Annotated in this window: 195 protein-coding genes, 3 tRNA genes, 1 other RNA gene and 2 pseudogenes; 102 read left to right on the forward strand and 99 right to left on the reverse strand. The window is 70.4% G+C overall.

What is annotated here, in order from left to right; genetic code table 11:
- The first annotated feature begins 91 nt into the window (after nucleotides 1-91).
- The 3 genes from HNR73_RS15155 to HNR73_RS15165 all read left to right on the forward strand — a co-directional run bounded on the left by HNR73_RS15155 (nucleotide 92) and on the right by HNR73_RS15165 (nucleotide 2,428).
- Nucleotides 92-256: a hypothetical protein gene (locus tag HNR73_RS15155; RefSeq protein WP_184788088.1), complete on the forward strand. Its 165-nt coding sequence runs from the start codon at nucleotides 92-94 to the stop codon at nucleotides 254-256.
- 180 nt (nucleotides 257-436) lie between these two features.
- Nucleotides 437-1,756, forward strand: a complete 1,320-nt coding sequence (locus tag HNR73_RS15160) for a cytochrome P450 (protein ID WP_203685718.1) — start codon at nucleotides 437-439, stop codon at nucleotides 1,754-1,756.
- 231 nt (nucleotides 1,757-1,987) lie between these two features.
- Nucleotides 1,988-2,428: a hypothetical protein gene (locus tag HNR73_RS15165; RefSeq protein WP_184788089.1), complete on the forward strand. Its 441-nt coding sequence runs from the start codon at nucleotides 1,988-1,990 to the stop codon at nucleotides 2,426-2,428.
- Nucleotides 2,429-3,606: 1,178 nt separating this feature from the next.
- Here HNR73_RS15165 and deoD read toward each other — a convergent pair.
- Genes deoD through HNR73_RS15185 form a run of 4 tightly spaced genes read right to left on the reverse strand, consistent with a single transcriptional unit; the run spans nucleotide 3,607 to nucleotide 8,803 of the window.
- A complete protein-coding gene (deoD, locus tag HNR73_RS15170) occupies nucleotides 3,607-4,317 on the reverse strand; it encodes a purine-nucleoside phosphorylase (protein ID WP_184788090.1) in 711 nt (236 codons plus the stop codon).
- 20 nt (nucleotides 4,318-4,337) lie between these two features.
- Nucleotides 4,338-6,032: a serine/threonine-protein kinase gene (locus tag HNR73_RS15175; protein WP_184788091.1), complete on the reverse strand. Its 1,695-nt coding sequence runs from the start codon at nucleotides 6,030-6,032 to the stop codon at nucleotides 4,338-4,340.
- 14 nt (nucleotides 6,033-6,046) lie between these two features.
- Complete coding sequence (locus HNR73_RS15180; protein WP_184788092.1) at nucleotides 6,047-7,762, reverse strand: serine/threonine-protein kinase; 1,716 nt, start codon at nucleotides 7,760-7,762, stop codon at nucleotides 6,047-6,049.
- Between the two features lie 39 nt (nucleotides 7,763-7,801).
- On the reverse strand, nucleotides 7,802-8,803 hold the full coding sequence (locus HNR73_RS15185; RefSeq protein WP_184788093.1) for a hypothetical protein: 1,002 nt from the start codon (nucleotides 8,801-8,803) through the stop codon (nucleotides 7,802-7,804).
- A gap of 129 nt (nucleotides 8,804-8,932) precedes the next feature.
- Here HNR73_RS15185 and HNR73_RS15190 point away from each other — a divergent pair.
- Together HNR73_RS15190 and HNR73_RS15195 are read left to right on the forward strand one after the other, a co-directional pair.
- Nucleotides 8,933-9,022: transfer RNA gene (locus tag HNR73_RS15190), tRNA-Ser, on the forward strand.
- Nucleotides 9,023-9,078: 56 nt separating this feature from the next.
- Nucleotides 9,079-9,807, forward strand: a complete 729-nt coding sequence (locus HNR73_RS15195; protein WP_184788094.1) for an HAD family hydrolase — start codon at nucleotides 9,079-9,081, stop codon at nucleotides 9,805-9,807.
- Here HNR73_RS15195 and HNR73_RS15200 read toward each other — a convergent pair.
- Genes HNR73_RS15200 through HNR73_RS15220 form a run of 5 tightly spaced genes read right to left on the reverse strand, consistent with a single transcriptional unit; the run spans nucleotide 9,755 to nucleotide 17,903 of the window.
- On the reverse strand, nucleotides 9,755-11,605 hold the full coding sequence (locus HNR73_RS15200; RefSeq protein ID WP_184788095.1) for a serine/threonine protein kinase: 1,851 nt from the start codon (nucleotides 11,603-11,605) through the stop codon (nucleotides 9,755-9,757). The genes HNR73_RS15195 and HNR73_RS15200 overlap by 53 nt on opposite strands.
- A gap of 28 nt (nucleotides 11,606-11,633) precedes the next feature.
- Complete coding sequence (locus HNR73_RS15205) at nucleotides 11,634-13,421, reverse strand: serine/threonine-protein kinase (protein WP_184788096.1); 1,788 nt, start codon at nucleotides 13,419-13,421, stop codon at nucleotides 11,634-11,636.
- Nucleotides 13,422-13,472: 51 nt separating this feature from the next.
- On the reverse strand, nucleotides 13,473-15,236 hold the full coding sequence (locus HNR73_RS15210; RefSeq protein WP_184788097.1) for a hypothetical protein: 1,764 nt from the start codon (nucleotides 15,234-15,236) through the stop codon (nucleotides 13,473-13,475).
- 15 nt (nucleotides 15,237-15,251) lie between these two features.
- Nucleotides 15,252-17,012, reverse strand: a complete 1,761-nt coding sequence (locus HNR73_RS15215) for a serine/threonine-protein kinase (RefSeq protein WP_184788098.1) — start codon at nucleotides 17,010-17,012, stop codon at nucleotides 15,252-15,254.
- A 54-nt stretch (nucleotides 17,013-17,066) separates the two neighbouring features.
- Nucleotides 17,067-17,903, reverse strand: coding sequence for a hypothetical protein (locus tag HNR73_RS15220; protein ID WP_184788099.1), 837 nt, complete (start codon nucleotides 17,901-17,903; stop codon nucleotides 17,067-17,069).
- A gap of 149 nt (nucleotides 17,904-18,052) precedes the next feature.
- On the opposite strand from HNR73_RS15220, the gene HNR73_RS15225 reads away from it, so the two are divergent.
- Genes HNR73_RS15225 through HNR73_RS15235 form a run of 3 tightly spaced genes read left to right on the forward strand, consistent with a single transcriptional unit; the run spans nucleotide 18,053 to nucleotide 19,298 of the window.
- The gene (locus HNR73_RS15225) at nucleotides 18,053-18,493 is read left to right on the forward strand and encodes an SRPBCC domain-containing protein (protein WP_184788383.1); all 441 of its coding nucleotides are present in this window, start codon (nucleotides 18,053-18,055) and stop codon (nucleotides 18,491-18,493) included.
- Nucleotides 18,490-18,837: an ArsR/SmtB family transcription factor gene (locus HNR73_RS15230; protein WP_184788100.1), complete on the forward strand. Its 348-nt coding sequence runs from the start codon at nucleotides 18,490-18,492 to the stop codon at nucleotides 18,835-18,837. Before HNR73_RS15225 ends, HNR73_RS15230 begins: the two co-directional genes overlap by 4 nt.
- Before the next feature lie 17 nt (nucleotides 18,838-18,854).
- On the forward strand, nucleotides 18,855-19,298 hold the full coding sequence (locus HNR73_RS15235; RefSeq protein WP_184788101.1) for an SRPBCC family protein: 444 nt from the start codon (nucleotides 18,855-18,857) through the stop codon (nucleotides 19,296-19,298).
- A gap of 7 nt (nucleotides 19,299-19,305) precedes the next feature.
- Here the strand turns inward: HNR73_RS15235 and HNR73_RS15240 are convergent, their stop codons facing one another.
- Nucleotides 19,306-20,262 carry a hypothetical protein gene (locus HNR73_RS15240; protein WP_184788102.1) on the reverse strand — a complete coding sequence of 319 codons (957 nt, stop codon included), beginning with the start codon at nucleotides 20,260-20,262 and terminating at the stop codon, nucleotides 19,306-19,308.
- A 199-nt stretch (nucleotides 20,263-20,461) separates the two neighbouring features.
- On the opposite strand from HNR73_RS15240, the gene HNR73_RS15245 reads away from it, so the two are divergent.
- From HNR73_RS15245 to HNR73_RS15270, 6 genes are all read left to right on the forward strand, one after another.
- Nucleotides 20,462-21,508 (forward strand): TerC/Alx family metal homeostasis membrane protein, encoded by a 1,047-nt coding sequence (locus tag HNR73_RS15245; RefSeq protein ID WP_184788103.1) that lies wholly within the window; start codon nucleotides 20,462-20,464, stop codon nucleotides 21,506-21,508.
- A gap of 305 nt (nucleotides 21,509-21,813) precedes the next feature.
- On the forward strand, nucleotides 21,814-22,392 hold the full coding sequence (locus tag HNR73_RS15250; RefSeq protein ID WP_184788104.1) for a dihydrofolate reductase family protein: 579 nt from the start codon (nucleotides 21,814-21,816) through the stop codon (nucleotides 22,390-22,392).
- Nucleotides 22,393-22,888: 496 nt separating this feature from the next.
- Nucleotides 22,889-23,713 carry an aminoglycoside phosphotransferase family protein gene (locus HNR73_RS15255; RefSeq protein ID WP_203685702.1) on the forward strand — a complete coding sequence of 275 codons (825 nt, stop codon included), beginning with the start codon at nucleotides 22,889-22,891 and terminating at the stop codon, nucleotides 23,711-23,713.
- A gap of 105 nt (nucleotides 23,714-23,818) precedes the next feature.
- Entirely contained in the window at nucleotides 23,819-25,180 is a 1,362-nt protein-coding gene (locus HNR73_RS15260) for a hypothetical protein (RefSeq protein WP_184788105.1), read from the forward strand.
- Between the two features lie 282 nt (nucleotides 25,181-25,462).
- Nucleotides 25,463-25,711 (forward strand): hypothetical protein, encoded by a 249-nt coding sequence (locus HNR73_RS15265; RefSeq protein WP_184788106.1) that lies wholly within the window; start codon nucleotides 25,463-25,465, stop codon nucleotides 25,709-25,711.
- Nucleotides 25,712-25,799: 88 nt separating this feature from the next.
- Nucleotides 25,800-25,997, forward strand: a complete 198-nt coding sequence (locus HNR73_RS15270) for a hypothetical protein (protein ID WP_203685716.1) — start codon at nucleotides 25,800-25,802, stop codon at nucleotides 25,995-25,997.
- A gap of 64 nt (nucleotides 25,998-26,061) precedes the next feature.
- Here the strand turns inward: HNR73_RS15270 and HNR73_RS15275 are convergent.
- Nucleotides 26,062-26,149, reverse strand: a tRNA-Ser gene (locus HNR73_RS15275).
- 132 nt (nucleotides 26,150-26,281) lie between these two features.
- On the opposite strand from HNR73_RS15275, the gene ffs reads away from it, so the two are divergent.
- Nucleotides 26,282-26,375: signal recognition particle sRNA small type (gene ffs, locus HNR73_RS15280), an RNA gene on the forward strand.
- Nucleotides 26,376-26,401: 26 nt separating this feature from the next.
- Nucleotides 26,402-28,744 (forward strand): DNA polymerase III subunit gamma and tau, encoded by a 2,343-nt coding sequence (locus tag HNR73_RS15285; RefSeq protein ID WP_184788107.1) that lies wholly within the window; start codon nucleotides 26,402-26,404, stop codon nucleotides 28,742-28,744.
- Between the two features lie 300 nt (nucleotides 28,745-29,044).
- Here the strand turns inward: HNR73_RS15285 and HNR73_RS15290 are convergent, their stop codons facing one another.
- Nucleotides 29,045-29,470 carry a hypothetical protein gene (locus HNR73_RS15290; RefSeq protein WP_184788108.1) on the reverse strand — a complete coding sequence of 142 codons (426 nt, stop codon included), beginning with the start codon at nucleotides 29,468-29,470 and terminating at the stop codon, nucleotides 29,045-29,047.
- Nucleotides 29,471-29,620: 150 nt separating this feature from the next.
- Between HNR73_RS15290 and HNR73_RS15295 the strand changes: the two genes are divergently transcribed.
- On the forward strand, nucleotides 29,621-30,322 hold the full coding sequence (locus HNR73_RS15295; RefSeq protein ID WP_184788109.1) for a hypothetical protein: 702 nt from the start codon (nucleotides 29,621-29,623) through the stop codon (nucleotides 30,320-30,322).
- Nucleotides 30,273-30,713, forward strand: a complete 441-nt coding sequence (locus HNR73_RS15300; RefSeq protein ID WP_184788110.1) for a hypothetical protein — start codon at nucleotides 30,273-30,275, stop codon at nucleotides 30,711-30,713. Before HNR73_RS15295 ends, HNR73_RS15300 begins: the two co-directional genes overlap by 50 nt.
- On the opposite strand, the gene HNR73_RS15305 is transcribed toward HNR73_RS15300, so the two are convergent.
- Nucleotides 30,710-30,880 (reverse strand): DUF397 domain-containing protein, encoded by a 171-nt coding sequence (locus HNR73_RS15305; protein ID WP_184788111.1) that lies wholly within the window; start codon nucleotides 30,878-30,880, stop codon nucleotides 30,710-30,712. The two genes, HNR73_RS15300 and HNR73_RS15305, sit on opposite strands and share 4 nt — an antisense overlap.
- Nucleotides 30,877-31,731 (reverse strand): helix-turn-helix domain-containing protein, encoded by an 855-nt coding sequence (locus HNR73_RS15310; protein WP_184788112.1) that lies wholly within the window; start codon nucleotides 31,729-31,731, stop codon nucleotides 30,877-30,879. The genes HNR73_RS15305 and HNR73_RS15310 overlap by 4 nt, the downstream gene beginning before the upstream one ends.
- 244 nt (nucleotides 31,732-31,975) lie before the next feature.
- On the opposite strand from HNR73_RS15310, the gene HNR73_RS15315 reads away from it, so the two are divergent.
- The 3 genes from HNR73_RS15315 to HNR73_RS15325 are packed head-to-tail and all read left to right on the forward strand — an operon-like array spanning nucleotide 31,976 to nucleotide 33,374.
- Nucleotides 31,976-32,695, forward strand: a complete 720-nt coding sequence (locus HNR73_RS15315; RefSeq protein ID WP_184788113.1) for a hypothetical protein — start codon at nucleotides 31,976-31,978, stop codon at nucleotides 32,693-32,695.
- The gene (locus tag HNR73_RS15320; protein ID WP_184788114.1) at nucleotides 32,692-33,000 is read left to right on the forward strand and encodes a hypothetical protein; all 309 of its coding nucleotides are present in this window, start codon (nucleotides 32,692-32,694) and stop codon (nucleotides 32,998-33,000) included. Before HNR73_RS15315 ends, HNR73_RS15320 begins: the two co-directional genes overlap by 4 nt.
- Nucleotides 32,997-33,374 (forward strand): hypothetical protein, encoded by a 378-nt coding sequence (locus HNR73_RS15325; RefSeq protein WP_184788115.1) that lies wholly within the window; start codon nucleotides 32,997-32,999, stop codon nucleotides 33,372-33,374. Before HNR73_RS15320 ends, HNR73_RS15325 begins: the two co-directional genes overlap by 4 nt.
- Before the next feature lie 264 nt (nucleotides 33,375-33,638).
- On the opposite strand, the gene HNR73_RS15330 is transcribed toward HNR73_RS15325, so the two are convergent.
- On the reverse strand, nucleotides 33,639-34,163 hold the full coding sequence (locus HNR73_RS15330; protein WP_184788116.1) for a winged helix-turn-helix transcriptional regulator: 525 nt from the start codon (nucleotides 34,161-34,163) through the stop codon (nucleotides 33,639-33,641).
- A 73-nt stretch (nucleotides 34,164-34,236) separates the two neighbouring features.
- Between HNR73_RS15330 and HNR73_RS15335 the strand changes: the two genes are divergently transcribed.
- On the forward strand, nucleotides 34,237-34,986 hold the full coding sequence (locus HNR73_RS15335) for a class I SAM-dependent methyltransferase (protein ID WP_203685700.1): 750 nt from the start codon (nucleotides 34,237-34,239) through the stop codon (nucleotides 34,984-34,986).
- A gap of 327 nt (nucleotides 34,987-35,313) precedes the next feature.
- Here HNR73_RS15335 and HNR73_RS15340 read toward each other — a convergent pair whose 3' ends face one another.
- Entirely contained in the window at nucleotides 35,314-36,180 is an 867-nt protein-coding gene (locus tag HNR73_RS15340; RefSeq protein ID WP_184788117.1) for an NAD(P)-dependent oxidoreductase, read from the reverse strand.
- An 87-nt stretch (nucleotides 36,181-36,267) separates the two neighbouring features.
- Here HNR73_RS15340 and HNR73_RS15345 point away from each other — a divergent pair, with 87 nt between their 5' ends.
- On the forward strand, nucleotides 36,268-37,308 hold the full coding sequence (locus HNR73_RS15345) for a helix-turn-helix domain-containing protein (RefSeq protein ID WP_184788118.1): 1,041 nt from the start codon (nucleotides 36,268-36,270) through the stop codon (nucleotides 37,306-37,308).
- Here the strand turns inward: HNR73_RS15345 and HNR73_RS15350 are convergent.
- Nucleotides 37,305-37,949 (reverse strand): TetR/AcrR family transcriptional regulator C-terminal domain-containing protein, encoded by a 645-nt coding sequence (locus HNR73_RS15350; RefSeq protein WP_184788119.1) that lies wholly within the window; start codon nucleotides 37,947-37,949, stop codon nucleotides 37,305-37,307. The genes HNR73_RS15345 and HNR73_RS15350 overlap by 4 nt on opposite strands.
- Before the next feature lie 83 nt (nucleotides 37,950-38,032).
- Here HNR73_RS15350 and HNR73_RS15355 point away from each other — a divergent pair, with 83 nt between their 5' ends.
- From HNR73_RS15355 to HNR73_RS15375, 5 genes are all read left to right on the forward strand, one after another.
- Entirely contained in the window at nucleotides 38,033-39,514 is a 1,482-nt protein-coding gene (locus HNR73_RS15355; RefSeq protein WP_184788120.1) for an FAD-dependent monooxygenase, read from the forward strand.
- Between the two features lie 100 nt (nucleotides 39,515-39,614).
- On the forward strand, nucleotides 39,615-40,184 hold the full coding sequence (locus HNR73_RS15360; RefSeq protein ID WP_184788121.1) for a dihydrofolate reductase family protein: 570 nt from the start codon (nucleotides 39,615-39,617) through the stop codon (nucleotides 40,182-40,184).
- 228 nt (nucleotides 40,185-40,412) lie between these two features.
- Nucleotides 40,413-40,733: a YbaB/EbfC family nucleoid-associated protein gene (locus tag HNR73_RS15365; protein ID WP_184788386.1), complete on the forward strand. Its 321-nt coding sequence runs from the start codon at nucleotides 40,413-40,415 to the stop codon at nucleotides 40,731-40,733.
- A gap of 9 nt (nucleotides 40,734-40,742) precedes the next feature.
- On the forward strand, nucleotides 40,743-41,339 hold the full coding sequence (gene recR / locus HNR73_RS15370; protein ID WP_184788122.1) for a recombination mediator RecR: 597 nt from the start codon (nucleotides 40,743-40,745) through the stop codon (nucleotides 41,337-41,339).
- A 38-nt stretch (nucleotides 41,340-41,377) separates the two neighbouring features.
- Nucleotides 41,378-41,848 (forward strand): hypothetical protein, encoded by a 471-nt coding sequence (locus HNR73_RS15375; protein WP_184788123.1) that lies wholly within the window; start codon nucleotides 41,378-41,380, stop codon nucleotides 41,846-41,848.
- Between the two features lie 83 nt (nucleotides 41,849-41,931).
- On the opposite strand, the gene HNR73_RS15380 is transcribed toward HNR73_RS15375, so the two are convergent.
- Genes HNR73_RS15380 through HNR73_RS15390 form a run of 3 tightly spaced genes read right to left on the reverse strand, consistent with a single transcriptional unit; the run spans nucleotide 41,932 to nucleotide 44,900 of the window.
- Nucleotides 41,932-42,732: a GNAT family N-acetyltransferase gene (locus HNR73_RS15380; protein ID WP_184788124.1), complete on the reverse strand. Its 801-nt coding sequence runs from the start codon at nucleotides 42,730-42,732 to the stop codon at nucleotides 41,932-41,934.
- Nucleotides 42,733-42,737: 5 nt separating this feature from the next.
- Nucleotides 42,738-43,733: a P1 family peptidase gene (locus tag HNR73_RS15385; RefSeq protein ID WP_184788125.1), complete on the reverse strand. Its 996-nt coding sequence runs from the start codon at nucleotides 43,731-43,733 to the stop codon at nucleotides 42,738-42,740.
- A gap of 6 nt (nucleotides 43,734-43,739) precedes the next feature.
- Entirely contained in the window at nucleotides 43,740-44,900 is a 1,161-nt protein-coding gene (locus HNR73_RS15390; protein WP_184788126.1) for an MFS transporter, read from the reverse strand.
- Nucleotides 44,901-44,974: 74 nt separating this feature from the next.
- On the opposite strand from HNR73_RS15390, the gene HNR73_RS15395 reads away from it, so the two are divergent.
- Both HNR73_RS15395 and HNR73_RS15400 read left to right on the forward strand, forming a co-directional pair.
- Nucleotides 44,975-45,661 (forward strand): TetR/AcrR family transcriptional regulator C-terminal domain-containing protein, encoded by a 687-nt coding sequence (locus tag HNR73_RS15395; protein ID WP_184788127.1) that lies wholly within the window; start codon nucleotides 44,975-44,977, stop codon nucleotides 45,659-45,661.
- Between the two features lie 241 nt (nucleotides 45,662-45,902).
- Nucleotides 45,903-46,316 (forward strand): hypothetical protein, encoded by a 414-nt coding sequence (locus tag HNR73_RS15400; protein ID WP_184788128.1) that lies wholly within the window; start codon nucleotides 45,903-45,905, stop codon nucleotides 46,314-46,316.
- Here HNR73_RS15400 and HNR73_RS15405 read toward each other — a convergent pair.
- On the reverse strand, nucleotides 46,313-47,038 hold the full coding sequence (locus HNR73_RS15405) for a metallophosphoesterase (RefSeq protein WP_239121919.1): 726 nt from the start codon (nucleotides 47,036-47,038) through the stop codon (nucleotides 46,313-46,315). The genes HNR73_RS15400 and HNR73_RS15405 overlap by 4 nt on opposite strands.
- A gap of 59 nt (nucleotides 47,039-47,097) precedes the next feature.
- On the opposite strand from HNR73_RS15405, the gene HNR73_RS15410 reads away from it, so the two are divergent.
- The 8 genes from HNR73_RS15410 (at nucleotide 47,098) to HNR73_RS15445 (ending at nucleotide 55,637) form a co-directional block, all read left to right on the forward strand.
- Entirely contained in the window at nucleotides 47,098-47,694 is a 597-nt protein-coding gene (locus tag HNR73_RS15410; RefSeq protein ID WP_239121918.1) for a CGNR zinc finger domain-containing protein, read from the forward strand.
- 154 nt (nucleotides 47,695-47,848) lie between these two features.
- The gene (locus HNR73_RS15415) at nucleotides 47,849-49,516 is read left to right on the forward strand and encodes an ABC transporter substrate-binding protein (protein WP_184788130.1); all 1,668 of its coding nucleotides are present in this window, start codon (nucleotides 47,849-47,851) and stop codon (nucleotides 49,514-49,516) included.
- A gap of 117 nt (nucleotides 49,517-49,633) precedes the next feature.
- The gene (locus tag HNR73_RS15420) at nucleotides 49,634-50,638 is read left to right on the forward strand and encodes an ABC transporter permease (protein ID WP_184788131.1); all 1,005 of its coding nucleotides are present in this window, start codon (nucleotides 49,634-49,636) and stop codon (nucleotides 50,636-50,638) included.
- Complete coding sequence (locus tag HNR73_RS15425; protein WP_184788132.1) at nucleotides 50,635-51,585, forward strand: ABC transporter permease; 951 nt, start codon at nucleotides 50,635-50,637, stop codon at nucleotides 51,583-51,585. Before HNR73_RS15420 ends, HNR73_RS15425 begins: the two co-directional genes overlap by 4 nt.
- Before the next feature lie 7 nt (nucleotides 51,586-51,592).
- Nucleotides 51,593-52,648 carry an ABC transporter ATP-binding protein gene (locus HNR73_RS15430; RefSeq protein WP_184788133.1) on the forward strand — a complete coding sequence of 352 codons (1,056 nt, stop codon included), beginning with the start codon at nucleotides 51,593-51,595 and terminating at the stop codon, nucleotides 52,646-52,648.
- Nucleotides 52,645-53,691 (forward strand): ABC transporter ATP-binding protein, encoded by a 1,047-nt coding sequence (locus HNR73_RS15435; RefSeq protein ID WP_184788134.1) that lies wholly within the window; start codon nucleotides 52,645-52,647, stop codon nucleotides 53,689-53,691. Before HNR73_RS15430 ends, HNR73_RS15435 begins: the two co-directional genes overlap by 4 nt.
- Nucleotides 53,692-53,845: 154 nt before the next feature.
- Nucleotides 53,846-54,670 carry a DUF1963 domain-containing protein gene (locus HNR73_RS15440; protein WP_184788135.1) on the forward strand — a complete coding sequence of 275 codons (825 nt, stop codon included), beginning with the start codon at nucleotides 53,846-53,848 and terminating at the stop codon, nucleotides 54,668-54,670.
- 7 nt (nucleotides 54,671-54,677) lie between these two features.
- On the forward strand, nucleotides 54,678-55,637 hold the full coding sequence (locus HNR73_RS15445; RefSeq protein ID WP_184788136.1) for a WD40 repeat domain-containing protein: 960 nt from the start codon (nucleotides 54,678-54,680) through the stop codon (nucleotides 55,635-55,637).
- On the opposite strand, the gene HNR73_RS15450 is transcribed toward HNR73_RS15445, so the two are convergent.
- Nucleotides 55,631-56,209: a TetR/AcrR family transcriptional regulator gene (locus HNR73_RS15450; RefSeq protein WP_184788137.1), complete on the reverse strand. Its 579-nt coding sequence runs from the start codon at nucleotides 56,207-56,209 to the stop codon at nucleotides 55,631-55,633. The genes HNR73_RS15445 and HNR73_RS15450 overlap by 7 nt on opposite strands.
- A 50-nt stretch (nucleotides 56,210-56,259) precedes the next feature.
- Between HNR73_RS15450 and HNR73_RS15455 the strand changes: the two genes are divergently transcribed.
- The 6 genes from HNR73_RS15455 to HNR73_RS15480 all read left to right on the forward strand — a co-directional run bounded on the left by HNR73_RS15455 (nucleotide 56,260) and on the right by HNR73_RS15480 (nucleotide 61,231).
- Nucleotides 56,260-57,216 (forward strand): alpha/beta fold hydrolase, encoded by a 957-nt coding sequence (locus HNR73_RS15455; protein WP_203685697.1) that lies wholly within the window; start codon nucleotides 56,260-56,262, stop codon nucleotides 57,214-57,216.
- A 96-nt stretch (nucleotides 57,217-57,312) separates the two neighbouring features.
- The gene (locus HNR73_RS15460) at nucleotides 57,313-58,002 is read left to right on the forward strand and encodes an RICIN domain-containing protein (RefSeq protein ID WP_184788138.1); all 690 of its coding nucleotides are present in this window, start codon (nucleotides 57,313-57,315) and stop codon (nucleotides 58,000-58,002) included.
- A gap of 94 nt (nucleotides 58,003-58,096) precedes the next feature.
- Nucleotides 58,097-58,435, forward strand: a complete 339-nt coding sequence (locus tag HNR73_RS15465) for a hypothetical protein (protein ID WP_184788139.1) — start codon at nucleotides 58,097-58,099, stop codon at nucleotides 58,433-58,435.
- Nucleotides 58,436-58,536: 101 nt separating this feature from the next.
- Nucleotides 58,537-59,679 carry a hypothetical protein gene (locus HNR73_RS15470; RefSeq protein WP_184788140.1) on the forward strand — a complete coding sequence of 381 codons (1,143 nt, stop codon included), beginning with the start codon at nucleotides 58,537-58,539 and terminating at the stop codon, nucleotides 59,677-59,679.
- A 92-nt stretch (nucleotides 59,680-59,771) separates the two neighbouring features.
- Nucleotides 59,772-60,392 (forward strand): hypothetical protein, encoded by a 621-nt coding sequence (locus HNR73_RS15475; RefSeq protein ID WP_184788141.1) that lies wholly within the window; start codon nucleotides 59,772-59,774, stop codon nucleotides 60,390-60,392.
- Between the two features lie 167 nt (nucleotides 60,393-60,559).
- The gene (locus HNR73_RS15480) at nucleotides 60,560-61,231 is read left to right on the forward strand and encodes a hypothetical protein (RefSeq protein ID WP_184788142.1); all 672 of its coding nucleotides are present in this window, start codon (nucleotides 60,560-60,562) and stop codon (nucleotides 61,229-61,231) included.
- Nucleotides 61,232-61,285: 54 nt separating this feature from the next.
- Here HNR73_RS15480 and leuA read toward each other — a convergent pair whose 3' ends face one another.
- The 4 genes from leuA to HNR73_RS15500 all read right to left on the reverse strand — a co-directional run bounded on the left by leuA (nucleotide 61,286) and on the right by HNR73_RS15500 (nucleotide 65,536).
- On the reverse strand, nucleotides 61,286-62,974 hold the full coding sequence (gene leuA, locus HNR73_RS15485) for a 2-isopropylmalate synthase (RefSeq protein WP_184788389.1): 1,689 nt from the start codon (nucleotides 62,972-62,974) through the stop codon (nucleotides 61,286-61,288).
- A 234-nt stretch (nucleotides 62,975-63,208) separates the two neighbouring features.
- Nucleotides 63,209-63,862, reverse strand: a complete 654-nt coding sequence (locus HNR73_RS15490; RefSeq protein ID WP_184788143.1) for an HAD family hydrolase — start codon at nucleotides 63,860-63,862, stop codon at nucleotides 63,209-63,211.
- On the reverse strand, nucleotides 63,862-64,428 hold the full coding sequence (locus HNR73_RS15495) for a nitroreductase family protein (protein ID WP_184788144.1): 567 nt from the start codon (nucleotides 64,426-64,428) through the stop codon (nucleotides 63,862-63,864). Before HNR73_RS15495 ends, HNR73_RS15490 begins: the two co-directional genes overlap by 1 nt.
- A 325-nt stretch (nucleotides 64,429-64,753) precedes the next feature.
- Nucleotides 64,754-65,536, reverse strand: coding sequence for a hypothetical protein (locus tag HNR73_RS15500; RefSeq protein ID WP_184788145.1), 783 nt, complete (start codon nucleotides 65,534-65,536; stop codon nucleotides 64,754-64,756).
- Between the two features lie 118 nt (nucleotides 65,537-65,654).
- On the opposite strand from HNR73_RS15500, the gene HNR73_RS15505 reads away from it, so the two are divergent.
- Both HNR73_RS15505 and HNR73_RS15510 read left to right on the forward strand, forming a co-directional pair.
- A complete protein-coding gene (locus HNR73_RS15505) occupies nucleotides 65,655-66,920 on the forward strand; it encodes an aspartate kinase (RefSeq protein WP_184788146.1) in 1,266 nt (421 codons plus the stop codon).
- A gap of 5 nt (nucleotides 66,921-66,925) precedes the next feature.
- A complete protein-coding gene (locus tag HNR73_RS15510; RefSeq protein WP_184788147.1) occupies nucleotides 66,926-67,996 on the forward strand; it encodes an aspartate-semialdehyde dehydrogenase in 1,071 nt (356 codons plus the stop codon).
- 48 nt (nucleotides 67,997-68,044) lie between these two features.
- On the opposite strand, the gene HNR73_RS15515 is transcribed toward HNR73_RS15510, so the two are convergent.
- Nucleotides 68,045-68,989: an SDR family NAD(P)-dependent oxidoreductase gene (locus HNR73_RS15515; RefSeq protein ID WP_184788148.1), complete on the reverse strand. Its 945-nt coding sequence runs from the start codon at nucleotides 68,987-68,989 to the stop codon at nucleotides 68,045-68,047.
- Between the two features lie 51 nt (nucleotides 68,990-69,040).
- On the opposite strand from HNR73_RS15515, the gene HNR73_RS15520 reads away from it, so the two are divergent.
- Nucleotides 69,041-69,439: a MerR family transcriptional regulator gene (locus tag HNR73_RS15520; protein ID WP_184788149.1), complete on the forward strand. Its 399-nt coding sequence runs from the start codon at nucleotides 69,041-69,043 to the stop codon at nucleotides 69,437-69,439.
- Between the two features lie 2 nt (nucleotides 69,440-69,441).
- On the opposite strand, the gene HNR73_RS15525 is transcribed toward HNR73_RS15520, so the two are convergent.
- A complete protein-coding gene (locus HNR73_RS15525) occupies nucleotides 69,442-70,032 on the reverse strand; it encodes a pentapeptide repeat-containing protein (protein WP_184788150.1) in 591 nt (196 codons plus the stop codon).
- A 29-nt stretch (nucleotides 70,033-70,061) separates the two neighbouring features.
- Complete coding sequence (locus tag HNR73_RS15530; RefSeq protein ID WP_184788151.1) at nucleotides 70,062-70,733, reverse strand: hypothetical protein; 672 nt, start codon at nucleotides 70,731-70,733, stop codon at nucleotides 70,062-70,064.
- A 129-nt stretch (nucleotides 70,734-70,862) separates the two neighbouring features.
- On the opposite strand from HNR73_RS15530, the gene HNR73_RS15535 reads away from it, so the two are divergent.
- Nucleotides 70,863-71,438 carry an alpha/beta hydrolase gene (locus HNR73_RS15535; protein WP_184788152.1) on the forward strand — a complete coding sequence of 192 codons (576 nt, stop codon included), beginning with the start codon at nucleotides 70,863-70,865 and terminating at the stop codon, nucleotides 71,436-71,438.
- Nucleotides 71,439-71,598: 160 nt separating this feature from the next.
- Here the strand turns inward: HNR73_RS15535 and HNR73_RS15540 are convergent, their stop codons facing one another.
- From HNR73_RS15540 to HNR73_RS15555, 4 genes are all read right to left on the reverse strand, one after another.
- Nucleotides 71,599-72,093, reverse strand: a complete 495-nt coding sequence (locus HNR73_RS15540) for a GNAT family N-acetyltransferase (RefSeq protein WP_184788390.1) — start codon at nucleotides 72,091-72,093, stop codon at nucleotides 71,599-71,601.
- Nucleotides 72,094-72,161: 68 nt separating this feature from the next.
- On the reverse strand, nucleotides 72,162-73,022 hold the full coding sequence (locus HNR73_RS15545) for a sugar ABC transporter permease (protein ID WP_184788153.1): 861 nt from the start codon (nucleotides 73,020-73,022) through the stop codon (nucleotides 72,162-72,164).
- Entirely contained in the window at nucleotides 73,019-74,596 is a 1,578-nt protein-coding gene (locus tag HNR73_RS15550; RefSeq protein WP_184788154.1) for an ABC transporter permease subunit, read from the reverse strand. Before HNR73_RS15550 ends, HNR73_RS15545 begins: the two co-directional genes overlap by 4 nt.
- Nucleotides 74,597-74,604: 8 nt before the next feature.
- The gene (locus HNR73_RS15555) at nucleotides 74,605-75,843 is read right to left on the reverse strand and encodes a sugar ABC transporter substrate-binding protein (RefSeq protein WP_184788155.1); all 1,239 of its coding nucleotides are present in this window, start codon (nucleotides 75,841-75,843) and stop codon (nucleotides 74,605-74,607) included.
- Between the two features lie 148 nt (nucleotides 75,844-75,991).
- Here HNR73_RS15555 and HNR73_RS15560 point away from each other — a divergent pair, with 148 nt between their 5' ends.
- Together HNR73_RS15560 and HNR73_RS15565 are read left to right on the forward strand one after the other, a co-directional pair.
- Complete coding sequence (locus tag HNR73_RS15560; RefSeq protein WP_184788156.1) at nucleotides 75,992-76,993, forward strand: LacI family DNA-binding transcriptional regulator; 1,002 nt, start codon at nucleotides 75,992-75,994, stop codon at nucleotides 76,991-76,993.
- A gap of 26 nt (nucleotides 76,994-77,019) precedes the next feature.
- Nucleotides 77,020-78,579 carry a glycoside hydrolase family 13 protein gene (locus HNR73_RS15565; RefSeq protein WP_184788157.1) on the forward strand — a complete coding sequence of 520 codons (1,560 nt, stop codon included), beginning with the start codon at nucleotides 77,020-77,022 and terminating at the stop codon, nucleotides 78,577-78,579.
- 360 nt (nucleotides 78,580-78,939) lie between these two features.
- Here HNR73_RS15565 and HNR73_RS15570 read toward each other — a convergent pair whose 3' ends face one another.
- On the reverse strand, nucleotides 78,940-80,373 hold the full coding sequence (locus tag HNR73_RS15570; protein ID WP_184788158.1) for an MFS transporter: 1,434 nt from the start codon (nucleotides 80,371-80,373) through the stop codon (nucleotides 78,940-78,942).
- A 243-nt stretch (nucleotides 80,374-80,616) separates the two neighbouring features.
- Here HNR73_RS15570 and HNR73_RS15575 point away from each other — a divergent pair, with 243 nt between their 5' ends.
- Nucleotides 80,617-81,399: a hypothetical protein gene (locus HNR73_RS15575; protein ID WP_184788159.1), complete on the forward strand. Its 783-nt coding sequence runs from the start codon at nucleotides 80,617-80,619 to the stop codon at nucleotides 81,397-81,399.
- Nucleotides 81,400-81,457: 58 nt separating this feature from the next.
- Here the strand turns inward: HNR73_RS15575 and HNR73_RS15580 are convergent, their stop codons facing one another.
- From HNR73_RS15580 to HNR73_RS15595, 4 genes are all read right to left on the reverse strand, one after another.
- Nucleotides 81,458-83,311, reverse strand: coding sequence for a DUF6345 domain-containing protein (locus tag HNR73_RS15580; RefSeq protein WP_184788160.1), 1,854 nt, complete (start codon nucleotides 83,309-83,311; stop codon nucleotides 81,458-81,460).
- Between the two features lie 134 nt (nucleotides 83,312-83,445).
- The gene (locus tag HNR73_RS15585; protein ID WP_184788161.1) at nucleotides 83,446-84,117 is read right to left on the reverse strand and encodes a maleylpyruvate isomerase mycothiol-dependent enzyme family protein; all 672 of its coding nucleotides are present in this window, start codon (nucleotides 84,115-84,117) and stop codon (nucleotides 83,446-83,448) included.
- A 33-nt stretch (nucleotides 84,118-84,150) separates the two neighbouring features.
- Nucleotides 84,151-84,819 (reverse strand): SDR family oxidoreductase, encoded by a 669-nt coding sequence (locus HNR73_RS15590; protein ID WP_184788162.1) that lies wholly within the window; start codon nucleotides 84,817-84,819, stop codon nucleotides 84,151-84,153.
- Between the two features lie 32 nt (nucleotides 84,820-84,851).
- Nucleotides 84,852-85,571 (reverse strand): TetR/AcrR family transcriptional regulator, encoded by a 720-nt coding sequence (locus HNR73_RS15595; protein WP_184788163.1) that lies wholly within the window; start codon nucleotides 85,569-85,571, stop codon nucleotides 84,852-84,854.
- A 112-nt stretch (nucleotides 85,572-85,683) separates the two neighbouring features.
- On the opposite strand from HNR73_RS15595, the gene HNR73_RS15600 reads away from it, so the two are divergent.
- The gene (locus tag HNR73_RS15600; protein ID WP_184788164.1) at nucleotides 85,684-86,403 is read left to right on the forward strand and encodes a DUF2306 domain-containing protein; all 720 of its coding nucleotides are present in this window, start codon (nucleotides 85,684-85,686) and stop codon (nucleotides 86,401-86,403) included.
- Nucleotides 86,404-86,473: 70 nt separating this feature from the next.
- On the opposite strand, the gene HNR73_RS15605 is transcribed toward HNR73_RS15600, so the two are convergent.
- The 3 genes from HNR73_RS15605 to HNR73_RS15615 all read right to left on the reverse strand — a co-directional run bounded on the left by HNR73_RS15605 (nucleotide 86,474) and on the right by HNR73_RS15615 (nucleotide 88,564).
- Nucleotides 86,474-86,881 carry a PIN domain-containing protein gene (locus HNR73_RS15605; protein ID WP_184788165.1) on the reverse strand — a complete coding sequence of 136 codons (408 nt, stop codon included), beginning with the start codon at nucleotides 86,879-86,881 and terminating at the stop codon, nucleotides 86,474-86,476.
- On the reverse strand, nucleotides 86,878-87,138 hold the full coding sequence (locus tag HNR73_RS15610) for a hypothetical protein (protein WP_184788166.1): 261 nt from the start codon (nucleotides 87,136-87,138) through the stop codon (nucleotides 86,878-86,880). Before HNR73_RS15610 ends, HNR73_RS15605 begins: the two co-directional genes overlap by 4 nt.
- A 124-nt stretch (nucleotides 87,139-87,262) precedes the next feature.
- Nucleotides 87,263-88,564 carry a dicarboxylate/amino acid:cation symporter gene (locus HNR73_RS15615; RefSeq protein WP_184788167.1) on the reverse strand — a complete coding sequence of 434 codons (1,302 nt, stop codon included), beginning with the start codon at nucleotides 88,562-88,564 and terminating at the stop codon, nucleotides 87,263-87,265.
- A gap of 251 nt (nucleotides 88,565-88,815) precedes the next feature.
- Between HNR73_RS15615 and HNR73_RS15620 the strand changes: the two genes are divergently transcribed.
- A complete protein-coding gene (locus HNR73_RS15620) occupies nucleotides 88,816-89,688 on the forward strand; it encodes a metallophosphoesterase (protein ID WP_184788168.1) in 873 nt (290 codons plus the stop codon).
- 29 nt (nucleotides 89,689-89,717) lie between these two features.
- Nucleotides 89,718-90,356, forward strand: coding sequence for a hypothetical protein (locus tag HNR73_RS15625; protein WP_184788169.1), 639 nt, complete (start codon nucleotides 89,718-89,720; stop codon nucleotides 90,354-90,356).
- Nucleotides 90,357-90,406: 50 nt separating this feature from the next.
- On the opposite strand, the gene HNR73_RS15630 is transcribed toward HNR73_RS15625, so the two are convergent.
- Complete coding sequence (locus HNR73_RS15630; RefSeq protein WP_184788170.1) at nucleotides 90,407-93,274, reverse strand: AfsR/SARP family transcriptional regulator; 2,868 nt, start codon at nucleotides 93,272-93,274, stop codon at nucleotides 90,407-90,409.
- 404 nt (nucleotides 93,275-93,678) lie between these two features.
- Between HNR73_RS15630 and HNR73_RS15635 the strand changes: the two genes are divergently transcribed.
- Together HNR73_RS15635 and HNR73_RS15640 are read left to right on the forward strand one after the other, a co-directional pair.
- A complete protein-coding gene (locus HNR73_RS15635) occupies nucleotides 93,679-93,987 on the forward strand; it encodes a hypothetical protein (RefSeq protein WP_184788171.1) in 309 nt (102 codons plus the stop codon).
- Nucleotides 93,988-94,025: 38 nt separating this feature from the next.
- Nucleotides 94,026-94,664: a pyridoxamine 5'-phosphate oxidase family protein gene (locus HNR73_RS15640; RefSeq protein ID WP_184788172.1), complete on the forward strand. Its 639-nt coding sequence runs from the start codon at nucleotides 94,026-94,028 to the stop codon at nucleotides 94,662-94,664.
- A gap of 273 nt (nucleotides 94,665-94,937) precedes the next feature.
- On the opposite strand, the gene HNR73_RS15645 is transcribed toward HNR73_RS15640, so the two are convergent.
- Nucleotides 94,938-96,074 carry an NADase-type glycan-binding domain-containing protein gene (locus HNR73_RS15645; protein ID WP_184788173.1) on the reverse strand — a complete coding sequence of 379 codons (1,137 nt, stop codon included), beginning with the start codon at nucleotides 96,072-96,074 and terminating at the stop codon, nucleotides 94,938-94,940.
- 54 nt (nucleotides 96,075-96,128) lie between these two features.
- Nucleotides 96,129-97,409, reverse strand: a complete 1,281-nt coding sequence (locus HNR73_RS15650; protein WP_184788174.1) for a COG1470 family protein — start codon at nucleotides 97,407-97,409, stop codon at nucleotides 96,129-96,131.
- Nucleotides 97,410-97,628: 219 nt separating this feature from the next.
- Here HNR73_RS15650 and HNR73_RS15655 point away from each other — a divergent pair, with 219 nt between their 5' ends.
- Together HNR73_RS15655 and HNR73_RS40730 are read left to right on the forward strand one after the other, a co-directional pair.
- Complete coding sequence (locus HNR73_RS15655; RefSeq protein WP_184788175.1) at nucleotides 97,629-100,238, forward strand: DUF11 domain-containing protein; 2,610 nt, start codon at nucleotides 97,629-97,631, stop codon at nucleotides 100,236-100,238.
- Between the two features lie 160 nt (nucleotides 100,239-100,398).
- Nucleotides 100,399-103,377, forward strand: a complete 2,979-nt coding sequence (locus tag HNR73_RS40730; protein WP_184788176.1) for a DUF11 domain-containing protein — start codon at nucleotides 100,399-100,401, stop codon at nucleotides 103,375-103,377.
- 53 nt (nucleotides 103,378-103,430) lie between these two features.
- Here HNR73_RS40730 and HNR73_RS15665 read toward each other — a convergent pair whose 3' ends face one another.
- The 3 genes from HNR73_RS15665 to HNR73_RS15675 all read right to left on the reverse strand — a co-directional run bounded on the left by HNR73_RS15665 (nucleotide 103,431) and on the right by HNR73_RS15675 (nucleotide 105,646).
- A complete protein-coding gene (locus HNR73_RS15665) occupies nucleotides 103,431-103,838 on the reverse strand; it encodes a YciI family protein (protein ID WP_184788177.1) in 408 nt (135 codons plus the stop codon).
- A 95-nt stretch (nucleotides 103,839-103,933) separates the two neighbouring features.
- Nucleotides 103,934-104,845 carry a pentapeptide repeat-containing protein gene (locus HNR73_RS40735; RefSeq protein WP_184788178.1) on the reverse strand — a complete coding sequence of 304 codons (912 nt, stop codon included), beginning with the start codon at nucleotides 104,843-104,845 and terminating at the stop codon, nucleotides 103,934-103,936.
- Nucleotides 104,846-104,857: 12 nt separating this feature from the next.
- Nucleotides 104,858-105,646 carry an isocitrate lyase/PEP mutase family protein gene (locus tag HNR73_RS15675; RefSeq protein WP_184788179.1) on the reverse strand — a complete coding sequence of 263 codons (789 nt, stop codon included), beginning with the start codon at nucleotides 105,644-105,646 and terminating at the stop codon, nucleotides 104,858-104,860.
- Nucleotides 105,647-105,768: 122 nt separating this feature from the next.
- Here HNR73_RS15675 and HNR73_RS15680 point away from each other — a divergent pair, with 122 nt between their 5' ends.
- Entirely contained in the window at nucleotides 105,769-107,250 is a 1,482-nt protein-coding gene (locus HNR73_RS15680) for an AlkA N-terminal domain-containing protein (protein WP_184788180.1), read from the forward strand.
- Nucleotides 107,247-107,732: a methylated-DNA--[protein]-cysteine S-methyltransferase gene (locus HNR73_RS15685; protein WP_184788181.1), complete on the forward strand. Its 486-nt coding sequence runs from the start codon at nucleotides 107,247-107,249 to the stop codon at nucleotides 107,730-107,732. The genes HNR73_RS15680 and HNR73_RS15685 overlap by 4 nt, the downstream gene beginning before the upstream one ends.
- A gap of 28 nt (nucleotides 107,733-107,760) precedes the next feature.
- On the opposite strand, the gene HNR73_RS15690 is transcribed toward HNR73_RS15685, so the two are convergent.
- On the reverse strand, nucleotides 107,761-108,069 hold the full coding sequence (locus HNR73_RS15690; protein ID WP_184788182.1) for a DUF6191 domain-containing protein: 309 nt from the start codon (nucleotides 108,067-108,069) through the stop codon (nucleotides 107,761-107,763).
- 187 nt (nucleotides 108,070-108,256) lie between these two features.
- Here HNR73_RS15690 and HNR73_RS15695 point away from each other — a divergent pair, with 187 nt between their 5' ends.
- From HNR73_RS15695 to HNR73_RS15765, 15 genes are all read left to right on the forward strand, one after another.
- A complete protein-coding gene (locus tag HNR73_RS15695) occupies nucleotides 108,257-109,792 on the forward strand; it encodes a zinc ribbon domain-containing protein (protein WP_184788183.1) in 1,536 nt (511 codons plus the stop codon).
- 111 nt (nucleotides 109,793-109,903) lie between these two features.
- On the forward strand, nucleotides 109,904-111,430 hold the full coding sequence (locus tag HNR73_RS39800; RefSeq protein ID WP_184788185.1) for a phage tail sheath family protein: 1,527 nt from the start codon (nucleotides 109,904-109,906) through the stop codon (nucleotides 111,428-111,430).
- 30 nt (nucleotides 111,431-111,460) lie between these two features.
- Nucleotides 111,461-111,907 carry a phage tail protein gene (locus tag HNR73_RS15705; RefSeq protein ID WP_184788186.1) on the forward strand — a complete coding sequence of 149 codons (447 nt, stop codon included), beginning with the start codon at nucleotides 111,461-111,463 and terminating at the stop codon, nucleotides 111,905-111,907.
- The gene (locus tag HNR73_RS15710; protein WP_239121917.1) at nucleotides 111,907-112,353 is read left to right on the forward strand and encodes a hypothetical protein; all 447 of its coding nucleotides are present in this window, start codon (nucleotides 111,907-111,909) and stop codon (nucleotides 112,351-112,353) included. Before HNR73_RS15705 ends, HNR73_RS15710 begins: the two co-directional genes overlap by 1 nt.
- A complete protein-coding gene (locus tag HNR73_RS15715) occupies nucleotides 112,350-112,508 on the forward strand; it encodes a DUF6760 family protein (RefSeq protein ID WP_184788188.1) in 159 nt (52 codons plus the stop codon). Before HNR73_RS15710 ends, HNR73_RS15715 begins: the two co-directional genes overlap by 4 nt.
- 108 nt (nucleotides 112,509-112,616) lie before the next feature.
- Entirely contained in the window at nucleotides 112,617-115,142 is a 2,526-nt protein-coding gene (locus HNR73_RS15720; RefSeq protein ID WP_184788190.1) for a hypothetical protein, read from the forward strand.
- Nucleotides 115,143-115,155: 13 nt separating this feature from the next.
- Complete coding sequence (locus tag HNR73_RS15725; protein ID WP_184788191.1) at nucleotides 115,156-115,596, forward strand: phage tail protein; 441 nt, start codon at nucleotides 115,156-115,158, stop codon at nucleotides 115,594-115,596.
- Between the two features lies 1 nt (nucleotide 115,597).
- On the forward strand, nucleotides 115,598-116,359 hold the full coding sequence (locus tag HNR73_RS15730; RefSeq protein WP_184788193.1) for a CIS tube protein: 762 nt from the start codon (nucleotides 115,598-115,600) through the stop codon (nucleotides 116,357-116,359).
- Nucleotides 116,349-118,136 carry a VgrG-related protein gene (locus HNR73_RS15735; RefSeq protein ID WP_184788194.1) on the forward strand — a complete coding sequence of 596 codons (1,788 nt, stop codon included), beginning with the start codon at nucleotides 116,349-116,351 and terminating at the stop codon, nucleotides 118,134-118,136. Before HNR73_RS15730 ends, HNR73_RS15735 begins: the two co-directional genes overlap by 11 nt.
- A 32-nt stretch (nucleotides 118,137-118,168) precedes the next feature.
- Nucleotides 118,169-118,453: a PAAR domain-containing contractile injection system baseplate protein gene (locus HNR73_RS15740; protein WP_184788195.1), complete on the forward strand. Its 285-nt coding sequence runs from the start codon at nucleotides 118,169-118,171 to the stop codon at nucleotides 118,451-118,453.
- Nucleotide 118,454: 1 nt separating this feature from the next.
- Nucleotides 118,455-118,886, forward strand: a complete 432-nt coding sequence (locus HNR73_RS15745; protein WP_184788197.1) for a gp25 family contractile injection system sheath assembly initiator — start codon at nucleotides 118,455-118,457, stop codon at nucleotides 118,884-118,886.
- On the forward strand, nucleotides 118,883-120,820 hold the full coding sequence (locus HNR73_RS15750) for a putative baseplate assembly protein (protein WP_184788199.1): 1,938 nt from the start codon (nucleotides 118,883-118,885) through the stop codon (nucleotides 120,818-120,820). The genes HNR73_RS15745 and HNR73_RS15750 overlap by 4 nt, the downstream gene beginning before the upstream one ends.
- A gap of 2 nt (nucleotides 120,821-120,822) precedes the next feature.
- Nucleotides 120,823-121,383: a phage tail protein gene (locus HNR73_RS15755; RefSeq protein WP_184788201.1), complete on the forward strand. Its 561-nt coding sequence runs from the start codon at nucleotides 120,823-120,825 to the stop codon at nucleotides 121,381-121,383.
- Nucleotides 121,384-121,418: 35 nt separating this feature from the next.
- Nucleotides 121,419-121,790, forward strand: a complete 372-nt coding sequence (locus HNR73_RS15760; protein ID WP_184788203.1) for a VOC family protein — start codon at nucleotides 121,419-121,421, stop codon at nucleotides 121,788-121,790.
- Between the two features lie 140 nt (nucleotides 121,791-121,930).
- Complete coding sequence (locus tag HNR73_RS15765; protein ID WP_184788204.1) at nucleotides 121,931-123,574, forward strand: HNH endonuclease signature motif containing protein; 1,644 nt, start codon at nucleotides 121,931-121,933, stop codon at nucleotides 123,572-123,574.
- A gap of 189 nt (nucleotides 123,575-123,763) precedes the next feature.
- On the opposite strand, the gene HNR73_RS15770 is transcribed toward HNR73_RS15765, so the two are convergent.
- Both HNR73_RS15770 and HNR73_RS15775 read right to left on the reverse strand, forming a co-directional pair.
- On the reverse strand, nucleotides 123,764-124,213 hold the full coding sequence (locus tag HNR73_RS15770) for a hypothetical protein (RefSeq protein ID WP_184788205.1): 450 nt from the start codon (nucleotides 124,211-124,213) through the stop codon (nucleotides 123,764-123,766).
- An 88-nt stretch (nucleotides 124,214-124,301) separates the two neighbouring features.
- Nucleotides 124,302-125,216: an alpha/beta fold hydrolase gene (locus HNR73_RS15775; RefSeq protein WP_239121916.1), complete on the reverse strand. Its 915-nt coding sequence runs from the start codon at nucleotides 125,214-125,216 to the stop codon at nucleotides 124,302-124,304.
- A gap of 95 nt (nucleotides 125,217-125,311) precedes the next feature.
- Here HNR73_RS15775 and HNR73_RS15780 point away from each other — a divergent pair, with 95 nt between their 5' ends.
- The gene (locus tag HNR73_RS15780; RefSeq protein WP_184788206.1) at nucleotides 125,312-125,860 is read left to right on the forward strand and encodes a helix-turn-helix domain-containing protein; all 549 of its coding nucleotides are present in this window, start codon (nucleotides 125,312-125,314) and stop codon (nucleotides 125,858-125,860) included.
- Between the two features lie 62 nt (nucleotides 125,861-125,922).
- Here the strand turns inward: HNR73_RS15780 and HNR73_RS15785 are convergent, their stop codons facing one another.
- The 8 genes from HNR73_RS15785 to HNR73_RS15820 all read right to left on the reverse strand — a co-directional run bounded on the left by HNR73_RS15785 (nucleotide 125,923) and on the right by HNR73_RS15820 (nucleotide 133,695).
- Nucleotides 125,923-126,714, reverse strand: coding sequence for an eCIS core domain-containing protein (locus tag HNR73_RS15785; protein WP_184788208.1), 792 nt, complete (start codon nucleotides 126,712-126,714; stop codon nucleotides 125,923-125,925).
- A gap of 116 nt (nucleotides 126,715-126,830) precedes the next feature.
- Entirely contained in the window at nucleotides 126,831-128,852 is a 2,022-nt protein-coding gene (locus HNR73_RS15790) for an ATP-binding protein (RefSeq protein ID WP_239121915.1), read from the reverse strand.
- The gene (locus HNR73_RS15795) at nucleotides 128,849-129,505 is read right to left on the reverse strand and encodes a Pvc16 family protein (RefSeq protein WP_184788209.1); all 657 of its coding nucleotides are present in this window, start codon (nucleotides 129,503-129,505) and stop codon (nucleotides 128,849-128,851) included. The genes HNR73_RS15790 and HNR73_RS15795 overlap by 4 nt, the downstream gene beginning before the upstream one ends.
- A complete protein-coding gene (locus tag HNR73_RS15800) occupies nucleotides 129,505-130,128 on the reverse strand; it encodes a response regulator transcription factor (RefSeq protein WP_184788211.1) in 624 nt (207 codons plus the stop codon). The genes HNR73_RS15795 and HNR73_RS15800 overlap by 1 nt, the downstream gene beginning before the upstream one ends.
- 589 nt (nucleotides 130,129-130,717) lie before the next feature.
- Nucleotides 130,718-131,554 (reverse strand): carbohydrate-binding protein, encoded by an 837-nt coding sequence (locus HNR73_RS15805; RefSeq protein WP_184788213.1) that lies wholly within the window; start codon nucleotides 131,552-131,554, stop codon nucleotides 130,718-130,720.
- 45 nt (nucleotides 131,555-131,599) lie between these two features.
- Nucleotides 131,600-132,499 (reverse strand): helix-turn-helix domain-containing protein, encoded by a 900-nt coding sequence (locus HNR73_RS15810; RefSeq protein ID WP_184788215.1) that lies wholly within the window; start codon nucleotides 132,497-132,499, stop codon nucleotides 131,600-131,602.
- A gap of 158 nt (nucleotides 132,500-132,657) precedes the next feature.
- Nucleotides 132,658-132,731: transfer RNA gene (locus HNR73_RS15815), tRNA-Pro, on the reverse strand.
- A 73-nt stretch (nucleotides 132,732-132,804) separates the two neighbouring features.
- Nucleotides 132,805-133,695, reverse strand: a complete 891-nt coding sequence (locus HNR73_RS15820; protein WP_184788217.1) for a metallophosphoesterase — start codon at nucleotides 133,693-133,695, stop codon at nucleotides 132,805-132,807.
- A 25-nt stretch (nucleotides 133,696-133,720) separates the two neighbouring features.
- Between HNR73_RS15820 and HNR73_RS15825 the strand changes: the two genes are divergently transcribed.
- Entirely contained in the window at nucleotides 133,721-134,176 is a 456-nt protein-coding gene (locus HNR73_RS15825) for a GatB/YqeY domain-containing protein (protein WP_184788218.1), read from the forward strand.
- Nucleotides 134,177-134,229: 53 nt separating this feature from the next.
- Here HNR73_RS15825 and HNR73_RS15830 read toward each other — a convergent pair whose 3' ends face one another.
- Complete coding sequence (locus tag HNR73_RS15830) at nucleotides 134,230-136,734, reverse strand: penicillin-binding protein (protein ID WP_239121922.1); 2,505 nt, start codon at nucleotides 136,732-136,734, stop codon at nucleotides 134,230-134,232.
- Nucleotides 136,735-137,047: 313 nt separating this feature from the next.
- On the opposite strand from HNR73_RS15830, the gene HNR73_RS15835 reads away from it, so the two are divergent.
- On the forward strand, nucleotides 137,048-137,371 hold the full coding sequence (locus HNR73_RS15835) for a WhiB family transcriptional regulator (RefSeq protein WP_184788394.1): 324 nt from the start codon (nucleotides 137,048-137,050) through the stop codon (nucleotides 137,369-137,371).
- A 767-nt stretch (nucleotides 137,372-138,138) separates the two neighbouring features.
- Here HNR73_RS15835 and bagB read toward each other — a convergent pair.
- The 3 genes and pseudogenes from bagB to HNR73_RS15850 all read right to left on the reverse strand — a co-directional run bounded on the left by bagB (nucleotide 138,139) and on the right by HNR73_RS15850 (nucleotide 140,758).
- Entirely contained in the window at nucleotides 138,139-139,251 is a 1,113-nt protein-coding gene (gene bagB / locus HNR73_RS15840) for an ArsA family ATPase (RefSeq protein ID WP_184788221.1), read from the reverse strand.
- Nucleotides 139,248-140,218: pseudogene (gene bagA, locus HNR73_RS15845) on the reverse strand (ATPase BagA); the annotation flags it as partial. The gene bagB and the pseudogene bagA, both read right to left, overlap by 4 nt.
- A 27-nt stretch (nucleotides 140,219-140,245) precedes the next feature.
- Nucleotides 140,246-140,758, reverse strand: coding sequence for an Rv0361 family membrane protein (locus tag HNR73_RS15850; protein ID WP_184788225.1), 513 nt, complete (start codon nucleotides 140,756-140,758; stop codon nucleotides 140,246-140,248).
- A 119-nt stretch (nucleotides 140,759-140,877) separates the two neighbouring features.
- Here HNR73_RS15850 and sp36 point away from each other — a divergent pair, with 119 nt between their 5' ends.
- Both sp36 and HNR73_RS15860 read left to right on the forward strand, forming a co-directional pair.
- Nucleotides 140,878-141,042 (forward strand): Sp36 family protein, encoded by a 165-nt coding sequence (gene sp36, locus HNR73_RS15855; protein WP_184788226.1) that lies wholly within the window; start codon nucleotides 140,878-140,880, stop codon nucleotides 141,040-141,042.
- On the forward strand, nucleotides 141,039-141,494 hold the full coding sequence (locus tag HNR73_RS15860; protein ID WP_184788228.1) for a RidA family protein: 456 nt from the start codon (nucleotides 141,039-141,041) through the stop codon (nucleotides 141,492-141,494). Before sp36 ends, HNR73_RS15860 begins: the two co-directional genes overlap by 4 nt.
- Nucleotides 141,495-141,538: 44 nt before the next feature.
- Here the strand turns inward: HNR73_RS15860 and HNR73_RS15865 are convergent, their stop codons facing one another.
- Nucleotides 141,539-142,135: a helix-turn-helix domain-containing protein gene (locus tag HNR73_RS15865; protein ID WP_184788230.1), complete on the reverse strand. Its 597-nt coding sequence runs from the start codon at nucleotides 142,133-142,135 to the stop codon at nucleotides 141,539-141,541.
- Nucleotides 142,136-142,225: 90 nt separating this feature from the next.
- On the opposite strand from HNR73_RS15865, the gene HNR73_RS15870 reads away from it, so the two are divergent.
- From HNR73_RS15870 to HNR73_RS15890, 5 genes are all read left to right on the forward strand, one after another.
- Nucleotides 142,226-143,158: an NAD(P)/FAD-dependent oxidoreductase gene (locus HNR73_RS15870; protein WP_184788232.1), complete on the forward strand. Its 933-nt coding sequence runs from the start codon at nucleotides 142,226-142,228 to the stop codon at nucleotides 143,156-143,158.
- A gap of 276 nt (nucleotides 143,159-143,434) precedes the next feature.
- A complete protein-coding gene (nth, locus tag HNR73_RS15875; protein ID WP_184788233.1) occupies nucleotides 143,435-144,199 on the forward strand; it encodes an endonuclease III in 765 nt (254 codons plus the stop codon).
- 217 nt (nucleotides 144,200-144,416) lie between these two features.
- Complete coding sequence (locus HNR73_RS15880) at nucleotides 144,417-144,995, forward strand: TlpA family protein disulfide reductase (protein ID WP_184788234.1); 579 nt, start codon at nucleotides 144,417-144,419, stop codon at nucleotides 144,993-144,995.
- Between the two features lie 83 nt (nucleotides 144,996-145,078).
- On the forward strand, nucleotides 145,079-145,729 hold the full coding sequence (locus HNR73_RS15885) for an NUDIX hydrolase (protein ID WP_184788235.1): 651 nt from the start codon (nucleotides 145,079-145,081) through the stop codon (nucleotides 145,727-145,729).
- A gap of 57 nt (nucleotides 145,730-145,786) precedes the next feature.
- Nucleotides 145,787-146,974 (forward strand): MarP family serine protease, encoded by a 1,188-nt coding sequence (locus tag HNR73_RS15890; RefSeq protein ID WP_184788236.1) that lies wholly within the window; start codon nucleotides 145,787-145,789, stop codon nucleotides 146,972-146,974.
- Between the two features lie 15 nt (nucleotides 146,975-146,989).
- On the opposite strand, the gene HNR73_RS15895 is transcribed toward HNR73_RS15890, so the two are convergent.
- Complete coding sequence (locus tag HNR73_RS15895) at nucleotides 146,990-147,466, reverse strand: DUF4282 domain-containing protein (protein ID WP_184788237.1); 477 nt, start codon at nucleotides 147,464-147,466, stop codon at nucleotides 146,990-146,992.
- Nucleotides 147,467-147,662: 196 nt separating this feature from the next.
- Between HNR73_RS15895 and HNR73_RS15900 the strand changes: the two genes are divergently transcribed.
- Nucleotides 147,663-148,355: a Crp/Fnr family transcriptional regulator gene (locus HNR73_RS15900; protein WP_184788238.1), complete on the forward strand. Its 693-nt coding sequence runs from the start codon at nucleotides 147,663-147,665 to the stop codon at nucleotides 148,353-148,355.
- Nucleotides 148,356-148,643: 288 nt separating this feature from the next.
- Here the strand turns inward: HNR73_RS15900 and HNR73_RS15905 are convergent, their stop codons facing one another.
- Complete coding sequence (locus HNR73_RS15905) at nucleotides 148,644-148,985, reverse strand: HIT family protein (protein WP_184788239.1); 342 nt, start codon at nucleotides 148,983-148,985, stop codon at nucleotides 148,644-148,646.
- 64 nt (nucleotides 148,986-149,049) lie between these two features.
- Between HNR73_RS15905 and HNR73_RS15910 the strand changes: the two genes are divergently transcribed.
- The gene (locus tag HNR73_RS15910) at nucleotides 149,050-149,466 is read left to right on the forward strand and encodes a hypothetical protein (RefSeq protein WP_184788240.1); all 417 of its coding nucleotides are present in this window, start codon (nucleotides 149,050-149,052) and stop codon (nucleotides 149,464-149,466) included.
- Here the strand turns inward: HNR73_RS15910 and HNR73_RS39805 are convergent.
- The 4 genes and pseudogenes from HNR73_RS39805 to HNR73_RS15925 form a co-directional block, all read right to left on the reverse strand.
- Complete coding sequence (locus HNR73_RS39805) at nucleotides 149,463-149,684, reverse strand: hypothetical protein (protein WP_184788241.1); 222 nt, start codon at nucleotides 149,682-149,684, stop codon at nucleotides 149,463-149,465. The genes HNR73_RS15910 and HNR73_RS39805 overlap by 4 nt on opposite strands.
- Before the next feature lie 102 nt (nucleotides 149,685-149,786).
- Nucleotides 149,787-149,858: pseudogene (locus HNR73_RS41190) on the reverse strand (hypothetical protein); the annotation flags it as partial.
- The gene (locus tag HNR73_RS40740) at nucleotides 149,834-152,419 is read right to left on the reverse strand and encodes a tetratricopeptide repeat protein (RefSeq protein ID WP_184788242.1); all 2,586 of its coding nucleotides are present in this window, start codon (nucleotides 152,417-152,419) and stop codon (nucleotides 149,834-149,836) included. The pseudogene HNR73_RS41190 and the gene HNR73_RS40740, both read right to left, overlap by 25 nt.
- A gap of 5 nt (nucleotides 152,420-152,424) precedes the next feature.
- The gene (locus HNR73_RS15925) at nucleotides 152,425-152,742 is read right to left on the reverse strand and encodes a trypco2 family protein (RefSeq protein WP_184788243.1); all 318 of its coding nucleotides are present in this window, start codon (nucleotides 152,740-152,742) and stop codon (nucleotides 152,425-152,427) included.
- Nucleotides 152,743-152,812: 70 nt separating this feature from the next.
- Between HNR73_RS15925 and HNR73_RS15930 the strand changes: the two genes are divergently transcribed.
- Entirely contained in the window at nucleotides 152,813-153,130 is a 318-nt protein-coding gene (locus HNR73_RS15930) for a hypothetical protein (protein ID WP_184788244.1), read from the forward strand.
- Nucleotides 153,131-153,136: 6 nt separating this feature from the next.
- Here the strand turns inward: HNR73_RS15930 and HNR73_RS15935 are convergent, their stop codons facing one another.
- The 8 genes from HNR73_RS15935 to mycP form a co-directional block, all read right to left on the reverse strand.
- Nucleotides 153,137-155,131 (reverse strand): serine/threonine-protein kinase, encoded by a 1,995-nt coding sequence (locus tag HNR73_RS15935; protein ID WP_184788245.1) that lies wholly within the window; start codon nucleotides 155,129-155,131, stop codon nucleotides 153,137-153,139.
- A 145-nt stretch (nucleotides 155,132-155,276) separates the two neighbouring features.
- Nucleotides 155,277-158,801 (reverse strand): adenylate/guanylate cyclase domain-containing protein, encoded by a 3,525-nt coding sequence (locus HNR73_RS15940; RefSeq protein WP_184788246.1) that lies wholly within the window; start codon nucleotides 158,799-158,801, stop codon nucleotides 155,277-155,279.
- Nucleotides 158,798-159,631 carry an MBL fold metallo-hydrolase gene (locus HNR73_RS15945; RefSeq protein WP_239121913.1) on the reverse strand — a complete coding sequence of 278 codons (834 nt, stop codon included), beginning with the start codon at nucleotides 159,629-159,631 and terminating at the stop codon, nucleotides 158,798-158,800. The genes HNR73_RS15940 and HNR73_RS15945 overlap by 4 nt, the downstream gene beginning before the upstream one ends.
- A gap of 94 nt (nucleotides 159,632-159,725) precedes the next feature.
- The gene (locus tag HNR73_RS15950; RefSeq protein WP_184788247.1) at nucleotides 159,726-160,556 is read right to left on the reverse strand and encodes a peptidoglycan DD-metalloendopeptidase family protein; all 831 of its coding nucleotides are present in this window, start codon (nucleotides 160,554-160,556) and stop codon (nucleotides 159,726-159,728) included.
- A gap of 74 nt (nucleotides 160,557-160,630) precedes the next feature.
- Nucleotides 160,631-161,722 (reverse strand): WXG100-like domain-containing protein, encoded by a 1,092-nt coding sequence (locus HNR73_RS15955; protein WP_184788248.1) that lies wholly within the window; start codon nucleotides 161,720-161,722, stop codon nucleotides 160,631-160,633.
- Nucleotides 161,719-162,090 carry a type VII secretion target gene (locus HNR73_RS15960; protein ID WP_184788249.1) on the reverse strand — a complete coding sequence of 124 codons (372 nt, stop codon included), beginning with the start codon at nucleotides 162,088-162,090 and terminating at the stop codon, nucleotides 161,719-161,721. Before HNR73_RS15960 ends, HNR73_RS15955 begins: the two co-directional genes overlap by 4 nt.
- Entirely contained in the window at nucleotides 162,087-162,476 is a 390-nt protein-coding gene (locus tag HNR73_RS15965) for a YbaB/EbfC family nucleoid-associated protein (protein WP_184788250.1), read from the reverse strand. The genes HNR73_RS15960 and HNR73_RS15965 overlap by 4 nt, the downstream gene beginning before the upstream one ends.
- A gap of 87 nt (nucleotides 162,477-162,563) precedes the next feature.
- Nucleotides 162,564-163,793 (reverse strand): type VII secretion-associated serine protease mycosin, encoded by a 1,230-nt coding sequence (gene mycP / locus HNR73_RS15970; protein WP_184788251.1) that lies wholly within the window; start codon nucleotides 163,791-163,793, stop codon nucleotides 162,564-162,566.
- A gap of 148 nt (nucleotides 163,794-163,941) precedes the next feature.
- Between mycP and HNR73_RS15975 the strand changes: the two genes are divergently transcribed.
- The 4 genes from HNR73_RS15975 to HNR73_RS15990 are packed head-to-tail and all read left to right on the forward strand — an operon-like array spanning nucleotide 163,942 to nucleotide 167,600.
- On the forward strand, nucleotides 163,942-166,047 hold the full coding sequence (locus tag HNR73_RS15975; RefSeq protein WP_184788252.1) for an SseB family protein: 2,106 nt from the start codon (nucleotides 163,942-163,944) through the stop codon (nucleotides 166,045-166,047).
- Nucleotides 166,048-166,052: 5 nt separating this feature from the next.
- Nucleotides 166,053-166,430 (forward strand): UCP033725 family protein, encoded by a 378-nt coding sequence (locus HNR73_RS15980; RefSeq protein ID WP_184788396.1) that lies wholly within the window; start codon nucleotides 166,053-166,055, stop codon nucleotides 166,428-166,430.
- A complete protein-coding gene (locus tag HNR73_RS15985) occupies nucleotides 166,427-167,161 on the forward strand; it encodes a helix-turn-helix transcriptional regulator (protein WP_184788253.1) in 735 nt (244 codons plus the stop codon). Before HNR73_RS15980 ends, HNR73_RS15985 begins: the two co-directional genes overlap by 4 nt.
- 40 nt (nucleotides 167,162-167,201) lie before the next feature.
- Entirely contained in the window at nucleotides 167,202-167,600 is a 399-nt protein-coding gene (locus HNR73_RS15990; RefSeq protein ID WP_184788254.1) for a hypothetical protein, read from the forward strand.
- A 57-nt stretch (nucleotides 167,601-167,657) separates the two neighbouring features.
- On the opposite strand, the gene HNR73_RS15995 is transcribed toward HNR73_RS15990, so the two are convergent.
- From HNR73_RS15995 to HNR73_RS16015, 5 genes are all read right to left on the reverse strand, one after another.
- A complete protein-coding gene (locus tag HNR73_RS15995; protein WP_184788255.1) occupies nucleotides 167,658-168,464 on the reverse strand; it encodes a sugar phosphate isomerase/epimerase family protein in 807 nt (268 codons plus the stop codon).
- Complete coding sequence (locus HNR73_RS16000; protein WP_184788397.1) at nucleotides 168,461-169,567, reverse strand: dihydrodipicolinate synthase family protein; 1,107 nt, start codon at nucleotides 169,565-169,567, stop codon at nucleotides 168,461-168,463. The genes HNR73_RS15995 and HNR73_RS16000 overlap by 4 nt, the downstream gene beginning before the upstream one ends.
- A 35-nt stretch (nucleotides 169,568-169,602) precedes the next feature.
- Nucleotides 169,603-170,757 (reverse strand): Gfo/Idh/MocA family protein, encoded by a 1,155-nt coding sequence (locus tag HNR73_RS16005; protein ID WP_184788256.1) that lies wholly within the window; start codon nucleotides 170,755-170,757, stop codon nucleotides 169,603-169,605.
- Between the two features lie 352 nt (nucleotides 170,758-171,109).
- Nucleotides 171,110-171,892 carry a cytochrome d ubiquinol oxidase subunit II gene (locus HNR73_RS16010; protein WP_184788257.1) on the reverse strand — a complete coding sequence of 261 codons (783 nt, stop codon included), beginning with the start codon at nucleotides 171,890-171,892 and terminating at the stop codon, nucleotides 171,110-171,112.
- Nucleotides 171,893-171,906: 14 nt separating this feature from the next.
- On the reverse strand, nucleotides 171,907-173,172 hold the full coding sequence (locus HNR73_RS16015; RefSeq protein WP_184788258.1) for a cytochrome ubiquinol oxidase subunit I: 1,266 nt from the start codon (nucleotides 173,170-173,172) through the stop codon (nucleotides 171,907-171,909).
- A gap of 141 nt (nucleotides 173,173-173,313) precedes the next feature.
- Between HNR73_RS16015 and HNR73_RS16020 the strand changes: the two genes are divergently transcribed.
- The 3 genes from HNR73_RS16020 (at nucleotide 173,314) to HNR73_RS16030 (ending at nucleotide 175,079) form a co-directional block, all read left to right on the forward strand.
- Nucleotides 173,314-173,727: a MerR family DNA-binding protein gene (locus tag HNR73_RS16020; RefSeq protein ID WP_184788259.1), complete on the forward strand. Its 414-nt coding sequence runs from the start codon at nucleotides 173,314-173,316 to the stop codon at nucleotides 173,725-173,727.
- 75 nt (nucleotides 173,728-173,802) lie between these two features.
- The gene (locus HNR73_RS16025) at nucleotides 173,803-174,456 is read left to right on the forward strand and encodes a siderophore-interacting protein (RefSeq protein ID WP_203685693.1); all 654 of its coding nucleotides are present in this window, start codon (nucleotides 173,803-173,805) and stop codon (nucleotides 174,454-174,456) included.
- A gap of 47 nt (nucleotides 174,457-174,503) precedes the next feature.
- Complete coding sequence (locus HNR73_RS16030) at nucleotides 174,504-175,079, forward strand: ribonuclease FAU-1 family protein (protein WP_184788260.1); 576 nt, start codon at nucleotides 174,504-174,506, stop codon at nucleotides 175,077-175,079.
- A gap of 24 nt (nucleotides 175,080-175,103) precedes the next feature.
- Here HNR73_RS16030 and HNR73_RS16035 read toward each other — a convergent pair whose 3' ends face one another.
- From HNR73_RS16035 to HNR73_RS16055, 5 genes are all read right to left on the reverse strand, one after another.
- Nucleotides 175,104-177,251, reverse strand: coding sequence for an MMPL family transporter (locus HNR73_RS16035; protein WP_184788261.1), 2,148 nt, complete (start codon nucleotides 177,249-177,251; stop codon nucleotides 175,104-175,106).
- Between the two features lie 175 nt (nucleotides 177,252-177,426).
- Complete coding sequence (locus HNR73_RS16040) at nucleotides 177,427-177,822, reverse strand: RidA family protein (protein WP_184788262.1); 396 nt, start codon at nucleotides 177,820-177,822, stop codon at nucleotides 177,427-177,429.
- A gap of 98 nt (nucleotides 177,823-177,920) precedes the next feature.
- A complete protein-coding gene (locus HNR73_RS16045) occupies nucleotides 177,921-178,346 on the reverse strand; it encodes a GNAT family N-acetyltransferase (protein ID WP_184788263.1) in 426 nt (141 codons plus the stop codon).
- Between the two features lie 14 nt (nucleotides 178,347-178,360).
- Nucleotides 178,361-179,023 (reverse strand): response regulator transcription factor, encoded by a 663-nt coding sequence (locus tag HNR73_RS16050; protein ID WP_184788264.1) that lies wholly within the window; start codon nucleotides 179,021-179,023, stop codon nucleotides 178,361-178,363.
- A complete protein-coding gene (locus HNR73_RS16055; RefSeq protein WP_239121912.1) occupies nucleotides 179,020-180,201 on the reverse strand; it encodes a sensor histidine kinase in 1,182 nt (393 codons plus the stop codon). Before HNR73_RS16055 ends, HNR73_RS16050 begins: the two co-directional genes overlap by 4 nt.
- Nucleotides 180,202-180,328: 127 nt before the next feature.
- Between HNR73_RS16055 and HNR73_RS16060 the strand changes: the two genes are divergently transcribed.
- Nucleotides 180,329-181,204, forward strand: coding sequence for an ABC transporter ATP-binding protein (locus HNR73_RS16060; RefSeq protein WP_184788266.1), 876 nt, complete (start codon nucleotides 180,329-180,331; stop codon nucleotides 181,202-181,204).
- A complete protein-coding gene (locus HNR73_RS16065) occupies nucleotides 181,201-182,388 on the forward strand; it encodes an ABC transporter permease (protein WP_184788267.1) in 1,188 nt (395 codons plus the stop codon). Before HNR73_RS16060 ends, HNR73_RS16065 begins: the two co-directional genes overlap by 4 nt.
- 155 nt (nucleotides 182,389-182,543) lie before the next feature.
- On the opposite strand, the gene HNR73_RS16070 is transcribed toward HNR73_RS16065, so the two are convergent.
- The 6 genes from HNR73_RS16070 to HNR73_RS16095 form a co-directional block, all read right to left on the reverse strand.
- A complete protein-coding gene (locus tag HNR73_RS16070; RefSeq protein WP_184788268.1) occupies nucleotides 182,544-183,230 on the reverse strand; it encodes an aquaporin in 687 nt (228 codons plus the stop codon).
- A 161-nt stretch (nucleotides 183,231-183,391) separates the two neighbouring features.
- Nucleotides 183,392-184,264, reverse strand: coding sequence for an alpha/beta fold hydrolase (locus HNR73_RS16075; protein ID WP_184788269.1), 873 nt, complete (start codon nucleotides 184,262-184,264; stop codon nucleotides 183,392-183,394).
- A gap of 33 nt (nucleotides 184,265-184,297) precedes the next feature.
- Nucleotides 184,298-184,519, reverse strand: a complete 222-nt coding sequence (locus tag HNR73_RS16080) for a hypothetical protein (protein WP_184788270.1) — start codon at nucleotides 184,517-184,519, stop codon at nucleotides 184,298-184,300.
- A gap of 213 nt (nucleotides 184,520-184,732) precedes the next feature.
- Nucleotides 184,733-185,662: an alpha/beta fold hydrolase gene (locus HNR73_RS16085; protein WP_203685691.1), complete on the reverse strand. Its 930-nt coding sequence runs from the start codon at nucleotides 185,660-185,662 to the stop codon at nucleotides 184,733-184,735.
- A gap of 57 nt (nucleotides 185,663-185,719) precedes the next feature.
- Nucleotides 185,720-187,447, reverse strand: coding sequence for a glycoside hydrolase family 35 protein (locus HNR73_RS16090; RefSeq protein WP_239121911.1), 1,728 nt, complete (start codon nucleotides 187,445-187,447; stop codon nucleotides 185,720-185,722).
- A 780-nt stretch (nucleotides 187,448-188,227) separates the two neighbouring features.
- Nucleotides 188,228-188,764: a hypothetical protein gene (locus HNR73_RS16095; protein ID WP_184788272.1), complete on the reverse strand. Its 537-nt coding sequence runs from the start codon at nucleotides 188,762-188,764 to the stop codon at nucleotides 188,228-188,230.
- Between the two features lie 112 nt (nucleotides 188,765-188,876).
- Here HNR73_RS16095 and HNR73_RS40745 point away from each other — a divergent pair, with 112 nt between their 5' ends.
- The 4 genes from HNR73_RS40745 to HNR73_RS16115 all read left to right on the forward strand — a co-directional run bounded on the left by HNR73_RS40745 (nucleotide 188,877) and on the right by HNR73_RS16115 (nucleotide 192,748).
- A complete protein-coding gene (locus tag HNR73_RS40745; RefSeq protein WP_203685689.1) occupies nucleotides 188,877-189,449 on the forward strand; it encodes a DUF6058 family natural product biosynthesis protein in 573 nt (190 codons plus the stop codon).
- The gene (locus HNR73_RS16105; RefSeq protein ID WP_184788273.1) at nucleotides 189,446-190,309 is read left to right on the forward strand and encodes an NAD(P)-dependent oxidoreductase; all 864 of its coding nucleotides are present in this window, start codon (nucleotides 189,446-189,448) and stop codon (nucleotides 190,307-190,309) included. The genes HNR73_RS40745 and HNR73_RS16105 overlap by 4 nt, the downstream gene beginning before the upstream one ends.
- A 65-nt stretch (nucleotides 190,310-190,374) precedes the next feature.
- Nucleotides 190,375-191,043, forward strand: a complete 669-nt coding sequence (locus tag HNR73_RS39065; RefSeq protein ID WP_203685687.1) for a hypothetical protein — start codon at nucleotides 190,375-190,377, stop codon at nucleotides 191,041-191,043.
- A 133-nt stretch (nucleotides 191,044-191,176) separates the two neighbouring features.
- Nucleotides 191,177-192,748, forward strand: a complete 1,572-nt coding sequence (locus HNR73_RS16115; protein WP_184788274.1) for a right-handed parallel beta-helix repeat-containing protein — start codon at nucleotides 191,177-191,179, stop codon at nucleotides 192,746-192,748.
- Between the two features lie 66 nt (nucleotides 192,749-192,814).
- Here HNR73_RS16115 and HNR73_RS16120 read toward each other — a convergent pair whose 3' ends face one another.
- Nucleotides 192,815-193,540, reverse strand: coding sequence for a Fic family protein (locus tag HNR73_RS16120; RefSeq protein ID WP_184788275.1), 726 nt, complete (start codon nucleotides 193,538-193,540; stop codon nucleotides 192,815-192,817).
- A 235-nt stretch (nucleotides 193,541-193,775) separates the two neighbouring features.
- On the opposite strand from HNR73_RS16120, the gene acs reads away from it, so the two are divergent.
- On the forward strand, nucleotides 193,776-195,740 hold the full coding sequence (acs, locus tag HNR73_RS16125) for an acetate--CoA ligase (RefSeq protein WP_184788276.1): 1,965 nt from the start codon (nucleotides 193,776-193,778) through the stop codon (nucleotides 195,738-195,740).
- Nucleotides 195,741-195,831: 91 nt separating this feature from the next.
- On the opposite strand, the gene HNR73_RS16130 is transcribed toward acs, so the two are convergent.
- The 5 genes from HNR73_RS16130 to HNR73_RS16150 all read right to left on the reverse strand — a co-directional run bounded on the left by HNR73_RS16130 (nucleotide 195,832) and on the right by HNR73_RS16150 (nucleotide 199,652).
- Nucleotides 195,832-195,999 carry a hypothetical protein gene (locus HNR73_RS16130; RefSeq protein WP_184788277.1) on the reverse strand — a complete coding sequence of 56 codons (168 nt, stop codon included), beginning with the start codon at nucleotides 195,997-195,999 and terminating at the stop codon, nucleotides 195,832-195,834.
- A gap of 172 nt (nucleotides 196,000-196,171) precedes the next feature.
- On the reverse strand, nucleotides 196,172-196,873 hold the full coding sequence (locus HNR73_RS16135; protein WP_184788278.1) for a phosphocholine cytidylyltransferase family protein: 702 nt from the start codon (nucleotides 196,871-196,873) through the stop codon (nucleotides 196,172-196,174).
- 20 nt (nucleotides 196,874-196,893) lie between these two features.
- Entirely contained in the window at nucleotides 196,894-197,916 is a 1,023-nt protein-coding gene (locus HNR73_RS16140; protein WP_184788279.1) for a LacI family DNA-binding transcriptional regulator, read from the reverse strand.
- Between the two features lie 55 nt (nucleotides 197,917-197,971).
- The gene (locus HNR73_RS16145; RefSeq protein ID WP_184788280.1) at nucleotides 197,972-198,790 is read right to left on the reverse strand and encodes an HAD family hydrolase; all 819 of its coding nucleotides are present in this window, start codon (nucleotides 198,788-198,790) and stop codon (nucleotides 197,972-197,974) included.
- 367 nt (nucleotides 198,791-199,157) lie between these two features.
- Nucleotides 199,158-199,652, reverse strand: coding sequence for an Rv3654c family TadE-like protein (locus tag HNR73_RS16150; RefSeq protein WP_184788281.1), 495 nt, complete (start codon nucleotides 199,650-199,652; stop codon nucleotides 199,158-199,160).
- Nucleotides 199,653-200,166: the final 514 nt, after the last annotated feature.

Here is a 200,166-nt window from a genome sequence, read left to right on the forward strand (position 1 = left end):
TGCGTGCTCGATGGTGCCGAGCGCTCCACGGGGCTTCTATCCTACGCTTGTCCGATGTGGACAGCACCCGAGAAGGAGATCCGACATGCGCGTGTTCCGGCGTTTAGCCGACTCGATCACCGGCGTCCTCGTACCCCGCGCCTCGGCCGGGGCCTGTAAAGCCTGCTACGTGCACGGCTCGTGCGGCCAGGGCGGCCAGCGCATCTGCTGCTGGATAGGCAGCACCTGCCGCTACACCTGCGGCTGCGCGGCCTAGCTCGTCTTCGGCGGGGCGGCGTCCCTCCCGTTTCTCCGCCACCGGCGAGCGGGCCCCCTCCTCCTCGCCCGAGCCGATCTTCCGGGCGAATGCGACAAGATCGTCCACTCTGGACAGTCGGGTGGCCGGGCGCGCACACTGAGTCGGTCCGACATCGCTCACGCGCACGGAGGATCACCCATGAGCAACCTTCCGCCCCTGGCGTCGGGATCCCGCCCACTGTTAGGACACGCCGTCGCGATGTACCGCGACGCCTTTCCCCTCATCGAACGCGGTCACCGCGAGCACGGCCGCGTCTTCTCCCTCGACCTGGCCGGGAAACCCGCCGTCGTCCTGCTCGGCAACGAGCACGACCGCTGGCTGTTCAAGGAGACCGACAAGCTCTTCTCGATCAGCGAGGGCATGCCCTTCTTCGCCAGGATGTTCGACCCCGACATGTACTTCCTCGCTCCGCCGGCCGAGTACCAGCGGCAGCGCGAGATCCTGCTGCCGCGCTTCCAGGCGCGGCACCTGGCGAAGTACGTCGACATCATGACCGCCGAGACCGAGGCCTGGATCGACGGGCTCGGCGAGTCCGGCGAGTTCGAGATCGTCGACGAGTTCGGGCCGCTGATCATGCGGATCGCCGCGAAGTCCTTCCTCGGTGAGGATTTCGGCGAGCGCCTCGACACCGACTTCTTCGCCGAGTTCCGCCGCTTCTCGGCCGGGCTCGACGTGATCTTCCCGAGCTGGCTGCCGCTGCCGCACTTCATCAAGAGCCGCCGCGCCCGCGCCCGCCTGCACACCGCGCTGGGCAGGCTCGTCGACGAGCGCCGCGAGAACCCGACCGATCCGCCCGACTTCCTGCAGGCCCTGTCGGCCGCGACGTACAGCGACGGGGAGCCGCTGCCGGAGCGTCTGGTCATCAACATCGTGCTGGGTCTGACCTGGGTCGGGCAGGAGACGACGACCGGGCACGCGAGCTGGGCGCTGATCCACCTGCTCCAGCATCCGGGTGAGCTGGCGAAGGTCCGGGCCGAGCAGCGCGATCGGCTGCCCGCCGGGCCGTTGAGTATCAGCGAGTTCCGGGAACTGCGCTATCTCGACGCGGCACTGCACGAGACCGAGCGTCTGCGGCCGGTCGCGCAGCTGATCGCGCGTGGGGCGCTGGAGGACATCAAGGTCGACGAGTACGTGATCCCGAAGGGCGCGCGGGTCTTCCTGTCGCCGGCGATCACGCACCGCCTGCCGGAGTTGTTCGACGAGCCGGAGACGTACGCGCCGCAGCGGTTCATCGACGATCCGAAGTCGGTGCAACTGCTGATCGGGTTCGGCGGGGGAGTGCACCGGTGTCTCGGGGCGCGGTTCGCGTACCTGGAGATGCAGATCATCGTGACGCTGCTGTTGCGCGCGATGGATCTGGAGTTGGTGGACCCCGACCCGCGCCCGATCGCGGGGCCGGGCACGAAGTGGCCGCAGTCGCCGTGCCGCGTGCGGTACACGAGGAGGGGACGAGGCTAGCGCGGAGCACCGGCGAGTCTTCTTGCCTTGACAGAACACCACCCGAGCCCGCGCGACCGCCGTACCGGCCGCGCGGGCCGGGCCGGGCTCGCCCGGCGAAAGGACCTGCCACCAGGGCGGATCGACTGCCCTGCCGGACACCTCCGCGGGCGCCGGTTCGGCATATCGTCGTTGTCCCCGATCGGAGAATGACGCTTCTCGATGGTCATTCGCCGGAGAACGAGGCGACCGATGACGTCCGAACAGTTGGCCCAGATGATCGTCGCCGCACTGGGGCTGGCCGGAACCGTCGTCACGGTCGTCCGTGGTCAGCGCGGTGAGGACAGGTTCAGGCGGAGGGTGCGTTACGACGTCGAGTTGTACAAGGATCTGCCGGAGGGCAGCGGGGAGAGTGCCGCGAAGTTGCTGCACAGCATCAACGTGCGCTTGGAGCGGATCGCGGAACAGGCCGAAAGGCGCCGCCAGCCTCCGGGGATGGCGCTGGTGGTGTTCCTTCTGGTCGCGTTGACGATCGGTGCGGTGGTGATGATCGGGAGCGGTGCCTTCTTCGTGGCGGTGCTCGTGTTCCCCGTGTTCGTTTTCGTGGCGGGGATGGCCTGGTTCGGTCTCGATGGGATGAGACGAACCAGGGAGGAGCGCGGCCGGGCCCGGGCACGGCGCGGCGGGGGTTGAGCGGGTGGGGCGACGGTGCCGGGGCTGGCCATGCGAGCGAGCTCGCTTCCCTCGCAAGGCCAGCCCCCAGACCGGGAACCCGCCCGCAACTGTCCCGCCGGGGGCGAGTCTCGCCCGCCTACGCCGGGGCCGCCCGCAGCTGTCCGGCCAGGGACGGGTCTCGCTCCGCTCGTCCGCCCAGGCTGGGACGCGGCCATAGCCGATCCGCCCGCACGAGTCTCGCTTCGCTCGCCCACGCGGGCCGGGAACCCGGCCGCGTTTCCGCGCCCAGGCCGGGGACCCGGCACCGGCGGCGGGCCGCAGCCCGATCCCATACCCGCAAGGCGGTTTCGTTCGCGCCGCCCAAACAAGCACAGGCTCTTCAAGCTCACCCACCAAGACCGGGAACCCAAGACACCGGCCCGTCAAGCGTGGGTCTCGCTTCGCTCACCCACACAGGCCGGCATTCCCAGGCGCGGCCCCGTGAGCGTGAGTCTCGCTTCGCTCGCCCACGCGGGCCGGGAACCCGGCGGCGTTTCTGCGCCCAGGCCGGGGACCCGGCACCGGCGGCGGGCCGAGCCCGATCTCATGCCCTTCAGGCGGTTTCGTTCGCGCCGCCCAAACAAGCACAGGCCCTTCAAGTTCACCCACCAAGGCGGGGAACCGGGTTTGTTCACCCACCCACGCCGGGAACCCGGCCGCAGCGGCCCACCAACGCCGGGAACCCAAGGCGCCGGTCTCGCGAGGGTGAGTCTCGCTTCGCTCGCCCACGCAGGCTGGGAACCCGGCCGCAGCGGCCCACCAACGCCGGGAACCCAAGACGCCGGTCTCGCGAGGGTGAGTCTCGCTTCGCTCGCCCATGCACGCCGGGTACCCGGCCGCAGCGGCCCACCAACGCCGGGAATCTAAGACGCCGGTCTCGCGAGCGTGAGTCTCGCTTCGCTCGCCCACGCAGGCTGGGAACCCGGCCGCAGCGGTCCTGCCAAGCGCCAGTCTCGCTTCGCTCGCCCACGCAGGCCCGGGGGCCGGGCTTGTTCGCCCACCGAGCCCTGGAACCCAAGACCCGGCCCCAAGCGTGAGCACCCGCCCACCCCGGCTCCCGGCCGCGTTACGCACCCACCCCGGCACCCGCGGCGCCCCGAGCCCGATCCCCACCCCTCAGGCGGTTTCGTTCGCGCCGCCCCAACCGGCACGGTCCGTTAAACCAGCACCGCTCCGAGCGCGATTTCCACCATGTCGGCGAAGGTCCGTTCCCGTTCTTCGGCGGGTAGGGCTTCTTCGCGGAAGATGTGGTCGGAGATGGTGCAGATCGTCAGTGCCCTCGCCTTGAACTTCGCGGCGAGTGTGTACAGCGCGGCCGCTTCCATTTCGACGGCGAGGACGCCGTATTCGGCGGCGCGTTTGTACGTGTCGAGGGAGTCGCCGTAGAACACGTCGCTGGAGAGGATCTGGCCGACGTGGACGGGGGCTCCGTCGCGGTTCGCGGCGAGGTCGGCGGCGGCGCGGAGGAGGCCGTAGTCGGCGACGGGCGCGTAGTGGAGTTGTCCGGCGAAGCGGTTGGCGTTCATGGAGGAGTCGGTGGCGGCGCCGATGCCGATGACGACGTCGCGGACGTTGACGTTCTCCTGGATCGATCCGGCGCTGCCGACGCGGACGATGGTCTTGGCACCGTATTCGGCGAGAAGTTCGTGGGTGTAGATCGACGCCGAGGGCATGCCCATGCCCGAGCCTTGGATCGAGATCCGGTGTCCTTGGTAGGTGCCGGTGTACCCGAACATGTTCCGCACGGTGGAGTAGCAGACCGCGTCGTCGAGGAAGGTCTCGGCGATCCACTTGGCGCGCAGTGGGTCGCCGGGCATGAGGACGGTCTCTGCGATCTCTCCGGGCTTGGCGCCGATGTGGTTGCTCATGTCCGCAGATCTTGCCATCCTCAGCCGACGGCCGAAGCCGGAACCCAGCCACAGGAGACCGAGCCGTCGCCGTGGGTGAGGCGGGCCACGGCCCAGCCGAGATCGGGGTCGACGGTGGTGGCGGTGATGTCGGTGATGTCGCCGTCGATGGTGGGTGCGTCTTCGACGGGCCATACGGTGGCGGTGGTTCCGGCGGTGACGGGTCGTGGGTTGTCGCCGGGGGCGATGGAGCAGCGGTGGACGGCGCCGAAGGTGGGCGCGGTGGTGACGGGGTAGCCGTCGCGGACTTCGATGCGCAGTGTCACGGGTTCGAAGTCGCTGTCGACGCCGGCGCAGCCGCCTTCCATGCCGATGCGGGCGAGGCTTTTCACTTCGATCTTCCCGTCGACGACGACGGGGTCTTCGAAGTAGTCGCCGCAGTGGACGCGGCTGATCACGGAGCCGGGGATCTGGACGGGCCGGCCGTCTTCCCACAGCCAGATCTGCATCCAGGTCGGTTCGGCGTTCCCACCGTGGGCGACGATCATGGTGACGGCGTCGAGGTCGTTGTCGTCGTCGAGGTCGGCGTAGACGGGGTCGGCGGCGAGTTCGGTGTAGGAGAGTTCGTCGAAGCGGTCGGCTTCGCCGTCGACGAGGGTGGTCCCGGTGGTGCCGTCGAAGCCGACGTATGTGGCGTTGCCCCAGTCGAAGGCCTTGATGTCCTCGTTGGGTGGTGCGGGTGGCCGGATTTCGGGTACGGCTTGTCCTCCGCCGCCTTCGAAGGCGTTGACGCCGACGGTGACTCCGCCCGCGATGACGGCGATTCCGGCGGCGACGGCACCGATCTTCAGGGCGGTGGCGCCGATGAGTCCTTTCGCGGTGGCGGCTTTCGCGCCGGCTCCGGTGCTCAGCGCCGACAGTGCTCCCGTGGCGCTCTGACCGGCGAGGATCCCGGCGGTGGCGGCGATTCCGGCCGCGGCGGCACCGGCTACGGCGAGGTTGATGGAGACCACGGCGTCGTTGAGCGGGCGCACGTCGGCGCCCACGTGGACCGCCGGGACGGGCAGCGGCGCGGGGCCTTCGGCCGGGGGCGGCAGTGCGGCGAGCGCGTCGCGGAGCTGTTCCGCCGTCGGTCGTGCGGTGGGATCGGCGACGGTCGCCGCGCGAAGCAGTGCGGTCAGCGCAGGCGGCACGTCGTAGAGGTCGGTGAGTTCACCGGGACGTCCGGCCAGTGCTCTGTACACAGTGGACGCGAGCGCCGCGACGTCGGCGGGCTGTCTGGTATCGCTCGGCGCGAAAGGGGTCGGGGTGCCGGGTGTGCTGGCGAGGCCGGGCGCGCAGGCGTCGAATCCGGCGATCGCGGGGTTTCCGCCGTAGACCACTGTGGACGGACAGATCGCGCCGTGCGTCAGGCCGCGCGCGTGCGCGGCGGCCAGGCCGCCGGCGAGCGCCGTGGCGACGCGGATCGCTTCGGCGGCACCGAGTGTGCCGACGGTGACCAGGTGCTCGGCGAGGGTCGGCGCGGCGGCGTCGACGACGAGCAGTGCCCGCCCGTCGGGCGTGCGGCCCGCGTGCCGGATCGTCGCGATCCCGGGATCGCCTGCGGCGCCGAGTAAAGCGGCGGCCCAGGGATCGAAGGCGGCGGGCGCGGGACGGAGCCCGACGACGCGCAGGACCGGGCCGGGCCCGGTGTAGATCTCGGCGGTGTCGTCGCGGTAGACGGGAACGGGCTGCACACCGTCTATTGTGCTCACTCGTCGAGCCCGTTGTTGGGCACCCATCCGCAGGAGACCGAGTCGTCGTTGCGGATCATGCGCACCCGCAACCATGCGACGGGCCGCGTCTCGTCCCAGGTGGTGTAGATGAGTTCGAGTTTCTTGAAGTTGTCGGCGGTGTCGACCGGCGGCGCCTTCTCGTCGGGCGCGATCCGCGGCTCGTAGTTGACGATCTCCATAAGGGACTCGAACTCCGCCGGGATGCACGAGGCGGCCGCGCCGTGCGGCGAGACGGTCACCGGATACCCGTCCTCCACGGCGATCTCGACCTTCTCGTCCTGGTATTCCGGTTGAGCGCAGGTCGGCACCGCGATGGCGATGTTGCGGGTGAGCGTGAAGTGCCCGCCGTTGACGCCGGGGGGCTCGAAGTCGTTGCCGCAGCGTCCCGCGTCGGCCAGCGGATAGGGCAGCTGGACGGCCTTCCCGTCCTCCCACAGCCAGATGTAGGGCCACTCGAAGATGTTGTTGCCGCCCTCCTGGGCGAGCACGACGAGCGCGTCGAGGTCGTTGTCCCCGTCGGCGTCGGTGTAGACGATCGGGTCGTCGCCGAGGCGGTAGCCCTCGGTGTTGGTGTCGCCGTCGAAGGGCTTTCCCTTGCCACCGACCAGTTCCGCGGTCGTGCCCTGGACGGTGTCGGTGAAGGAGACGTTGCCGAAGTCGAACTCCTGGATCGCCGTGACCATCGGCCCCGGCCCGGCCTCGTCCTCGTTGAGGATCGTCACCCCGACCCCGACACCGGCCGCGATCACCGCCGCCCCGGCGGCGAAGGCACCGATCTTCAGTGCGCTGAGCCCGCCCATGAAACCCTTGGCGGAGGCCACTTTCGCGCCCCCACCCGAAGCCATCGCCGACAGCGCGCCCGAAGCGCCCTGCCCGACGACGACACCGGCCGCCGCGGCCGCCCCGGCCGCCGCCGCACCCGCGATGGCCAGGTTGATCGACACCACCGCCTGATTCACCGGCCGCACCGGCGAACCCACCAGCGCCGCCGCGACCGGCACCGCCGGGAGCGTGTTCTCCGTCGCACCGATCACCGACAGCGACCCGTAGAGCTGCTGCGCCGTCGGGCGCTGCGCGGGATCGGGCGACATGCCCGCGCGCAACGCCGCCGTCAGCGGCGGCGGCACGTCGTAGAGTTCCCCGACCAGCCCGCCCGGCTGCCCTCCGAGCGCGGCGTACAGCGTCGCGGCCAGTCCGTACACGTCACCGGCCGGACCCGGAACGCCTTCCGGCGCGGCGAAACGGCTCGGCGCGGGCGGTTTCGCCATGCCCGGCGCGCACGCGTCGAAACCCGCCAGGCGCACACCGTCGGCGTACACGACCGTCGACGGGCACACCGCCCCATGCCACAGGCCCGTCGTGTGAACCTGCGCCAGCGCCGAGGCCAGCGCGAGACCCGTCGTGTGCACCTCCGCGACCGGCAGCGGACCCTGCCCGACCAGCCGCTCGGCGAGCGTCACCCCGGCCGCGTCGACGACCAGCATCGGCCGCCCGTCGGGCTCGCGCGCGGCCTGGAACACCGTCGCCACACCGGGAAGCGGCGACACCGACAGCAGCGCCGCCGCCCACGGATCGAAGCGCGACGCGGCCACCGGCTCGGCGCCCACGATCATCACGGCGGGACCCCCGCCGGGCGCCGCCGCCGGGTACACCGATGCCGTCTCGTCGCGATACATGGGCACGTCGTTCATGCCCGAGACCCTATCGACGTGCGGCAAACGCCCCGAAGGTCAGCCCGCGACCGCCGACCACGGCACCCAGCCGCAACCCGTGCCGCCGTCGGCCCAGGTGATCACGGCGATCGCGTAACCGTTGTCGATCGTGGTGTCCGGCGAAGGACGGTGACGCACCTCGACCTTGCTGTACGCGCCCGGCTCGGCCAGCTTCGGCGCGCCCTCGGCGTTGAGCACGACCGGCTCGGCCTTACCCGTCACGTCGGTCGTCTCCGTCGCGCCCGCCGGGGCGACGCGGCAGCGCGTCGTCGCCGAGTCGTGCTCACCCATCTTCTCCACCGGGAACGATGCCAGCATGCCGATGTTCACCGACTCGGTCGCCGGGTCGCCACCGCACACGTTCGCCGTCGAGCGGGTCAGCGCCAGACCGTTCTCACCGGCCGCGATCGTCATGCGCGCCAAGGGATCGCACGTCCACTGCCAGCTCGCCTCGAAGGCGATCGGCTGCGCGGCCGTGCCGTCCCAGATCCACAGCAGGACCTGCGACCACGGCTTCTCGCCGTTGATGTCGACCAGGGCGGCCGCGTCGAGATCACCGTCACCGTCGAGGTCGGTGAAGACCGGGTCGCCCGACAGCGCGAAGTCCTCGTACTCACCGTTCTCGAAGGCGACGAGTTTGCCCTTGACGTAGACGGCGGTGTTCTTGAAGTCGACGGCCTCGATACCGCCCGCGGGCGCGTCGGACTCGCCGGGGCTCGCCGAGTCGCCGGGCTTGACGGCGCCCGGGTCGCCGTCCTCCTTGTTGAAGTATTCGAGACCGAAGTACACCGAGCCGCCCAGCAGGGCGACCGCGACGACGATGATCGCGACGACCGGCCACACCTTGCGCTTCTTCGGCGGTGGCTGGTGGTGGTGCGCGGGAGGGATGGGCGGAAGCGGCGACCAGCCGGACTCGGCCGGCGGCGGCTGGGGCGGTCCGAAGACGGGCGTCGGCTGCGTCGGGGCGCCCTGGTTCGGGTCCCAGGGCATTCCGCCGGGCGGGGGAGGGGTCACGCTCATGGAGAGAGGCTAGCGCCGCCGGTCAACGGGGGTGCCGCCGGAGAGCCCGGCGTGTCCGCCCACGGTCGTGACGGCGACCACGGGATACCGCCGCGACACCGGCCCGGCGGCTCAGGTACCCTCGTCGACGGTGGCGTGTCCGAGTGGCCGAAGGAGCACGCCTCGAAAGCGTGTGACGGTGCAAGCCGTCCGTGGGTTCAAATCCCACCGCCACCGCCAACAACGCCGCTCCACCGACAGGTGGGGCGGCGTTTTCGCTTGGGAGGGCCGCGCTCATGGACACCGGTGCGCTGACCTCGCTGTTCGCCGGGTCCGGACCGATCCTGCTCGACTTCGACGGGCCGGTCTGCGCGGTCTTCGCCCGCCGCCCGGCGCCCGGGGTCGCTGCACGCCTCGTGGCCGGGCTCGCCGCCGCCGGGAAGACGGTCCCGGCGCCGGTCGTGAGCACGGGCGACCCCCTCGCGGTCCTGCGATGGGCCGGCACGCTCGGGGAGCCCCGTGTGACGGAGACCGTCGACGACGCGCTGACCGCCGAGGAGCGCGCCGCCGTGGCGGTCGCCGAACCCACCCCGGGCGCCGCCGGGTTCATCGCGGCCGCGTGGGAGGCGGGAAGGCGCGTGGCCGTGGTGAGCAACAACGGCCGCCCGGCGATAGACGAGTACCTCGACGCTCACGGACTCGCCGGCGCGATCGCCGTCGTCGTCGGCCGTGCGCGCGGTCTGCCCGGCGAGATGAAACCGGACCCGCGCCCGCTGCGGCGCGCCCTGGCGGCCCTCGACGCCGAACCTGAACGTGCGTTCATGATCGGTGACTCGGTCGCCGACGTCGCCGCCGCGCGTGCGGCGGGCGTCCCGGTCGTCGGGTACGCCCGCCGTCCGGAGAAGGCCCGGCGCCTGTCCGGCGCCGGGGCCGACGCGGTGGTCGCCGACCTCGCGGTCCTCACCGGTCTCCTCAGACCACGACGTCCCAGGGCACCCACCCGCAACCGAGCGTCCCGTCGGTGAACGAGATCACCCCGTAGGCGTACCCGTTGTTGATGTCGGTGCTGGTGTCCTTCGCGTAGTACACGACCATCTTCGTGAACTCCGAGTCCTGCGCCACGACCTTCGACGAGGAGTCGGGGTGGAACAGCGGGTCGGACAGTCCGTACACGTCCTTGGTCTCCAGTCCCGTCGAGTTGACGTCGTCGCGGCAGTTGACGACGGCGCTGTAGTGCCCGTCGTCGTACTGCACGACCTCGCCGTCCTTGACCTCGACGTGGATCTGCTCCGAGGAGTGGAAGCCGTCGTCGCACCAGTTCGCGTCGGCGCGGGTGACCTCGAAGTGGTTGGGCAGGGCGGCGTCGACGTCGAGCGACAGCGTCGGCAGCTCACTGCACGTCCACTGCCACGTCGCCTCGAAGTAGAGAGGCTCGGCGCGCTTCGACGACGGCTCGTACAGCCACACCTGCACGAACTCCCACGCGTCGAGGTCCTCGGCGGAGTCGCCGGCGTTCTCGATCACCGCGGCCGCGTCGAGGTCGTTGTCACCGTCGACGTCGGCGTACACGGGCTCCCCGCTGAGGCTGTACAGCCCCGACTCGCCGTTCGAGAGCGTCCCGGGCTCCTGGAGCAGTGACACGTCGGCGTTGTCGAGGTCGACCTGCTTGATGCCCTCGTCGACGGCGATGACCGGATCCGGGGTGGGATCGTCCTTCTTCCCGGCGTTGACCGCGACGATGACGACGGTCACGACGACGGCCAGCGCCAGCGCGCTCACGCCGAGGACGATTCCCACGCTGGACTTCTTCTGCGGCACCGGTTGCGGCGCCCACGGCTGCTGGGGCGCGAACTGCGGGGCGTACTGCGGCGCCGGTGGCCCGGTCACCGGGAAGGCCGCGGGACCGCCCGAAGTCGGGTACATCGGCGCGCCCGAGGTCGGATAGGGCGCGGGGGCTCCCGACGTCGGGAACGGTGCCGGGGCACCGGAGACCGGCCTGGGCGTTCCGCCCGCCCGGTTGATCTCGACGACACCGGTGGTGACCGGCCGGATCGCGATGCCGACGGCCTCGGCGGGCAGCGCGGGCGCGGCCGTCGGGACGTGCGGAAGCTCGATCGTCGCCAGTTCGGCGTGCAGCTGCGCGGCGCTCGGGCGGCCGTTCGGGTCGGGGTTCAGCGCAGCGCGCAGCAGCCCGGTGACCTGCTGTGGCACGCCCGGCAGGTCGAGGATCGACTGGTTGCGCAGGGCCGGGTTGTGCGGATCGACGGCGAAGGGCAGCTGTCCCCCGAGTGCGAGATAGCTGGTGGCGGCCAGGGCGTACACGTCGGATGCGGGACCGGGCACGGGATCGAGCGGATTGAACCGCGAGACCGCCGACGGCGGCGCCATTCCGGGCGCCTGCCCGTCGAGGCCCGCCAGCTGCGGATGCCCGAAACCGTTGAAGAGCACAGTGGACGGTGAAACCGCGCCGTGCCGCAATCCGTTCTGGTGCAGGGTGTCGAGCGCGAGTGCCAGCAGAGAGGCGTTGGTGACGCCTTCCCCGACGGCGAGGGGACCGGTGTGGCACAGGCGTTCGGAGAGCGTGCTGCCACCGGCGTCGACCACCATGGACGGTCGCCCGTCGGATCCGGAGCCCGCCTGGAAGATCGTGGCGATGTTGGGGTGCGCCGACAGCTGCCGGACCAGGCCGGCCCAGGCGTCGAAGCCCGCCGGGTCGGTGAACCGGTGGCCGACGATCTGCATCGCGGGCGAGCCGTCCGGTCCGCTGACCGGGTAGCTGGCGGCGGCGTCGTCGGAATGGAGGGGGGACGCAGGCGTGGTCATGACGGTGCCCTCGTTCTCTTTAGTGTTCTCACGCAATGGTTCCAGGCGGAATCCACCCGCAGGCGACGCTGCCGTCGGTCCGGGTCAGGCGGGCCAGGTGCCAGGGGCTGGTCCCGCCGCCGAGATCCCAGTAGGCGGACTCGATCGCGGTGAACTCCTCCGGCGCACCGACCACGGGCGATCCTTCGACGGGGATCAGCAGCGGTGTGACGCGGCCGGTCAGGTCGGTGTGCACCTGGTTCGGCGCGGTGCTGTCGTAGCAGTTCCCGGCGGCGCCGAAGCCGGGCGCGAGCTGCACGGGAAGGTGGTCGCGCAGGCCGAGGGTGATCGAGCCGGGACCGTCGTCACCGGCGGGATCGGCGTCACCGCAGCGGAAGGTGAAGTCCATGACGACCTCGACACCGCCGTCGGCGCCCGGTTCCAGACTCTCCACGGCGCCGCCGCAGTCCTGCTCGTGGACGGCCACATAGGGCGACTGGACGGCCTTCGCACCGTCCCATTCCCAGAAGTACAGGTACTTCGGGCCGCCGCCGGCCTGCACGGTGACCCACTGCGCGAGATCGAGGTCGTTGTCGCCGTCGAGGTCGGCGTAGACGGGATCGCCTTCCAGGACGTAGGTGTCGGAAGGCTGACTCGGATCACCGAGCGCCCCCGGGGCGCGGCCGCCGCTGAACTCCGTCGGCTCCTCGTCGACGTCGGGACTGAAGACGCGGCCCGGGGAAAAGGCGGCACCGGAGACGTCGAAGCCGCGGATCGCCTCGTCCATCGGACCGGGCCCGCTCGCCGTGCCGCCCGTCCCTTGTGGATCCTCGTCGAGCACGTTGACGCCGACCACGACGGCGGCGGCGACCAGGGCGGCGCCCGCGACGCCCGCGCCGACCTTCAAGACCGTCGACGCCCCGAACGCCGATGCCGCCTTGCCCGCCGCGCCGCCCGCACCGGTGAGCAGGTCACCCGCGGCCCGCCCGGCCAGGATCCCCGCCGTGGCGGCGATCCCGGTGGCCGCGGCCCCGGCGACGGCGAGGTTGATGGACGCGACGGCGTCGTTGACCGGCCGCACCGGCGACCCGATGTCCGCGGCGGCCATGGGAATCCCGCCGACCCCGGTGGGGACGGCGGTGAACGCCCCGAAGCCTTCGGCGAGAGCGTCGGCGGCCGGGCGTCGCGCCGGGTCGGGATGCAGAGCCCCACGCAGGAGCGCGGTGAGCTCGACCGGGACGCCGGTGAGATCGCCCGAGATCTGGCGGCGCGCGGCCGGGTCGGCCGGTTCGGCGGCGAACGGCAGCCGACCGCCGAGAGCGGTGTAGGCCGTGGCCGCCAAGGCGTACACGTCGGAGGACCGGTGCGGCGTCTCCAGCGGCGCGAAGGGATGCGGTCGGATCGGCAGGAGCAGACCGGGGGCCCCGGCGTCCAGTCCGGCCAGGCGCGGACCGACCGTGATCACCGTGGACGGCGTGATGCCACCGTGCCGCAAACCCTTGGCGTGCAAGGCGGCCAGACCGCGCGCCAGCACCGCGAACATCCCGGCCGCCTCGGCGACCGGTACCGGACCGGTCGCGACCAGCCGTTCGGCGAGCGTCGCACCGCTCGCGTCGGCGGCGAACACCGCGTGCCCGCGCTCATCGAGACGTGCGCCGAGAACGCCGCCGAGGCCTGGAACACCGGCCAGGGATGCGATCGCGGCCGACCACGCGGCGAACTCGCCCGCCGGGGCGGGGCGCGTGCCGGTGACCACGGTGACCGGGCGGCCGTCGGGATCGCCCGTGAAGTGCACGGCGGCGGCCTCGTCGGCGTACGCGAAATCGGGCGAGGTCATCGGCGGGGCTCTCCTCGGGCGGGGTCGGGGCGGGGTGGCGCTCGGCGGGTCTCACAGATCGGCGGCGGCCACCCATCCGCAGGTGGTGGTCCCGTCTGCGAGTGTGACGCGCGCGAGGTGCCACTGGATCTGCCCGGCGGTCTCCGGAAGGAAGACCGTTACGGAATCGATGTCCTCGGCCAGTTCCGGCGCCCCCGCGTCGGCGGCGACGCGGACCGGCAAATCCCCGTCCTGCGCACGGGTCTCGGCGCCCGGCGCGAGTTCGCAGCGCGAAGTCGCGCCCTCGTGGGGCGCGGTCTCCATGAGGAAACCGCCGCGCATCGCGACCGTGATGGTCTCCGCGCGGGTGTCGCCCTTGCCGAGCGCGGAACAGTCGGCGAAGGGGTTGGCGGAGACCAGGTCCAGCTCGATGCCGGGCCCCGCCGAGCGCATGTCCGTGACGTCGCAGACGCCGTTGACGACCTGCTGAGCCTGCTTGGGGCGGCCGTCCCAGGTGAACAGCAGGACGTAGGAACGTTTGCTGCCGCGGACCTCCAGTACGAGGTGGATCGCGGCGGTGTCCTGGTCGCCGTTGTGGTTGCCGTCGGCGAAGACCGGCCCGTCGGTGAGGGTCCAGCTTTCGGCCCGGCCGTCGTCGTTGGTCGAGGTGGCCGAGCCGCCGGTGAGGGTGACCTTGCGGTCGTTGTCGGCGGGAACGGTGAACTCGATGGCGTTGAAGTCGACACGCTCGATCGCCGAGGAGCCCTCGGTGGCCTCGGCGAACTGGTCGCGCCACAGCCACACACCGCCGATACCGGCGGCGATAACGGCGAGAACGACGACGGCGACGCCGATCCGGCGGCCGGTGCGGCGCCCGGATGCCTTGGCGGGCTTGGACGTGACGGGCTTGGCCCGTACGGGCTTCGGTGCGGGAGGCGCCACCGGCAAGGGCCGGGTCGGTGCGAGGCCCGGCGGCATCGGCGGGCTCTTCTCCCGGCCGATCCTGGGCTGCTCACCGGTCACCGCCTCGATGATCGTGGTCATCCCGCTGCTGACCGCGCGGACATCGGAGCCGACCACGGCGACCGGCAGTGCACCGGTCGTCACCGTCTCCGGCACCTCCACAGTGGACAGGGCATCGCGCAGGAGCGCGGCGCTGGGCCGCGACACCGGGTCGGGGTTCAAGGCGGTCCGGAGCATCCCGGTGAGTTCGGGCGGAACCCCGGGCAGTTCGGTGATCCCGCGCAGGCGCAGCGCCGGATCGGTCGGGTCGCCGACGTAGGGGAGTGTGCCGCCGAGCGCGACGTAGGCCGTCGCGGCCAGCGCGTAGACGTCGGCGGGCGGCCCCGGATCGGCCTCCGGCGCGGTGTACAGGCCCGGCCGCGCGGTCTTGACCAGCGCCGGGGCGCACATGTCGAAACCGGTCAGCTGTGGTGTCCCGTCGGCGGCGTAGACCACTGTGGACGGACAGACCGTGCCGTGCCGCAACCCGGCCGCGTGCGCGGTGTCGAGCGCGTCGGCGATGGCGGTCGTCGTCCGCACGACCTCGTTGACGCCCGGCGGCGTGTGGACGAGCCGCTCGGCCAGCGTCGTCGATCCCGTGTCGCACAGGACGTACGGGCGCGCGTCGTCGGTGAGCCCGGCCGCGGCGACGGCGGCCAGGTGCGGATGCCGGACACCCCGCAGCCGCTCGGCCCACGCCGAGAACTCGGCGGCCGGCTCGGCCGGGCGGTGCCCGACGGTGTAGATGAGCCGACGTCCGCGCGGCCCGGCGGCCTCGTACACCGCGGCGGTGTCATCACTGCTCAGCCACCGGATGATCTGGAAGCCCTCCATGGCGACACGGTATCCCTAGTGTTCCAGCTTTATCCATCCACAAGCGACCGACTCGTCCGGATAGGTCAGGCGCGCGTTCGTCCAGCCGTCGGAGTTGAGCCACTCGCCGTAGTCGTAGGCGATCGACGGGAACTCGCCCTCGACGGCGGGCGCGTCGTCCTTGGGCGCCAGGCGCGGGGTCACCGGTTCGAGCACGTCGACCAGCTGGGTCCCCTCGAAGGCGTTGCAGCGGTCGGGCGAGCCGAAGGCGGGCGCGATCTGTGCCAGGTACCCGTCGCGCATCCCGACGGTGAAGGTCTCCTCGACCGCGGACTCCTTCGCCGGCTCGTAGAAGCAGCCGGTCCGGTGCGGGTTGAGGCCCTTGCCGGTGACCTGCACCAGGCCGTCGACGACCTTGAGACCGTCCACGGCGCACATTCCCTCACCGGCATTAGGCGCCTGGACGGCCTTGCCGTCCTCCCAGAGCCATGCCATGACGTAGACACCGGCGTACTCGTAGGCCAGATGCTCCATGACGAGCACGGCGTCGAGGTCGGCGTCGCCGTCGAGGTCGGCGTAGGCCGGATCCCCTTTGAGGGTCCAGGTGTAGTCGTCGTAGACGTTCTCGTGCTTCACCTCGGCGGTGCCGGCGGCGAGCTGGATGGTGTCGCCGCTCCTGTTGGGTTCCACGAAGGAGATCGAGGCGAAGTCGACGCCCCTCATGGGCGGCTGGCTGAGCGAGACCTCGGGCGGGGCGGCGATGCCCTCGTCGTTGGCTACCTGGATCCCGACGACGGCGGCTCCGGCGACGACCGCCGCGGCCGTCACGCCGATGCCGATCTTCCAGACCAGCGCCAGACCGCCGCCCTTCGCGGTCGTCGCGGCGGCGGTGCTCTGCACCGCGGCCGCTCCGGCCGTGCCCTGCCCGGTGGCCTGCGCCAGCAGGACGGGCGCGGCCTTCCCGGCCAGGATCCCGGCGGTGGCGGCGATCCCGGTGGCCGCCGCGCCCGCGACGGCGAGGTTGATGGACACGACGGTGTCGTTGACCGGCCGGACGGGCGAACCGACCCGCGAGGGGTCCATCGAGGCGATCACACCGGCGGGCGTGTTGCTCCGTGACAGTGAATCGCGCAGGAGGCCCGCGCCGGGGCGGACACCGGGATCGGGATGCAGTGCCGCACGCAGCATCCCGGTGATCTCCACCGGGACACCGGGCAGGTCCTCGATCGGCGCGGCCGCGTAGGGGATCGTCCCGCCGAGCGCGACATAGGCCGTGGCGGCGAGAGCGTACACATCGGACGGTGGCCCGGACTGCCCCTCGGGCGCGGTGAACGCGCCCGGCACGACCGGCGCGGCCATCTCCGGCGCGCGCGTGTCGAAACCGGCGAGGCGCACGGCGCCGTCCCCGTCGAGCAGGATCGTCGACGGGCACACCGCACCGTGCCGGAAACCCCTGGCGTGCACGGCTTCCAGCGCGTCGGCGACTTTCGCCACGACGTGCACCACGACGTCGGCCGACGGCGGTGAGGACGCCGTGAGCAGCTCCGACAGCGTGCGCTCGGCCGTTCCGGAGACGAGGAAGGGCCTCCCGTCGGCGCCGACACCGCCGAGGGTGACGTCGACGATGTTGGGGTGCGCGCTCAACTCGGCGACCGCGCGCGCCCAGGCCCGGTAACCCTCCGGGTCGGCGGCGGCGTTCTTGCCGACGGTGTAGATGAGCCGCCGCCCGGCGGCGTCCGCCGCCTCGTAGGTCGCCGCCGCGGAGTCCTCGCCGAGGGGGCGCACGATCCTGTCCATGGGCTAACCGTATGGGGGTGAGGCAAGGGTTCACCGCGCGGCCGGTCGCGATTCCTACCGCCGCGACGTCCGCAGCCTCCGCACTCGCTCCAGGCCCGCCGCCAGCCGCGCCGAACGCACGGGCGCGTCTCCGGCGGCCGCGAGGTCGGCGTCGCAGCCCGCCAGATCGCCCGAGGCCAGCCGGGCGTGGGCCCGGCGGACCAGTCCGTTCGCCCGGCCCCGGGCGCGGCCCGGCGCGTAGGCCTCATCGGCGCGGGTCAGCCACGCCTCGGCGTCGCGGTAGCGCCCGGCGGTCAGCCATCCGCGGCCGATGGCGCCGGGCAGCTGACCGGGGTCGCCCAGGACGGCGGCGGCCCAGTCGGGCACGTCGGTGTGGTCGGCGGTCTCGTGGAGGCCTTCGGCGGCCTTGAGGTGCGCGACGGCCGCCCGTGTGTCACCGGCGCGTTCGGCGCAGCGGGCCGCGGCGGCGTGCAGGCCACCGCGTTGCAGGGGCGCGACCGGGCCGGTGAGCGCGCCCGTCAGCTCGCGCAGGGCGGCGGCGTGGTCTCCGGCGTCGTCGTGGGCGAGGGCCCGGTCGAGGCGGATGTGGGTGCGCAGCCACGGGTCCTCGGCGACGGTCTCGGCCCTGGCCAGCAGGTCGTGGGCAGCGGCCGCGCCCGTGTCGCGCAGTGCCCAGGCGGTCCGGTCGAGGATGACGGCGGCGTCGTCGCCGCGCGCGGACCTCGTCAGCACCCAGGTCGCCGCCGAGCGGGCCTCGGCGGCCACGGCGGCGCCCCCGTGGGCGAGGTCGCGGCGGGTGAGCTCGTCGGCGAGGGCGCGCAGGTCGACGCCCGGCGACAGGCCGGCCAGGGGCGCGAGGGTGAGACCGAGGAGCAACCGGCGGCGTCGCATCGCCCGAAACTAGCCCGAAAGTGAACCAACACTCCGTTTCGGCTGCGGCGTGTCCTCCGGCAATCATGCAACCATAGGTTGCACATTGCTGGATCCGGTGTTAGCGTGAAGCGCAACCAAAGATTGCACATGGAGGAACCATGAAGAGCATGGAGCTCGGCACCATCGAACGCGAGATCCACGTCGACGCCTCTCCCGAGGTCGTCTTCGACGTCGTCAGCCGCCCCGAGCACATCTCCGAGTGGTGGTCCGACGAGGCCACCCTCGACGACGGCATCGGCGAACTCGTCTGGGGCGAGCGCGTCGACGTCCAGCAGTTCAGCGTCGTCACGGCCGAGCCGCCGCGCCTGTTCGCCTTCCGCTGGGCCTACCCCGACGGGAAGTTCGACGCCGAGGCCGCCGCGCTCCTCGTCACCTTCGAGCTCACGCCCTCGGGCACCGGCACGAAGCTGCGCATGACCGAGTCGGGCTTCCGCGAGATGGGCTGGGAGGCCGCGAAGCTCGAAGAGATGTACAACGACCACGTCACCGGCTGGGACCACTTCGTTCCCCGCCTCGGCGAGTACGCCGGGCGCCTGGCGTCGTCGTGAACACCATCGACGACGAGCTCTGGTCGGCGATCGGCGACCCGACTCGGCGCCGCATGCTCGACCTCCTGCTCGCCGAGGGCGCGGGCACCGCGACGAGCCTCAGCGCGCGGCTGCCGGTGACGCGGCAGGCCATCGCCAAGCACCTCGGCGTGCTCGACCGTGTCGGCCTCGTCCACTCCGCGGCCGCCGGCCGCGAGCGGCGCTACCAGGTCGACGAGGCGCAACTGGCCCGCGCGGTGGCGCAGCTGGCCTCGGTCGGCTCCGCGTGGGACGCGCGACTCCAGCGCATCAAGCGGATCGCGGAGGCGATCCAGCGGGCCAACGACGAACGTCAATCGAACTGAACGAAAGGAACAGGACAATGGTGGACATTCTGCACCGTGTGGGCATCGTGAGCTCCGTCGACGAGGTCTACAAGGTCTTGACGACGAACAAGGGACTCGCCGCCTGGTGGACGACGGACACGACCGGCGAGGGCTCCACGGTCGGCGAGGTCGTGAAGTTCGTGTTCAGCGCCGGCTTCTTCGACATGAAGGTCGCCGAACTCGACCCCGGCAAGCGGGTCGTGTGGGACGTCGTCGATGGGCCCGAGGAGTGGATCGGCACGCGCGTCGTCTGGAACCTCGTCCAGGAGGACGACTACGCGATCATCCTCTTCAAGCACGAGGGCTGGCGCGAGCCGGTCGAGTTCATGCACCACTGCAGCACCAAGTGGGGATCGTTCCTGCTGAGCATCAAGGAACTGGTCGAGACCGGCAAGGGCCGGGCCCACCCGGACGACGTGAAGATCGACAACTGGAACTAGCGCCCGCTCAGGTCGCCGCGGATTCCGGCCAGGGATCCGCGGCGACCCGCGCCATCTTCGCGATGGCCCCGCCGGTGCCGAGACCGGTCAGGACCGCGACGGCCGTGAGCAGCACGTCCTCGTCGGCGGCGTTGACGGGCGGACTGCCCGCCAGCGCGGTCAAAGGCTCGCCGAGCGGGAGGAAGAGCCCGAGCATGATCGTCGTCATCCCGATGAGGACCAGCAGGGTCAACGAGCCGACGACACTGCCGATCCACGCGCTCGCGCTCCGCGCGCCCATGGCCCGCATGGTCACGACCGCCAGCAGCAGCGTCGTGAGGAGGATCCCGAGGGGCAGGGAGAGCGGGCCGGGCGAGGACAGCCGCGACAGGACCGCCAGCGCGACGGCCGCCGCGCCGACGGTGAGCAGCGACCACCGGCTCGCCGGCGTGAGCACGTAGGCGCAGCCCAGGCTGACGGCGACCCCGAGCAGCCCGAGCATGAACCCGGACACGGTCAAGGCGGCCTCGGTGTCGGTCGGCGACTGGACACCGCAGCCGATCCCGGCGACCGTCGCGGCCACCGCGCTCGCCAGGACCAGCGGTGCCCGCGCGGGCCGCCGCGCACGCCGGGACGCGAGGAACCACGCGGTGGCGACCGCGCCGGCCGCGACCGCCGACGCCGCCACGGCCGCCGTCGTCCCGGCGAGTCCGGCGCGGTCGAGGGCGATGTCGGCGCCGAGCCACACGAACGCGCCGGCGAGGCCCAGCGGGCCCAGGAGCCGGTCGCCGCGCACCGCCCACACGAACGCGCACAGCGCCAGCGTGATGAGCATCAGGCGGGCGTCGCGCGCCCAGTAGTCGTTGTTCTCCGCGATCCGGGTGGGCTCGGTCGCCGGTTGCACCACGGCGATGCCCACGCCCCACCCGACCGCCGCCACGGCGGCCATCGTCGACGACATCCACCACCGCAAGCGGGAAACCATGGTGTGACGGTAACCTACATAGGGGTGAACGGGAAGACTCGTGGCTTCCCATCTCGAAGATCACGCCTATACACTGAGGGCGCGAGGGGAGTATTTCCTCGGGTCTTGCCGGTCAGTACGGACATCCATATGTCCTCGGGAGACCGCCCGCGAAGGGTGAAAGAGACCTCGAACGACGACGTTCGTGGAGGTCTCGCCCATGTCGGCATCCCTTTTGTCCGCCGAAGCGCTGCCATCGTCCATCGGGTCCCCTTTGCTGTGGACTGTCAGCATCGCCATTCTTGTCGCGTTGCTGGCCGTCGACTTCGTGGTCACCCGCAAGCCGCACGAGGTCTCGATGCGGGAGGCGATCGGCTGGTCGGCGTTCTACCTCACCCTGCCGCTGCTGTTCGGGCTGTGGCTGTGGCCCGCCTACGGCGGCGGGCAGTCGATGGAGTTCCTGACGGGCTTCGTCGTCGAGAAGTCCCTGTCGGTCGACAACCTCTTCGTGTTCATGCTCATCCTGGGCGCATTCGCGGTGCCGGCCGCCGTCCAGCAGCGCGTCCTGCTGTTCGGCATCGTCGGCGCGCTGGCGCTGCGGGGCGTGTTCATCGCGCTCGGCGCCGCCATGCTCAAGGCGGGCACGTGGGCGTTCCTCGTGTTCGGCGCCATCCTGCTCGTCACCGCCGTCAAGATCCTCCGCGAGGCCGTCAGCGGTGACGAGGGCAAACGCGACGTCCGCGACATGCGCTCGGTGCGGCTGCTGCGCAAGATCATGCCCGTCACCGACGAGTACCGCGGCACGCGCATGTTCACCCGCGAGAACGGCCGGCGCGCGCTCACCCCGCTCGCCGTCGTCGTGTTCGCCGTGTTCGCCACCGACATCGTCTTCGCCGTCGACTCGGTGCCGGCCGTCTACGGCATCACCGCCGACCCGTACCTGGTGTTCATGACCAACGCGTTCGCGCTGCTCGGACTGCGCGCGCTGTACTTCGTGCTGGACTCGGCGCTGACGAAACTGCGGCACCTCAACCACGGGCTCGCCGTGATCCTCGCCTTCATCGGCGTGAAACTCGTCCTGCACTGGGCCCACGGCGTCTGGCCCGCCGTACCGGGCATCCCGACGCCGATCTCCCTCGCGGTCATCGTCGTCGTCCTCGCGACCGTCACCGTGACGAGCCTGCGCGCGAACGCCCGCGCGCGAGACGCCTCCGGCTCCGCCGAGCCGAAGGCCGAGGCGGTGGCCGAAGGGAGGCCACCGTGCTGAGGGTGCTGCTGGAGTTCGCGGTGTGGGTGCTGGTCGTGGTCGCCCTGGCGGTGACCTGCGTGTCACTGCTGCCGCCTGGACGACGCTGACCGCCACGTCGCGGCCCGGACACCCGGGCCGCGACGTGCGAGCACGTGTGATCGTCGACCCCGCCGACCCGCTCGGTACGCATCGCGCAGGACCGTCGGCCCTGCTCACACCCTTCGAACAGAACCCGCCGAAAAAAGTTCGGTGAAGCTGTCGGATCGGCGCCGCCCCGTTCGTAGTGGGGGTGAAACTCGGATCGACAAGGAGCACACACCGAGATGACAGCCACGTACACCTTCGACGTCTTCACCTCTCTCGACGGCTTCGGCTCGCACCAGGGCGACTGGGGCGGTTACTGGGGCAAGCAGGGCCCCGAACTCCTCGCACACCGCGAGGCGCTGCTCGCACCCGAGCAGCGCATGGTCTTCGGCGCCACGACCTTCCGGGAGAACATGGAGATCTTCGCCGAGATCGACGCCGCCGGCGTCACCCCCGACCCATGGGTCACCCGGATGCGGAACCTCCCCGCGACCGTCGTGTCTTCCACGCTCAGCGGTCCCCTCGCGTGGGCCGACGCGACCGTCGTCAGCGGCGACGCCGTCGACGTCGTGGCCCGGCTCAAGGAGCGGTCGGACGTGCCGCTGCGTTCGCAGGCGAGCCTGTCGCTCAACCGCGCGCTGGCCGCGGCGGGCCTGGTCGACCGCATCGAGGTGACGGTCTTCCCGGTGATCACCGGGAAGACCGGGCTCGCCCCGGTCTTCGCGGGCTGGGAGGACTTCGACCTGGACTTGATCGAGACCCGCACCTTCGACGGCCGCACGCACGTGCACACGTACCGTCCGACGCGTCACGCCTGAGACGCCAAAGGCCCCTTCCCCGGAAGGGGCCTTTCCGTGGGCCCGCGACGCTGGTCGTCTCGTGCTGTTTCGCCAACGTCACCTACGAGGACGGCCGCCTCAAACCGATCTGCAAGATCGACAACACCGTCGACGCCTGGTCGCAGCTCCCCGGCGTCCTCGTCCGCACGCCGGTCTCCGCCCGTTCGATGCACGTACGAGCCACCGGCGGCGGAACGCGAAGAGGCCCCACCCCGAAAATCGGGGCGGGACCTCTCAGCTGGCGGAGGATACGAGATTCGAACTCGTGAGGGCGTGAACCCAACCCGCTTTCCAAGTCCGTTGATCGCTGTTCGGGCAAGATCAGCGGGGTTCTGACCTGGGGTGGGGGCTGGCGGGCGGACGTCGGCGGACGGGGTTGGACGGGGGCGAATGAGACCCTTTTTGAGACCCTGGGGTGCCGTCGTGCGCGGCTGTTTCAGCCGCTCAGAGCGCGTGCTGTGCCAACCTGTACGGCGTGACCCGTATCGAAGTTCCCACGGCGATTGTGGACGCGGCACGGCGGCGCTGGCCCGACCGGGCGGACGCATGGGCGCATGCCGTGCGTGTCGAGTTCCCGGCGTTGCTCTGGCAGTACGGAGCACGGCCAGTGACCGTGCACGCTGGGCGGTACGCGTACGTGGCAGAGGTACGGGCGCGAGGAGGAGCGCGGCTCATCTTCCGTGCGAGCCCTGACCCTGCCGGGGAAGATCAGGCGAGCGTGGCGGTTGTGCTGGCGAAGCTTGGCGTCTCCCCTGCCGTGCACGAAGTGCAGGTAACCGAGACCGGATGCTGGACCGTGATGGACCGGGTTGAGCCGGGCACACCGCTCGGAAACACTGGTGCTTCGGCACTGTCGGCCGCAGAGCTTGGCGCCATCCTCCGGCCGCTTGCGGGCAAGCCAGCGCCTCTGCCTAACCTGCCCTACATCGGCGACTGGCTCCGCTCGCGGCTAGAGGATGATCATCTGGCCGATCTTGCGCCAGGTCGTGCCGTTGCGCCACGCGGGGAGCGTGATGCTGCGCTGATGATCCTCAACGAACTGGCGAGCACTGGTGAGCGCGGCCTGTGCCATGGAGACACCTCGCCGGGGAACATCCTCAAGGCCGCTGATCGCAAGCACTGTCTGATCGATCCGAGGGGCATGTGCGGGGAAATCAACTATGATGTCGCAGTACTGGGACTAAAGGCAGCCCGGGCCATCACTAGACCCAGCCGCTCCGGCGCTATAGCGCTTGCTGCCGACGTGGACGTCGCAAGGACAATGCAGTGGGAACTAGTTGCAATGGCTGCACGAGTGTAGACCTCAGGTTGCCCCAAAGGTCAGTCTTGCGGGCAAGATCGCAGCCATGGCAACCAGAGAGCATAGGATCCTGACCCAAGGAATCTAGGGATTGGGAACTTTGCAATGACTTCCGACTCGACATCTGAGGTAGTATTCCGCGATAGTCGTGACAAAATAGTCGAACGGGCAAAGGCGGCTGGCGTCCCCTACAAGGCTCGAAGTTACCGAGATCCTCATAACACTTCGCGCGTTCGTCAGATGCTTGAGATATCCATCCCCAGCGGTCGAGAACAAGCTGCAATTTTCGTTAGTGAGCGGGCCGCAGATCTCCTTGCGGAAGCCAACTTCGAAGACTGGGTCGCATTGGGGGATTACAACGCCGTCCTCGATAAGAAAATGAATGTTATCGAGGCAATGATTAGTGGTCCGGCAGTGTTCTTGAAGCGAGCTATCGAAAGGTTGGCACTGCGCCAGACTAAAGTCGCAACTGCGGATGAAGAATACGCATCTTCGGTAGTTGAGATTCTGGAGGGGGAGACCAGCGGTAGTGTGCCCGATTGGTCCTTGCCGGTGACCGTCGCGTCCAACACTCTAACTGTTACGATTTCGCCTGCCACCATCAGAATGTGCATTGACGTATTCTGGAGGCCGGATTCCGCTGGCCCCCGAGATCGCCGCGGGGTAAGTCTAAAAATAGCAGGTGTGTCAACCAGCAGGCATGACGAAGCTCTAGAGATACTGGAGCAGTACTCTCGGTCGATCTTTTTTGAGATAGATCTTCTGGCGGGTCTAACTCTAATTCTCTCTCGGCGTCCGGCTAGGGATGCGCATGGTATTGAGTTCGGGATGCAACCTGAGGGTGTACTGAAGCTCGGGCAAGTAACCAACAAGTACGCGAGCGAGGCGGTAACGCTCTACTCGTACGGCAGATCTGCCCAGGGAATGCCGCTGCTCGAGTTCCTTGCGTACTACCAGGCAATTGAGTTCTTTTTCCCATCCTTTGTCAATGCCGATATCCACAAGCGTGTCAGAATCAAGCTCCGTGACCCACGCTTCGACGTTGAGAGTGACTCCGACATTCAGAAGGTGGTGGCCGCGGCGAGTGGGGCGAGTCAGGGGGGCCAGCCCAAGGAGCGGGAGCAGCTGCGGATAGCCCTTGAAGCTTGCCTCGAAGACGCGGAAATCAAGGACTTTATAACTAACATCCTTGATTCCAAAGACTTCTTTTCGGCGAAATGCAACATTCGCGGAACTCAGGCGTTGCGATTTGAGGAAAAAGGTTCTGGGTCATTCGTTCGTCAAGTTGCGGATCGCATCTATGCGATTCGCTGTAGAATCGTTCATTCAAAGGAGAGTCCTGACAATGACACTCAGCCAGCTCTGCTTCCATATGGATCCGAAGCGCAGGAACTAGTCAGAGATATCGCACTGGCGCGATTCGTGGCACAGAAAGTAATAATTGCTGGGAGTAGGGGGCGGCTATAGATCGTACTAGGAACGCAACAGTCGGATTTGCTGGATACGAGCCAGCTCTCTCGCGCTCTTAATAGAGCTGATGTCTTTGCTTGCGCGAGCCGCTGAGTTGATATCTTGATCGCACCCATCTAGGTCGCCGAGAATAAGTCGGGCATGCGCGCGCCGGGTGAGACAGCCGACTCGGCCTCGTTCCCGACTTGAGGCGTAGCTTTCGTTGGTCGCCGTGAGAATATCGACGGCTCGCGTGTATTGCCCAGCGACGAGCCATGTCCGGCCAATTACAGCCAATACATGCCCGGGATCCGCGAGCATCTGTGTTGCCCACGGGGGCAGGTCACCGATCCCAGCGTGGCTGTACAAGTCCTCCGCCTGGTGCGCATGGGCCGTGGCGAACCGAGTACGGCCGGCGCGAGCCCAACAACGTCCGGCAACTGCGTGAAGGTTGGCGACCTCGACGGCGGCGACACCGTTGGCTTCGCTGAGTGTGCGTTCCAGGAGTCCCGCAGCTTCGGCATGGCCGCCCTGGTCGCCAAGCGCTGAAGCGCGGTTGAGTCGGATGTGCGCGCACAGTGTCGGGTCGCCGCCCTCGTCGACCGGGGCTGCACGTGCGCGCCACACTGCCGCGACCGTGCTCCTCATCCTCGGAGTGGCGGAGCGGACCGTCATGGACAGCATGGGGTGGTCCACGACGGCCATGGCGAAGCGCTACCAACACGTCATCGACCCCATCCGCACCGACGTCGCCGAGCGCGTTGACGGGCTGATCTGGGGCGGCGGCGAGGACCAGGCCGACACGCCGAAACAGCCCCCGGGCGAGGGCAATTGAGACCCTAACTGAGACCCAACACCAAGAGCCCCGACCCGCCTTGCGGCTGGTCGGGGCTCTGAGCTGGCGGAGGATACGAGATTCGAACTCGTGAGGGCGTGAACCCAACCCGCTTTCCAAGCGAGCGCCATAGGCCTCTAGGCGAATCCTCCGTGGAGGAGGATACATGAGCGCCCGGCCCGCCCCGAAGGCAGTTACGCCCCGCCGCCGACGCCATGACCCACCCCACACCCCGAGTCCCCCGACACGCTACGAACCCCCCGACCGGGTGCGGTACGCTGGGCGGCGCCCCTCGTGCGGCGTCATCTTGTGAACCTCCCCAGGGCCGGAAGGCAGCAAGGATAAACAAGCTCTGTCGGGTGCGCGAGGGGCCCTTCGTTTCCTCATCGTCGAAGGAGACCCACGTGGCCCTGGCGCTCTACCGCAAGTACCGGCCGCAGTCCTTCGGCGAGGTGATCGGCCAGGAGCACGTCACCGAGCCCCTGATGCAGGCGCTGCGCAACGACCGCCTGAACCACGCCTACCTCTTCTCCGGGCCCCGCGGCTGCGGCAAGACGACCAGCGCGCGCATCCTCGCCCGCTCCGTCAACTGCGCCCAGGGCCCCACCCCCGAACCGTGCGGCGTGTGCGACTCCTGCGTCGCCCTCGGCCCCGACGGCAACGGCTCCGTCGACGTCATCGAGATCGACGCGGCCTCCCACGGCGGCGTCGACGACGCCCGCGAACTGCGCGAACGCGCCGTCTTCGCGCCCGTCCAGTCGAAGTTCAAGGTCTACGTCATCGACGAGGCGCACATGGTCTCGTCGGCGGGCTTCAACGCGCTCCTCAAGCTCGTCGAGGAGCCGCCCTCGTACGTCATGTTCATCTTCGCGACGACCGAGCCGGACAAGGTCCTCCCGACCATCAAGTCCCGCACCCACCACTACCCCTTCCGGCTCATCCCCCCGGCGGCCCTGCGCGACTACTGCCAGGAACTCGCCACCCGCGAAGGCGTCCAGGTCGAGCCCGCCGTCTACCCGCTCGTCGTGCGCGCCGGCGGCGGCTCCGCGCGCGACACCCTGTCGGTCCTCGACCAGCTCATCGCCGGCGCCGGGCCCGAAGGCGTGACCTACCAGCGCGCCATCGGCCTCCTCGGCGTCACCGACATCTCCCTCATCGACGAGATGTGCGACGCGCTCGCCGCCGTCGACGGTGCGGGCGCCCTGCAGGTCATCGACCGTGTCGTCGAGGCCGGGCACGACCCGCGGCGTTTCGCGGCGGATCTCCTCGAACGCCTGCGGGACCTGATCGTGCTCAACCAGGTCCCCGACGCGGCCGGCAGCGGACTCATCGACGTGCCCGCCGACCAGCTGGAGCGCATGACCGGCCAGGCGCTGCGCCTGGGGCCGGCGTCGCTGTCGAGGATGGCCGAGATCGTGCACGACGGGCTGCTGCTGATGCGCGGCACGACGGCCGGAAGGCTGATCCTCGAACTCGTGGTCGCGAAGGCGATCCTCCCGGCGGTCGACGACTCCGCGGCGGGGCTGCTGCAGCGCCTCGACCAGCTGGAGCGGCGTGTCGCCGACGGCGTGGTCGCGGGCGGTCACGGCGGTGGCGCCGGCGACGGGTACGGCTCCTCCCCGGCGGTCGCGGCGGGCTCGGTCTCGCCCGCGCAGTCGGCGAAGGACGCCGCCTTCGCGGCGGCGCAGGCGGCAAGGGGCGGTGGGGCTCCGGCGGCAACGCCTGCGGCACCGGCAGCGCCCGCGTCGGCACCGACTTCACCCACGGCGACGTCGGCAACGCCCACGACGCCGCCGACGCCGCCGACGAGCAGCGCGGTCGGGTCGGCGAACGGTGGCGGCGCCGCGAGCGCCGCGAACAACACGCCCACCTCCGCACAGAGCCCGCCCTCCCAGGGGGGCCACCCTCCAGCTTCAAGTCAAGCCGAAAACGCCTCCCACCACCAGCCCGCGCCGAGCCCCCCTGTGGATAACTCGCCGGTTGTGGACAACCAGGCCGCAAATCCTGTGGACAAGGGTGTGGACAACCCTGTGGACAGTGCTGTGGACAGCACCCCGCAGGCAGCGCAGTCGGCACCGCCGACGCCGCCACCCACCGCAGCACCTCCCACGTCGGCGCCCGCACCCGCCGCCGCTCCCGTCCCACCCCCCGCGCCCGCCACCCCCGGCCGCCCCGACGCCGTCGCCGTCCGCCGCTCCTGGGACGCGATCAAGGACGCCGTCAAACGCCGCAAGCGCACCGTCGGCGCCTACCTCATGGAGGCGACGGTCCGCGACGTCGACGGCGACACGATCGTCCTCGCGTTCAAGCACGCCTTCCACGCCACCGCCATGGGCAGCGGCCCGTCGCTCGACATCTTCATCGAGGCGCTCACCGAGGTCATGGGCGGCACGTGGAAGGTCCGCTGCGAAGTCGGCGACCCCGGCCCGCAGGCCCCCCGCCGACCCGCGACGCCGCCACCGGCCGCCGCACCGGCGCCCCCGCCCGTCGCGGCCGCGCCTCAGGCACCACCGCAGCCCGCGCGCCCCGCCCCGGCGACGCCTCCCGCCCAGCGCGAGAGCCGCCCGGCCAAGCCCGCCTCCTCCGACGATCCACCGTGGCCTGATGAGCCCCCGCCGGATGACTTCGCCGGCGACCCCGACCAGGTCCGCCGCACCGTCGCGGGCAGCGACAGCACGCCGATCGGCACCGCCGCCGAGCGCGCCGAACGCCTGCTGAAGAGCGAATTCGGCGCCGAGTCGATCTGACCCCGCGAGGTCAGCGCTCGTCGTCGTGCGCGAGTTCGTCCCAAGCGAGGTCCCGCAGCTCGGGACCGAGTTCGCCGTCAACGCTCCGACACAGGTGACGGCCGGAAGCATCTCGACCGGCCCGAACGCCCACCCCGCACATCCGGATGCTCAAGGACCGTCGGCACCGGATGCACAGGCCGGTGTCGTTGAAGCGAGCGAACAGGTAGCCCTCCGACCGGTCGCCACACGTGCCCGACATGCGCGAATCCCAAAGCCCGATCGCACGTCCGCACGCGAAAGCCACCCGCGCGAGGGCCGTCACAACGTCATGTCCCGCGCCAGCTCGCCCCAGGCGAGGTCCGCCAGCGCGTCCTTGATCCCGTCGAGCGACGCCTCCTCCTGGAACCACACGACCGTCAGCCACGAGCGGTCCCACACGGGATCGGCGTCGGGGCCGACCGCGTCGGCCTCGAAGGTCCCGACGCAGGCCACCCGCGGCATGAACTCGACCCGGCCCCGGGACCGGCTCGGCTGCTCGTCCGGGTACTCGCGGGCCGGGGGCACGACATGCACCGGCCGGTTCGGGAAGTCGCGCCCGGCCGACGCCGTCAGGCCCTCGATGATCGACGTGTTGACGTCCTCCGTCGGCACGCCCTCCAGCAGGCCGCCATATGTGCACGAGAAGTGCAGGTTCGTGAGCTGGATCGCGTGGCCGGACTTGAGCACTACGTAGGCGAGGGGCATGCGGCGAGCTTAGGGCCGTTCCTCCACATGCGACAGGATCCGCGGCCGTGTGCTGACCGCCCCACCCGGAACACCCGCGACCTTAAGACGCACCGGCACCGGCTTGGCGCAGGGCGATGCTGAGCCCCTGTTCTAGGTAGGGTCGTCGGCGTGGGGGCGTTCGAGGAGTTTCAGCGGATGGTGTCGGCCGCGTTGGCGACGCTGGACGAGGCGCACGAGTTAATCCAGCTCGCGCGGCAGAAACATGAGGATGCCCGGGCCGAGTTGGACGGGATCACGGCGACCAGCGTGAACCCCAAGGTGGAGTCGTCTTCGGCGAAGTTGGGGCAGGTGGTGGCCTCGTTGGATGCGGCCGTGGTCTGGCGGGACTCGGGCCTGGAGGTGCTGGACTCCTACCTGGACCAGATCGGTGCCCGAGGTTCGGCCGGCGGCAAGGGGAGTCAGGGTGACCAGGTCACCGCGCCAAAGTTGAAGAGCAGTGACCTGGAGAAGGAGCACGCTGGCTCCGACGACGGCGACTCGACCAAGTCGGCCTTCCAGCGCGCCATGCGAAGTACTGTCCGTAACGTTGGTGATTTCCAGAAGCAGGGCCAAACCTGGACGGCCGCCGGTCGTTCCTACCGGGTGAACCTCGACCCTCCGCCGACCAGGACTCACGCGGGCACAGCGCAACCTGTTGACACCACCGTCCCGACGCAAGGGACGGCACCCGATCCGAGCGACATCGCTGGCAACTTGCTAGTGATCGCGGTCGGTCTGACTGAGGCGGCCTCGCGGATTTTCAAGCGGGAGAAGGAGAAGCATGGCAAGGCAGACGCACAAGGATCTGATCCGGGCGCACGTCATCGGTGACATGACGGCCGGTGATGCGATCAGTGAACAGATCCCGGGCGAGGAGCAGCTTGAGCTGTTCGGCTACACGACGGCATTCTTCATCCTGATGCTCCAACAGCGCTTCGGTGAGACGGCGTCGCGAGAAGCCATCACCGAGTTCGTTGAGGAGATGAAGTACGACTATCGCAGCGCCGAACCGCCAATTAGGCCGCTGCTGATCGAGGGCGCCATTCGCGGCGTCTTCGGGGAGGAGGGCCTGCTGGAGGACATCGCAACAGGTGAGCTAGTCAAGGTGTACTACCAGGTGATAGCCAAGATCGCCGTCCAAGATCCGGACGTTATACCGAAGCTCGATGAGTACCTTGACGCGGCCGGGCAGCTCGCTGACACGTGGGCGGAGGAGGACTAGCGCTGCGAAGTGAGGAACCCGACCCAGGTAGCGCGGTCGCAGGTGAGGATCGGTCCGCCTTTGTCCTTGCTGTCGCGGATGGCGATGGTCGCGCCAGCCGAGGCCACCTCGACGCACTGACCACCACCACTGTTGCTGCGTGAGCTGGTTCGCCACACGATGGTCATGCGATCTCCTCCATGACGGCCTTGATCCGGGCGCTGGAATCTTCGGGGGTGAGCGCCAAGCCGAGCAGAGTATCGTACGCCGATCGGAAGACCGCGACCTTGGTCGGAGCCTCGAAGAAGACGCGGTCGACCGGGCTTTCGATATAGGCCACTTCGGGGTAAGGATCGGGCATCTCGAAGTACGTGAACGGTCCATGGCGAGCCGGATTCCACTCGATCGCATCGGGGAGGATGCGGACCTCGATGTGGTCTTGCAGGTCGGTGAGTCGTCGCAGCTGTTCTCGCCGGACCTCAGTGACGCCGGTGGTTCGGCGGAGCGCGGTCTCACCGATGATGGCCGAGAGCCGTGCGGGCTCAGGCCCAGCAAGGATGCGCTGACGTGTCATCCGCAGTTCCACCAGGCGGTCCTCGCCCTGCTGGCTCGTGTTCTCCTGCCACGCGGCGCGAATGATCGCCAAGGCGTACTCACGGGTCTGCAACAAGCCTGGAATGACAAGCGGGTCGTACTCACAGATGTGCGCAGCACGGGATTCAAGCCAGGTGTAGTCCAGGAAGCCCGTCTCCAGGTCCTCGGTGTCGCCCTCCCACCAGTCCCTCCGCCAGGCGTCTTCGTGCAACCGGAGGAGAGCGTCTCGCTCGCGTTGGCCGGAGACACCGTAGAAGGCGATGAGGTCACGTATGTACGAAGGCCGAATCGGGTTGGTCCCGCGCTCGAACTTGCCGATCAGCGTCAGGTCGACGCCGAGATACGTGCCTACGTCCTTAAGCGTGAATCCCGCGCGCTCGCGTGCCGCACGTAGCCGCTCGCCTAGCCACTGGGTCCTCAAGGAGAGTGCTTGGTTCTTCGACACGCCGTGATTCTATCTGCCACTTGTGGCAAATGGAATCCCGTGTCATGATGCGTGTGCGACGCCTGCACAGACTGTGATCGTTCGAGGTCACGATGGTGTCGCGACACAGATAAACGACCGGGGCGGGTCCAGGTTTCTGAGGCTCAGTCCCGCCCCGGTCCAAACAATCAGGAGGTCCCGCGATGCGGGTTCCCGACCAATACCCTGTGTACCACGCCGCCCACGCTTCCCTTGGGAGGCGGGCATGATCACCGACGTCACCCTCTACCGCAACCGCGACATGTCCCGCCAGCGCGAGTCGGACCACCTCTACATCGTCGCGGCCTTCGCCCTCGTCGCCTACGCGTTCTCCACCGCCGAGAACCCGGCGAACCTGGACCGGCTCGCCTTCAGCACCTACCTCCCCATCCTCTGCCTCTGGGCAGGGTGGAACGACACCCGTCCTGTTGTGAGTGGCCGCGTCCGCTTCCCCAAGCACGCCAACGCTTTCGTCCGCGCCTTCCCGGGCCTGATGTGCTGCCTTCCCGTCGGCAAACTCGCCCTCGCCTACGGCACCGTCCCCGCCCTCACGGCCGCCATCATCACCGTCGGCGACCTCAACCGTGCACTGTGGACGACCGCTTTCCTCGTCCTCCTCACCACCGCGGCCCACACGCTTCTCGGCGTCACCCTGGCCCTGACGAACCGCATCGCCTACGTCGCCGGGCTCGTCTACGTCCTCGGCGTCGAACTCCTTGCGGCACAACACTTCTCGGCTGCGGCCTGGTTCTCGATCAGCGCATGGGCCCGATCGGCGACCGGCACCACCACGCCTATCCCGATCCTGGTCGCGTGGGCCCTGCTCGCCGTCTTCACCGCACTGAGTCTCCTGTGGACCTGGGTGCTCCTCGGTGGATCCGGCCACAAGACCTGGCGGGACGACAACAGCGTCCGCTTCGGCACCGGCTCCGGGGAGAGCTCATGACCCTCGTCGCCCTCCGCCGAGCCCAGCTCAACGCCGAACTCGCCTACGCCTACCGCCAGTTCCGCTCCCACCTTCACGACCCGTGGGCCGAGTACTGCTACCCCTGCGACGTCCCCGGCCCCTGCCAGATGTACACGCACTGGCTCACCCGCCTGCGTCTCCTCGAAGCCGCCGAAGAAGCTCTCCCCGACGACGACACCACCGAGGTCCCCGACGACACCGCCCTCGGCGCCTTCCACGACCCCGAGCACCTCCCCGACCCCATTGGGAAGCCGCTCCTTCGCCGGAAGGGAGCATCCTCATGACGGCACCCGCCTACCCCGGCATACGTCCTCTGCCCTTCCCGACGCGCACCACTCGCACCGGCTGGCGGCACCGCCCGAGCGCAGGCAAAGCGTCCCCCGTCGAGTTCCATCTGGCTCTCGCGCTGCGCCGCCACAAACGCGAACAAGCGGTCCTCACCGACCACCGCCCGGGCCGCCGTCGCCTGCGTGTCGTCCGCTTCGCCGGCTTCCCCATCCCCGCGCTCATCATGCGCTGCCGCTGCTGCGGAGCCGTCTGGCCCTGCCGCGAACTCCTCGGAGTTCTACGCACCAAGTTCGGCTGGACCGCCACCACCGACCGACTCGACCGCGCCCTCAACCGGCTCCGCCGCGGACTCGGTCTCGACCCCGGGTAGAGGCAGCGCCGCCCGCCTTCGGTGGGTCGGGTACACAGGTCCGGCCCACCGAAACGCCGCGCTCAGCCGCACTACGCCCGCACGAGCTCCCGCAACGCATCCGCGACCGCCCGCGCCAGGGCAGTGGCCCGAGCGTCGTCGTCCGAGGTCATGTCGGCCTGCGGGTCCACTCGCTGAAACAGCGTCGGCCGGGACCGCGCCCGGCGTCCTGATCACCGGTGGAGGTGTGCCCAAACGCGCGGCCGAGCACATCCGGGTGGCCGCCTAGTCCCTCGCACCAGGGAGCTGCACGGCCCGCGACGCGATCAGCGGTCCGAGCACGCGCGTCCCCGGCCCGACTCTGCCTCCCGGCCCAGGCAATTGCGTGGTGTTGTCCGCGGTCAGGGCCTCGCCGCAGTGCGCGCAGGCCGTCACCGGCGTCGTGTCGTGGGCGCAGTCGAGGTGGTGGATCCGCGCGGGCGGGCCCGCCTCGCCCGCGTACCAGCGGTCGCCCCAGCTCATCAGCGCGAGCAGCACCGGGTACAGCTCCCTGCCCTTCTCCGTCGCGCGGTAGTGCTCGCGCGCCGGGCGTTCCCGGTAGCTCTCGCGGACGAGGACGCCCTCGTCGATCAGCCGCGAGAGCTTCGCGGCGAGCACCTTGCGCGAGATGCCGAGGTCGTGCACGAGCTCGTCGAAGCGTGTGACCCCGGCGAGCACGTCGCGCATGATCAGCGCCGTCCAGGCGTCGCCGAAGAGGTCGGTGGCGCGCGCGATCGAGCAGGCGACGTCGGCCAGCGGGGTACGGGTCATGCCCCGATCCTACTCAGGTTCCCTTAGGGAACTTGAGTCTGTTAGCGTGGGACACCCGAGCAAGGGAGACGTGATGGCCGCCCCGCACATCGAACTCGACTCACCCGGCGCGATCGACGGTCGCCACATCAGGGCGCTCGCCTTCCACGACGTTCGCGTGGAATATGTAAAGAGCGTTCTAGCGAGAGCGAGGCTCGACGGAGGCCGCGCGCTGGTGGTCGGCAGCGGCCGCGGAATGCTCGCCGTCGCCCTCGCCGACCTGGGGTTCGAGGTCACCGCCGTCGACCCGTCCCCGGCCGCGACGGCGATGGCCCGCGACGACGACGGCGGCCGAGGGATCACCTACCTGACGGCTCCCGCCGAGGACCCGGGCCTGCCCGACGCCGCTTTCGACCTCGTCTACTGCGCCGACACCTTCGAGGTCACCTCACGTCTCGACCTCGTCCTCGGCCACGCGGCCCGTCTCCTCGCGCCCGGCGGTGTGCTCGTCTACGACACGGTCAACCGCACGCTCATGTCGCGACTGGTCTACCTCGGCGCCTTCCAGGGCATCGGCATGACCCGCATCATGCCGCGCGGCCGCTACACCGCCGCCCGCCTGCGGCCCCCGGCCGAGCTGGCCGCCGAGATGCGACGCCACGGCCTGCGCAACGCCGACGTCTGCGACTTCAAGCCACGCGACCCGCGCAACCTCGTCAAAGCCGTCCTCGCCCGCCGCAAAGGCCGCATCACCGACGACGAGATCCCGCCGCTCGTCGACTTCGTCCTCGACCCGCGAGGCAAGCCGGTCGTCACATACCTGGGGTATGCGACCAAGGGCTGATCGTCCAGGGCGGTACGGGAACGCCTCGCTGGCGGCGACCACACCGTCCGCTACCTTCCAGCACGCGCACCTGGACACCACCCTGCGCGTCGCCTGGGTCGTGTCCCGTTGATCGCCGCGTTCGCCGTCGTCGCCGGAGTCGCCCTCGCGGTGGTCGTGACGGGGACTGGTCGTCGCGGCCGGTCTCGTGCCGTGCCCCGAATACCCGGCGCCCCAGACTCGGTACGAGACCCTCACCGGCGAGGACCCGTACCCCGCCGGTCGCCTCCACCCAACCGCTGCCGCGGCAGCGGCTGGGGCGCTGACCGCGTCGGCGCCCCCTCACGGCTAGCGCGCCCGCAACTCCTCGACCACCCGCGTGAAGCTCGCCGCACCGAACCCCTTCGCGGCCTGCGCGTCGAAGAGTTCGGTCAGCGGATCGAGCAACCGCGTGTCGGCGCCCTGCTCGCGGCTCGTGCGGACGATGTTGGCCAGGCCCGTGCGGTTGACGTCGAGGTCGGAGAAGCTCACGGGATAGTCGCCCGCGTCGATCTCGGCGGCGAGCGTCGGCAGCAGTTCGACGGTCTCGCGCAGCCACGGCAGCAGCAGCCGCTCGGTGAACTCGGTCGCGGTGCCGCCCTCGGTCGCGACCATCGCCACCGACTGGAAGAAGCCCGCGAACAGTCCGTACATCCCGCCGAGGACCGCCATGTCGTTGAGCGAACCGAGGCCGTGGTCGGCGCCGAGGTACAAAGTTCCGCCGAGAAGTTCGAGCAGGCCGCGATGCTCCTCGTGCGCGTCGGGCGAGCCGCTGTAGATGGTCAGCGAGTCCTTCGACCCGATCGTCTGCGGCACGCCGAACATGCCGCCGTCGAGGTAACGCCCGCCGCGGCCTTCGACGAGGGCGGCGATGTCTCGGGCCTCGTCGGGCCGCCCGGTGGACAGGTTCAGGACCGTCCCGAGGGAACCGGCCTGCTCGATCGTGGCGCGCACGGCGTCGCCGTTGAAGAGGACGACGACGGTGAAGGCGTTCGCCGCGACGGCGTCGGCGACGGTCCCCACCTCGACGGCACCCGCCTCGACCAGCTCGGCGGCCTTGCCCGGCGTTCGGTTCCAGACGGTGACGGTGTGCCCGGCGGCCAGGTAGAGGCGCGCGATCGCGGAGCCCATGCGGCCGGTGCCGAGGACGGTTACGGAGGTCTTGGTGTCGGTCATGGCCCAAGCATCGGCCGCGCGCTCCTCGGCGAACAGTGGCAGGATTGACCACTTGCGCAAAATTCCTGCCAGCGGGAGACTGGTCCCATGAGCTTGGGAACCGTCGCGATGGCCGTCCTCGGCGACGGCGACCTGCTGCCCTGGGACCTCTACGAGTACGGCATCGTCTCCTCCGTCTTCGGCATGCCGCAGCCCGACCTGGCCGACCCCTGGTACGAGTTGAAGTTCTGCGCGGCGACGCGCAGGGTGCGCCTCTTCGGCCACGGCTTTGGTCTCGCGCCCGCCTACGGCCTCGACGACCTCGTCAACGCCGACACCGTCATCGTGCCGTCGGTGCCGGAGGCCTGCGTGACGGGCGTGACCGACGTGGCCCCCGACGTCACCGACGCGCTGCGGGCGGCGCACGACCGCGGAGCGCGCATGGTCGCCTTGTGCGACGGCGCCTTCGCGCTGGCCGCCGCGGGCATCCTCGACGGCCGCCGCGCGACCGTGCACTGGGAGCACACGGCGCTGCTGCGGCGTCGGCATCCCGAGGTCGTCGTCGACGACTCCGTCCTCTACGTCGATGAGGGCGACGTCCTCACCGGCGCGGGCATGACCGCCGGGCTCGACCTCTGCCTGCACGTGATCCGCCGCGACCTCGGCGCGCGCATCGCCAACCGGCTCGCGCGCCGGATGGTGATCCCGCCGCACCGCGCGGGCGGGCAGGCGCAGTTCATCGAGCTGTCGGTGCCGGTCGGCGACGACGACGGGCTCGGTCCCGTCCTCGACTGGGCCAACGCCAACCTCGACCGGCCGCTCACCGTTGACGACCTCGCCAAGCGCGCGAACCTCAGTCCGCGGACCTTCTTCCGCAGGCTGCACGCCGCCGCGGGCACGACGCCCCTGCAGTGGCTGCTCCACCAGCGGCTCGCCTACGCGCAGTCGCTGCTGGAGTCGACGAACCTGCCCGTCGACGCGGTCGCGCGCATGTGCGGTGTGGGCACGGCGGCGAACCTGCGCCGCCACTTCTCCCTCCACATCGGCGTCTCCCCGGCCGAGTACCGCCGCACCTTCAAGCTCGCGAATCCGGCCGACGCGGTCGCGCCGAGCGCCGACGCCCGTGCGGGAATCGCGGCGAGGCTCTAGAGCGATCGCTCCAGCCGGGTCTTCAGTCCGGCGATGATCACGCGCGCGCCGTCGTCGAAGGCCTCGTCCTGGTCGTCGTCCCACAGGTGGGTCAGTTCGGCGGACAGCGGGTAGCGCGACACGTCCAGGTCCGGCGGGGGCATGCCCTGCTCGTAAGGGCTGTGGTCGGCGTACGCGTGGCCTTGGCGCGCCTGCTCCTCGATGGTGAAACCGACCGTGTAGTGCAGCAGGATCGGAAAACCCCGCGCCGCCGACTGCACCGTGAAGCCCGCGTCGACGAGGGTTCGCAAGGTCAGCTCGGTCGTGCGGAACAGGTCGGGGTGCTTGATGGCCGTGCCGGCGAAGACGCGCGCGCCGTCGCGGTAGTGCAGCATGACCCGGCGCAGGCGCCGCGTGGTGGCGAGCAGCCAGTCCTCCCACGGCTCGTCGCGCCTGGGCGACTCCAGTCCGTCGACGGCCTCGGCGAACATGACCTCGGCCATCTCGTCGAGCAGTTCCTGCTTGCCTTTCACGTGCCAGTAGAGCGCGGGGGCCTTGACGTCGAGCTCCTTGGCCACCGCCCGCATGGTGAGCCCTTCCAGCCCGACGTCCTTGAGCAGGTCGAGCGAGGTGCGGGCGATGAGCTTGGCGTCGATCTTCACATGGGTCTCCCTCGGTCCTTGACAACTTAACACAGTTCGAGTAATCCTTAACGTCGTTCGATTAACAGCGTTAAGGAGGAATCATGCTCACGTCCCAGGTGCTCATCGCGGGCGGCGGCCCGACCGGTCTGATGCTCGCCGGAGAGCTGCGGCTCGCCGGTGTCGACGTGCTCGTGCTCGAACGGCGTCCCGAGGCGATGCAGGAGTCGAGGGCCGGTGGCATCCACGCGCGGACCATGGAGATCTTCGACCAGCGCGGCTTCCTCGACGCGATGCTGCCCGAGGTGCGGCGGCTCAACGTCGCGCACTTCTCCGGGTTGTGGCTCGACGTCAGCGGACTGCCCACGCGTCACCCCTACCTCGCGGCGATCCTGCAGCACCGCATCGAGCGCCACCTCGGCGAATGGGCGCGCGGGCTGGGCGTGCGCGTCCTGCGCGACACCGAGGTCGTCGGCCTCCGGGAAGACGGCACGGGCGTCGAGGTCGAGCTGCGCGGAGCCGCGACGGCCGCGCGCGGCGCCTACCTCGTCGGCTGCGACGGAGGGCGCAGCACCGTCCGCAAACTCGCGGGTTTCGCCTTCCCGGGCACCCCGGCGAAGCTGACCTCGCTGCTCGCCGACGTCGAACTCTCCGAGCCACCCGCCCCGATGTTCCAGGTGCGCAGGGAGCACGGGTCCTTCTCCGTCCTCGACTTCGAACCGGGCTGGTACCGCGTCATGACCAGCGAGTTCGACCGTGTCGTCGACCGCGACGCCGAGGTCGGCCTCGAAGACGTGCGCGCCGCCATGCTCCGCATCGCGGGCACCGACTTCGGGATGCACTCGCCGCGCTGGGTGTCGCGCTTCAGCGACGCCGCCCGGCAGGCGAGCGAGTACCGGCGCGGCCGCGTCCTGCTCGCCGGGGACGCCGCCCACATTCACTTCCCGGCCGGTGGCCAGGGACTGAACACCGGCGTGCAGGACGCGGTGAACCTCGGGTGGAAGCTCGCGGCGGTCCTGGGCGGCGCACCCGAGGACCTCCTGGACACCTACCACGCCGAGCGGCACCCGGTCGGCGAGCGCGTCCTGCGGAACACGCGGGCGCAGACGATCCTGGGTGCGCCGGGCGAGCACATGACGGATCTGCGGGAGACGATGGCCGATCTGATCGGGATCGGGGAGGCCAACGCGCGTCTCGCGGGGATGATCACGGCTCTCGACGTGCGTTATGACGTGGGTGGCGACGGGCATCCGCTGCTCGGGCTGCGCGTGCCGGACGTGGACGTCAAGGCTGGGGAGGGGACTCGTGTGCACGAGTTGCTGCGGCGGGGCCGCCCGGTGCTGCTGGACCTCGGGGCGGGCGCGGGCCTCCGCGAGGCCGCGTCGGGCTGGGCCGACCGCGTGGACGTGGTGACGGCGGAATGCGCCGACGAGCCGTGGCGGCTGCCCCCGTCGGGTGAGGTCGCGGCGCCGCGAGCGGTGCTGATCCGCCCGGACGCGCACGTCGCGTGGGTCGCCGACGGCGAGCGCGTGGACGGCGACGGGCTGCGTGCGGCCTTGACGCGATGGTTTGGTCCGGCGTCATGACCCACGTCACAAAGCCGCCCATGTCGAGAACCGCCGTCGGGCTTCGCTCTACCGGTGAAGGGCCCGAGAGGCGCGGCCCTCGGACACAGGAGCGAACGTGATGCGAAAGTTGATCGTCCAGCAGTGGGTCACCGTCGACAACATCGCCGCCGAAGAGGACGGCGGGCTCAGCTTCGTCGCGGGCGAACCCTTCGACGACACGGTGACCGACAACCCGTTCCAGAACGAGATGATGCGCTTCGTCGGCTCGGTCGACACGATGGTCCTCGGCGCGAACACCTACGCCCAGAGCAAGGACTACTGGCCGCACGCCGCTGACCAGGGCGAGTACGGCCGCAGGCTCAACGAGCTCACCAAGCTCGTCGCCTCGTCGAAGCTGGAGGACGCCCCCTGGGGCGACTTCCCCGCCGCGACGATCACCGGCGACCCGGCCGCCGCGATTCGGGAGCTCAAGCGGCAGGACGGCAAGGACATCTGGCTGTGGGGGAGCCTGACCCTCATGCGGTCCCTGCTGGAGGCCGGTGTCGTCGACGAGGTCAGGATGCTGGTCTGCCCGGCGTCGCGCGGCAAGGGCCGGCGCGTGTTCGAAGACCGGCGTGCGCTGAAGGCGGTGGAGGCCACGGCCTTCGACAACGGCGTGGTGCTCCTGCGCTACGCGGTCGAGAAGTAGGCGGAGAACCATGCGGCGGAGGACGGGACGTCGGCGATCCGTCGCCGGCGTCCGCTCCCCGGCTCCGGCCGGGCGACCGCGGGCGCGACCACCGGCCATCCCCCGTCCGGGCGCCACGCCCCCGGCCCCGTCGGTACCACCGGTTAAGCTGCGGGGGCAGGGCGAACGCGCGAGACGCGCGGGACGAGCACGGGGACAGCGGAGGGAAACGGCATCATGATGCCCGACATGCAAGGGCTGCTCCAGCAGGCCCAGCAGATGCAGCAGCAGTACGCGGAGGCTCAGGCCGAGCTCGCCGCCGCCAAGGTCGAGGGCAGCGCCGGGGGCGGCCTGGTCAAGGCCGTCGTCACCGGCGACAACACGCTCGTCTCGGTGTCGATCGACCCCTCGGTCGTCGACGCCGACGACATCGAGACCCTCGAAGACCTCGTCGTGGCCGCCGTCCACGCCGCCGGCGAAGAGGCGCGCAAGCTGGCCGAACAGAAGCTCGGCGCGCTCACGCAGGGCCTCGGCGGGCTCGGCGACAGCCTCGGTCTGCCCGGCTTCTAGGCGGCGGGCGTGTACGAAGGCGCACTCGCCGACCTCATCGAAGAGCTCGGCCGCCTCCCCGGCATCGGCCCGAAGGGCGCGCAGCGCATCGCGTTCCACATCCTGTCGGCCGACACCCACGACATCGACAAGCTCGCCGACGCCCTCAAGCGCGTCAAACAGCTCGTCCGGGTCTGCGAGATCTGCTTCAACGTTTCCGAAGAGGACCGTTGCCGCATCTGCCGCGACCCCCGCCGCACCGACGAGAACATCTGCGTCGTCGAGGAGTCCAAGGACGTCATCGCCGTCGAGCGCACCGGCGAGTTCCGCGGCCGCTACCACGTTCTCGGCGGCGCGATCAACCCGCTCGAAGGCATCGGCCCGGACAACCTGCGCATCCGCGAGCTCATGACGCGCCTCCAGGCGGGGGAGACGAAGGAGCTGATCCTCGCCACCGACCCCAACACCGAAGGCGAGGCGACCGCGACGTACCTGGCGCTGCTCGTCAAGCCGATGGGCATCACCGTGTCGCGGCTGGCCAGCGGCCTGCCGGTCGGCGGCGACCTGGAGTACGCCGACGAGATCACCCTCGGGCGCGCGTTCGAAGGGCGCCGGGTCCTGGATTGAAGCTCTCGCGCGGTGGCTGGCACCTGTTAGTTCTGAGCGTGGCGGTGGTCGCGGCCGTCGCCACGCCCTTCGCGATCGTCTGGCGCATGTCGCTGGCCTGCGTCGACGACGTCGCCGCCGAGGAGGCCGAGGTCCGCGTCGACCACGCCTTCACCACGACCGACATCACCGAGGTCGGCGGCTACACCTCGGTGCGCTGGACGGTCGACTACATCGGCGGCTGCGCGGCCGCCCGCAAACCCCGGGCCGTGATCTACCGCGCGCTGTTCACGCTCGACGAGGCCACCACGGAGGCGCTGGCCCGCGACCACTTCTGGCTCCCGCTCACCCCGATCACGGTGGAGGGCCCGGCCGACGCCGACGCGATCGGGCCCGAACTGCTGTCGTACGTCCCGGCGGGCACACGCTGGTCGATGAGCACCGACCTCAGCGTCACCGACCTCGGCTCCTACACCGGCTCGCTTTTCTTCGACGCCGAACACGCGCTCGCCTACGCCCGCTTCTGGTGACCCTTCAGCGGTGATGTTTCACGTGAAACATCCGTTCGAGCGGTGATGTTTCACGTGAAACACGCGTTCGACGCGTCCCGTCGTCAGGGCCGCCACACGTACGGCGTCGTCGTCTCCACCGCCAGCAGACCGAGCCTGCGCAGGATGGGCTTGCTGTCGTCGGAGGCGTCGACCTGCGCGTACTTGTACCCCCGCGCGACGGCCAGGTTCGCGCGGTAGGCGACCATCGCCTTGTAGATGCCCTTGCCCCGCCACTCCGCGAGCGTCGATCCGCCCCAGAACGACGAGAACTCGGTCCCCTCGTGGAAGCGCACCCAGGCCGCGCACACGACCTCACCGGAGTCGGTTTCGGCGACGATCACGACCGTCGGATCGCCGACGTCGCCGACGTCACGGGTGAGCGCGTCGGCCATCCACGAACAGTCGTAGCCCCACACGACCGCCTGCATCGCCGCGATCTTCTCGAAGTCGGCGCGTTCGGTGACCTCGCGGATCCGCACGCCCTCGGGCATGCGCGGCTCGACGGCGAGCCCGGCGGCCTCGCCGACGATGATCGTCTCGCGGTCCTCGGCCTCGAAACCGGCGGCGAGGAGCCGCCCGGGGAGCTCGTCGGGATCCGTGCCGTGCGTCTTCCACTCCACCGACAGGCCGTGCCCGCCGAAGTGCTCGCACTGGCGCGCGATGAGCGCGTCGAGCTCGGCGCCGGTGACCCCGCCGAGGTCGTTGTAGGTGAGGAAACCCCGGCCGGTCAGCGGCGTCTTGCGCTGGAGCGGACCGTCGGCGTCAAGGGTGGAGGCGCCGTCGACGAGCAGCCGCGCGCGGATCTGCGCGGTATAGGCGGCGCGGAACGCGTCGGCCTGCGGGGAGAGGTCAAGATCAGCCATGACGGTCACCTAACCACCAGGGACCGCAGGCGGTCCATCGGTATTCCGGGCAGGGAGCGGCCGTCGCGGCCGACGGTCGTACGCGCGGCGGCGAGCGCGTTGAGGACCGACTCCTCGACGGCGTCGAGCGCGGCCGTGAGCAGCGGGTTCAGCGCGGCGTCGGCGGGCGCCGGCCCCGGCCGCACGGTGAACGCCAACCCGTAGTCGCCGCTGCCGTGGGTGTAGTCGGCACCGACCCGGCCGAGCCCGAACACCAGCCGCCGCGACAGGCGCGTGAGCTGACGGGCGTCGAGCGGCGCGTCGGTTGCCGCGACGATCATGCACGAGCCCGCCTCGGTCGCGGCCGGATCGTCGACCCCGAGGTCGGGCACGACGCCGCCGACGCGCAGCCGCCCGCCGAAGTTGGCCTGCACGAGCACGCCCAGCGTCACCTCCACGCCCGCGAGTTCCACGACCCGCGACGACGTCCCGATCCCCGCCTTGAACCCCAGCGCACCCGTTCCCGTCCCCGCGCCGACCGAGCCCTCCGCGACGGGCCCACCGTCGGCCGTCTCGATCGCGGCGAGTACGTCGGCCTCACCGACCGGCCGCGCCCGCCCGTCCGACAGCCACCCGTCGTTGCACTCGCCGACGACGGGGTTGAAGGACACGACGTCGGCGCAGTCCGGTCGCGACAGCATCCACGAGACGAGGGCGTCGGCCGCGCGGAACGCCGACAGCGTCGAGGTCAGCACGATCGGCGACTCGATGACGCCCAGCTCGGCGAGTTGCGTGGCGCCGATGAACTTGCCGTAGCCGTTGCCGGCGAAGAAACCGGCACTCAGTGGCGAATGCGGGCCGATGCCGTCCGGCACGATCGCGGTGACACCGCTGTGCACGGTCGGCGGCCGCAGGATCGTCGTGTGCCCGACGCGCACACCGGGCACGTCGGTGATGGCGTTGTGCGGGCCGGTCCGGCCGGGCGCGGGGACGAGACCGTGGTCGCGGGCGCGTGTCGTCATGGGAGATCAACGTACGCGCGTGAGCGTCCCGTAGGCGACGGCCGCCCCCACCGCCGTGACCGCGGCGGCCAGCAGGTAGGAGCGGTGCAGGCCGAGGCTGAAGTCGCCGGTGCCGAGGACCGCGCCGTAGGTCGCGATGCCGATTCCGCCGCCGAGCTGCTGGACGGTGTTGTTGATGCCGGCGGCGAGCCCGAGGCGTCCGGGACCGTCGACGGTGAGCGTGCCCAGGACCGGCAGCACCACGCCCGCGCCGAACCCCGACAGCGCCATCCCCGGCACGAGCGCCCACCATCCGCTGCCCTCGCCGGTGAAGAACATCCACGTCAGCGCGACCGTCACCGCGCCGAGCCCGCCGACGACCAGCGGCCGCGGCGACACCCGGTGTATCAGCGACCCGGCGACCGGCCCGGCGAGCAGCAGCGGCACGACACCGGGGAGAAGCGCGAGTCCGGCGCCGATGGCGGTGTAGCCGCGCACGTCCTGGAAGTAGACCGAGATGTACATGAACAGCGCGAAGGAACCGGCCTGCACGACGAAGGCCCCGGTCTGGGCGCCGACGAAGCGCGGGCGGAGGAAGGAGGCGAAGCCGGTGCCGGTGGTCGTGGTGTGCGGTGTACGCGGCAGGGTCCGCGCGGCGATGAGGACGCACAGCGCGGCGACCGGCACGTTCAGGAAGAAGATCCACCGCCACGACGCGCCCGACACCAGCGCGCCCCCGACGAGCGGCCCGCAGACCACCGCGACGCCCGCGGTCATGCCGCGCACGCCGAAGGCGATGCCCCGGTCGCGGCCCTCGTAGGTGAGCGCGACCAGCGACATCGTGCTCGCGAACAGGATCGCGGCGGCGAAGCCCTGCACGATCCGGCCGCCGACCAGCGTCGCGATGCCGGGCGCGAGCCCGCAGGCCAGCGAGGCCGCGGTGAACAGCGCGACCCCGGCGTAGAACATGCGCCGGTGCCCGACGCGGTCGGCGAGCATGCCGGTCGGCAGCTGAAGGAGGCCCATGGTGAGCGCGTACGACGTGAGCACCCACTGGAGGCCGCCGAGGCCGGTGTCGAGTTCGTCGCCCATCGCGGGGAGCGCGACGGTGACGACGGTGGCGTCGAGCATGAGCATGAAGACGGCGAGCACGATCGCGGCGAGCGGCCACCAGCGTGAACGGAACATAAAAGAGCCTCCCTAGCAGTGTTAGGGGCAAACTAACACTGCTAGGGAAGGACTGGCAATGCTAGATTGCGGCCATGTCCGACAACCCGATCGGCGCCGCCTTCCGCGACGACGACACCGGCGTCCGCCTCGACCGCGCCGAGATCGTCCGCGTCGCCCTCGAACTGCTCGACACGCAGGGCCTCGACACCTTCTCCATGCGCAAACTCGCGCAGGCGCTGGAGATCAAGTCGCCGTCGCTGTACTGGCACGTGCGCAGCAAGGAAGAGCTGTACGACCTGATCATCGACACCGTCTACGGCAAGTGCCCGCTGCCCGATGAGACGCTCGCCTGGGACGCGCGGCTCACCGAACTCGCGCTGTCGCTGCGGAAGGTGTTCCTCGAACACCCGGCCGCCGCGCGGCTGCTCCCCGGGCGCGTCCCGGCCGGGCCGAACGCGCTGCGCGTCGGCGACCACATCATCGGCATCATGCGCCGGGCCGGATTCGACGACAGGTACGCCTCGTACGCGTACCTGATCCTGCACTTCTACATCGCCGGCTTCGCCAGCCTGGAGGTCGCCTTCGGGAAGGGCTCGGCCGGCGACGTGCGGCTCGCCGACTTCGGCGCGTTCCTCGGCGGGCTGCCCGCCGAGCGCTACCCGGACCTGACGGCCGTGTCGGACGTCCTGCTGGGCGGGCGGGTCACCGACCGGTTCGCGTTCGGCCTCGAAGGGATCCTGCGACGCTTCGCCGAGGAGCTGGGGGAGTCCACGGACTAGATCCACCGATCGGTGGACGTCCGAAACAACCCCGGACCAGCGGTCACGGTCGATGCCGCGAGTGGATCACGCTCGTACCTTCGCGGTATGGCCGTACTGGAAATACGAGAGGACGGTGAGACCCCCCGAGGAAGCCGCTCCGCGTGAACCTCTCCCCGGTGGGGGCGGGAAGAGGTCGCGCGGTTGCTCCGGACGTGAACGCACCCCTACGCTGGGTGTCCACAAAGGAACGGAGGCCGCCGTGTCCGAGCCCGTTTCCGTGCGCTACGCCCGCTTCTTCCCCGTCACCGCCCTCATTCTCGGCGGCGCGGCCCTGGCCGCCAACCTCCTCGCCCTGATCCTCGGCGCCGGTCTCGCCGCCTGTGTCGGCGTCGTTCCCGGCGCCCTGATCACCTGGCTCGGCGTCAGCGGCTGGAAGCGCGAGTACTTCTCCTACGCCCGCGGCCGCATCGTCATCGGCGCCCTCGTCGGCCCGATCACCCGCGAGGTCCCCGGACGGCGCGGCGGCACGATCGTCGCCGACGGCTCCCGTATCCGGCTGCTGCTCCCCGACGGCCGCCGCAGAGGCGCCGGCGTCGCCCGCTGGTCGGCCCACGGCGGCGACTGGGCGCGAGCCGTCGCCGCGATCCGTTCCGACACCGGCGATCCCGGCTAGACCACTCGCCAGTGCGTCATGATCCGGCCGTCGGGCTCCACGACGTGGAACGCCACTCCGGGCGGCGCATCGGCGTCCACAAGGGACTCGCCCGGTTCCCAGTCGAGCCGCAGCGTCGAGGTGACACCCGGCGCGATCAGCAGCGGCCGGCCGGCGAACGTCGACGCCGCCGCGGTGTGCGTGTGCCCGGTCAGTACCGCGATCACCTGCGGGTTCGCGTCAAGGATCGCGGCGAGCTCGGAAGGGTTCTGCAGCATCCACGTGTCCACCCGCTCCTGGTGCATCCGCACCGGCGGGTGATGGAACGCGACCAGCGTCGGCGTGTCCCGCAGCTCCGCCAGCCGCGCGCCCAGCCAGTCCAGTGTGGCCGGTGCCAGCTCGCCCTCGTCGGCGCCCTCGATCAGGGAGTCCAGCAGTACCAGGGCATGCCCGGCGACGTGGTGCACGGTGTTGAGGAACTCGTCGGGCCCGCCGAGGACCTTGCGGTAGGCGTCGCGACGGTCGTGGTTGCCCGGCAGGTGCACGACCGGGTGCGGCGAGTCGAGCAGTCGCGCGACGATCTCGTACTCGGCGGCCTCGCCGTGGTCGGCGATGTCGCCGGTCACGACGATCGCGTCGAGCGGCCGGGTCAGCCCGTTGAGGTAGTCCATGACGCGCCGGGTGCGCTCGGTCGCGCGTTCGCCGCCGTCGATGTGGGTGTCGCTGATGTGGGCCAGAAGCACGGCACGTGTCCTAACGCTTAGGGAATGTCCAAACATTAGGCAGCGTAGACTGCCCTGCTGTGGAGATCAAGAAGGACCCCGTTTTGGAACTGACGCTGACGATTCGCCACGACGGCGACGGCGGTGTCGCCGACGACCTCGCCGACGTCGCGGGCCTGCGGGCCTGGCTCACGGGCAACGTCGCCATCCTCGGCACCGGCCACCGCGCCGACGAGCCGCTGCGGCTGCGCGTCGTCGCGATCCGCCGTGCCGTAAGGGCTCTTTTCGCCCACGCCGTCCGTCCCGGACCGGCCAGCACCGCCGACCGCGACGACCTCATGCCGCTGCGCGAAGCCGTCGCCGCCGTCAACGCCACCGCGCGGCTGATGCCCGTCGTCCCGGCCCTCGCCGACGACGGCCACACCGCCACATCGTCCCCAGTGGACGAACGGCCCATCGACGCATTCCTCGCGCACGAGGCGATCGCGTTCCTCGACGGCCCCAAACGGGCGCTACTCCGCGCGTGCACGGCACCGCGCTGCGTCCGGTACTTCCTCAAAACGCACAACCGGCAGCAGTGGTGCAAAACCTCCTGCGGAAACCGCGCCCGCGTCGCCAGGCACTACGAGAAGCAGCGCGGTGGGCACAAAACCCCCACTCACTTAACGATCCGGTGACGATCGCACGCAGCCGGTCACAATCGAATATCAGTCTCGAGTGGCCCGGTTCACAGCAGCGCCACCTCCTACTAACGTTCCACCGTGACGGCACCGGAACGGCCGATGATCTCGCCGCCGGCGCACACCCCAGAAGAAGTAGTGAGGTGGCTTGATGAAGCTTCGCAAGCTCCGAGGCCTGTTGGCGCTTGCCTCCGCCACAGCCCTGGTGCTGGGCACGGCGGCGTGCGCCGACAGTGATCGTGACGAATCCGGCTCCGACGACCAGACCTTCGTCTTCGGCGCCCCGGGCGACCCCAAGTCGCTCGACCCCAGCCTGGCCACCGACGGTGAGACCTTCCGCGTCACCCGTCAGGTGTTCGAGACCCTTCTTGAGCACGAGCCCGGCGGCACGAAGATCGTCCCCGCGCTCGCCGAGAGCTACCAGCAGTCGCCCGACGGTCTCAAGTGGGACTTCAAGCTGCGCAGCGGAGTCACCTTCCACGACGGTGAGGCCTTCAACGCCGCCGCCGTCTGCAAGAACTTCGAGCGCTGGTACAACTGGTCTGGCACCTACCAGTCGACCAACTTCTCCGGCTACTGGCAGGAGCTGATGGGCGGCTTCGCCAAGAACGAGAGCAAAGAGACCCCCGCGGCGAACTTCAAGTCCTGCACCCCCAACGGGGACCTGGACGTGACCATCGAGGTCAACAAGTACTCCGCGACCCTTCCCGGCGCGTTCACGCACGCCGCGATGGCGCTGCACAGCCCGAAGTCGATCGACGCCTACGCCGCGGAGCCGCCTCCGACCGGCCAGGAAGGCTCGTTCACCTACCCCCAGTACAGCCAGACCGCCGGAACCGTCGCCGGTACCGGTCCGTTCAAGCTGACCAACTGGGACAAGGGCGCGCAGCAGGTCACCCTGGAGCGCAACGACAACTACTACGGCACCAAGGCCGGAGTCCAGAAGCTGGTCTTCCAGACCATCAAGGACGCCAACGCCGGACGCCAGGCCCTTGAGGCCGGGGACATCGACGGGTACGACCTCGTCGCGCCCTCCGACGTCAAACCGCTCCAGGACGCCGGTTACCAGGTCCCGACCCGTGGCGTGTTCAACCTCCTGTACCTCGGAATGCAGCAGGAGACCGAGCCGCTGCTGGCCAAGAAGGAGGTGCGCGAGGCGATCGCGCACGCCATCGACAAGCAGTCGATCGTGAACTCGAAGCTCCCGCCCGGTGCGGTGGCGGCCAACCAGTTCATGCCCGACACCGTCGAGGGTTACTCCGACTCGGTTCCCGAGTACGCCTACGACCCGGACGTGGCCAAGGAGAAGCTGAAGGCCGGTGGCGCGGAGAACCTCTCCATCGACTTCTGCTACCCGACCGAGGTCAGCCGGCCGTACATGCCGAGCCCGCCGGACATCTTCGAGATCCTCAAGGCCAACCTCCAGGCCGTCGGGATCACCGTCAACGACAAGCCGATGAAGTGGGCGCCGGACTACCTCGACGCCACCGATGCCGGTAAGTGCCCGCTGTACATCATCGGCTGGACCGGTGACTACAACGAGGCCTTCAACTTCATCGGAACCTGGTTCTCGGTCTACGACTCGGGCTGGGGCTTCAAGGACGAGAAGCTGTTCGCCGACATGGCCGCGGTCTCCGCCGAGCCCGACCAGGCCAAGCGGGTCGAGATGTACAAGGCCCTCAACAACCAGATCATGGAGTTCCTCCCGGGTGTCCCGCTGACGAGCTCGCCGCCGTCGATGGCGTTCGCCAAGAACGTCAAGCCGCCGACGACCAGCCCGCTCACCCAGGAGAACTTCGCCGAGGTCTCCTTCACGTAAACATGGCAAGCAACTCGTGACCGCCCGGGACAGTGTCCAAAAGGGACATTGCCCGGGCGGTCGTGAGTCCGGTCTGTCCGACGGTGGCCACCCCACCGACGCGCACGGAGGACGTGGATGCTCCGATACATCGTTAGACGCCTGCTGCAGCTGGTGCCGACCCTCTTCGGGTTGTCGATCCTGCTGTTCGCCTGGCTGCACAGCCTTCCCGGCGGCCCGGAGGCCGCGATGCTGGACGTGCGCGCCACGGACGCCAAACGGGCCGAAGTGCGCGCGGCCCTCGGTCTCGACGAGCCGCTGATCGTCCAGTACGGGCGCTTCATGAAGCGCCTCGTCCGCTTCGACCTCGGCGACTCCTTCACCACCGGCACACCGGTCATGGAGGAGTTCGGGCGGCGCTTCCCCGCGACCGTCGAACTCACCGTCGTCGCCATGATCATCGCCATCTGCGCCGGTATCCCCCTGGGCTACCTGGCCGCACGCAGGCACGGCCGGATCTTCGACGGCCTCACCGTCACCGGCTCCCTGCTGGGCATCTGCATCCCGATCTTCTTCCTCGGCTTCATCCTCAAGGCGATCTTCGCCGTCAAGCTCGGCTGGTTCCCCTCGCTCGGACGCCAGGACGTCGACGTCAACGCCACCAGGGTCACCGAGTTCTACGTCCTCGACGGGATACTCACCCAGGAATGGGACGCGTCCCTCAACGCCTTGTGGCACCTGATACTCCCGGCGATCGCGCTGGCCTCCATCCCCTTCGCGATCATCGTCCGGATGACCCGCGCCAGCGTCCTCGAAGTGCTCGGTGAGGACTACGTCCGCACCGCCGAGGCCAAGGGCCTGCGCGAGAACACCGTCCGCGGACGCCACGTGCTGCGCAACGCGATGCTCCCCGTCGTCACCTCGATCGGCCTGCTCACCGGCGGACTCCTGTCGGGGGCCGTGCTCACCGAGACGGTCTTCGTCTTCGGCGGCATCGGATCCTTCCTCGCGACGGCCATCAGCAACCGCGACTATCCCGTCCTGATGGGCTTCATCATGATCATCGCGGTGATCTACGTGCTCATCAACCTCGCCGTCGACCTGTCCTACAGCGTCCTCGACCCAAGGGTGCGTGTGCGATGAGCGCGAAGACCGACCGCATCGACCGCCTCGCCGAACTGACCGCGCGCAAGGACGAAGGCGGCCACGGCCTTTGGTACGAGGCCTTCCGGCGTCTGCGCCGCAACCCCCTCGCCATGACCGGCGCCGTCATCATCCTGCTGTTCGTGCTCATCGCGATCCTCGCGCCGTGGCTGGCACCCCACGACCCGGCCGCGCAGACCTGGCTCGGCGAGATCCGCGGTGCCGAGGGCTTCATCCCCGGTCCGCGCTCCGGGAACTGGCTCGGCGTCGACGGTCTGGGCCGTGACGAACTGTCCCGCCTCATCATCGGATCCCGGCAGTCGCTGCTCGTCGGCGTCGTCGCGACCCTGCTCGGCTTCACCGCGGGCGCGATCCTCGGCGGCCTGTCCGGTGCGTTCCTCGGCATGTTCGGCAAAGCCGGCCGCTGGGTCGACTCGATCCTGATGCGCTTCAACGACATGGCCCTCGCGGTCCCGTCGCTGCTGCTGGCCATCAGCGTCGCCACGATCCTCGGACAGGGCCTCGTCACCGTCATGATCGCCGTCGGTGTCACCCAGATCCCCGTGTTCGCAAGGCTTCTGCGCGGCTCGATGCTCGCCCAGTCGCACTCCGACTACGTGCTCGCCTCGACCGCGCTCGGTGTGCGCAAGAGGCGGATCGTGCTCAACCACATCCTGCCGAACTCGATGAGCCCGGTCCTGGTGCAGGCGACGCTCAGTCTCGCCACCGCGATCATCGAGGCCGCCGGGCTGTCCTTCCTCGGCCTCGGCGGCGCCAACGCCGCCAACCCCGAGTGGGGCGTCATGCTCGCCGACTCGCAGCAGTACCTGGCGACGAACCTGCGCCTCGCGGTCTACCCGGCCGTCGCGATCATCATCACCGCGCTCGGCTTCACCCTCCTCGGTGAGGCCATGCGCGAGGCGCTCGACCCGAAGCTGCGGAAGTAGGGACACGATGGCACTGCTCGAAGTAGAGGACCTCGCGGTCACCTTCCAGCGCAAGGGAACCGCGCCCGTGCACGCCGTCGACGGCGTCTCCTTCACGGTCGCCGAAGGGCAGGTCGTCGGCCTGGTCGGCGAGTCGGGCTGCGGAAAGAGCGTGACCTCCCTGGCGCTGATGGGCCTGCTGGCCAAGCGGGGCGTGAAGGTCGGCGGGAAGGCGCTGTTCGACGGCAACGACCTGCTGACCATGCCCGGCAGCACGCTGCGGGACATGCGCGGCTCCGAGATGGCGATGATCTTCCAGGATCCGCTGTCCTCGCTCAACCCGGTGATCCCCATCGGGCTCCAGGTGACCGAGGTCTTGAAGCGGCACCGGGGAATGAAGGGCGAGCCGGCCGAGAAGGAGGCCGCCGACCTGCTCGACAGGGTCGGGATCCCCGACCCGAGGCGGCGCCTGAAGGAGTACCCGCACCAGTTGTCGGGCGGGATGCGGCAGCGTGCGCTGATCGCGATGGCCGTCGCGTGCCGGCCCCGCCTGCTGATCGCCGACGAGCCGACCACGGCGCTCGACGTGACGATCCAGGCGCAGATCCTCGAACTGCTCAAGGAACTGGTGGCGCAGCAGGGAACCGCGCTGATCATGATCACCCACGACCTCGGCGTCGTCGCCGGGCTGTGCGATGAGATCAACGTGATGTACGCCGGGCGCGTCGTCGAGGGCGCCGCGCGCAGGCCGCTGTTCGCGTCGCCGACGCACCCGTACTCGGTGGGGCTGCTGGGATCCATCCCGAGGCTCGACGCGCCCCGGGGCGAGAAGCTGAAGCCGATCCCGGGGTCGGTGCGCGACAACATCGCCTGGGCCGACGGCTGCGCGTTCGCGCCTCGTTGTGCACATAGGACGGACGAGTGCCTGGACGGCCCGCCCGCGCTGGTGCAGACCTACACCGGTCACGCCTACCGCTGCGTCAATCCGGTCACCGGCGACGAAGTCGAGGCCGTGACCGCGGCCGCGACGCTGCCCGCGCCCTCCATTGTGGACGCCACGACCGATTCGGACGGTGAAGCATGAGCCTGCTCTCGGTACGCGACCTCAAGGTCCACTTCCCGATCAAGCGCGGTGTTCTCTTCGACCGCACCATCGGGCACGTCTACGCCGTCGACGGCGTCTCCCTCGACGTCGAGCGCGGCGGAACCTATGGCCTGGTAGGCGAATCCGGCTGCGGGAAGAGCACCCTCGGCCGGGCGGTGCTGCGGCTGGTCGACGTGACGTCGGGCAGTGTCGAGTTCGACGGCAAGGATCTGGCGACGCTGAAAGGGGAGCCGCTGCGCAAGGAGCGCAGCCGGCTCCAGATGGTGTTCCAGGACCCGATGTCGAGCCTCGATCCGCGGCAGAACGTCGAGTCGATCCTGTCGGAGGGCCTCGCCGCGCACGGGATGATCGGTGACCGCAAGGCCCGCCGTGCGCACATCCAGCAGACCCTCGACGCCGTCGGCCTGCCGCGAGGCGCGCTGAGCCGGTACCCGCACGAGTTCTCCGGCGGGCAGCGGCAGCGCATCGGGATCGCCCGCGCGCTGGTCTTGAAACCCGACGTGATCATCGCCGACGAGCCGGTGTCGGCGCTCGACGTGTCGGTGCAGGCGCAGGTGATCAACCTCCTCGAAGAGCTGCAGAACGACCTGGGGCTGACCTATCTCGTCATCGCGCACGACCTGGCGGTCGTGCGGCACATCAGTGACACGATCGGCGTGATGTACCTGGGCGGGATCGTCGAGGAGGCGCCCAGCGACGTCCTCTACGTCAGTCCGCGCCACCCGTACACGAAGGCGCTGATGTCGGCCGTGCCCGTGCCCGACCCCGAGGTGGAGGACTCGCGCGAGCGGGTGCTGCTCAAGGGCGACCTGCCGTCGCCGGCGAACCCGCCGACGGGTTGCCGTTTCCACACGCGCTGCCCGTGGCGGCAGGAGACGCGCTGTGACACCGAGCGGCCGGAGCTGACGCTGGTCGGCGACGGGCACAAGGTCGCCTGCCACTGGGCCGCCGAGATCGAGGCGGGGGAGATCCAGCCGAAGAGTGACGCGGTGGTGGGAGCGACGACGGCCGAGGTGGCCTGAGGGGCGGTTGTCCACACCCGGCCGGTCATCCACAGGTAGACGGATTCACGTTCGCCAGGGCATGCGTGCGGCGGCGCTACGGTCGACGGTAGGGAGGAGGCCGGGAGGCCCCTGGGGGCTTCGCGTTTCCACGTCCCGTGCTGGAATGCCCCGCATGGATCGCGAGACCACGCACGCCGCCATCGAGAAGTTCTGCGCCGACCGCGTCGGCGCCGAGGTGGCCGCCGAGTTCATGACACTCGCGCGGCCCGGCTTCGCCCTCACCCCCGCCGCCGACGGCCGCGGCACCGGCCACAGCCGTTTCGGCGGTGCACCGCTGCTCACGCCGGGCACGCCCTGGCCGGACTGCGACGGCCACCCGATGAGCCTCATCGCCGTCGTCGACACCGACGCGCTCGCGCCCTGGCTCGACGGCGTCCTCCCGCCCGGCACCGGCGTGCTCAACTTCTTCTGCGTCGACCTGTACACCGATCAGGCCGCCGACGACGTCCACGACCGCGTCCTGGGCGATCGCACGATCTCCTCGGCCCAGCTCGGCACCGTCATCGCCGCGCCCGCGGGCACGGCCGTCACCGTCGGGGCGCCGGAACTCGCCAGCGTCTTCGCCGCCCAGGAGTGGGCGGCGACGCCGGGCTTCTGCCTCCCCGACGACTGGGACCCGTCGTTCCGGCTCACCGGCCTCGACCCCTACGAGATGCTCACGCTCTTCGCCGAGCGGCTGGCCGACCTGCGCGAACAACCCGGCGTGGTCTCGACGGGCGACGTCGCGTTCGGCTGGCCCGACTTCCCGACCGGCGGCTCGATGTCGATGGAGCTCGGCGTGGACCCGACGAGCCTTCACCATCTCCTCCAGCTCGACGGCGGCGACTACGAGTACTACATCGGCGGCGAAGGCGGCATCATGCACTGGTCCATCCCCGGCGTCGCGCTGGCCGTGGGCGACTTCACCAAGGCGATCCCCACCCCCGACCACTTCTAGGAGACCCATGCTCGTCAGCGCGCAGATCCCCTCCGACACCTCCATCGCCGACGTCTCCTTCGTCCGCCACGACGGCATCGACCTCGTCGTGTGCGCCGACCGCTGGGGAGCCCTGTGGACGTGGAGCCCGTCGACCGGCGAGTGGGACCAGCCGAACCTCGGCTTCGCCCACGCCTCCGACCCGGTCATGCGGCCCTATCCCGACGCGACGAACGAGTTCGACATGATCGCGGCGGCGTCGGTCGGCGGGCGACTGCTGCTGGCCGGTGGCGGCGACGAGCAGGAACCGGCGCTCTGGGACTTCACGACCGGCGAGGTCGTCGCGCGGGCGCCGGTGACCGGCGCCTACCTCAGCGACGTCGTCGCCCACGGCGGCCGCTTCTACACGGCCGAGCAGTATTCCGAGGAGGTGCGGCTGTGGACGCCCGGCGTGCGCGGTGACGCCGTCGCCGAGGTCGGCTCGCTGTTCTGCCTGGCGACCGCGCGGGTCGGCGGGCGTGACCTGCTGCTCGCCGGGGGCGAGGGCGTGGTCGTCCACACCGCCGACACGCACGTGGAGCTGGCCTCTTTCGCGCCTTACGACGGGCGAGTGTGGGGTGTGACGGCGTGCGAGGCAAACGAGCGTTCGCTGATCATCGGCGTCACCGAGAACGGCCGGTTGTGCGTCTGGGACCTCGACGACGGCGGCGAGGAGGAGATCTATGAACCGGTCACCGCGACGGAGGGCTCGCTGGAGAACGTCGAGGTGCTGACCGTCGGCGGCCGTCCGCTGGCGGTGACCCCGGCCGACGGCGGCGGGCTGCGGCTGTGGGATGTCACCGACGGGAGCGAGGCCGGGCACGTCGAGGCCTCCGGGCACGGCGTCACCGCGATGGAGACGGCGAGCGCCGACGGGCGGACGGTTCTGGTGACCGGCGGCTTCGACGGGGTCGTGCGCCTGTGGGAGGCGTCGGACCTGACTCAGTAGAGGAGTGCCTGCTCGACGGCGTCGGCGACGATCTCGCCCGCGTTGATGATCGGCGCGGTGTCGCGCAGCGTCCGCGCGAGGATGAAGGCGCCCTCCAGGCTCGCGATCGCCGACATCGCCAGCGCGCGCGCCCTCGGCGTGTCGATGCCCGCCTCGACGAAGCGCGCCTCGGCCTGGTCGATCCACGACGTGAACACCTCTGCGGTCACCTCGCGCAGCGCCTCGTCGGTGGAGGCGACCTCCAGGGCGAGCGTGGCGATCGGGCACGCGTCGGCGAAGCCGCTCGCCGACAGCACGGCGGCGGCTCCGGCGAACCACGCGCGGATGCCGGCGGCGACGTCCTCGACCTGCACCAGCGCGAAGGTCCGCGCGTAGCGGGCGCCCTCGGTGCGCACGACCTCGGCGGCGAGTTGCTGCTTGCCGCCGGGGAAGAAGTGGTACAGCGAGCCGAACGGCGCCTTGGCCTCGACGGTGATCTGTTTGACGCCGGTCCCGGTGTAGCCGTTGCGGCGGAAGAGCTCGGCGCTGGAGTCGAGGAGGCGCAGGCGGGTCGTGGAGCGCGAGGCGGACATGATCGCGAGTGTAGTGTCTCGCTAGAGCGATCTATCAAGAAGGAGTCGGCGTGTCGACATCCGAACCGTCCCCGCCCCCGATCTCGCGCGCCCCGATCCACACCTCCGTCCTGCGGTCCGGCTCGATCCGGTACCGCGTCGAGGGTCCCGAGGACGCGCCCCCGGTCGTCCTCCTGCACGGCCCGCTCATGAACGGCACGGTCTGGGACGGCGTCGTCGATCGCCTCCGCGACCGCCACCGCTGCTTCACGCCGACCCTCCCGCTGGGCGGACACGACGTCCCCATGGACGCCGACGCCGACCTGTCGATCCGGGGCGTGGCACTGCTCGTCGAGGAGTTCCTCGCCGAACGCGGGCTCAGCGACGTCACCCTCGTCCTCAATGACTGGGGCGGTGCCCAGGTCCTCGTCTCCGAGCGCCGCACCGAGCGCGTCGGCCGCGTCGTCCTCACCTCCTGCGAGGCCTTCGACAACTACCCGCCCGGGAAGGCCGGCCGGACACTGCGCGACGCCGCACGCGTTCCCGGCGGGCTGTGGCTGCTGTCGCGGCTGTCGGGTATGCGCGCCTTCCGTCGCGCCCCGAACGGCTGGGGCGCCATGAGCAGGCGCCCGATCCCCGACGCGACGATGGACGCCTGGTTCGCGCCCATGCGCGCGCACCGCCTCGTCCGCCGCGACCTCCGCAAGTACCTGCTGTCGGTGCCCTCGCGCGAGACGCTGCTCGCGTGGTCGGAGGCGATGCGCGGCTACGCCGACCCCGTCCTGATCGTGTGGGCCGCCGAAGACGAACTCATGCCCCCGGAGCACGGCCCGCGCCTCGCCGGGCTGTTCCCCGACGCGCGTCTCGTCGAGCTCGACGACTGCCGCACGCTCATCCCGATCGACCGTCCGGAGGCGCTCGCCGCCGAGATCGCCCGGTTCGTCGGCAACGGCACCGTTGTCCAGCCGTTATACCCCCGTGATCGGGGCCGCGAAGATCGACCCGATCGGAGGACCCCTTCACGCTGAGCATCTGAAATCTGTTTCAGGGGTGTTGCGCGCGCCACGTTTGCCTCTATGCTGACCCGCACGGGACCACGCCCTAGGTCCCGCTGGAGGTGTGGCATGCGGTCCAAGGACGCGCTGATCGCGGGTGCGGTGGCGGTGCTGGCGTTCGGTACGGTTTTCACCGGCCTGAGCGTGATTCGCGGCGAATTCCGCGACAACACCGTCGACATGTACCGCGACTACGACAGCGGCGAGCCCGACGGCCGTGATTTCGCATTGCCGGACTCCGGAAACGACCCCGCGCCCGCCTCCCCGGTGACCGACCCCGAGGTTCCCCTGGCCGACGGCGCCTACGTCCTCCAGCCCGCCCACTCGCTCAAGTGCCTGGCGGGCGCCGACGTCGACGGCCGTGTCCTCCTCGTCCAGCGGACCTGCCTGCTCGGCGAGAAGGCCCCGGTCCAGCCCGAGACGATGCCCATGATCCAGCTGACCGAGACCGGTGGCGGCAACTACCTCGTCCAGCTCGCCGGCGCGGCCGGGCTGTGCATGACCGTCGACTACGGGATCGGTGAGGAAGGGCGCCTGGTCGGACAGCAGGAATGCAATCCGGGCCTGTATCACCAGCGCTTTATCCTCAAAGCGGTGGAAAAACCCGTCGCGGGTGGATTCCAGATTCGTCCCGAACACAGCGAACTGTGTTTGACGGTACCCAAGAGCAGTACTAAGTCTGGCGTTTCGCTGGTGCAATCCGAGTGTAAGAAGAATGCGGCCAACCAAGAGTTCATGGTCGACCCTGCGATCGTCTGAATCGGTTGTCCGACAGTCTCATTAAGCGTCACTGTCATACCCCGGATCTAGACTTGGAGGCAGATCCGCGTCACCGCCGGGGGAAGGACGCGTCATGCCGGATTCGGATGCCCAGCCCACCGTCCACACTGGATTTCGCAGGTTCCTCAGCAAGCTGATCCGCAGGCCGCACGCGCCCTTGATCAAGCGCGGCGGCGGCTCCAGCGACCCCTTCGACGGCCTCGGCGCGCACTCGCCGCTGGAGCTGCCGTGGCGTGATCCGCCGTCGGTGCGCCCGTCCCGGCGCTCACGGATGGTGCCCGAGTGGTGGCGGCGTACGCGCGATTTCTTAGGGTCGCGAGTTTGGCGGGCCAGGGCCCTGCTCGCCGCGATGATCATTTCTCCGGTACTGGCGATCCTGGCCGGTTCCTGCGCTTACTTGAACTCTCGTTAAGGCCCGGGTAGCCGCCCGGTTAATCCGTTTCGTTCCCGTGCCCCCCACGCCGTCGGCCCGAGTCGTACGCTATCGCCCAAGACTGCCGAAAGGACGGGCGTATGGCGCTGACCCCACCCGCCGAACATGAGCCGGACGGCCTCACGAAGGGCGACGGCGTCTCCGCGCCTTTCGCCTCACTCGCCGACGCGCACCGCCGCGGCCGCGCGCTCCGCCCGGCGACGCCGCCGCGCGGAGCGGGAGCCGCCGGGGCTCCGGCGGTGCCGACACCGACGTCCTCGCCGACGCGGGCCACCGCGCCCTCCCCGAAGGCGAAGACGGCGGCCCGGGCCGAGTCGCCGTTCGCGACGCTGAAGGCGAGGGCCGCGAAGGCCAGAACGGCGAAGGCCGAAGCGGCGAAGGCCGAAGCGGCGAAGGCCGAAGCGGCGAAGGCCGAAGCGGCGAAGGCGCGAGACGTTGACGCCGAGGCTACGAGCGCGACCCCGAAGGCCGCGCCGGTCACGACTCCGAAGACCGTGCCGGTCGTGACCTCGAATATCGAGCCGGTCACGCCCCCGAAGGCCGTGCCGAAGAAGACCCCGAAACTCCGCACCCCCCGCGCCGATCGCCCCCGAACCGCACCGGCGTCGCCGCGCACCCGCCGTCCGGCCGCAGGGCGGATCCTGGTCCGGCTGTTCGATCGCACACCGTCGGCCAGGCCCACCGTCGCGGCCCGGACGTCGCCGGACACCGGCACGACCAGCGGCATCGCGTGGGCCGTGCGCTCGCTGGTGCTCGTCGCGGGAGTCGGCGTCACCATCGCGCTCGCCGGCACCTGGAACGGCACCGGGCCGACGATCCCCGAGGCGCAGCCGGTCGAGCAGCAGGCGCCGCCCACGCTCGCACCCGCCGCCGACCCGACCACCACGACCACCCCGTCGACGCCACCGACGACGAAGAAGACCGACCCGCCGAAAGAGAACGACGACAACGGCGGCGGTGGCGACAACGGTGGCGGCGGCTCCGACGGCGGAGGCGACGACAACGGTGGCGGAGGTGGCGACGACTCCACGAAGCGGCCGAAGCCCGAGCCGGACGACCCCTGCCCGGCCGACATCTGCTTCGTCCCCGACGACCCCGAGCCCACCGACGACTACACGCCCTACGACCCTGACCCCGAGCCCTACGAGCCCCCGCCCGACGACGGTGGCGGCGGCCAGCTCTGCAGCGTCGACCCGACGACCGGACAGGTCTGGTGCTACTAGAGCGATCACTCCAGTCACGTGGACCGGCCCCGCTGCGGCGGGGCCGGTTTTTCACGCGTGCGGAACGGGCCGCCCTGCTCGACAATCGTCCGATGGGAACCGACATCAGCGGCTTCGTCGAGATCCGCCCCCACCAGCGCTGGCGCACCACCACCGTCGCGGCCTGGGAGTACGTCGCCGACCTCGACCACCTCTTCGACGGGCGCTCCTACGACCTCTTCGGCTGCCTGTTCGGCGTCCGCAACTACGCCGGGTTCCGGCCCGTCGCCGCAGGCCGCGGCCTCCCCGGCGACCTCTCCTCGCGAGGCGCGGCCGAGTGGGAGGAGTGGTGCAGCGGCTGCCACGACCCGACGTGGATCACCTGGGCCGAACTCGCCGCCATCGACCTCGACGAACCCGCCGAGCGTCCCGACCTGCGCTACCACCACTACCGGCGCACCCCGGACGGCGGCCTGAAACGTGTCGCCAAGTTCAGCGGCGGCCGCCCCATCGGCGAGCTCATCGCCGCTTCGGGGATGACACCCGCCGAAGGCCCCGTCCCGTGGCCCGTGGGCACGGAGTGGACCGACGGCGACGACGTCTACCGCATCGAGCGCCTCGTCCGCCGCGACGTCCTGCCCGGCTCGATGAGCGCGCTGTGGCAGATCATGGGCGCGCTCGCCGAGCTGCACGGGGCCGAGCATGTGCGCCTCGTCGTCTACTTCGACAGTTAGGGCGCACCTTCGAGGGCCTGGCGGGCGGCCGGATCCCTAGAGCGATCGCTCTAGGGACGAGAGCGCTGTGAGCAGGGGGCCTACCCCTACCCTGATGCCGAAACCGGGGGTCACCTCAGGGTCTTCACCGATAGCGGCACTATCCACTATGTCCATAGGCTCGCCGCATGACGACCGCCACCGCCCCCACCCCGGCGCCCACTCCCGCGCCACGCCTCCTCACGTCGCCCGCCGCCGTCGCGTTGACCACCGCGCCCGCCTTGTGGATCATCGGCTGGGTCGTCATGCGCGTCGACGGCCACAACGGTCCCGGCTGGGGCTGGACCACCGCGCACTCGATCTGGGTCCTGTCCTTCGTCCTGTTCGCGGTCGGGGCCCTCGGCATGCACCGCCTGGCCGACGCGAAGCACGTCGCCAGCCGCGCGGGCAGCCTCACCGGCGTGATCATGGCCGTCGCCGGGACCGTCGCGATGCTCGTTCAGATGGGCCTCGACCTCTACGTCGGCCTCACGACGTCCACCAAGGGCGAGATGAGCGACGCCTACGACCCCATCCTCGGCACGACCTGGGTCGACCTCGCGTTCTTCCAGATCGGCCCGGCACTGCTGTTCGTCGGCCTGCTGATCCTGGGCATCGTCGTCGCCGCCCGCGGCAAGGCGCCCGTGCTCACGCCGGTCCTGGTCGGCGTCGGCATCACGATGATGATCCTCGGCCGCACGGCCCTGCCCGACGGCCTCCGCTTCGTCGAAGGCGTCGGCGAGGTCGTCATGTGGCTCGGGCTGGTCGCGGTCGTGCGCCACAAGCCCGCCACGAACGGGACAACGGGCATGACACGCTAGAGCGATCTATCAAGAAGGCCGGAGTCCCGACGGGACCCCGGCCTTCTCCACGTCCTAGACCGCCGCGCGGTTCACCGCGCTGGCCACGGCCCGCATCGAGGCCGTGACGATGTTGGCGTCGACCCCGGCGCCCCACAGCGCGACCCCGTCGACCGAACACTCCACATACGCCGCCGCCTTCGCGTCGCCGCCCGCCGACATCGCGTGCTCGGCGTAGTCGAGCACCTGCACGTCGATGCCGACCGTGGACAGGGCGTCCACGAAGGCCGAGAGCGGACCGTTGCCCGTCCCGGTGACCTTATGCTCCACGTCGTCGACGGTGATCGCCGCCGACACCACGACCGCGCCGTCCGAGCCCGTCGTCGAGCTGTGCTCGCCGATGACGACCCGCCGCGCCGGACGCTCCAGGTACTCCGCGGTGAAGATCTCCCACATGCGCTCCGGCGAGACCTCGCCGCCCTCGGCGTCGGTGTGCGCCTGCACGACGTGCGAGAACTCGATCTGCATCCGCCGCGGCAGCTCCAGCTGGTACTCCGTCTTGAGGATGTAGGCGACGCCGCCCTTCCCCGACTGCGAGTTCACCCGGATGACCGCCTCGTAACTGCGGCCCACGTCCTTCGGGTCGATCGGCAGGTACGGCACGCCCCACGTGAACTCGTCGACGGACACGCCCGCGGCCGCCGCGTCGGCGGCGAGCCGGTCGAAGCCCTTGTTGATCGCGTCCTGGTGCGAACCCGAGAAGGCCGTGTACACCAGGTCGCCCGCGTAGGGGTGCCGCTCGTGCACCGGCAGCTGGTTGCAGTACTCGACCGCGCGCTTCACCTCGTCGATGCGCGAGAAGTCGATCATCGGGTCCACGCCCTGACTGAACAGGTTCAGCCCCAGCGTCACCAGGTCCACGTTCCCGGTGCGCTCGCCGTTGCCGAACAGGCAGCCCTCGACGCGGTCGGCGCCGGCCATGACGCCCAGCTCGGCGGCCGCGACGCCCGTCCCGCGGTCGTTGTGCGGGTGCAGCGACAACACGACCGACTGACGCCTCGGCAGGTGCCGGTTCATCCACTCGATGGAGTCGGCGTACACGTTCGGCGTGGCCATCTCGACCGTCGCCGGCAGGTTGATGATGAGGGGGCGGTCGGGCGTCGGGTCGATCACGTCGATGACGGCCGAGCACACTTCGAGGGCGTACTCCAGCTCCGTGCCGGTGTACGACTCGGGCGAGTACTGATAGCGGATCTCGGTGTCGGGCGTGTAGTGCTCGGCGTACTTCAGGCACATCCGCGCGCCCTGCGTGGCGATGTCGGTGATGCCGTCGCGGTCCAGGCCGAACACGACGCGACGCTGCAGCGCCGAGGTCGAGTTGTAGAAGTGCACGATCGCGCGCTCGGCGCCTACCAGGGACTCGAAGGTCCGCGAGATCAGGTGCTCACGGCACTGGGTCAGGACCTGGATGGTGACGTCGTCGGGGATCAGGTTCTCGTCGATGAGCTGGCGTACGAAGTCGAAGTCGGTCTGGCTCGCCGAGGGGAAGCCGACCTCGATCTCCTTGTAGCCCATCGACACCAGCAGCTGGAACATCCGGCGCTTGCGCTCGGGCGACATCGGGTCGATCAGGGCCTGGTTGCCGTCGCGCAGGTCGACGGCGCACCACTGAGGCGCGGCCTCGATCGCGCGGGTGGGCCACTGCCGGTCGGGCAGGTCGACGGCGAAGGGCTTGGCGTAGGCGGTGTAGCGGTGCACCGGCATGGGGCTCGGCTTTTGAGACGTGGCGGACACGCGTGGACTCCTCGTGAATGTGGTCTGCGGTCTGGTCGGACGGGCGCAGCCGGCGCGCGGAACCTCCGCGACGGGGTGCCAGCTCTAGCGAGCCCCGCCGCGGCGACCAAGAAGGAGTCCATGCCACATAACGCTGACGAAACTACGCCCGTCCTCGCCGAGGCCGCCACAACGGCGGGACGACCTCTCGCATGGTGGGACGCCCTACAGCTCCGGGAGCAGCCCCTTCACCTCGCGCATCGACCCGACGACGATGTCGGCGCCCGCCTCGGCGAGCCTGTTCCCGGGCAGCAGCGCCGCGTGCCCGATGACGAACATTCCGGCGGCCTTCGCGCCGGTCACGCCCGCGATGGAGTCCTCGATGACGACGCACTCGGCGGGGCTCACCCCGTGCTGGGCGGCGGCGTACTCGAAGAGGTCGGGGGCGGGCTTCCCGTTGGCGACCATGACGCCGCTGTGGATCCACTCGTTCTCGAAGTGCTCGGCGAGGCCGGTGACGGTCAGGCGCAGATCGATCTCGGCGGGCGTGCCCGAGGAGGCGATGCAGTAGGCGGTCCCGTCGCGCTGGAGGGTCTCCAGCAGGTCGGTGACGCCGTCGACGGCGACGAGCTCGCGGCGCAGGAGGTCGCCGCAGCGCTGCTCGTACTCGGCGATGAAACCGGCCGGGAGCGGCGCGCCGAGCAGCGACTCGACGAGGGGGACGCAGTCGGTGGTGCGCTTGCCCATGTACAGGTCGACCGACTCCTCGAAGGTCGTCGGCAGGCCCGCGGCGGTGATCATCTCGGCGAAGACCACGTTCGAGAGGCGCTCGGAGTCGACGAGGACGCCGTCGTTGTCGAAGATGACGAGCTTCGGCATCACAGCACCAGTTCCGACAGCGGCAGGCGCACGCGTGGGGCGTCGTCGGGGCCGCGAAGGTCGCCGGGGAGCTTCTTCGGGTCGTCGGCGCGCCCGACGGCGGCGACGGTCAGCGGCTCCAGGTTGTCGGCGAGCGCGAAGGCCGTGGTGATCGCGTCGCGGTCGAAGCCGGCCATCTGGCGGACGGTGAGGCGGTCGGCGGAGGCCTGGACGGTGAGGTGGGCCATGGCCTGGCCGACGTCGTAGGCGCCGGAGCGCGGCATCGGGCCCTTGTCGTTGGCGGTGAGGCGGACGGCGACGATGAGCAGCGACGCGTGTCGCGCCCAGCCGCGGTTGCCGTCGTTGAGGGCGGCGAGGACGCGGTCGAAGCGGTCGTCGCCGCGGCGGCCGACGATGTAGCGGGCCGGCTGGGAGTTCCCGGCCGACGGCGCCCAGCGCGCTGCCTCCAGGAGCGCGGTGACCTCCTCGTCGGTGACCGTGTACTCCGGGTCGAACGCGCGGGTGGAGTAGCGGGTCGCGAGCAGGTCGTGCAGCGGCACCGATGTGACGGCGTGCCGGTCGGACATTGGGGGCTCCTAGCGGGGAAGAGACTTACGCAGTCGTCTTCAATCCTGCCGCAGGTGGCGGGCGGTGGCCGGGAACCGGGGCTGTGGGGTTGGCCTCACCGGGCGGGTGGGCCGGGCGACCGCGAGCCGCCCGCACTTGTCCACAACCGGCGGGTTGTCCACAGGGAGCGATGTTCACGTTCGCCACCCATGCCTGAGCCGGCGCTACGGTCGACGGTAGGGAGGAGGCCGGGAGGCCCCTGGGGGCGTTTCACGTTTTGACGCGGGCACGTCACGCCGCCCCGACACCCCGCCCCCGACACCCCGCCCCGACACCCCGCCACCCTCAATCCCCCGGCTTCGCCGAAGGCGATCCCGACCCCGACCCCGAAGGCTTCGGCTTCGGCGGAGGCGGCGGCTTCTTCGTCCCCAACGGCGCGCCCTCCGACACGTCCGCCGGGAGCGTCGCCGTCGGCGCCGCCGGGAGCGCCTCACCGACCAGCGTCACCGTCCCGAACCACACCTTCACCGCCGTCGGCACCCCGTCGGGCGCGAAACAGTACGTCCCCGTCGCGATCGGCGGTGACAGCACCACCGAGTTCGACTCCACCGAATAGCAGTCGCCCGACGCGCCCTTCGGCCGCTTTCCCTCCGCGATCGACAGGGGCGCGTTGCGGTCGAGCAGCACGTCCAGCCAATCCGTGAACAGATGCTGCACCTGCGGGTCCGACCCGCTCGGCACCGACCCCGTCGCCGCCGCCACCCGCACGCACTGCTGCGGCCCCCCGGCGAGCACACACTGGAAGAACCCCTGCGCCGTCCACAGGATCGACACGTCGGCCCCGCCCCCGAGCGCCCCGCCCGGCACGTCGACCCGCCACGTCCCGTCCTCGGCCATGAGGACGGTGACCGTGCGCTCGCCCGAGTCGTCGGCCCACAGGTAACTGGCGGTGTACTTCCGGTCCTTCGACAGCGCGACGACCGAGGTCAGCGCCGCGCGTGGCCTCGACCACGTCGGCCCCGACGACGACGCCTCCGGCTGCGGCGCCGCCGCCCCCGACCCGCACCCGGACAGCAGCAGCGCCAACGCGAACAGGCCCGACCCGCACCTTCGTCCCTTACGCCCCATCGGCATATTGTGCGCGCGACCTCTCGTTACTCAGGTGGCGGCTCGCCGCACATTCGGTAGGCTGGCCACGCCGACGCCACAGCGAGGTGGCCCCGCCGTCGACCAGAGGAACCCACACGTGGCTCTCGTAGTTCAGAAATACGGCGGCTCTTCGGTGCAGAACGCCGAGCGCATCAAGCGCGTGGCCGAACGGATCGTCGCCTCCCGCAAGGCCGGCGACGACGTTGTGGCCGTGGTCTCCGCGATGGGCGACAGCACCGACGAGCTCCTCGACCTGGCCGCACAGGTCTCCCCGCTTCCCCAGCCGCGTGAACTGGACATGCTGCTGACCGCCGGCGAGCGCATCTCCATGGCGCTGCTGGCGATGGCCATCAACAACCTCGGCTACGAGGCCCGGTCGTACACCGGCTCGCAGGCCGGTGTGATCACGACCTCGGTCCACGGCAAGGCCCGCATCATCGACGTGACGCCGGGCCGGATCCGCAGCGCCGTCGACGAGGGCGCCGTCGCGATCGTCGCCGGTTTCCAGGGCGTCGCGCAGGACACCAAGGACATCACGACCCTCGGCCGCGGCGGGTCCGACACCACGGCGGTCGCGCTGGCCGCGGCGCTGCACGCCGACGTCTGCGAGATCTACACCGACGTCGACGGCGTGTTCACCGCCGACCCGCGCATCGTCGCCGACGCCCGCCGCCTCGAACGCGTCACCTACGAGGAGATGCTCGAACTGGCGGCCTGTGGCGCGAAGGTGCTGAATCTGCGCAGCGTGGAGTACGCCCGCCGGGAGCGGATGCCGATCCACGTGCGCTCGTCGTACTCGAACAAACCCGGCACCATCGTGTCCGGATCTATGGAGGACACCGACATGGAGCAGGCGCTCATCACGGGTGTGGCCCACGACCGCAGCGAGGCCAAGATCACCGTGCTGGCGGTGCCCGACGAGCCGGGCGCGGCCGCGGCGATCTTCAACACCGTCGCCGACGCCGAGATCAACATCGACATGATCGTGCAGAACGTGTCGACGAAGGGGACCGGCAAGACCGACATCTCCTTCACGCTGCCCAAGGACGACGGCCCGACCGCGATGGCCGCCCTGCAACGGATCCAGGCCAAGACCGGCTTCGACGGCCTGCTCTACGACGACCACATCGGCAAGGTCTCCCTCGTCGGCGCGGGCATGCGCTCGCACCCGGGTGTGGCGGCGTCGTTCTTCGCCTCGATCGGGGCGGCCGGCGTCAACATCGAGCTGATCTCGACCTCGGAGATCCGCGTCTCGGTGGTCACGCGCGACACCGACCTCGACGCGGCCGTCGCGGCCGTGCACAACGCCTTCGACCTCGGCGGCGAAGAAGAGGCCGTCGTCTACGCCGGAACGGGACGGTGACCGCGATGAGCAGGCCGACCATCGCCGTCGTCGGCGCCACCGGCGCCGTCGGCACGCAGATGCTGGCGATCCTCACCGAGCGCGCCGAAGCGGGCGTCGGCGACGTCTGGGGTGCCGCGCGGCTGATCGCGTCGCCGCGTTCGGCGGGGCGCAGGTTGTCGGTGTTCGGGCGCGAGGAGACCGTCGTCGCGCTGTCGCCGGAGGCCTTCGACGGTGTCGACGTCGCGTTGTTCGACGTCCCCGACGAGGTGTCGGCGGAGTGGGCGCCCGTCGCCGCCGAGCGCGGTGTCGTCGTCATCGACAAGTCCGGCGCGTTCCGGATGGACCCGCGGGTGCCGCTCGTCGTGCCCGAGGTCAACCCCGACACGGTCACCGACCGTCCTAAAGGGATCATCGCCAACGCCAACTGCACGACCCTGGCGATGATGCCCGCACTCGGTGCCCTGCACCGGGAGTACGGCCTCGTCAAGCTCTTCGCCGCCAGCTACCAGGCCGCCTCCGGCGCCGGGCAGGCCGGCATCGACGACCTCTACGACCAGTACGAGACCGTCGCCGGTGACCGCACCCTCGGGCAGACCCCGGGCGGCGTGCGGAAGGCCTTGGGGGAGAAGGGATCCGAGGTCTTCGGAGCCCCCCTCGCGATGAACGTCGTGCCGAAGGCCGGTTCCTGGAAGGAGGACGGCTGGACCAGCGAGGAGCTGAAGATCCGCAACGAGGGCCGCAAGATCCTCGGGATCCCCGACCTCGCCGTCTCGTCGACCTGTGTCCGCGTACCGGTGCTGGTCGGTCACTCCCTGGCCGTGCACGCGACCTTCGCGTCCGAAGTGGACGCCGACGCCGCGCGCAAGATCCTGGAGGCCGCGCCGGGCGTCACCGTCCTCGACGACCCTTCGCGTGAGATCTACCCGATGCCCGCCGACACCGCCGGCACCGACCCGACCTACGTCGGCCGCATCCGCCGCGCCATCGACGATCCGTACTCGCTGGACATGTTCATCGTCGGCGACAACCTCCGCAAGGGCGCCGCGCTGAACTCGGCGCAGATCGCCGAACTCGTGGTCGAGCGGGGCCTCTAGAACCCGCGGACTCAGGCGGCCCCGGCGAAAGCCGGGGCCGCTTCCAGGTCAGAACCCGTTCACACCGGTCAGTTCGGCGGAGAGGTCCCAGAGCCGCGCGGCCGACACCGGGTCGACGGCCCAGGACTTGACGCCGCCGTCGCGGGTGCCGTCGGCGATGTCGGCGACATCGCCGTCCTCGCAGTAGACCCCGCCATGCCCGTCGAGAAGCGGCGACGTCGCCGCCCAGATCGCCGTGGCCGCGCCCTGTTCGGGTGTCTTGAACCCCTCGGCCGCGAGCCCGTCGGCGGTGATCCAGCCGAGCGACTCCTTCTCCTCCCTGGTGAAGTGGCGCTGAAGCGGCGTCAGGATGCTGCCGGGATGGACGGAGAAGGCCCTCGTCCCGCGCTCGCGGCCGAGACGGTCGAGGTGCAGCGCGAAGAGGACGTTCGCCGTCTTCGACTGCCCGTAGGCGAGCCACCTCTCATAGCCGGAGGTGATGTGCGGGTCGTCCCAGCGGATGTCGGTGATGTGATGGGCACCGGAGGACACGGCGACGACCCGCGCACCGGGCGCCAGGGCCGGAACCAGCCGGTTCACCAGGGCGAAGTGCCCGAGGTGATTGACGGCGAACTGGGCCTCCCAGCCCGGACCGACCCTCGTCTCGGGGCAGGCCATCACACCCGCGCTGTTGACGACGACGTCGAGGCTCCGTCCCGACGCGACGAAGCGGTCGGCGAAGGCGCGCACGCTGTCCAGGTCGGCGAGGTCGAGGGCGTCGACCTCGGTCCCCGCAACGGCATCCAGGGCTTTCGCGGCCTCCGCGGGCCGCCGGGCGGGGACGATGACGTGCGCATCGGCACCGGCGAGCGCTTTCGTGGTGGCCAGCCCGAGACCGGAGTAGCCGCCGGTGACCAGGGCGGTGCGGCCGCCGAGGTCGATGCCGGTGAGGACGTCGGTGGTGGTGGAGTGCGCGCCGAAACCGGTGCCCAGCCTGTGCTGCGTGGGGATCATGCGCGAAATCTAGGACCTACAGTGCGCTGGAGGTCAAGCTAGAGTCGGCGGATGAGCCGACTCTCCATCGGCGCGGTCGCCGAGGCGACCGGGCTGAGCGTTTACGCGCTGCGGTACTTCGAGCACGAAGGCCTGTTCCCGCGCGACATCCCCCGCGACACCGGCGGCCGGCGGGTGTACGGACAGCCGGACGTCGACTGGCTGCTGCTGTGCAACCGGCTCCGCGAGTCGGGCATGCCGATCGCGGTGATCAAGCGCTTCGTCGACCTCGTCCGCGAAGGCGCGGGCAACGAGGCCGACCGGCTCGCGCTGCTCCGGCAGCACGAGGCGGACGTCCGCGCCAAGATCGATGAGCTGCACGCCTGCCTCACGGTCATCCACCGCAAGGTCGTCTCCTACGAGAAGCACTTCGCCGAAGGGACCGCGACCGGGCTCTGGGAGACCTCCTGAGGTCACCGCACCGTCAAACCCAGTGCCTGCGCGATCACGACCGCCTGGTCGCCGTCGATCACCGCGTCCTTGAGCTTCACGGTCAGGGGGTCGAGCGCGGTCAGATCGCTTCCGCGCAGATCCGCCCCGGTCAGGTCGGTGCTGCCCAGCATCGCGCCCGAAAGGTCCACATGCGACAGTGTCGCCCCGGACAGGTCGGAGCCGGTGAGGTCCACCTCTCGCATCCGCACGTTCCGGAAGCTCACGCCTTTGAGGTCCCGGCCGTGCAGCACCGTGAAAGACCAGTCCCCGCCCTCGACGCGCAACGGCCGCAGCACCGACTGCGGGAACTGCGAACCGGTCATCTTGCAGCCGCTGAAATCGGCGTCGAAGAAGTTGCAGCCCTTGAACACACAGCGCAGGAACGCCGAGTCGGTGTGCGACGAGGCGTTGAACCGCACCGTCAGAAAGGTGCAGTCCTCGAAGACGACCCCGCGCGTGCTCGCCTCGGTCAGGTCGACGTGCGAGAAGGTGCAGCGCAGGTAGCGCCGGTCGGCCAGCTCGTCGCCGTACCAGTCCTCGTGCCGGAAGTCGCCGTCCTCGATGGTCTCCATGGGCGCAGACTAGCGCCGGGCGCGGACACTCACGCGTCCCCACGGCCGGTCACGTCGGCGGTGTCGATCGTGACGAAGCGCCGTTCGCCGCCGGTGAGCACGCGCAGGAAGCCCGGCTCGACTTCGAGGACGTAGCCGGTGACCGGCCCGCTCGTGGTCTCGATCCGCTCGCGCGGCACCCACGGTGTCTGCACGACCGCGGCCATCACCAGCACGGCGACCCCGGCGGCCGGGCCGACCCGGCGTACCGACCACAGCGCCAGCCGATGGTGCCTTCCCTTGCGACCGCCCAGAACCAGCATTCCGAGCAGGGCCGTGAGCCCGGCCGCGACGGCCCCTGCCCACCACATCCGCAGCCCGAGGACCAGCGCGGCCAGCAGGACCAGCTCGACGACAAGCAGCACCTGGTTGCCCGCGTTCTCCCAGCGCGGCCGGCCCAGCCGGGCCAGATGCACCAGCGACAGCGGAACGAGCAGCATCAGCAGGGCCGCGGTGATCTCGGGGTCGGCCATGAACGTCCCGATGACGACCGATGGCGCGTCGCCGATGTCGACGGCGTCGGCGACCGCGAAGGCGGTGTCCCAGTCGTAGCCGGTGACGGCGAACAGCCGCAGCACCAGGAACAGCACCGCCGCGCCCGTCAGCGACAGGCCGGTCTGCCAGCCGGTCGTCCCCGTTTCCCGCTCCGTCCCCGTTTTCACCGGTCGACTGTAGAACACCCGCAGGAGAAACCAGTCCATTTGCGACATAGCGGCCGAGTGTGTGAAATGCTCTCGCGCGAGCCCGGCGAAAGAGCGACCCGGCGGCCCGGACCTCGTTATCGTGACCCGATGACCACCATGAGGCACTGGGACGGCGACCCGCACCGCCGCCTGGTCATCGCCCCCGGCGTCGGCTACAACCCCGACGCACCGCTCATCTGGTACCCCCGGCTCGCCGCCCTCAACGCCGGCTGGTCGGTCACCGACCTGTTCTGGCCGCCCGAAGGCGATGCGATCGGCTACGTCACCGACGGAGTCGCCGCCGCGCTCGACGAGAAGCCCGCCACCACAACGGTTCTGCTCGCCAAGTCACTGGGCACCCTCGCCATGTCGACGGCCGCCGAACGCGGTGTGTCGGGCGTCTGGCTCACCCCGCTCGTGGCGGGCGACGGACCGCTCCAGGAGCACGTCCGCGCGCACGTTCCCGGCCTGCTCGGCCCGCAGCTGCACATCGGCGGGACCGGTGACCCGACCTGGGACCGCGCCCGGATCCCCGGCCGCCACGCGGTTCTGGAGATCCCCGGCGCCGACCACTCCCTGCACCTGCCGGCCGACGTGTTCGGCACGATGGACGCCGCCAGGGCGGTCACCGAACGCGTCGTGTCCTTCATGGACACCGTCGCCCACGGCACCGCGACGGCCTGATCCGTCAACCGAACAGGTGGCCGCCAGGGCTGCCGGGGTAGAAGCCGTGGCATGCCCGGCGCATCTCGTCACCGCTGATCGCGCCGCTTCCGTCGCCGTCGAGCGCGGCGAAGGCCGCTGCGGTGCCGACCCCGCCGATCCCGAAGAACCCGGGTCCCCGCTATCCCCGCTTCCGCGTCAGCAGCAGGCTCACCTCGCCGTCCTCGGGGTCGACGATCTCGCCCCGGTCGACGTATCCCAGCCGCCGCAGCAGTTTCAGGGAGGCGGCGTTCTCCGGCGCGACCGTCGCGTGCACCGCGGTGAGGCAGCCGTCGCCGAGGCCGTGGGCGGTGATCAGTTCGGTCACGGCTGTGCCGAGCCCGCGTCCCCACACCGAGGGCGTGAGGGCGTAGACGAGTTCGTGGCCGTCGACGAGGGGATGCGGGCTCGGCTTGAGTTCGGCGTGCCCGATGTAGGCTCCGTCCTCCCAGATCGCCCAGATGTCCCAGGTGGGGCGGTGTTCGGCGAGGAAGGCCCGGCGGAAGACGTCGGCCACGTCCCCCGGCGGCATGCCCATCCAGCGCGTCACGTCGGGGTCGGAGAGGAGCGTGACGAAACCGTTCTCGTCCTCGGGCACGTAGGGGCGAAGCTCAAGGCGGTCGTTGCGCAGAGTCATGGTCACGACCGGAAGCTACCCGGGCGGCCGGGTCCCCGAAAGCACATTTCGGGGGCCCGGCCGCGGTGTCAGCCTTTGACCGCGCCGACGGTCAGGCCGCCGACGATGTAGCGCTGGAGCAGCTGGAACACCGCCACCGTGGGGATCGCGGTGAGCAGGGTGCCGACGGCGAAGATGCCGAAGTTGGCGTTGCGGTTGGTCTCGTTGATCAGCCCGAACAGGCCGATGGCGAGGGTCTTGTTCTCCGGCTGGGTGAGGAACACGTTGGCGATCAGGTACTCGTTGATCGTGCCGATGAAGGCCAGCAGCCCGGTGACGGCGAGGATCGGCGCCACCAGCGGCAGGATGATCCGGAAGAACACCTGCGTGTGCGAGGCCCCGTCCATCACCGCCGACTCGTCCAGCTCCTTCGGCACGGTGTCGAAGAAGCCCTTCATCAGCCACGTGTTCACGCCGAGCGCGCCGCCGAGGTAGACCAGCGTGAGGCCCGACAGGGTGTTGAAGCCGAAGGCCGGCCACAACTCGGTGACCTCGCTGAACATCAGGAACAGCGCGACGATCGCGAGGAACTGCGGGAACATCTGGATCAGCAGCAGCGACATCAGCCCGACGCGCCGTCCGGCGAAGCGGAAGCGGCTGAAGGCGTAGGCCGCGATCGCCGAGATGAAGATCGAGATGAACGCCGCCGAACCGGACACGATGATGCTGTTGAGATACCAGTGCGCGAAGGGCGTGTTCGCGAACAGGTCACCCACATTGGACAGTGACACGCCGTCGGTCGGGATCAGCCCGGTGGAGCTCAGCGTCCCCTGTGGATTAAGCGCCGCCGAGACGACGAACACGATCGGCACCAGCGCGAACACCACCGCGAGGATCAGGATCAGGTGACGCCACCAGTTGCGGCCCGCGGTCTTGCTGCGTGCGCTCATCGGTAGATCTCCTCCTGTGCCCTCGTGCGACGGAAACCGATGACCGAGACGGTGGCCACGATCAGGAAGATGAACACCGACACGGCGGCGGCGAAGCCGTACTGGGCGCCCTGGCCCCCGAAGGCGAGCCGGTAGGTATAGGTGATCAGCAGGTCGGTCGCGCCGACGCTGGAGTTCCCGGCGGCGAAGGGCCCGCCGCCGGTGGTGAGCTGGATGGCGTTGAAGTTGTTGAAGTTGAACGCGAAGGACGAGATCAGCAGCGGGGTCAGGGAGACCAGCAGCAGCGGCAGCGTGATGCGCCGGAAGGCCTGCCAGCCGGTCGCGCCGTCGATCTTCGCGGCCTCCAGCGTCTCGCTCGGGATCGCCTGCAGGGCACCGGTCGCGACCAGGAACATGTAGGGGAAGCCCAGCCACAGCTGGACCAGGATCACCGCGAAACGCGCCGTCCACGGATTGCTGAACCAGCCGACGTCGAGACCGAACATGGTGTTGATCAGCCCGAAGTCCTGGTTGAACATGTCCCGCCAGATCAGCAGCATCGCGAAGGCGGGCATCGCGTACGGCAGCACGATCAGGGTCCGGTACAGGAACTTGGCGCGCAGCCGCTCCTTGTGCAACGCGATCGCGCACAGCAGTCCGAGCCCGAAGGTCACCAGCACCGAGAGGATCGCGAAGGCGAAGTTCCACCACAGCACCGACAGGAACGGGCCGCGGATCTTCTCGTCGGTGACGACGCGGGTGTAGTTGTCGAGCCCGACGGCGACCTGCCACCCCTGCGGGAGGCTCTGCCCGGCGGCGTCGGTGAAGTAGCCGGTCTCGGGGTCGGCGGTCCACACCTCGCCGGTGACGGAGTCGCGGACACAGTCGCAGGCCTGGTCATAGGCGCGCGAGCTGGTCCCCTTGAAGGCCTTGGAGAGCCCGTTCGCGCGGATCCCGCCGCCGTCGACCGGGACGGCCAGGTCGGTGATCTCCTGGCTGCGTTCGGCGGCCTCGGCCGCGGTCAGGATCGTGTAACCCCTGGCCTCGGTGATCTTCCCCGACAGTCCCTTCTGGACGTCGGCGGGAACCAGATCCTTGAGGCCGTCGGCGTCTCCCGCCCAGTACCGGCCCGTCGCCGGGTCGGACAGGATGAACACCAGCGTGTCGTCGCCGCCGGTCGCGATCGCCAGGTCGTACTCCGGCGAACCGGGAACCTGTGTGATCGAGGCGGTCTGGATCGACACGATCGCCTCGTCCTTGCTACCGCGGTGCCCGTCGCCGAAGTTCGTGACCGATGTGGACAGTGTGAACAGCACCGGCACGATCTGGAAGGCGATCAGCAGCAGCGTCCCCGGAACGAGGTACTTCAGGGGAAGCCGCTTGTTGGGGGTGAGGTAGATCCAGAAGAGCAGGGCGGTGGCCGCGGCCACCACCCCCACTCCGATCCACGAACGCGCGCCGATGAGCGGCAGAACCGCCCAGACGGCGAGCGCGGCGACCACGCCGAGCAGCGTGATCCGTACGACCAGGCCGGTGAGGCTGGTTCCGGCGTAGCCCGGTGAGCGTTGCCGGCTCGCCGTCTGAACAGCGTCCATGGGTTTCGTTACTTCTTGATCGCGTCGCCGATGGTGGTGGCGGCGCCCTCCACCGTGTCCTTCACGTCGGCGCCGCCGACGATCGCGGATTCGGCCTTGCCGAAGGGGTCCCAGATCGCCGACATCTCGGGGATCGCGGGCAGCGCCGGGGCGCCGGCACCGGCCTCGGCGAACTTCGCCAGGTCGGGGTCGGTGGTCTTGACCTTGTCGAAGGACGCGGTCAGCGCCGGGGGACGCGGGTCGGCGTTGTAGAGCGCGGTGGCGAGGGGCTCACCGGTGACGTAGTTCGCGACGAACTCCTGCGCGACCGTCTTGTGCTTTCCCTTGCTGGCGACGAAGAAGCTCTGCACACCCAGGAACGGGGTGGCCTTGCCCATGCCCTCGAAGCCGGGGATGGGGGTGATGTCGTACTTGGTGCCGGCCTTCTTGATGTCGGTCAGCGCCCACGGGCCGGACACCAGGTAGGCGGTCTTGCCCTCGGTGAACAGCGGGATCGAGTTCTCCGAACCGATCGAGGTCTTCAGCACGCCCTTCTTGCCGAGCTCGGAGATCTTCTCGAAGGCGGCGATGGAGCCGGGCTTGCCGACGCCGAGGTCGCTCGGGTCGTAGTCGCCGTTGTCCTTCTGGCCGAAGAGGTAGCCGCCGGCGGAGGCGTACAGCGGGTAGGCGTGGTACGCGTCGCCGTTGTCGCCGACCTGGAGCGAGAGCAGCTCCTCGGTCTTGCCGTCCTTCTTGAGCTTCTCGGCGTCGGCGACCATGTCCTCAATGGACGAAGGCGCTTCGGGGGCGAGCTCGGTGTTGCGGATCAGCGCGAGGTTCTCGACGGCGTAGGGGGCGCCGTAGACCTGGCCGTTGTAGGTGACGGCCTTGAGCGCGTCGGCGTTGAAGCCGGTCTTCTGCGCGTCGGTCAGCTGGACGGGGTCGATGGCGCCGTTCTGGACGAGGTTGCCGATCCAGTCGTGCGCGCCGATGACGACGTCGGGGGCGTTGTCGCCCTGGGAGGCGGTGACGAAGTTGGCCTGGAGGTCCTTGGAGACGGCCTCGATCTTGATCGTGACGCCGAGTTCGCTTTCGAACTGCGAGCGGAACGACTCCAGAACCGGGGCCCGCTTGTCGTCGGCCCAGATGACCAGGCCGGGCTCGGAGCCCTTCGCCCCGTCGTCTGCCTTGTCGTCGCTACTGCCGCAGCCGCTGACGGCAAGCGCCAGCGCGGCGGCAACGGCGACGCCTGCGATCTTCACGCGCATTGTTGTCTCTCCGTATGGGGGAGGTGGCCGTCCGTGAGGGGGTGGCCAGTGTGAGTCCTTGTGAACGCAACTTAGCAAGAGATTTCAGGGATCGTAAGAGTTTGCAAGGACTTTGTTTTCACGTTTCATAGCGGTTACAGTCACCGCTATGCGTACGCGACTGGCCGACATCGCCGTGCAGGCCGGAGTGAGTGAGGCCACGGTCTCCCGGGTCCTCAACGACAAACCGGGCGTGAGGACCGAGACCCGGCAGGCCGTCCTCACCGCCCTCGACGTGCTCGGATACGAACGCCCGCCCCAACTTCGGCGGCACAGCGCCGGGCTCGTCGGGCTCGTCATCCCGGAGCTGGAGAACCCGATCTTCCCGGCGATGGCGCAGACCATCGGCTCGGCCCTCGCGGCCGTCGGCTACACCCCGGTGCTGTGCACGCAGTCGCCCGGCGGAGTGCCCGAGGACGAATACGTCGAGATGCTGCTCGACCGGAATGTCGCCGGGATCATCTTCGTGTCCGGTCTGCACGCCGACACCAGCGCCAGCCATGACCGCTATCACAGACTGGCCGACCGGGGCCTGCCGATGGTGTTCATAACCGGCTACGTCTCCGGCCTGCCCGCCCCCTGCTTCTCCTGCGACGACGCCGCCGCCGCGCGCGTCGCCGTCAGCCACCTCGCCGCCCTCGGCCACGAACGTATCGGCCTGACCTCGGGCCCCGAGCGTTTCCTGCCCGTGCAGCGCAAACTGACCGGCTACCGCGACAGCATCCGCCACTTCGGCGGCGAAGAACTCATCGAACTGTCGATGTTCGGCGCCGAAGGCGGCCACGCCGCCACCGGCCGCCTCCTCGACCGCGGTGCCACCGCGATCCTGTGCGGATCCGACCTCATGGCCCTCGGGGCGATCCGTGCCATCCGCGAACGCGGTCTGTCCGTACCGCACGACATCTCCGTCGTCGGCTACGACGACTCGCCACTGATCGCCTACACCGACCCGCCGCTGACGACACTGCGGCAACCGGTCCGGCAGATGGCCCTCGCCGCCGTGCACGCCCTCGTCGACGAGATCAACGGACAGGCGGCTCCGCACTCGGAGTACCTGTTCAGCCCCGAACTCGTGGTCCGCGCCTCGACCGGTGCGGTCAAACGGAACTGACCCATCCCCATCTAGGAGCCCTCCTCGTGACCACTACTGGACAAGAGTGGTGGCGGACCGCCGTCATCTACCAGGTCTACCCGCGCAGCTTCGCCGACGGCAACGGCGACGGAACCGGTGACCTCAAAGGCGTGCGCGACCGCATCCCGTACCTCGCCGAGCTCGGGATCGACGCGATCTGGCTGTCGCCGTTCTACACCTCGCCCCTCAACGACGGAGGCTACGACGTCGCCGACTTCCGCGACGTCGATCCCCGCTTCGGGACCCTCGCCGACTTCGACGCCATGGTCACCGACGCGCACGCCGCCGGCCTGCGCGTGATCGTCGACATCGTCCCGAACCACAGCTCCTCCGAGCACGCCTGGTTCAAAGCCGCCCTCGCGGCCGGCCCCGGATCGCCCGAACGCGAGCGCTACATCTTCCGCGACTCGGAAGTGGAAGGTGAACCGCCGAACGACTGGCAGTCGGTGTTCCACGGTTCGGCATGGACCCGCGTCGAAGACGGACAGTGGTACCTGCACCTGTTCGACTCGACCCAACCCGACTTCAACTGGGAAAACGACGAAGTACGCGCCGAGTTCCTCGACATCCTCCGTTTCTGGCTCGACCGAGGCGTCGACGGCTTCCGCATCGACGTCGCCCACGGCATGGTGAAAGAAGCCGGGCTCCCCGCACTCGGCGCACCACAGTCGATCGAGATGCTCGGGACCACCAAAGCCCCCTACTTCGACGTCGACGGCGTCCACGACATCTACCGCACCTGGCGCCCCGTCCTCGACTCCTACCCCGGCGAACGCATGGCCGTCGCCGAAGCCTGGGTCGAATCACCCGAACGCCGCGCCATGTACGTCCGCGCCGACGAACTCCACCAGGCCTTCAACTTCGACCTCCTCATGGCCGACTTCGCCGCCGCCGACTACCGCAAGGTCATCGACGCCGAACTCGCCATCAACGCCACCGTCGGCGCCCCCGCGACCTGGGTCCTGTCCAACCACGACCGGCCCCGCCACGTCACCCGCTACGGCGACGGCGAAACCGGCCTCGCCCGCGCCCGCGCCGCCTCCCTCCTCATGCTCGCACTCCCCGGATCCGCCTACATCTACCAAGGCGAAGAACTCGGACTCAACGAAGTCCTCGACCTCCCCGACGACGTCCTCGACGACCCCACCTGGAAACGCTCCGGCGGCACCGACCGTGGCCGTGACGGCTGCCGCGTCCCGCTGCCCTGGAAGAGCTACGGAGCCTCCCTCGGCTTCGGCAACGCCGGAACCTGGCTCCCCCAGCCCCCCGCCTGGGCCGAACTGTCCGCCGAAGCCCAAGACGGCGTCGAAGGATCCACCCTGGAGCTCTACCGCACCGCACTCCGCACCAGGCGCACCCACAGGCCCGGCGACGCCGTCACCTGGCTCGACTCACCCTCCGACGTACTCGCCTTCTCCAGCGGTGCCATTCGCTGTGTCACAAACTTCGGGGGTAACCCCATCCCACTCGCCGACCTCGGCACACTGGAAGGCGACATCCTCGTCGCATCCGGGCCCGTCCAAGACGGAACACTCCCCGCGAATACGACGGTGTGGATCGGGTAAACAACAGACCTGGGCCTACGGGCCTTGTGGGGTGGAGGCGGCGTCTCAGGGGTGGGGCGCCGCCTCTCTGTGTTTGTCCTGCGGAGGCGAACGAAACCGCCTGAGAGCTTAGGGGATCGGGCTGCGGCCCCTCCGCGGTGCCGGGTTCCCGGCGTGGTGGGTCTCGACCGGGGTTCCCGAGGTGAGGGTGCCGTCCGGCGTGGGCGAGTGCTCTGTGACGGGTTCCCGGCGTGGGTGCGGCTGTTTGGGTGTCGCCGTCCTCTTTGTTTTCGAACCCAGATCGTCATGCCTCCTTGTGCCCGTGTGGCGTGCGAAGCGGCCGCCGCCCCCTTTCGGGAGGCGACGGCCGCAGAGGCCGCGTCAGGCGACGGGGACCGTTTCTGCGACCGGGGCCGCGTCCGTGATCGGTGCCTTGCGGAGCAGCCGCGCGAGACCAGCCCCGGCGAGGGTGACGAGAGCGGCGGCGAAGGCGGCCGTCCGCAGACCGCTCGCGACGTCGGCCACCGGGGCCGGAGTGCCGGCGTGCAGATCGATGCCGGCGTTGGCGACGGCGACCAGGGCCGCCAGCAGAACCGCGCCGCCGATGAACTGGGCCGTGGAGGCCATGGCCCCCGCGACGCCCTGCTCCTCCGGCGCGACCTCGGCCCCCGCCGTCATGAAGATCGGCGGGAAGGCCGCCCCGGCACCCAGTCCCCATAGGACGATCGCCGGGAGCAGCGTCCAGTACTCACCGCCGACCGTCATGGTGATGCCGAAGACGGCGAAGGAGGCGGCCACGCCGGCCATGCCGATCGTGATCGAGGCGCGGGTACCGAACCGGCCGACGACATACGGCGCGACCTTGGCGGCACCGATCATCGACAGTGCGCTGAGCGGAAGGAACGCCAGCCCGGCCTGAAGGGTCTCGTAGCCGAGGACGTTCTGCACGTAGTTGGTGAAGAGGAAGTACTCGGTCCCAATGACGCCCATGAAGATGAAGACCACGGCCATCGCCACGACCAGGCTGCGATTCGCGAACAAGCGCAGCGGCATCAGCGGCGAAGGGCTGCGGTGCTCGATCCACACGAACAGGGCGAGCAGACCCAGGCCCGCGACGAGAGCGCCGAGCCCCTGGGGCGTCCGCCATCCGGACTCGGGGCCGCTCACCAGGCCGAAGACCAGGAGCGTCGCGCCGACGGTCGCGACGACCGCGCCGGGCAGGTCGAAGCCCGTGCGCGGACCGTCCACTGTGGTGTCCCGGGTGAGCAGCCGGGGCGCGGCGATGATGGCGAGGACGACGACCGGCACGTTGACGAACAGCACCCACTCCCAGCCGAGGAAGCTGGTCAGGACACCGCCGCCGATCGCGCCGACGGCCGCCCCGGAGCTGCCCGCCATGCTCCAGATGGTGAAGGCCCGGACGCGGGCCGTGCCCTCGAAAGTCGTGTTGATCAGGCGAAGCACGGCCGGGGTGAGCAGGGCTCCGCCGAGGCCCTGGACGGCTCGGGCTCCAATGAGGACGGTCTGCGAGTCGGCGAGGCCGCCGACGAGTGAGGCCGCGCCGAAGATCGCGATTCCGGTGATGAAGACGCGCCGGGCCCCGAGCCGGTCGGCGGCCCGGCCGCCGAAGAGCAGGAAACCCCCGGTCGTCACGGTGTAGGCGCTGATGACCCACTGGAGCGTCTGCGGCGAGAAGCCGAGATCGCGTCCGATGGACGGCAGCGCGACGAAGACGATGTCGAAGTCGACGGCGATCAGGAACTGGCTGATCGCCAGCAGCGCCAGGCGGAGGCCGGGACGGTCGGTGCGGTTCATGGCGGGGTCCTTCTACGGAGTCGAACGGTGCCCTTGGGGCACTTCTTGTAACGGGCAAGACGTTATGTGCCCGAGGGGTGCTGCGTAAGAAGGCAGATCTTTGTTCCGGTGGCACAGCGATGTGACCGTGCAGGTCAGAGGGGTGCGCGAAGAGCGCCGGTGGCGGGGGACACAGACGGGTAAGCTCGACGAGCCCATGGACCGTCGCCCGCGGTCGCGCCCACTCCCCGCCCAGGAGTTCCCTTGGGACGTGCCTTCCTGCTCGCCGCCGCCTTCCTCGCGCTGAGCGGCTGCGGAGCCGATGTCCCATCGCCGGACGCCATCGCGCCCTCGGCGTCCACTGTGGATCGCACGGTCGATCCGGTTGCCGCCATGGCGATCCTGGCCGAGGAGTCCTACCGCTTCACGCTCGACTACGTGACGCCCGCGATCGAGAAGCCCTTCGCCAGGTCGCGGCAGGAGGTGTCCGTCGAGGGGATCGCCGACGGAGGGGCCGAGGTTCTCCGGTCCACGCCCGTGGACCGGGACAGCGGCGAGGTTCTCGTGATCGGGGACGAGGCGTGGACGCGCTTCGACATCGGCGTGGGAGACACGGTGCCCTCGGGATGGCTGCGAACGGCTGCCCCGACGGCCTTGGGCGGACTCCACCCCTGGCGGATCCCCGACGCGCTCGGGTCCACGGACATGATCGGCGTAGGTCTCGAATACACCGGGACCATGCGGCTCTCGCCCGGCACGGTGGACGGCCTGGCCTCCGATGTCCTGCGGGGGAACGGGAGCGAGCCGTACGAGGTGTCCTTCACCTTGACCCTTGGTGCTGACGGTCGGCCCGCGTCCTTCCGCTTCGCGACCGCCGACGCATCGAGGTCGGCGGTGTTCGGCTTCTCCGACTACGGCGTCACCGTCACCGAGCGGGCCCCGACGGACGACGAGGTGGTCGATCCCACCGAGCTGACGCCCACGGGAGACGGCAGCGGACTGGTCTGCGCGGACAAGAGCGGCAAGGTCGTCCCCTGCACCGACTAGCGGCGACCCGGCCCGGCTCTCGCCGGACCGGGCCGCCGCCCGTCTACCCCCGTCTACATCAGACGGTGCCGGTGACCGACCACCACCAGCCGTTCGAGATCAGGTCGGGCCCGGTGGCTCCCTGTCCCCAGAAGTAGTCGTTGGCGTTCGTCTGGAAACTCAGCCCGGTCTTCACGGCCGGACCGTAGGAGCGGTACTTCACGCCGTGCGGCTCCTTCAGCAGCGCCATCGTCGCCCAGGCCTGACGGACCGAGTACGCCGGACGCAGCGTCCACCACAGGAACTTCAGCGGGAACAGGTACTTCGCGAAGGTCCCGCCGGTGCCGCCGCCGACGCAGTAGGCGTTGGTGACGAAACCGTTCATCATGTGCAGGCCGCGGAACGACTGGTTCCACACGTGCGCGTCCCGCAGGACCTGGCAGGACTCCAGTTGCAGCCACTCCAGGTTCCAGTCGTTGCCCCAGCGGGCGTCGCCGGGGACGATGCTGGTGTCGGAGACGCTGCTCTTGAACGTGAAGCCGCCGGGCCAGCCGTGCCCGGTGTACCACTGGGCGTCGACGTCGTCGGCGTACTCGTAGTCCCAGCCGCCCTTGCTGGCGTCCTTGAAGTCCTTCTCCCAGGACGAGGCGCCGCGCCAGTCGTGGTCGATGAACTGGCCCTTGCTCTGCATCACCGACTTGAAGCCGTTCGCGCTGTCCTGCGCGCACTGCCACTCGTCGACGGTCTGCGAGATGCCGACCGAGGCGAGCGCGAAGCCGCCGCCGCCCGGTTGCGAGGAGGCGGAGTAGCCGCCGTCGCCGTCCGCGGCGACCGACGCGATCGCGCTGAGACCGTTGGCGTCGGTGACTTCCAGGCTCACCTGCTCCTGCTTGGCGCCTTCGCGCGGGGTCCGCCGGTAGGTGATGGACGGGCCGGCGACGTTGTCGAGCACGGTGGTCGAGGAGGACCAGCGGTAGCTGTACGGTGCCGTGCCTCCGGCCACTTTGGACGACGCGGTCACGGTGTCCCCGCGTCGGTCGACCTGGACGGTGAACGACGGCGCCGAGTCGCGGACCGCGGGGACGAGACGGCTCGCCTGGGTCTCCTCCTTGCCGACCGGGTTGCAGGTGTACTGCGGCCAGATCTCCTTGACGGTGCCGGTTCCGTCGGCGTTGCGGGAGGTCAGCTCGGGCATCTGGTAGCCGAGCGTGGGTTCGCCCTGCTCGACGGTGTCGCCGTAGACGCGCTTGCAGTCCTCGCGGGCCTCGTCGGGGCTGATCACGTCGACCTTGCGGTCGGCGGCGACCTTGCGCAGCGACTCCGACAGCTCGGTGACCGTGCCGTTCTCGTCGAAGGTGACGCGCAGGTTCGCGCCCTGGCCGGTCAGTGGGAGACCGTCGAGGTAGGCGTCGAAGCTGACCGTCGTGTCGATCGGCTGCGCGGTGACGACGCTGCCCTTGTCGTCGGTGAGGGTGAAGTCGCTGTGCGAGATGCGCGCCTTGACGGACATGCCCTCGCTGATCAGCGCGATGCTCGCGAGCCGGTCGGCCTTCTGCACGGCCAGGTCGTCGGGGTAGGGCTTGATCCGGCCGAGGGCGTCGAAGTCGACCTCCTCGGTGACGGTCGGGTTGCCGTCCTCGTCGCGGCCCTGGCCGACGGTCTTGTGTGGCACGCGCTGGAACTTGGCGCCGTCGACGTACTGGAAGGAACCGTTGGGGAACAGGGCGTTCCCGATGCCGAAGGAGTCGGCGAGCCGGGCGCCGTCGTTGACCGTGAGGCCCTCCTGCGTGACGACGTAGACGGTCGCGGTGCCGCCCGCGGCGCGCGCCTCGACGGCCGGGCCGAGGGAGGCGGCCAGGGCGATGATGACCGCCCCGGCGCCGAGCACTGTGGACGGTCGGTGCCGGGTTGTGCTGTGGGCTAAGGATTTCATGCTGGTGTTACCCCCATACACGTTGCGTGTGCTGTCCACCGAGACGGTATTGACCGCTAGTGAACGGATACGGAGTAGTTAGGGCACACCTGTGGTCACCCGGCGGCGGCGGAGAGGGCAAGGATTTTCAGTGCCTAATCCGTGAGGGCTTCGACGGGCATCGGGAACGTGTGCAGGGACCCGAGCATTGGGACCGGGTCGCCTTCCCAGTTCAGGGCGAGGATCTGGTCGCGGCTGCGGCGGCCGATGACGAGCCGGGCGAGTTCGTAGAGCTCGGTGTGCAGGGTGGCGGCCACGGGGCCGGTGCCGAGGGTGCGGTCGACGGGATCGGCGACGACGCGGACGGCGGGCAGATCCTCCGGCCAGCGGCGGCCGAGGTGCGCGAGGGTGAAGGCGGCCATCCAGGCGCAGGTCTCGGCGTCGCGGTCGGTGGACATACCGAGGGCGCCGGCGATGTCCTGCTCGTGCTGCCAGGCGTCCTGGACGAGCAGGTGGCTGCGTTCGTTGCCGGGTGCGGCGAGGAAGGCGTCCATGTCGGGACCGGCCTTCGCCCATTCCGCGCAGACGTCCTCAAGGGACAGTCCGGCGCGGTCGGCGACCTGCCCGGCGGTCCATTCGGGCTTGGCCATGGTGGTCAGCCGGCCGGTGAGCACGTCGGTGCAGATGCCGGTGAGGTGCGCGTAGGTGTCGTGCACCGACCAGCCGGGCAGGGCGGGCACGGCCTTCGCCCGCGCCTCGGCGTCCAATGTGGACACGCGCTCGATCATGCGATGGCGGATCGTGCGGTACGTCGTGGAAGGCGTCATGCCCCAGAACTTAACGACCGAACGGTCGTGTGGCTACCCTCGTGTGCCGTTCGCCACGCCACGGATCGCGTCGGTGACGGACAGGTCGCCCGCGACCAGCTCCAGCGTCATCCCGGCCGTCGCCGGCTCGTCCAGCAGTCCCAGCAGGACCGCCGCGACGTCGGCGCGGGTCACCGACCCGCGCGGGACGGACGGCGCCAGGCGCACGCGGCCGGTCGGCGCGTCGTCGGTGAGGGCGCCCGGACGCAGGATCGTCCAGCCCAGGTCGCGTTCGCGCAGATCGTCCTCGGCGGCGGTCTTGGCGCGCAGGTACGTGGCGAAGACCGGATCCGTCCCTTGTGGAGGTTCGGCTCCGGCGCCCATCGACGAGATCTGCACGAAGCGCTCGACGTCGGCCCGCTCGCAGGCGTCGGCCAGTACGACCGAGGCGCCGCGATCCACCGTGTCCTTGCGCTCGGTGCCGCTGCCCGGGCCGGCGCCCGCGGCGAAGACCACCGCGTTCGCACCGGCGAGGTACTCGGCGACCGTCATCGGGTTCGTCTTCTCCAGGTCGCACAGGATGCCCTTGGCGCCGACCTCGGCCAGGTCGTCGAGATGGTCGGGATTGCGCACGAGCCCGACGGCCTGGTGGCCGTGCTCGGTGAGCAGTCGCTCCAGGTGCAGTGCGATCTTCCCGTGTCCGCCCGCGATGACGACGCGCATGTCGGCCTCCTTGGTCCCCGAAGGCCACTGTGTCACACGGCGGCGCCGCCGAAGTGGGTTTCGATGCCGTCGAGGAGCCGTTCGAGGCCGAAGGCGAAACGGGCGTCCTCGCCGTCGCCGGCGGGCGCGTCGAAGGGGAACGACTCCATGACCTCCATGAGCAGCGGGAAGTCCGCCTCCCGGCCGTGCTCGGTGAGCAGCTCCGGCGTGAAGAACGGCCCCTGAGCGGCCACCGCCTCCCCGTGCACCTGTTCGAGGGCGACGCCCCGGACGTAGCCGTTGACGAGCAGCGCGAGGTCGAAGCGGCGCATCGGGGGCAGCGCCAGGACCGACAGCGCCCGCAGGCCCTCCTCCAGCCAGCCGAGTTCGCGGGGGCCCATGACGCGGGGACTGGTCACCACGTCAAGCATCCACGGGTGCGCGAGCAGGACGGTGCGGGTCGCGTGCGCCCAGTGGGTGAGCGCGGGCCGCCACCCGTCGGACACGTCGAGCCGGGGCGCGTCGCCGGTCGCGGTCTCGATCATCAGCGAGATGAGGTCGTCCTTGCCGGGGATGTAGCGGTAGAGCGACATGGTCCCCGCGTCGAGCCGGCGGGCGAGGCCGGGCATGGTGAGGCCCGCGACGCCGGCCGCGTCGGCGATCGCGACGGCCTCGCCGACGATCCGTTCGAGGCTGAGCCCCGGCCGGGGGCCGCGGGCGGGTGTCCTCGGCGCGCCCCAGAGGAGCTCGACGCCGGGTCTCGGCTCGCTCATGGCGTGGTCCTCATGGTCATCTGCTCGACTTTACGGGGTCTAGACCCCCTGTTCCAGCGCCTGCGTATCTCATACGCTCGATGCGTATCGCATACGCAATAGGGGAGAGAACATGGTCACTCCAACGACGCCCAAACAGTCCTTCTGGCGCAGGCCCTGGGTCGCGCCCATGTTCGTGGTGATGGCGGCCTTCCTGGCCTTCTCGCTTCCGCCGTACCTGACGGGCGGCTCCCGGGTCGCGATCCGCGAGAACGCGCCCTGGCACCAGCCCAGCCTGGTCGGGCACATCGGATTCGGCACGATCGCCCTCATCTGCTGCGGATTCCAGGTGTGGCCGTGGTTCCGCGCGAAGTACCCGGCCGTGCACCGGCGGCTCGGCCGCGTCTACGTGTTCGCCGGCGTGCTGCCGACGGCGCTGCTCGGTATCGTCGCGTCGCTGACCTCGGTCGTCGGGATAGTCGGCAGGATCGGCAACACGACCCTGTGCGTCGTGTGGCTCCTGGTGACGTACCGGGGTTACAAGTCGGCGCGCCGGCGCCAGTTCGGCGACCACCGCCGGTGGATGATCCGCAGCTTCGCCCTGTGCACGTCCATTGTGGTCAATCGCCTGTGGATCGGCATCATGCTCGGGGCGCTGATGCCCTTCCTGGAGTTGGAGTACGACGGCGACATGGACCGGCTGATCCTCGACGCCGCCGGGGCGAGCATCTGGCTGAGCTGGGTGGTGAACCTGCTCATCGCCGAGTGGTGGCTGGAGCGCGGGAAGGGGAAGGCGCGGGCGAAGCGGGGCGCGGTCGCGCGGAAGGAGACGGAGGTCGAGGCGGCGGTCTGAGCTGGACCGTCGCGGTGAACCAGAAACGTGCTTCGGGACCGGCGGCGCTCGCCGGTCCCGAGGCGGCGGATCAGTTCAGGTTGATGTCGATGACGCGCACCGGATAGGGCCGGTAGGCGGCGGGCGTGGTGGTCAGTACCCACGCGTCCCGTCCGAGCTGCTCGGTCTCCCACGCTGTATGCAGGATCTGCAGCTCGTCGAGCGGCGGGTTCTTCCCGCCGCCGGCGGCCCTGCCGAGCGCGATCCCGGTGGTGGCGCGAAGATCGGCGACATGCGTGCCGCTCGGGAAGAGAATCGCCTGCCAGGCGTCCTCGCCGGCGCCGCTGGCGATAGTCGCCTGGAGAACGGCCAGGGAAGGCAAGATCAGGATCGCCGAGCCCTCATCGGCCTGGAGGTGCACGTCGAGCATCACGGGATCGCCGCCGAAAAGGGCGGTCAGGGCCGACCCGTCGGCGACGTAGACGGGTGTCGCGGTCACAGTGTCGCTACTCCGGGGTCGGCGGTCGCGGCGCGAGCGGCGGCGAGGCGCTCGCGGATGGACCGATTCGGCCCCGGCGTCTCCGAGAGGCCGAGCGCGTGCGCGAGGCGTTCGCGGTTGGCCGCGACCTCGGCGCTGGTGTGGCTACCGGTGGCGAGCTGGGCGACCGCTTCGCCGATGGTGACGCCGCGATCGGCGGCCAGCGCGGCGAGACGGTCGCGGACTTCGGCGGACACGCGGATCATGACATCACCCATGAAGCTACTGTATACTAGCCGTATACAGTAGCGGGCCGATTACACCGGGTCGTCTCGGGTGGGGCTGAAGTCGTTGAAGGGCCGGGCATCGCTGGATGCCCGGCCCTCTTCCCACACCCCGGTTCTAGGACCCGAAAGCGGGCTCCGGCTCACGCACCACCGGCGCCTTGACGGGCTCGGCGTCGAGCGGCTGGCTCGGCGCGGTGAAGACCGCCTCGTCGAGGGTCTTCTCCGACCTGGCGACCAGCACCGGCACGACCATCTGCCCGGTCACGTTGGTGGCCGTGCGGATCATGTCGAGGATCGGGTCGATCGCCAGCAGCAGGCCGACGCCTTCGAGCGGCAGTCCGAGCGTGCTCAAGGTCAGCGTCAGCATCACGATCGCGCCGGTCAGCCCGGCGGTCGCCGCCGAACCGATCACCGAGACGAACGCGATCAGCAGGTAGTCCTCGATGCCCAGCGGCACGTTGAAGACCTGCGCGACGAAGATCGCCGCGAGCGCCGGGTAGACCGCGGCGCAACCGTCCATTTTGGTCGTCGCGCCGAAGGGCACGGCGAAGGAGGCGTAGTCGCGCGGGACGCCGAGGCGTTCGGTCGTGACCCGCTGCGTCAGGGGCATCGTGCCGACCGACGAGCGCGACGCGAAGGCCAGTTCGATGGCGGGCCAGGCCTTCTTGAGGAAGGTCAGCGGGTTCACGCGGCCGACGAAGCGCAGCAGAATCGGGTAGATCACCAGCATGACCAGCAACGATCCGATGTAGACGTCGGCGCTGAAGGTCGCCAGCGGCTTGAGCAGGTCCCAGCCGTAGGTGGCCACGGCCTTCCCGATCAGGCCCAGGGTCCCGATCGGGGCGAGGCGGATGATCCACCACAGGGCCTTCTGGACCAGTTCGAGGATCGACTCGTTGAGCTTCAGGAACGGCGCCGCCTTGTCGCCGACGGCCACCGCGGCCGCGCCCAGGACGATGCCGATGAACACGATCTGCAGGACGTTGACCTCGGTGAACGACTCGACGATGTTCGTCGGGATGATGCCGGTCAGGAAGTCGGTCCAGCCGCCGGTGTGCTCCGGCGCGGCCGCCGTCCCGAGGGAGACGCCCTTGCCGGGGTCGGTGAGCAGGCCCAGGCCGATGCCGACACCGACGGCGAGCAGCGAGGTGATGCCGAACCACAGCAGGGTCTTGCCGACGAGCCGGGCGGCACCGGACAGCTTGCGCAGGTTGGCGATCGAAACGACCACGGCGGTCAAGACGAGCGGCGGAACGGCGAGCTTGAGGAGCTGGACGAAGATCGTGCCGATCTGGGTGAGTGTCGTGGTCAGCCAGGACACGTCCCAGTTGCGCGCGACCCAGCCGAGCCCGGCGCCGAGCACCAGGCCGATGAGCAACTGCACGCTGAAGGGGACCCTCTTGACGAGAGCGAGCATGGGTGTGACTCCAGGAAAAGGACGCACGCGGGCGGAAAGCGGATAAGGCGTGCGAAGGGGTGAGCGAGGGGGCGATCGAGCGCGCTAGGGCGCGATCAGCAACACGCCACGCCGGTGACGCGGCAGTAATCGACGTGCAGGCGGCGGACCAGCCAGACACGGATGACGGAGAACCTCACGGGGAGTAAGAGTAGGAGCTTTGCCGCGTGATGGCCAGGGGGAGTGAGCGAGAACGCAGCTAGGGTGGCGCCGTGACCCGGATCCTGCACCTCTCCGACCCTCACCTGTCGCGCGGTGGCGGCCCGGACGCCGACGGCGTCGACGCGACGGCCTCCCTCGATCTGATCCTCCACGCAGTCCGGCACGTGCCCGGAATCGACCTGGTCCTCGTGACCGGCGACATCGCCGACGACGGGACCCCCGAGGCGTGCGAGGCGGTCCGCGACCGCGTCGGTCGCTTCGCCGCCCAACGCGATGTCCCGCACGTCTACACGACCGGCAACCACGACACCCGCGGCGCCTTCGCCGCCGTGTTCGGCACCGGCCACCTCGACGCCGGGGGCCGCGACGTCGGCGTCATGGGTACCGGTGTCGGGCATGAGCGCGCGGCCGTCTCGCACGTCGGCGGCCCGCGCGTGGTGACGCTCGACAGCCTCGTCCCCGGCGAGACCCACGGGGAACTCTCCGACGCCCAGCTGTCCTGGCTGCGCGAACTGCTCGCCGAAACCGCCGAAGCCGGAACGGTCGTGGCCCTGCACCACCCGCCGGTGGCCCCGGCGGTCTCGCCGCTGCTGCCGACGGTGAACCTCCGCGACGCCGAAAGGCTCGGCCGGGTCATCGCCGGGACCGACGTCCAAACGGTCCTCTGTGGACACTTTCACCTGCAGCTCTCCGCGCTGTGGCACGGGATCCCCGTCTGGGTCACGCCCGGAATCATCACCCGCATCGACCTGTCCGCACCACCCGGCCTCGAACGCGCGGTCAAGGGCGCCGGCGCCACCGTCGTCGAACTCGGCGGCCCGTACTCGCCGATGTTCCACACGATCCACGCCCGCGATCCCGAAGCGGGCCGACAGGTCTACCTCGTCGACGCCATGTCGGGCGAGGACGTGGACCGGGAGTAGTCCCGGCCGTACCTGGCACGATCACCGCCATGGACTGGAACACCGCCCTCAGCGGCCACACCGACCCCGCCGACGACCACGGCGACTTCGTCGAAATCGGCGTCCTGCACAGCCGAGGCGGCTCCGTCGTCATGTCCGGCCTCGAATCCCCCGAATACCTCGATTGGGAACTCGCCGACGGCCCCAGCCGGGTCTTCCTCGCCTACCGCGACCTCACCGACGGCGAACGCGCCTACGACCACCCCGGCATCACCCGCGTCGTCGCGGCCGTCGCCGTCATCCCCGAAGGCCTTACCCCCGAACAGGTCGCGAGCTCGCCGACCGACGACGGCGCCTTCGACTCGAACTTCCTCGGCCCGCTGTCGGCGGTGTACAGCGACCTGCCGGGAGTGCGGATCCCGGGCCCGATCCTGCTCGGCGACGCGAAGTCCGACCCGGAGGGCCATGCGCGCAGGACCGGCGAACTCGTCGCCGAACTGGCCCGCCAGGCGGCCGAAGGCGTCGCGGCGCCGGTGATCGAGGTCGCGATCGACCTGGAGTCGGGCGCCAACGCCTTCGTATTCCCCACGCACGCGCATGACGTCTCGACCACCGTTCTCGGTGGGGAGCACGCGCCCGGGGCCGACGTGAGCTTCGTCGTGTGGGGCGGGTTCGACTTCGTCGACTGACGCGGCGAGGGCGGGACCGCGACGGTCCCGCCCTTCGCTCGTTCCGGGCGTCAGTCGGCGTCGAGTTCGGCCAGGATCTGCCCGTAGCGGCCCTGCGCATCCCTTGCCGCGGCGGGTTTTCCGCCCCGCTCGCAGGCGTCGATGAGCAGGCGCCACCCCTCGTCGTGATAGCGGTCGATGGAGACGCAGCGCTCGGCCGCCGTCGAAGCCGCCGACGCGTCGGCGCGCGCCAGCTCCAGCGCGGCGAGGTTCGCCGCGGCGTCGGCCGCCGACCGGCGCAGCTGCTCCCGCTCGTGCACGACCCATTCGCTGGCGCCGTCCTCGGGCAGCAGATCCCCGGTGTAGGCGGCCATCACCGCTCGCAGGGCCGTCGCCGTCGTCGTGACGTCGCCGGTCATCCGGGCCCGGCGGGCGTCGTGCACCGCGCGGCGGAAGGCGACGACGTCGCCGTAACCGTCGGCGGGCAGGACCAGCCGGTAGCTGTCGCCTTCCCGGATCAGTATCCGGTGGGCGCCCCGTTCGACACCGGGCTCCAGGAGCCTCCGCAGACTCGACACGGCCACGTGCAGGCTGTGCGTCGCCGCCGTGCTCGGCAGCGTCGGCCACAGCGCTTCGACCAGGATCTCGCGATGCACCGGCGCGCCCGCGTGGATCGCGAGCAGGCGGAGCAGGGCGCGGGCCCGTGGCTTCACCGCGGTGAAGTCGATCCGCTCGCCGTCCCGGAAGGCCTGGAACCCGCCAAGGCACAGCAATGCCAGGGGAGCGCGGGTCACCGGGGCCGGACGCGGATCGGCCGACTCGGCGGGCGCGTCCAGCCAGCGGTCCACAAGGGACTGCGGCAGTCCGCATTCGACGGCCAGCAGCCGTGCCCGGTCGACGAGCTCGATCGTCTGCGAGGGTTCGGCCCTCGCCGAGGCGATCAGGCCGGCGACCTGAGCGCCGTGCGCGCCGGCGGCACGCGCGACGCTGACGGCTCGCGCGGCCTCCACCTCGGCGTCGGGCAGGTTCGCGGCGACCGCCGACAGCGCGTACAGCGACTGCGCCCACGAGTGCAGCACGCCCGCGTCGAGCCGGGCGCAGCGTTGCACGAGTTCGGCCAGTGCCAAGGGATCGGCCTGTTTGGAGCCCGCGTGCTGGAGCCAGCCGAGGCCGGTGGCGAGCACCGCGCCCCAGTCGTCGCCCTCACGCGTGCACTCCTCGCCGACGCCGATGGCGACCTTCGCGCTGTCCTCGGTGCCGTCGAGCGCGACCGCGGCCCGCGCCATGCGCGCCAGCCACGGGTACTGCGCCCGCTCGCACTCGGCCGCCAGCTCCGTGAGGCGGGACGTGCCCGCCGCCGGATCCTCGGTGAGGACGCCGATCGCCTGGCAGGTGCGCAGCGCGAGCATGACCAGGTCGGTCCCCTCGGGCTCCACATTGGACAGTGCGGTCGCCGCCTCGGCGAAACGACCGCCGAGGACGTGCGAGACCGCCCGGACGAGCGGCCCGTACGGTGCCGGCATGCGGTCGGCCTGGGCGGCCGCCATCGCCGGATGCCGCTGGGTCGCGGCCCGCAAGCGGTTCGCCCAATGCCCTTGCGGACCGGCGGGCCCGGGCATCCACACGCTGACGCGCGTGAGGGCGGCGCGGCTGTGCGCGCGGCCGTCGTCGTCGCCGAACAGGGCCGCCCCACGGATGAGACAGTCCGCGGCGGCGCCGAGCTGGCCGCGACTGAACAGGTGCTTGCCCTCGGCCAGACGCAGCCACGGGTCTTCGGCGACGAGCCACGCCGGGAGCACGTCCCGCCACGGTTCGACGCCGTCGGCGACGATCCCCGCGCCGATGCGCGAGAGCAGGCGCCGCACGGTCGTCCAGTCCTCGGCGCGCGCGTAGGCCCGCGCGGCCTCGGTCATGGCGCCCTCGTCGAGCAACAGCTGCGCGGCCCGGGCATGGTGCCGCCGAGCCGCCTTCTCGCCGATGCCGTCGGCCAGCGTCGCGGCCAGATGCGAACGCAGTGCCTCGTGGTAGCGGTAGGTGCGGCCGCCGTCGGGGCTGGTCGTGAACGCCTGCAGGCGTTCCAGCTCCGCGAGGTGCCGCGCCGAGTCGTGCCTGCGGAGCAGGCGGTCGCAACGGGCGGCGGTCAAGACGTCGAAGACGCTGGTGCGGACGAGGAAGTCGCGCAGTTTCGCGGGCAGTTCGGCCAGCACCGTACGCGCCAGATAAGCGCGCACCAGGGTCGCGCGCCCGTCGAGGGCCGCGACGGCCTCGCGCCTTTCGGCGAGCGAACGGCCCCTTGTGGACAGATGGAACAGCTGGAGCCCCGCGACCCATCCGCCGATGCGCCGGTCGAGGGCGGCGATGTCGGCGGGCGGAAGGGGCTCACGGTAGACCAGCCGCAGCAGTTGCTCGGTCTCCCAGCTGCGGAACCGCAGCTGTTCGGCGTCGATGATCGTCACGTCGGCGAGTTCGTGCCGGGCCAGGTTCAGCCGCGGCATGCGCCGGGAGGCGAGGACGAGCCGAAGACGTCTGGGCGCGTTCGCGACGAGCCGGTCGAGGACCTGCTCGGCCGGCGAGTTGTCCAGGCAGTGGACGTCGTCGAGGACCAGGAGCATGTGGTCGACGGCCGCGGCGTCCACCGCGCGCAGCAGCTCGTCGAGGTCGCCCTCGTCGCGTGGATCCGGCAGCTCGCAAGGAATCGAGCGCCGGATGTCGGCGACGAGGCGGCTGGAGTCGGCGTGCCCGGGCCCCACGCCCAGCCAGCCGACGGTCCCACCCGTGGTGTTGCGGAAGTAATGCGCGTAGTGGGTCAACAGTGTGGTCTTGCCGAACCCGGCCGGTGCGGTGACCAGGGCCAAAGGTGCGGTTCGTACTGAGTTGAGGTCCGCGAGCAGCCTGGTTCGCACCAGTCCGCTCGTCTCACGGTGCATGACGGTGTGCATCGCCCTCCTCCCTGCGCGGCCACGCCGCCGTTCTCCCCCGACAGGAATGAAGTGCCCGGAGGTCTCCGCGAACGTGGAGGGCAGCCACTGGGACGACCGGTTCGTTCCTGAGAGTAGCGAACTCTTTACATGATCACCGTGGCCGAACGGTCAGGTCGACGTGGCGCTTGGGACGATGGTCTTGCACTGGGCAAACGTTGGTCATGTTCACGGAACAGCAGGTCAGACGGGGTGTCTAGCGTCGGGTGCACAAGGTCCACAAGGGACTTAGGTCCCGAGCTTCAGGCGTGCGCGGAGGCTGGGCCGGAGGGCGAGAAATGCTGGCGAGAACCCGCCAAGCGCGAGAGACGGCGACAGCGGCGAAACCGCCCGCCCCCGCGCCCGGCCGCGCCTACGATGGCGAAATGACCGATCCCGCCGCCGAAGCGGCCCCCTCGCCCCTTGAGTCCCTGAGCACCGAGGAACTGCGCGAGCGCGCCTTCGCCCTCGCCCGCAAACGCCTCGACCTCGCCTTCTTCTGGGACGTCATCGAGCACCTCCCGCACTCCTACAACGCCGAGACCGACGGCTCGGTCGGGTCCATCGGCTCCGTCATCGACAACATCGTCGAGACCTACCAGGAGTTCCACGGCCGCGGCTACGGCGAAGAGGAGCCTCTGCTGCGCGCGGCCTTCGTCGACTACATCGAGAAGCACGGCAAGGGCTCCCGCTAGGATCGGAGTCTGTCGATCTTCGAGGCGGGAGCCACCTCATGACCACTGTGGACAGCGAACTCGTCACGATCACCGGCGTCGAGGAACTGCGCGAGCTGTACGGCATGCCCAAGGAGCGCGCGGTCACCAAGGAGCGCACGCGGCTCCTCGACGTCGACCGGGAATGGCTCGCCGCCGCGCCGTTCTGCCTCATCGCCACCAGTGACGCCGAGGGCAACGTCGACGTCTCGCCGAAAGGCGACCCGGCCGGTTTCGCGCACGTCCTCGACGAGCGCACCCTCGCCATCCCCGACCGGCCCGGAAACAACCGCGTCGACGGCTTCACCAACATCCTCGCCAACCCGCACGTCGGGCTGCTCTTCGTCATCCCCGGCCGCCCCGACAGCCTCCGGATCAACGGCCGCGCCCGGCTCGTCCGCGAAGCCCCCTTCTTCGACGACATGATCGTCAAGGGGCACCGGCCGAAACTCGCCGTCCTGGTGGACGTCGAGCAGGTGTTCTTCCACTGCGCCAAGGCCTTCCTGCGCTCGTCGCTGTGGAAGCCCGAGACGTGGAACCCGGCCGCGGTCGACACCCACGCGCGGCTGATCAAGCGCGTGCAGGAGACCGAGGAGACCCTGGAGGAGCTGGAGGCCTACTACGGGCCCTCGTACGAGCAGAACATGTACAAGGGCTGACGCCGGCCGGGGTCGCGGCCGCCGTCGAAGGTGAACGTGTCCTCCGCTTTTCGTGTACCCGACCCAAGGTCCGCGCTCGTCGCCGACGAGCGTGCCCGCGTCGTGGTCGGCGTCGCCTCCGCTACGCCTTGCCTCGACGGGTGCGTCGGCGTCGTTCGCCGCACCCGGCCGCCGGCGTGCCGGACGCCCGCGCGGTCGTGACCGGGCGGGCGTCGGCGATGTTCGTGGAGACCGTCACGTGCGCGGCGGTCGGCGTACGAGATGAACCACGGTTCACTTTCGGGCGAAGAACTCCAGCTCGGCGATCGCCACGACCTTCCCGTGCTCGTAGCCGTAGGCGCTCTTCACCGTCAGCTTGACCGTGACCACGTCGGAGACGCCGAGCCCGAAGGTCTGCGGCTCGGCCTGGTCGACCAGCGAGATCTCCTCGACGGTCTCCTTGCCGTTGCGCGACGTCATGGTCAGCACGACCTTCTCCGGCCGCGCCTGGGTCAGGAAGTCCTCCTGCACCCGGGACGCACCCGAGGAGATCACCAGGTCCACCAGCCGCACCGGACTGCCGAACTCGACCTCGACCCACTCGTCGACGCCGTCACCGGCGGGCGCCCAGTACTGGTCGGCGACCCCGTCGAGGAGGTTCCCGGCCTTCGTGCCGGTCGTGCTGCTCGACGTGCGGACCTCGCTCGGCACCACCGGGACGTGCTCGGAGAAGCGGTCCTTCACCGAGTTGACCACCGAGTCGACGTAGGATCGCGCCGGCCACATCGCGATCACCCCGAGGACCAGCGCGATCACGACGAGGACGCCGACGATCCGCATGATCCGGATCCGCCGCTGCGAACGCCGGTGCCCGGCGGCGTACCACTTCTTGTCCTCCGGGCGGCGCTTGCGGAAGATGCGCTTCCACCAGGGCGGTTTAGCCTCGACCGGCCCCGCCTCGCCCGCGAGCGAGGAACCGCAGCGCTTGCAGAACTTGCGGGTGTCGTCGTTGGCGGCACCGCACGGGCCGCAGCGGACCTGGTCGGGACCGAGCAGCTCGATCGGCGGCGCCGATGGGCGCTCGACGTGCGTCGGCCGCGGCCGGACCGGCGCGTCGGCGACGTGCCCGGGCTGGACCGGCGCCGGCTCGGTGGGGGCCGGTGCCTGCGCGGCCGTCGGCATGGTGGGCGCCGTCGGCATGCGAGGAACCTGCGTGCCGAAGGCGCCCAGCGCGGCCGCGGCCCCCGCCGCGGCGGGCGGGGCCTGCTGCGCCGTCGCGGGCGGGGACGGGTCGGCCGCCGGGGCCTGCGCCTGCGCGCTCTGCCCGTTGGAGTTCTGGCCGTCCCCTTCCCACTCCAGGTACTCGCCGCAGGATCCGCAGAACTGGTCGTCGGCGGCGACCGCCGCACCGCACCTGTTGCAGACCGTCATGTCGCCTCCGTTGTGACTCGGTGAGGGGATGTGTTCGCGGGGGCGAATGGCCGCTTACGTCTCGGCTTTCTTGGCGTTGGTCCCGGCGATCAGCACGAAGGACCGGCACACGTCCGAGTTCGTGCCGACCAGCCTCGGTCCGGGCTTTTGGCAGGTCAGCCTGATCACCACCGACTTCTCCGCCGGCACCCGCAGCGGGGTGACGAAGTGGTAGTCGAGGTCGCGGAAGTTCGCCAGCGACACGGTGAACAGCAGAGCCCCGTTGACCTCGACGTCGAGCCGCCCGGTGTCGCCCTGCGGGTTCTCCAGGACGATGTCGGTCAGCGAGAACGTCGTCTTCTTCGGGACCACGTACTGGTCGGTCGCGCTGGCGTTGGCGGCCGCGTCGGCCTCCAGCCGCGTCGACAGGGGCGAACGGGTCGTGCCCGGCGGAGGCGGCTCGGTCGACGGATCGGGGTTGCCCGACTTGGCCTCCTCGGCCTTGTCGTCGGCGGCCTCGGCCTTCTCCTCGGCCGCGGCCACCTTCTCATTGAGCTCCTCGACGGGGCTCGCCACCGCGTTCTCCGCCGCCGACTGCACGGCGGGCTTGAGCAGGAACATCCAACCTAGCGCCGCTAGCAAAGCGAGCGCCAGCAGCGCCGCCAGCCACCGGCCCGCGTGCCTCGGAATGATCGGGTTCTGGACCAGGTTGCCGTCGAGCAGCACCGGGGGCTGCGTCTCACGGTCCTTCTTGTCCATCGTCGTGATCGCGACCGCGTACGGGTGCGTGATCGACGGTCCGCGCCAGCGCGGCTTGCGGGCGCGCACGCTGAGCTTGGTGAACACCGCCTGGCCGGGCTGTACCGGCTGCTGCGGCGGGCGTGCCTCGAAGCGCAGAGCGTCGTCGGCGTCCTTGGCGTCGACGCGCACGCTGACCGGGATGTTGCCGCGGTTGTCGACGGCGACCTCGGTGCGCGAGAAGATCCGGCCACCGGCCGTGCGCGGGGTCAGCTCGCCGGTCGTGTCGGTGAACGGCTGGACCCGCAGCAGGCCCTCGGGGGCGACCGCGGTCTCGGGGTGCTCGCGGGGCAGAACGCGCACGGCGAAGGGCACGTCGCCCGCGGGGACGTCGGAGTTGCGGGGAGCGTTGAACGTCAGGCGCACCTGGGCGTCGGTGTCCGGGTACAAGGAGAGCTCGGCCGGTTCGACGGTCGTCCACGTTTCGGCGGTGCCGACCACCGTGAGTGTGTAGCCCTCGACGATCGAGCCGGTGTTGCGCAGAGTGAGGAACAGGCTCGCGGGCTCGCCTGGAGTCACGTCGAGCACGGTGTCCTGGAGGGCAGCCAGCGTCGTCATGCGCCGAACCTAGGGGTGCAGGTCGGCGGGGGCAGCGGCCACGCGGGAACACCTACAGGCAGACCGTTCTGCCCGATCGGCTGCCCCTATGCGGCTGCGTGCCCCAGGCGCGCGGGCGACTCTCTGTGGTGATGTTGTCCGGGAAAGGGGAGTCCTGTGCGCGTACGCTCTGGCGGCGTCTCCACCACGATTATGACGATCGCTCTAGCTTTAACCACTTTGCCCATCATTGAAGCCGTCGACGACGCGACCGCCAATGCCGACCCGGTCGTCAACGCCGTGGCCGCGCCCGGGCGACTCGCCTACTCGTCCCAGGCGTCGGACTTCCACTATCTGGCCAAGACGGGCGCCAGCGGAGTCGAGTCGCCCGTCCTGCCGGCCGACGTGTCACCGCCCGCCAGCAGCGACGAAGGCGACGCCCGCGCCGGACTCGTCGCCTGGATCGCCGACAAGACCGGGCGTGCCGTGATGTTGTCGAACCAGTCGACGGGCGCGGTCACCACGATCGTTCCGGCCGTCGCCGGCGTTTACAACCGCACACCCGCCGTTTCACCCGATGGTGCGTGGATCGCGTTCAGCCGGAACACCTTCGGCGGCGTGTCGAAGATCTGGAAGGTCCGCCGCGACGGCACCGAACTCCAGCAGGTCACCACCGGTACCAACGCCGATTACTGGCCGACCTGGGACCCCGACGGCGAGAACATCGCCTTCAGCCGGTACACGACCGCGGCCAACGGCTACGACCTGTACCGCATCCATGTCGAATCCAAGTTCACCTTGCGGCTGACCGCGACGCCCGCCCGTGACTACGAGCCCGCCTGGTCGCTCGACGGGACGCGCATCGCCTTCACCACCACCGGCCGCTACAACGACGCCGCCGGGTACCCCACCACCGAGATCGTCACCATCCCCGCCGGGGGCGGTGAGGTCCGCCGCGAGGTCTTCCCGATCTGGCCGCGGCCGAGCTCGCAGGCGGTGTGGACCTCCGTCGGCAGCACGCCGACCGCCGGGCTGGCCTTCACCAGCACCGAGGCGGGCGGCACGACCTCGGGCATCTACACGCGCCTGGCCGACGGTTTCGTCGTCGCCATCAGCGACCAGCCCGACTACGCCGAGAACAACGCCTTCTGGAGCGTCGAGCAGAACGCCGTCGGCTACACCGCCGACCGCCGGCAGCCCACGTCGAGGATCAACACGATCAAGGTCGACGGCACGAGCAAGCTCAACGTCAGCGACAAGTGGAACGACCGCGAGGACGCGCCGGCCTACTCCGCCGACGGTAAGCGCCTGGCCTACAGCCGCACCGCCGCCGACGGCAACAGCGCCGACATCGTCATCGTCGACCTCGCCACCGGCGCCGAGACGCTCATCGCGGGCGCGCGCCCGGGCTTCCGCGAGTACTACGTCGACCCGGCCTGGTCGCCCGACGGGCGGTTCCTGGCCTTCGGGCACGAGTACGCCAAGCTCGACGTCGGCGAGTTCCCGCCGCAGGTGAGTGCGATCGCCGTGCTCGACCTGACTTTGGGGACGCGCACGGAGCTGCCGGTCGAGTTGAGCAACAACGAGGCCTTCTACTCCTTCGACGGCGAACCGTCGTGGAACCCGGCGAGCGGGCGCCTGGCGTTCTCGCGGACATGGGTCAGCGTCGCCGGGGCCGACCCGGGCATGGGCCTGATGGCCCGTGACGTCGGCGTCGAGGCGGCGTTCCCCGAGGAGTCGGACACCGACCTGTTCGTGTCGGCGTACCCCTTCCCCGCGGGCGTGAAGCCGACGCAGCTCACCAACGACCTCGGCACGGCCTGCTCGCACGGCTGTGAGGACCGGGCTCCGGCCTGGTCGCCGACCGACCCGGGCAAGATCGCCTTCACGCGGGACTTCGGCGACATCGTCGTCGTCGACCCGACGACGGCGACCTTGACGACCCTGGCCGTCAACGAGGACACCGTCTACGGTGTCGCCGACCCCGCCTGGTCGCCCGACGGGGTGAAGCTCGCCTTCACCGGCTTCGGCACCGGCACCGCGCCGCCGTCGATCTGGGAGCTGCCGGCCGCCGGCGGCACCCCGACGCACCGCACGTCGACGCCGTACTCGGTGGGCCAGGCGGCCTACCAGAACGTCGCCGACTACGAGGTCGTGCCGACCGCCGACGCCGGGACGATCGAGTTCGGGGCGGCCACGACGATCCGTGTCGCCGTGACCAACCTCGGTACCGCGACGACCGTCCCGACGCTGACGCTGACCATCCCGGCGGGCCTCGCGGTCACGTCGGTGGTCCCCGACAGCGGCACCTGCGACCTCGTCGCGATGACCTGCACGCGGGCGCCGCTGGCGCCGAACACGCCGTGGAACATCGCGGTGGGCGTGACGGGCGCGGTCGCGGGCAGCCACGCGTTCACCACCTCGGTGGCGAGCCCGACGGTCGACCCGCTGCTCACCAACAACACCGCGACGGGCTTCATCACCGTCCTCAACCCGCCGGATCTGAACGTCTCGGGCGCGGCCTCGCCGTTCCCGGGGACCGTCGGGGGCACGCCGATCACGGTGACCTTCATCGTGCAGAACGGGCCGGGCGTCACCGCGCGCAACGTGCAGCTGAACGTGACCTGGCCGGCCGCCGTGCCCGCCAGGACCGCGGCCAGCCCCACGGCGTGCCTGACGGTCAACCCGTGTGTGCTGGGTGACATGGCACCGTCGACGAGCCGGATCGTCACGTTCACGTTCCCCGCGAACGTGCCGCTCAACGTGTCGGTCACCGGTGCGGTGAGCACGCCCGTCATCGACCCGACGCCCGCCAACAACACCACGAACGTCACGGTCATCGTCGTCTGACGCGACCGTTGACGCCCGTCCGTCGTCCGCCGCTCCCGTCGCGGCGGACGACGGACCCCTATAGGCAGACCGGTCTGCCCGATCGGCTGCCCTCGTACGGATGTTCATGAAAGACCCTCACCGTCATCCTCGACGGTGAGGGACAGGGAAGGGGACCGCTGTGCGCGTACGACCCGAAGTGGTGTCCGCGGTGGCCTTGTCGACGGCCCTCGCCCTGGTCGTCCTGCCGGCCGCGGAGATGATCGACCCGGCGAGCGCCTCGGCCGACCCGGTCGTGTTCGCCGACCCGGCGCCCGGCCGGATCGCCTACTCGTCGACCGACGACTTCTTCCAGTACCTCGCCGCCACCGACGACGAGGGCGTCGAGGCGCCGGTCCTGCCCCAGGACACCTCGCCGCCGGCGAGCAGCGCCGAGGGCGACACCCGCGCGGGACTGATCACCTGGGTCGCCGACGACGACGGCCGCGCCATCCTCGTGACCGACGGGACCACGGTGTCGACCGTCATCCCCGCCACCGAGGGCGTCATCAACTACGACCCGGTCCTGTCGCCCGACGGGACGCGCGTCGCCTTCAGCCGGCGCGACTACCGCGGCGAGCAGAACGGCTACCTGCACGTCTGGATCGTCAACACCGACGGCACGGGCCTGACACCGCTGCGCGCGAACGAGGCCGAGGAGACTGAGACGCCCGCCTGGTCGCCCGACGGTGAGAGCCTCGCGTTCGGCCGGTACACGACCACCGCGAACTGGGACATCTGGCGCCAGCACCTGGCGTCGGGCTCGCGCACTCGCCTGACCTCGACGGTCAACAGCGACTCCGACCCGGCCTGGTCCAACGACGGTCTGCGCATCGCCTTCACCGCCTCCGGCCGTTTCGAGGACGGTGAGGGCAACCCCACCACCGAGGTCGTGTCGATCCCGGCGGGTGGCGGTGACGTGCGCCGCGAGGTCTACCCGATCTGGCCGCGCGCCTCCACCGACGCCGCCTGGACCGGACCCGACAGCGGCCCCGGTTCCGGGCTCGCGTTCACGTCGAGCGTCGCCTCGGGCAACACCCTGGGCGTCTACGCACGCGTCGACGCCCAGACGGTCGTCGAGATCAGCGACCAGGACGACTACACCGAGAGCCATCCCTTCTGGAGCGCCGAGTTCGGCAAGATCGGCTATACCGCCGACCGTCCCCTGCACACGTCCCTGCTGCACTCGATCCGTACCGACGGCACCGACCAGCAGCCTTTCAGCGACCGCTGGGACGACCGCGAGAGCGACCCGGTCTACTCGCCCGACGGGACACGGCTCGCCTTCTCACGGGCGAGCGGCGAGACCGCCGACATCGTCATCGCCGACCTGCTCACCGGCACCGAGACGCTCCTGCCCGGCGCCCGCCCGGGCTTCGGGGAGCGTTTCGTGGACCCGGCGTGGTCGCCTGACGGGCGCTTCATCGCCTTCGGGCGCGAGTTCTTCTACTTCGGGCCCGAGGAGGGGCCGACGCCGGTGTCGACGATCGTCGTGGCCGATGTCGCCGGTCCCGCTCCCGGGTCCCGCACCGAACTGCCGATGGCCACGAGCCCGAACGAGTACAGCTATTCCTTCGACGGTGAGCCGTCCTGGGATCCGGCGACGGCGCGGCTGGTGTTCACGCGCGCCTGGGTGCCGCGAGGCAGCGGCGGCGAGGACCCCGGCGGGCCGATCCCGTTGCGGGCGGCGTTCCCCGAGGACACCGACACCGACCTGTACCTGACGGCGTTCCCGTTCCCGGCGGGTGTGCCCGCCTCGCAGCTGACGAACGACCTCGGTGAGGAGTGCGGGGAGGTCGACTGTGAGGATCGCGGGCCGGCCTGGTCACCGGCCGACCCGGCCAAGATCGCCTTCACCCGCGATTACGACACGATCAACCTGGTCGACCCGGCGAGCGGCGCGGTCACCGTCATTCCCGTCGACAACGACAACGTGGGCGGTGTCGCCGACCCGGCGTGGTCGTCGCTGGGCACGATGCTGGCCTTCAGCGCCTACGCCAGCGAGGGCCCGCCGTCGATCTTCACGATGCCGGCCGCGGGCGGCGATCCGGATCACCTGACGTCAACGCCGTCGGCGGTCGGGCAGCCCACGTGGCAGCCGACGGCCGACCTGATGGTCACCGCGACCGCCGACCTGGGCACGATCGAGTACGGCATGCAGGACACGCTGCGCGTCACCGTCACCAACCTCGGGTCGGTCCCGACGACGCCGAACCTGAAGCTGACGATCCCGCCCGGCCTCGCCGTCGCGTCGATCACGCCCGACAGCGGCTTCTGCGCACCCGTCGAACTGACCTGCACGCGCGACCCGCTCGCCGCGCAGGTGCCGTGGGTGATCGTGATCGTCGTGACGGGCGTGGCGACCGGGACGCACCCGGTGATCGCCGACGTGACCGGCAGCGCCTTCGACCCGAACCTTCAGAACAACCGGGCGATCACGCGCGTGACCGTCGGCCTGCCGCCGAACCTGGCGCTGTCGGGCTCGATCACGCCCGCGCCCGGTTACGTCGGCGGCGAGAAGCTGACCGTCACGTTCACGATCCAGAACACCGACGAGGCCTTCGCCCGCCAGGTGACGCTCGACGCGTCCTTCCCGGTGAGCCTGCCGCCGCCGATCGCGGCCGACCCGCCCGCGTGCCTGGTCACCAACCCCTGCCCGATCGGCGACATCGAACCCGGCGGCACGAGGGTCGTGACGTTCACGCTCGACCCGATAGCCGCGGTGGACGTCAACGCCGTCGGCGTCGTCAACAGCTTCGTCACCGACCCCGACCCGCTCAACAACGTCGCCGTCGTGCGCATCCTGGTGATCCAGCCGTTCATCACCACCAACCCCGGGCTGAGCCCGCCGGGGAAGGTCATCCAGGTGCACGGTGAGAACTTCCCGCCCGGCGCGAAGATCGGCTTCCGCTGGAGCGAGGGCATCTCCGCCAACGAGGAGATCATCGCCGACGACAAGGGCAAGTTCGACTCGCCGATGCTGATCTTCCACCGGGAGCGGCCCGCGAACCGCACGATCGACGCCAGGCACCTCGGCGGACAGCTGTTCGGGTCGGTGCAGACACCGTTCCTGGTCGTGCCCGGTGACCAGGGGCCACCGGACTTCGTGGGGAGAAGCTAGAACGTCCCGGGCCGTCGCGGAGTCGCCTCCGCGACGGCCCGGGACGCACGGGCTCATTCGGTGATGGTGGGCCGCACGCCGTAGAAGGGGCGTAGCTCCAGCCACTCGCCGACCGGCTCGCCGTCCGCACCGGGCTCGGCCGACAGCTCCCCGGCCAGCTCGACGGCCCGCGCGTGGCTGTCGACGTCGATCACCATCCAGCCCGCGATGAGGTCCTTCGTCTCGGCGAAAGGCCCGTCGGTCAGCGGCGGACGGCCCTCACCGTCGTAACGGACCCACGTCCCCTCCGGGGACAGCGCCTGGCTGTCGACGAACTCGCCGGTCTCCTCCAGCCGCGCGGCGAAGTCGCGCATGTACTTCATGTGCGCCGAGATCTCCTCGGGCCTCCACTGATCCATCGGCACGTCGTTGACCGCCGGCGGCGCTCCGCGGTAGTGCTTGAGCAGCAGGTACTTGGCCATGATGGGCCTCCCGGATATGGATGCGGCCCGTTCCGGCCGCGTTCGCAGCGGGGACGGACCCGGCCGCGCGAACTCGACATCCCGCCGCGGGTTTCTCAGCCGTCGTCCCGCACGAACACCTTCCCGCCGGCCCGCTCCACCAGCGCCCACCCCGCGACCTCGCCGACCACCGGCGCCCCCGCGCCGACCACCGCGTCGTCCAGCTCCAGCTCGGCGCCGTTGCCCCACAGGAACACCGTCCCCGCGAAGCGGGCCCCGTCGAGGCGCACCACGTCGCCCTCGACCGACGAGAACGCCGCCTCACCCTCGAACACCGCGCCGCTGAACCCCGCCCCGCCGAGCATCGTCGCGCCCGTGAAGACCCCGCGCCCGAAGCGGCAGCCGTCGAAGTCGGGATACAACAGCACCGCCCCCGTCAGATCCACGTCCAGCGCGTCGCCACCCCGCAGCCGCTCCGCGATGAGCCGCTGCGCCGACAACCGCACCTCCCGCTCACCCGCCGGGAACACCGGCACACCCGACGCCCCCGAACCGCCCGCGTCCGCGCCCATCGGCGCGATCGCCTTCTCCGGAGCCTCGTCGACCTCGACCGGTGCCCGCAAGTACGCGCACCACACGTCGACGACGAGCTGCCGGTACTCCACGTCCCGCCGCCCCAACTGGTCGAGCGCGTACAACCCGCCCAGCCGCACCGCCGCCCGGTCGTGCCCGAGCTGCTCCACCGACCTCGCGAACACCTCCCCGGACCGCGCGTCCTCGACGGCCCGCGCCGACACCCGCCACCGCGTCACCACCAGCGCGACCACCCCGACGACGCCCGCCACGACCAGCGCGGCCTCCGCCATCTCCACCGCCAGCGACGCCACCCACGGCCCCCGGACCCCCGGCAGCCCCGCCAGCGCCCACAACACGAGCCAGACCGCGACCGCGCTCGCCCCGACGCCCGCCAGGTGGCGGGCGGTGACGGGGAGAGTGGTGCGGTCGCGGCCCTGGATGTCGTCAGTCACCGCTCCACTGTGTCAGCTCAGCGAACGGTTCAGCTCCCCGTAGTCGACGGCGTCGGCGACGGCCTCGTAGGTGCCCGACTCGAACAGCTCCCGCGCGGCCTTGCGCGCCACCGCGTACGCCGCCTGCGCCACGCCCGAACCGAGGCTCAACCGCGCGACACCCGTCGCCGCGAGCTCGGCGACACTCGGCGCGCCCGGCCCGATGAGCAGGTTCACGGGCGCGTCGATGCCCTTGGCGAGCGCCGTGGCGGTCTCGACGTCGACGACACCGGGCACGAAGATCCCGTCGGCGCCGGCCGCGACGTAGGCGGCGGCGCGTTCGAGGGTGGCGTCGAGGCGGCCGGCGGGGTCGCCGACACCGCGCAGGTAGGTGTCGATGCGTGCGTTGACGAAGATCCCGGCCGCGCCGGCGGCGGCGAGACGTTCGGCGAACTCGGCGATCGGCAGCAGGGGCTCGTCGGTGCCGTGCCCGGCGTCTTCGAGGTTGACCCCGGCCGCACCGGCCTCGGCCACCAGACGCAAGGTCTCGCCCACCCCGGCGGCGTCGTGCGCGAAGCCGCCCTCGACGTCGGCGGTGACGGGCACGTCCACGGCCGCGACGACTCTGGCGATGAGGGCGATCGCGGCGTCACGGTCGAGGGCGTCACCGTCGGGCGCGCCCAGGCTCCAGGCGACACCGGCGCTCGTGGTGGCGACGGCGGGCGCTCCGGCGTCGGCGATGACACGGGCGCTGGCGGCGTCCCAGGCGTTGGCGAGGAGAAGGGGACGGCCGGGCACGTGCAATTCGCGGAAACTCGTCATGCTCCCAGTCGACCAGATGGGTACGACAAGTCGCCGGTGGTTTTCCGACCACGAGGCGGCCGCCGAGGCAGCCGTCGTTTTCTCGCTAGTCAATCGCCGGACCACGCGTGATGCTGGAGGACGTGAACGTAGACACCGAACACTGCGTACGGGTCGTCCAGGCCAAGGACGCGCGCTTCGACGGATGGTTCTTCACCGCCGTGCTCACGACCGGCATCTACTGCCGGCCGAGCTGCCCCGTCGCGCCGCCCAAGGTCGAGAACATGCGTTTCTACCCGAGCGCGGCCGCCGCGCAGCAGGCCGGGTTCCGCGCCTGCAAGCGCTGCCGCCCCGACGCCAGCCCCGGTTCGCCGCGCTGGAACGAGCGCGCCGACCTCGTCGCCCGCGCCATGCGCCTCATCGCCGACGGCGTCGTCGACCGCGAAGGCGTCCCCGGACTCGCCCGGCAGCTCGGATACAGCGTCCGCCAAATAGAGCGTTCGCTCAACGCCGAACTCGGCGCCGGACCCCTCGCCCTCGCCCGCGCGCAACGCGCACAGACCGCGCGACTGCTCATCGAAACGAGCGCCCTGCCCATGGGCGAGGTCGCCTTCGCCGCCGGCTTCTCCAGCATCCGCACCTTCAACGACACCGTCCGCGAGGTCTTCGCGCTCACCCCCACCGAACTGCGCCAGCGCGCCGCCCGCGGCCTCGCGACCGCGACACCCGGCCTGCTCTCGCTGCGGCTCCCCTACCGTGCGCCCCTCTGCCCCGACAACCTCTTCGGCCACCTCGCCGCCACCGGCGTCCCCGGCGTCGAGGAATGGCGCGACGGCGCCTACCGCCGCACCCTCCGCCTCCCACACGGCCACGGCATCGTCGCGCTCAAACCCATGCCCGACCACATCGCCTGCCAACTGTCCCTCGCCGACCTCCGCGACCTGTCGATCGCCATCAGCCGCTGCCGCTGGATGCTCGACCTCGACGCCGACCCCGTCGCCGTCGACGACCTCCTCTCCGGCGACCCCGCCCTCGCGCCCCTGGTCGCCAAGGCCCCCGGCCGTCGCGTCCCCCGCACCGTCGACCCCGCCGAATTCGCCGTCCGCGCCGTCCTCGGCCAGCAGGTCTCGACCGCCGCCGCCCGCACCCACGCCGCCCGCCTCGTCACCGCCCACGGCGAACCCGTCGACGACCCCTGGGGCGGCCTCACCCACCTCTTCCCCTCCGTCGAGGCACTGTCCACCCTCGACCCCGAGGCCCTGGCCATGCCCCGCACCCGCCGAAACACCCTCACCGGGCTCATCGCCGCGCTCGCCGACGGCACCGTCGACCTGGGATTCGGTGCCGACTGGAGCGAGGCGCGCACCAGGCTCCTCGCGCTGCCCGGCTTCGGGCCGTGGACCGTCGAGTCGATCGCGATGCGCTCCCTCGGCGACCCCGACGCCTTCATCCCCGGCGACCTCGGCATCAAGCTCGCCGCCGAAGCCCTCGGCCTGCCTTCGACGCCCGGTGCGCTCACCGCGCACTCGGCGGCGTGGCGGCCGTGGCGCGCCTACGCCGTGCAGTACCTCTGGGCGACCGGAGACCACGCCATCAACCGGCTCCCGATCGGAGACAGCGCATGAACCGCCGCCACACCGTCGTCGACAGCCCGATAGGGAAGCTGACCCTCGTCGGCGAGGACGAGGCCCTCGTCGGCCTGTACATGGAGGAGCAGCGCCACCACCCGGGCGAGGAGACCTTCGGCCCGCGCGACGGCGAGGGCTTCGACGACGCCGTCGCCCAGCTCGGCGAGTACTTCGACGGCGAGCGCACCCTGTTCGACCTGCCGTTGCGCATGCACGGCACGGACTTCCAGCGAAAGGTGTGGGAGGCGCTGCTGGACATCCCGTCGGGGGAGACGCGCACCTACGGCGACCTCGCCGCGATCCTGGGGCAGCCGACGGCGTCGCGGGCGGTCGGGCTGGCCAACGGGAAGAACCCGGTCAGCATCATCGTGCCGTGCCATCGCGTCGTCGGCGCCAACGGTTCGCTGACCGGGTACGGCGGCGGCCTGCCGCGCAAGCGGTTCCTGCTGGAGCTGGAGCGCGGGGGAGGGTTGTTCTAGGCCGAGCGCGGCCGGGGCGGCGCCAGCGTCAGTCTCTGGGCCTCTTCACGATGAAGACGCCGGCATCGAGGTCGACGCCGTTCGGCGGGGCGCCGCTGTCCTCGTCCTCGCGCATCATCGCCGTCGAGCGACGCTGCTCCAGTTCGAGGTCCTTGCCGGGCACGACGGCGGCGTGCAGCTGGTCGAAGCCTGTCGCCGAGATCTGTCCCGCGCGCTTGCCCCCGCGCCAGGGGATCCACTTCGTGCGGCCCGCCTTCACGGCGATCTGGTCGAGGATCGCGAGAACGAACAGCAGCACCACGAGTCCGGGCAGGCTCATCGCGAACAACGTGCTCATGATCTCTCCTTCAGCGATCGCTCTACTGAGGATGGCAGAGTCCCGGCCCTGAAACGAGTGGGCAAACGGGCGGCCCGTCGGTGCTGCCCGAAGGGGCGATCGAGGCTGCTCCTCCGAGCGCGCCGCACGCCCTGACGTCGGCCTCTGTCCCGAGTCATAGTCCCAGGACACGGCTATGGGAGCGGCTATGGCAATCGTTTGCCGTAATTGTGGGCGGCAGAATCCGGACGGCGCGCAGTTCTGCGCGAACACCGACTGCGGGGTGTTCCTCGACTGGGATCGCGGTGACGCGACACCCCCGCCCGTGCGCGGCGGGACCGACATTCCAAGACCGAAGAGTGAGGCACAGCAGGTGGCCGCGGCGGCCAGCCTGTCCGAGAACATGCTGTCGGTGCAGCCCGGGGAGACCGTCCAGACGACCGTCACGGTCCACAACGCCGGCAGCCAGGTCGAGGAGTTCGTGCTCCTGGTCATCGGCCCCGCCGCGGCCTGGGCGAGCGTCGAGCCCGAGCGTCTGTCGATCTATCCCGGCCAGCGCGCTGAGGCGATCGTCAGCCTCAACCCGCCGCGACGCCCCGAGACCGCGCCGGGCCACGCGTGGTTCACCGTCCGCGCCGCCTCGACCCTCCACCGTGGCCTCACCGCCGACGTGCAGGCGACCGTCGACGTCGGCGAGTACCGCGAGCTCATCGCGGCCCTCCAGCCCCAGCGCGGGAGCGGCCGCGGCTCCACCCGGCACGCCGTCGAGCTGCTCAACACGGGCAACGTCGTCGAACCGGTCCGGCTCACCGGCACCGACCCGACCGGCAAGCTCCGCTTCGACCTCCCCGGCGGCGAAGAGGCCGTCCCACCGGGACCGCAGCGCTTCCTGTTTCACGTGAAACCACCGGGCAAGTTCTTCGGGGCGGCCCAGAACTACCCTTTCGCGGTCGTGGTGACCCCGCGCGACCCGTCCCCGCCGATCCGCCTGGACGGCGACCGCGAACTCGTGCCGTTCATCGCCGGCTGGGTGCCGAAGGTCGCCGCGGGCCTCGCGGCGGTCGCCGTCGTGGCCACCGCCGGTCTGATGTGGCTTAAGCCGATGCTCACCGCCGAGGCGATCCCCGAGATGTCGTCGTCGCCGAGCATGGCGCCGTCCGAGCGCGCGAAGGGCTCCGAGGGCGCCTCGAAGGAGCCCAAGAAAACCGAGACTCCTTCACCTACGCCGGAGCCGAAGCCCGAGTTCACACCACCCGTCCTCAACCCCGAGGACTGCATCGACTACGACCCGAACGCGCTCACGATCGTCGACCTCGGCGCCGACGGCTGGCGCCTCGACGAGAACGGCACCCACGCGCTCGTCGTCTTCGACAACCAGGCCGACGCGCAACTCGGCCTTGAGATCGCCCAGAAGCACGACCGCTACTGCTTCGTCGGACGCGGCAACACCCGCCCCGACCCGCAGCAGTTCATCTACGAGTACTGGCTCGGCGGCGGCACCGACGACAAGGAGTACACCGAGGGCAACTGCGTGACCTACGACAACAGCGAGGTCCGCTACGAAGCCAGCGGCGACGCCTGGGGCGTCTACGCGGCGGAGCAACCGCTGCTCCTCCTCGACAACGAGACCGACGCCCAGAACGCCGTCACCCTCGCCGAGGCCTACACCCGGATGTGCTCGATCGGCACGTGGAACACCCGCGCCGACCACTACGCCTATCAGACGTACTTCTGGCTGCCCTGAGTGCCTGTTCGGGCACCTAACGATTCCCTCGCACACGGTCCGGCGGCTTCTGCCGGATCGGGGGGACGCACCGCACGATCAACGCGAGGACACCTAGACGCAGGAGGCAGCATGCCTACGTACTTGTCGCCAGGCGTGTACATCGAGGAGCAAGAGGCCGGTTCACGGCCTATCGAAGGCGTGGGCACCGCGGTGGCCGCGTTCCTCGGGTTCGCAACGCAGGGCCCGTACAACACCCCAACCCTGGTGAGCAACTGGAGCCAGTACACGCAGCTCTTCGGCGACTTCGCGCCCGACTGCTACCTGGCCCACGCGGTGTACGGGTACTTCCTCAACGGCGGCGGAAACTGTTATGTCGTGCGCATCGGGGGCAACGGCTCGACCGGGGACGGCGCGCCGGAGGTTTCCGGGCCGCAGGCGATCGTCGGCAACTACCGCGTGAAGGGCAAGGCACTGCCGCCCGGCTCGCGCGTCGCCGTCGAGTTCGCCGACGCGACCGGCGAAGGAGCGCCCAACGACCGCTTCACCATCAAGGTCAGCCGCGACGACCGCGTCGTGGAGACCTTCGACAACGTCACCTTCAAGCGCGGCAAGGAGAACGCGGTCAAGGTCGTCGCCGAGCAGTCGCAGGTCATCACGCTCGAAGAGACCGCGACGGTCACCACGGCCCCCGCGGCCGGGACCGTGCAGCTCGTCGAACCCGCCGCGACTCCGGCGCTGCCCGCGCAGATCGTCACCGACGACTACGTCGGCGACGCGTCCGACCGTTCCGGCGTCGGCGGCCTCGAAGCCATCGACGAGGTCACCATGGTCGCCGTGCCCGACCTCATGAGCGCCTACCTGCGCGGCGCGGTCGACCTGGAGACGGTCAAGGCCGTCCAGCTCGCCGTCATCGCGCACTGCGAGATGATGGGCAACCGCATCGCCGTGATCGACCCGCCGCCGGGGATGAACCCCCAGCAGATCAAGGACTGGCGCGTCGACCTCGCCGGCTACGACTCGAAGTACGCCGCGCTCTACTACCCGTGGGTCAAGGTCTTCGACCCCGCGACCGGCACCAACGAGTTCGTGCCGCCGAGCGGCCACATGTCCGGCGTCTGGGCCCGCACCGACGCCGCGCGCGGCGTGCACAAGGCGCCCGCGAACGAGATCGTGCGCGGCGCGGTGATGCTGGAGACGCACCTGACCCGCATCGAGCAGGAACTGCTGAACCCGATCGGGATCAACTGCATCCGGGCCTTCCCCGGCCGCGGCATCCGGGTATGGGGAGCGCGGACCCTGTCGAGCGACCCGGCGTGGCGCTACCTGAACGTCCGCCGGCTCTTCAACTACATGGAGGACTCGATCCTGCGCGGTACGCAGTGGGTCGTGTTCGAGCCGAACGACGACGCCCTCTGGTCGAGGATCCGGCGCACCATCAGCGCCTTCCTGGTCAACGAATGGCGCAAGGGCGCCCTGTTCGGGCTCACCCCCGACGAGGCCTTCTACGTCAAGTGCGACCGGGAGACCAACACCGCCGAGAGCATCGACGCCGGGCAGGTCATCTGCGAGGTCGGGGTGGCGCCGGTGAAGCCGGCCGAATTCGTCATCTTCCGCCTGTCGCAGTTCTCCGGCGGTGTCAGCGAGGTCTCCGAGTAACCCCCCAGCAGCAGAAAGGCAGGCGCGAACATGGCTCTTCCCGACCTTGACTCCTCGGTGGGTCACTCTTTCGGATGCGAGATCGACGGCATCGTCATCAAGCACATCACCGAGGTCAGCGGCCTGAAGATGGAACAGGACGTCATCGACCTCAAGCAGAACACGATGGACGGCAAGTTCGTCATCAAGAAGCTCCCGGGCCGCCCGAAGGCCGGCGAGGTCACCCTGACCCGCGGTCTGACCGGCGACAACAGCTTCGAGAAGTGGATCGAGTCGGCCCACTTCGGGAAGATGTCCGACGCCCGCAAGGGCGGCGCGATCATCGTCTACGACTACGAGGGCACCGCCATCAAGAGGTACACGCTGGTCAACGCGTGGCCCAAGAGCCTTGAGATCGGCGCCCTCAAGGCCGGTGACACCTCGGTGCTGACCGAGAAGCTGGTGATCACCTACGAAGAGATGAAACCGGCCGCCTGATGCGACGCTCCAACACCGCCACCCAGCAGCCGTCGTCCATCGTGGACGACGAGCCGGACGTTCCCGTCCGCGAGCAGATGCGCACCGAGTTCGCCTTCACCCTGCCACGCGGGTACGTCGACGAAGCCGGAACCGTGCACCGCAGCGGCGTCATGCGCCTGGCGACTGCCCGCGACGAGCTCGTCCCGCTGCGCGACGATCGCGTCCGGGAGAACTCGGCGTACCTCACGGTGGTGCTGCTGGCGCGAGTCATCACCAGCCTCGGCTCGATCACCGACGTTCACGTCGGTGTGGTGGAGAACCTCTTCGCCGCGGATCTGGCCTTCCTGCAGGACATGTACCGGCAGATCAACAGCGAAGGGCACACCCGGGCGGCGGTCCGCTGTCCGGAGTGCAAGCACGACTTCGAGGTGGACCTGTCGGGCAGCCGCCTGGGGGAATCATGACGTACGCGACCGACCGGCTGCACGCGGAGATCGCGTACGTCGCCTACCACTTCCACTGGCGTCTCGACGACATTCTCGACCTGGAGCACGCCGACAGGCTCGAATACGTCAACCAGATCGCCGGTCTCAACACGCGGGTGAACGGGGGGCGGTGAACCATGCGGTGGCCCTGGAGTCGTGACAAGAGCGAGGAACGTGCGGCAGAGCCGCCGTCACCGTCGCCCGTTCCACCCCCACCCGTCGCGCGGCGGGACTGGCGGTCCATGCCGCCGGTCCAGCGCGTACTGGGTGCGCATCCGCTGGTCAACCCACCGCAGGACTTCGCGTCGGGTCTGACGACGAGGCAGACGACGGGATTCCTGTCGCCGCTGGGGCACGCGGTCACGCCGGAGGCGCCGTCGGGCGTCGTCGAGGCGGTGCCGGTCCGCGGCGGGGACGTCACCGACCTGCCCGTCGTGCACGCCGCGCCGCCCGCCGCCGCGGGACCGAACGGTTCGTCGGTGGTGCAGCGCTGGTCGGACCCGTCGGGGATGTCGGTGCTGCGCTCGGTGAGCCCGGCCGCGCCGGCCGCTCCTGCCGGCGGCAGCACGGGTTCGGTGGAGACGCCGGAGCCCTGGAGCCTGCCGGTCGTCGAGGCGGCCACGCCCAGGCCGGAGCCCACGCCCACGCCCACGACTGTCGTCGAACCCGAGCCCATGCCGACCCCGGCCGCGCCCGTCGAGGCCCAGCCCGAACCCGAGCCGGTCGCCGCCATCTCGGAGTCGCCGACGCTCGGGTCGTCCGGCGACGCCGTCACATCGGTCGGCGGCACGTCCGGCTCCGGCGCCACCCCCGTCGGCGCCCCCATGATCCAGCGCTCGACCGAAGCCCCGGCGATGCCGATCGTCGAGGCCCCGGCGGCCACGCCCACCCGCCGTCGCGGAGGGCTCGGACCGCCCCTGATCTCGTCCGCCGTGGACATGACACCGGCACCACTCCCACCGGCAGTGACCGAACAGATCGCCGCCCCAGCCTCCCCAAGGTCATTGCCGGTGGGGCAGACCGTGAGCAGGATCGCCGACGAGCAGGCGCCCACCCTCGGGACGGTCGAACCGGTCCCTTTGGCCGGCGACGGCGGCACCGGGACGCCGACCGCAACTGACGCCCCGACCACCACCGCCGACACGCCGCCGCCGGTCGCGATGCCGGTCGTCGCCTCAACGTCGCCGACGGCCGCGACACCGACGGTTTCCCGCCTGGCCGCCGACGGCCCCACGCCGACCACCCCGAGCGCCCCGCCCGCCGAGACCACTCCGGCGATCACCGTTTCACGTGAAACGGACCCCACCACGCCGAGTTCGCCGACCACGCCCGACGCACCCACGCTCGGCACGGTCGACCTGCCCGCCGTCTCGGCCGAACCCACGTCGGCACCCAGCGCGGCGACCAGCACCGGGTCGGGCTCCACGTCCTTCGCCGCGCCGATGGTCCAGCGCAGCACCACCACCCCGACGCCCACGAGCTCGCCGACGCCCACACCCGGCACCACGTCGGCGTCCCCGGCAGCCGGTCTGCCCGTCGTGGGCGCCACTCAGGCCAGCACCAGCTCGACGCCTTCCACCACCTCGTTCGCCGAAGCCGTTCCCGGGCCAGGGGCCGCCCATCCTCCTCCCACTTCTGACAGTAGAGAAGCGCCAGGCGTGGGTGGCGAATGGTCCGAACCACCCCTTGTGGATAACCCGCCGGTTGTGGACAACTTCGAGGCGCCCGTCGTCACCGCCCAGCTCATCGGCGACCGGCCGCTCACCAGCAGTGCGTCGGCGGACACGGCCTCGACCGCATCGGACACCGACTCTTTCGGCACCTTCGACAGCGGCGAAAGCCTCGGCTTCAACGACGTCGGCACCGCCGGTTCCCCGGCGCTCCCACTCGTCGCCGGCTCCCCGGCCGCCAGCTCGGCGACGCCCTCGGTTCAGCGCGTGACGCCGACCCTCGCTGCCGCGCCGACAGGCTCATCATCCTCGGCCACGACGTCCGGCGGTGTCACGGTGTCGCGCTCGACCACACCACCACCCGCCATGCCGACGGTCCAGACCGTCCCCACGCTCGGAGCGCCGTCGAGCCTCCCCACCGGATTCACCGGCAGCGGATCGTCGCCCTCGTTGAGCGGCCAGTCGGGCGGCTGGAACACCGCCTCGCCCATCGGCACCTCAAGCAACCTCTCGCCGGCCACATCGATCATGACGCTGGCCGTGCCAGGGGCCGCCCATCCTCCTCCCACTTCTGACGGTAGAGGGGCGCCAGGCGTGGGTGGCGAATGGTCCGGACCATCCTCTGTGGATAACCCTCCGGTTGTGGACAACTTCACCGCGCCCGTCGTCTCCCGCATGGCGAACGGCAGCGCGCCGACCTACCCACGCCCAGCCTTCGGCGCCGTGATGTCCAACGGCACCAATGGCACCCTCACGCCCGCTTACCTCCAGCGCGCCACCGCCTCCGGCGCCGGGTCCTTCCCGACGGCCACCACCGCGGCATCCCTGCCGATGGTCGCCGCCCCCCCGCCGTCGCTGCCCCCGCCCACGCTCGTGCAGCGCGTCGATGAGGCACCACCCCCCGAGCCGCCGCCCGCCGCCCCGGCCGAGCCGGCGCCCGCGGCCAACGCCTCCACGCCGGCCGCCGCTGCTCCGGCGGCCGGCGCGGAGCCGACCGAGCTGCTCGCGAAGTTGTACGACCCGTTGCTGCGGCGACTGCGCGCCGAACTGCGCATCGACCGCGAGCGCCGGGGCGCCCTGACCGATTTGTGGCACTGAGAGGAGTCCTCCAATGGCGCTAGCAGACACCGAAGCGGTGGCCGTGTGTTTCGTCGTGAAGATCGACGACGAGAGCCTCGGGTCTTTCAACTCGTGCGACGGCCTCGGCTGTGAGTTCGTGATGGAACAGCGGGAGGAGGGCGGGAACAACTCTCAGGTATGGCAGCTTCCGACACGCATCAAGTACTCGAACGTGAAACTCAGCCGCCCGGTGACCAAGCAGAGCACGAAGATCACGCAGTGGTTCGCCAGCATGGCCAACGGGGTGAAGCGGAAGACCGCCACGATCGAGGCGAGAACCCTCGAAGGCACGGTCATCACGCGCTGGGCGCTCGTGGACGTCGTCCCGGTCCGCTGGACCGGCCCGCAGCTGACGGTCGACTCCCCGAAGATCGCCACCGAGACCCTCGAACTCGCCCACCACGGCTTCCTCGCGCCCGGAGCGGGAGCCTGACATGACCTCACCGGTGACGTTCACCTCCGCGGGCGGCGGAGGCGGAGGCGGTACCCCGTCGAGCCTTCAGCGCGCCTACCTCGAACTGCGAGAGCCGCCTGCCGACGGCAGCACCGCCCAGCCGGGCGCGCCCATCGGCCGGATCGACTTCCAGTTCAACCCCAAGGAACTCAGCCTCTCCAAGAACGCCAAATGGAAGCGCGATGCCCAGCGCAACGCCAAGAAGTCCGGTCCGCCGGAGTTCACCGGCTCCGACCCGGCGAAGCTGACCCTGGAGATGTTCTTCGACGCCACCGAGAAAATGGACAGCAAGGTCGTCAAGGCCGTCGAGCAGCTGTTCAACTGTTGCGTCCCGACCGACGCCAGCCGTCAGGCGAAGAAGGGCTCGCCACCGTGGGTCATCTTCCACTGGGGCCCGATGACGGGTTTCCCGTCGTACGTGAGCAGCGTGACCGCCAAGTACACCTTGTTCACTCCGGCGGGCACACCCGTCCGTGCGGTGTGCACGGTCAACCTGGAGGAGATCTCGGGTGAGCAGAGCGGCCAGAACCCGACATCCGGTTCGCGTACGGCCCGCCGCGCGCACATCGTGACCGCCGGCGACACGCTCCAGTCCCTGTCGTACCGCACCTACGGCAACGCCGGTCTGTGGCGGGTCATCGCCGAGGCCAACGGCGTGACCGACCCGATGCGGATCCCGGTCGGCACTCGCCTGCTGGTGCCCGCCGCCGACGAACTGCCCGGAGACGGCGATGGCCAATGAGAGCTTCGCGAACACGCTGATCGTCGAGGTCGACGGTACGGCGCTGCCCGCCGACGTCGCGTCCCTGATGACCTACGCGTTCGTCGACGCCAGCCGGAACCTGCCCGACACCTGCGCGCTGCGGTTCCGCGACCCGCAGCGCCTCGCCTTGCAGAAGGGGAAGTTCAAAGTCGGCGCGAAGCTCTCGATCAAGGTCAACACCGCCGAGCCCGGTGGCCCGAAGGTGCTGCTGACCGGTGAGGTCACCGCTGTCGAACTCGACCTCGACGCGGGCGGCAGTTTCACCGAGGTGCGCGGCCTCGACCTCGCGCACCGCCTCTACCGGGGACGTCGTGTCGCGGCGTACCCGGACATGGGTGTCGCCGACGTCGTGCGGAAGGTCGCGACGCGGGCGAAGGTCCCGGTCGGCACCATCGACGCCGTCTCGGGCGTCGGCGGGAAACAGCACACGCAGTTCAGCCAGGACAACGTCAGCGACTGGGACTTCCTGGCCCGCCTCGCCGACCTCGTCGGCGCCCAGATCTCCTGCTCCGAGGGCAAACTCGACTTCAAACTGCCGGCACCGCCCTCCGGGGCACCACCGAGCAGCGCGGTCGCGACGACCGACCCGCTCGTCCTGGAGGCCAACCGCAACCTCATCTCCCTGCGCGCGGCGATCACCGCCGCCGAGCAGGTGCCGAGCGTCGAGGTCCGCGGCTGGGACTTCGAGCACAAGCAGGAGATCACCGCCACCGAGACCCCGAAGCCCGCGGGCACCGAGGTCCCCGGGCTCGACCCGACGGGCATGGCCGGGAAGTTCGGCGCGCCCCCGTACCTGAGCACCAGCGCCGCCTACCACAGCCAGGGCGAGGTCAAGGCCTCCGCGAAGGCCCTCGCCGACCAGCTCGCCGGCGCCTCCGCCGAACTCGACGGTGTCGCGAAGGGAAACCCGAAACTGCGACCGGGCACGGCCGTGGCTCTGGCCGGTGTCGGCGAGCCCTTCGCCGGGAAGTACACGCTGACGAGCACGAGGCACTTGTTCAGCGAGACGGCGGGTTACACGACGGCGTTCACGGTGTCGCACAAGCAGGAGCGTTCCTTCTACGGCCTCATCTCCAGGGGCAGCGGCGGGGGAGGCCCGGCGGGCGTGAGCGGGCTGATGCCCGGGATCGTCTCCGACGTCCGCGACCCGCTCAAACTCGGCCGAGTGAAGCTCACGTTTCCCTGGCTGGCGAAGGACTTCACGTCCGGCTGGGCGCGCACGGTGCAGCTCAGCGCGGGCAAGGACCGCGGTTCGTGGCTGCTGCCCGAGGTCGGCGATGAGGTCCTCGTAGGACGCTGCGAAGGTGACATGGACACCCTCTACGTCCTCGGCGGCCTCCACAACGGCAAGGACACCGTCCCGGAACTCTCCGCACCCGGCATCGACGGCTCCAGCGGCGAGATCGGCGTCCGCGCACTGGTGTCACGAAAAGGCCACCGGCTCGAACTGGTCGACGCGCAGGGAAAGGAGGGGATCCTCCTGTCCACGGGGGACAAGAAGATCCTGCTGAAGTTCGATCAGACCGGCAAGACGATCGAGCTGACCAGCCCCGGCGAGATCAAGGTGAAGGGCGTCGGTATCACCATCGATGCCGGCACCGGCCCCCTGGAGATGAAGGGCAACCAGGTCAAGGTCACCGGACAGCAATCCGTCGAGGTCACCGGCACCCAGGTGAAGGTCGCCGGCCAAGGCCAGGCGGAGTTCTCCGCGGGCGGCCCGGTCACCGTCAAGGGCGCGATCGTCCGGATCAACTGACATTCACACCGGCAAAGGAAAGGGGGACCGCGATGCCACCCGCGGCCCGCGTCACCGACCGCACCGCCCATCCCGGGGTCATCACCGGCCCGGGCGTCGCGACCGTCCTCATCGGAGGGCTGCCCGCCGCGACCGTCGGTGACATGCATGCCTGCTCGTTCCCGCCCCCACCGCCGCACCCGCCGACGCCGATCATCCCCCCGGGGTGCCCGACGGTGCTCATCGGCGGCAAGCCCGCGGCGCGGGTCGGCGACATGTCCGCCTGCGGCGCTCCGATCCTGCCCCCGGGCTGCCCGACCGTCATGATCGGAGGCTGACGTGGCCGAGGAGTTCATCGGCGCAGGCTGGGCGTTTCCCCTGCGGACCGACGCCACCGGCTCGATCGCGCTCGTGCAGGGCGACCGGGAGCTGGTGGAGAGCATCCACCTGATCCTGGCGACCGCGCCGGGCGAGCGCCCGATGCGCCCGGAGTTCGGCTGCGCCATCCATGATCTGGCCTTCGCGCCCGCCGACGCGGCGACGGCCGGCCGGATCGCCTACGAGGTCCGGGTCGCGTTGGAGCGGTGGGAACCGCGCGTGACCTTGCAGGACGTCGTGGTGAACTTCGATGAGGTCGACAACGGCCGCCTGCTCATCGAGATCCTCTACAGCGTCCGCGGCACGAACGACCCGCGCAACCTGGTGTTCCCGTTCTACATGATCCCCTCGGAAGAGACCGCCGAGCTGCCCGCACAGGACGGTGAGCGATGACCCTGCCCGTACCCAACCTCGACGACCGCCGGTTCCAGGACCTGGTCGACGAAGCCAAGCGCATGGTGCAGCAGAAGTGCCCGGAGTGGACCGATCACAACGTCTCGGATCCGGGCGTGACGCTGATCGAGACCTTCGCGATGATGGTCGACCAGTTGCTGTATCGGGTGAATCAGGTTCCGACGCTGCACTACTTGCGTTTCCTCGACTTGATCGGTGTGAAGTTGTTCCCGCCGACGGCGGCGCGCGGCGACGTGACGTTCTGGTTGTCCGCGGCGCAGGACGCGGTCGTGGCGGTCCCGTCGGACACGCAGGTCGCGACGCCGTACACCGAGACCGAGCAGCCGGTGGTGTTCCGTACGTCCAAGGAACTGTCGATCGTGCCGTGTTCGCTGGGGAACATCCTGACCACGGCCAACGGCGGCCGCCCGGTGGAACGCACCGGCGACCTGCTGACCGGTTCGGGTCTCGCCGCGTTCCAGGCGACGCCGACGATCGGTGACGCGATCATATTCGGGCTGTCCGACGCGGTGCCGAGTTGCGCGGTACTTCTGCGCATCGAGTGCAACGTGGAGGGTGTCGGTGTCGACCCACGGGACCCGCCGCTGGCGTGGGAGGCGTGGAACGGGCACGGTTGGTCGCCGTGCGAGGTCGACCGTGACACCACTGGTGGTTTCAACAAGGCCGGTGACGTGGTCCTGCACGTGCCCGAGACGCACACACCATCCGTTGTGGACAGTCGCCGGGCAGGCTGGATTCGCTGCCGTCTGACGACTCCGGCTGAGGGCCAGCCCTTCTACCAGGCGCCCCCGCGCCTGACGGCGGTCACCGCCAGCACGATCGGCGGGACCGTCGCTGCGGTCCACGCGCAGCTCGTCCGCAACGAGATCGTCGGCGTCTCCGAAGGCACGCCCGGACAGCGTTTCCCACTCGCGCACAGCCCCGTCGTGGCCACCGAGGCACCGTTCAACGTGGACGTTTCCTCGCCCGAGGGATGGCAGGAGTGGAAAGAGGTGAGCTCCTTCGCGCGCTCCGGCCCCGAGGACCGCCACGTACAGATCGACCGCACCGCCGGCCAGGTCGTGTTCGGCCCCGCCGTCCGCGAACCCGACGGCAGCCTGCGCCATTACGGCGCCGTGCCCCCGAAGGGTGCCGCGGTCCGCGCCCCCGAGTACCTCACCGGCGGTGGCCGCGCGGGAAACGTCGCCCGCGACCTCCTGCGCGTCCAGCGCGACCCCGTCCCGTTCGTTTCGACCGTCACCAACCGCCGCCCCGCCACCGGCGGCGTCGACGGCGAATCCGTCGAGGACGCCGCCATCCGCGGCCCGCTCATGCTGCGCACCAGGGAACGCGCCGTGACCGTCGACGACTACGAGCAGCTCGCCGCCGAGGCCGCGCCCGACCTCGCGCGCGTCCGCTGCGTCCCCATCACCGCAGACCCGGGAGCCGTGCGCCTGTTGGTGGTCCCGTCCGTCCCGGACTCCCTCGACGTCGGCATCAACCAGCTCGAACCCAGCGAGGACACCCTCGCGCGCATCGCCTCCTTCCTCGACGAACGCCGCTGCCTCGGATCGCGCATCTCCGTGGAACCCCCCTTCTACCAGGGCGTCACCGTCGTCGCGCAGCTCCGCGCAAAGCGACGCAGCTCCCCGGAGGCCCTGCAGGAAAGAGCGGTTCGCGCGCTGTACAAGTACCTCAACCCCATCGAAGGCGGCGCCGACGGCCGTGGCTGGCCCTTCGGCCGGCCCGTCCAGTCCGGTGAGCTCTTCGCCGTCCTGCAACAGCTCCAGGGCGTCGACCTTGTCGAAGACGTGCGCCTCTTCGGCGCCGACCCCTCGACAGGCAAGCGCGGCTCGGCCGTGCAGCGCCTCGACCTGCAGCCCCACGCGCTGGTGTTCTCCTACGGGCACCAGGTCCGCATCACCGAGGAGTGACGATGCGCAACGGGATCCCGGGCCTGCCGACGCCCCACCCCATCGGCGAGTCGATGCCCGCCGTCTACGCCGAGGACGCCTTCGCACAGCGCTTCACCAGCGCACTCGACGAGGTCCTCGCACCGATCTTCGCCACCCTCGACTGCTTCGAGGCCTACCTCGACCCGGCCATGGCGCCCGAGGACCTCGTCGACTGGCTCGCCGACTGGGTGGCGCTGCCCATCGATGACAGCTGGACCATCGAGCGCAGGCGGGAACTCGTCCGGCACGCCGTCCAGTTGCACCGCTGGCGCGGCACGAAGAAAGGGCTGGCCGCGCACGTACGGCTGCTCACTGGAGGGGACGTCGAGATCACCGACAACGGGGGATGCACCTGGTCGCGTACGGCTTTGGCCAAGCTGCCCGGCACCCCCACCCCATCGGTGGAGGTCCTGGTGAGGGTGACCACGACGGCTGGGGTCGACGTGGGACGACTGTCGGCGACCGTCTCCGACGCCGTCCCCGCACACGTCCCCACCAAGATCCGCGTCGTCCCCACGGGACGAGCCCAAGTGCCCGGTTAGCGGTTTTTGTCAGAGGTCGTGTTTACCGTGAGCGCATGATCCGACTCACCGACGTCGTCATCGACTGCCCCGACCCGAACGCGCTCGCTCGTTTCTACTCCGGCCTCACCGGATGGCCGCTGGACAAGGACGCCGAGGACTGGGCCTCCATCCGCACGGAAGGCCATGCCGCGCTGGCGTTCCAGCGTGCCGACGACCACCGCCCACCACACTGGCCGGACCCGGAGCGCCCCCAGCAGATGCACCTCGACTTCGAAGTCGACGACTTCGCGCCCGCGCGTGCGCGCGCGGAGGAACTCGGCGCCGAGTTCGTCGAGGCCCACGTCGGCCCGCGCGGCTACGGATGGATGGTCATGACCGACCCGGCCGGCCATCCGTTTTGCCTGACTCGTCAACCGAACGGATGATTCCTACCCAAACATATGTTCGAAACATCTTCACTTGACACCATTCATGACAGACCGCAAGAACCGGACACAGGGCTACAGCTCGTTCAATGAGCACAGCGATCAGGGGCCGTTGTACCGACTCTCGCAAAGGGCATGCCATGTTTGTCGATTCCCCCGAACTGACCAACAACGTCCTCAACCTGCTCGGAGACGTGCGCCGTACCGAAGGCCGCATCCTCCAGCACCTCGCCAGCATCCACGCCCAAGGCGGCCTCGCCTCCGCCGGCTGGAACGGCTCACTCGCCGGCTGGCTCATCGCCAAAGCGGGCCTGGCGAAATACCGCGCCCAGCTATGGCAACAGGCGGCCACGCACCTCGAGTTCCTTCCGGCCACGGCCTACGCCGTCACCACGGGCGCGATCTCGATCGACCAGGCCGCACCGGTCTTCCGCGCCGTCGCCCGCGGCCACCGTGCCGCACTCACCGACAAGTTCGACGAACCCATCCCCTCCGACTACGTACCCGGCAGGCCACTGTGGACGCTCGACGAACTGTTCGCCGAGCTCGCCCAACACGAACCGGTCCAGACGGTCAACCAGGCCGTCAAGGAGTTCCTCAACCGAGTCGACGCCGAACGCCAGGCCCGTGACTTCGAGCGGCTCCAGGAGCGCCGCCACGTCCTGTTCACGCCCACCCTCGACGGCTCCTGGCATCTTGAGGGCCTACTCGACCCACTCGCGGGGGCGAGCGTGCAGACCGCCCTCGACTCACTGATGACACCAGAGGGCTCCACCGACCAGCGCAGCACCGGACAGCGCCGGGCCGACGCCCTACGCGACCTCGCCGAGACCGGGACCGGCGCCAACGGTCGCGGGGTGACCACCGTCGTCGTCACCGTCGACAACCTCGCCTTGACGACGGACGTCACGAAGCTGCCCTCGGCCGGTGTGGCCGAGCGGCGCCTCACCCGGCCCTGGGCCGACCTGGAAGGGGCACCGCTCCCGGTGCCGATCGCCCGCAAACTCGCCTGCGACGCTCGCATCATCCCCGCCGTCCTCGACAGCGACGGTCGCGTCCTCGACGTCGGCCGTGCCAAGCGCCTGGTCACCACGGGGCTCCGCCAGGCACTCGCCATCGAGCAACCGACCTGCATGTTCCCTCGCTGCACCGTTTCCTGGCGTCGTGCCGACGCACACCACATCGTCCCCTGGGCCGAGGGTGGCAGGACCGACCTCGACAACCTCGTGCACGTCTGCGGTCGTCACCACGACGCGGCTCACTCCGCCAACTGGACCGTTCACAGGGACCCGGACGACGGCTCGATCGTCTGGACCGGGACGGCAGGCGAAGTCCATCGCGAGCCCCTCCAGGGCCGTGCTGTGGAGGCTCGTCGTCGCCTGGCGGCCCGAGCGAAGGCCGACCGGTCCCGGATCACGATGCCCGACATCCTGGGAGACCTGGAAGTTCCCACCGACGAGGTGGAGGCGCCGGAGACCATGGTGGCCGCAGCGGCATCGCCGGACCCCGGCTCGGCACCGAAGGTCACGCCCGACAACGAACTCGATCCCACATCCGAAAGCGGCACCCGGCCCAGGCCTGAAACGTTTGCCGGCCCCGCCATGCCTGCCGACGACTCGACGGAGTCCACGTCACCTGCCTGCGCCGTCCCGTCATCGAAGTCCCGCCGCAAGGCGGGCTCCAAGCCCCACGGCAAGTCCTCGCGTCCGCAAGGGGGCCAGACCCGCCGTCAGCGCCCTCGACAGGCACGCAACTACCGACGGCAGTCCGGGAAGCAACGATGACGTGGGCGCAGGCTTTCTCTCTGCCAGGAACCGCTCCCGCCAGCCTGGTCGTCCCCGGCCCCCGATACCTCCAACCCAGCCCACCAACGGCTAGGGCTGTGGCCGCGCCCACAGCTCTAGCCACCCCGGCCAGGCGCCGATCTCAGCCTTCGCCCGCAGCCCGGGTCAGGTTCATCGCCGGGAGTCGGCTCACTCGGTAACGAAGTACGAGTACGGAGCCACCGAGACGCCTTCCACGATGCTGCGTTCGTCGTCCTCGGAGGCTCCGGGGTCGAGATCACCGGCCCACAGGGAGTCCATTGACCAGACGGCGAAACCGGCGTGAAACTCGAACCCGATGTCGGACGGAGTGCAGGTGTAGCCCCGTCCTTCGAGCTCGGCGACGACCTCGCCGATGAAGCGGTAGGTCAGCTGAACACCGTCGAAGGTGACCTCTTCGCCACCGTCTCCGCTGTAGCCGAGTTCGACCAGTTCAACGGTGTCGTCAGGGAGGTAATGCACCACGAGGGTCGGTGTCGTCTCGTAGACCGCGGGCGACGAACCGGGGCCGTGGACGGGCCGGCCGACACGGTTCTCAACGTCGGCGCGACTGTCACCGACGTGGACGAGTGGAACGCCGCGCTCAGGCGTGATCTCCATGGCTGCTCCGGTCGGGTGGAGTGGGCTCGGGCTTGCGCACACCAGGAGTGTCGCGCGGGGTCCGGCCCGGCATGGCGGCGGGTTTGCGTCAGCCGGGCCCGCCATCGGCGCGGTCGAGAAGGTCGCGGACGGCGGTGGCGGCGGCGTCGCGTTGTTCGATGTGGAGGTACTGGTGGGAGGCGCCGTCGAGGATGCGGTGTTCGCCGCGCGGGACGGAGGCGGCCATCGCGGTGTGGAGGGAGGTGACGCCGTCGTGAGCCCGACGCATCTGTTCCTCGGTGAGGAATCCGGCCCAGTAGAGGTTGCGGCCGCCGGCGGTCAGCACGGTCAGTGGCACGTCGGGGAGCGCGCCGCCGGTGCGGAGTTCGTTGTAGACGTCGCCTTCGAGGTTCACGACTTCGTGAAGCTGGGTGCGCCAGTTGGTGAGGTGGTGGTCGATGAGCTGGTCGCGAAGGACGTCGGGCCAGGCGCTGTAGATGTCGCGGTACTGGCCTCGCGCGATTTCGATCTGCTCGTCGGTGAGGTCGGGTAGGGCGTCGAGGTCGGGCTTGAGCTGCTCGTTGAGTTCGGCGGCCTCCGGCGGCATGTGGTCGAGGATGTCCTCGTGGCCGGGGTCGAGAAGCAGCAGACCGGCGACCTCGTCGGGGAAGAGCTGCGCGAAGCGGCGGGCGTAGAAGGCACCCAGGGAGTGGCCTACGAGGAGGTGCGGACCGGAGGCGTTGGTGGCGTGCAGGAGTTGCCGCAGTTCTCGGGCGACGGCTTCGGCGGTGCGGGGGAGGACGGTGTCGTCGCTCCAGCCTGTGCCCGCGCGGTCGTAGATGAGGCTGGAGGCGAAGCTGGCGATGTGTTCGTGGACGTTCCAGTAGTCGAGGCCGACGAGACCGGCACCAGGGAGGAAGACGACGCTCGGGCCGTTGTTCTCGGTGCGGTGGACGGCGATGTGGTGATGTCCGCCGATGTCCTCGCGGTGGCCGAGAGGCGGTCGGGCTGGCTCGGTCTGCACGGGTGGTGCTCCTGGGAGTCGAGTACGGAGGGAAACGTTCTTGACTTGAGAACAGTATCATCTTGCGAATGGTTGCATTGTGAGATGATCGCCTGATGGACAGGTTGGAGCTGCTCGCGCATCCGGTGCGCCTACGCGTCGTGCACGCCATGTCGGCTGGCCGGGCGCTGACGACGTCCGAGCTCTGCGAGCGGATGCCGGACGTGTCGAAGGCGACGGTGTACCGCCACGTCGGGTTGCTCGCGGACGCGGGCGTGCTTGAGGTGGAGGGCGAGCAGCGGGTGCGGGGAGCCGTGGAGCGGCGCTATCGGTTGCGCCAGGACGTCGTTGCTGTGGGCGCGAACGAGGTCGCGACGTTGTCGGCCGAAGATCATCGCCGGGTCTTCGCTGCGGCGATGGCGACGTTGATCGCGGAGTTCAACGCCTACCTGGACCGTACGGAGGTCGTCGCTGACACGGTGGGGTATCGGCAGCACGCGGTCTGGCTGAGTCCCGAGGAGCTCGGTGAAGTGGTCGAGGGCATGCGAGCGGCAATCGTGCCGATGATGGCGAACGAGCCCGCACCGGGGAGGACGCGTTATCTGCTCAGCCCGGTGATGTTCCCGGTGGAAGAGCCCGAGGAGGGGACCGGAGGCACGGAGTAGCTCACACCGTCGGTGAAACCGGCTGAATCCACAGAGTTATCCACAGGCTGGGCGTGGATCGGTCAGGCCGCGGGCTCCTCGGCTTCCTCTTCGGCCTCGCGCTGGACGTAGGTCTGGACGGGCGCTTCCTCCGCCTCTTCGGGCATCTCTTCGCGCTGGACATCGACGACTCGCTGGACCTCGGCGCCTTCGGCGTCACCGTGGGAGTGGCTGCCGCCGTCGTCGGCGCAGCGCTGGACGGCCGATGTGGAGGCCGCCGCGGGCGCGGCCGGGGCGGGGGTCGACATGATGGCGTCGGCGTTGCTGGCCGCTTCGCGCTCGAAGCGGTCGCTCGGGTCACTGACCTTCACGCCGCCGCCGGCGTCGGTGCCGTCGACCGGGCCGCTGCGCTGCTGCACGACGTGGGTGAGCTCATGCGCCAGCATGTGCTTGCCCGAGTCGGAACCCGGGTCGTAGTTGCCCTGCTGGAACACGATGTTCGAGCCGACGGTGTAGGCCTGCGCGTTGACGGACTTGGCGGAATCGTGGGCGGCGCCGTCGGTGTGGACCCGCACGTCGCCGAAGTCCTGGCCGCCGAAGCGGGTCTCCATGTCGGTGCGAGTGTCCGCGTCGAGAGAGTTGCCTCCGGAGGTGATGACGTCGTGAACCGGGGAACGCTCTTCCTCCATGAGTGCGCCGACTCCGGCGTTGCCCACGGCGCGCTGGAGACCGAGCAGGCCGTTGCTGCCCAGCACGTCGGGTCGTCCGTTCGCGGCGGCCTGGTACATCAGGTCGTGGTCGGGTGTGGCTTCCACGCGGTCGCCCTTGGGGCGGAAGCTCTGCTCGCCTTCGAAGCCGTGCTCGTGTCCACGCATCGTCGTCGTCCCCTCCCGGGTCGCGCGTATCCAATTGAAGCGTCTGTCGCCCGCCGTCTCGCGGCAAGGGGCGGGCGACCTGCTGTCGGGGCAAGTGGGCTTGCCCTTTCGGGCACTCAGACCGCGGCGAATTCGAGGTATGGCCCGAACTCTCGCGGCAGGCACATTCGCCCGAGTTTGCGGTATTCACGAGCCACCGCGCCGATGACGTCCGCCATGGCGACGGGTCGCGCGGCTTCGGCGGCGAGGTAGGCGGCGGTGACCGCCGCGGACCGGATGTGGCCCCCGGCGAGTTCGAAGGAGTTGGCGAGGAAGCTCAGGTCGACGTCGTGGGATCGGGGGACCCTGTTGCCGAGGCACCGTTCCCACAGTGCCTGCCGGAGCGGTTCGTCGGGGACGGGGAAGTCGACGACGATGTCGAGCCGCCGGGTGAAGGCCTCGTCGAGGTTGGCGCGGAGGTTGGTCGCGAGGATGGCGAGCCCGTCGAAGGTCTCCATGCGCTGGAGAAGGTAGGCGCTTTCGACGTTGGCGTAGCGGTCGTGGGCGTCGCGCACCTCGGAGCGTTTGCCAAAGATGGCGTCGGCTTCGTCGAAGAGGAGCACGCCGTTGACGCCCGCGGCCTCGGTGAAGATGCGTTCGAGGTTCTTCTCGGTCTCGCCGATGTACTTGTCGACGACGGTCGCGAGATTGACCGTGTAGAGGTCAAGCCCGAGGCCGGTGGCGATGACTTCGGCAGACATGGTCTTGCCGGTGCCCGAGTCGCCGGCGAAGAGGCCGGTGACTCCCCGGCCGCGGCCTCCGCCGGGGCGCATGCGCCATTCGCCGAGGACGGTGTCGCGGTGGCGGGCCCGGGCGGCGAGTTCGCGCAGTCCGGCCAGGACGGTGTCGGGGAGGACGAGGTCGTTCCAGTCGACGGTGGGTTCGACGCGACGCGCGAGTCTTTCGAGTCCCGCGGCGTTCTGGCCCCGGGCGCCGTAGCGGAGGTGCGCGATGTCGACTGTGGTGTCGTCGCAGCGGGCGGCGACGTCGGCGGCGTCGGCGGCGCGGCGAACGGCGAGCGCCCCCAGGACGAAGTGCGCGGTCGCGGCGGCGGCGTCGACGTGGGGCGCGACGCGGCCGTCGAGGGCATCGCGCCAGAGTGTGGCGCGCTGCGCGGCCGACAGCGGGAACGCGTCGCACTGGAGTGGCGGGCGCTGGCTCCAGCGTGGGTCCCAGCCTCCGGTTCCCCACAGGACGAGGGGTACCGGCACGTCGGCGAAGGTCTCCAGGATCATCGTCGGCGTGAGGCCGTCGACGGGGCCGCAGGCGACGCCGGCACCGCGCATGACTGCTTCACGCACGATGGCGCGGGCCAGGGCGGGCGCGTCCTGGAGGGACGCCAGCCGTTCGGCGTCGACGCCGATGACGCCGAGCCCGCTCTCCTCGAAGGCCGCCGCCGCGCACGCGAGTCCGCTGGCGCCGGTGCGTTCGTGGACGTAGACGAGCTTGATGCCGTTGGACAGTGCCCTCGCCAGGCGCGCGCTGTCGGCCGTGGACGGCAGCGCGCGCAGGTCGTCGGCGAAGATGACCCCGGCGAGGTCGGGGTCGGGCCGGTCGTCGCCGAGCAGGTGCGCGACGGTCCGGTCGGGCACGCGGAGTGTCCGCGACAGGAACGGCCGCTCGGGCTCGTCGATGGTGAGCAACCCGCTGCGCACCAGGGGAGCTCCCGCGTCGAGACGCGCCCGGCCTTCGGCGTCGGCCTCGGGCCTCCCGCACAGGCGCAGGGCGAGCCCGGCGGTGGCACGCCGGCGCGTGACGTCGTCGTTGAGGTAGCCGTAGAACTGCTCGAAGCGGCTGTCGACGTCGGGCGCGACCGCCACGAGCAGCAGTTCGATGTCCAACGGTGACAGCCGGGCACCGGACGCCAGGCGGGCCAGCCGTGAGGCGGGGTCGGCATCGGCGTCGCCGCCGTCCGTTCCCTCCTCGTAGGGGCCGCGACGGTCGTCGAGGAGCGCGTCGACCGTCGCGTCTGACAGGTAGAGCCCGCGGAACGGGTCGTCGGGATTCGGGTCGGTCATCCTGCGCGCGCTCACCGCGGCGCGGATGCGCTCCTCCAGCGACGCGAGGCGCTCCAGGAGGTGCCGACCTTCGGCCGTCACGAGCGGTGCCGCTCTCGCCGCATCGCCACGCGGGGCGCGTCCTGGATCTCGTCGGGTTCGAGGACCTCGTGGGAGACCCGTTCGTCGCCGTCCATCTGCAGCGCCACGCCGCCTTCGGCGGGAGGTCCGGCCTGGAAGCGCCGGCCGGTCTCGATCGGGGCGCTCACGACGACGTCGAGCGAGGGCTTCAGCTCGCCGCCGAGGGCGGTCCACACGTCGGCGAACGCGCGGTCCTCCGGCGGCGGCAGTGCGACGGTCATCGGCACCGGGAGCCCCAGGAGTTCGAGGGAGCCCGTGAGCAGGCGCGGCGGGACGGCCTCGTACTTGAGGAAGCCGAGCAGCAGCAGCGAGAGCAGACGGTGCTCGTCTTCGGGTCGTTGTGTCCACGACGTGAGCAGGTACGACAGCTTCATGTGCCGCGGTGGCATGTGGCGTGCGGCGACGGTGCCGTCGTGGCGGTACTCGTTGAGCAGTCCGCGCTGTTTGCGGCGCATGTCCTCGCGGATGTCGTAGAGGTACAGGTTGACGGTGGGCGCGTTGCGGCGCGCGGCCCAGTCCTTCGTCGGTGCTTCGAAGGCCACCTCGATGTCGGTGCCCGCGAGCGCCTCCTCCCGGATGAGCTTCCCGAGCGCCTCGTCGACCTCGTGGATCATCAGATGAGCCCGTTCCGGAGCGCGTACGCCACCGCGTGCGCGCGGTTGCGCAGCTGGAGGCGGCTGGTCACGTCGTGCAGGACGTTTTTGATGGTGCGCTCGGAGTAGGCGAGTTTGCGGGCGATCTCGGCGGTGTCGAGGCCTTCGGCGACGAGCCTGAGGACTTCGATCTCGCGGTCGGCGAGGCCGGAGAAGGCCAGGCCGCGCGGGCCCAGGACCTGGCGCTGGAGACGCCCGACCTGGGTGAGGAGCCGGCCGAGCAGGTCCGGTGGGACGGCGCCCTCGCCGACGGCGGCGGACGTGATCACGGAGATGAGGCGGTCGGCGGTCGCCTCGGAGCGGCGCACGACTCCCGCGACGCCGACCTCCATGACGTTGACGAGGTCCGCTTCGTCGATGCGCCCGGCGACCACGACGAGGCGCGGGATGCCGAGACAGCGCAGTGACCGCATGGCGCGCAGGGCGTCGGGGTCGACGGTGTCGCTGACGACGACGCCGACCTCTGCCCGCGAGCACTCTTCCTCGTCGAGGACCAGTACCTCAGGGCGTGGGCGCAACTGGCTGGCAAGTCCCGCGCGGCAGATCGGGTCGTTCGCTTGAAGGTAGACAGATACCCGGCTCATGTTCGCCTCCCCGGCTGAATATTCGTCACAAGGCCAGGGCGTCAGCATGCATTCGGGGACTATCCGTGCACTCAACGCGGACTCTCCGGGAGGGGTTTCAGGGGCCTTTCGGGCATGAAACTCGTCAGATACAGCCGATCGGGTGAGTTTTTGCGGGGATTTTGGGGGATGGGGGTGCTGGTGGGTAATGGCCGGGTGACTGGGTGCTGCTGCCCTTCCGGGCGGGCGGAAGGGCCGAACGGGTGCCGGGGTGGGGGTGTTCGGGCGGGGTGCGGGCACAGTGCTGGAGGGGCGAGTGGGGCGGGTTTGAGGGGTTTGCCGCTTGTGGTGGGGCGCGTCGCGGTCTTGCCGGCCGGCGGCGGGTCCGGTGGCGGCCGGTCCGGAGTGAGGTCTCCGAAAAACGTGAATGCCCCCATGGGGCCTCCCGGCCTCCTCCCTACCGTCGACCGTAGCGCCGCCCCAGGCATGGGCCGGCGAACATGAGCCGCGTTCGCTGTGGATAACCCGCCGGTTGTGGACACCCCCCCACACCACGACACGGCCGCCCACGCGAGGACCCGCGTGGACGGCCGTGCCCTTCCAACCCCACTCAGACGCGCCGCCACAGCGCGGGTGTCGTGGGCGGCTCCCAGCCGGTGATCGCGGTGTGCGCGATCTGGCACACGTACGTACTGCCGCCGTACGTGACCCTGTCGCCGACGTTGTACGCGGTACCGGCCCGCCACGTACCGCCGGGCGACCCCGTCGGGGATGTCGTCGGAGTGGTGGGACTCGGCCCCGGACCCTGAGGCACGTTGAGCACGAAGTCGAAGGCCGCGACACGCCCGCCCCCACCCGTCGTGACGTTCATGAGCAGACGGGGATCGAACAGCGAGTCCGTGGCGTTCCTGGGCTCGTTCGGGAAGTAGAGCTGCGTCGTGAGGATCGGGCGGCCGGGCGCCTGCACCTTCACATGGATGTGCCGGGTGCGCCCCGGGTACAGGCCCGGCACGATCGTGGTCAGCGTGAACCTGCCGTTGGCGTCACTGAACTGGTGACCCCGGAACCGGTACGTGTAGTTGTCATAGTTGCCCGCGTTGTCGGCCTGCCAGAAGTCCAGCAGCGCACCGGCGATCCCCTGGCACCCGAGACCGTAGACGCTGCCCGTCAGCGTCAGCCGGGTACCGGCACCGTCGAGCATCGACGTCCGCTGCGGCGAGTTCGGCTTGAAATACGGCCCTTCCATTTGGGGCGGCGTCGGGTCGTCGCCGTCATCGCAGAACGGCGTCGGGTCGAGGGACTGCCCCGACGGCGTCGTCTCGCCGGAGAACGCCGGCGCGGCGGCCAGCACCAGCGGCGCGGGCAGCGCCACCATCGCGGCCTTGAGCAGTGTCTTGCGGCTCACCCCGGAGCGTTCGTCCTGGGGGGACTCGTTGTCGCCGGTCATCGCGTTCTCCTCGTTCGTGCGGGGGGATGTCAGGCGAGATCGACGCTATTCGCGGCCGACCGGCGGGTCGATGGACTCAATGCGGGGAACGTGGTGATTTCGGCTGGCCCGCCGGAAGTCGCCCGGACTGGCACCCGTCTCACGCCGGAAGAAGCGGCAGAAGTACGCCGAGTCGCCGAAGCCGAGCTCGCGGGAAACCTGCGCGACGGTCAGGTCGGTGCCGCCGAGGAGCCTCCTCGCCTCGATCACGCGGGCCTCCCGGATGACCTGCCCCGGCGTGCGCCCGGTGACGACCTTGACGACCTCGCTCAGGTATCCGACCGACACGCCGAGCTTCGCCGCGCACGTCCGCACCGACGGGTCACCACGGTGCTCGCGGGCGACGAGCCTGCTGAACTCCTGCGCGACGACGGTCGCGCGGTCGGCCCTCGCGAAGACGCAGTCGTGACCGGGCACGCGCCTGGCGCGCACGAGCAGGACGTGCAGGTACGCCTGGAGGACCGTCAGGAAATCCGCCTCGCGCCGCCGGTGCTCCTCCTCCATCAACGCCAGCAGGTTGGTGAACTCGCCCGCCTCTGCCGCCGACAGGCGCAGCCACGGCCGCGCGGCGATCGCCTGCCAGGCGTCCCGATCGGCGGGATGGTCGAGGAGGAAACCCTCGGTGAAGAGCAGTACGCGCCCGACGAGGCCGGTGGCGCGCCAGTGATGGACCTGCCCGGGCGTGATGAACCCGATGTGCGGCGGGCGGAGGGGATGCTCGGCGAAGTCGATGACGTGGGCGCCGTCGCCGCCGGTCACCAGAACGATCTCGTAGAACGTGTGCCGGTGGGGATAGTCGGCGCGGGATAAGGGGCCGATGGAGTCGAAGGTGCCGACCGCGAAGGGCACGGTGTCCGGCTCGGGCACGCAGAGACGGTGGAGCGGGAGCGGGTCGGTGTCAGGCATGCCGGTACCTAACGTGAGGGGCCGGTGAACACTTAAAGAGGCTTAACGATTCGCGGGCCGGGCGCAAGGCGGGCGAAACCGCGAATCGGCGACGACGGATCCCGCGCCCGGCACACGAAAAAGGCCAGGCCCGAAGGCCCGGCCTTTTTACTTCCCGGTCGGGATGGCGGGATTTGAACCCACGACCCCCTCGTCCCGAACGAGGTACGCTACCAAGCTGCGCCACATCCCGGGATTTCCTGCGGGCGAGAATTTCCGCCGCCGGGCAATAGTAGCGGACCGCGCGCGTCCCCCGCCAAGGGGTATCACCCCCGCGGCACGAGTGTGAGCACGCTCGCCTCAGGCGGGCACGCGAACCGCACGGGCGTGTAAGGGCTCGTCCCCATACCCGCCGAAACGTGCAGGTAAGAGTCCCCGTGCCGCGACAGGCCCTTCACCCGCTTGCGGTCCAGGTCGCAGTTGGTCACCAGCGCCCCGTAGAACGGCACGCACACCTGCCCGCCGTGCGTGTGCCCGGCCGTGATCAGGTCGAAGCCGTCGACGGCCATCGCGTCCAGGATCCGCCCCACCGGCGCGTGCGTCACCCCGATCGACACGTCCGCCTCGGCCGACACGGGACCCGCGACGGCGTCGTAGTCGTCCAGCTCGATGTGCGGGTCGTCGACACCGGCCAGCTCGATCGTGCGGCCACCCGCCTTCAGCGTCGTGCGCTGGTTGTTCAGATCCGCCCAGCCGCCCTTCAGCAGCAGATCGCGCAGCTCGCCGGTGGGCAGCTCCGGGCCCGGCCGGTTCACCTTGTTCTTGTTGAAGTACCCGAAGGGGTTCTTCAGCACCGGCCCGAAATAGTCGTTCGACCCGAACACGAACGCCCCCGGATAGTCGAACAGCGGCTCCAGCGCCCGCGCCACGCCCGGGACCGCGTCGACATGCGCGAGATTGTCACCGGTCAGCAGCACCAGATCCGGATCGAGCGCCGCCAGCGACGCCGTCCAGTCCTGCTTGAGACGCTGCCCCGGCGTCATGTGCAGGTCGCTGATCTGCAGGACGCGCAACGGTTCGGCGTCGGAGTCGAGGACCGGAACGTCGAAGCGGCGAAGAGTGAACTTGAGCCGCTCGTACAGCGACGCGTACGCCAAAGTGGCCGCCCCGGCGGCGGCGATGACGGATGCGGCGGCGATAACCCTGCGCTTTCCCATGCCCTACAGGGTAGTTTTAGCGCCCATGAGCACGAGCAAGGGGCAGCTGGAGAAGGACCTGCACGCGGCGATGAAGGCTCGCGACGAGCTGACGACCGCGACACTGCGGATGGCGCTGACATCCGTCAAGAACGCCGAGGTGGCCGGAAAGGTCGCCCGCGAACTCTCCGACGAGGAGGTCGAGAAGGTCCTCGCCAAGGAGGCCAAGAAGCGCCGCGAGGCCGCCGAGGCCTTCGCCGACGCGGGCCGCGCCGAATCGGCCGCGCAGGAACTCGCCGAAGAGCAGGTCCTGCTGCGCTACCTCCCGCAGCCGCTCGGCGAGGACGAACTCGCCGTGCTCGTCGACCAGACCATCACCGAAGGTGGCTTCAGCGGCATGGGCCAGATGGGCCAGGCCATGAAGGCCGTACAGGCCAAGGTCGCCGGCCGCGCCGACGGCAAGATCGTCTCCACCCTCGTCCGCGCCAAGCTCGGCGCCTGACCGTACGCGCGAGAAACCCCCGGTCCACAGTGGACCGGGGGTTTCCCGTCGGCTCAGTTGCGCCCGGGCTTGTCGTCGCAGTCGTTCGGCGGCAAGCAGGGCCACGGTAAGTCGGGGCCGGGACCGCCGTTGTCGTCGTCATTGTCGTCGGACGAATCGTCCTTCTTCTGCCCGGCGCTCACATACAGCGTGATCGTGCTGCCCTCGGCGGCGCGACCGTCCGGGTTCGTCCAGTAGACCGTCCCCTTCGGACAGTCGGAGCGCTCGCCCTGGACCACCTCCGACTTGAAGCCGGCGCGGTCCATCTTGTCCTTGGCGTCCTCGACGGAGTCGCAGCTGACCGACGGCACGTCCCGCGGGTTCTTGCCGTAGATCATCGCCTCGGAGGGTTTCTTGAAGTCCTTCTTGTCGTAGCCCTCTTCGGCGGCGTTGAGAATGTCCTCGGAGACGATGTAGTGCGGTGATCCCCGCATGCCTATCGACGACTTACCGAGGTAGTCGGGGTCGGTGTGGAAGGTCGCCAGGGCGTTGTTGCCGGTGAAGCCCGCGAACCACAGCGAACCGTTGTCGGTGGTACCGGTCTTGCCGGCCACGTCGCGGTCGCCGACCTGCAGGCCGCCAGGGAAGGTTCCCTGGTCGCACTTCGACGTCGAGGAGTTCTGCCCAATGGGGCAGCGCGCGGCGTCGGTGGCGGCGCGCGCCACGTCCTTCGAGATCACCGGCTGGCACTTCGGATCCCCGGCGGTGACCGGGTTGCCGTTGCGGTCGGTGATCGACTGGATCGGCGTCGGCTCGCAGTAGGTGCCTTCGGCCGCGATCGTCGCGTAGGCGTTGGCGACCTCCATCGGCGTGGTCGCCGCGACGCCCAGGGTCAGCGTTCCCCAGCCCACCGGCTCACCGCAGAAGTCCTCGCCCTCCTGGTCCTGGCAGCCGGGCGTGGCGCGTTCCCGGTCGTCGACGTTGTGCCAGGTGACACCCATCTTCTCCCAGGTGTCGACGACCTTGTCGGCGCCGACCCGCTCGATCAGCTGCACGAAGTAGGTGTTCACCGAGCGGCCGAAACCCGACCACATGTTGAACTTGCCGGTCTGGAATCCCCGGCTGTCGTTGTGCGGACACCAGTGGTACGAGCCGTCCGGGAGACGGTCGCAGGCGGAGTCGCCGGCTTGGTATCCCGCACTGTAGATCTTCGACTTGTACTGATACGGGCTCTGGAACGCCTGCGTCAGCGGGATCCCGTTCTCCAGGGCCGCGATCATCGTGAAGAACTTCGCCGTCGAACCGATCTGGAAACCGCCGTTGCCGTTGCCGTCGGTCGTGAACAGCGGCACGGTCGTGTTCGGATAGGTGCCCTTGACGTCCTTCGCCGCCAGCGCGGGGTTGGAGTGCAGCGGGTTTCCGCTGGTGTCGAGGCTGTACTTCCGGTTCACCGCCATGGATCGGACCCGGCCGGTGCCGGGCTCGATCACGACGGTGCCGAGCGCCAGGTGGCTTTCCTTCTGCTCCTGCTCCAGGATCGTCTTCATCGCGGTCTTCTGCACCTGGGGGTCGAGCGAGGTGACGATCTTGTAGCCGCCCTGCTTCAGCTTCGCCAGGCGGTCGGCCGGCTCGGCGCCGAAGGCCGCGTTCTTGGACCACCAGTCCTTGAGGAAGTCGCAGAAGAAGCCCCAGTCGTTGTGCTTCTTGGGAACCTCGACGCACTCGCTCGGCTGGGCCTTCAGCTTGAGGTCGAGCTCCTTGGCCTTCTCCTCGTCGGACTGCGCCTGGGTGATCTTCCCGTTGGCGACCATGCGATCCAGCACGTGGTTGCGGCGGTCCGTCGCGGCCTTCTTGTCGCCGGCGCTCGGGTCGTAGGCACCGGGCGCCTGCACGAGTCCGGCGATGAACGCGGCCTCGCCGAGCTCCAGATCCTTTGGCTTCTTGGAGAAGTACGACTGCGACGCGGCGTAGATTCCGTAGGCGCGGTTGCCGAAGAACGCGATGTTGAGATAGCGCTCCAGGATTTCGGGCTTGTCGAGTTCCTTCTCGATCGCCATCGCGTAACGCATTTCACGGATCTTGCGCTCGGGAGTGTCCTCAGTGGCCTCGAAGATCTCTTCGTCGGTCTGTGCGTTGTATTTCAAGACATTCCGCACATACTGCATCGTCAAAGTCGACGCGCCCTCGGAAACTTCCCCATCACTGCTATTTGCCAGCAGTGCGCGCACAACCCCGCGGGGGTCTACTCCGTTGTGCTCATAGAAGCGACTGTCTTCGACGGAGATGATCGCGTCCTGCATGACCTGCGGGACGTCGGCGAGGGCGACGGGCTGACGGCTCTCGTCGTAGAAGGAGGTGATGAGCGTTTTGCCGTCGTTCGCGTACACGGAGGTCAGCTGAGGGATCGGCTCCACACGCAGCTCGTTGGGCAGGTCCTCGAAGGACTCCGCGCCCGCCTTGACGGCGAGGCCGGAAACGGCGATGGCCGGGAAGGCCGCCGCCGCCACGACGAGTCCGGCCAGTAGTCCGCACACCACTAGTGATGTGACGTTGTTGAGCAGGCTGCGGTCTCGGGGCATCCACTTCACCGCCTCAGAGTACGTGACCCGCGTTCGGCGGCCAGGCGCCGCGTACTCGGGTCTACAAGGGTCCATTGGGGGCGACGCGCCGACTGCGGTCGGGGGTTGTCTCTTCAGGGTAGTCGTAACCACATCGTGATCAACTTGCCGCCAAGGGGTAGCCATATGCCCGCGAAAAGGGTACTGTCCGAATCCGACAGCAACAGTGCGTAACTGATCGACTACACATTCGTTGTCGCGCGACACGCGACGGGTGTTTACGTCATCAGACCTGGGGGCAAGAGGTACGTAACAAGAAGGTGGGGATGTGCTGATGGAGTTGATGGTCGACTGGGCGAGTCAGGCCGCGTGCCGGGAAGGTGACCCGGACGCGCTCTTCGTACAGGGCGCAGAACAAAACGCCGCCAAAAAAGTCTGCCGAGGATGCCCGGTGCGGATGGAGTGTCTCGCCGACGCTCTCGACAACCGCATCGAGTTCGGCGTCTGGGGCGGCATGACCGAACGTGAACGCCGTGCCCTGCTTCGCAAGCACACCGATGTCCGCAGCTGGCGGCGAGTCTTCGAGGCCGCATTGACCAAAGAAGCCGAACAGCGCTCGGTTTCGAAGGGGCGAAGCCTCACGCCGACCGGTTTCTAACCGTGCGCACGTCACCGCCTGACTCGGGAGGTTCCCGGCATGCCGAGTCAGGCGGTTTGTTGTGCTCTGCTGGTTCGTTGTGCTCCGCTGGTTCGGGCGGCGCGAATGAAACCGCCTTGCGGGTACGGGATCGGGCTGAGGCCCGCCGCCGATGCGAGGTTCCCGGCGTGGGCGGGTGAGCGTTCTGTGGGGTTTGGGCCGGTGGGGCTCTCGTCCTGAACCGCTTCTCACCAGCGCAATCGTGTCGGTCTTTCACTTCCCGGCTCGGGGAACTGCTCCGGTCGTCTGAGCGGTCCACTCGCTGAGTCAGGAACCCGGGCCTGGGGTCACCCCACTGAGCCGGGGACCTGCGTCAGTACCGGTTCGCCCCGGTCGCACCGGCCGTCATTCGGGCTTCGCGTGACGTCTTCCGCACTGCCGGGGAGAGGTCACATTCCCGAACGTGGATCTCTGTTGTTCGCCCGCTCGGCGGTGGAAGCCGCTGCCGCTGTCGCGACTGAGTCTTCGCATGAGAGTCTCGGCGGCATCGACTCCGGCGAGCTCGGGGTGCGCGCGGTAATGGTGAGCGAGATTCGGCTCTCTGTTTTGTCGTAACTCGTCCGTATCATGAATTTTGGGGCCCCTTTGGGGCGAGCGGGGGAGTGCGCGTTTCGCGCGGTCGTCCGCCGTTGAACGCTGCCCGAAGGTGCCCGCGACCTGCGGGAATCCGTCTGGGGGGCGGCGAGTTCGCCGAGCCGGTCGCGGGGGCTCGCCGCCGCGACCGCCCTTTAGTCGGCGGCCAGCAGGTCCCCGATGTTGCGCAGCGCCTCAAGATCATGAACGTCGCCCGGCTGCGCGGCGACCCGCGTCGTCGGCACCTCCGGGTGGGCCGTGGTGAAACGCCCGGCGACCCGCTCCTCGCGTTCGGCCTGGGCGACGAGGTCGGCGTGAATGCGCAGGACACCCGCCGTGACCGGCGACAGTCCGTGCTCCTCAAGTCCCTCGGCGGCCCCGAGGCTGCGCTGCGCCGACAGTTCGCCGACGCCTGTCGTGTGCACGCGGTTGAGGATCATCCCGGCCAGCGGCATGCGCTCCTCCGTGAGACGTCCGGCGAAGTACGCGGCCTCCCGCACGGCGTCGGGTTCAGGCGTGGCGACGACGAGGAACGCCGTCTCACGATCCTGCAGCACCTTGTAGGTCTGCTCGGCGCGGGAGCGGAACCCCCCGAAGGTCGAGTCCAGTGAGGACACGAAGGTCCCTATGTCGGTGAGCAGCCGCCCGCCGAGGATCTTGGCGATCGTGTTCGTGAAGAACGACGTCGCGGCCGTCATCACGGAGAACACGCTGCGTCCACTGCGCGCCGGGGCCAGCAGCAGGCGCAGCATCTTCCCGTCGAGGAAGCGCGCGAGACGCTGCGGCGCGTCGAGGAAGTCCAGGGCCGACCGCGACGGCGGCGTGTCCACGACGATCAGGTCCCAGGAGTCGGCGGCGCGCAACTGCGCGAGCTTCTCCATCGCCATGTACTCCTGTGTGCCGGAGAACGTCGAACTCATCGCCTGGTAGAAGGGGTTGGCGAAGATCTCGGCGGCCTTCTCCTCGCTGGTGTGGGAGAGCACGACCTCGTCGAAGGTGCGCTTCATGTCCAGCATCATCGCGTCGAGCTGCCCGCCGGTGGCCTGCGCGACCGTGCGCGGCGTGTTCGACAGCTCCGTCAGCCCCAGTGACTGCGCGAGGCGCCGCGCCGGGTCGATGGTGAGCACGACGGCTCGGCGGTCGTGCTTCTCGGCGGCCCGCAGCGCCAGCGCGGCCGCGGTCGTGGTCTTCCCGACCCCGCCCGAGCCGCAGCATACGACGATGCGAATACCGCGGTCGCCGAGTAGCGCGTCGACGTCCAGACTCATTGGGGCTCCTCCCCCGAAAGCAGCTCACTGAGCTGGTAGAGCCCCGACAGGTCGACGCCCTCGGCGAGCATGGGCAGTTCGATCAGCGGGTAGGGCTCACCGGCGAGCTCGGCGCGCAGCCCGGCCTCCAGGTCAAGGCGGACCTGGTGGGCGCGGACCTCGTCGAGGAGCCCGGCGACGACGGTCTTGTCGGCGGGGAGACCGGCGGCGGCGAGGCCGCGCTTGAGTTCGGCCTGGGTGACGCGGGCGCCCGCCAGGGGGTCGGTGCGCACGTTGTTGAGGATGATCGAGCCGATGGGCAGGCCGTGGGCGGTGAGTTCGGTGATCGCGTCGGCGGTCTCCTGCACCGGCATCTCCTCCAGGAGCGTCACGACGTGCACGGCCGTGGTGGCCTTCGAGCGCAGGATCGCCGCGACGCCTTCGCTGTGCGACTTGATCGGGCCGACCTTGGCGAGCTTCGCGGCCTCGGCGGTGACGTTGAGGAAGCGGGTGACGCGGCCCGTCGGCGGCGCGTCGAGGACGACGGCGTCGTAGGCGCGTTTCCCGTTGGCCATGCGCGTCGTGGCCTCCTTCACCTTGCCGGTGAGGAGGATGTCACGCAGGCCCGGTGCGATGGTGGTGGCGAAGTCGATGGCGCCGAGTTTCTTCAGCGCGCGCCCGGCCCGGCCGAGTTTGTAGAACATCGCCAGGTAGTCGAGGAGGGCCTCCTCGGCGTCGACGGCCAGCGCGTACACGGCCCCGCCGTGGGGCGCGCGGGCGATGCGGCGCTCCTCGTAGGGCAGTGGGGGCACGTCGAACAGCTGGGCGATGCCCTGCCTGCCCTCGACCTCCACCAGCAGCGTGCGTCGGCCGCCTGCGGCCAGGGACAGCGCGAGCGCGGCGGCGACCGTCGTCTTGCCGGTGCCGCCCTTGCCGGTCACGATGTGGAGCCGGGTGCTCGCCAGCTTGTGGCGTGGGGTCTGCTTGGACATCAGGATCTAGGCTACGACGCCTTTCACGCCGGCGTCGTCAACCCGCACACGTACCAGTCTTGTGCCTTGACCACGCTGAACGTCCAGGTCTCGGCTTCCGTGCCCGCCGACGTGGTGCTCGACACGTCGGCGGTGACGGTGGCGGCACGTCCGGTTTCACTCGATGTGGTGACGTGGTCCCAGGCGAGTTGGACCTGGTCGCCGGTGGTCTTCTCGGCGGTGGTGACGGCGTCGAGGTAGACGGCGAAGTCGGAGTCGCGGATGTCGGCGCACACGTAGCGGCGGGCGGCCTGCGGGTCGCGGTCGGTGAGGAGGGCGCCGAGGAAACCCTCGACGGCCTGGTTCGGGTCCGCGGGTCCCTGGTCGGCGAGGTTGTCGATCAGGAGGTATCCGCCGACGGCCGCCAGGGCGCAGAAGGCGAGCAGCGCGGCGAGGAGGGCGAAGGCTCCTCCGCGCGGTTTCCGGGCGGGCGGGTCCTCGGGAGGGGCCTGCTGAGGGGATGGCTCGGTGTCAACGCCTGCGGTCTCATGCGTCATTCGGTCCCCCCGAGGGAAGGCTAGGTATGCAGGGTAACGCTCTGCCGTGTCTAACGTGACGGTGTCGGGGAACGTGACGGGCCGGTGAGCGGTCGTGACGGTTTCGGTATCGTCGCGCCATGCAGAAGTGGGAGTACGTGACGGTCCCGGTGCTGGTCCATGCGACGAAGCAGATCCTCGACAACTGGGGTGAGGACGGCTGGGAGCTGGTGCAGATCGTGCCCGGCATGAACCCGGAGAACCTGGTGGCCTATTTCAAGCGCCCGAAGGGGGAGTCGGCGTGAGCGTGCGCGACAGGCTCGCCGAGCTGGGCCTCGAACTGCCGAAGGTCGCCGCCCCGGTCGCGGCCTACGTACCGGCGGTCCGGTCGGGAAACCACGTGTACACCGCGGGGCAGCTCCCGTTCGCCGACGGCGCGTTGCTCCGGACCGGTTACGTCGGTGGTGAGGTGAGCCCCGAGGACGCCAAGGAGCTGGCGGCGGTGTGCGCGCTGAACGCGCTCGCGGCGGTCGATTCGGTCGTCGGGCTCGACGGCATCGTGCGGATCGTGAAGGTCGTGGGTTTCGTGGCCTCCGCGCAGGGATTCACCGGGCAGCCGGGCGTCATCAACGGCGCGAGTGAGCTGCTGGGCAAGGTCCTCGGTGACGCGGGCGTGCACGCCCGCAGCGCCGTCGGGGTGTCGGAGTTGCCGCTGGGTGCGCCGGTCGAGTTGGAGCTCATCGCCGAGGTTCGCTAGAGCGATCTATCAAGAGTCGAGGGCCCCGGCGACCGCCGGGGCCCTCATTTCTTCGCCGGACGCGCGCGGACGTGCATGCGTTCGCCCTGCCGGCCGAAGAGGCTGAGGATCTCGACGGGGCGGCCGTCGGCGGCGCCGAACCAGTGGGGCGTGCGGGTGTCGAACTCGGCGGCCTCGCCGGGGCCGAGGACGAGGTCGTGTTCGCCGAGCACGAGGCGGAGTTTCCCGGCCAGGACGTAGAGCCACTCGTATCCCTCATGGGTGCGGGGATCGGGCTCGGACTTGGTCGCCGGGACGACCATCTTGAAGGCCTTCGGCGAGCCGGGCTGCCTGGTCAGCGGGATGATCGTCTGACCGCCGACGCTGTCGACCGGGCGCAGGCGCACGCGCGGGTCGCCGACCTCGGGGGCGCCGACGAGCTCGTCGAGCGGGACGCGGTGGGCGCGGGCGATGGGCAGGAGGAGTTCGAGGCTGGGTTTGCGCAGGCCGGCCTCCAGGCGCGAGAGCGTGCTCTTGGAGATGCCGGTGGTCTTCGACAGCTCGACGAGGGTGACGTTGCGAGACGTGCGCAGGCGCTTCAGGCGCGGCCCGACCTCGGCGAGGGTGTCGGCGAGGTCCGGCTCACCGGTGGTGTGGTCCATGGATCCAGTGTCGGCCGGTTTCCCGGAAACGGCAACGAAGGTTGCCGGATATCACGGGAGGACGCAGGCTTCGGCGCGGAGGTGATCGCGATGAGCGCGAGCAATGACCTGTACGACGTGGTAGTGATCGGCGGTGGGGCCGCCGGACTGAACGCGGCCTTGGTGCTGGCCCGGGCGAGGCGGCGGGTGGTGGTCGTCGACGCCGGCGAACCCCGCAACGCGCCCGCCGCGCACATGCACGGCTTCCTGTCCCGTGACGGGATGCCACCGAAGGAGCTGCTGGAGGCGGGACGGGCCGAGGTCGCCGGGTACGGCGGCGAGTTCGTCGCCGACGGCGTGGTGTCGGTGACGCCCGGCTTCTCGGTGGCGTTGTCGTCGGGGCGGGTGCTGTCGACACGGCGGATCCTGGTCGCGACCGGGCTGCGCGACAGGCTGCCCGACATCCCCGGACTGCGCGAACGCTGGGGTGACGACGTGATGCAGTGCCCGTACTGCCACGGCTACGAGGTGCGCGACCAGGCCGTCGGCGTGATCGCGGTGACGCCGGAGTCGGCGACGCACCACGCGCAGCTCGTGCGGCAGTGGGCGGCGGACCTGACCTTGTTCACCAACGACGTCGACGTCCCCGCCGAGGAACGCGAGCGGCTCGCGGCACGCGGGATCAAGGTCGTCGACGGCAAGGTCGCGCGGGTGGTCGTGGAAGACGACCGGGTGCGGGGTGTCGAACTCGCCGATGGTGCCGCGGTTCCGCGCGACGCGTTGTTCGTCGGCGGCGACTGGGAGCCGCGGGACGCGCTGTTGCGGTCGCTGGGGTGCGAGGTCGCCGACGGCTGGGTGCGCGTCGACGGTCAGGGCCGCACGAGCGTGCCGGGTGTGTCGGCGGCGGGCAACGTCGTCGACCAGAAGGCGACGGTGATCGCCGCGGCCGCGCAGGGCGCGATGGCCGCGATCGCGATCAACGGCGACCTGGTGGCGGAGGACGTCGAGCGGGCCGCGCGGGAGCGGCGGGTGTACGGGATGTGAGGTGGGGGCGGCGGCGGCGGCATTCGCCGGTCGGCGGCGTTCGGCGCGGGCGGGCGTTCGGCGTCGATAGGCGTCTGACACCGGTGAGCGTGCGCCGCCGACGCGCGTCTGCCACCGATGGGCGTACGGCATCGACCGGCATGTGGCGGTGACTGTCACATGCCGGTCGGTGGCGAATGCCGCCCGTTGCCGCGGCTGTCGTGGCGACGTGGCGGTTGCCCGCCTGGGACCCGCGTCCCCCTCCGCGGTGTCGGTGGTCGGGCGTAGCCTTCCTGCATGGCCGAGAGCAAGGCGCCGACCCCGCTCGCGCTCAAGCGGCGCGCGCGGCGCGTCAACCGCGTCCTCGCCGAGACGCACCCCGACGCGCACTGCGAGCTCGACTTCACCAACCCGCTCCAGCTCACCGTCGCCACGATCCTCTCGGCCCAGACCACCGACGTCCGCGTGAACCTGACGACGCCCGCCCTCTTCGCGCGCTACCCGACGGCCGCGGACTACGCCGGCGCCGACCGCGCCGAGCTGGAGGAGATGATCCGCTCCACCGGTTTCTACCGGAACAAGGCGAACTCCCTCATCGGCCTCGGCCACGCTCTGGTCACCGAGCACGACGGCGAGGTCCCCGGGAAACTTGAGCAGCTCGTCAAGCTCCCCGGCGTCGGCCGCAAGACCGCCAACGTGATCCTCGGCGACGCCTTCGGCGTCCCCGGCATCACCGTCGACACGCACTTCGGGCGTCTCGTGCGCCGCTGGGGCCTCACGGCCGAGGAGGACCCGGTCAAGGTCGAGCACATCGTCGGCGCCCTCGTCGAGAAGCGCGAGTGGACGATGTTCTCCCACCGCACGATCTTCCACGGCCGCCGCGTGTGCCACGCCCGCAAACCCGCGTGCGGCGCTTGCACGCTGGCCAAGTTCTGCCCGTCGTTCGGCACCGGTCCCAAGGATCCGGCCGTGGCGGTGAAGTTGCTGAAAGGGCCGCGCGTGCCCGAGCTGGCGGAGGCCGCAGGGGTCGCCGACCTGTTGTCCGAGGAGGCGGCGGCGTGAACGTCGCGGCGGCCGGACGTCGGCGGCGGGTGGGGTTTCCCGCGCCGTCGGCAGAACGTGAATCGGCCCAGGGGCCTCCCGGCCTCCTCCCTACGTTCGACGCTAGAGCGACGCCACGCACAAGTGGCGAACGTGAGGCCGTTTCCCTGTGGATAACCCGGGGGTTGTGGACAACCGTCGCGCACAGCCGGGCCCGCTCGACCGAGGAGACCACCGCGTGAAGTCCCGCACCTGGACCGTGGCGGTCCTCGCCGCCCTCGCCCTGTTCACGTCGGCGTGCTCCGGCCCGTCCGGAGACGTCGACGCGCCCCCGGCCGGCGAACAGGCCACCGACTGGGGCGTCCCATGCCCCGAACCGTCCGGCACCCCCGGCGGCGGCGACGCCTTCACCACCCTCACCCTGCCCTGCCTGGGCGGCGGCACCGTCGCCGGCGAGCCCATGCCCCTGGCCGCCGGCACGCCCATGGTCGTCAACGTCTGGGCCTCCTGGTGCGGGCCGTGCCGCGACGAACTGCCCGCCGTCGAGTCCTTCGCGACGAAAGGCACCGTCGGCGTCCTCGGCGTGAACACGCAGGACACCCAAGAGGCCGCCCGCGCCATCGTCGAGGACTTCGCCCTCACCTTCCCGTCCCGCTACGACCCCGACGGGGAACTCCTCGCCGTCATCGGCAAGCGCGTCCTGCCCGTCACTCTCCTCATCACCGCCGAAGGCACCGTCGCCCACACCTACACCGGTCCCGCCCTCACCGAAGACGCCCTCGCGGGCCTGGTCAAGGAACATCTGGGCGTCGGCTAGGCGGCACGAGGCGGCACATACCGCCCCGGGCCGGGTAGCCTCCCTTGAGTGATCCTGCCTCTCCGCACTCCCGGGAACCGCCCATGAGGGCCAGGACCGATCTCACCCTCCCCGACTGGTGGCACCCGCTGGCCGACAAGGCCGCCACCACCGAGGGCGAGCCCTGGGTGCGCCTGGCCCCACCGAACGCCGAAGGCCGCCACAGCGCGGTCCTCATCTTGTTCGGCGAGGGCGCGCACGAGGGCCAGACCGGTCCCGACGTGCTCATCTGCCAGCGCGCCGCGAACATGAACAACCACGCCGGACAGCCCGCGTTCCCCGGCGGCGGCTCCGAGCCCGGCGACACCGACGCCGTCGCGACGGCCCTGCGCGAAGCCAACGAGGAGGTCGGCCTCGACCCCGCGAGCGTCGTCGTCGTGACGAGCCTGCCCGAGGTGTGGATCTCGGTGAGCAACTTCCGGGTGACGCCCGTCCTGGCCTGGTGGCGCGACCCGCATCCCGTCCACGCACGTCAGCGTGAGGAGGTCGCCAGCGTCGTGCGCGTTCCCGTCAGCGAGCTCGTCGACCCCGCGAACCGGGTCCGCGCGAAGCACCCCTCGGGCTACGTCGGCCCGGCCTTCCAGGTCCGTGACCTGCTTGTTTGGGGTTTCACGGCCGGTATTCTATCGGCGGTCCTCGATCTGGCCGACTGGTCGCGGCCGTGGGGACCGGGCAGGCTCGTGCCCGTCTCGTAAGGCACTGCCGATGGCGGTCGGCCCGTACCCTGGGACAAACGACGACGAGGAGCTTGCATGAGCGGCGGCACCCTGGTGGACATCGTGATCGTGCTCCTCGCGCTCATGTTCGCCATCAACGGCTACCGCCAGGGCTTCGTCGTCGGCGCCATGTCCTTCCTCGGCTTCTTCGGGGGCGCGCTGATCGGCGTGAACCTCGCGCCCTACCTCATCGGCTACTTCGACGCGCCCCTCACCCGCGTGATCGTCGCGTTGGTGGCCGTGTTCGGGCTCGCGGTCGCCGGGCAGGCGGGGATGGCCACGATCGGCGCCCGCGTGCGTGGCGCGATGCGCCGCAACGGGACCCGCACCCTCGACCACATCGGCGGCGCGATCGTGTCGCTGCTGGCGGTCCTGCTCGTCGCGTGGATGGTCGCGACGCCGCTGGCCTATTCGAGCATCCCGGGCCTCGCCGCGGCGGTGCGCAACAGCTCGATCGTGCACGTCATCGACGACTCGGTGCCCGACCCGGTCAAGGGTGTCTACGACGCGCTGCGCCGCACGGTCGACACCAACGGTTTCCCCGACGTCTTCGGCGGTCTCGGCCCGACCAACCCGCACGAGGTCGCCGCGCCCAACGAGGAGCTGAAGAAGCTCCCCGCGGTCGTCGACTCGCAGCCCTCGGTCCTGAAGGTCCTCGGCGAGGCGCCCCGCTGCGACCGCCGCATCGAGGGCTCCGGGTGGGTCTTCGCACCCGAGCGGGTCATGACCAACGCGCACGTCGTCGCCGGAACCGAAAGCCTCGTCGTGGAAACCGCCGACGGGCACCTGCCCGGCCGCGTCGTCGTCTACGACCCCAGCCGCGACCTGGCCGTCATCTACGTGCCCGGCCTCGACGCGCCCGTCATGGACGTCGCCGACGGTCGCGCCGAGGAGGGGGAGGACGCCATCGTCCTCGGCTACCCGATGGACGGGCCGTACACGGTCACGCCCGCGCGGATCCGCTCCTCGGGCCCGGTGCGCGGCCCGAACATCTACGACAACGACGAGGTCACCCGCGACGTCTACGCGCTGCGCGCGCACGTCATCAGCGGCAACTCCGGCGGCCCGCTCATCTCCGCCGACGGCGACGTCTACGGCGTCATCTTCGCCGCCGCCGTCGACGACAAGGAGACCGGCTACGCGCTCACCATGGAAGAGGTGACGCCGGTGGCCGACGCCGGTCGCGGGGCCACCGACGCCGTCGGTACGCAGGACTGCACATAGCCCGGGTGGGCCCGACTACATGCCCTTGCCGCGGGTGTTGATCTCGGCGATGTTGTCGTTGATGCGGAAGACGACCGCCAGGTACTCCAGGAACATGCGGGTGAACAGCACCGACAGGGCCGCGCCGGGCGCGCCCATGAGCAGGAACGCCAGGCCGAAGACCGGGAAACCGCTCGCGAACCCGAGGATGACCATCACCAGGTAGCTCAGGCCGATCATGACGAGGCTCACCACGTAGGTGATCTGGAGCAGCGTGGGCGTGGCGAAGCTGCGGAACGAGAAGTCGAAAAGGGACGCGATGAAGCTCGGCTGGGCGGGGCCGGCCGCCGCGTAGTTCGCGGGGCCGCCGAACTGGCCCGTGGGCGGGGCGTTGTAGGCGCCGGTCGGGTATTCGGTGCCCGGCTGAGGCTGCTGGTAGTAACCACTCGGCTGCTGACCGTCGGTGTACTGCTGGGGTTGCTGCGGCTGTGCGGGGTCCTGGGGGTAGGTCATGCCCTGCATGTTGCCACGCACACGCCAGGTGGCGCGCGGCCAGGTTGGCAGCCACAAAGGACGGAGGGGCTGCGAAGACGCAGCGTGCCACGCGTGTCGGGGGGTCAAATGAGAAAGATCGGCGCGTCCTGGCAAGTGCGTGCTCGCGTACGCATAGACTCGGCTTGCGTCAATGTTGTGCGCAATGGAGGTCGCGATGGACGAGGTACTGGCCCGGGCAGGGCTCTTTCAGGGCGTTGACCCCGAGGCGGTCGACGCGCTGACCAAGGAATTGGAGCACATCGAGGTCCGCAAGGGCCAGACGGTGTTCAACGAGGGCGAGCCTGGCGACAGTCTCTACATCGTCCTCAACGGCAAGATAAAGCTGGGGAGGCGCGCCGCCGACGGCCGCCAGAACCTGATCGCGGTCATGGGACCGAGCGACATGTTCGGCGAACTGTCCCTGTTCGACCCGGGTCCGCGCACGGCGACGGCCACCGCCGTCACCGATGTGCGCCTGGCTCGCCTGGGCAAGTCGTCGTTGCGTCCGTGGATCACCGACCGGCCGGAGATCGCCGAGCAGCTGCTGCGCGTGATCGCCCGCCGTCTGCGTCGCACGAACGACTCGCTCGCCGACCTGATCTTCACCGACGTGCCCGGCCGCGTCGCCAAGAGTCTGTTGCAGATGGCGTCGCGCTTCGGCACCCGCGACGGGGGAGTGCTCCGTGTGACGCACGACCTCACCCAGGAAGAGCTCGCGCAGCTCGTCGGAGCCTCGCGTGAGACGGTGAACAAGGCGCTCGCCGACTTCGCCGCACGCGGCTGGCTGCGGCTCGACGGCAAGAGCGTCATCATCATGGACCCGGAGCGGCTCGCGCGACGCGCGCGAGTGTTACGGGTGGAGGGGTAGAGGCCCCTCGCTTTTTCGACGCCGGGCGGCGGTCCTTCGGGGCCGCCGCTCTCGCGTGCGCGGGGTGCGGTGGTGGCGCGGTCGCGCGGAGCCTGGAGACTTCCCGTCGCTCCCGTGTGCGCGGGTCGGGATGGTCGCGCGGTCGCGCGGAGCCCGGGGACTTCCCGTCGCTCCCGTGTGCGCGGGTCGGGATGGTCGCGCGGTCGCGTGGAGCCGGGGACTTCCCGTCGCTCCCGTGTGCGCGGGTCGCGCGGGACCGCCGGCTTCCCCGTGCGCGGGGTCGCGTGTTCAGGGCCGTCCGTCGCGCAGCGGTTCACCGCTGGACACGTGAAAGTGAAGATGTTTTGAATCTTGGTACCGACCCAAGTTTGTGACGACCCTAGCGGCGCCGTGTTCGGCCGTGACCCGCGCGGCGACGTCGCGGACGACGGCGAGCACCGCGTGGACGGTGTCCACGTCGGCGTCGCCGAGGTCGATCAGCGACGGGACGTGCCGTTTGGGGACCACGACGATGTGCACCGGCCAGTACGGTCGCGTGTGGTGGAAGGCGAGGACGCCGGGCGTCTCGGCGACGACCTCGACGGGCGTGCGGCCGGAGAGGGCCTCGTCGCAGTAGAAGTCGTCGGTCACGCGGCGAGAATACCCTTCACATTCCGTGCACACGTGAGTGTCCACAAAGGACTAATCTGTCGGCATGAATCCGCTGGCGCGCTTGTTCAAAGGCCCCGGGGCCATGCCGGAGCACCTCCGCGCCCGCCTGGTCGGTGAGGACCTGGTCTTCCTCGCCGAAGGGCTGTCCGGCTCCATCACCTACCGGCGCCTGCGCGCGCCGGGGCAGTACTCCAACTGGATGCGCGAGCCCGCCACGGGCGCGATCGGGATCAGCTCGCAGGGGCTCGTGGTGTGGGCGAACAAGGTCAAGCAGATCGATGTGCCGCACCGGCACCCGCTGCGGCAGCGCATCGCGGTGCGGCTCGACGGGGAGCGCAAGGTCGTGTTCGGCTTCGAGCTGGGGTGGACGAACACGGCGGTGTCGGGGGCCGCGGAGGTCAGGCTGAAGCTGGAGCCGGGCGGGGCGCGGCGGGTGGTGGGGATTTTGACGGCGGGTTAGGCGGCGCGAAGCCGCCTGGCCTCGGCGATGGCCTGTTTGTGCAGTTCGGGGAGATCCAGCCGCTCCAGCAGCTGGGCCTCCTGGAACAGAGCCCCGCGGAGACCACGGAGGAAGGCGGCCGGGGAGTCCGCGTGCAGCGACCTGTAGTGAAGCACCGATTCGCGTGCGACGGACAGCGCGTGCGTGAGGTCCGGGGAGTCGGAGGCGTCTTTGAGCACCGAGGCGAGAGTCCACAGGCTGCGGGCGAGCTCGGGGAGGTGTGCGGGATCTGCCCCGTGGAGCGTGCGGCGAAGCGCGACGGCCTCCTCGATGGGCTCCAGGGCCGCCTCGGTCTCGCCGAGGCGGCCGAGTTGCAGCCCGAGACTGTTCAGGGCGGAGGCGAGTGCGGGCAGGTGCGATCCGTGTTCGCGGGCCAGTTCACGGTAGAGGGCGACGGACTCGCGGGCGGGGGAGATGGCCGCGCGCAGTTGCCCGGCGTCCTTTCGGCAGCGGCCGAGGTTGGAGAGGGCCTCCGCGAGGCCGGAGACGGCATCGGTGTCGGCGATGGCGGTTCTCGGTACAGGCCGACGGCCTCCTCGGCGGCGATGAGTGCCTGGCGAAAGCGTTCGGCGTCACCGAGGTGCAGGCTGAGGTTGTTGAGAGCGGCGGCGAGGCCGGGAAGTTGTGCGGGGTCGGCGGCGGTCAGCCCGCGGTACAGGTCGACGGCCTCACGGGTGGGGATCAGGGCCTCGCGGGGACGGTCGAGGTCGCCCAGGCGGAGTCCGAGGTTGTTCAGTGCCGTGGCCAGGCGTGGTGTGTACGTGTTCCGGTCGGAGTGCAGCCAGGCCCGGAGGTGGTCGACGCGGTGGAGTTCGATGGCGTGGCCGAGGCGGGCGAGCTGGTAGTGGGGATAGGGCAGCGCGAGCTGGAGTCCGGCGGCGGCGCGGGAGACGGTGGCCTCTCCCCGGCAGGCTTCCAGCGCCGAGGCGAGCAGGTTCGCCGACGCCGGTTCGCGGCGTTGGACGATGCCTTCGAGCGCGGCCCGGGTGAGCAGGTCGAGGTGGCCGCCGAGTAGTTCGGGTAGCGGCCGGTCGGTTCCGGCCAGTTCGCCCAGCAGCGCCCGGATGCTCTCGCTGCGGCGTTCCCGGTAGTCGTCGGCGATCTCGGGATAGTGGTCGGCGGTGAGGTCCATGATGTGCAGGAGACGCCCGTGGTGCGCGGCCGTGGCCGATTCGTGTGTCTGCAGGCGGGCCAGGATCTCCTGGAGGTCGACGGTCCCGGCGATGAGGTGTTCGGCGAGCAGGTCGGGTTCGACCGGTGCGATGCGCTGTGACCTGGTGTCGGGCACGTATGCCGAGCCGGGGTAGAGCTGGAAGAGGGCTTTGGCCGCGGCGTCGAGGTTCGCGACGGGCTGGTCGGCCCAGGCGGGGATCGCGCGGAGGAGGTCTCTCGCCTCGGCGACGGAGGGGGCGGTGAGGGTGATCAGGCAGACCGCCTGGCGGGCGTGGTCGTCGTGGGGCATGTCGAGGCGGTCCCGCCAGCGCTGGTTCTCGCGCGCGATCAGCTGATCGAGGAGTTCCGTGCCGAGGTCGGATTCGGCGGGGTCGGGGGCCGAGACGCCGAGTGCGCCGAGAAGAGCGGCGATGTGGACCAGGAGGGGACGGTCGTAGGCGGGTCCGTCGACGTCGGGACGGACGGCCGTGGCGGAGCCGGGCCGGGTGAAGGCGGCGAAGGCGGTGTCGAGGTGGTCCTGGCGTGCCTTGGGGGTCAGTGACAGCGAGGGCAGGGCCAGCTCTCGGTTGTGCGCCTGCCGCAGCATGGCGTGCAGGCTCCCCGATCCGTCTTCCAGGTTGTCCACGGGCGACTGGCGAGACAGCAGGAGGATCCGGACCGGAACCCGCAGGCGTTCGTCCCGGCGGAGTTCGCGGAGGTGGGTGACCAGCAGCCGGAACGGGTCGCGCCAGACGAGGTCGCCGGCGTAGTCGAACACGATGAGGGTCGCTCGGCGTGGGCTCCACTCACCCCATGACACCGCGCTCGCGACCGGGTCGACGGCGAAGCCCGCGTGCCAGGCGGTCGTGCCGGGTTCCTCCAGGAGGGTTCGGCAGAGTTCGGCGGCGAGGCGGCTCTTTCCCGTCCCGGCCGGTCCGGTGAGTGTGCGGATGGCCAGTGGATGCTCTGAGCGGCACCACGCGGTCAGGTCTTCGAGTGCGCTCTCGCGGCCGTCGGGGACGAAGGGCACGATCGCGTAGCGTGCTTTGAGGAGCTCGGCGAGCGAGACGTCGTCGGTGTCCCACTCGAACCTCTCGCGTGCGGGGCGGATCAGTTCGCAGTCGTCTCCGATGGACTCCAGCCGGGCCGGGTCCGCGCCGGTGAGGCGCTGAAAGTCCGGATCGGCGAGCAGCGCGGTGATGGGGACGGCGTGGAGACGGCCGGGGTGCCAGTCTCCCGGGGTGCTGACCAGGACTCCGAGCACACGGTCGGCGGTATCGAGGATCGTGGCTCCCGAGAGTCCGGCCCAGCCGGGCCTTCCGTCGATGTGCCGGGGGATCGATCCGGATACGTCGACGCGCATCCGGCCGTGCCGGGAGGCGCCGTCGGGGAACGCGCGGCCGAGCAGTGGGGTCAGATCATGGCCGGAGGCGGCGGGGAATCCCTGTGCCCAGATCTCGACGGGGTCCTTTCCTTCGACTCGGCCCCACCTCAGCGACACGGGTGGTGCCGTGAAACCCGCCCCGGCGACGAGTGCCGCGTCGTGCTCGCCGCCGCGCCACACCACCGAGCCGTCCGACCAGGCTCCGCCGGACGCGCTCCGCAGGCGGATCGCGTCGCCGAGGGCGAGGCCGTGTCCGGCCGTGAGCACGAGTCCGTCGACGATCACATACCCGGAGTATGTGGATTTGGTGCCGTCGGTGCCGACCTTCTTGACCTCCACCACTCGCGCCGCCCATCGGCGCGTCCATGGGACGGTCACGCCCGCTACTCGTCGTCGGGGGAGGGCGCCGACAGTTCGATGTCGCGGCGGGCGCCGTCGTCGTCCAGCCACTCCGGCTTGAGGTGCAGGGTGACCCGGTGGCTTCTGGTGCGGCCGTGTTCGCCGGTGAGCTTCCCCGTCACGACCGTCCACAGTGTGGCGCCGACCTCGGCCTTCGCCTTGTTGGCGACCTCGACCGACAGTTCGACGTCGATGCCGTCGACGCGCATCCTCAGCCGTTCGCCCGAGGCGGCCTCGATCGCGTCGCGCAACTCAGCGCGCAGGCTGGCCAGGGCGTCGGCCAGGGGCACTCCACTCGACATAGGCCGACGGTAGCCGCAGCCGTCCTTGATCGCACACAGTGGACACTCGCGCGGGGCCTAGGATCATCCCATGGGACTCGCCGCCGACATCGCCTCGGCACTGCACGGCGCCCGCGCCACCGTCGCCGACGCCCGCGCCGGGGCGCTCGCGGCGGCCGAAACCCTTGCGGGGGCACGGGCCCGGCTGGCCGCGGCGACCGACGGGAGCTCCCGCGACGAACCGGTGCGGACCCTCGCCGCCCTCGAACAGGCCGGCCAGCACATCCGCCAGGCCGCCGCCGCGATGTCCACATGCGACGACGCCGTCGGCGGCTACACCACCGTCGTGCTCGGCTTCCCCGGCGCCGAACGCCGGAGCGCCACGGGCAACCCGCCGACGAGTGACTAGTCGCCGCTACTTCCCGAAGGCCGAACCGGTCCGCTTCTGGTCCTGCTGCCGCGCGATGCAGTAGAAGGTCCGCTCACCACCGTCGAAGTCCGCCGCCTTCGGCGGCAGCACCTCCGTCATCCACGTCTCCAGCTCGCTCACCCCGACCAGCTGCTTGAGCACTTCCTTGCTCATGCAGGCGTCCTGGACGACCGGCGCGGCCGACACGTCGGGGTGGCCGGCGCTGGCCACCGTGTCGGGCAGGGTGCCCTGCGCGAAGGCCTCCCACTCGTGCTCGGTGCCGCACGCCACGTCCTTCGCCGAGGCCACCCCGGACTCGATGGTGAAGTCGTTGAAGCACTTCGGTTCCGGCAGGCAGTCGACGCCCTCGGCCTCGAAACCGCACACGGGCGTGTCCGATCCGGCGGGCGTCTCACCGGCGCCGTCCTCGTCGCCGCCGCTGAACAGCGACACGATGCCCCAGGTGATCAGGATCAGCACGACCAGTACCACCGCACCGGAGATCACGAAGAACTTCGTCCGCGACCCCTCCTCCTCACCGCTCTCCCGGCGGCGGTCGAGCCGGCTGCGGACCAGCTCGGTGCCGGGAATCCGCAGCCTCGAACGCTCCGGCGCCGGCGGCGGCTCGGGATAGCGGCGCGAACCGGTGTCGGTGAGGTCGTCGGGACCGAACGGCCCCGGCGGCGGACCCGGATACTTCGGCCCGGTGTCGTGCGGGGGCCACACCGGCGGCGGTTCCTGGCCCTGAGGGGCCTGCCCGGGCGGCGCGAAGTTGTGTTCACCGGAGCGATACGGGTCCGTGCCGGGAGGCCCGAAGTCGTGCTCACCGGAACGGTACGGATCCGTACCCGGCGGCGCGAAGTTGTGCTCGCCCGAACGGTAGGCGTCGGCCTCCGCCGGTGGCCGCGACGGCGGGCGCGGGGGAGCGGTCGGCACCGGCGGGGGCGGCGGGGGAGCCGTCTGCACCGGGGGACCCGACGCGGGCTGCATCGCCGGAGGCGCCATGGGGGGAGGCGGCGGCAGCGGCGGAGCCGACGGCGGCATGGGCGGTGCGGTGTTCGCTGCGGCCGGTACCGGGCGCGGCCGCGAACGAGGAGTCGTGGGACGGGGCGAGGGCGCGGGCGACGGGCGACGCGTGGGGGGAGCGGTCGTCGTCGGTTTGGCCAGGGGGACGCTGTCGAGCATCTCGCGGAACTGGTCGGCGGTGGGGCGGCCGTCGGGGTTCGAGGTCATCGCCGCCCGCAGCATGCCGACGAGCAGCGCCGAGGCGCCCGCCACGTCGGGGATCGGCCGCCCGAACAGCTCCATCACCTCGCGGAGGTCGCCGACCTCGCCGGTGAAGCGCGGCGGGTGTCCGGCCAGCAGCGCGTAGAGGGTCGCGGCCAGCGAGTACACGTCGCTGAACTGGCTGGCCGGTTTCATCTGGAGGGTTTCGAGGGGCGCGTAGGCCGGGGTCAGGTGCCCGATCGTGGCCTGTACGCCGGTGTCGAGGACCGAGTCGGTGACCACGGCGAGCCCGAAGTCGGCCAGCACGGGTTTCCCGTCGGGCCGGATGAGGATGTTGGCGGGCTTGATGTCGCGGTGCAGGACCCCCCGCTCGTGCGCCCCGGCGAGGGCGTCGGCGAGCTGGACTCCGATGTCGCGGACCTCGGCGTCGCCGATGGATCCCTCGGCGTCGAGGCGGTCGGCGTAGGAGCCCTCGCACAGCTCCATGACGACGTAGGGGCGGCCGTCGTCGGTGACGCCGGCGAAGTAGAGGTCGACGACGTTGGGGTGTCCCGACAGTCTCCCGGCGGCCCGGACCTCCTGCTCGAAGCGGCTGCGCTGTTCGTTCTGGGCGAAGGGCCGCTTGTCGATGCGGAGCGCGACCTCGCGGCCGGTGGAGACCTGGACGGCGCGGTACACCACGGTGTATCCGCCGCGGGCGATGACCGACAGTTCGGCCAGGTCCGGTAGGTCCGGGAGGTCGCCGGTGTCCGGGGACCAGAATTGAGCGCTCACGCAGGCAAAGGTAGAGCACGGCGGCTAGATCATGTATCCACCGTTTCGGCTCTTATCCGGATCAGTCGTGGCGAAGGTGGTCGGTTTATTCAGGATTTAATGAAGGCCGGTGAGCGCGGGGGTTCCGCGTGTTCCGGGCGGCGTCTCAGCGTGCCGGTTCGTGCACCGTTTCGGTGGCGTTCCGCAGGCGTTCGAGCAACTTCTCGGCTTCGCCGCGGTGGCTGCGCTGTTCGGTCGAGTAGGTGAGGGAGACGGCCTCGCGGGCGGCGGCGACGGCTTCGGCGCTCATGTCGTTGGCGGCGAGGGCCTTCGCGTACGCCAGTTGCGCGCCGACGCGGCTGGAGATGTCCTCACCGGGCGCCTCGATGGCGCGTTTGGCCCAGCGGAGGGACTCCTCGGCGCGGCCTTCGGTGCGCAGGACGTCGGCGTAGCGGGCGACGGCGCGGCGGCGCGGGTAGAGCAGCGTCGGGGCGCCCAGGTGCGCGGCGATGTCGCCGAAGAGGCGCAGCGCGGCGGCGTTGTCGCCACCGGCGCGGTGCGCCTCGGCGAGCAGCGCGAGGGGCCCGACGCGCGCGGATTCGAGCACGTCGAAGGGAACCGCGAGTTCCAGTGTGGACAGTGCGGCGCGTTCGGCGCCTTCGATGTCGCCGGCGTCGAGCAGGCAGTGCCCGAGGACGGTGCGGGCCATCCCGATGAGAAGGGGGTGGCCGGTGCGCAGGCCGTAGGCCTCGGCGTCGAGGGCGAGTTCGCGGGCGTGGTCGGATTCGGCGAGGCCGCGGGCGACGACGGCGCGCACGACGAGGGCGAGGCCGCGGCCCCAGTCGTCGTCGACGCGGTCGTAGTCGCGGTAGGCCTTGCGGGCGGCGGAGTCGGCGTCGGTGAGGTCGCCGAGTTCGGCGGCGGCGTAGGCGCCGACGGCGCGGAGGGTCCCGACGGCCCAGGTGTCGCCGACGCGTTCCCCGAAGGGCAGGAAGGCGGTGGCGAGTTTCGAGGCCTCGTGGAGGCGCCCGGCGAGGAGGCGGGTGAAGGCCGCGGTGCCGCGGACCCAGGCGCGGCCGATGGGGTCGCGGAGGGAGGCGATGTGGCGGGCCGCCTGGCCGAGGAAGCTGTCGGCGGCGTCGAAGTCGCCGATGCTCGTCGACACCCACGCCAGGTGCTGGAGGGCCCAGGCCTGGCTGCGGACGTCACCGACGGTCCGGCCGACGCCGAGGGCCTCGGTGAAGCGGGCCTCGGCCTCGCGCAGGCGGCCGGAGACGTAGTCGAGCATGCCGAGGCGGACGAGGACGTCGGCGCGGACGTTGGGCAGTTCGGCGCGTTCGGAGAGGTCCCCGGCGGCGCGCCAGATCGCGGCGGCCCGCAGTGGTTCGCCGAGGGCGCGGTAGATGCGGCCGGCGAGGAGCAGGGTCAGGGCGGCGACCTGGGGGTGGTCCGGGACGGTGGGCACGGCGTCGCCGGACAGGGGCATGCCGAGTTCGGCGGCGATCTTCTCGACGTCGACGAGGGAGTCCTCGGGCCGGTCGAGGCGCAGCAGCGCGCGGCCGCGGACGAGCCGGTCGGCGACCGACAGGGGCTTGAGTTCGGCGGAGCGGTCGATGAGGGCGGCGGCCTGTGCCGGTTCGCCCTGCACGATCGCGCGGCGGGCGGCGCGGCCGAAGGCCTCGACGGCGAGGCCGGAGACCGCGCGGACGACGTTGTCGGGGGTGAGGCCGATCTTGTCGGCGAGTTCGACGGCGCGCGTGGCGTGCGTGGCGATGAAGTCGTCGGCGGCCTCTTCGGTGAGGGTCCCGCCGGGTGCGCCCGCCGCGGCCCACCGCGCGAGGCGGGCGTGCCGTTCGGCGCGTTCGGCCATGCCGAGGCCGAGGTAGGCGGCCTCGCGCATGAGCGGCGTGACGAAGCGGAACCCGCCGGAGTTGCGGCGGCGCAGCATGCCGCGCGCGAACAGCTCTTCGAGGTGGCCTTCGTCGGTGTGGTCGTGGAGGGCCGACAGCGCACCGTCGGGGATGGTGTCGCCGATGACGGCGGCGTCGCGCAGGACCATCTTGGTGTCGGTGGGCAGCGCGTCGATGCGCGCGGCCAGGACGCGGGCGAGGTCGGTGGAGACGAGTTTCCCGGCCAGGGAGCCCGGCGCGAGGCGCCATTGCCCGTCGATCTCGTAGAGCAGGCCCTGTTCGGTGAGCAGCGCGACCAGTTCGGCGAGGTAGTAGGGGTTTCCCTGCACCGCGCCGAGGAGGCGGTACTCGTCGTCCTCGCGGAGTTTCCCGCCGCACAGCGCGGCGAGGAGGCGGGCGGCGTCGGCGCCGCGCAGCGGCGGCAGCGTCTGCGCCTCGGCCTCCGAGACGCGTGTGAGGACACCGGCGTGCCGGACGAGTTCGGGGCGGCCCAGCAGGAGGACCAGGACCGGGCCGGACAGGCGCGCGACGGCCGCGCCGAGCGCGTCGAGGGCGTCCGGGGTGGCCTCGTGCAGGTCGTCGACGATCAGCAGCAGCGGCGTCTGCGCCGACAGCAGGTTGAACAGGTCGGCGACCGCGGCCGGCATCGACTCCATGTCGTGGTGCTCGGGCCCGGGACCGCCGGGACGCGCGGGCGACTCGCCGGGCAGGGGCGCGAGGCCCAGCAGCGCCAGCAGCATGTCGACGCTGAAGACGGGCGGCGCCTGCTCGCCCTCGGTCTGCTTGCGGTGGCGTTCGGCGAGGCGGCGCAGGCGCTCGGTGGCCGTGGCCCGGTCGTCGCCGGGGGACAGGCCCACCGCGCGGCGGACGAGGTCGGCGAGGGGCCCGAGGCGACGGCGGCGGCCGTAGGCGGCGGCGCGGACGGCGACGACGCGCACGCCGCGCGCCGAGGCGCGGCGGCCGACCTCGATGCCGAAACGGGTCTTGCCGAAACCGGCCTCCGCGGTCAGCACGAGCGTGCGCGGCTCGCTGCGGTCGACGACCTCGGACAGGCGCCCGGCGACGATGCCCAGCTCGGCCTCGCGGCCCACGAAGGGCGCCTGGTCGCCGAGGCTGGTGCGCGTGCCGGGGGCGTCGTGCAGGCCGAGGAGTTCGTAGGCGTGGACGGGTTCGCGCTTGCCTTTCAGGCGCAGCGGCTCCAGTTTCCGCCAGGAGGCGACGTGCTTGGTGACCTGGACCGTCTCGTCGCTGGTGTAGACCGTGCCGACGGCGGCGGCGTCGGCCAGCCGCGCGGCGGTGTTGACCGTGTCGCCGATGACGGTGTACTCGACCGAGGCCTGCATACCGGCCACGACCAGGCCCGTGCGGATCCCGACGCGCAACCCCATCGGCACCCCGCCGCCCTGTTCGGCGTCGAGGACCTTGCGGACGTTGCGCTGCATCGTCATGGCCGCGCGGACGGCCCGCTCGGCGTCGTCCTCGTGCGCGACGGGAGCGCCGAAGACGGCCATGATGCCGTCGCCGGTCAGTTTGTCGACGTGACCACCGTGCTCGTTGACGGCCTGCGCGCACACCGCGAGGACACGGTCGGTGACGACACCGACCCGCTCGGGGTCGAGATCCTCCGACCACGCGGTGAAGTCCGAGAGGTCGCCGAAGAGCACCGTGCAGACGCGCCGCTCCGTTTCCGGCAGCGACGCGACGGGGGAGAGCGGGGCGCCACACGAGTGGCAGTAGCGAGCGCCGGGGACGACGACGTTCCCGCAGAAAGGACAGGTCACGGTTCCCCCAACTCCATTACCCGGTCGATATGTTCCCGGTCACGTTGATCTTGTTCGATACCCAGGTACTCCAGCTGAGCCTTGACGGTGGCCTCGGCGGCCGGCCACACGGACCGGTCGACGTCGGCGTAGACGATCTCGACGATGTCGAGCGCGCTTGTCGCCCCCTTATCGAGCGCCGCGCGCACCTGATCGAGGCGCTGCTCGCGATGCGCCCGGTACTGCTCCGCCGCCGCCTTCACCGACGGCAGCGTGGGCCCGTGACCAGGCAGAACGGGCACGTCCCCGTAAGCGGCGAGCAGGTCGAGGCTGGCGAAGTAGTCGGTGAGGTTCCCGTCGGGCCACAGCACGACCGTCGTCCCCCGCCCCAGGACGGTGTCCCCGGTGAGGACGGCGGGCTCGGGCTCGTCGGCGAACAGGCTCAGCGAGTCGGCGGTATGCCCCGGAGTGTGCCGGACACGGAGGTTCAGGCCGCTTTCATTCAGTGTCTCGCCGTCGGCGAGGGGCTCGCCCCCGAAGCACCAGCGCGGGTCCCGCGCCCGGACGGGGACGCCGAGGCGCTCGCCGAGCGCGGCGGCGCTCTCGGTGTGGTCGGGGTGCCAGTGCGTGAGCACGATCAGCGCGGCCTCGCCGTGGGCGGCGATCGCGTCGAGGTGTTCGGGCAGGACCGGGCCCGGGTCGACGACGGTCACGCGGTCGGCCGCGGTGGCCCGCAGGAGCCAGGTGTTCGTCCCGTCGAGGGTCATCGGGCCGGGATTGGCGGCACGCAGCAGGCGCGCCCACGCCGGGGCGTGGGCGCCGTCGGAGGGGCCGACTGTCGCGGGGGTCACGCTGGCGAGACTACGTGGGCTCGCTGACAGTTGCCTGAAATATGGGACGGGAGGGGCTGGTGGGGCGGGGTTCGTCCCACCAGCCCAGAGGGGCCTAGTCGAAGCGGTTCTGGTTGAGGAAACGGGCCACTCCCCGCCAGGTGTTCGGGCCGGGATCACCGTCGATCGGGCCGGTGTAGCCCCAGCCCGCGGCGAGCCGCTGGAGCGCCGCCCAGGTGTTGGGGCCGGGCACGCCGTCGGCGGGCCCGCCGTAGCCGTGATGTGCGGCGAGGTAGCGCTGCATGGCCGCGTAGGTGTTCGGGCCCGGCACGCCGTCGACGGGGCCGGTGTAGCCCGCGTCGAGGCGCACCCAGTTCTGGAGGCGCTTCCAGAAGATCGTGCCGGGGATCCCGTCGCTCTCGGTGGAGGTCTTCGGCAGGCCGCCGCCCCCGCCGCCGAGGTAGACGAGCGGGTTGATGCGGGTGCCGTTCGGGTCGATCATGTGCCAGTGCAGGTGCGGGCCCGTCGACGAACCCGAACCGGGCGCGCCGGCCGCGCCGCCGGAACGGGCGACGATCGCGCCCGCCCCGACCCAGGCGCCCTCGGCGATCAGGAACGCCGACAGGTGCATGTACTGCGTGCGGTACCCGTTGGAGTGGTAGATGGTGACCGTGTGGCCACCGGTCCCGTTGTAGGGGATGTTGCGGACCGTGCCCGACCCACAGGCGGGGACGCCGGTGCCGACGCCCATCGGGTAGTCGATGCCGCCGAGGGAGCCGCGGTCGATGTGCGCCTGCCATCCGTCGGAGATCGGGTAGCCGGAGAAGGGGTTGTAGAAGTCCGCGGCGAATGCCGGGTTCGACGGGAGCAGGATCCCGCCGGTCGCCGCGAGGGTGGTGGCGCCCACGCCGCTTAAGAGGGCGCGGCGGGTGAGTCTGCCGGTCATGGGGAGTCCTTCCGGAGGGTGGAAGGGCATCGTGGACCCGGGGCGCGGGTGGCGCGTCGGTCGTTCGACCGAGGTCAGGACTCGCGGGCGATGCGGTTGCGGCGTTCCTCGTCGGTTTCGTTGTCCAGTTCGGGACGTTGCTCGCCGCCGACGTCGGAGGCCCCCTTGACGCCCGCCTCGGTGTACGGGCCGATCGGATTGCGCTGATTCGGGCCACCGTCGAAGAACTCCGCGGCGCGGTCGAGGTCGGCGTTCCCGGTCGAGCCGTCGGCGTTGTACTTGTCGAAGAGCGCCTGCTTGCCCTTCTCCCAGAAGGCCTTGTTGCCCTCGTCGGTCAGCGTCAGGTTGATCTTGTCGGACTTGAGGCCGAGCTTGAAGGCGGCGTCGTCGAGTTTCGCGGCCCCGGACTTGGCCAGCGAGCCGAGTTTCCCGGCCTTCTCCAGCAGCTCCCCGGCGGCCTTGACGAGCTTGTTCAGCCACTTGGCGATGGTGCTCAACGCGACGTAGGCGGAGTGCACGACCTTGGCGATGCCGGCCGCCAGGGACCCGCCGAAGGTGGGCACCGAGATCGCCAGGGCGGCCAGGAGGGTCACGATGGCCCAGCTGATGAACTCCGAGAGGATCTCGACGATGACCGACCGGGTCGAGGCGACCATCACGCCGGCGTTGGTGACCGCCGAGACCATGCCCTCGGCCATCTGCGCCGACACTCCCGTCAGGCCCCGCGCGGCACCGGTGACCACGCTGTGCGCCTGCCCGGCGGCCCCCTCCCAGTCCTGAACCTGCGCGACGCCCGACCCCTGCGAGTCGCCGGTCTGCTTTATCTGCTCGGCGATGTTGGCCCAGGTCTTCGCCAGCGCCTTGACCGCGTTCGGGTTCCCGGTGACCTTGTCGAGGGCCTCCCGCAGGAACCAGACGTGCTCGATCACCCAGCCGACCCCGGCCAGCACGAGCTCCTTGAACGGGTTGATCGCGAAGCCGAGGGCGTCGAGCGCGACCGCCCCGGCGTTGAGACCGGCGGTGACGGCGTCGAAGTCGCCACCGTCGCCGAGGTCGCCGCTCAGGTTCTCGGCGAAGGTCCCGAGGCTGTCGAAGATTCCCGCGCCGGTGGTCAGGCCGGGTTCGGCGGTCGAGGGGTCGTCGACCAGGTTTCGCGGCTCGGTCATGCGATCGGGGTCCCTCGTCGGCCGGATCCGGGGCGATCCTCGAAGCGGGCGATCCGTTCGATCTTGCCCTTGTTCGACTCCTCGGCCGCCTCGTAGTCGTCGGCCGCGGCGTACATGTTCACGCTGACCTGCTCGGTCAACTTCGCCAGACCGGCCACCTGTTCGGCGACCGCCCGGCCGCACTCGGCGAGGTCGGCCGACACGCCCAGCCCGCTCAGCAGCGGCCCGAACATCTCGGCGTCCCCACCGCCGACCTGCCCGGCGGCTCCGGCGGCGTTCCGCAAGGGCTCGGCGACCCCGGAGCGGTATTTCCCGGCGTGATCACGAAGGGCCTCGACGAAGACCCGGTACTCGCCCGCGCGGGTCACCACGCGCTCCTCGGCTCGGTGTCCGGCGAGGGCGGGGCGGCCGCGTCGAAGAGGGCCATCGCCTCGCCGCCGTCCCCGACCAGTTCGGCCAGCAGGGCCCGGGTCCGCGCGGACGCCTCCGCGCTCGCCTTCGCGTAGGTCTCCATGACCGTCGCGGCCAGCTGGATCTGTGTGAGGCTCTTGGCCTTGACACCGAACTCGATCGAGCCGAGCCCGCCACTGCCGTTCACGGTCAGGGTCACCGATCTGTCACGGCTCGCCGCCGTCGCGGAGGTCTCGGCGATCTCCCGTTCGACGCGTGCCGCCTTCGCCTTCATTTCCTCGGCCCGCCGCTCCAGGGCCTCGGCGAACCCCGCCGGATCACTCGCGAAACTCGGCATCGACATCGTCGGCGCACCTCCCCGTGGAATGCGCCGACCGTAACAATTCCGCCCGATCCCCGTGGCCCCAAGGAATCAAGCGGGCATTTCCGGCTAAAGCGGCGGTGGCTTCCGGTAGTGCCCGTTGCGTCGCAGCAGGACCAGCGTCGTCGTCAGCGCGATAGCCGCGATGACAGCGACGACGGCCAGCAAAATGTACGGCGTCGGCCCCGGGCCCTTCGGCTCCTCGGCGGCCGCGGGCGGTGCCTCGCCGTCGGGCGGGACGGCACCGTCCGTCGACGGCGGCGGTGTCTGCGACGACTCCGGCTGCGTCCCGCCGCCACCGTCGACCTGCGACAGCAGCGGATTGGTCAGCACCTGCGGGATCTCCGGCGCCAGCGCGCCGACGGGGTTGACCAGCCCGAAGCCGTACACCTCGTCGCGACCGGGTTTGCCCAGGTCGGCGGCGGTGAAGATGAGCCGGTTGATGACGTTGGCGGCGCTCAGGTCGGGGTACTTCGCGCGGATCAGCGCGGCCGTCGCCGACACCAGCGGCGCCGCGAAACTCGTCCCCTGGATGTTCCAGTACCCGTCGGGATGCGCGCTGGTCAGGTGATCGGCGGGCGCGGTCAGGACCGTCTCGGTCCCGGTCAGCGCGCCGTCCCAGAACTCGCCGTCAGGCGACAGTCCGCTCACCGCGACGACCCCGGGCATCCGCGCGGGAAACCACACGCCCTGTTCGTCGTCCTTACTGCTGTCCACGTTGCCGGTGCAGGCGATGACCACGACCTCGCGACTCAGCGCATAGGTGATGGCCTCGGCCAGTTCCGGGCTCTTCCCGACACCGCCGAGTGACAGGTTGACCACGTCGGCGCCGTGGTCGACGGCCCACCGCACGGCCCGCGCGACGACACCGGCGTCGTCGTAGCGGTTGTCCTTGTCGAGGACCCGCACGGGCAGGATCTGCGCGTCGTAGGCGACCCCGACGACCCCGTCGGCGTCGTTGAGGCCCCCGATGAGGGCCGCGACGGACGTGCCGTGCCCGACCGGATCCTCGGTCCCGTCGCCGCCGCTGCCGTCGGTGCTCTTGACGAAGTCGGCGCCGGGCAGCACCTTCCCGCGCAGGTCGACGTGGTCGGCGTCGACGCCGGAGTCGAGGACCGCGACGATCGTGCCCGCGCCCGTCGACTGCGGCCAGGCGTCGGCGGCGTGCAGCGAGTCGAGCTGCCACTGCTTGGGGCGGACGTCGTCGGCGAGGGCCGCTCCGGGGGCCGCGACGGTGCTCAACAGGACCGCCGCGACCGTGGCCGCAGCGGTCTTTCCGAGCCTTCCCGCAATCCCCATTGCGTAGATAGTGGCATGCCCTCGCACGTTTCGTCCCACCCGATGGAGATCCACTTGCACGGTGGCCGATCGTAGGGTGGGGTCACGAAGCGTATTCGCTGTACTGTGATGCCGCGACACCTCTTTTAGTGCTGGGGAGACAGCGGTCATGACCTGGGAGCCCGCTACCGAGTCCGAACGGCGGATGCAGGACGTTCTTCGCCAGGGCGACCAGGAGAGCTACTTTCTGTTGCTCTCCCGTGGCGATCTGTACATCCCGGTGGCGCCGGGCAATTCCGCCTGGGCGACGTGGTCCACCGAGGACCGCACCCACGTACTGGCCTTCACCTCGGAATCCGCGCTTCGCGCGTGCCTCCGCGAGCACGCCGGCGCCCACCGCCGCGTCCGGCTCGACGAGCTCGTGCACACCTGGCCCGACGACGAGTGGTGGCTCGCGGTCAACCCCGGCCTGCCCATCGAGGGCTACCTTCCGGCGTGGTTCGTCAAGCAGGTCTCGACCGGCGACGTGTCACTCCCCGTAGAGGAGACCGCGGGCGCCGGGCACGACGAGATGCCCGTCTACGGCGGCGGTTTCGGCTACGAGGAGCAGCAGCAGGCCGGCGGCTACCGCGCCGAGCCCGCCTACCCGACCTACGGGCAGGGCGAACCGGCCTACCAGCAGCCCTCGCACCTCCAGCCCGGCGGCGGTTTCCCGCAGCCGGAACCGGAGTACCAGCCGCCGCAGCTCCCGACGCGTTTCCCGCCTGCCGAGCAGCCCGCCTACGCCGACTACGCGCCCCCGCCGCCCGCGCCCGCTCCGGCGACGACGACCCCGGCCGGTCTGCCCGCCCGCAACGCCTACGCGCCCCCGGAACCCGCGTACGCGCCCGAGCGGCAGGAGTCGGCCTTCGCGCCGGAACCGAGCTACAGCCCCGAACCCGCCTACGCGCCCGACGCGGCCTTCCAGCCCGCCGGGTTCCAGGGCGGCGGGTACGCCGAGTCCGGTTACGCGCCGGAGCAGGGATACGCGCCCGAACCGGCCTACGCGCCGGAGCCCGCGTACACGCCTGAGCCCGCGTACGCCCCCGAGCAGCCCGCCTACGACGCCGACCGCGGCTACCAGTACGACGACGCGGCCTACCAGCCCGAGCACGCGCCCTACGGCGTCAACAACGAGTCGGGCTACTCCGACGACGCCTACGCCGCACCGGTCATGACCCACCGCGCGCCCGCCGAGGTCGCCGCGGCCCTCGAACCGTCGGCGCCTTCCGGACTGCTCCCCGAGCCCGCCGCCTACGCCCTCGCTGGGCCCACCGAGGACGAGGTCGAAGACGAACTCGCCGCCGCCGGAGCCGCCGGGGACACCCCGCGTTTCCTGCGGGCACTGCTGTCCGGCTGGGTCTACGTTCCACTCAACGACGGCGCTCCCGAGGACGTACGGCCCGGCGACCCAGGCTTCACCTGGCGCACCGACCTCATCGACGGCGCCTACAGCCTCACCGTCTTCACGTCCCCGACGCGCATGTCGCGCCGCCTCGGGCCGTGCGAGTTCGTCAAGGTCACCTTCGTGCGCGTCGCGCGCAACTGGCCGGACCGCAGCTACAGCCTCGCGATCAACCCCGGCACCGAGGTCGGCGCGAACATGCCCGGCACCCAGATGTCCACATTGATCAGCTGGGCCGGCAAGAAGGGCCTCATCGAGCGCGCCGACATGATGGAGCAGTCGGCCGAGGCCGCCGTCGGCGTCCACCACGACGACCTGTCGGCCGGCGGTTACTCGCCCGCGCCGAGCCAGCAGCGCAAACTCGGCCCGACGCTGATGCAGAAGCTCATCCCGGCCGCCCAGGTGCCCTTCTACCTCCAGCGCGGCTACGACCGCATCGCCGGATTCGTGCACCCCGCCGAGGACCTCGCCGACTTCGACACCCCGGAGTCGCTGCGCACCGCCCTCGGCCTCATCCACGACGGCGCCTCCGACGTGTACGTGATCCGCTGGATCTCGCACCGCGCCGACCTCTACCGGATCCCCTACGGCGGCAACGACGTCGACGAGATGCGCCGCATGGAGGGCTGGGTCATCGAGCCGCCGCCCTTCCGCGGCAACGGTTTCGCGCCCGGGGAGACCGGCGCGGTGGTCGCCGAGTTCAAAGTGGACAGCATCCGCCTGCCGCACGGCGCCACCATGCACCGCCTGAGTTCCATCGACGGCGACACACTCGTTGCCTCGTTCGACGCCGACCAGCAGACCTGGCTGACCGCGGAGGAGTCGCTGTGACGCCCATGCCGCCACTGGCCCATGTGGACGGTTACATCGCCCGCTGGCGGGACCGGGAGTACGAGGCGAGCCCCGACGGGGACTACATGCGCCTCTACACCCCCGATCCCGAGGAGGGCTTCACCGAGGTCGCGCAGGGCCGCTACCGCCGCAGCGTTCCCGCGCCCGAGGTCGAGGACTTCTACTACCTGCGCACGGTCTGCAAATGGCGCGGTGAACCCTTCCACGTCATCGGCGAGACCGGGAACTGGCTGCGCGTCGAGTACGTCGGCGGGCAGGAGCCGGTCGCGGCCGGACTCGGCCTCGACCGCTACGACGCCGGCGTCTACCAGGGGTGGGCGCTGCGCGATGAGGTGACGGACCTGCACCAGAAGCAGGTGTGAACCGCACCGACCGCCTGTACGCCCTCGTCGAAGAGCTGCGGGCGGTCTCACCGCGGCCCAGGAGCGCCCGGCGGCTCGCCGAGCGCTTCGGCGTCTCGGTGCGCACGGTGGAGCGGGATCTGCGCGCCCTGCAGGAAAGCGGCGTGCCCATCTACGCCGAAGCGGGACGCAACGGGGGCTACGTCATCGACAAGCGCCGGACGCTGCCGCCGCTGTCGATCACCCCGGCCGAGGCCGTCGCGCTGACCGCCGCGCTGCATTCCCTGCACGGCAGCCCTTTCGCCGACGCCGCCCGCTCCGTTCTGCACAAGGTCCGGGCCGTCATGCCCCCGCGCGAGCTCGCCGAGGCCGACACCCTCGCCGAGAACGTCGTGGTGATCCCGGCGCGGAAGGGGACGCGCTCGGTGGCGAAGGCCGTCGAGGACGCCATCGCCCGCCGAAAGGTGCTGGAGCTGTCCTATGTGGACCGGCTGGGTGCCGTGTCGTCGCGGATCGTGGAACCGCTGGGGCTGCTGGGAGGCGGCGAGCACTGGTATCTGCTGGCCTGGTGCCGCACGCGCGACGCCGTGCGCGGCTTCCGTCTCGAACGGGTCCGCGACGCCACCGTGCTGGGCGAGGGTGTGCCGTCCCGCGACATCGACCTGACCGAGATCGACGCCCTGGGACGGGAACTCGTCGGGCTGGCGCGGCTGGATGTGTCGCCGAACACCGACAGGACGGTGTCGCGCTAGGCGGTGATCGTGGTCCTTCCGACGAGTGAAGGAGAACGACATGACGGGTGTGGCAACGGACCGTGCGGCGATGACGGGCCTGTGGGACGCGTGGACCGAGATGTGGAACGGCGCCACGGGGCTCGCCGGGAAGATCGTGACGGAGGACTTCCGCATCGCCTTCGGGACGAGGATCCCGGCGGCCGACGCCATTCGCGGGCCGCGCGACCTGGCGGCGTTCGTGGACGGATTCCGCGCGGGCTACGAGGCGCTGGTCTACCGGACGGACATCGGGCCGGCGGTGGACGGTGGGCTGGTGGCGTGCCGGTGGGTCGCGGACTTCACCAAGGCGGGGGTGGAACGGCGCACGGGCGGTATCGACATGCTGCGCGTCGAGGACGGCGCGGGCGGGCCGCGGATCGCCGAGGTGTGGTCACTGACGGGGACGCGGTCGTTGTGAGGGGTGGGCGCCGACGTTCGCGTCGGCGCCCGGTCGCGGGCGGGCCCGCCATGCCCCCTACCCCACGTGCTCCTCGTACGCCGCCACCGTTTCGGCGAAGACCTCGCGTCCCGGCCGTGCCCACAGTTCGTCGTTGAACAACTCGACCTCGATCGGGCCGTCGTATCCCGCCGCGTCGACGGCCGCCTTGATCCGCCGCATTTCCACGCAGCCGGTCCCGAGCTGCCCCCGGCCGGTGAGTACACCGGCGGGCAGCGGCGTCGTCCAGTCGGCCACCTGGAAGGTCGCGATGCGGCCTTCCGTGCCCGCCCGGGCGATCGCCGCGTAGAGGTTCGGGTCCCACCAGATGTGGTAGGTGTCCACGGCCGCGCCGACCTGCGCGGCCGGGAAGGGCGCCGCGAGGTCGAGCGCCTGGTCCAGAGTGGACACGACACAGCGGTCGCTGGCGAACATCGGGTGCAGCGGCTCGATCGCCAGCGTCACACCGGCGTCGCCGGCGTACGGCGCGAGCTCGGCGAGGGCGTCGGCGACCTTGGCGCGGGCGCCGTCGATGTCGCGCGATCCTTCCGGCAGGCCGCCGGAGACGAGCACGAGGACCTTCGTGCCGAGGGCTCGCGCCTCATCGATCGCCCGGCGGTTGTCCTCAATGGACTCCCGGCCACCGGTGGTGAAGAACCCGCCGCGGCACAGCGTCGTCACCGGAACGCCGGTCTCCTTGAGTTTCGCGATGGTGCGGTCGATCCCGTACTCGGCGACGGGCTCCCGCCACAGCCCGATCCCGATGCCCTCGCGGGCGCAGGCCTCGATGACCTCGCCCTGGTCCCAGAACTTGGCCGTGGCGTGGTTGAAACTGAGTCGCGTCACCGCCCGACCCCCGCGACGGTGAGCAGCGCGCGCATCTTGGCGGCCGCGGCCTCCGGGTCGGGGTAGAGCCCGGCCTCGTCGGCAAGAGTGAAAAGCCTTGTCAGGTACGGGATGTCGCGGGCGTTCTCCAGGCCGCCGACCATTCGGAAGGCGTCCTGGTGCCCGGCGAGCCAGGCCAGGAAGACCACGCCGGTCTTGTAGTTGAAGGTCGGCGCGGCGAAGGTGTGCCGGGCGAGGGTGACCGTCGGATCGAGGATCTCCCGGAATCCCTTGGCGTCACCGGCATCGAGCCGCGCGACGGCCGCCGAGGCGTGCGCGGCGAGAGGATCGAAGATGCCGAGGAGGGCGTGGCTGAAGCCCTGTTCGTCGCCCTCGATGAGCTGCGGATAGTTGAAGTCGTCGCCGGTGTAGCAGCGCACGGACGCGGGAAGCCGCCGCCGGAAGGCGATCTCGCGGTCGGCGTCGAGCAGCGAGATCTTCACACCGTCGACGGCGGACTCGTGCGCGGCGATGACGCCGAGCATCGTCTCCGCCGCCGACGACAGGTCCTCGCTACCCCAGTAGCCGGTCAGCGCGGGGTCGAACATCGGCCCGAGCCAGTGCAGGATCACCGGACGCGACACCTGCGAGAGCAGCCGGTCGTAGACGCGCGCGTAGTCGTCGGGACCGGTCGCGGCGGCCGCCAAAGCCCTGCTGCACATCAGGATCGGGATCGCGCCGGCCGCGTCGACGACCGCGAGCTGCTCCTCGTACGCGGCGATCACCTCGTCCAGAGTGGACGGACCACCCAACTGGTCGGTTCCGGCTCCGCAGGCGATCAGGCCGCCGACGGAGGCCGCCTCGGCCGCCGAGCGCCGGATCAGCTCCCGCGTCGCCGCCCAGTCAAGGCCCATACCGCGCTGCGCGGTGTCCATCGCCTCGGCGACGCCAAGGCCGTGCGCCCACAGGTGCCGCCGGAACGCCAGCGTGGCGTCCCAGTCGAGCACCGCCGGGCGCCCGGGACCGTTGTCGGCCAGGGGATCGGCGACGACGTGCGCCGCCGAGTACACCACCCGCGAGCGCAGCGCCGTGCCCGAAGGCGCGGGCGCCGTCGCGCCGCTCATCGTGTGGAGGGTGCCGTCGGGGAGCCGCAGGGTGCTCACAGGGACAGCTCCGGCAGTTCGAGGCGGCGGCCCTGCTCGGCGGCGGCGAGGCCGACCTCGGCGAGCTGCACGCCCCGCGCCCCGGCGAGGAAGTCGTGGTTCCAGGGGGCGTCGTCGACGACGTGGCGCAGGAAGCTCTCCCACTGGACCTTGAAGCCGTTGTCGAACTCGTCGTTGTCGGGCACCTCCGTCCACTGTGCACGGAAGTCGTTGGGCTCGGCGATGTCGGGGTTCCAGACCGGTTTCGGCGTGACCGAACGGTGCTGGGCCCGGCAGCGGCGCAGGCCCGCGACGGCGCTGCCCTCGGTGCCGTCGACGTGAAACTCGACCAGTTCGTCGCGGAAGACGCGGGTCGCCCACGAGGAGTTGATCTGCGCGACCACGCCGTCGGAGAGTTCGAAGATCGCGTAGGCGGCGTCGTCGGCGGTCGCCTTGTAGGTGGCGCCCTGCTCGTCGACACGCTCCGGGACGTGCGTGGTGACGTGCGCGGTCACGGCCTTGACGGGCGAGAAGATGTGTTCGAGGACGTACTGCCAGTGCGCGAACATGTCGAGGACCATGCCGCCGCCGTCCTCGGCACGGTAGTTCCAGGAGGGGCGCTGCGCGCTCTGCCAGTCGCCTTCGAAGACCCAGTAGCCGAACTCGCCGCGGACGGAGAGGATGCGGCCGAAGAAGCCGCCGTCGACGAGGCGCTTGAGCTTGCGCAGACCGGGGAGGAAGAGCTTGTCCTGGACGACGCCGTTCTTGACGCCGGCCGCGCGCGCCGCCCGGGCGAGGGTGAGGGCTTCGTCCACTGTGGTCGCGATCGGCTTCTCGCAGTAGACGTGCTTGCCCGCGGCGATCGCCTTGGTGACGGCGGCGAGGCGGTGCTGCGTGGTCAGCGAGTCGAAGTAGACGTCGATCGAGGGATCGGCGAGGACCGCGTCGAGGTCGGTGGTGTGGCGCTCGATCCCGTGCCGTTCGGCGATCGCGGCGACCTTGTCGGCGTTGCGCCCGACGAGCGTCAGCTCGGGCCAGATCACCGAGCCGTCGGCCCGCGTGACGCCGCCCTGCTCGCGGATGGCGAGCAGCGAGCGCACGAGGTGCTGACGGTAGCCCATGCGGCCGGTGACGCCGTTGACGGCGATGCCGACGGTGGTGCGTGTGCTCATGGGGGCGGGCCTCTCTCAAGATCAACTTGGCAAGCGCTTTCCAGACGAGGTGGAGAGTAGCCGGATCGAGGGGGAGGGGTCAAGGGGAGGCGCTCTGATCAGCGCGTGAGTCACCCGCGCGCCCGGGCACGAGGCCTCGGCCGCGCGGGGAGTCCGCGGTGTATGGGCGGGGAGGGGAGCCCTTGCCGGGTGCCCTCAGGGGGCTTGGCTCCACCCTCCCCGCAGGCCGGATGCGTACCCGACCTCACCCCGCCGCGGCCCACTTTCGCGGCGAGGGGTCCATGGCTCCTGTTCTACTCCTCGGGATGTGAAACTGGCGTGACGTGACGGCACGCGGTGCCATGATCACCCGTCAGAAGTACCCCGGCCCGCGCACTCGTCCCCGGAACAGCCACCACATCCCGGCCTGCGCCGCCAGCAGGAACGGCGTCACGACCAGCAGCGCGGGCACCAGCACGGCCAGCGTCGCCCCGTCGGCGACGGTCTCCAGCAACGGAAGCCGCGTCCCGATGCCGAGGCCGACGAGCGCCATCGCCGCCGACGTCAGCGCGTACAGCCGCCACGCCCCGATCCGCCCGGCCGTCCGGGCGACGCGCGCGCCGACGGCCCCGCCGAGCCGCAGCCCGGCGTAACCCAGGCCGTGGCAGGCGAACACCGCCGCGACGAGGGCCGCCAGCATCAGCGACCCGATCCCCGGAACCGGCCCCGCGCGGCCGATCCCGGCCTCGCCCGCGCCGACGAACACCAGTCCCCAGGCGCCCGCGACCGTCCAGCTTCCCGCGCAGACCGCGACGTCGCACACGGTCCGCCAGCCCCGGGCGTCGACCCGGCCCCGCGACCACAGGCCCACGTCGCGCACCACCCAGCCGATCAGCAACGTCACCACCGCCGGGAACAGTGCCGTCAGCAGTTCCCCTTCCAGCGAAGGAAAGGCGCCGACGAGCACGCCCGCCGTCGCCACCAGCCACACTTCGGTGCCGAGGAAGGCCGGCGCGATCGCCGACACCACCAGCCGCCGCTCGCGATCGCCCTTGCCGAGCGCGAACAACAGCATCCCGGCGCCGATGTCGGCGCCCCCGAGCACGAGATATCCCAAGCCGTACAGGGCGAGCAGCGCCACGGCCGCGTATTCCATGTCCTTCGTTCCTTTCAGTACGCCAGTACGGGACCGGCCGCCTCGGCCGGTTCGGCGCCGAGGGTCGCCGCCGCCGGACCGCGGGCGGCCGTGCGGAACAGCAGCCAGTAGTTGACGAGCAGCAGCAGCGCGAAGACCGAGCCGAAGGCGATCAGCGAGGCGCGCATCGCCGTCGGGGACACGTCGCTGACGGCGTCGGAGGTCTTCAGCAGTCCGGTGACGACCCACGGCTGGCGGCCCATCTCGCGGAACACCCAGCCGGCGATCATGGCCACGAACGGCAGCGGTATCGCCGCCATCAGCACCGCGTGCCACAGGCGGAACCGCAGCACGACCGGCCGGAAGGCCATGAGCAGCAAGGAGATCCCGCCCAGGAGCAGCAGCGGCAGGAACAGCATGATCATGGTCAGCCCGGCTCCCCGCACGGCCGCGACCGACGGCAGGTAGTCGCCGGGCCCGAACCTCGCGACCGCCTCGGCCTGCAGTGCGGCCAGTTCGCTTTCCGAGCCGGAGAACGCGGCCATCTTCGCGGGCTGGATCTGGCGCACGTAGCCCATCTGGATCCCGCCGGACACCACGGTGAACATGACGGCCGGGACCGCGACGGCGATGCCGGTTCGCAGCGAGCGGACGAAGAAGTCGTGCTCGGGAGTGCGCCGGAACAGGTGGAAGGCGCTGATCCCGGCCAGGAAGAAGCCGCCGACGACCATGGCGCCGCCGAGGATGTGGAAGAACGCGTACAGGGTGCTGGGGTTGGTCAAGACCGCCACCGCGTCGACCAGCCGCAGGCCGTCGCCGTCCACCGTGTACCCGGTCGGGTGCTGGAGAAAGCCGTTGGTGACGAGGATCCAGTAGGCCGAGGCGTAGGCGGTGATCGTGACGATCCAGATGAAGGCCAGGTGCACCCAGCGGTTGACCTTGTTCCAGCCGAAGATCCACAGGCCGAGGAAGGTCGACTCGATGAAGAACGCGACCAGGGTCTCCATGGCCAGTGAGGCGCCGAAGACGTTGCCGGCGTAGTGGGTCAGGCCCGACCAGCTAAGGCCGAACTGGAACTCCATGACGAGACCGGTGACGATCCCGAGGCCGTAGTTGATCAGGTAGAGCTGTCCCCAGAAGCGGGTCATGCGGCGGTGGACGGGTTTGCGGGTGAAGGTCGCGGCCGTCTGCATGAACGCCAGCAGCACCGAGAGCCCGAGAGTCAAGGCGACGAAGAGGAAGTGCGCCCCGGCGGTCAGCGCGAACTGCCAGCGGGCGAGGTCGAGGGTTTCGGCGTCCATACCGCGAATCGTGCGGGCCCGGCGTGGCCGCCCGCGTCGGGCCGGGGTTGGGATCCGGTGTACACCAGGGGTTGCGCGTGCGGAACCGGTGTACGACTGGAGTTGCGCGCTCGCGCCCCGATCGTGCCCGAGGAGGCCGCCGTGACCGATTCGCCGACCATCCGCGAGGTGACCCTGCGCACCGGGATCCCGTCGTCGGCCCTGCGTTTCTACGAGCGGCGGGGTTTGATCGCGCCGAGCGGCCGCCGGGCCGGGAAGCGTGTGTACGGGCCCGACATCTACGCGCGTCTCGCCCTGATCGACATGGCGAAGCTCGCCGGGTTCACCGTCGCCGAGATCGCCGCCGTCCTCGACCTTTCGACGGGCCTCCCACGCGAGCACTGGCAGGCCGTCGCCCGGCCGAAACTGTCCGAACTGGACGAACGCATCGCCGCCGCCCAGCGCGCCCGCGACTTCCTGCGGCACGCCCTCGAATGCCCCGAACCGGACGCCGCCCGCTGCCCCGGTTTCCAGGCGAAACTCGCCGCCCACACCGAGGCGCTGGCACGGGGCTGACGCGCCTCTGTTGACTTGAACCACGGTTCAACGGCGAGGCTGATCGGCATCGTTGCCGAGACGCGAGGAGGCGTCGTGGGACTGCTGGACAGGCTGCTCGCCGCGGGAACCGTGGTCGTGAACGAACCCGCCGGCGGGCGTATGCGGCGGATCGTCGTCGACGGGCCGGAGTTCGCGTGGACGCCCGGGCAGCACGTGGGCGTGTTCGTCGCGGGCCGGATTATCGGCCCGAAGCGGACGTACTCGGTGTGGTCGCTGGAATCCGGGCGGATGGAGCTGCGGATCTTCGACCACGGCGGCGACGCCCCGGGAGCGGAATGGGCGCGGACGGCGGCGCCCGGTGACAGGGTGACGTACACCAGACCCGACGGCCGTCTCGTGGCCGGAGAAGGGGAGTACCACCTCTTCGTCGGCGTCGAGACCGCCCAGGCACCGTTCACGGCGATCGTGCGCGGTCTCGGTGAGGCGCGCTGGCACAGCGTCGCCGAGGCGGCCGACGCCGCCGATCTCGCCGGACTTCCGCACGGTTTCGTACACGCGAAGACCAAGTCCCTTGTGGACGCCGTTCGCGTGCTGGAACTGCCCGGAGAGCCCGGCATCGCCTACGTGGCGGGGGAAGCGCGCACCGTCCAGGCCGTGCGGGCACACCTGGTCGGCGACAGAGGCTGGCCGCGCCGGTCGGTGATGACGAAGCCGTTCTGGACGCCGGGGCGCCGGGGGATGGACTGAGGTGGGGGTCATGACGGCAGGTGGCGCGGCGGTGGCAGGGTGTCGGTATGTCCGTGCCCTTTCCTCGTCGCCGTGCCACCAAACTCCGCCATCCCGACATCGTCGCCGCGTACTGGTACGAGTACGTGCTCGGTGAGGACGAGCACGGCGAGTGGGCGATCCTCCCGGCCGGCGGACGGACCTGGTTCGCCGTCGGTGACGTCTCGCGGATCGGCGACGACCAGCTGCGCTGCTATCCGCGCCACGGGAACTGGGTGGCGCAGTTCTGGCAGCCGGACCGGATCCTGCATGTCGACCGGGCCGACGGCAGGACCGAGACGATCCAGGTCGAGCTGCTCGACTACGTCGACATGACCGCTCCGCCGACCTTCGAGGGCGCGGACGTGTCCTTTGTGGATCTCGTGCTGGACGTCGTCCGCTACCCCGACGGCCGCGTCGCCGTCCTCGACGAGGACGAGGTCGACGAAGAGGTCGAGCGCTACGGCATTCCGCCCGAGTACATCGAGCGGGCTCGGATCAGTTGCGCCGAGGTCCATGACCTCATGAGCGCGGGGAAGGCGCCTTTCGACGGGACCGCCGAATCCTGGCGGGCGAGGTTCCACGCGAGCGTGCCCGCCGGGTGACCGGCGGGCACGCATCCCTCGTCGTTACTCCTTTTCGAGGGCGATCTTCGGTAGCACGCGGTCCAGCCGGCGCGGCAGCCACCACGCCTTCGTCCCGAACAGCCGCATGACCGTCGGTACGACCAGGCACCGGATCACCAGCGCGTCGAGCAGGACCGCGACGGCCAGTCCGAGGCCGAACTGCTGGAGCATGCGGTCGGGGCTGAGCACGAAGGCGCCGAACACGACGATCATGATCGCGCCCGCCGCGGTGATCACACCGCCGGTCGTGGCGAGGCCTTCGCGCACGGCGTGCGTCGCATCGCCCGTCCGGCGCCATTCCTCGTGCATCCGCGAGACCAGGAAGACCTCGTAGTCCATGGAGAGCCCGAACACGATCGCGAAGATCATCACCGGCACGAAGGCCTCGATCGGTCCTGATTGGACACCGAACCAGCCCTCCTGGAACACCAGGGTGATCACGCCGAGGGAGGCGCCGATGCTCAGCAGGTTGAGGATCGCGGCCTTGATGGGGATCAGCAGCGAGCGGAACACCGCCATCAGCAGCAGTGCGCTCAGCCCGACCACGACCAGCAGGAACAGCGGCATCCGGTCGCTGACGGCGTCGGCGAAGTCGACCGCGGCGGCCGTCGAGCCGCCGACGAGGTAGGTCGCGCCGGTCCCGTCGGCGACGGGTGGGAGGACGTCGGCGCGCAGGTGCGCGACCAGTTCGGCGGTCTCGGCCGCCTGCGGCGCGGTGTCGGGGAAGACCAGCAGCATCGACAGTTCGCCGGGTGCGATCCGCTGCGGCGGCGCGACCTCGGCGATGCCCACAGTGGACGACAGCTTCTCGTAGGCGGCCTGTGCGGCGGCGTCGTCGCCTTCGCTGAGGACGATGAGCGGTCCGTTGAAGCCGGTGCCGAAGCCCTCGCCGAGCAGGTCGTAGGCCTGGCGGCTGGTGGTCGTCGGTGCCTCGGTCCCGGCGTCGGCGAAGCCGAGGCGCATCGCCAGCGCAGGAGCCGACAGCGCGACGAGCAGGGCCAGCGCGAACAGCAGCGGCACGAGCGGCCGGCGCTGCATGAGCGCCGCCCAGCGGCGCCAGCGCGCGCCCGGCTCGCTCTTCGCCTTCGCGGCCCGGCGGAGGATGCTCGCCTCGATCCGCCTGCCCATCAGGGAAAGGAGGGAAGGCAGCAGCGTCACCGAGGCGAGCATGGTGACCAGGACGGTCAGCCCGACGCCGAGCGCGACGCCCTGCAGGCCGCCCAATCCCAGCGCCAGCAGGCCGAGCAGCGCGATGATGACCGTCGCCCCGGCGAACAGGACCGAGCGCCCGGCGGTGTCGAGCGCTGTGCGGGCGGCGGTCTCGCGATCGGCGCCGCGGCGGATCTCGCCGCGGAAGCGGGTGAAGATCAGCAGCGCGTAGTCGACGCCGACGCCGAGCCCGACGAGCATCATCAGCGGCACGATGTAACTGGGCAGTGTGAAGACGTTCGAGGCGATCGCGATCAGCCCGAGCGTGCTCCCGACGGCGAAGACGGCCGTGAGCAGCGGCACCGCCGCGGCGAGCAGCGAGCCGAACATGAACAGCAGGATCACCAGTGCGGCGAGCATTCCGGCGCCCTCGGCCGCGCCTCCGGACGACTCCTCGGCGCCCCGCACGGCGTCGCCGCCGAGCTCGACGCGCAGCGCGTCGGACTCGAATTCCCTGGCGGCGTCGATGACCGCGCGGACGTCCTCGGCGGGCACCTCGGTCGCCGGACCGTCCAATGTGGCCGTCGCGAAGCCGATCGTGCCCGCGTCGTTGATGGATCCGTGCGACTCGAAGGGATCGCTGACGGTGAGGACCGAGGGCATGTCGTCGACACGGTCGACCAGCGCGGTGATCGCGGCCCGCTGTGAGGCGAGCCCGTCGTCGGACTGGAAGACGATCTGGACGGTCGTGCCCGACTCGGCGGGCGCGTACTTCTCGAAGGCCTCGGTGACGGCCTGGGACTCGGTCCCGGGGAGCGAGTGGTCGTCGCGGTAGTCGGTGCCGATCGCCTGGGACGCGGCCGTGACGCCGCCGAGGACGACGACCCACACGAGGAGCGCGAGCAGCCGGTGTCGCTGCGACCATCCGGCGAGCCGCTCCATGCGCGACGGCCGCGTCGGCGGGGCGCCGGAGGAGGGCTGAGGAGCGAGTGTCTGTGTCATGGGCGCAAGACTCGGCGAGCGGCTTGCCCCGCGACGTCGGCCTGCGGTGGGCAATTGGGATACGGCGGTGGTTGCGGCGGGGCCGCGCGGGCGTACGGCGTGGGTTGACCTGGCCCTTAGGGGGCGGGCGCTGGGGCGGCGGCGGGCCCGTAGGGGTGGCCCGCCGCCGTCGGGCTCAGCCCCGTACCGCGACCGCGTCGACCTCGAACCGCATGCCCGGCAGCGCCAGCGCGGCCACACCGGTGAGGGTCTGCACCGGCGGCTTCGCGCCCCAGATCCCGCCGATGACCTCGCCGATCACCGCGAGCTTCGCCAGGTCGTGGTCGACGACGAAGGTGCGCAGCCGCGCGACGTGCTCGAAGCCGAGCCCGGCGGCGGCCAGGGCCTTGCCGAGGTTGGCGAACGCGGTCGCGACCTGTTCGGCGAAGTCGTCGGTCGTGACCTGGCCCTCGGCGTCGGAGGCGTACTGCCCGGCGAGGAGGACGAGCTCGCCGGAGGTCGCGGCGACGTGGCTGTAGCCGAAGCCGACGGGGTCGTGGAGGCTGTCGGGGTTGATGATCGTGTGCGGCATGGGATCGCCTTCCTCATGGGTCATCCTGGCTATCTGAGACATTACATGTCCAGGATGATGACGGCCAGGTACGCGAACCGTCATGCCGCTCACAGCCGCTACGCCGGGTTGTCCTCCCACCGGCGTTCCATCCACATCTCCGGCTTCGGGTGCGCCTCGAAGCCGTACCGCCGGTACAGCTCGTGCGCGTCGTCGGTCGCCAGCACCATCCGGCGCAGCCCGAAGGTCTCCACGTCGGCCATGATCCGCTCCATCAGGAGCTTCCCGACGCCCGAGCCCCTGGTAGACCGATCAACATAAACATCCGAGAGCCACGCGAAAGTCGCCCGGTCGGTGACGAGCCGCGCGAAGGCCACCTGCGTCCCGTCGGCGGCGAACACCCCGTACGGCACCGAGTTCTCGATCGTCCGCAGCATCCGCTCACGCGAACGCCCGGTCGCCCAGTACGTGTCGGTGGACAGGCGCTCGTGCAGCCAGTCGAGGTCGAGGCGAGCCGGGTCGGTGGAGATCTCAAAACCGGACATGCGCGAAACGATAGCTACACCCAGCCGGGCTTGACCATCCCGCTTTCATAGGCCAGGATCACCAGCTGCGCCCGGTCGCGGACCCGCGCCTTCGTCATGATCCGGCTGACGTGCGTCTTCGCCGTCGCCGGGCTGAGCACCAGCCGCGCGGCGATCTCGTCGTTGGTCAGGCCCTCCGCGACCAGCGTCATCACCTCGCGTTCCCGCTCGGTCAGCGCGTTCAGCCGCGGCGACGGGTCGGGATGACGCACCCGCTGCGCGAACTCGCCGATGAGCTTGCGCGTGATCGACGGCGCCAGCAGCGCGTCCCCACGCGCGACGACCCGCACGCCGTGCAGCAGCTCCATCGGCTCGGTGTCCTTGACCAGGAACCCGCTCGCCCCCGCGCGCAGGGCGCCGTAGATGTAGTCGTCGAGGTCGAAGGTCGTCAGGATGATGACCCGAACCGCGGCGAGCTTCGGGTCGCCGACGATCCGCCGCGTCGCCTCCAGCCCGTCCAGGCGCGGCATCCGGATGTCCATGAGCACGACATCGGGCCGCAGCTGCCGCGTCAGCGCCACCGCCTCCTCGCCGTCGGCGGCCTCACCGACGATCTCGATGTCCGGTTCGCCGTCCAGGATGGACTTGAAACCGGCCCGCACCAGGGTCTGGTCGTCGGCGAGCAGGGCCCTGATCATGTGGTGCCTCCTGTGTTCGGGTCGAGGGGGAGGACCGCGCGGACGGCGAAGCCGCCGCCGGGGCGCACGGCCGCGTCGAGCGAGCCGCCGAGGGCGCGGGCGCGCTCGCCCATGCCGACGATGCCGTGCCCGGCGCTGCCGGTGGAGCCGGGGGTGCCCGCGCCGCCGGTGCCGTTGTCGAGGATCTCGACGACGACGCGGTCGGCGCCGTGGTCGACGCGCACGGTCACGGTGGTCGCGGCGGCGTGCTTGGTGACGTTGGTCAGCGACTCCTGCACGATCCGGTAGGCCGCCAGGTCCACCTCGGTCGGCAGTGCCTTCGGCTCACCGGCGACCTCCACGGTCACGTCGAGGCCGGTCGCGCGGGTCCGTTCGGCGAGCGTGCCGAGTGCCCCGAGGCCGGGCGCGGGCGCGACCGGCGCCTCCTCGTCGACCTGCCGCAGTACGCCCAAAGTGGACCGCAGTTCACGTAGCGCCTGCTTGCTGGTGTCCTTGATGGCGACGAGGGCCGCTTCGGCGCGGTCGGCGTCGAAGCGGTGCAGGGCGGCGCCGGCCTGGACGTTGATGAGCGAGATGTTGTGCCCGATGACGTCGTGGAGTTCGCGCGCGATGCGCAATCGCTCCTCACTGGCGCGCAGCCGCGACTCCTCCCGCCCGGCGCGTTCGGCGGCCCGGGCGCGCTCCTCGGCCTCGGCGAGATACGCGCGCCGGTTCTGCACGACCCCGCCGACGGCGACGATCGCGACGAGCCACCCGGCGAGCATGAACACGGCGACGTCGTCAAGGTGCCGCCGTTGGCTCCGCGCCTCCACCGACACGATCACCAGCATCGGCACGACCGCCAGCAGCGTCGCCGCGATGAGGCTCGACTCGGCCGCGACGGTGTACAACGCGACGAGGAACGCCAGCACGATGATCCCGTCGGGACCGGTGAACGGGTAGTAGAGGGCGTTGCAGACCAGCGTCACCAGCGCCACCGCGATCGGGTGGTCGCGCCGCCAGTAGAGGACCGCCGCGGAGATCGTGATCAGCGGCCAGGCCAGCCAGGAGTTGGACTCGGGCTGCCGTTCGGGGTTGCCGAGGCTGATCAGCGCGACCCCGAGGACGGCGACCCACACGGCCAGCGCGACCAGCGCGTCGGCGGCCCGGCCCCGCGGGGGCCACCAGCTCTTCACCACCCCCGCAGCATAGGCCGCCCTCATCCGGAGGTAGGAGGCTCGCGTCCGAGAGTCCTTCACGAAGATGGGTCCGATTACATCCGCAAGGGAGACGTGACGCCAAGATCAGCATGGGAACGTTGAATCCATGATGGAGATCGACGGGCTCCGAAAGAGCTACGGCGAGAAGGTCGCTCTCGACGGCGTGACCTTCACCGTCGGGTCGGGAGAGATGTTCGGGTTCGTCGGCGCCAACGGCGCCGGCAAGACCACGACGATGCGCATCGCCATGGGCGTGCTCGAACCCGACGCCGGCGAGGTCCGCTTCGACGGCCACCGCCTCGGCTTCGCCGATCGCAGGCGCTTCGGTTACATGCCCGAGGAGCGGGGCCTCTACCCCAAGATGAAGATCGCCGAACAGATCGCCTACTTCGGCGAACTGCACGGACTCGCGACGGCGAAGGCCCGCAAGTCGGCCGCCGACTGGCTGGAACGCCTCGGCCTCGCCGACCGCGCCGGTGACCACGTGCAGGACCTGTCCCTTGGCAACCAGCAGCGCGTCCAGCTCGCCGTCGCCCTCGTCCACGAACCGGAGGTGCTCATCCTCGACGAGCCCTTCTCCGGCCTCGACCCGATCGCCGTCGACACCATGGCCGACGTGCTCGCCGAGCGCAACGCCGCCGGGGTGCCCGTGCTCTTCTCCAGCCACCAGCTCGAACTCGTCGAGCGCATCTGCGACGCCGTCGGCATCATCGCCGACGGGCGGATGGTCGCGGTCGGCTCCGTCGGCGAGCTCCGCCGCAAGGAGGGCCGCCGCTTCCTCAAGGTCGCCGTGGAGGACGCGCCCACGGGCTGGGCCGACGCGCTGCCCGGCAAGGTCGTCGGCAACGACGACGGCGCGCTGCTCATCGAGACCGACGACGACCAGGCCGTCCTGGCCGGAGCCGTCAAGGCCGGGCGCGTGACGCACTTCGGCTGGCAGGAACCGACTCTGGTGGAGATCTTCCGGGAGGCTGTGGCGTGAACGGACTGTTTCTGGTGGCCCGGCGCGAGGTGCTCGTCCGGGGACGCACCAAGGGATACCTGATCAGCATGCTGATCAGCGCCGCGGCCGTGGTCGTCCTGGCGTTCCTGCCGAAACTCCTCGGCGGGCCCGACGAGTACAAGGTCGGCGTCGCCGGCACCGACACGGCCGTCATCAGCCAGGCGCTGACCTCGGTGAAGCCCTCCTCGCCGTCGCTGACCGGCGACGCGCAGGCCACGGTGAAGATCACCGAGTTCCCCGACGAGGCCGCCGCGCGCGCAGCCGTCGCCGACGGTGAGATCGACGCGGCCGTCGTGAACGGCGACACGCTCATCACCGACGGCGGCGTCAGCTCCGAGCTGTCGCTGATCATCGACACCGCCTACAAGCAGGTCGCGTCGAGCAAGGCGCTCGCGGCGGCGAACCTCCCGCCCGACCAGGTCTCGCAGGCCCTCGCCTCGGTCCCAGACATCCGGCAGGAGTCGGTCGGGGAGGACGCCGAGGAGGCCGGAGCGCGCCAGGCGATCGCCTCGATCGTGGTCATCTTCCTGTTCTTCATGCTCATGTACCCGGTGATGTTCGTGGCGATGGGCGTCATCGAGGAGAAGTCGAGCCGGATCGTGGAGATCCTGCTGTCGACGCTGCGACCGTGGCAACTCCTCGGCGGCAAGATCATCGGCCTGGGGATCCTCGGCCTGATCAACGTCCTGGTCATCGCCGCCGCCGGACTGGCCGCCGCGAGCGCCAGCGGCGTCATGCCAGACCTGCCGCCCGGCACGATCTCGACGGTCGTGGCGACGCTCGGCTGGTGGATGCTCGGGTACGCGTTCTTCGCCGCGCTGGCCGGTGCCCTCGGGTCGCTGGTGTCGCGGCAGGAGGACTCGAACTCGACGATCACGCCGCTGACGATGCTGATGATCGCGTGCTACCTGGTCGCGTTGTTCACCGCGGGCACCCCGAAGTCGACGCTCGCGGTCACGCTGTCCTACGTGCCGCCCTTCTCGGCGATGATGATGCCGATGCGCAGCGCGACCGGCTCGGTCGAATGGTGGGAACAGGTGCTCAGCGCGCTGATCCTCGCCGCGGCCGTCGTCGGGGCGCTGGCCCTGGGCGCGCGGATCTACCGGCGCGCGGTGTGGCGCATGGGTTCGCGCGTGAAGTTGATGGAGGCCCTGAAGGGGTAAGACGGGGGTACGCGCCCGGGCCCGGTGGTTGGGGAAGACCGCCGGGCCCGGGTTTTTCCGCGCCCGCAACGCGATGTTTCACGTGAAACATGCGTTCGGAGGCGCCGTCCACGCAAGAGGGACCCCGCAGGGCCCCTCCCTTCAACACGCGACCGTCAAGCCGCGTCGCCGTTCCGGTGCGTGGACACGGGCGTGCCGGCCAGCGCCGGAACCACCGTCCCCGCCGCGAACGCGGCGACCACACCGCCGACCAGTGGGCCGACGATGTACACCCAGATGGAGTCCCAGGCGACACCGCCGCCCGAGATCGTGAAGGTCAGGTCCGCGCCGACGACGCGGGCCAGGTTGATCGCGCCCGCGCCGGTGAGCGCCGCGAGCCCGAAGGCCGCGCCGACACCGAGCCCGCCGAGGGCCCGGCTGGAGCCCTCGAACGCGAAGTAGGCCGACACCAGGAGGAACGCGCCGATGGCCAGGCCGACCAGCGCGGTGACCAGGCTGCCGGAGTCGACTTTCGCCGACGTCCCGAGCACCTCGCCCTTGACGTCGTCGCCGGCGGCGCCCCACAGGAGCAGACCGCCGAGGAGCGCGCCGACCAGCTGGGCGACGACGTACCCGGCGGCGTCGAGCCAGCCGAGCCTGCCGCGCACGGCCAGGGAGAGGGTCACGATCGGGTTGAGGTGCGCGCCGGAGACTCCGGCGAACAGCCAGTACAGGAAGGCGAGGGCCGCGGCGTAACCGACGGTGGACACGAGTCCGCCGCCGGCCGCGTAGGCCAGGAGATAGGTGAGGAGGAGAGTGCCAAGCCCTTCGGCTGAAAGGCGCGACAGAGAGTTGGGACCCATGGGGTCACCTCCGGGGGTTGAACGCGCCGGTACTGCAGAGGTCGCGCGGCAACTCGGCGGGGCGGCCGTGGGCGTACCGAACGTCCTCTATGTCCAGTCTCCCACCGTCCGTCTAAAAGTGACAGTGGCGGCACATAACAAATACGTGACCACCGTGGACGTCACCGCGCGCGATCGCCGATGGACGCGATCTCCGCGGCGATCTGCGCCGTCGCGGAGTCGGCGAGCACGATCGTGAAGTGGTTCACGCCGTCGAGGAGCCGAGCCGTCAGCATGGGCGCCTTCCGTGTCCAGCCGTCGACGTTGCCCTTCGGCAGCATCCCAGGTGGGCGGCCGAGCATGCCCGCCGACGCGTGGAACAGCCGCGCCGGGAGGGTCAGCCTGATGAGGTCGGCGGCGACGAGATCGCCGTTGGCGAGCAGGTCGGCGATGTCGGCGCGCACCGATGCCGGGTCGGTCCGCGAGCGCACGGCGCCGGGGCCCCCGCAGATGTCGTAGCGGATGTAGGTCTCGATCTCGGGCGACCAGTCGTGCGCCAGCGCGGGCTGTCGGCGGTAGAAGTCGATGTAGTCGTCCTCGTCGGCGAAGGTCCGGCCGAGGCGGGTGACGGTGGGCGTGACGGTGTAACCGAGCAGGTCGGCGCCGTTCACGGCGGGCGGGGGCAGCCCTCCGTCGACGAGCACGAGGCCGGTGAACAGCTCCGCATGCCCGGCGGCGGCGCGCAGCGCGGCGTAGGCGCCCAGCGAATGTCCGGTCAGGACCGACCGGGTTTCGAGCCGTCGGGCGACGGCGACGAGGTCGGCGGCGTGCGCGTCCACTCCGTACGGGCCGGGCTGCCCGGCGCTGCCGCCGCGTCCACGCAGGTCCAGGGAGACGAGTCGCCAGTCGCCGGGGAGCCGCCGGGCGATCGAGGCGAACGAGATCGCCGAGGAGGTCAGGCCGTGGGCGGCCAGTGCGGTGTTCGCGGCGGCGGGATCACCGAAGACCAGGGCTTGGAGCTCGGCGCCCCGGACGTGGAACCGGCGGGTTTCCATGGCTGCCTCCTGACCCAACGTTAGCGGAGCGGGTCACCCCGTGGCGATCCAGGCGATCGCGGCGGCGGCGCAGGTCAGTCCGGCCGTCCGCGCGGCGGTGAGCAGCTGGGTGTGCGAGGCCGGCAGGTGGAGCATGCTCCCGGCGGTCCCGGCCGGGTACGGCACGGCGAAGCACACTCCGGCCACCGCGAGACCCGACCTTGTCAGGGCGGTCCCGCCGCCGTTGCGGCCGCGCGACCACCGACGGGCGCTCACCGAGCAGAAGCAGACCCGCCAGGACCGGGGACGGCGCAGGCCGTCGCGACGCTCACGACCGTCCCGGCCGTCTGCGCGTACGCCGCGATCACCACACCGTGACGGCCGCGCTTGGCGACGAGGGCGTAGAGGAGCGCGGTGCCGAAGCACAACGCCGAGGTCAGTGCGAGGGCTCACCCCATCGGCGCGACATACCCGAAGTAGGCGAAAGATTCACATTTCCTTGATCCACCGCAGGATCTCGCCGGTCACCAGCTCCGGCGCCTCCAGATGCGGGAAATGCCCCACGTCCTCCAGCAGCCGCCACTCGTAGCGCGCCTTGACGTAACGACCCGAACCCTGCGCCGTCCGCGGCAGGACACAGGTGTCGTAGGCGCCGTGCAGCTGAAGCGTCGGCACCCGGATCGGCTCCTGCATCAACCGCACGAACCGCCGCCCGGCCACCCGGATCCCCGTCCGGAAGACCCAGCGGTAGGCCTCCAGCGCGCAGAACGAGACCTGCGGGATCTGCATCGCCTCACGGCAACGCCTGGAGTACTCGACGAAGTCGGCCGTCCCCGTCCACTTCGGACCCGACCAGCGGCGGATGAACTGCCCGATCATCCGCGCACCGTCCTTGGTCACGACGTGCTCGTACCGGGGCAGCTGGAAACGCAGGATGTGCTTGCTCGCCGCGAGCTGACCGCGCGGGTCGACCGCCAGCGCCGTGCGCAGCCGCAGCGGATGCGCCGCCGACATCACGATCAGCCGCCGCACCATCTGCGGGTGGAAACTCGCCGCCGCCCAGCCGAGCATGCCGCCGAGATCATGGCCGACGATGACCGCGTCGCGCTCGCCGAGCGCGCGGATCAGGCCGGTGACATCGCTGGCCATCGTGTAGGCGTCGTAGCCGCGCGGCGGCTTGTCGCTGGCGCCGTACCCGCGCAGATCCATGGCGGCGACGCGGTAACCGGCGTCGGCGAGGGCCTCGATCTGCTTGTGCCACGTCCACCAGAAACCCGGGTAGCCGTGCAGCAGCAGGATCAGCGGCCCGGTGCCCATCTCGGCGATGTGGAAGCGGGAGCCGTTGGCGTCGACGAAGCGGTGACGCCACGGCCCGTCGATGAGCACATCGGTCTCGTCGAATGTCGCGGGCCGCATCATGAGCTACAGCCTACGAAGCCGCGCGATGCCTGTCCTGAGAAGAGGCTGAGAGCCGGGTCACGCACCGAGGTCGGGCTCGGACAGCAGTTCGACGGAGGTGTCGGTGACCTGCGAAGGATGTAGTTCCAGGACCACGACCTCGTTGTCGCCCTCGACGACCACCGGCCACGGCACGTACAGCGACTTCTGCGGTCCGGCGTTCCAGTAACGCCCGAGGAGGAAGCCGTTGACCCAGACGTGGCCCTTCACCCAGCCCGGGAGGGCGAGGAACCCGTCGGCGGGGGACTCGGCGGCGAAGGTGCCCCGATGGAACGCCGGACCGGGCGGGCTTTCGGTTTCGCCCCAAGGCAACGCGGAGATGTCGTCGAGCCCGAAGACCCGCGACTCCCAACCGTGCAGAGTCTGCAGGCGATGCCGTACACCGCCCAGGATCCCTTTGGACTCGCCGACCAGCGGACCGTAGTTGACGCGGCCCATCGACTCGACGAGCAGTTCAAGGGTCGCCTCGGGCGCGGGGGAGGCGAGGTCGATGTCGGTGCGGCCGTCGCGCTCGAAGACCGCGAGTTCACGGTCGTCGAGGAAGAGCTGCGCGCGGTCGCGGAGGTCGTCGACGGTGAGTTTCTGCGTCTCGCGCGGGCCGCGAAGGGTGTGGCGGTGGAGGACGAGGGCGTGGTCGACGCCGAGCTGCTCGAAGGTCGGCGGCATCGCCGAGGTGTGGGCGGGAAGGCCGGCCATGGCGGTGCGCAGCGAGAGGGTCTCGGTGAGGGCGACGCGTCGCGCGGGGAGGACGGGCGCCGGGGCGGGCGGCTCGACGTCGAGGGGGAGGTGGCGGCCGATGACCTCACGGAACAGGCCGTACTTGACGGTCGCCGCGCCGCGTTCGTCGATGGGCGCGTCGTAGTCGTAGGAGGTCACGGTCGGCTGGTAAGTGCCATCGTGGTTGGCGCCGGCCCAGGTGCCGAAGTTCGTGCCGCCGTGGGCCATGTAGATGTTGACCGACGCGCCCGCGTCCAGCATCTCGGCGAGGACCTGGGCGGCGTCGTGCGGGTCGCGGGTGTGGTGCGGCTCGGTCCAGTGGTCGAACCAGCCGTTCCAGAACTCCATGCACCAGGGGCGGTCGCCGGGCCGGACCTCGGCGAGCTTGGCGAAGGCCTCCTTGGGGCGCGACCCGAAGTTGACCGTCGCGGGGACGCCCGGAACGGTGCCGCCGGTCAGCATCGCGTCCTCGGGTCCATCGGAGGTGAACAACGGAACGTCGATGCCCCGCCTCACCAACCCGTCACATACGTACCGAAGGTATGTCAAGTCGCTGCCGTAGGAGCCGTACTCGTTCTCGACCTGGACGGCGATGACGTTGCCGCCCCGCGTCGCCTGCCGGGCCGCGACCCGGGGGATCAGCTCGTCGAAGAACGCGTCGACGGCGGCGAGGTAGGTGTCGTCCATGCAGCGCAGGGGCTGGTCGCGGTTCTCGGCGCGAAGCCAGACGGGCAGGCCGCCGTTCTCCCACTCGGCGCAGATGTAGGGGCCGGGACGCACGATCGCGGCGAGGCCCTCGTCGGCGGCGGCGAGCAGGAAGGCGTCGAGGTCGGCGATGCCGGTGAAGTCGAACTCGCCGCGGCGACGCTCGTGGAGGTTCCACGGGACGTAGGTCTCGACGGCGTTGGCGCCCATCGCGCGCAGCATGCGCAGGCGGTGCGACCACTGCTGCGGGAGGACCCGGAAGTAGTGCAGGGCACCCGACACGATCAACCGGTTCGGGTCGGTGAAATCAGCGGTAGTCAACACGATCCGACACTGTACCCACACTCCGTTCAGGTGACCAGCGGGCACGGTCACGACCCAGGCGACAAAAAGACGAAAACGGATCACGTCTAAGGGTTCACTACTCGCAGGTAAGGGCGTACAAAGGAAATGCGGACCTCGCACAACGTCCCCGGGATACGTTCCCAGACTGTTGAGGAGTGAGCTCCGTGCACGGCCACCAGGTACCCACGCGCGACCAGCCGCGGGAGGCGCGACGCGCCGGGTCCGACAGAGGACCCGACACGACGAGAACAGCGCACGCATGGTAGCCAGGACCGGACGTGCCAGCGAAAACGGCACCTCGCGAGAGGTGCCGTTTTCCGTGTTTCGTGGCGGCGTTCTGTTGGCGGCGCGGACGAAACCGCCTTCGCGGTATGGGATCGGGCCCGGCCCCCGCCGGTGCCGGGTTCCCGGCGTGGGCGGAGCGCGAAGCGGGGCTCGCACTCACGGGGCCGTGACTTGGATCCCCGGCTTGGCCGGTGAGCTCTTGAGAGCCTGTCCTCGTCCGGGTGGCGCGCGGACGTCTTGCCGCCCGCTTTGGGCGGAGCGGTGTTCCGGAAAACGTGAACGGCCCCGAGGGGCCTCCCGGCCTCCTCCCTACGTTCGACCGTAGCGCCGTCGCAGGCATGGGGTGGCGAACGTGAGCGGCGTTCGTTGTGGATAACCCACCGGTTGTGGACAACCGCCGGGCGTGCCCGGTCCGGGTCCGCGGAGCACTTCGGTCGGGCCCATGTTCAGGCTCGACCTAAATGTGGGCCTGACCTAATTCTCCGACACCAGATGCAGTCGTCGTCCGCGCATCGCCGGCACCGCGTCCTCTTCCCAGCGGAACGCGCGCAACGCCGAGCCCGGCCCCACCGTGAACGACTCCGGCGGCAGCATCGAACCCCTCACCCGCACCCACTCGATCCCGTCCCCCAGCGCGATCTCCCGAGGGCCGTCGTACACCACCCGATCCAGCGACAACCTCGTCAACGTCGGATGTCCGAACACCGACCCGTTGATCCGCGCCCGCGTGATCCGCAGCGTCCTGAGCAACGGCGTCACCACCGCGAAGTCCACATCCCGCAGATCGATCACCTCGCCGTCGGCCGGGCGCACCGTCAGCGAACGCACCCGCGTCCCCGCGTCCCGCAACCGCCTCGCCAACCCCGCCAGGTCGCCCCTGGCGGCCCCGATCACCACCAGATCGAGCGCCGAATCATCGCGCAGAAGACGAAGCAGACCACCCTCCGGGCCGGCGGTCGAACTCTTCGCTACAACCCCGCACATGGGGCGGGCGTCCCCGGACACGATCATCTCTCACGGCTCCTGTCGTTCGGTGGCGAGACCATAACCGCGCCCACCGACAAGACCGTCCCTTGTGGACTTTCGGTGCGCGCCGAAACGTCGCGGTCCTAACGTCATACCCATGATCGAACTCCGTGAAGCCGTCGCCGGGTACTTCATCTCCCGCAACGGCGAACATCCCATGACCCCCGCCGACGACACCTACGTCACCGCGTACTTCGCGACCCTCGACGAGGTCACCGCCGGTCGCGACGAAACATCCGACGACCTGCGCCGCCACATCCTCGCCGGGCGCCTGCCACTCCCCGGCTACCTCCGCTCCGACGGCACCGAGATGGTCCCCCCCGACTACCTCCGCCTCCCCGACGAGCACGGCATCGACGCTCTCCCCGAGGTCTTCGGCCTTGAATTCCTCGCCTACACCTCCGGCCGCTACGTCTGCCTCACGTCGGTCACCCCCGCCAACATCCGCGCCAAGGATCGCCTCGTCGTCGCCATCGAGACCCTCACCGCAGCGCCGAAGCCCGACGACGCGGGCTGGCTGGCGGAGTTGCATGCGGCGGTCGATGAGCTCGATGAACTTGAACCGCCGTTCACCTTGTACGACCGGCTCCGTTTCGGCGGCCCCGTCTCCCGCGACCGCTGCATCGACGCTGTACGACGGGACTACCCCGGGACTACCTTGTCGGGATGACCGTAACCGTGGGAATCGTCGGCGCCGGATTCATGGGCGCCGGCGTGGGCCGGGCGCTGCTCGACGGCGGCGCCCATGTCGTCACCGGCGTGGCCGGGCGCTCCGAACGGACCCGCCGCCTCATCGCCGACGCGGGACTCACCACCGTCGACCGCCTCGACGACGTCCTCGACGCCGCCGACGTCATCCTCTCGATCGTCCCGCCCGCCGCGGCCCTGGCCGTCGCGGGCGAGGTCGCCGGAGCCGTCGCGCGCACCGGGCGAACGCCGCTGTTCGCCGACCTCAACGCGATCGCGCCGCCGACCGTCGAGGCCGTCGCCGACCTGCTCGCCGACCTCGACGTCGTCGACGGCTCCATCTCCGGCCCGCCGCCCGACCGCAGCCCCGGCGCGACCGTCTACTTCTCGGGCCCCCGCGCCGCCGAGATCGCCGGACTCCCCTGGAACGGTTCGATCGAGCCGGTCATCGTCTCCGACCGGATCGGCGCGGCGAGCGCCGTGAAGATGTGCACCGCCAGCGTCTACAAAGGACTCGGTGCTCTCATGACGAACGCCCTGGCCACCGCCCACACGCACGGGGTCGTCGACCTCGTCGTCGGCGACCTCGGGCGGATGCTCGACCCGGTCGACAAGGTCGCGCTGTCGGCGTCCAAGGCCGACCGCTTCGTCGGCGAGATGCTGGAGATCGCCGCCACCCAGCGCGACGCGGGGTTGTCGCCGGCGCTGTTCGAGGCGGTCGCCGAGGTCTGGCGCGCCGTCGCGACGACGGAGCTCGCGCACACCGCGCCCGAAGACGTCGGCCGGAACGCCGATGCACAAGCCGTCGTTCGGAGGCTGCGCACGGGGGAGCTCGCGTCGTAGAGTGGCGCCGCGGCCGTATCCTGCGCTCGTCCGCGCCCACGCCCCTGTACTGAGAGACCACGCCGATGCCGACTCTGCTCGCCGCCGACATTACGAACGACGCCTTGTTCAACGGGCTCGCCTGGAGTTTCGCCATCAGCGGCGTCGGGCTGATGGTCGTCGCCGCGATCGGCGGGAAGAACACCGTCGGGAAGCGGGTCTTCTTCGGGATCCTCGGTCTGGTGCTGCTCGTCGTCGGGCTGTTGTGCCTCGGTGGCGTGTGGAACGAGATCTGGATCGGCGGCGGGAAGAGCACGCTGTGCATCCTGTTCGGGCCCTGGGCGGCGCTCATCTGGGGCGTCGTGGGCATCTTCAAGGAGAGCTCCAGCGGCGACAAGCGCGACGTGCCGGCCCCGACGGCGCAGCAGTGGAACCAGCAGAACCCGGGCGCGCAGCAGTGGAGTGCCCAGGGGCAGCAGGTGCCTCAGCAGTGGGGTCAGCAGCCGGGCGCGCAGGAGCCGGGCTGGGGTCAGCCGCAGACGCATCCCGGTCAGTGGGGCCAGCAGCCCGGGCAGGCGCCGCAGCAGTGGGGTCAGCAGCCGGGCGCGCAACCGCAGCAGCCGCAGCAGCCCGGCTGGGGTCAGCCGCAGACGCCTCCGGGATATCAGCAGTGGGGTCAGCAGCCCGGACAGTCCGGCCAGCAGCCCGGCCAGCCCCCGCAGCAGGGCTGGCAGCAGTACCCGCCGCAGGCCTGAAGCACTGCAACAACCCTGCAAGCAACCTGCAAACCCCAGCCCTTGAAAACTGGAAAGCGCTTTCCATAGCCTGAAGCTCCATCTCACCGACGCGGCCCCGGCACGTCCGCCGCGCTCGACCTTGGAGTTCCCGATGTCGCGAACCCGCACCCTCCTCGCCGCAGCGTCCCTCGCCTTAGCGGCCGCGTTACTCACCCCCACCCCGGCGACGGCCGCACCCGTCGCCTACGAGGCCGAGACCTCACCGGCCGTCTGTACCGGCACGATCGACGCCGACTGGCCCGGCTTCACCGGCGCCGGCTTCTGCAACGCCACCAACGCCGTCGGCGCCCACGCCCAGTTCACGGTCAACTCCGCGTCGGCGGGCAACGCGACCGTCGGCGTCCGCTTCGCCAACGGCACGACCACCGCGCGTCCGGCGCAGCTCGTCGTCAACGGCACGACCCTCCAGACACCCTCGTTCGAGGGCACGGGCGCGTGGAGCACCTGGGTCACCAAGACCTTCACCGTCCCCGTCTCGACGGGCTCGAACACGATCCGGCTCAGCCCGACGACCGCCAACGGCCTGCCCAACGTCGACTCCCTCACCTTCGACATCGGCGGCGGTACGACCCCGCCCGGCGACGCCCTCTACATCGCGCCGAACGGCCGCGACGGCGCCACCGGCACGGTGTCCGACCCGACGACGCTCACCTCGGCCATCACCCGCGTCGCCGCCGGCGGCACGATCTACGCGCGTGGCGGCGTCTACGCCCTGTCGCAGACCGTCCAGATCGCGGCCGGCAACAACGGCACGTCGAGCGCACGCAAGAAACTGTCCGCCTACCCCGGCGAGACCCCCGTCCTCAACTTCGCCGCCCAGAGCGAGGACCCCGCCAACCGCGGCGTCGCCGTCAACGGTGCCTACTGGCACATCACCGGCATCGTCGTCGAACGCGCCGGCGACAACGGCATCTTCGTCGGCGGCAGCAACAACATCTTCGAGCGCACGATCACCCGCTTCAACCGCGACACCGGCCTCCAGCTGTCCCGGACGGCGTCGAGCACCCCGCAGTCGCAGTGGCCGGCGAACAACCTCATCCTCAGCGCCGAGTCGCACGACAACGCCGACTCCGACGGCGAGGACGCCGACGGCTTCGCCGCGAAACTCACCTCCGGCCCCGGCAACGTCTTCCGCTACGCCGTCGCGCACAACAACATCGACGACGGCTGGGACCTCTACACCAAGACCGACACCGGACCCATCGGCGCGGTGACGATCGAGGACTCGCTGTCCTACCGCAACGGCACCCTCAGCGACGGGTCCCAGGCGGGAAACGGGGACCGCAACGGCTACAAGCTCGGCGGTGAGGACATCGGCGTCAACCACACCGTCCGCCGCAGCATCGCCTTCGGCAACGGCAAACACGGCTTCACCTACAACCGCAACCTCGGCACCATGTCGATCTCGTCGAACCTGAGCGTCGACAACACCGAACGCAACTACTCCTTCGACGGCGGGAGCTCGGTCTTCCGGAGCGACACCTCATGCCGCTCCGGCGGCGGGACCAATGACCGCGTCGTCGGCGACGCCGACTCCAGCAACCAGTTCTGGTCGGGGACCAACGGCTCACGCTGCTCGAACTACGGCGGAGCCCTCGGCTGGTCCTACGCCTCCGACGGGCGGCTCGTCGTCACCCTCGGCGGGAGAGTCGTGACCTTGTGACCGGTCCGCCGGGCGGGCGCGGAGACGTGCCCGTCCGGCGGCACACCACGCACATCCATGCGCGCCTCAGTCCATCACGCGCGCGCAGACCGTCTCCATGACCTCGCAGCCCTCCTCGACGGCCGAGGCGTAATGCCGCAGCCACGACCGCACACCATCGGGCGTCCCCGTCGCGAAGGCGTTCGCCGAGCCCACGTACTCCGGCTCACGAGCCGCGTGCCCCGCGTCGACGGCGACCAGCCCACGCGGGTCGAGGCCCCGCACCGCGAGGCACAACTTCCCCGCCGCCCGCGCGACCAGGCCGTTCCCCGTGTCGAAGACCCGCAGCGACAGCAACTCCGCCTCCACGACCGCGGCCAGGAGGATCGCCGGCGACTCGCGGTCGCTCACGACGAGGTCGCACAGCATCGACAGGCGCTCGCCGCCGCGGACCGGCCGCCCGAGTTCGTCGCCTTCGGCGACGCCCCTCGCGGCGAGCAGGTGCAGCCGCGCCAGCGCCTGCCTCGGTGCCTTCTCCCACACGCCGGCCAGCTCCGGCAGGGCGGCGGCGACGCGCAGGGCGCCTTGCGCGACCGGGTCGGTGACCGTCCCGCCGCGCACCTCCTCCAGGTCGTAGGAGGCGCCTTCGAGGGCGGCCGAGGCGACGGCGTCGATGAGCGAGACCTCGGTGGCGACCGTGGCGCCGTGGCGGCGCAGCGTCCGGTTCCACAGGGCCTTGTCGACCCGCGCCCGCGCCGAGTCGAGGGCGGCGGCGACGTCGGGAAGTTCCGTCAGCGGGGAGAGCGAGGTCATGACGCGACGTTACCGGTCGGTATGGATCTCGTGGATTCGGGCGGAAAGGTGGAAAACAACTTGATCTTGCGTGTTACTGCGCGCTGCTAGCAGTTCTGCTTCACTCACGTGCAACCTACGTGCTATCCGTGCTCAGGTCGGGCGCGCTAGTGTCATGGGTCATACGACAGACATCACGTCGCAGCGGCCAGGTGACGCGCGCGCAACGCCAGTACGACAAGGGAGCTCGTTGACCATGACAGACACCCCGCAGGAGACCCTCGCCAACCTCCTCACCGAGACCCGCAGGTTCGACCCGCCCCCGGCGCTGGCCGCGACCGCGAACGTCACCGCCGAGGCCTACGAGCAGGCCTCCGCCGACCGCCTCGGCTTCTGGGAGCAGGCCGCGCGCCGCCTGCACTGGGGCACCGACTGGGAGCAGACCCTCGACTGGACCAACCCGCCTTTCGCGAAGTGGTTCATCGGCGGGAAACTCAACGTCGCCTACAACTGCCTCGACCGCCACGTCGAGGCGGGAAACGGTGACCGCGTCGCCATCTACTGGGAGGGCGAGCCGGCCGGCGACGAGCGCGTCGTCACCTACGCCGAGCTGCTGACCGAGGTCAAGAAGGCGGCCAACGCGCTGACCGACCTCGGCGTCGTCGCCGGTGACCGCGTCGCGATCTACCTGCCGATGATCCCCGAGGCGGCCGTGGCGATGCTGGCCTGCGCGCGGATCGGCGCGACGCACAACGTCGTGTTCGGCGGCTTCTCCGTCGACGCGCTGTCGGGCCGCATCAACGACGCCACCGCGAAGGTCGTCATCACCGCCGACGGCGGCTACCGCCGTGGGAAACCCTCCGCGCTGAAGCCGACCGTCGACGAGTCGGTGGCCCTGGCCCCGTCGGTGGAGAAGGTCCTGGTCGTCCGCCGCACCGGCGAGGACGTCGCGTGGACCGACAAGGACGTGTGGTGGCACGACGCCGTCGGCGGCGCCTCGGAGGACCACGAGGCCCAGGACTTCGACGCCGAGCACCCGCTGTTCATCCTCTACACCTCGGGCACCACGGCGAAGCCGAAGGGCATCCTGCACACCACCGGCGGGTACCTGACGCAGGCCTCGTACACCCACCACGCGGTCTTCGACCTCAAGCCCGAGTCGGACGTGTACTGGTGCACCGCCGACATCGGCTGGGTCACCGGCCACTCCTACATCGTCTACGGGCCGCTGTCGAACGGCGCCACGCAGGTCATGTACGAGGGCACGCCCGACACGCCGCACCGCGGGCGCTTCTGGGAGATCGTCGAGAAGTACAAGGTCACGCTGCTCTACACCGCGCCGACCGCGATCCGCACCTTCGCCAAGTGGGGCGACGACATCCCCGCCAAGTTCGACCTGTCGAGCCTGCGCATCCTCGGTTCGGTCGGCGAGCCGATCAACCCCGAGGCGTGGATCTGGTACCGCGACAACATCGGTTCGGGCAAGACGCCGATCGTGGACACGTGGTGGCAGACCGAGACGGGCGCGATGATGATCTCGCCGCTGCCCGGCGTCACGTCGACCAAGCCCGGTTCGGCGCAGCGTCCGCTGCCCGGCATCGCCGCCGACGTCGTCGACGACGAGGGCAATTCGGTGCCGAACGGCGGTGGCGGCTACCTCGTGCTGCGGGAGCCGTGGCCGAGCATGCTCCGCACGATCTGGGGCGACGACCAGCGCTTCATCGACACCTACTGGTCGAAGTTCGACGCGATGTACTTCGCCGGTGACGGCGCCAAGCGCGACGACGACGGCGACATCTGGCTGCTCGGCCGCGTCGACGACGTGATGCTGGTGTCGGGGCACAACATCTCGACCACCGAGGTCGAGTCGGCGCTGGTCAGTCACCCGAAGGTGGCCGAGTCGGCGGTGGTCGGCGCGACCGACCCGATCACCGGACAGGGCATCGTCGCGTTCGTGATCCTGCGGGGTTCGGTCGAGCCCGACGACGGCCTGACCACCGAGCTGCGCAACCACGTCGCGGCCAAGCTCGGCCCGATCGCCAAGCCGCGCCAGATCATGCTGGTGCCGGAGCTGCCGAAGACCCGCTCGGGCAAGATCATGCGCCGCCTGCTGCGCGACGTCGCCGAGCACCGCTCGCTGGGCGACGTGACGACGCTCCAGGACTCGGCGGTCATGGACCTGATCTCGCAGGGCATGGACAAGGGCAAGCCGGAGGACTAGCCGGAACAGGCCTCATGACCTGGCGGCCCGGGCTTCGCGCCCGGGCCGCTTTTCTCATGCCCCGGCCCACCACGATGCCGGGGCACGGCCCTCAGTCGGCGAGCGCGTCGTCACGACCGCGTTCGCCCGCCGCGTCGGCGGTGTCCGGCGCGCGCCACTCGTACGGTGGCTCGACGGCCGCCGACGTGTCCACTTCGAGGGTGAAGCCCGGTCCGGCGGTGTACGTCTCGGCCCGGTCCTCGTGTTCGCGGGTGATCATGCCGACCCCCTTCTCGCGGGCAATCTGCCTATGCAGATTGCGTCTGTGGGGATCAACGAGCCGAGAGGGCGGCGGGTAACGGGTGCAAAAGGGTGAATTGGACTTACCCGACGTGGCCGGGTCGCACTCCACGTGTGCGGGTGCGCACGGAAGGTCTCCCGGGGTTTCCCGCCTAGGCGCGCGAGTCCAGCTCGTTGGCGCGGGTCAGGTCCTCGTCGAAGTCCACCTCGACGCAGCCGAAGGCGGAGATGTCGACGGCGCGCACGCGCAGCCCGTCGGAGGAGATCGCGCCTTCCAGACCGCCTTCGAAGTACTCGCCGTCGTCGACGAGGTCGAGGTGCCGGATGAAGGTCGGCCGGTCGCCCGGGGACACGAAGTTGATGCCGACGGCCTCGCCGAGCCCGCCGACGACCTTCTTCGACAGCTCGTTGATGTAGCCGTCGTCGTCGAGGGTGTACTTGACCTCCTCGTCGGCGACACGGGCGGTGTTGACGCACACGAAGCTGTTGCCTTCGCCGATGACCGGCGCGAGTTCGGCGAGCAGGCCCGGCTCGAAGACGACGTCGCCGTTGAACCACAGCACCCCGCCCGACGGGGCCAGGCGCAGCGCCTTCAGGAGGCTCTTCGAGGTGTTGGTCTGGTCGAAGAGCTCGTTGTAGACGAAGGAGGCGTCGCCGGCGGCGGCCTCCATGACCTGCTCCATCTTGAAGCCGACGACGATCGACACGTGCGCTTCGGGGAAGGTCGTGTGGATGTGGTCGAGCTGCTGGCGCAGGATGCTGCGGCCGTCGGCCAGCGGCGTCAGCGGCTTCGGGTGGGGGCGGCCGAGGCGCGTGCCCATGCCCGCGGCGAGGATGACGACGTTCAGCGACATCCCCTCACGCTACCCCGCGTTCACTTCCCCGAATCGAGTCGGCGGACGGAACTGCGCACGACCAGTTCGGCGACCGTCTCCTCGACGGTGTCGGCCGGGCCGTCGAGGGCCAGGGTGAGCGCGCGTGAGCCCATCTCGCCCAGCGGCAGGCGCACGGTCGTCAGTGCCGGTGACAGGTCGGCGACGACGGGCACGTCGTCGAATCCGGCGACCGACACGTCGCCGGGTACGGAGATCCCGCGCTCGCGGAGGGCCGTGCAGAAGCCGGTGGCCATGACGTCGCCGGTGACGAACACGGCCGTCGCGGGCACGTCGAAGGCGCGGCCGGCCTCGTAGCCGCCGTCGCGGCTGAAGTCGGCGTGCCGTACGGCGCCCGGGTCGAGCGTGATCCCGGCGGCGGCGAGGCCCTCGGTGAACCCGGCGAGGCGTTCCCCGACGGTCAGGAGGCTCGGGGGGCCCGCCACGACACCGTATGAGCGGTGCCCGGCGGCGGCGAGGTATTCGGCGAGGCGGCGGGCGCCGGCGTGGTTGTCGGGCCGCACGACCGCGCCGGGCAGGCCCGGCTGGCCGACGGCGACGACGTTGGAGCCGCCGGCGCGGAGTTCGTCGAGCTCGGCGGCCAGTTCGGCCTCGGCGGCCTCGTCGGTGGTGCGTGAGCCGACCAGGATCGCCCCGCGGGGGCGGTGGGTGCGCAGGGCCGCGAGGTGTCCGGCCTTGGCGCGGGGGTCGCTGCCGGTGTCGGCGATGAGGACGCGCACGCCGCGGGCGTCGGCGGCGGCGAGGACCCCGCCGGCGATGGCCGCGAAGTAGGGGTCGGCGACGTCGTGGAGGAGCAGCGCGATCGTGCCGGAGGTCTTGCGGGCCAGGGCCTGGGCCTGCGCGTTGGGGGCGTAACGAAGCTCACGCGCGGCGGCCAGGACGCGCTCGTGGAGGGTCTTGGTGACCCGGTGGGGGGAGCCGTTGAGGACGCGGGACGCCGTCGCGGGGGAAACCCCGGCGAGGGCGGCCACGTCGGCCAGCCGGGCCTGCCGCTGCGTGGACATCTGGGGAAGGTAACACCCCGCGGCCAGGGAGTACGAGTCAGTGAAAGGGCGTGGCTCAGCTCCCGGCGGCGAGCGCGAGGCGCTTCCTGCGGCGCTTGGTGTAGATGATCAGCCCGGCCGCGACGACGACGCCCAGGCCGAGGGCGATCGTGGCCGTCGGGATCGCCGGGCGCTCGCGCAGGTTCGCGAAGCGGCGGCGCAGCGAGATGGGGTGCTTGAAGGTGACCATCGGCCAGTCGCGTTCGGCGGCGACCTTGCGCAGCGCGCGGTCGGGGTTCACCGCCGTCGGGTGGCCGACGACTTCGAGCATCGGGACGTCGGTGACCGAGTCGCTGTAGGCGTAGGACTCGGCGAGGTCGTAGCCGCGCTCGGCGGCGAGTTCGGCGATGGCCTCGGCCTTCACCGGGCCGGCGACGTAGGTCTCGACGTCGCCGGTGTAGCGGCCGTCGGCGACGACCATGCGGGTGGCGATGACGTCGTCGACGCCGAGCAGCTGCCCGATCGGCCGGACCATCTCCTCGCCGGAGGCCGACACGAGGATGACGTCGCGCCCGGCCGACTGGTGCTCCTCGATGAGGGCGGCGGCCTCGGCGTAGATGTAGGGATCGATGAGGTCGTGCAGCGTTTCGGCCACGATTTGCTGAACCTGCTCGATGGGCCAGCCCGCGCACAACTTCGCGAGATAGTCGCGGGTGCGGGCCATCTGGTCCTCGTCGGCCCCGGCGATCTTGTAGACGAGCTGTGCGTAGGCCGCACGCAGGACGGCGCCCCTGCTCATCAGGCCACCTTGGTACAGGGGCTTCCCGAACGCGAGGACGCTCGACTTGGTGATGACCGTCTTGTCGAGGTCGAAGAACGCGGCGCTAGCTGCCATGCCGAAGAGTCTATGTGGGGTAGACAAACGGCCGTGTGTCGTGCCACGTCGTGCCTCCCGGGTCGACGGCGGGGTGCATCTTCGGGCATGCTTGTGGTACACAAACAAGTGACGCGGTTTCATCTCCAACCTTGTTCCCGCGCACAAATGAACCCTCAGCGGTTGCCTCCCCCCGTGGCCGCTGAGCGGGTCTGGCTCGCATCCCCCCCGGAGCCGGACCCCCCGACGGCCCCTGTCTTCCCCCCCGATAGGGGCCGTCCTCTACCCCGGAAAGCTCCGCGCCTTTTCCCGGCGCCGCCGCGCGCCGTCCACGATGGACCGCCGCCCGGCCCGAGTCCGGTGTGGACGGTGCCGGTGACGCCTATGCTCACGGCGCCTCCTCGTTCAGCGTGAACGGCGCCACGGGCCCGGCCCGGGCGCCCGCCGTCGCCGCGCCGCCGAGAGCGGCCGTCGGCGCGAACCCCGGAGTCACGCTCACCGTCACGACGGCGTCCAGCCCCTCCAGAGCGCACGACTCGACCGTGGCGCCGTTGGCACCGGCGATCGCCGCCGCCCGCGCGCACGCCTCGCCCTGCCCTTCCAGGGCACGGCCCGCCGCGGCGAGCGCGGCGAAGTCCGCGGCGGACTGAGCGCGGTGCCTGGCGTGCAGCGCCGTGGCGAAGGTGACGCCGAGCAGGGCGAACAACAGCACGCTCAACGCGACCGCGAGAGCGCTGACGGAGGCCGCGCCGGTGTCGTCGCCGGGGCGGAAGGGGTGGAAGGGGCGGAAGGGGTGGGGAGTTTGGGGGGTTGGGCGGGACCGGGGGGACTGGTGGTACTGGTGGCTTCGGGGGGTTGGGCGGGCTTGGTGGCTTCGGTTCATGGTGGCTCCTTTCGCTCGTGCGGGGTGGCCCGCGCCTCTCATTCGGCTGTCTTTGCGTTGCCCGCGTTCCGTGCCCGTGCTGCTCGTGATCGGGTGGTCCGGGCCCCGCACCTCGCACCCCGCACCCCGCGCGTCGCTGGTGTTCGCGAGGCCTCTTGCTTGGAGCCTCACGTCTCTCGCGCTGCTCGCGTTCGGGCGGTCCGGGCTCCGATTTCCGCGCGCTTCCGTTCGCGAGGCCTCTCGCTTGGAGCCTCACGTCTCTCGCGCTGCTCGTGATCGGGTGGCCCGCGATCCCTCGCGTGCGCGTGTTCGAAGGCCCGCGCCCCGCGCTACGCGCGTTGCTTGTGTTCGGGCGGTCCGGGCTCCGCATTCCCGCGCGTTTCCGTTCGCGAGGCCTCCCGCTTGGAGCCTCACCTCTCTCGCGCTGCTCGTGATCGGGTGGCCCGCGATCCCTCGCGTGCGCGTGTTCGAAGGCCCGCGCCCCGCGCTACGCGCGTTGCTTGTGTTCGGGCGG

Source organism: Phytomonospora endophytica (assembly GCF_014202425.1).
In the GTDB taxonomy this organism is placed as follows: Bacteria; Actinomycetota; Actinomycetes; order Mycobacteriales; family Micromonosporaceae; genus Phytomonospora; species Phytomonospora endophytica.

Coding starts and splice junctions, on each gene's coding strand:
- HNR73_RS15165 (WP_184788089.1), top strand. CDS start 1,988: ATGACGTCCGAACAGTTGGCCCAGATGATCGTCGCCGCACTGGGGCTG.
- HNR73_RS16070 (WP_184788268.1), bottom strand. CDS start 183,230: ATGGGTCCCAACTCTCTGTCGCGCCTTTCAGCCGAAGGGCTTGGCACT.
- HNR73_RS16060 (WP_184788266.1), top strand. CDS start 180,329: ATGATGGAGATCGACGGGCTCCGAAAGAGCTACGGCGAGAAGGTCGCT.
- HNR73_RS16135 (WP_184788278.1), bottom strand. CDS start 196,873: ATGTCGCTGAACGTCGTCATCCTCGCCGCGGGCATGGGCACGCGCCTC.
- HNR73_RS16145 (WP_184788280.1), bottom strand. CDS start 198,790: ATGGCAGCTAGCGCCGCGTTCTTCGACCTCGACAAGACGGTCATCACC.
- HNR73_RS15240 (WP_184788102.1), bottom strand. CDS start 20,262: ATGGTTTCCCGCTTGCGGTGGTGGATGTCGTCGACGATGGCCGCCGTG.
- HNR73_RS16075 (WP_184788269.1), bottom strand. CDS start 184,264: ATGGAAACCCGCCGGTTCCACGTCCGGGGCGCCGAGCTCCAAGCCCTG.
- HNR73_RS15695 (WP_184788183.1), top strand. CDS start 108,257: ATGGCAATCGTTTGCCGTAATTGTGGGCGGCAGAATCCGGACGGCGCG.
- HNR73_RS15890 (WP_184788236.1), top strand. CDS start 145,787: ATGAGCGGCGGCACCCTGGTGGACATCGTGATCGTGCTCCTCGCGCTC.
- HNR73_RS15780 (WP_184788206.1), top strand. CDS start 125,312: ATGGACAGGTTGGAGCTGCTCGCGCATCCGGTGCGCCTACGCGTCGTG.
- HNR73_RS40745 (WP_203685689.1), top strand. CDS start 188,877: ATGATCGAACTCCGTGAAGCCGTCGCCGGGTACTTCATCTCCCGCAAC.
- HNR73_RS15580 (WP_184788160.1), bottom strand. CDS start 83,311: ATGAAATCCTTAGCCCACAGCACAACCCGGCACCGACCGTCCACAGTG.
- HNR73_RS15515 (WP_184788148.1), bottom strand. CDS start 68,989: ATGATCCCCACGCAGCACAGGCTGGGCACCGGTTTCGGCGCGCACTCC.
- HNR73_RS15460 (WP_184788138.1), top strand. CDS start 57,313: ATGCGGTCCAAGGACGCGCTGATCGCGGGTGCGGTGGCGGTGCTGGCG.
- HNR73_RS15900 (WP_184788238.1), top strand. CDS start 147,663: ATGGACGAGGTACTGGCCCGGGCAGGGCTCTTTCAGGGCGTTGACCCC.
- HNR73_RS15975 (WP_184788252.1), top strand. CDS start 163,942: ATGACCTGGGAGCCCGCTACCGAGTCCGAACGGCGGATGCAGGACGTT.
- HNR73_RS15830 (WP_239121922.1), bottom strand. CDS start 136,734: ATGCCCCGAGACCGCAGCCTGCTCAACAACGTCACATCACTAGTGGTG.
- HNR73_RS15360 (WP_184788121.1), top strand. CDS start 39,615: ATGCGAAAGTTGATCGTCCAGCAGTGGGTCACCGTCGACAACATCGCC.
- HNR73_RS15430 (WP_184788133.1), top strand. CDS start 51,593: ATGGCACTGCTCGAAGTAGAGGACCTCGCGGTCACCTTCCAGCGCAAG.
- HNR73_RS15415 (WP_184788130.1), top strand. CDS start 47,849: ATGAAGCTTCGCAAGCTCCGAGGCCTGTTGGCGCTTGCCTCCGCCACA.
- HNR73_RS15440 (WP_184788135.1), top strand. CDS start 53,846: ATGGATCGCGAGACCACGCACGCCGCCATCGAGAAGTTCTGCGCCGAC.
- HNR73_RS15330 (WP_184788116.1), bottom strand. CDS start 34,163: ATGACCCGTACCCCGCTGGCCGACGTCGCCTGCTCGATCGCGCGCGCC.
- HNR73_RS15570 (WP_184788158.1), bottom strand. CDS start 80,373: ATGAACCGCACCGACCGTCCCGGCCTCCGCCTGGCGCTGCTGGCGATC.
- HNR73_RS15395 (WP_184788127.1), top strand. CDS start 44,975: ATGTCCGACAACCCGATCGGCGCCGCCTTCCGCGACGACGACACCGGC.
- HNR73_RS15755 (WP_184788201.1), top strand. CDS start 120,823: ATGCGCAACGGGATCCCGGGCCTGCCGACGCCCCACCCCATCGGCGAG.
- HNR73_RS15715 (WP_184788188.1), top strand. CDS start 112,350: ATGACGTACGCGACCGACCGGCTGCACGCGGAGATCGCGTACGTCGCC.
- HNR73_RS16005 (WP_184788256.1), bottom strand. CDS start 170,757: ATGAGCACACGCACCACCGTCGGCATCGCCGTCAACGGCGTCACCGGC.
- HNR73_RS16105 (WP_184788273.1), top strand. CDS start 189,446: ATGACCGTAACCGTGGGAATCGTCGGCGCCGGATTCATGGGCGCCGGC.
- HNR73_RS15490 (WP_184788143.1), bottom strand. CDS start 63,862: ATGCCGAAGCTCGTCATCTTCGACAACGACGGCGTCCTCGTCGACTCC.
- HNR73_RS15205 (WP_184788096.1), bottom strand. CDS start 13,421: ATGACCTCGCCCGATTTCGCGTACGCCGACGAGGCCGCCGCCGTGCAC.
- HNR73_RS15705 (WP_184788186.1), top strand. CDS start 111,461: ATGGCTCTTCCCGACCTTGACTCCTCGGTGGGTCACTCTTTCGGATGC.
- HNR73_RS15795 (WP_184788209.1), bottom strand. CDS start 129,505: ATGATCCACGAGGTCGACGAGGCGCTCGGGAAGCTCATCCGGGAGGAG.
- HNR73_RS15535 (WP_184788152.1), top strand. CDS start 70,863: ATGACCACCATGAGGCACTGGGACGGCGACCCGCACCGCCGCCTGGTC.
- HNR73_RS15800 (WP_184788211.1), bottom strand. CDS start 130,128: ATGAGCCGGGTATCTGTCTACCTTCAAGCGAACGACCCGATCTGCCGC.
- HNR73_RS15925 (WP_184788243.1), bottom strand. CDS start 152,742: ATGTCGAGTGGAGTGCCCCTGGCCGACGCCCTGGCCAGCCTGCGCGCT.
- HNR73_RS15950 (WP_184788247.1), bottom strand. CDS start 160,556: ATGACCGGCAGACTCACCCGCCGCGCCCTCTTAAGCGGCGTGGGCGCC.
- HNR73_RS15760 (WP_184788203.1), top strand. CDS start 121,419: ATGATCCGACTCACCGACGTCGTCATCGACTGCCCCGACCCGAACGCG.
- HNR73_RS15785 (WP_184788208.1), bottom strand. CDS start 126,714: ATGCGTGGACACGAGCACGGCTTCGAAGGCGAGCAGAGCTTCCGCCCC.
- HNR73_RS15650 (WP_184788174.1), bottom strand. CDS start 97,409: ATGACGACGCTGGCTGCCCTCCAGGACACCGTGCTCGACGTGACTCCA.
- HNR73_RS15525 (WP_184788150.1), bottom strand. CDS start 70,032: ATGGAGACCATCGAGGACGGCGACTTCCGGCACGAGGACTGGTACGGC.
- HNR73_RS15480 (WP_184788142.1), top strand. CDS start 60,560: ATGACGACCGCCACCGCCCCCACCCCGGCGCCCACTCCCGCGCCACGC.
- HNR73_RS15220 (WP_184788099.1), bottom strand. CDS start 17,903: ATGCGACGCCGCCGGTTGCTCCTCGGTCTCACCCTCGCGCCCCTGGCC.
- HNR73_RS16045 (WP_184788263.1), bottom strand. CDS start 178,346: ATGTCCGGTTTTGAGATCTCCACCGACCCGGCTCGCCTCGACCTCGAC.
- HNR73_RS16120 (WP_184788275.1), bottom strand. CDS start 193,540: ATGACCTCGCTCTCCCCGCTGACGGAACTTCCCGACGTCGCCGCCGCC.
- HNR73_RS15345 (WP_184788118.1), top strand. CDS start 36,268: ATGAGCTTGGGAACCGTCGCGATGGCCGTCCTCGGCGACGGCGACCTG.
- HNR73_RS15540 (WP_184788390.1), bottom strand. CDS start 72,093: ATGACTCTGCGCAACGACCGCCTTGAGCTTCGCCCCTACGTGCCCGAG.
- HNR73_RS16095 (WP_184788272.1), bottom strand. CDS start 188,764: ATGATCGTGTCCGGGGACGCCCGCCCCATGTGCGGGGTTGTAGCGAAG.
- HNR73_RS15685 (WP_184788181.1), top strand. CDS start 107,247: ATGAACCGCCGCCACACCGTCGTCGACAGCCCGATAGGGAAGCTGACC.
- HNR73_RS15750 (WP_184788199.1), top strand. CDS start 118,883: ATGACCCTGCCCGTACCCAACCTCGACGACCGCCGGTTCCAGGACCTG.
- HNR73_RS16035 (WP_184788261.1), bottom strand. CDS start 177,251: ATGACACAGACACTCGCTCCTCAGCCCTCCTCCGGCGCCCCGCCGACG.
- HNR73_RS15955 (WP_184788248.1), bottom strand. CDS start 161,722: ATGACCGAGCCGCGAAACCTGGTCGACGACCCCTCGACCGCCGAACCC.
- mycP (WP_184788251.1), bottom strand. CDS start 163,793: ATGGGGATTGCGGGAAGGCTCGGAAAGACCGCTGCGGCCACGGTCGCG.
- HNR73_RS15435 (WP_184788134.1), top strand. CDS start 52,645: ATGAGCCTGCTCTCGGTACGCGACCTCAAGGTCCACTTCCCGATCAAG.
- HNR73_RS15765 (WP_184788204.1), top strand. CDS start 121,931: ATGTTTGTCGATTCCCCCGAACTGACCAACAACGTCCTCAACCTGCTC.
- HNR73_RS15635 (WP_184788171.1), top strand. CDS start 93,679: ATGACCGATCCCGCCGCCGAAGCGGCCCCCTCGCCCCTTGAGTCCCTG.
- bagB (WP_184788221.1), bottom strand. CDS start 139,251: ATGAGTCTGGACGTCGACGCGCTACTCGGCGACCGCGGTATTCGCATC.
- HNR73_RS15690 (WP_184788182.1), bottom strand. CDS start 108,069: ATGAGCACGTTGTTCGCGATGAGCCTGCCCGGACTCGTGGTGCTGCTG.
- HNR73_RS15500 (WP_184788145.1), bottom strand. CDS start 65,536: ATGGGGCGTAAGGGACGAAGGTGCGGGTCGGGCCTGTTCGCGTTGGCG.
- HNR73_RS15445 (WP_184788136.1), top strand. CDS start 54,678: ATGCTCGTCAGCGCGCAGATCCCCTCCGACACCTCCATCGCCGACGTC.
- HNR73_RS16030 (WP_184788260.1), top strand. CDS start 174,504: ATGTCCGTGCCCTTTCCTCGTCGCCGTGCCACCAAACTCCGCCATCCC.
- HNR73_RS15865 (WP_184788230.1), bottom strand. CDS start 142,135: ATGGACCACACCACCGGTGAGCCGGACCTCGCCGACACCCTCGCCGAG.
- HNR73_RS15805 (WP_184788213.1), bottom strand. CDS start 131,554: ATGACCGGCGACAACGAGTCCCCCCAGGACGAACGCTCCGGGGTGAGC.
- HNR73_RS15725 (WP_184788191.1), top strand. CDS start 115,156: ATGGCGCTAGCAGACACCGAAGCGGTGGCCGTGTGTTTCGTCGTGAAG.
- HNR73_RS15315 (WP_184788113.1), top strand. CDS start 31,976: ATGATCACCGACGTCACCCTCTACCGCAACCGCGACATGTCCCGCCAG.
- nth (WP_184788233.1), top strand. CDS start 143,435: ATGGCCGAGAGCAAGGCGCCGACCCCGCTCGCGCTCAAGCGGCGCGCG.
- HNR73_RS15215 (WP_184788098.1), bottom strand. CDS start 17,012: ATGGACAGGATCGTGCGCCCCCTCGGCGAGGACTCCGCGGCGGCGACC.
- HNR73_RS15475 (WP_184788141.1), top strand. CDS start 59,772: ATGGGAACCGACATCAGCGGCTTCGTCGAGATCCGCCCCCACCAGCGC.
- HNR73_RS15555 (WP_184788155.1), bottom strand. CDS start 75,843: ATGCGCGTGAAGATCGCAGGCGTCGCCGTTGCCGCCGCGCTGGCGCTT.
- HNR73_RS16050 (WP_184788264.1), bottom strand. CDS start 179,023: ATGATCAGGGCCCTGCTCGCCGACGACCAGACCCTGGTGCGGGCCGGT.
- HNR73_RS15465 (WP_184788139.1), top strand. CDS start 58,097: ATGCCGGATTCGGATGCCCAGCCCACCGTCCACACTGGATTTCGCAGG.
- HNR73_RS15425 (WP_184788132.1), top strand. CDS start 50,635: ATGAGCGCGAAGACCGACCGCATCGACCGCCTCGCCGAACTGACCGCG.
- HNR73_RS15835 (WP_184788394.1), top strand. CDS start 137,048: ATGGAGTTGATGGTCGACTGGGCGAGTCAGGCCGCGTGCCGGGAAGGT.
- HNR73_RS15450 (WP_184788137.1), bottom strand. CDS start 56,209: ATGTCCGCCTCGCGCTCCACGACCCGCCTGCGCCTCCTCGACTCCAGC.
- HNR73_RS15385 (WP_184788125.1), bottom strand. CDS start 43,733: ATGACGACACGCGCCCGCGACCACGGTCTCGTCCCCGCGCCCGGCCGG.
- HNR73_RS15590 (WP_184788162.1), bottom strand. CDS start 84,819: ATGCGCGTCGTCATCGCGGGCGGACACGGGAAGATCGCACTGCACCTG.
- HNR73_RS15200 (WP_184788095.1), bottom strand. CDS start 11,605: ATGACCACGCCTGCGTCCCCCCTCCATTCCGACGACGCCGCCGCCAGC.
- HNR73_RS15510 (WP_184788147.1), top strand. CDS start 66,926: ATGAGCAGGCCGACCATCGCCGTCGTCGGCGCCACCGGCGCCGTCGGC.
- HNR73_RS16010 (WP_184788257.1), bottom strand. CDS start 171,892: ATGGAATACGCGGCCGTGGCGCTGCTCGCCCTGTACGGCTTGGGATAT.
- HNR73_RS15910 (WP_184788240.1), top strand. CDS start 149,050: ATGAATCCGCTGGCGCGCTTGTTCAAAGGCCCCGGGGCCATGCCGGAG.
- HNR73_RS15965 (WP_184788250.1), bottom strand. CDS start 162,476: ATGTCGATGCCGAGTTTCGCGAGTGATCCGGCGGGGTTCGCCGAGGCC.
- HNR73_RS15545 (WP_184788153.1), bottom strand. CDS start 73,022: ATGAGCGCACGCAGCAAGACCGCGGGCCGCAACTGGTGGCGTCACCTG.
- HNR73_RS15160 (WP_203685718.1), top strand. CDS start 437: ATGAGCAACCTTCCGCCCCTGGCGTCGGGATCCCGCCCACTGTTAGGA.
- HNR73_RS15980 (WP_184788396.1), top strand. CDS start 166,053: ATGCCGCCACTGGCCCATGTGGACGGTTACATCGCCCGCTGGCGGGAC.
- HNR73_RS15195 (WP_184788094.1), top strand. CDS start 9,079: ATGGACACCGGTGCGCTGACCTCGCTGTTCGCCGGGTCCGGACCGATC.
- HNR73_RS15720 (WP_184788190.1), top strand. CDS start 112,617: ATGCCGCCGGTCCAGCGCGTACTGGGTGCGCATCCGCTGGTCAACCCA.
- deoD (WP_184788090.1), bottom strand. CDS start 4,317: ATGAGCAACCACATCGGCGCCAAGCCCGGAGAGATCGCAGAGACCGTC.
- HNR73_RS15325 (WP_184788115.1), top strand. CDS start 32,997: ATGACGGCACCCGCCTACCCCGGCATACGTCCTCTGCCCTTCCCGACG.
- HNR73_RS16040 (WP_184788262.1), bottom strand. CDS start 177,822: ATGCCGCACACGATCATCAACCCCGACAGCCTCCACGACCCCGTCGGC.
- HNR73_RS15560 (WP_184788156.1), top strand. CDS start 75,992: ATGCGTACGCGACTGGCCGACATCGCCGTGCAGGCCGGAGTGAGTGAG.
- HNR73_RS15640 (WP_184788172.1), top strand. CDS start 94,026: ATGACCACTGTGGACAGCGAACTCGTCACGATCACCGGCGTCGAGGAA.
- HNR73_RS16130 (WP_184788277.1), bottom strand. CDS start 195,999: ATGATCACCCGCGAACACGAGGACCGGGCCGAGACGTACACCGCCGGA.
- sp36 (WP_184788226.1), top strand. CDS start 140,878: ATGCAGAAGTGGGAGTACGTGACGGTCCCGGTGCTGGTCCATGCGACG.
- HNR73_RS15520 (WP_184788149.1), top strand. CDS start 69,041: ATGAGCCGACTCTCCATCGGCGCGGTCGCCGAGGCGACCGGGCTGAGC.
- HNR73_RS15615 (WP_184788167.1), bottom strand. CDS start 88,564: ATGCTCGCTCTCGTCAAGAGGGTCCCCTTCAGCGTGCAGTTGCTCATC.
- HNR73_RS15180 (WP_184788092.1), bottom strand. CDS start 7,762: ATGAACGACGTGCCCATGTATCGCGACGAGACGGCATCGGTGTACCCG.
- HNR73_RS15675 (WP_184788179.1), bottom strand. CDS start 105,646: ATGACGAGTTTCCGCGAATTGCACGTGCCCGGCCGTCCCCTTCTCCTC.
- leuA (WP_184788389.1), bottom strand. CDS start 62,974: ATGCCGGTGCACCGCTACACCGCCTACGCCAAGCCCTTCGCCGTCGAC.
- HNR73_RS15825 (WP_184788218.1), top strand. CDS start 133,721: ATGAGCACGAGCAAGGGGCAGCTGGAGAAGGACCTGCACGCGGCGATG.
- HNR73_RS15340 (WP_184788117.1), bottom strand. CDS start 36,180: ATGACCGACACCAAGACCTCCGTAACCGTCCTCGGCACCGGCCGCATG.
- HNR73_RS15610 (WP_184788166.1), bottom strand. CDS start 87,138: ATGGGTGATGTCATGATCCGCGTGTCCGCCGAAGTCCGCGACCGTCTC.
- HNR73_RS15730 (WP_184788193.1), top strand. CDS start 115,598: ATGACCTCACCGGTGACGTTCACCTCCGCGGGCGGCGGAGGCGGAGGC.
- HNR73_RS15250 (WP_184788104.1), top strand. CDS start 21,814: ATGACAGCCACGTACACCTTCGACGTCTTCACCTCTCTCGACGGCTTC.
- HNR73_RS15320 (WP_184788114.1), top strand. CDS start 32,692: ATGACCCTCGTCGCCCTCCGCCGAGCCCAGCTCAACGCCGAACTCGCC.
- HNR73_RS15885 (WP_184788235.1), top strand. CDS start 145,079: ATGAGGGCCAGGACCGATCTCACCCTCCCCGACTGGTGGCACCCGCTG.
- acs (WP_184788276.1), top strand. CDS start 193,776: ATGACAGACACCCCGCAGGAGACCCTCGCCAACCTCCTCACCGAGACC.
- HNR73_RS15305 (WP_184788111.1), bottom strand. CDS start 30,880: ATGACCATCGTGTGGCGAACCAGCTCACGCAGCAACAGTGGTGGTGGT.
- HNR73_RS15930 (WP_184788244.1), top strand. CDS start 152,813: ATGGGACTCGCCGCCGACATCGCCTCGGCACTGCACGGCGCCCGCGCC.
- HNR73_RS39800 (WP_184788185.1), top strand. CDS start 109,904: ATGCCTACGTACTTGTCGCCAGGCGTGTACATCGAGGAGCAAGAGGCC.
- HNR73_RS16150 (WP_184788281.1), bottom strand. CDS start 199,652: ATGAACCGAAGCCACCAAGCCCGCCCAACCCCCCGAAGCCACCAGTAC.
- HNR73_RS15355 (WP_184788120.1), top strand. CDS start 38,033: ATGCTCACGTCCCAGGTGCTCATCGCGGGCGGCGGCCCGACCGGTCTG.
- HNR73_RS16140 (WP_184788279.1), bottom strand. CDS start 197,916: ATGTCCACGCAGCGGCAGGCCCGGCTGGCCGACGTGGCCGCCCTCGCC.
- HNR73_RS15810 (WP_184788215.1), bottom strand. CDS start 132,499: ATGCCTGACACCGACCCGCTCCCGCTCCACCGTCTCTGCGTGCCCGAG.
- HNR73_RS15990 (WP_184788254.1), top strand. CDS start 167,202: ATGACGGGTGTGGCAACGGACCGTGCGGCGATGACGGGCCTGTGGGAC.
- HNR73_RS39065 (WP_203685687.1), top strand. CDS start 190,375: ATGCCGACTCTGCTCGCCGCCGACATTACGAACGACGCCTTGTTCAAC.
- HNR73_RS15820 (WP_184788217.1), bottom strand. CDS start 133,695: ATGGGAAAGCGCAGGGTTATCGCCGCCGCATCCGTCATCGCCGCCGCC.
- HNR73_RS15245 (WP_184788103.1), top strand. CDS start 20,462: ATGTCGGCATCCCTTTTGTCCGCCGAAGCGCTGCCATCGTCCATCGGG.
- HNR73_RS15380 (WP_184788124.1), bottom strand. CDS start 42,732: ATGGCTGATCTTGACCTCTCCCCGCAGGCCGACGCGTTCCGCGCCGCC.
- HNR73_RS15420 (WP_184788131.1), top strand. CDS start 49,634: ATGCTCCGATACATCGTTAGACGCCTGCTGCAGCTGGTGCCGACCCTC.
- HNR73_RS16085 (WP_203685691.1), bottom strand. CDS start 185,662: ATGATGCGGCCCGCGACATTCGACGAGACCGATGTGCTCATCGACGGG.
- HNR73_RS15585 (WP_184788161.1), bottom strand. CDS start 84,117: ATGACGCCTTCCACGACGTACCGCACGATCCGCCATCGCATGATCGAG.
- HNR73_RS15740 (WP_184788195.1), top strand. CDS start 118,169: ATGCCACCCGCGGCCCGCGTCACCGACCGCACCGCCCATCCCGGGGTC.
- HNR73_RS15390 (WP_184788126.1), bottom strand. CDS start 44,900: ATGTTCCGTTCACGCTGGTGGCCGCTCGCCGCGATCGTGCTCGCCGTC.
- HNR73_RS15265 (WP_184788106.1), top strand. CDS start 25,463: ATGCCCGGGATCCGCGAGCATCTGTGTTGCCCACGGGGGCAGGTCACC.
- HNR73_RS15550 (WP_184788154.1), bottom strand. CDS start 74,596: ATGGACGCTGTTCAGACGGCGAGCCGGCAACGCTCACCGGGCTACGCC.
- HNR73_RS15290 (WP_184788108.1), bottom strand. CDS start 29,470: ATGCCCCTCGCCTACGTAGTGCTCAAGTCCGGCCACGCGATCCAGCTC.
- HNR73_RS15335 (WP_203685700.1), top strand. CDS start 34,237: ATGGCCGCCCCGCACATCGAACTCGACTCACCCGGCGCGATCGACGGT.
- HNR73_RS15735 (WP_184788194.1), top strand. CDS start 116,349: ATGGCCAATGAGAGCTTCGCGAACACGCTGATCGTCGAGGTCGACGGT.
- HNR73_RS15235 (WP_184788101.1), top strand. CDS start 18,855: ATGGTGGACATTCTGCACCGTGTGGGCATCGTGAGCTCCGTCGACGAG.
- HNR73_RS15300 (WP_184788110.1), top strand. CDS start 30,273: ATGGCAAGGCAGACGCACAAGGATCTGATCCGGGCGCACGTCATCGGT.
- HNR73_RS15595 (WP_184788163.1), bottom strand. CDS start 85,571: ATGAGCGAGCCGAGACCCGGCGTCGAGCTCCTCTGGGGCGCGCCGAGG.
- HNR73_RS15850 (WP_184788225.1), bottom strand. CDS start 140,758: ATGACGCATGAGACCGCAGGCGTTGACACCGAGCCATCCCCTCAGCAG.
- HNR73_RS15630 (WP_184788170.1), bottom strand. CDS start 93,274: ATGCACACCGTCATGCACCGTGAGACGAGCGGACTGGTGCGAACCAGG.
- HNR73_RS15365 (WP_184788386.1), top strand. CDS start 40,413: ATGCAAGGGCTGCTCCAGCAGGCCCAGCAGATGCAGCAGCAGTACGCG.
- HNR73_RS15870 (WP_184788232.1), top strand. CDS start 142,226: ATGAGCGCGAGCAATGACCTGTACGACGTGGTAGTGATCGGCGGTGGG.
- HNR73_RS15710 (WP_239121917.1), top strand. CDS start 111,907: ATGCGACGCTCCAACACCGCCACCCAGCAGCCGTCGTCCATCGTGGAC.
- HNR73_RS15895 (WP_184788237.1), bottom strand. CDS start 147,466: ATGACCTACCCCCAGGACCCCGCACAGCCGCAGCAACCCCAGCAGTAC.
- HNR73_RS15770 (WP_184788205.1), bottom strand. CDS start 124,213: ATGGAGATCACGCCTGAGCGCGGCGTTCCACTCGTCCACGTCGGTGAC.
- HNR73_RS15645 (WP_184788173.1), bottom strand. CDS start 96,074: ATGACGGTCTGCAACAGGTGCGGTGCGGCGGTCGCCGCCGACGACCAG.
- HNR73_RS15260 (WP_184788105.1), top strand. CDS start 23,819: ATGACTTCCGACTCGACATCTGAGGTAGTATTCCGCGATAGTCGTGAC.
- HNR73_RS15665 (WP_184788177.1), bottom strand. CDS start 103,838: ATGGCCAAGTACCTGCTGCTCAAGCACTACCGCGGAGCGCCGCCGGCG.
- HNR73_RS15210 (WP_184788097.1), bottom strand. CDS start 15,236: ATGGAGGGCTTCCAGATCATCCGGTGGCTGAGCAGTGATGACACCGCC.
- HNR73_RS15625 (WP_184788169.1), top strand. CDS start 89,718: ATGGACTGGAACACCGCCCTCAGCGGCCACACCGACCCCGCCGACGAC.
- HNR73_RS16015 (WP_184788258.1), bottom strand. CDS start 173,172: ATGGACGCCGAAACCCTCGACCTCGCCCGCTGGCAGTTCGCGCTGACC.
- HNR73_RS15185 (WP_184788093.1), bottom strand. CDS start 8,803: ATGAGCGTGACCCCTCCCCCGCCCGGCGGAATGCCCTGGGACCCGAAC.
- HNR73_RS15600 (WP_184788164.1), top strand. CDS start 85,684: ATGGTCACTCCAACGACGCCCAAACAGTCCTTCTGGCGCAGGCCCTGG.
- HNR73_RS16000 (WP_184788397.1), bottom strand. CDS start 169,567: ATGAGCGGCGCGACGGCGCCCGCGCCTTCGGGCACGGCGCTGCGCTCG.
- HNR73_RS15470 (WP_184788140.1), top strand. CDS start 58,537: ATGGCGCTGACCCCACCCGCCGAACATGAGCCGGACGGCCTCACGAAG.
- HNR73_RS15495 (WP_184788144.1), bottom strand. CDS start 64,428: ATGTCCGACCGGCACGCCGTCACATCGGTGCCGCTGCACGACCTGCTC.
- HNR73_RS15225 (WP_184788383.1), top strand. CDS start 18,053: ATGGAGCTCGGCACCATCGAACGCGAGATCCACGTCGACGCCTCTCCC.
- HNR73_RS16115 (WP_184788274.1), top strand. CDS start 191,177: ATGTCGCGAACCCGCACCCTCCTCGCCGCAGCGTCCCTCGCCTTAGCG.